162 protein-coding genes, 1 tRNA gene and 2 pseudogenes are annotated in these 179,582 nt (G+C 74.8%); 98 read left to right on the top strand and 67 right to left on the bottom strand.

The window, feature by feature from the left end; translation table 11 throughout:
• The 3 genes from HH311_RS21955 to HH311_RS21945 all read left to right on the top strand — a co-directional run.
• The coding region (locus HH311_RS21955; RefSeq protein ID WP_211190608.1) for an acyclic terpene utilization AtuA family protein at positions 1-1,790 on the top strand (1,790 nt) is incomplete at its 5' end.
• Positions 1,787-3,271: a CoA transferase gene (locus tag HH311_RS21950; RefSeq protein WP_169185818.1), complete on the top strand. Its 1,485-nt coding sequence runs from the start codon at positions 1,787-1,789 to the stop codon at positions 3,269-3,271. The genes HH311_RS21955 and HH311_RS21950, both read left to right, overlap by 4 nt.
• A gap of 54 nt (positions 3,272-3,325) precedes the next feature.
• A complete protein-coding gene (locus HH311_RS21945) occupies positions 3,326-4,315 on the top strand; it encodes a type IV toxin-antitoxin system AbiEi family antitoxin domain-containing protein (RefSeq protein WP_169185817.1) in 990 nt (329 codons plus the stop codon).
• Positions 4,316-4,328: 13 nt separating this feature from the next.
• Here HH311_RS21945 and HH311_RS33495 read toward each other — a convergent pair whose 3' ends face one another.
• The 4 genes from HH311_RS33495 to HH311_RS21925 are packed head-to-tail and all read right to left on the bottom strand — an operon-like array spanning position 4,329 to position 7,520.
• Positions 4,329-4,784 (bottom strand): dual specificity protein phosphatase family protein, encoded by a 456-nt coding sequence (locus HH311_RS33495; RefSeq protein WP_211190607.1) that lies wholly within the window; start codon positions 4,782-4,784, stop codon positions 4,329-4,331.
• Between the two features lie 19 nt (positions 4,785-4,803).
• Complete coding sequence (locus HH311_RS21935) at positions 4,804-5,202, bottom strand: VOC family protein (protein WP_169185816.1); 399 nt, start codon at positions 5,200-5,202, stop codon at positions 4,804-4,806.
• A gap of 5 nt (positions 5,203-5,207) precedes the next feature.
• Positions 5,208-5,984, bottom strand: coding sequence for a phosphosulfolactate synthase (locus HH311_RS21930; RefSeq protein WP_169185815.1), 777 nt, complete (start codon positions 5,982-5,984; stop codon positions 5,208-5,210).
• A 33-nt stretch (positions 5,985-6,017) separates the two neighbouring features.
• The gene (locus HH311_RS21925) at positions 6,018-7,520 is read right to left on the bottom strand and encodes a class I adenylate-forming enzyme family protein (RefSeq protein ID WP_169185814.1); all 1,503 of its coding nucleotides are present in this window, start codon (positions 7,518-7,520) and stop codon (positions 6,018-6,020) included.
• Positions 7,521-7,902: 382 nt separating this feature from the next.
• Here HH311_RS21925 and HH311_RS21920 point away from each other — a divergent pair, with 382 nt between their 5' ends.
• The 5 genes from HH311_RS21920 to HH311_RS21900 all read left to right on the top strand — a co-directional run bounded on the left by HH311_RS21920 (position 7,903) and on the right by HH311_RS21900 (position 12,379).
• Positions 7,903-8,799: an IclR family transcriptional regulator gene (locus tag HH311_RS21920; protein ID WP_169185813.1), complete on the top strand. Its 897-nt coding sequence runs from the start codon at positions 7,903-7,905 to the stop codon at positions 8,797-8,799.
• Positions 8,792-9,811, top strand: a complete 1,020-nt coding sequence (locus HH311_RS21915) for an ABC transporter ATP-binding protein (protein WP_169185812.1) — start codon at positions 8,792-8,794, stop codon at positions 9,809-9,811. Before HH311_RS21920 ends, HH311_RS21915 begins: the two co-directional genes overlap by 8 nt.
• Entirely contained in the window at positions 9,808-10,536 is a 729-nt protein-coding gene (locus HH311_RS21910; protein WP_312030315.1) for an ABC transporter permease, read from the top strand. The genes HH311_RS21915 and HH311_RS21910 overlap by 4 nt, the downstream gene beginning before the upstream one ends.
• A complete protein-coding gene (locus HH311_RS21905; RefSeq protein ID WP_169185811.1) occupies positions 10,533-11,231 on the top strand; it encodes an ABC transporter permease in 699 nt (232 codons plus the stop codon). Before HH311_RS21910 ends, HH311_RS21905 begins: the two co-directional genes overlap by 4 nt.
• 86 nt (positions 11,232-11,317) lie before the next feature.
• Positions 11,318-12,379, top strand: a complete 1,062-nt coding sequence (locus HH311_RS21900) for a glycine betaine ABC transporter substrate-binding protein (RefSeq protein ID WP_169185810.1) — start codon at positions 11,318-11,320, stop codon at positions 12,377-12,379.
• Positions 12,380-12,562: 183 nt separating this feature from the next.
• Here the strand turns inward: HH311_RS21900 and HH311_RS21895 are convergent, their stop codons facing one another.
• Together HH311_RS21895 and HH311_RS21890 are read right to left on the bottom strand one after the other, a co-directional pair.
• Positions 12,563-15,448 (bottom strand): ABC transporter ATP-binding protein, encoded by a 2,886-nt coding sequence (locus HH311_RS21895; protein ID WP_169185809.1) that lies wholly within the window; start codon positions 15,446-15,448, stop codon positions 12,563-12,565.
• Positions 15,449-16,140: 692 nt separating this feature from the next.
• On the bottom strand, positions 16,141-17,370 hold the full coding sequence (locus tag HH311_RS21890) for an MFS transporter (protein ID WP_169185808.1): 1,230 nt from the start codon (positions 17,368-17,370) through the stop codon (positions 16,141-16,143).
• A gap of 202 nt (positions 17,371-17,572) precedes the next feature.
• On the opposite strand from HH311_RS21890, the gene HH311_RS21885 reads away from it, so the two are divergent.
• Positions 17,573-18,085, top strand: a complete 513-nt coding sequence (locus HH311_RS21885; protein ID WP_312030314.1) for a TetR-like C-terminal domain-containing protein — start codon at positions 17,573-17,575, stop codon at positions 18,083-18,085.
• Here HH311_RS21885 and HH311_RS21880 read toward each other — a convergent pair.
• On the bottom strand, positions 18,061-19,248 hold the full coding sequence (locus HH311_RS21880; protein ID WP_169185806.1) for an alkane 1-monooxygenase: 1,188 nt from the start codon (positions 19,246-19,248) through the stop codon (positions 18,061-18,063). The two genes, HH311_RS21885 and HH311_RS21880, sit on opposite strands and share 25 nt — an antisense overlap.
• Positions 19,249-19,350: 102 nt before the next feature.
• Positions 19,351-19,950, bottom strand: coding sequence for a TetR family transcriptional regulator (locus HH311_RS21875; protein ID WP_169185805.1), 600 nt, complete (start codon positions 19,948-19,950; stop codon positions 19,351-19,353).
• A 279-nt stretch (positions 19,951-20,229) separates the two neighbouring features.
• Here HH311_RS21875 and HH311_RS21870 point away from each other — a divergent pair, with 279 nt between their 5' ends.
• Positions 20,230-21,150: a hypothetical protein gene (locus HH311_RS21870; protein WP_169185804.1), complete on the top strand. Its 921-nt coding sequence runs from the start codon at positions 20,230-20,232 to the stop codon at positions 21,148-21,150.
• 878 nt (positions 21,151-22,028) lie between these two features.
• Here the strand turns inward: HH311_RS21870 and HH311_RS21865 are convergent.
• Genes HH311_RS21865 through HH311_RS21855 form a run of 3 tightly spaced genes read right to left on the bottom strand, consistent with a single transcriptional unit; the run spans position 22,029 to position 25,716 of the window.
• Entirely contained in the window at positions 22,029-23,288 is a 1,260-nt protein-coding gene (locus HH311_RS21865) for a cytochrome P450 (protein WP_169185803.1), read from the bottom strand.
• A complete protein-coding gene (locus tag HH311_RS21860; protein ID WP_312030313.1) occupies positions 23,285-23,989 on the bottom strand; it encodes a helix-turn-helix domain-containing protein in 705 nt (234 codons plus the stop codon). Before HH311_RS21860 ends, HH311_RS21865 begins: the two co-directional genes overlap by 4 nt.
• Positions 23,986-25,716 (bottom strand): FAD-dependent oxidoreductase, encoded by a 1,731-nt coding sequence (locus HH311_RS21855; protein ID WP_169185802.1) that lies wholly within the window; start codon positions 25,714-25,716, stop codon positions 23,986-23,988. Before HH311_RS21855 ends, HH311_RS21860 begins: the two co-directional genes overlap by 4 nt.
• Before the next feature lie 155 nt (positions 25,717-25,871).
• Between HH311_RS21855 and HH311_RS21850 the strand changes: the two genes are divergently transcribed.
• On the top strand, positions 25,872-26,327 hold the full coding sequence (locus HH311_RS21850) for an MOSC domain-containing protein (RefSeq protein ID WP_312030312.1): 456 nt from the start codon (positions 25,872-25,874) through the stop codon (positions 26,325-26,327).
• Here HH311_RS21850 and HH311_RS21845 read toward each other — a convergent pair.
• Entirely contained in the window at positions 26,324-26,566 is a 243-nt protein-coding gene (locus HH311_RS21845) for a hypothetical protein (RefSeq protein WP_169185801.1), read from the bottom strand. The genes HH311_RS21850 and HH311_RS21845 overlap by 4 nt on opposite strands.
• On the opposite strand from HH311_RS21845, the gene HH311_RS21840 reads away from it, so the two are divergent.
• From HH311_RS21840 to HH311_RS21830, 3 genes are all read left to right on the top strand, one after another.
• Entirely contained in the window at positions 26,565-27,161 is a 597-nt protein-coding gene (locus HH311_RS21840) for a hypothetical protein (protein ID WP_169185800.1), read from the top strand. The genes HH311_RS21845 and HH311_RS21840 overlap by 2 nt on opposite strands.
• Before the next feature lie 180 nt (positions 27,162-27,341).
• Entirely contained in the window at positions 27,342-28,658 is a 1,317-nt protein-coding gene (locus HH311_RS21835) for a bifunctional o-acetylhomoserine/o-acetylserine sulfhydrylase (protein ID WP_169185799.1), read from the top strand.
• Entirely contained in the window at positions 28,655-29,851 is a 1,197-nt protein-coding gene (locus tag HH311_RS21830) for a homoserine O-acetyltransferase (RefSeq protein WP_312030311.1), read from the top strand. Before HH311_RS21835 ends, HH311_RS21830 begins: the two co-directional genes overlap by 4 nt.
• Here HH311_RS21830 and HH311_RS21825 read toward each other — a convergent pair.
• A complete protein-coding gene (locus HH311_RS21825) occupies positions 29,802-30,227 on the bottom strand; it encodes a metalloregulator ArsR/SmtB family transcription factor (protein WP_312030310.1) in 426 nt (141 codons plus the stop codon). The two genes, HH311_RS21830 and HH311_RS21825, sit on opposite strands and share 50 nt — an antisense overlap.
• A 63-nt stretch (positions 30,228-30,290) precedes the next feature.
• Between HH311_RS21825 and HH311_RS21820 the strand changes: the two genes are divergently transcribed.
• The 12 genes from HH311_RS21820 (at position 30,291) to HH311_RS21765 (ending at position 41,964) form a co-directional block, all read left to right on the top strand.
• The gene (locus HH311_RS21820) at positions 30,291-31,058 is read left to right on the top strand and encodes a triacylglycerol lipase (protein WP_169185798.1); all 768 of its coding nucleotides are present in this window, start codon (positions 30,291-30,293) and stop codon (positions 31,056-31,058) included.
• A 31-nt stretch (positions 31,059-31,089) separates the two neighbouring features.
• The gene (locus HH311_RS21815) at positions 31,090-31,998 is read left to right on the top strand and encodes an oxidoreductase (RefSeq protein ID WP_169185797.1); all 909 of its coding nucleotides are present in this window, start codon (positions 31,090-31,092) and stop codon (positions 31,996-31,998) included.
• A gap of 78 nt (positions 31,999-32,076) precedes the next feature.
• Positions 32,077-32,880, top strand: coding sequence for a PaaI family thioesterase (locus HH311_RS21810; protein WP_169185796.1), 804 nt, complete (start codon positions 32,077-32,079; stop codon positions 32,878-32,880).
• Positions 32,881-33,013: 133 nt separating this feature from the next.
• Positions 33,014-34,204 carry an LLM class flavin-dependent oxidoreductase gene (locus HH311_RS21805; protein ID WP_169185795.1) on the top strand — a complete coding sequence of 397 codons (1,191 nt, stop codon included), beginning with the start codon at positions 33,014-33,016 and terminating at the stop codon, positions 34,202-34,204.
• Positions 34,205-34,450: 246 nt separating this feature from the next.
• Positions 34,451-35,734, top strand: coding sequence for a precorrin-6y C5,15-methyltransferase (decarboxylating) subunit CbiE (gene cbiE, locus HH311_RS21800; RefSeq protein WP_169185794.1), 1,284 nt, complete (start codon positions 34,451-34,453; stop codon positions 35,732-35,734).
• Positions 35,731-36,474: a precorrin-4 C(11)-methyltransferase gene (cobM, locus tag HH311_RS21795; RefSeq protein ID WP_169185793.1), complete on the top strand. Its 744-nt coding sequence runs from the start codon at positions 35,731-35,733 to the stop codon at positions 36,472-36,474. The genes cbiE and cobM overlap by 4 nt, the downstream gene beginning before the upstream one ends.
• Positions 36,471-37,214 carry a cobalt-precorrin-6A reductase gene (locus HH311_RS21790; RefSeq protein ID WP_169185792.1) on the top strand — a complete coding sequence of 248 codons (744 nt, stop codon included), beginning with the start codon at positions 36,471-36,473 and terminating at the stop codon, positions 37,212-37,214. The genes cobM and HH311_RS21790 overlap by 4 nt, the downstream gene beginning before the upstream one ends.
• A 46-nt stretch (positions 37,215-37,260) precedes the next feature.
• Positions 37,261-38,367, top strand: coding sequence for an LLM class flavin-dependent oxidoreductase (locus HH311_RS21785; RefSeq protein WP_169185791.1), 1,107 nt, complete (start codon positions 37,261-37,263; stop codon positions 38,365-38,367).
• Between the two features lie 107 nt (positions 38,368-38,474).
• Positions 38,475-39,398, top strand: coding sequence for an allophanate hydrolase subunit 1 (locus HH311_RS21780; RefSeq protein ID WP_169185790.1), 924 nt, complete (start codon positions 38,475-38,477; stop codon positions 39,396-39,398).
• Entirely contained in the window at positions 39,395-40,366 is a 972-nt protein-coding gene (locus HH311_RS21775; protein WP_169185789.1) for a biotin-dependent carboxyltransferase family protein, read from the top strand. The genes HH311_RS21780 and HH311_RS21775 overlap by 4 nt, the downstream gene beginning before the upstream one ends.
• A gap of 24 nt (positions 40,367-40,390) precedes the next feature.
• Positions 40,391-40,633, top strand: a complete 243-nt coding sequence (locus HH311_RS21770; protein ID WP_169185788.1) for an acetyl-CoA carboxylase — start codon at positions 40,391-40,393, stop codon at positions 40,631-40,633.
• Complete coding sequence (locus HH311_RS21765) at positions 40,630-41,964, top strand: acetyl-CoA carboxylase biotin carboxylase subunit (RefSeq protein ID WP_312030309.1); 1,335 nt, start codon at positions 40,630-40,632, stop codon at positions 41,962-41,964. Before HH311_RS21770 ends, HH311_RS21765 begins: the two co-directional genes overlap by 4 nt.
• 7 nt (positions 41,965-41,971) lie before the next feature.
• On the opposite strand, the gene HH311_RS21760 is transcribed toward HH311_RS21765, so the two are convergent.
• From HH311_RS21760 to HH311_RS21745, 4 genes are all read right to left on the bottom strand, one after another.
• Positions 41,972-42,724, bottom strand: a complete 753-nt coding sequence (locus HH311_RS21760) for a LamB/YcsF family protein (RefSeq protein WP_169185787.1) — start codon at positions 42,722-42,724, stop codon at positions 41,972-41,974.
• Between the two features lie 106 nt (positions 42,725-42,830).
• Entirely contained in the window at positions 42,831-44,390 is a 1,560-nt protein-coding gene (locus HH311_RS21755; protein WP_169185786.1) for a precorrin-2 C(20)-methyltransferase, read from the bottom strand.
• On the bottom strand, positions 44,387-45,082 hold the full coding sequence (locus HH311_RS21750) for a precorrin-8X methylmutase (protein ID WP_169185785.1): 696 nt from the start codon (positions 45,080-45,082) through the stop codon (positions 44,387-44,389). Before HH311_RS21750 ends, HH311_RS21755 begins: the two co-directional genes overlap by 4 nt.
• Positions 45,079-46,368: a precorrin-3B synthase gene (locus tag HH311_RS21745; protein ID WP_169185784.1), complete on the bottom strand. Its 1,290-nt coding sequence runs from the start codon at positions 46,366-46,368 to the stop codon at positions 45,079-45,081. Before HH311_RS21745 ends, HH311_RS21750 begins: the two co-directional genes overlap by 4 nt.
• 46 nt (positions 46,369-46,414) lie before the next feature.
• Here HH311_RS21745 and cobN point away from each other — a divergent pair, with 46 nt between their 5' ends.
• Positions 46,415-50,089, top strand: coding sequence for a cobaltochelatase subunit CobN (cobN, locus tag HH311_RS21740; protein ID WP_169185783.1), 3,675 nt, complete (start codon positions 46,415-46,417; stop codon positions 50,087-50,089).
• Between the two features lie 70 nt (positions 50,090-50,159).
• Here the strand turns inward: cobN and HH311_RS21735 are convergent, their stop codons facing one another.
• Together HH311_RS21735 and HH311_RS21730 are read right to left on the bottom strand one after the other, a co-directional pair.
• A complete protein-coding gene (locus HH311_RS21735; protein WP_169185782.1) occupies positions 50,160-53,348 on the bottom strand; it encodes a serine/threonine-protein kinase in 3,189 nt (1,062 codons plus the stop codon).
• A 128-nt stretch (positions 53,349-53,476) separates the two neighbouring features.
• Complete coding sequence (locus HH311_RS21730; protein ID WP_211190604.1) at positions 53,477-54,025, bottom strand: MerR family transcriptional regulator; 549 nt, start codon at positions 54,023-54,025, stop codon at positions 53,477-53,479.
• A 140-nt stretch (positions 54,026-54,165) separates the two neighbouring features.
• On the opposite strand from HH311_RS21730, the gene HH311_RS21725 reads away from it, so the two are divergent.
• On the top strand, positions 54,166-54,363 hold the full coding sequence (locus HH311_RS21725; protein WP_169185781.1) for a DUF2795 domain-containing protein: 198 nt from the start codon (positions 54,166-54,168) through the stop codon (positions 54,361-54,363).
• A 185-nt stretch (positions 54,364-54,548) separates the two neighbouring features.
• On the top strand, positions 54,549-55,757 hold the full coding sequence (locus tag HH311_RS21720; RefSeq protein WP_169185827.1) for an Ig-like domain-containing protein: 1,209 nt from the start codon (positions 54,549-54,551) through the stop codon (positions 55,755-55,757).
• 16 nt (positions 55,758-55,773) lie between these two features.
• Here HH311_RS21720 and HH311_RS21715 read toward each other — a convergent pair whose 3' ends face one another.
• Complete coding sequence (locus tag HH311_RS21715; protein ID WP_169185780.1) at positions 55,774-56,463, bottom strand: response regulator transcription factor; 690 nt, start codon at positions 56,461-56,463, stop codon at positions 55,774-55,776.
• 181 nt (positions 56,464-56,644) lie between these two features.
• On the opposite strand from HH311_RS21715, the gene HH311_RS21710 reads away from it, so the two are divergent.
• The 14 genes from HH311_RS21710 to HH311_RS21645 all read left to right on the top strand — a co-directional run bounded on the left by HH311_RS21710 (position 56,645) and on the right by HH311_RS21645 (position 73,376).
• Positions 56,645-57,238, top strand: a complete 594-nt coding sequence (locus tag HH311_RS21710; RefSeq protein WP_169185779.1) for a response regulator transcription factor — start codon at positions 56,645-56,647, stop codon at positions 57,236-57,238.
• Positions 57,239-57,380: 142 nt separating this feature from the next.
• Positions 57,381-58,007, top strand: a complete 627-nt coding sequence (locus HH311_RS33490) for a sensor histidine kinase KdpD (protein ID WP_169185778.1) — start codon at positions 57,381-57,383, stop codon at positions 58,005-58,007.
• Positions 58,004-58,651 (top strand): response regulator transcription factor, encoded by a 648-nt coding sequence (locus tag HH311_RS33485; RefSeq protein ID WP_169185777.1) that lies wholly within the window; start codon positions 58,004-58,006, stop codon positions 58,649-58,651. The genes HH311_RS33490 and HH311_RS33485 overlap by 4 nt, the downstream gene beginning before the upstream one ends.
• 75 nt (positions 58,652-58,726) lie before the next feature.
• Positions 58,727-59,419 carry a response regulator transcription factor gene (locus tag HH311_RS21695; protein WP_169185776.1) on the top strand — a complete coding sequence of 231 codons (693 nt, stop codon included), beginning with the start codon at positions 58,727-58,729 and terminating at the stop codon, positions 59,417-59,419.
• On the top strand, positions 59,416-61,212 hold the full coding sequence (locus HH311_RS21690; protein ID WP_169185775.1) for a polysaccharide deacetylase family protein: 1,797 nt from the start codon (positions 59,416-59,418) through the stop codon (positions 61,210-61,212). The genes HH311_RS21695 and HH311_RS21690 overlap by 4 nt, the downstream gene beginning before the upstream one ends.
• Positions 61,209-61,973, top strand: coding sequence for a polysaccharide deacetylase family protein (locus tag HH311_RS21685; protein ID WP_211190603.1), 765 nt, complete (start codon positions 61,209-61,211; stop codon positions 61,971-61,973). Before HH311_RS21690 ends, HH311_RS21685 begins: the two co-directional genes overlap by 4 nt.
• A 3-nt stretch (positions 61,974-61,976) precedes the next feature.
• The gene (locus HH311_RS21680; RefSeq protein WP_169185774.1) at positions 61,977-63,146 is read left to right on the top strand and encodes a glycosyltransferase; all 1,170 of its coding nucleotides are present in this window, start codon (positions 61,977-61,979) and stop codon (positions 63,144-63,146) included.
• 45 nt (positions 63,147-63,191) lie between these two features.
• Complete coding sequence (locus HH311_RS21675; protein ID WP_169185773.1) at positions 63,192-64,547, top strand: nucleotide sugar dehydrogenase; 1,356 nt, start codon at positions 63,192-63,194, stop codon at positions 64,545-64,547.
• Positions 64,544-67,090: an NAD(P)-binding domain-containing protein gene (locus HH311_RS33480; RefSeq protein ID WP_312030307.1), complete on the top strand. Its 2,547-nt coding sequence runs from the start codon at positions 64,544-64,546 to the stop codon at positions 67,088-67,090. Before HH311_RS21675 ends, HH311_RS33480 begins: the two co-directional genes overlap by 4 nt.
• Positions 67,090-68,556 carry a sugar transferase gene (locus HH311_RS21665; protein WP_169185772.1) on the top strand — a complete coding sequence of 489 codons (1,467 nt, stop codon included), beginning with the start codon at positions 67,090-67,092 and terminating at the stop codon, positions 68,554-68,556. Before HH311_RS33480 ends, HH311_RS21665 begins: the two co-directional genes overlap by 1 nt.
• Entirely contained in the window at positions 68,553-69,746 is a 1,194-nt protein-coding gene (locus HH311_RS21660) for a glycosyltransferase (protein ID WP_169185771.1), read from the top strand. Before HH311_RS21665 ends, HH311_RS21660 begins: the two co-directional genes overlap by 4 nt.
• Positions 69,746-70,732 carry an NAD(P)-dependent oxidoreductase gene (locus tag HH311_RS21655; RefSeq protein WP_169185770.1) on the top strand — a complete coding sequence of 329 codons (987 nt, stop codon included), beginning with the start codon at positions 69,746-69,748 and terminating at the stop codon, positions 70,730-70,732. Before HH311_RS21660 ends, HH311_RS21655 begins: the two co-directional genes overlap by 1 nt.
• A 44-nt stretch (positions 70,733-70,776) precedes the next feature.
• Positions 70,777-71,928, top strand: coding sequence for a glycosyl hydrolase family 18 protein (locus tag HH311_RS32040; RefSeq protein WP_169185769.1), 1,152 nt, complete (start codon positions 70,777-70,779; stop codon positions 71,926-71,928).
• Positions 71,925-73,376 carry a glycosyltransferase gene (locus HH311_RS21645; protein ID WP_169185768.1) on the top strand — a complete coding sequence of 484 codons (1,452 nt, stop codon included), beginning with the start codon at positions 71,925-71,927 and terminating at the stop codon, positions 73,374-73,376. Before HH311_RS32040 ends, HH311_RS21645 begins: the two co-directional genes overlap by 4 nt.
• A gap of 4 nt (positions 73,377-73,380) precedes the next feature.
• Here the strand turns inward: HH311_RS21645 and HH311_RS21640 are convergent, their stop codons facing one another.
• From HH311_RS21640 to HH311_RS21605, 8 genes are all read right to left on the bottom strand, one after another.
• The gene (locus tag HH311_RS21640; protein ID WP_169185767.1) at positions 73,381-74,109 is read right to left on the bottom strand and encodes an FHA domain-containing protein; all 729 of its coding nucleotides are present in this window, start codon (positions 74,107-74,109) and stop codon (positions 73,381-73,383) included.
• Entirely contained in the window at positions 74,106-75,404 is a 1,299-nt protein-coding gene (locus HH311_RS21635) for a VWA domain-containing protein (protein WP_169185766.1), read from the bottom strand. The genes HH311_RS21640 and HH311_RS21635 overlap by 4 nt, the downstream gene beginning before the upstream one ends.
• Positions 75,401-76,540 carry a PP2C family serine/threonine-protein phosphatase gene (locus HH311_RS21630; RefSeq protein ID WP_169185765.1) on the bottom strand — a complete coding sequence of 380 codons (1,140 nt, stop codon included), beginning with the start codon at positions 76,538-76,540 and terminating at the stop codon, positions 75,401-75,403. The genes HH311_RS21635 and HH311_RS21630 overlap by 4 nt, the downstream gene beginning before the upstream one ends.
• Positions 76,537-78,780 carry a tetratricopeptide repeat protein gene (locus HH311_RS33475; RefSeq protein ID WP_169185764.1) on the bottom strand — a complete coding sequence of 748 codons (2,244 nt, stop codon included), beginning with the start codon at positions 78,778-78,780 and terminating at the stop codon, positions 76,537-76,539. The genes HH311_RS21630 and HH311_RS33475 overlap by 4 nt, the downstream gene beginning before the upstream one ends.
• Positions 78,777-79,982 (bottom strand): hypothetical protein, encoded by a 1,206-nt coding sequence (locus HH311_RS21620; protein ID WP_169185763.1) that lies wholly within the window; start codon positions 79,980-79,982, stop codon positions 78,777-78,779. Before HH311_RS21620 ends, HH311_RS33475 begins: the two co-directional genes overlap by 4 nt.
• A complete protein-coding gene (locus HH311_RS21615; protein ID WP_169185762.1) occupies positions 79,979-80,956 on the bottom strand; it encodes a glutamate ABC transporter substrate-binding protein in 978 nt (325 codons plus the stop codon). The genes HH311_RS21620 and HH311_RS21615 overlap by 4 nt, the downstream gene beginning before the upstream one ends.
• Positions 80,953-82,305, bottom strand: a complete 1,353-nt coding sequence (locus HH311_RS21610; protein ID WP_169185761.1) for a hypothetical protein — start codon at positions 82,303-82,305, stop codon at positions 80,953-80,955. The genes HH311_RS21615 and HH311_RS21610 overlap by 4 nt, the downstream gene beginning before the upstream one ends.
• Positions 82,306-82,368: 63 nt before the next feature.
• Complete coding sequence (locus HH311_RS21605; protein WP_169185760.1) at positions 82,369-83,028, bottom strand: hypothetical protein; 660 nt, start codon at positions 83,026-83,028, stop codon at positions 82,369-82,371.
• A 285-nt stretch (positions 83,029-83,313) separates the two neighbouring features.
• Here HH311_RS21605 and HH311_RS21600 point away from each other — a divergent pair, with 285 nt between their 5' ends.
• Entirely contained in the window at positions 83,314-84,306 is a 993-nt protein-coding gene (locus HH311_RS21600; protein ID WP_169185759.1) for an undecaprenyl-diphosphate phosphatase, read from the top strand.
• 70 nt (positions 84,307-84,376) lie between these two features.
• Here the strand turns inward: HH311_RS21600 and HH311_RS21595 are convergent, their stop codons facing one another.
• Positions 84,377-84,913, bottom strand: coding sequence for a type II toxin-antitoxin system PemK/MazF family toxin (locus HH311_RS21595; protein WP_312030306.1), 537 nt, complete (start codon positions 84,911-84,913; stop codon positions 84,377-84,379).
• A gap of 119 nt (positions 84,914-85,032) precedes the next feature.
• Here HH311_RS21595 and HH311_RS21590 point away from each other — a divergent pair, with 119 nt between their 5' ends.
• The gene (locus tag HH311_RS21590) at positions 85,033-86,658 is read left to right on the top strand and encodes a cation:proton antiporter (protein WP_169185757.1); all 1,626 of its coding nucleotides are present in this window, start codon (positions 85,033-85,035) and stop codon (positions 86,656-86,658) included.
• 7 nt (positions 86,659-86,665) lie between these two features.
• Here the strand turns inward: HH311_RS21590 and HH311_RS21585 are convergent, their stop codons facing one another.
• Positions 86,666-86,998, bottom strand: coding sequence for a GYD domain-containing protein (locus tag HH311_RS21585; protein WP_169185756.1), 333 nt, complete (start codon positions 86,996-86,998; stop codon positions 86,666-86,668).
• Between the two features lie 137 nt (positions 86,999-87,135).
• Positions 87,136-88,812 (bottom strand): dihydroxyacetone kinase family protein, encoded by a 1,677-nt coding sequence (locus HH311_RS21580; RefSeq protein WP_169185755.1) that lies wholly within the window; start codon positions 88,810-88,812, stop codon positions 87,136-87,138.
• Positions 88,813-88,938: 126 nt separating this feature from the next.
• Here HH311_RS21580 and HH311_RS21575 point away from each other — a divergent pair, with 126 nt between their 5' ends.
• Together HH311_RS21575 and HH311_RS21570 are read left to right on the top strand one after the other, a co-directional pair.
• Complete coding sequence (locus tag HH311_RS21575; protein ID WP_169185754.1) at positions 88,939-89,625, top strand: thermonuclease family protein; 687 nt, start codon at positions 88,939-88,941, stop codon at positions 89,623-89,625.
• A gap of 62 nt (positions 89,626-89,687) precedes the next feature.
• On the top strand, positions 89,688-89,975 hold the full coding sequence (locus HH311_RS21570) for an MSMEG_0570 family nitrogen starvation response protein (RefSeq protein ID WP_169185753.1): 288 nt from the start codon (positions 89,688-89,690) through the stop codon (positions 89,973-89,975).
• Between the two features lie 20 nt (positions 89,976-89,995).
• Here the strand turns inward: HH311_RS21570 and HH311_RS21565 are convergent, their stop codons facing one another.
• Positions 89,996-91,480 carry a serine/threonine-protein kinase gene (locus tag HH311_RS21565; protein WP_169185752.1) on the bottom strand — a complete coding sequence of 495 codons (1,485 nt, stop codon included), beginning with the start codon at positions 91,478-91,480 and terminating at the stop codon, positions 89,996-89,998.
• Between the two features lie 262 nt (positions 91,481-91,742).
• On the opposite strand from HH311_RS21565, the gene HH311_RS21560 reads away from it, so the two are divergent.
• From HH311_RS21560 to HH311_RS21540, 5 genes are all read left to right on the top strand, one after another.
• Positions 91,743-92,192: a MerR family transcriptional regulator gene (locus tag HH311_RS21560; protein WP_169185751.1), complete on the top strand. Its 450-nt coding sequence runs from the start codon at positions 91,743-91,745 to the stop codon at positions 92,190-92,192.
• Between the two features lie 41 nt (positions 92,193-92,233).
• Positions 92,234-92,434 (top strand): hypothetical protein, encoded by a 201-nt coding sequence (locus HH311_RS21555; protein WP_169185750.1) that lies wholly within the window; start codon positions 92,234-92,236, stop codon positions 92,432-92,434.
• 111 nt (positions 92,435-92,545) lie between these two features.
• Positions 92,546-93,868 carry an FAD-dependent oxidoreductase gene (locus HH311_RS31070; protein ID WP_211190601.1) on the top strand — a complete coding sequence of 441 codons (1,323 nt, stop codon included), beginning with the start codon at positions 92,546-92,548 and terminating at the stop codon, positions 93,866-93,868.
• A gap of 187 nt (positions 93,869-94,055) precedes the next feature.
• Positions 94,056-98,819 carry a cation-translocating P-type ATPase gene (locus HH311_RS21545; RefSeq protein ID WP_169185749.1) on the top strand — a complete coding sequence of 1,588 codons (4,764 nt, stop codon included), beginning with the start codon at positions 94,056-94,058 and terminating at the stop codon, positions 98,817-98,819.
• A 134-nt stretch (positions 98,820-98,953) separates the two neighbouring features.
• Complete coding sequence (locus HH311_RS21540; RefSeq protein WP_169185748.1) at positions 98,954-99,907, top strand: DUF2188 domain-containing protein; 954 nt, start codon at positions 98,954-98,956, stop codon at positions 99,905-99,907.
• A gap of 99 nt (positions 99,908-100,006) precedes the next feature.
• On the opposite strand, the gene HH311_RS21535 is transcribed toward HH311_RS21540, so the two are convergent.
• Positions 100,007-100,261 carry a WhiB family transcriptional regulator gene (locus tag HH311_RS21535; RefSeq protein ID WP_169185747.1) on the bottom strand — a complete coding sequence of 85 codons (255 nt, stop codon included), beginning with the start codon at positions 100,259-100,261 and terminating at the stop codon, positions 100,007-100,009.
• A gap of 525 nt (positions 100,262-100,786) precedes the next feature.
• Between HH311_RS21535 and HH311_RS21530 the strand changes: the two genes are divergently transcribed.
• Both HH311_RS21530 and HH311_RS21525 read left to right on the top strand, forming a co-directional pair.
• Positions 100,787-101,002, top strand: coding sequence for a hypothetical protein (locus tag HH311_RS21530; protein WP_169185746.1), 216 nt, complete (start codon positions 100,787-100,789; stop codon positions 101,000-101,002).
• A gap of 50 nt (positions 101,003-101,052) precedes the next feature.
• Positions 101,053-102,546 carry a DUF2867 domain-containing protein gene (locus HH311_RS21525; RefSeq protein ID WP_169185745.1) on the top strand — a complete coding sequence of 498 codons (1,494 nt, stop codon included), beginning with the start codon at positions 101,053-101,055 and terminating at the stop codon, positions 102,544-102,546.
• A gap of 51 nt (positions 102,547-102,597) precedes the next feature.
• On the opposite strand, the gene HH311_RS21520 is transcribed toward HH311_RS21525, so the two are convergent.
• Positions 102,598-103,713, bottom strand: coding sequence for a glutamate--cysteine ligase (locus tag HH311_RS21520; protein WP_169185744.1), 1,116 nt, complete (start codon positions 103,711-103,713; stop codon positions 102,598-102,600).
• Positions 103,714-103,732: 19 nt separating this feature from the next.
• On the opposite strand from HH311_RS21520, the gene HH311_RS21515 reads away from it, so the two are divergent.
• Together HH311_RS21515 and HH311_RS21510 are read left to right on the top strand one after the other, a co-directional pair.
• Complete coding sequence (locus HH311_RS21515; protein WP_169185743.1) at positions 103,733-104,203, top strand: NUDIX domain-containing protein; 471 nt, start codon at positions 103,733-103,735, stop codon at positions 104,201-104,203.
• A 47-nt stretch (positions 104,204-104,250) separates the two neighbouring features.
• Positions 104,251-105,429 (top strand): acyl-CoA dehydrogenase family protein, encoded by a 1,179-nt coding sequence (locus tag HH311_RS21510; protein WP_169185742.1) that lies wholly within the window; start codon positions 104,251-104,253, stop codon positions 105,427-105,429.
• A 24-nt stretch (positions 105,430-105,453) separates the two neighbouring features.
• Here the strand turns inward: HH311_RS21510 and HH311_RS33470 are convergent, their stop codons facing one another.
• The gene (locus HH311_RS33470; RefSeq protein WP_169185741.1) at positions 105,454-106,776 is read right to left on the bottom strand and encodes a GGDEF domain-containing protein; all 1,323 of its coding nucleotides are present in this window, start codon (positions 106,774-106,776) and stop codon (positions 105,454-105,456) included.
• 369 nt (positions 106,777-107,145) lie between these two features.
• Between HH311_RS33470 and HH311_RS32785 the strand changes: the two genes are divergently transcribed.
• Complete coding sequence (locus HH311_RS32785; RefSeq protein WP_282439684.1) at positions 107,146-107,274, top strand: hypothetical protein; 129 nt, start codon at positions 107,146-107,148, stop codon at positions 107,272-107,274.
• A 37-nt stretch (positions 107,275-107,311) separates the two neighbouring features.
• On the opposite strand, the gene HH311_RS21500 is transcribed toward HH311_RS32785, so the two are convergent.
• Positions 107,312-108,664 carry an MFS transporter gene (locus tag HH311_RS21500; protein WP_169185740.1) on the bottom strand — a complete coding sequence of 451 codons (1,353 nt, stop codon included), beginning with the start codon at positions 108,662-108,664 and terminating at the stop codon, positions 107,312-107,314.
• A gap of 198 nt (positions 108,665-108,862) precedes the next feature.
• Between HH311_RS21500 and HH311_RS21495 the strand changes: the two genes are divergently transcribed.
• The 3 genes from HH311_RS21495 to HH311_RS21485 all read left to right on the top strand — a co-directional run bounded on the left by HH311_RS21495 (position 108,863) and on the right by HH311_RS21485 (position 111,083).
• Positions 108,863-109,360: a DUF3145 domain-containing protein gene (locus HH311_RS21495; RefSeq protein WP_169185739.1), complete on the top strand. Its 498-nt coding sequence runs from the start codon at positions 108,863-108,865 to the stop codon at positions 109,358-109,360.
• Between the two features lie 73 nt (positions 109,361-109,433).
• A complete protein-coding gene (locus tag HH311_RS21490) occupies positions 109,434-110,042 on the top strand; it encodes a hypothetical protein (protein WP_169185738.1) in 609 nt (202 codons plus the stop codon).
• A 90-nt stretch (positions 110,043-110,132) separates the two neighbouring features.
• Positions 110,133-111,083: a type IV toxin-antitoxin system AbiEi family antitoxin domain-containing protein gene (locus HH311_RS21485; protein WP_169185737.1), complete on the top strand. Its 951-nt coding sequence runs from the start codon at positions 110,133-110,135 to the stop codon at positions 111,081-111,083.
• Positions 111,084-111,134: 51 nt separating this feature from the next.
• On the opposite strand, the gene HH311_RS21480 is transcribed toward HH311_RS21485, so the two are convergent.
• From HH311_RS21480 to aceE, 8 genes are all read right to left on the bottom strand, one after another.
• A complete protein-coding gene (locus HH311_RS21480; RefSeq protein ID WP_169185736.1) occupies positions 111,135-112,604 on the bottom strand; it encodes an acyl-CoA carboxylase subunit beta in 1,470 nt (489 codons plus the stop codon).
• Between the two features lie 132 nt (positions 112,605-112,736).
• Positions 112,737-113,999, bottom strand: a complete 1,263-nt coding sequence (locus HH311_RS21475) for a beta-ketoacyl synthase (RefSeq protein ID WP_169185735.1) — start codon at positions 113,997-113,999, stop codon at positions 112,737-112,739.
• On the bottom strand, positions 113,996-114,238 hold the full coding sequence (locus HH311_RS21470; RefSeq protein ID WP_018331414.1) for an acyl carrier protein: 243 nt from the start codon (positions 114,236-114,238) through the stop codon (positions 113,996-113,998). The genes HH311_RS21475 and HH311_RS21470 overlap by 4 nt, the downstream gene beginning before the upstream one ends.
• Before the next feature lie 41 nt (positions 114,239-114,279).
• Positions 114,280-115,272 (bottom strand): beta-ketoacyl-ACP synthase III, encoded by a 993-nt coding sequence (locus HH311_RS21465; RefSeq protein WP_169185734.1) that lies wholly within the window; start codon positions 115,270-115,272, stop codon positions 114,280-114,282.
• Positions 115,272-116,216 (bottom strand): ACP S-malonyltransferase, encoded by a 945-nt coding sequence (locus HH311_RS21460; protein ID WP_211190615.1) that lies wholly within the window; start codon positions 116,214-116,216, stop codon positions 115,272-115,274. Before HH311_RS21460 ends, HH311_RS21465 begins: the two co-directional genes overlap by 1 nt.
• A gap of 218 nt (positions 116,217-116,434) precedes the next feature.
• A complete protein-coding gene (locus tag HH311_RS21455; RefSeq protein WP_169185732.1) occupies positions 116,435-117,763 on the bottom strand; it encodes a CdaR family transcriptional regulator in 1,329 nt (442 codons plus the stop codon).
• Positions 117,764-117,915: 152 nt separating this feature from the next.
• Entirely contained in the window at positions 117,916-118,119 is a 204-nt protein-coding gene (locus tag HH311_RS21450) for a cold-shock protein (RefSeq protein ID WP_018331418.1), read from the bottom strand.
• 216 nt (positions 118,120-118,335) lie between these two features.
• The gene (gene aceE, locus HH311_RS21445; protein WP_169185731.1) at positions 118,336-121,152 is read right to left on the bottom strand and encodes a pyruvate dehydrogenase (acetyl-transferring), homodimeric type; all 2,817 of its coding nucleotides are present in this window, start codon (positions 121,150-121,152) and stop codon (positions 118,336-118,338) included.
• Between the two features lie 335 nt (positions 121,153-121,487).
• On the opposite strand from aceE, the gene HH311_RS21440 reads away from it, so the two are divergent.
• The 7 genes from HH311_RS21440 (at position 121,488) to HH311_RS21410 (ending at position 125,891) form a co-directional block, all read left to right on the top strand.
• On the top strand, positions 121,488-121,931 hold the full coding sequence (locus HH311_RS21440; protein ID WP_169185730.1) for a DUF3052 domain-containing protein: 444 nt from the start codon (positions 121,488-121,490) through the stop codon (positions 121,929-121,931).
• Between the two features lie 72 nt (positions 121,932-122,003).
• Positions 122,004-122,474, top strand: a complete 471-nt coding sequence (locus HH311_RS21435) for a peroxiredoxin (RefSeq protein WP_169185729.1) — start codon at positions 122,004-122,006, stop codon at positions 122,472-122,474.
• Between the two features lie 57 nt (positions 122,475-122,531).
• Positions 122,532-122,603 (top strand) — tRNA-Val (locus HH311_RS21430).
• Between the two features lie 286 nt (positions 122,604-122,889).
• Positions 122,890-123,339, top strand: coding sequence for an ATP-binding protein (locus tag HH311_RS21425; protein ID WP_169185728.1), 450 nt, complete (start codon positions 122,890-122,892; stop codon positions 123,337-123,339).
• A 105-nt stretch (positions 123,340-123,444) separates the two neighbouring features.
• Positions 123,445-124,449 (top strand): sensor histidine kinase, encoded by a 1,005-nt coding sequence (locus tag HH311_RS21420; RefSeq protein WP_312030305.1) that lies wholly within the window; start codon positions 123,445-123,447, stop codon positions 124,447-124,449.
• Positions 124,450-124,485: 36 nt separating this feature from the next.
• The gene (locus HH311_RS21415) at positions 124,486-124,893 is read left to right on the top strand and encodes a hypothetical protein (RefSeq protein ID WP_169185727.1); all 408 of its coding nucleotides are present in this window, start codon (positions 124,486-124,488) and stop codon (positions 124,891-124,893) included.
• 290 nt (positions 124,894-125,183) lie between these two features.
• Entirely contained in the window at positions 125,184-125,891 is a 708-nt protein-coding gene (locus HH311_RS21410) for a S1C family serine protease (protein ID WP_169185726.1), read from the top strand.
• A 95-nt stretch (positions 125,892-125,986) separates the two neighbouring features.
• On the opposite strand, the pseudogene HH311_RS21405 reads toward HH311_RS21410, so the two are convergent.
• Positions 125,987-126,328, bottom strand: a pseudogene (locus tag HH311_RS21405) (transglycosylase family protein); the annotation flags it as partial.
• Positions 126,329-126,838: 510 nt separating this feature from the next.
• On the opposite strand from HH311_RS21405, the gene HH311_RS21400 reads away from it, so the two are divergent.
• Positions 126,839-127,171: a hypothetical protein gene (locus tag HH311_RS21400; RefSeq protein WP_169185680.1), complete on the top strand. Its 333-nt coding sequence runs from the start codon at positions 126,839-126,841 to the stop codon at positions 127,169-127,171.
• A gap of 55 nt (positions 127,172-127,226) precedes the next feature.
• Here the strand turns inward: HH311_RS21400 and HH311_RS21395 are convergent, their stop codons facing one another.
• A complete protein-coding gene (locus HH311_RS21395; protein ID WP_169185724.1) occupies positions 127,227-128,690 on the bottom strand; it encodes a M1 family aminopeptidase in 1,464 nt (487 codons plus the stop codon).
• Positions 128,691-128,949: 259 nt separating this feature from the next.
• On the opposite strand from HH311_RS21395, the gene HH311_RS21390 reads away from it, so the two are divergent.
• Positions 128,950-129,384: an ester cyclase gene (locus HH311_RS21390; RefSeq protein ID WP_169185723.1), complete on the top strand. Its 435-nt coding sequence runs from the start codon at positions 128,950-128,952 to the stop codon at positions 129,382-129,384.
• Between the two features lie 7 nt (positions 129,385-129,391).
• Here HH311_RS21390 and HH311_RS21385 read toward each other — a convergent pair whose 3' ends face one another.
• The 3 genes from HH311_RS21385 to HH311_RS21375 all read right to left on the bottom strand — a co-directional run bounded on the left by HH311_RS21385 (position 129,392) and on the right by HH311_RS21375 (position 131,506).
• Positions 129,392-129,703, bottom strand: coding sequence for a hypothetical protein (locus HH311_RS21385; protein WP_169185722.1), 312 nt, complete (start codon positions 129,701-129,703; stop codon positions 129,392-129,394).
• An 88-nt stretch (positions 129,704-129,791) separates the two neighbouring features.
• Positions 129,792-130,097, bottom strand: a complete 306-nt coding sequence (locus HH311_RS21380; protein WP_169185721.1) for a hypothetical protein — start codon at positions 130,095-130,097, stop codon at positions 129,792-129,794.
• 23 nt (positions 130,098-130,120) lie between these two features.
• Positions 130,121-131,506 (bottom strand): wax ester/triacylglycerol synthase family O-acyltransferase, encoded by a 1,386-nt coding sequence (locus HH311_RS21375; RefSeq protein ID WP_169185720.1) that lies wholly within the window; start codon positions 131,504-131,506, stop codon positions 130,121-130,123.
• Positions 131,507-131,605: 99 nt separating this feature from the next.
• Between HH311_RS21375 and HH311_RS32020 the strand changes: the two genes are divergently transcribed.
• Together HH311_RS32020 and HH311_RS21365 are read left to right on the top strand one after the other, a co-directional pair.
• Positions 131,606-131,884, top strand: a complete 279-nt coding sequence (locus HH311_RS32020) for a hypothetical protein (protein ID WP_169185719.1) — start codon at positions 131,606-131,608, stop codon at positions 131,882-131,884.
• A 25-nt stretch (positions 131,885-131,909) separates the two neighbouring features.
• Positions 131,910-132,293 (top strand): YchJ family metal-binding protein, encoded by a 384-nt coding sequence (locus HH311_RS21365; RefSeq protein WP_312030304.1) that lies wholly within the window; start codon positions 131,910-131,912, stop codon positions 132,291-132,293.
• A 4-nt stretch (positions 132,294-132,297) separates the two neighbouring features.
• On the opposite strand, the gene HH311_RS21360 is transcribed toward HH311_RS21365, so the two are convergent.
• Positions 132,298-133,236, bottom strand: a complete 939-nt coding sequence (locus HH311_RS21360) for a hypothetical protein (RefSeq protein ID WP_169185717.1) — start codon at positions 133,234-133,236, stop codon at positions 132,298-132,300.
• A 213-nt stretch (positions 133,237-133,449) separates the two neighbouring features.
• On the opposite strand from HH311_RS21360, the gene HH311_RS21355 reads away from it, so the two are divergent.
• Together HH311_RS21355 and HH311_RS21350 are read left to right on the top strand one after the other, a co-directional pair.
• On the top strand, positions 133,450-135,021 hold the full coding sequence (locus HH311_RS21355; RefSeq protein ID WP_169185716.1) for a long-chain-fatty-acid--CoA ligase: 1,572 nt from the start codon (positions 133,450-133,452) through the stop codon (positions 135,019-135,021).
• 101 nt (positions 135,022-135,122) lie between these two features.
• Entirely contained in the window at positions 135,123-135,527 is a 405-nt protein-coding gene (locus tag HH311_RS21350) for a RidA family protein (protein ID WP_169185715.1), read from the top strand.
• Positions 135,528-135,686: 159 nt separating this feature from the next.
• On the opposite strand, the gene HH311_RS21345 is transcribed toward HH311_RS21350, so the two are convergent.
• Positions 135,687-136,640: a cyclase family protein gene (locus HH311_RS21345; protein ID WP_211190598.1), complete on the bottom strand. Its 954-nt coding sequence runs from the start codon at positions 136,638-136,640 to the stop codon at positions 135,687-135,689.
• A gap of 370 nt (positions 136,641-137,010) precedes the next feature.
• Here HH311_RS21345 and HH311_RS21340 point away from each other — a divergent pair, with 370 nt between their 5' ends.
• The 3 genes from HH311_RS21340 (at position 137,011) to HH311_RS21330 (ending at position 139,834) form a co-directional block, all read left to right on the top strand.
• Complete coding sequence (locus tag HH311_RS21340) at positions 137,011-137,565, top strand: flavin reductase family protein (protein ID WP_169185714.1); 555 nt, start codon at positions 137,011-137,013, stop codon at positions 137,563-137,565.
• Positions 137,566-137,677: 112 nt separating this feature from the next.
• On the top strand, positions 137,678-139,258 hold the full coding sequence (locus tag HH311_RS21335; RefSeq protein WP_169185713.1) for a 4-hydroxyphenylacetate 3-hydroxylase family protein: 1,581 nt from the start codon (positions 137,678-137,680) through the stop codon (positions 139,256-139,258).
• 126 nt (positions 139,259-139,384) lie between these two features.
• Positions 139,385-139,834: a nuclear transport factor 2 family protein gene (locus HH311_RS21330; protein WP_248292879.1), complete on the top strand. Its 450-nt coding sequence runs from the start codon at positions 139,385-139,387 to the stop codon at positions 139,832-139,834.
• Between the two features lie 107 nt (positions 139,835-139,941).
• On the opposite strand, the gene HH311_RS21325 is transcribed toward HH311_RS21330, so the two are convergent.
• Together HH311_RS21325 and HH311_RS21320 are read right to left on the bottom strand one after the other, a co-directional pair.
• A complete protein-coding gene (locus HH311_RS21325; protein WP_312030303.1) occupies positions 139,942-140,433 on the bottom strand; it encodes a PPOX class F420-dependent oxidoreductase in 492 nt (163 codons plus the stop codon).
• Positions 140,430-141,239 (bottom strand): LLM class flavin-dependent oxidoreductase, encoded by an 810-nt coding sequence (locus tag HH311_RS21320; protein ID WP_169185711.1) that lies wholly within the window; start codon positions 141,237-141,239, stop codon positions 140,430-140,432. Before HH311_RS21320 ends, HH311_RS21325 begins: the two co-directional genes overlap by 4 nt.
• A gap of 131 nt (positions 141,240-141,370) precedes the next feature.
• Between HH311_RS21320 and HH311_RS21315 the strand changes: the two genes are divergently transcribed.
• The 5 genes from HH311_RS21315 to HH311_RS21295 all read left to right on the top strand — a co-directional run bounded on the left by HH311_RS21315 (position 141,371) and on the right by HH311_RS21295 (position 149,055).
• Entirely contained in the window at positions 141,371-143,293 is a 1,923-nt protein-coding gene (locus tag HH311_RS21315; RefSeq protein WP_169185710.1) for an ABC transporter ATP-binding protein, read from the top strand.
• Between the two features lie 255 nt (positions 143,294-143,548).
• On the top strand, positions 143,549-144,778 hold the full coding sequence (locus tag HH311_RS21310; protein WP_169185709.1) for a glycine cleavage T C-terminal barrel domain-containing protein: 1,230 nt from the start codon (positions 143,549-143,551) through the stop codon (positions 144,776-144,778).
• 26 nt (positions 144,779-144,804) lie between these two features.
• Positions 144,805-147,315: an FAD-dependent oxidoreductase gene (locus tag HH311_RS21305; protein ID WP_312030302.1), complete on the top strand. Its 2,511-nt coding sequence runs from the start codon at positions 144,805-144,807 to the stop codon at positions 147,313-147,315.
• A 7-nt stretch (positions 147,316-147,322) separates the two neighbouring features.
• Positions 147,323-148,078 carry an electron transfer flavoprotein subunit beta/FixA family protein gene (locus tag HH311_RS21300; RefSeq protein ID WP_169185707.1) on the top strand — a complete coding sequence of 252 codons (756 nt, stop codon included), beginning with the start codon at positions 147,323-147,325 and terminating at the stop codon, positions 148,076-148,078.
• On the top strand, positions 148,078-149,055 hold the full coding sequence (locus tag HH311_RS21295; protein WP_169185706.1) for an electron transfer flavoprotein subunit alpha/FixB family protein: 978 nt from the start codon (positions 148,078-148,080) through the stop codon (positions 149,053-149,055). The genes HH311_RS21300 and HH311_RS21295 overlap by 1 nt, the downstream gene beginning before the upstream one ends.
• Before the next feature lie 18 nt (positions 149,056-149,073).
• On the opposite strand, the gene HH311_RS21290 is transcribed toward HH311_RS21295, so the two are convergent.
• The 4 genes from HH311_RS21290 to map all read right to left on the bottom strand — a co-directional run bounded on the left by HH311_RS21290 (position 149,074) and on the right by map (position 151,825).
• Positions 149,074-150,009: a TIGR01777 family oxidoreductase gene (locus HH311_RS21290; RefSeq protein WP_169185705.1), complete on the bottom strand. Its 936-nt coding sequence runs from the start codon at positions 150,007-150,009 to the stop codon at positions 149,074-149,076.
• Positions 149,997-150,431 carry a VOC family protein gene (locus HH311_RS21285; protein WP_169185704.1) on the bottom strand — a complete coding sequence of 145 codons (435 nt, stop codon included), beginning with the start codon at positions 150,429-150,431 and terminating at the stop codon, positions 149,997-149,999. The genes HH311_RS21290 and HH311_RS21285 overlap by 13 nt, the downstream gene beginning before the upstream one ends.
• Entirely contained in the window at positions 150,428-150,934 is a 507-nt protein-coding gene (locus HH311_RS21280) for a cupin domain-containing protein (RefSeq protein WP_169185703.1), read from the bottom strand. The genes HH311_RS21285 and HH311_RS21280 overlap by 4 nt, the downstream gene beginning before the upstream one ends.
• A gap of 102 nt (positions 150,935-151,036) precedes the next feature.
• Positions 151,037-151,825 (bottom strand): type I methionyl aminopeptidase, encoded by a 789-nt coding sequence (gene map, locus HH311_RS21275; RefSeq protein WP_169185702.1) that lies wholly within the window; start codon positions 151,823-151,825, stop codon positions 151,037-151,039.
• Positions 151,826-151,873: 48 nt separating this feature from the next.
• On the opposite strand from map, the gene HH311_RS21270 reads away from it, so the two are divergent.
• Positions 151,874-152,146, top strand: coding sequence for a helix-turn-helix domain-containing protein (locus tag HH311_RS21270; protein WP_169185701.1), 273 nt, complete (start codon positions 151,874-151,876; stop codon positions 152,144-152,146).
• Positions 152,147-152,186: 40 nt separating this feature from the next.
• On the opposite strand, the gene HH311_RS21265 is transcribed toward HH311_RS21270, so the two are convergent.
• Positions 152,187-152,813, bottom strand: a complete 627-nt coding sequence (locus HH311_RS21265) for an alpha-ketoglutarate-dependent dioxygenase AlkB (protein ID WP_169185700.1) — start codon at positions 152,811-152,813, stop codon at positions 152,187-152,189.
• A gap of 205 nt (positions 152,814-153,018) precedes the next feature.
• Between HH311_RS21265 and HH311_RS21260 the strand changes: the two genes are divergently transcribed.
• The 3 genes from HH311_RS21260 to HH311_RS21250 all read left to right on the top strand — a co-directional run bounded on the left by HH311_RS21260 (position 153,019) and on the right by HH311_RS21250 (position 156,338).
• Complete coding sequence (locus HH311_RS21260; protein WP_169185699.1) at positions 153,019-153,816, top strand: Fpg/Nei family DNA glycosylase; 798 nt, start codon at positions 153,019-153,021, stop codon at positions 153,814-153,816.
• A 53-nt stretch (positions 153,817-153,869) separates the two neighbouring features.
• On the top strand, positions 153,870-154,868 hold the full coding sequence (locus HH311_RS21255) for a GlxA family transcriptional regulator (RefSeq protein WP_169185698.1): 999 nt from the start codon (positions 153,870-153,872) through the stop codon (positions 154,866-154,868).
• A 585-nt stretch (positions 154,869-155,453) separates the two neighbouring features.
• Positions 155,454-156,338: a heparin lyase I family protein gene (locus HH311_RS21250; protein WP_248292878.1), complete on the top strand. Its 885-nt coding sequence runs from the start codon at positions 155,454-155,456 to the stop codon at positions 156,336-156,338.
• Positions 156,339-156,363: 25 nt separating this feature from the next.
• Here HH311_RS21250 and HH311_RS21245 read toward each other — a convergent pair whose 3' ends face one another.
• The 4 genes from HH311_RS21245 to HH311_RS31060 form a co-directional block, all read right to left on the bottom strand.
• Positions 156,364-157,770 carry an amidase gene (locus tag HH311_RS21245; protein ID WP_211190611.1) on the bottom strand — a complete coding sequence of 469 codons (1,407 nt, stop codon included), beginning with the start codon at positions 157,768-157,770 and terminating at the stop codon, positions 156,364-156,366.
• Between the two features lie 36 nt (positions 157,771-157,806).
• The gene (locus tag HH311_RS21240) at positions 157,807-158,592 is read right to left on the bottom strand and encodes a FadR/GntR family transcriptional regulator (protein ID WP_169185697.1); all 786 of its coding nucleotides are present in this window, start codon (positions 158,590-158,592) and stop codon (positions 157,807-157,809) included.
• A gap of 57 nt (positions 158,593-158,649) precedes the next feature.
• Positions 158,650-159,429 (bottom strand): SDR family NAD(P)-dependent oxidoreductase, encoded by a 780-nt coding sequence (locus HH311_RS31065; RefSeq protein ID WP_312030300.1) that lies wholly within the window; start codon positions 159,427-159,429, stop codon positions 158,650-158,652.
• Between the two features lie 74 nt (positions 159,430-159,503).
• On the bottom strand, positions 159,504-160,967 hold the full coding sequence (locus tag HH311_RS31060) for an aldehyde dehydrogenase family protein (protein ID WP_211190597.1): 1,464 nt from the start codon (positions 160,965-160,967) through the stop codon (positions 159,504-159,506).
• Between the two features lie 233 nt (positions 160,968-161,200).
• On the opposite strand from HH311_RS31060, the gene HH311_RS21230 reads away from it, so the two are divergent.
• The 4 genes from HH311_RS21230 to HH311_RS21215 are packed head-to-tail and all read left to right on the top strand — an operon-like array spanning position 161,201 to position 167,427.
• Positions 161,201-161,908, top strand: coding sequence for a GntR family transcriptional regulator (locus HH311_RS21230; protein WP_169185696.1), 708 nt, complete (start codon positions 161,201-161,203; stop codon positions 161,906-161,908).
• A 37-nt stretch (positions 161,909-161,945) separates the two neighbouring features.
• Entirely contained in the window at positions 161,946-164,060 is a 2,115-nt protein-coding gene (locus tag HH311_RS21225; protein ID WP_169185695.1) for a hydantoinase/oxoprolinase family protein, read from the top strand.
• 17 nt (positions 164,061-164,077) lie between these two features.
• The gene (locus HH311_RS21220; protein WP_169185694.1) at positions 164,078-166,258 is read left to right on the top strand and encodes a hydantoinase B/oxoprolinase family protein; all 2,181 of its coding nucleotides are present in this window, start codon (positions 164,078-164,080) and stop codon (positions 166,256-166,258) included.
• 26 nt (positions 166,259-166,284) lie between these two features.
• Positions 166,285-167,427 (top strand): 3-isopropylmalate dehydrogenase, encoded by a 1,143-nt coding sequence (locus tag HH311_RS21215; RefSeq protein WP_169185693.1) that lies wholly within the window; start codon positions 166,285-166,287, stop codon positions 167,425-167,427.
• Here HH311_RS21215 and denD read toward each other — a convergent pair.
• Positions 167,384-168,376 carry a D-erythronate dehydrogenase gene (gene denD / locus HH311_RS21210; RefSeq protein WP_169185692.1) on the bottom strand — a complete coding sequence of 331 codons (993 nt, stop codon included), beginning with the start codon at positions 168,374-168,376 and terminating at the stop codon, positions 167,384-167,386. The two genes, HH311_RS21215 and denD, sit on opposite strands and share 44 nt — an antisense overlap.
• Before the next feature lie 242 nt (positions 168,377-168,618).
• Here denD and HH311_RS21205 point away from each other — a divergent pair, with 242 nt between their 5' ends.
• The 6 genes from HH311_RS21205 (at position 168,619) to HH311_RS21180 (ending at position 173,213) form a co-directional block, all read left to right on the top strand.
• Positions 168,619-168,969, top strand: a complete 351-nt coding sequence (locus HH311_RS21205; protein ID WP_169185691.1) for a hypothetical protein — start codon at positions 168,619-168,621, stop codon at positions 168,967-168,969.
• Positions 168,970-169,121: 152 nt separating this feature from the next.
• A complete protein-coding gene (locus tag HH311_RS21200; protein WP_169185690.1) occupies positions 169,122-169,874 on the top strand; it encodes an ANTAR domain-containing protein in 753 nt (250 codons plus the stop codon).
• A 135-nt stretch (positions 169,875-170,009) separates the two neighbouring features.
• Positions 170,010-170,441: a DUF6069 family protein gene (locus HH311_RS21195; protein WP_312030299.1), complete on the top strand. Its 432-nt coding sequence runs from the start codon at positions 170,010-170,012 to the stop codon at positions 170,439-170,441.
• Between the two features lie 41 nt (positions 170,442-170,482).
• Complete coding sequence (locus tag HH311_RS21190) at positions 170,483-170,821, top strand: YciI family protein (RefSeq protein ID WP_169185689.1); 339 nt, start codon at positions 170,483-170,485, stop codon at positions 170,819-170,821.
• Between the two features lie 8 nt (positions 170,822-170,829).
• Positions 170,830-172,020 (top strand): RNA polymerase sigma factor, encoded by a 1,191-nt coding sequence (locus HH311_RS21185; RefSeq protein ID WP_169185688.1) that lies wholly within the window; start codon positions 170,830-170,832, stop codon positions 172,018-172,020.
• Between the two features lie 41 nt (positions 172,021-172,061).
• Positions 172,062-173,213 carry a glycosyltransferase gene (locus tag HH311_RS21180; protein WP_169185687.1) on the top strand — a complete coding sequence of 384 codons (1,152 nt, stop codon included), beginning with the start codon at positions 172,062-172,064 and terminating at the stop codon, positions 173,211-173,213.
• Here HH311_RS21180 and HH311_RS21175 read toward each other — a convergent pair.
• Positions 173,210-173,413, bottom strand: coding sequence for a hypothetical protein (locus HH311_RS21175; RefSeq protein WP_169185686.1), 204 nt, complete (start codon positions 173,411-173,413; stop codon positions 173,210-173,212). The genes HH311_RS21180 and HH311_RS21175 overlap by 4 nt on opposite strands.
• A gap of 113 nt (positions 173,414-173,526) precedes the next feature.
• Entirely contained in the window at positions 173,527-174,744 is a 1,218-nt protein-coding gene (locus HH311_RS21170; RefSeq protein WP_169185685.1) for a nitrous oxide reductase family maturation protein NosD, read from the bottom strand.
• Between the two features lie 382 nt (positions 174,745-175,126).
• Between HH311_RS21170 and HH311_RS21165 the strand changes: the two genes are divergently transcribed.
• Positions 175,127-175,582, top strand: coding sequence for a BLUF domain-containing protein (locus HH311_RS21165; RefSeq protein ID WP_169185684.1), 456 nt, complete (start codon positions 175,127-175,129; stop codon positions 175,580-175,582).
• 82 nt (positions 175,583-175,664) lie between these two features.
• Here HH311_RS21165 and HH311_RS21160 read toward each other — a convergent pair whose 3' ends face one another.
• Complete coding sequence (locus tag HH311_RS21160) at positions 175,665-176,354, bottom strand: alpha/beta fold hydrolase (RefSeq protein ID WP_169185683.1); 690 nt, start codon at positions 176,352-176,354, stop codon at positions 175,665-175,667.
• Between the two features lie 321 nt (positions 176,355-176,675).
• Here HH311_RS21160 and HH311_RS21155 point away from each other — a divergent pair, with 321 nt between their 5' ends.
• Positions 176,676-177,080 carry a hypothetical protein gene (locus HH311_RS21155; protein ID WP_169185682.1) on the top strand — a complete coding sequence of 135 codons (405 nt, stop codon included), beginning with the start codon at positions 176,676-176,678 and terminating at the stop codon, positions 177,078-177,080.
• A gap of 9 nt (positions 177,081-177,089) precedes the next feature.
• The gene (locus tag HH311_RS21150) at positions 177,090-177,704 is read left to right on the top strand and encodes a TMEM175 family protein (RefSeq protein WP_169185681.1); all 615 of its coding nucleotides are present in this window, start codon (positions 177,090-177,092) and stop codon (positions 177,702-177,704) included.
• A gap of 108 nt (positions 177,705-177,812) precedes the next feature.
• Here the strand turns inward: HH311_RS21150 and HH311_RS21145 are convergent.
• Positions 177,813-179,582: pseudogene (locus HH311_RS21145) on the bottom strand (hypothetical protein); the annotation flags it as partial.

Below are 179,582 nucleotides of genomic sequence, written 5' to 3'. Positions count from 1 at the left end.
GCTCCGAGATCGTGACGGCCGTCCGCATCGCCAACTGTGCCGGCTGGCTCTGGGACCGGTTCTCCGGGCTCCGCGACGCGCTGGCGGGCCCCGTCGACGTCGTCACCGGGGACTACCTCGCCGAGCCGACCCTGCGCCAGCTCGCCCTCGAGAAGCAGCGCGATCCCGAGCGCGGGTACGCCCGCAGCTTCCTCGCCCAGTTCACCGACGCGGTCGACCTGCTCGTCGACCGCGGGGCGCGCCTCGTCGTCGACGCCGGCGGGCTCAACCCCGCGGGCCTCGCCGCGCAGTGTCGCCGGGTGATCGCCGAGGCCGGGCACGACCTCGTCGTCGCGCACGTCGAGGGCGACGACGTGCTGGGCCGGCTGGGCGAGTTCGGGTCGCTCGAGCACCTCGACAGCCCTCCTGACGGACCGGGCCGGCCCCTCGCCGACTGGGGTCACGAGCCCGGCACCGCGAACGCCTACCTCGGCGGCTGGGGGATCACCGCCGCCCTGGCCGCGGGGGCCCACGTCGTGATCACCGGCCGCGTCACCGACGCCTCCCTGACGACGGGGGTGGCGGCCTGGTGGCACGGCTGGTCGGTCGAGGACACCTCGGCGGAGGCGTGGGACCGGCTCGCCGGCGCGGTGGCCGCCGCGCACGTCATCGAGTGCGGCCCGCAGGCCACCGGCGGCAACTTCTCCGGGTTCACGACGGTGCCCCGGGTCGACGACCTGGGCTACCCGATCGCCGAGATCGCCGCCGACGGCACCGCGGTGATCACCAAGCACGACGACGCGGGCGGCACGGTCACCACCGACACCGTCACCGCGCAGCTGCTCTACGAGATCCAGGGCCCCACCTACCTCAACCCGGACGTCACGGTGGACCTGTCCGACGTCGTCGTGACCGCGGTCGGCCCGGACCGTGTCGCCCTGACCGGGGTCCGCGGGTCGCCGCCGTCGCCGACGACGAAGCTCGCGATCACCGCGCCGGGCGGGTTCGAGTCGAGCGTGTCGTTCTACGCGACGGGGCTCGACCTGGAGGCCAAGGCCGACCTGCTGCGCACCCACGTCGAGCGGGTCACCGCACCGCTGGAGCTGTCGCTGCTGCGGGTCGACCGCATCGGCACGCCCGTCGAGGACCCGCCCGACCAGTGGGCGGCCGCCCAGCAGATCCTCGTCACCGCGCAGTCGACCGACCGCGCCCAGGTCGGGGCAGAGCGCTTCGTCGCCCCGCTGACCGGGCTCTTCCTCCCCGGCTACCCGGGGCTCTACGTCAATCCGCTGCGGGTCGCGAACCCCGTCGTCGAGTACTGGCCGACGCTCGTGCCGACCGACGCGCTCGCCCACGAGGTGGTGCTCGCCGACGGCGCCCGGCTGCCGGTGAAGGACACCCCGGTGCGCGCGCCGTTCGGGGGTCAACCGCCGTCGGTGACCGCGCCCGGCGTCGGGACCGCGGAGGAGACGCGGCGGGCGCCGCTGGGGTACGTCGTGCACGGGCGGTGCGGGGACAAGGGCGGGAACTCCAACGTCGGGTTCTGGCCGATCGGCCGCTCCGACGGGGCGTGGGAGTGGCTGCGCGCGGCCGTGTCGGCGGAGTGGGTGGCCGAGGTCTATCCGGAGGTGGAGATCGAGCGCCACGAGTTCCCCGGGCTGCGGGCGGTGCACCTGGTGATCCACGGGATACTGGGCAAGGGGGCCTCGTCGAACGGGCGCCCGGACATCGCCGGGAAGGCGGTCGCGGAGTTCCTCCGGGCTCGGCACGTGGAGGTCCCGACGACGCTGCTGGCGGAGGTCGGCCGGTGAGCCTCACCGGGCGCCTCGAGAAGGCGTGGGCGGACCCCGTGGCCGGCGAGGAGCCGTTCGACCTCGCCGGCGAGCTCGAGGCGGTCCTCGGCGGGGTCGGGCTGTCCGCCGACGACGCCGGGGGAGAGGTCACGACGACGGGTGCCGATCCGGTCGTGCCCTCGACGCTCCGGATCGGCGGGGCGGCGACGATCGGGCTGCTCGCGAAGTCGGTCGCCGCCGCGGCGGTGCACCGGTGGCGCGGCGGTCCGGGGCAGGACGTCCACGTCGACCTGCGTCGTGCCCCGCACCGGCTGTGCCCGTTCTACGACCGCACCTGGGAGCGGCTCGGGCGCTACCCGGTGACGTCGTCGTTGGAGCGCGGGAACGCGATGGCGTTCTCGTTCTTCCGGTGCGCCGACGGCCGCTGGGTGATGCCGCAGAACGCGTACGCCGGGTTGCGCCTCCGGGCCCAGGAACTGCTCGGGGTGCCGCTGACGCGGGAGCGGGTCGCGGAGGCGATCTCCCGGTGGGACGCGGCCGAGCTGGAGTCGGCGGCGGCCGACGCCGGCGTCGTCATGCCGATGCTGCGCACCGTCCCGGAGTTCCTCGCCGAGCCGCACTACCGCGACGCGCTCGCCGACCTCCCGTTGATCGAGCTCACCAAGGTCGGGGACGCGCCGCCGACCCCGCTGCCGGAGCTCGGGGAGCAGCCGTTCTCCGGGCTGCGGGCGCTGGGGATGGGCCACGTGATCGCCGGGGCGGGGTTCGGGCGGTCGTTCGCGCTGCACGGGGCCGAGGTGCTCAACCTGTGGCGCCCGGGCGAGGGGGAGCACGAGTCGACGTACGCGTCGGCCAACGTCGGGATGCGCTCCGCGCTGCTCGACCCGCGCGCCGACCGGGCGCTGCTCTCCGAGCTCCTCGCCGGCGCCGACGTGTTCTTCCACAACCGGCGCCAGCAGTTCCTGTCCGAGATCGGCCTGACGCCGCCGGAGGCGTGCGCGGAGCGGCCCGGGCTGGTGTACGTGTCGGTGTCGCTGCACGGGCTGACCGGGCCGTGGGCGGGGCGGCCGGGCTTCGACCAGTCGGCCGGCTCGGTGACCGGGATGATGCTGCTCGAGGGCTCGGAGGAGAAGCCGCGGCTGCCGCCGATCATGGTGGTCAACGACTACATCGTGCCGTGGCTCGCGCAGGTCGGTGTGGCGGCGGCGCTACGGCGGCGGGCGCAGGAGGGCGGGTCGTGGCACGTGCACGTGTCGCTGACCCGGGTCGCGCTGTGGATCCTGTCGCTGGGGCTGTTCGAGAAGTCGTGGGCGCACGCCGTGGCGGGGACGCCGGGCGAGCACGAGTACCTCGACCCGGAGACGTTCACGGCCGCGACCCCGCTGGGCGAGTACCAGGGCGTGACGGACCAGGTGTCGATGTCCGCCACCCCGGGCCGGTACGACCCGGTGCTGCTACCGAGGGGCGGAGCCCCATGTGAATGGATTCGGTCGTCATAGCGACCAGATTCGTTCACATGGGAGCCGAAGGCTCCCTGGTGGCGTCGAAGGGACATGATCCCGACGACGCCCTTCCCGATCCCCACCGCGCCGCGCGACCACGACGGGTGGGTCGAGCTCCTCCTGCGCCAGCACGGCGTCGTCTCGCGGCGCCAGCTCCTGCGCCACGGCTTCACCCCCGCCGCCATCAGGGCGAACGTCCGGGCGCGACGGTGGGCGCACGTGCACGACGGCGTGTACTCGATCTTCACGGGCGCGCTGGGTGAGGAGGCGCGACGGGCTGCCGCCGTGCTCGCCAAGTGGCCCGCCGCCCTCAGCCACGAGACAGCGGGCGAGGTGTGGAACTTCTGCAGGCCCGACCCGCAGCGGCCGATCCACGTCACCGTCTCCTACGCGGCCTCCGGCGCCTCGAGGCCCGGTCTGGTGGTGCACCGGTCGCGAGCCTTCGCCTACACGGTCGTCGAGGGGCTCGACCAGCCGGTGGTCGCCGCGTCCCACACCGCGGTCGACCTCGCCGTCGCCCGACCCACGGCGCGTCAGGCCATGGCGACGATGCTGCACTGCCTCACGGTGACGAGCCTGCGCCCGGAGTCGGTCCGGGCCTCCATCGATCTCCGTCGGCCCCGGCGGTACCGCGACGCGCTGCTCGCGGCGCTCGGCTACGCCACGGACGGGGTGCGGTCGAAGCTCGAGGCCATCTACGCGCTGGAGGTCGAGGAGGCGCACGGCCTCCCGCGGGGCGAGCGACAGGTCCCGGTCGACGTGGACGGCACCACGCGCTACGAGGACATCGCCTACCGCCTGGAGGACGACGTCGTGATCGTGCGTCTGGACGGTCACCGGCACCACGCGGACCGGGTCACCGCCCTCGTCGACCGCCGCCGGGACCTTGCCGCGGAGATGGCCGGCCGCGGACGCATCGTCCTCGGGTTCGAGGAGACCGCGGCGGACCCCTGCGCGCGGGCACGGGAGGTCGCCGCCGTCCTGCGTCGTCGGGGCTGGGAGGGAGCGCTGCGCGCATGTGAACGCTGTTGGTCGCCATGACGACCAAATTCGTTCACATGGCACGTAGTGCCTCGACGAACTCCGGGTTGTTCAGCGCCCCGGTGCGGGCCCGCCGGACGGTCTCGATGGCGTCGTCGGCGTCGTAGCCCTCCCGGATCAGCGACGCCGCCGCGAGCAGCCCGGAGCGGTTGATGCCGGCCGCGCAGTGCACGAGCACCCGCTTCCCGGCCGCCCGCATCGAGCGGACGAGGTCGGCGAGGGCGACGAGGGTGTCCTGGTCCGGGGCCGGGCCGTCCTCGATCAGCCAGTGGACGTAGAACTCGACGTCGTCCAACGGGGGTTCCTCGCCGGAGAGGTCGAACACGGCGTCCCAGTGCTCGCCGGGCTCCGGGTGCCCGGACTGCCACAGACCCGGCACGATCTCGTCGGCCGGCCAGGGCGGGGGCTCCTCGAGCAGGTCGTCACGGAGGTGGGCAGGGATGTAGCCCTCGAGGGGATCGGTGCTCACCGGTCCCGGGTACCCGACCTCAGTACATCATCCTCGGGTCGTCGTAGACCTTGAATTCCAGCAGGTTGTTCGACGGGTCGCGCAGGACGAACGTGCTGTGCCGCTCGACGAGGTCGTCGAACCGGGTCTTGGGCTCGGCGAACACGTCGAGGTCGCGCTGGCGCACCAGCGAGAGCAGCCGCTCCCAGTCCTCGCGCTCGCGGAACGTCACCCCGAAGTGGCGCGGGTAGAGCTCGGGCTCGCGCTCCCAGGACTCCGAGAGGTGGCACACCACCTGGTCGCCGAAGAAGTCCAGCGTGATGCGGTCGGCGTAGCGGCGGGCGAGCTTGCAGCCGAGGCCCTCGACGTAGAAGCGGTACGCCTCGTCGAGGTCGCGGGCCGGGATCGCCAGGTGGAACGCGTCGTGGGTGCTCCGCACGCCGGTCACACCCCGCCGAAGGTGTCGGCGCGCAGACCCAGGCGCAGCGTCTCCAGCCCGACGACGTCGGTGAGGGCGACGTTCCCGAGGTTCACGCCCGCACCGTAGCGGCGCAGCAGGCGCACCTGCAGGTCGCGGGTCGGGGCCTCGAAGAGCAGCCGGTCGCGGTCGAGCCCCGAGGCGTCGAGCGCGCCGAGGACGTCCTCGCGGGCCTCGCCGTCGGGTGTGCAGAAGCCGCTGCGGCCGCTCTCGCGGGCCTCGAGGGTCACCGTGGTGGCCCCGGCCTGCAGGTCCGACCACACCGCCGCGACCCACTCGGTGGGGCTCAGCGCCATCGACCGGCCGCCGTCCTTGAACCCGACCTCGCTGATGACGGTGAACTCCTGCGCCATCCGCGCGACCCAGTCCGCCTTCTCGGTGTCCGACATCGGGATCGTGCCGTTGGAGATCTCCACGGTGGTACAGCCCGTCGCCCGACAGAGCTCCTGCCAGTCGGTGACCGCGCCCGCGGCGGCGAACCGCTCGAACAGGGTCCCGCCGAAGTACGCCTCGACCCCGGCCGCCCGGCAGACGTCGATCTTGGTCTTGATGTCCCGGGTCACCAGGCACGTGCCCCAGCCGAACTTCACGGAGTCGACGAGGTCGCCGTGGCTCTCGACGACGTCCTCGAACCAGCGGGTCGGGGTGCCGGTGTCGATGACCATCGTGCGGCCGCGCCGGCGGGGCTTGTCGTCACGGGGGACGAGGTCGAGGGCATCGCAGTAGGACGAGTCGGCGAGCATGGGGTCCTCCTCGGGGAGTGGGGATTCACGGGGTCACGGCGCCGTCGCCACGAGCTCCCGCACGTCGGAGCGGCGGACCTTGCCGGTCGAGCCGCGGGGGAGGTCGGGGAGCACGAGCACCTGCACGGGGCACTTCCAGCGGGCGAGCTGGGCGCGGCAGCGGGCGTCGAGGTCGGCGGCGAGGTCACCGTCGGGGTCCTCGGAGGCGACGGCGCGCACGCACGCCGCCGGCACGGCGCCCAGGACGTCGTGGGGGAGCCCGACGACGACCGCCTCGGCCACCCGCGGGTCGCCGAGCAGGACCTCCTCGACCTCCCGCGGGTGCAGCAGCTCGCCGCCGCGGTTGATGACGTCGTCGTCGCGGCCGGCGAGGTGGAGGAACCCGGCGTCGTCGAGGTGCCCGACGTCGCCGGTGTCGAGCCAGCCGCCGGTGAACCGCTCCGGCGCGCGTCCGCCCTCGTAGGTGCCGACGACGCCCGCCCCGCGGATCCACACCCGCCCACGGGTTCCCGACGGCAGGTCGGTGCCGGTCGGGTCCCGCACCGTCACCTCGGCGCCGGCGGGCCGGCCGACCGAGCCGGGCGGGCACGCCACACCCAGCGGGACGGCGGTGATCTGGCTGGCGGCCTCGGTCATCCCGTAGCTCTCGAGCACCGGCACCCCGGTGCGCTCCTCGACGGCCTCGCGCACCGCGACCGGCAGCGGCGCCGACGCCGACCGGATCAGCCGCAGCCGGGGCGGCACCTCGGGCGGGTCCTCCTCGCGGGCGAGCACGGTGAGGATCGCCGGGACCAGGTTGAGCCAGGTGACGTCAAACGCGCGGGCGCGCTCCCAGAAGTCGGTGCGGCGGAACCGGCGGTCGAGCACGAGCGAGGACCCGGCGTGCAGCGTGGCGAGCAGCCCGACGACCTGCGCGTTGACGTGGAAGAGCGGCAGCGGCGTGAGGCCCCGGTCGTGCGGGGTGAGTGCCAGGTGCTCGGCGACCGCCCGCGCCACGTGCAGCAGCCGTCCCTCGTCGAGCAGCACGCCCTTGGGCTCGCCGGTCGAGCCGGAGGTCGACAGCAGCGTCGCGGCGCCCGCCGCCGGAGGAGCGGCCGGACCACCGGGCACGAGCGAGCCGCACGCTGTCGGGACCCCGCCGGGGCGGCCACGCCGGTCGGGCCGGGCCCGCGGGAGGTCGGGCAGACGGGCCGCCGCCTCGTCGTCGGCGACGAGGACCACGGCACCGGTCCGGCGCAGCGCGCGGCGCAGCTCCGGGCCGGGCGCGCCGGGGTCGAGCGGGACGCTGCAGCGCCCGGCCGCCATGACCGCCAGGTGCACGGCGGCGAGCGTGAGCGGATCGTCGACGACGACCGCCACCCGGCCGCCGGGCGGCACGCCCGCGCGGTCCAGCGCGGCGTGCCACCGCCGGGCCGCGTCGCGCAGGTCGGCACGCGTCAGGGAGCGCGGCGACCGCGCGGAGAGGAACACCGCCCCCTCCGGCGCGCCCTGCGCGAGGAGGTCGGCGACGGAGCTCGCACCACGTTCGGGGTTCATCGCTCCCGACGCTGTGCCCGCGGCCTGTGCGTCGGCTGTGTGGGAACTGGCCACGGGCTGAACCGGGACGAGCGGGCTGCGCGATCCGGCGAACGGTCGCCGCCGACCGGGCCGATCTCGGCACGAACACGACGGGAATCCTCGGACCGGAGCCCCCCGGACTCCTCGTCCGCTCCGGTCCGGAGGTCCCGAAAGGGACGAAGAGCCCGGACAACGCATTCCCGACGTTCCCCGGCGAATCGTCACGCTTTGGGTCACGAAACGATCACGACATATGTCGTCAGGTCATCCGGTGTTGTCTCCTTGACAACGATTTCACGGGAACAGATCAGGATTCGCCGGAACCGTCGCTCGCGGCGGTCACCTCGAGCGGGGGAGCGGCATGACCGGAGCCGGCGAGGGCGACGAACGGTCGGCCTCGTGGCTGCGCGCCCTCACCGCGCTCGAAATCCTCGGAGACGCGTCCGGAGCGGGGGGCATGGGGGTCGTGGAGCTCGCCCGCCGTCTGGGTCGCGACAAGTCGCAGGTCTCGCGCATGCTGCGGGCGCTCGCCACCGCGGGCTACGTCGAGCGGGAGCCGCGGTCGGCGCGCTACCGGCTCGGGGCCCGCCTGTTCGCCCTCGCCGCGCCCGCCGTGGACGAGCGGCTGCGCACCGAGGCGGACGCGCTGGTCGAGCGCGAGTCGAGCCGGCTCTCCGAGCGCGTCGAGGTCACGGTGCGCAGCGGCGCCGTCGGGGTCACCCTCGCGACCGCCGCCCTCGACGTCGAGCTGCGCTCGCTGGGCTGGGTGGGCCGCACCGTGCCGCTCGGGTCCTCGGCGGCCGGGCGGGCGCTGCTCTTCGACCACGCCGACGACGCGGTGACCCGGCTGCTCACGCTCGCCGGGCCGGACGCCGGACCCGCGGTGCCGCGCTCCCTCGACGACCTGCTCGGCCGGCTGCGCGAGGACCGGCGGCGCGGCTGGGCACTGGACCGGGAGGAGTCCGGCCAGGACGTCGTTGCGCTCGGCGCGCCGGTCCGCGACGCCTCGTCCCGCATCGTCGCCGCCGTCTCGGTGAGCGGCCCGGGCACGCGCCTCTCACCCGCCCTCACCACCGTCTCGGCCGCCGTGCAGCGCGCGGCGGCCGAGCTCTCCACCGCGCTCGGGCACGGCGTCGTGCCCGTCCCGCGCCGACCGCGCCGGCGCCCGCCCACCACCGGGGCCCACGTCCCGGCGCCCCGCCGCGCGCACCCCGACGACCCCCACCCCGAGCAGCCGGGAGAGGCCAGCCATGAGTGAGACCACCCCCACGAGCAGGACCGGGACCGAGCGGCCCGCCGCCGACATCGTCTTCGACCACGTCACCAAGCGGTACCCGGGCCAGCAGACCCCGGCGCTCGACGACCTCAGCATGACCGTGCCGGCCGGGGAGACCTGCTGCCTGGTCGGCCCGTCCGGCGGCGGGAAGACGACCGCGATGAAGCTGGTCAACCGGCTGATCGACTTCGAGTCCGGCGACATCACGATCGGCGGGCAGAGCATCCGCTCGGTCGACGTGACCACGCTGCGCCGCGACATCGGCTACGTCATCCAGCAGGTCGGCCTGTTCCCGCACATGACGATCGCCGGGAACATCGGCGTCATCCCGGGCCTGCTGGGCTGGTCGCGCGACCGCATCAAGAAGCGGACCGACGAGCTCCTCGACCTGGTGCGGCTGGACCGCAGCTTCGCCTCCCGCTACCCCGCCCAGCTCTCCGGCGGTCAGCAGCAGCGCGTCGGGCTCGCCCGGGCGCTGGCCGTGGACCCGCCGGTCATGCTCATGGACGAGCCGTTCGGGGCGCTCGACCCCATCACCCGCACCGAGATCCAGGACGAGTTCCTCAACCTGGAGAGCGAGATCTCCAAGACGGTCATCTTCGTCACCCACGACATCGACGAGGCGATCAAGATGGGGGACCGCATCGCCGTGCTGCGCCAGGGCGGGGTCCTCGCCCAGTACGGCACCGCCGACGAGCTGCTCGCCCACCCCGCCGACGAGTACGTCGCCGACTTCGTGGGCGCCGACCGCGGGCTCAAGCGCCTGTCGCTGCGCCGGATGCGCGAGGTCGTGGCCGGCGGCGACGGCGCCTCCAACGGTGCCTCGCCGTACGCCGACGCCCCGTCGGTCGACGCCGACGCCACGCTGCGCATCGGGCTCTCGACGCTGTTCGCCTCCGGGGCGCCCGCGGTGCAGGTCACCGACGGCGGGCGGCTGCTCGGGACCGTGACGCTGGACCAGCTGCAGGACGCCGTCGCGGGGAGCTCCTCGTGACGACGGCAGCCGGGGCGCTCGACCTGCCCACGCAGGTCATCCCGATCTTCGAGGGCCCGCAGTGCGCGCCGGACCAGCTGTTCTGCTGGGACTGGTTCACCACGAACTGGCCCACCATCCTCGGCCCGAGCCTCGTCCAGCACGTCTACATCACGCTGATCGCGGTGGTCATCGGGCTGGTCATCTCGCTCGCCGCCGCCCTGTTCGCGTTCTCGCGGAGCTGGTTCGCCAGCGGCTTCCTCGGGTTCTCGACGTTCCTCTACACGATCCCGTCGCTCGCCTTCTTCCTCATGTTCGTGCCCATCACCGGGCTCTCCCTGACCACGATCGAGATCGGGCTGACCAGCTACACGCTGCTGCTGCTCTTCCGCAACTCGCTCACCGGCCTGCGGACCGTGCCGCGCAGCGCGGTCGAGGCGGCCGAGGGGATGGGGCTGACCCCGAACCAGATCCTGTTCCGGATCCGGCTCCCGCTGGCCCTGCCCTCGATCATGGCGGGCATCCGGGTCTCCGTCGTCACCGTGATCTCGCTCGCGACGGTGGCCGCCTCGGTGGCCCCGCTCGGCCTCGGCAAACCGATCTTCGACGCGATCCACACCGTGTTCTCGACGGAGCTGATCTCGGCGGGGGTCCTGACGATCCTCGTGGCGCTCGTCGCCGACGTGCTCGTCGTGGGTCTGCAACGCCTCGTCACCCCGTGGACGCGCGCCAGGAGGACCTCGTGAGCTCGTACTTCGCCTTCTTCGGCGACAACGCCGCCCTGCTCGCCGAGCTGACGCTCGTGCACATCCTGCTCTCGGTGTTCGCGCTGGCCGTCGCGGTCGTCCTCGCGATCCCGCTCGGGGCCTGGATCGGGCACCTGCACCGGTTCTCGTTCGCGGTCGTCAGCGTCGGGAACGTGCTGCGCTCGCTCCCGACGCTCGCGATCATCGCCATCGGGCTCGCGCTCTACGGCTTCGGGATCATCAACATCACCGTCGCGCTGGTGATCCTCGGCTTCCCGTTGGTGCTCACCAACACCTTCACGGCCGTGGAGGGGGTGGACCCGGGCACGGTCGAGGCGGCGCGCGGCATGGGCATGACCGGCTGGCAGATCCTCACCCGTGTCGAGCTGCCCTCGGCGATCCCGCTGATCTCCAGCGGCATCCGCACCTCGTGGGTGTACATCGTCGCCACCGCCTACCTCGCGACGTTCGCGGGCCAGCAGGGGACGCTCGGCGACATCATCTCGAACATCGAGGGCTACGGCCTCTCCGGTGTGCTCGCCGCCGCGACGATCTCGATCCTGCTCGCGTTCGCCGGCGACGCCCTCCTCGGCCTCGCCGAGCGTGCCCTCACCCCGACCGGGCTGCGGCTGCTCGCGGAGCGCACGCCCGCGGCGGACGCCGAACCCGCCCCGGCCGCTCCGGCGGCCGCGTGAGGCCACCCCGATCGCCGGCCCTCGTCACGGCCGGCTCCACCCGACACCGCCCGACCACGGCGGCGCCGCCAGATGAAGGAGAGTCCATGTCCACCACGACCACCGGCGGCCGCCGGGGCCGGAGACTGTCGCTCGTCGGCAGCGTCGGCATCGCCGCGGCGACCGCCCTGCTGCTCGCCGCCTGCGGCGGCGGGGGTTCGTCGAGCGCCCCGCCCTCGTCGAGCGCCGCCCCGGCCGGTTCCGACCAGGTCCCGGCCGACGCGGTCTCGGTGACCGCGCAGACCGGCCAGGTCCAGCTCCCCGCCGGCAAGCCCGGGACGGGCAAGCCCGTCGTCATCATCGGCGACAAGAACTTCCCCGAGGAGTACGTCCTCGGCCAGCTCTACGCCCAGGCGCTGCAGGCCAAGGGCTACACCGTCCAGCTCAAGCCGAACATCGGCGGCTCCGAGCTGATCGACACCGCGTTCGCGTCCAACCAGATCAACATGTACCCCGAGTACCTGGGCGAGATCGTCACCAGCGTCGCCAAGCAGCCCGCGCCTCCCTCGGCGTCGGCGACCTACAACGCCGCCAAGCAGTTCGAGGAGACCCAGCGCCAAGGCACGCTGACGCTGCAGACGCCGTTCCAGGACACCGACACGATCGTCGTCCCCGCGGCGTACGCCCAGCAGCACCAGCTGGCCTCCGTTCCCGACCTCAACAAGGTCGGCCCCGGTGGACAGGGCGTGACGGTCGCCGGGCAGATCGAGTTCAAGACCCGGCAGACCGGCCTCGTCGGCATGCAGCAGCAGTACGGGCTGACGAACCTGGGCTTCCTCTCGACGCCGGCCGGCTCGCAGTACACGGCGCTGGACCAGAACGCGGCCCAGGCCGCCGACGCGTTCAGCACCGACTACCAGCTGCTGACCAACAAGTACACGGCGCTCTCGGACCCGAAGGGCATCTTCGGCTTCCAGTACGTGGCGCCGGTGGTCAAGCAGGCGACGGTGCAGGCCGAGGGGCCCGAGTTCACGCAGACCCTGAACTGGGTGAGCTCGCTGCTCACGACGAAGGCCATCCAGGCCCTCAACCAGCAGGTGCAGGGCAACGGGGCCGACCCGGCTGCGGTGTCCGCGCAGTTCCTCCAGGCCAACGGGGTGAACAAGTAGTCGTCCCGACCTGACCGGCGGCCCGGGTCCCCGCGGGGGCCCGGGCCGCCGTGCGTCCGGGGTGGGCCGTGTGTTCCGTGTGTTCCGGGCTCGACCAGGGCGGTGATCAGCGGGACGGTGTGGCTGCCGCCGGGTCCGTGCCGGAGCCACCACGTCCCGGTGACCTCCGCGGGGCGCGGGACGTCAGCGCTCGGGTGCCCGGTGCGAGCCGGCCGTGCTGCTGGGCTTCGGGGTGGGGTCGGCGCGGTGCGAGGTCGGGGCGGGGGAGCGCCCGGTGCCGGCGACGAGGTCGGCGACGGTCCGACGCGCGAGCCGCCCGGTCGGGAGCCCCGTCTCCTCCCGGCGGGCCGGGGTGGGGCCCGAGGCCGGGTTGCGCGGCCCGGGCACGGTCCAGGAGCCGTCCGGCTCCGCCGGTCCCGACGGCGAGGGCAGGCCGTGCTTCGGGGTGCCCTCGCCGGTCGAGCCGGTCGAGCCGGCGGGTCGCGGGGAGGTGGGTCCGGAGGGGCCCGACGAGGCCCGGGGCGTGACGCGGCAGGTCTCCCGCGCGGCCGGGGCGTCGGGTCCGCCCGCGCTCGTCCGGCGCGACGGAGCGGCGGCCCGCGGTACGTCGGGACGGGGTGGCGACGGCGGCTCCGGGGCGCGAGCGGCCGACGAGCGGGTGGACGCGGGCGGCGTCGGCAGCGGACGCGGGCCGGCCTGCTCCCGGCCCACGGCCGAGCGCTGACCCCCGTCCCCGGGGGCACCCGTCGGGGTCGGCCGCAGCTGGTGGGCGGCGGGGGCCGTGGTGCCGGTGCCAACCCCGACGCCCGGCGCCGGGGGCCGCCCGCGACCGGGGGACGGGGCACCCGGGCCGGGCACCGGCGGAGGGCCGGCGGCGGTCGAGAACCGCGGCGTCGGGGCGGGTCGGGCGCGGACCGGGGTCGGCCCCGTGGTGGTCGACGACCGGGCGAGCAGGCGCAGGGGGGCGGTGACCGGGTCCGGGGCCCGCAGGGCGGCCGGGTCGAGGGCGGCGACCCGGGCCGGCGCCGGCCGCGGCGGCACCGCGCGGCCCGGCGGGCGCCGATCGGGCGCCGCGGCACGCGGACCGGCCGCCGCCGCGGCCTCGGCGGCCCGGCCGGGCGCACCCGCCGTCGTGCCGGGCCCGCGTGCGCCCGCCGTCGTGCCGGGCCCGGGTGCACCGTGCTGCGCGGCCCACAGCTGCCCGTAGACCCCGCCCGCGGCGAGGAGCTCGTGGTGGCGGCCCCGGGCGACGATCCGCCCGTCCTCGAGCACGACCACGAGGTCGGCGTCGCGGGCCGGGGTCAGGTCGTGGCTGACGACGATCGTGGTGCGTCCCCCGGCGAGGCGGCGCAGCGGCTCGAGGACGGCGCGGGCGGTGGGGGCGTCGAGACCCGTCGTGGGCTCGTCGAGCACGAGCACCGGCGAGGTGCGTAGCAGCGCCCGGGCGATCGCGAGCCGCTGGCGCTGACCCCCCGAGAGCGCGCCGCCGTCCTCGCCGACCGGGGTGTCGAAGCCCTGGGGCAGCTCCTCGATGAACTCGAGCGCGCCAGCCTCCCGGGCGGCCTGCTCGATCTCGGCGTGGGTGGCGTCCGGTCGCGCGTAGGCGATGTTCTCCGCGACCGTCATGTCGAAGAGCATCGGTTCCTGCGGGAGCAGGGTGACCGCGTCGCGCACGGCCTTGATCGTGCGGTCGCGGACGTCGACGCCGTCGAGGAGCACCGCGCCGTCCTGGGCGTCGACGAATCGCAGCAGCATCTTCGTCAGCGTGGACTTCCCGGCCCCGCTCGGCCCGGTCACCAGCACGAACTGGCCCGGCCGCACGTCGAGGGACACGCCGTCGAGCCCGGCGTCCTCGGTCCCGGGGTAGACGTAGCGCGCCCCGCACAGCTCGAGGTGGCCGCGCCGGACCGCCGAGCCGTCGGCGTCGGGGGCGTCGCTGACCTCGGGCTCGCAGTCGAGGATCTCGATCAGCCGCTCGCACGACGCCGACGCGGAGGTGACGGTCAGGTGCAGGGAGCCGAGCTGCGAGAGCGGCGGGTAGAGATAGCCGAGGTAGGCGGCGAACCCGAACAGACCGCCGACGGTGAGCTCGCCCGCGGCGATGAAGGCCGCGCCGGCGATGAGGACGGCGAGCAGGGCACCGCTCTGGATGAGCGTCGTGACCGGCGAGTAGATCATCTGGAGCCGGCTCTCGCGGGCCCGCGCCCGCCACCACACCTCGCCGTGGTGGTCGAGCCGTGCGCTCTCGATGGCCTCGGTGCCGTAGGCCTGGACCAGCGGGAGGTTGGACAGCGACTGCTCCACCGACGTGCCCACGGCGCCGGCCGCGCGGCGCTCCACCCGGGCCGCGGTCTTGGTGAAGCGGCCGGTGACCCGGCTCGTGAGCCACATCAGGGGGGCGAGCGCGACGACGATCACGGCGAGCTGCCACTGGACGAGCACGGCGGCCGCGGCGTAGGCGATGGCGGTACCCACGGCGATGACGGTGCTGACGAGCCCCGACGAGGCGAGGGCCTCGACGCCGTCGACGTCGGTGGTCAGCCGGGACATGAGGTCGCCGGTGGCGTGGCCGGCGAGGAAGCGCGGCCCGAGCCGCTGCAGGTGGGCGAACACCTCGTGGCGCAGCCGGAAGACGAAGCGCTCCGCGGCGCCGACCAGCAGGAAGCCACCGAGGACGGAGAGCAGACCGCCGACGGCGGTGAGGACCAGCCACTCGACCGCGGACGGCCAGACGGCGTCCATGGAGTGGGCCACCGTGGCGCCGTCGACGATCCGGGCGAACATCGTGACGACGTAGGTGTCGCAGGCCGTCGAGGCGGCCATGGCCAGGAAGGCGAACACCAGCTTCGACCGGTCGCCGCGCGTGTAGGGCCAGAAGCGCCGGAAGATCGCGCGGAGGGTCATCGCCGGCGCCTCGGGGCCGGCGGCGTCGGCGGGGGACCCGCCCGACCCGTGGTCAGGGGTGGTGGACGCGCCGTCGTCGTGGTCGGCCGGGTCCTCGGCGGGCGCCGCGGCACCCCCGGCACCACCGCTCTGTCCGGGGACCTCGTCCTCGTCCACCGCCGGCATCCCGACCAGTGTGTTGTGCGCGCCCACCGTCTCCCCTCGAACGTCCCCGGCCACTGCACCCGGGGGCATCCGGCCCGACGCCGCCCGCCCCGTGCGGGGCGGGCGGCGACCGCGCCGTTGCTTCCGGAGCCGGCCCGGTCAGTACCGGGCCGCTCGGGTGGTCCCTGGGACTGTCGTATCGCCCCGGGGGCCCGTTACCGCAACGAGATCAGCTGTCGCAGCAGGAGGACTTCGAGCCGCAGTCGTCCTTCGGCGGGCAGCAGTCCTGCGGCGGCTTGCACTCGTGGCAGCCACACCCACGGTGGTGGTGCTGCTTGTGCTTCGGGGGAGCGAACAGTTCGAACCGCAGACCCATCGGATGTTCCTCTCGGGGGAAGGAGCAACCCTCGCCGGTCGGCGAGGCAAGGTCACGGTGGGGTCACGGCATAAGCGTCACCTGTGGAGGAGCTGTCGCCCGATCGAGTGAACGACCGGCTTCTGTGAGTTCGGCAAAGAATCCACCAAGTCGATCACGCCGAGCTCACAGAATCCCTCTGGGATTCCCTTCTCATCTTCGACTCAGGGAGCTGAGTCGACACGTTGCGTCGCGCGCTCACCCGGACGGGGAGGAATCGACGTCGTCATGGGCGCGAAGCGGCTCGCTCACCGTCACAACGACGCCGGGTGTCGTGACGGTGCGCCGGATCTCCGGGTCACTCGCACGGGGTGCCCGCGCCGGCCGCGACCGGCTCCGGCACGGCGGGGCGGCGACGCCCCCGCGCGAGGGTCAGGACGACCGACCCGGCGCCCAGGGCGACCACGACGGCGCCGTAGACCTCCGCCGCCGTCGCGAGCCCGACGAGGCCGCTCCCGACCCCGGCCGCCACCGCCGGCACCGAGAACGCGGTGTAGGAGATGACGTAGGCCAGCGCGAAGAGTGCCCCCCGCTCGGTGGGGCCGGCGATCTCGGCGAAGACCCCGAAGCAGGCGAGGGCCGCCGCGCCGAACCCGACGCCGGCGACGACGGTGCCGGCCGCGGTGAGCAGCAGGGATGCCAGTGCGAACCCGACGAGCGTCACGGCGGTCCCCACCGCGAGCAGGCCGGCGGCGGGCGCCAGCAGGGAGCGCACCGGGCGGTCGCGCAGCAGGAACGACGCGAGCGCCCCGGTGCCGCAGAGCAGCGTCACGACGAGCCCGCCGATCAGCCGGGACGACTCGCCGAGCAGCGTGGCCGCGATCGACGGCCCGAGCGAGAGGTAGAGCCCGCCGAGCGCCCAGCTGGTGACGAGGACGGGGGTCACCGCGAGCACCTCGGAGCGCAACCGCGGGGGGACGCCCACGCGGGGCACCAGCGAGGCCCGGACGCCCGGGCGGCGCGCGGACGTCTCCGGGAGGACCGCGACGATCACGGCGGACACCGCGAGCAGCCCGAGCAGGACGATCCACACCAGGCGCGTCGGGGCGGGCGCGAGCTGGATGAGCGCGCCGGCGCCGACGGCCCCGGCCGCCAGTCCCGCGAGCGTTCCGACCCCGGTGACCATCCCGGCACGGTGCGGCGCCTCGGGCGGGGCGAGGTCGACCATCGTGGCGCCGAGGGTCGTGATGGCGGCCCCGGTGGCGATCCCCTGGAGCACGCGGGCGACCAGCAGGGCGCCGACCCCGCCGGCGCCCAGGAAGACGCCGAAGGACGCCGCCTCCAGCAGCAGCGCCCCGACCAGGACCGGCTTGCGTCCGACGTGGTCGGACAGCGCCCCGACGACGAGCAGCGAGGCGAGCAGCCCCGCGACGTACACGGCGAAGACGACGGTCAGCGTCGCGGCCGAGAACCCGAACAGCTGCTGGTAGAGCGGGTAGAGCGGGCTCGGCACGCTCGACGCCGCCGGGAAGAGGACGACGATGCCGCCCACGGCCGCGAACAGCCGGGCACGGGTTCTCGGGTGCATGGGACTCCCTCGGCGATGATCGCAGCGATCACTGCGTTTGCGTCGTCGCGACGCTAGCACGGTTAAGGCAACGATCGCTGCGTTCATTCCGGCGACGTGGGACACTCGGGGTGTGGCAGAAGCAGCGGAGGGCGCGGGCTCGCGCCCGGGCGGACGGTCGGCGCGGGTCCGCGCGTCCGTCCATCGTGCGGTGCAGGACCTGGTGGCGGAAGGCGTGCGCAGCGAGGACCTGACGATCCCGGTCGTCGCGGCCCGCGCCGGCGTGCACGCCACGACGGTCTACCGGCGCTGGGGCTCGCTGGGCGAGCTGCTCGCCGCCGTCGCGGAGCACCGGTTCACCGGCGACGTCGTCGTGCCCGACACCGGGGGCCTCGCGGGGGACCTGGAGCGCTGGGCGGCCGACGTCGCCCGCGACCTCGCCGACCCGGACACCCTCGCGCTGATGCGCGCGTCGATCGGGGCGGGGGAGACGGCCTCGTGCGCCTGCACCGCGGACCGCCGGGCGCAGATCACCGCGATGCTCGACCACGAGCGCTCGCGCGGCGGGGACGTGCCGGACACCGACGCCGTCGTCGACGGGGTGCTGGCGCCGCTGTACTACCGGGCGCTGTTCGAGCCGGCGCCCCGGGACGACGACGGGCCCGCCCCGGCTGACCGGGTACGGGCCCTCGTCGGGAACCTGATGGGGTCTCAGGCGGTGTCGGTCAGCCCGTAGCGGGCGAGGATCTTCGCCCGCTTGCGGGGCAGGATGTTCGCCTGCGTGAGGTCGCCGTCGTAGTGCGCGACGACCTTCGGGTCCATGATCCGGCGCCACAGCGGCGGGAAGACGGCGACGACGATCATGGTGCCGTAGCCCGAGGGGAGCTGTGGGGACTCCTCGAAGTGGCGCAGCGTCTGGTACCGCCGGACCGGGTTCGCGTGGTGGTCGGAGTGGCGCTGCAGCTGGTAGAGCAGCAGGTTCGAGACCGTGTGGTCGGCGTTCCAGCTGTGCCGCGGGTCGACGCGCTCGTAGCGCCCGTCCTCCCGGCGCTGCCGCTTGAGCCCGTAGTGCTCCAGGTAGTTCACGATCTCGAGCAGCGTGAACCCGACGACGGCCTGGACGACGAGCCACGGCAGCACACCGACGCCGAAGGCGAGGCACAGCGCCGTGAAGAGCACGATCGTCATCGCCCACGAGATGAGGATGTCGTTGCGCAGGCTCCAGGGGGTCTGCTCGTGGCGGGCGAACCGCTTGACCTCGAGGTGCCAGGAGCTGCGGAGGCTGCCCCAGACGGTGCGCGGCAGGAACGAGGTCCAGAAGTTCTCGCCGAGCCGGGAGCTCGCCGGGTCCTCGGGGGTGGCGACGCGGACGTGGTGGCCGCGGTTGTGCTCGACGTAGAAGTGGCCGTAGCCCGAGCTCGCGAGCGCGATCTTGGACAGCCAGCGCTCGTTCTCCTCGCGCTTGTGCCCGAGCTCGTGGGCGGTGTTGATCGCGATCCCCGAGACCACGCCCATGGTGAGGGCGAGCCCGACGGTGCTCACGAGGTCCAGGCCCTGCGTGGCCCACACCCAGCAGCTGAAGACGAGGCTGACGTACTGCACCGGCAGGAACAGGTAGGTGATCCACCGGTAGTAGCGGTCGGCCTCCAGGCGGGCGCGCTCGGACTCCGGCGGGTTGTCGCTGGTCCGGCCGATTAGCAGGTCGAGCGCGGGCAGGACGACGAACAGGATGATCGGCCCCAGCCACCAGAAGAGCTCGAGCCCGGTGGCGTGCACGAGCCCGTACGCCGCGATCGGCAGGGCCGGCATCACCGTGCCCAGCGGCCACAGGTAGCGGCGCTTGTCACGCCACGGCTCCTGCTGCTCCGCCACCTCGTCCCGTGACTGCTCGATGGTCATCGTCGGCCTCCCCGCGTCGCCGCTCGTGCTCCGGGGATGACTGTGACACCGTGTCGCAGCAGAAACAAGACGTAATATTTGTTTCAGTTCAGAGCAGTGTTCTCACACGGGGGTGGCGGCCGCGATGAGGCAGGAGGTGAGGCGGGCGAGGCGGTCGGCGGCCTCGGCGTGCCCCAGACCGGGGGAGACGAGGTGGCTGATCGTCAGGCGCACGATGGCGTCGACGGCGTCGGAGATGGCCCGCGGGTCGAGCTCGGGACGCCGGCGGCGCATCCAGTCGCCCACGAGTGCGTTGCCGCCGGTGATGATCCCGTCCCCCCGGGTGGTCAGGAACGGCAGCAGGCTGGTGTCCCCGCTGCGGCTGCCCGTGAGGATGGCGCGCAGCAGGGGGTTGTCCGACGCCTCGTCGAGGGTGAACCGGACGGCGGCCCGGACACCCTCCGCCGGGTCCTCGTGCTGCTCGAGCTGGCCGGCGATGCCGGTGAAGAAGCGCTCGGCCTCGCGGGCCACGAGGGCCTCGCCGACGCCGTCCTTCGTGCCGAACTCGCGGTAGAGGGTGGGCCGCGAGACCCCGGACGCGGTGGCGACCTCGCCGATGCGGACGCGGTCCCACCCGCGTTCCACGGTGAGCGTCGCGGCGGTGTCGAGCACCCGCTCGCGGACCTGGCGTCGGAACTCGACGCGGAGCGATTCGCCGGCCATGCGTCGAGTGTCACTCATTGCGACGGGAACCACGGCGTGGAGGACGTCGGTCACGCCCATCCGGCCCTTTCCGGTGCGTCCGTTATCGCATCGTGACCGCAGATGTCACACCTCGCGTTCGGCCGGACGCGCACCGCCACTCAGCTCACCCGCGCTGGGCCAAGTCAGTGACGCTCGAGGTTCGGCACGATCTCCCGTAACGACGGGATCACCGCGCCGATGAGGGTGCACATCCGGCCACCGTCGTGGCCGCATCCTCAACGAGCAGAGGGAGTCGCGATGATGCGAGGACGTCCCGGGCGGCTGCTGACGAGCATGGTCGTCGGCGGTGTGGTGGTCGTGGGAACGGCGCTCGGGACGGGGGCCGCGTCGGCGGCGGACACGTGCACGTACGGCGGGTCCCCCTTCGCCGTCGGGACGGACGTGCTCCTGGGCGCGGACGGGGCGTGTGAGCTCGCCCCCACCAGCGCGTTCCCGACGCTGGCCGCCGCGCTCGGTCTCCCGGCGGCAGGCTCGTCGACCGGGTCGCCCGCGGGCACCACCTCGGGTGCGGGGACGACCTCGGGTGCGGGCTCGGCCTCGGGCGCGGGCACGACGCCGGGTGCGGGCACGACGCCGGGTGCGGGCACGACGCCGGGTGCGGGCACGACGCCGGGTGCGGGCACCGTGACCGGGTCGGTGACCGAGGCTCGTCCGGCGCCCACCGTGGTGACCGTCGTGCAGGCGCCGGCGGCCGCGCCCGCGGTCGGGGCTCCCGCACCCGCCGCGCCCGCGCCCGTGGCCGGCCCGCGTCTTCCGGCGCCCGCGCCGCTGGCGGCACCCACCGTCCGCGGTGCCGGCCCGGGCGGCGTGCTCACCGCGTCCGGCCTCTCCGCGTCGTCCCCCGGAGCGGCGACGGGCCTCTTCGCGCCCTTCGGTGCCCCGGGCGCGGCGAGCCCGGCGCCCGCCGGGGCGATCGTCAGCAGCCTGTTCCAGCCGGACCCGTCGGTCTCGACCGTCAGCGAGACGCAGCCCCTGGCGGCCGCGGCACCGCACGGCTACGGCACCGCGATCACCCTCGCCACCCTCGCGCTCACCGGCATCGCGGCGTTCGTCCTGCGCGGGATCGTGCTGGGCCGCATCTCCCGCCGCGAGCTCCCGGTGAGCGTGCCCGACGACGATGCCATGGCGTCGGGCGAGCCCGAGCTGGTCGCCCCCTGACGCTTCCCCGGGTGGTCGACCACCGACCACCACCCCCCGGACGGCCGGCGGCCCCGGCCCCGATCCGGCGGCGGCTTCCCCTGGCCGTCGCCGGATCGCCGGGGTGCACCACCCGGCGCCGTGGGTGCAACGAGGAGTGTGGGGCTCGTCCGGCCCGAGGCTGCCGAGTCAGCACCGTGGGTAGTCGCCGCGGGAGCATTCACGGTCACGCCGTGAGCGTTCACGAGCGCGGGTGCGGCCGGGCGCTCCAGGAGCCCTGCGCTGTCCGGGCGAACCGCGCCTCCCGATCTCCCACCACCGAGCGACGCGCGAGCACCCACCCGTCGCCCGGGCTTCCGCCGCGACCGTCGGGGTCCACTCGGGCGGGGGCGCCGACGCCGAGTGGGCTCCCAGGGCTCCTGTCCCGACCGTGAGGGTCCACTCGGGCGGGGGCCGTGCCGGGCCGGTGCCGAGTGGGCGCCCAGGGCTCCTGTCCCGACCGTGAGGGTCCACTCGGGCGGGGCCGTGCCGGGCCTGGTGCCGAGTGGGCACCCACGGCTCCCGCCGCAGCCGTGGGAGTCCACTCGACCGGGCGCCGTGCCGGGCCCGGTGCCGAGTGGGCGTCCAGGGCTCCTGTCCCGACCATCGGGGTCCACTCGACCACGGGCCCGGTGCCGAGTGGGCACCCATGGCTGTCGCCGCGACCCTCGGGGTCCACTCGACCACGGGCCTGGTGCCGAGTGGGCACCCACGGCTCCCGCCGCAACCGTGGGAGTCCACTCGGCCGTGATCACGAGTTCGGCGGCGAGTCCTGGCGCCCCTTGCGCGTGTCGCCACCGAAGTCGCGATCACACTCGGCGCCGCCCCGGGATGCGCACCGGGGGACCGCCGTGCGGGGGTCAGCCGGCCGAGGGCAGCCGCACCGGGAGGTGCTTGATCCCGTTGACGAAGATCGACGAGAGGCGGTCCGGCTCGCCGACCACCTCGAGGTCGGCCATCTCGGTGAGCAGGCGCCGGAACATCACCCCGGCCTCGCGCCGGGCGAGGTGCGCGCCGAGGCAGAAGTGCGGCCCGTGGGCGCCGAACCCGTGGTGGGGGTTGGGGGAGCGGCGCAGGTCGAGCCGGTCGGGGTCGGTGAAGACGGCCTCGTCGCGGTTCGCGGACCCGTAGACCAGCAGCAGCTTCTCCCCGGCGGCCACCGGCACGTCGCCGACGGTGGTGTCCGCGACCGCCGTGCGGCGCATCCAGTTGATCGGGGAGGCCCAGCGGACGATCTCGTCGATGGCGGTCGGGGTCACGCCGTCGAGGTCGTCGGCCCAGGTCCGCTTCGCGGCGGGGTCGAGGTGCAGCGCCCACACGCCGTGGGTGACGGCGTTGCGGGTGGTCTCGTTCCCGGCGACGCAGAGCAGGATGAAGAACGACGCGATCTCCTGGTGCGTGAGCCGCTCGCCGTCGACCTCGCCGTGGACGAGCGCGGACAGCACGTCGTCGCGTGGGTTCGCCTCGGCGTCCGCGGCGAGCTCGGTCATGAGCGCCGACAGGCCGCCGCCCGCCGCGAGGTAGTCCTGGAGCGGGTTCTCCGAGACGTACTCCGGGTCGTCGCCGGCGAGGATCATGTTCGACCAGGTGAACACGTCCTCGCGCCGCGACTCGGGGATGCCCATCATGTCGCAGATCAGCAGGAGCGGGAGCGGCGCGGCGATCTCGGTGACCAGGTCGAACTCGCCGCCGTGCGCCGCGGCGGTCGCCCGGGCCCGGCCGAGGACCTCGTCGGCGATCCGCTCGACGTCGTCGACGAGCGAGGTCACCCGCTTCGGGGTGAACGCGCCCGCGGCAATGCGCCGGATCTTGGTGTGGCGCGGCGCGTCCATGCTGATCAGCGAGCCGAAGAACTCGTGGGCCTCGGCGGGCAGGTCGAGGATCGACACCGCGCCGCGGCCGGAGCAGAAGCGGTCCGGGTTGCGACTGACCTCCTCGACGTCGGCGTGCCGCGTCACCACCCGGAAGCCCGGTCCGGGCTCGAATCCCGGGAACTCGGGCTCCGCGTAGCCGGGCAGCCCGTCGGTGTGGCGCAGCGCCGCGAAGGCCGCGTAGCGCTCGGTCCAGGGCGCGTTCCAGAACTCGCGGGCGCCGAGGTCGATCGGGGCGGTGCTGGTCATCGGTCCTCCGGAGAAGGGAGCAGTGCCACGAGGGTGGTGACGAGCAGGTCGCGGACGCCGGCGCGGTCGAGCGAGCCGCGGACGAGCCACTCGCGCGACGCGGCGCGGACCAGGCCGAAGTAGGCGCGCACCCGCGCGCGCAGGACGACGTCGGCCGCCGGGTCCGCCGCCGGGTCGTGCCCGGGGACGAGCGCGGTGATCACGCGGTCGGCGGCGGTCTCGTCGGCGTCCTCGACCACCCGGTCGACCTCCGGGTCGCCGCCGGCACCCGCGACTCCCACTCCGCCGACTCCCACCCCACCGACTCCCACCGTGAGCCACAGCCCGCGGCGCGCGGCGACGGTGTCGAGGAACCAGTCGACGGCGGCGCCGACGCGCTCGGTCCGGGTGTGCCCGGGAAGGTCGGCGGCGGCCTCCTCGGGGATCGTCAGCAGGATCCGCAGGGCGGTGAGGTAGAGCTCGCGCTTGGTGCCGAAGTAGTGGTTGAGCAGGCCGCGGGCGACGCCGGCCTCGCGGGCGAGCTCGCTGGTGGAGACGTCCGCGTACGGCCGGTCCGCGTAGATCCGCAGCGCAGCGTCGAGGATCTCGGCGCGGCGGGCGTCGGGCTCCAGGCGGCGTCCGGGAGGGGGAGCATTCAGGGGAGCACGCCGATAGGGGAGCTCGACCCCGGTGGTGGGAGACGGGGCCTCGACGCCCGTCACGCCTGCACCACGTGCAGCGGCAGCCGCAGGGCGCCCGGGGCGTCGTCGGGGACCACGGGCCGGCGCGGCGCCACCGCGGCGACGCGGCGGTAGGGCTCGCCCGGGGCGGGACGGGGGTCGTCGTCGCCGGCGTTCGGCCACGTCGACATCGCCCGCTCGGCCAGCGCGGTGATGGTCAGCGACGGGTTCACGCCCAGGTTCGAGGGCACCGTCGAGCCGTCCAGGACGTGGATCCCGGGGTGCCCGTGGAGGCGGTGGTAGGGGTCGACCACGCCGTCCTCGGCGGTGGTGCCGAGCACCGCGCCGCCGAGGAAGTGCCCGGTGACCGGGATGTTCGCCAGGCTCGACGCCGCCCCGACCGGCACCCCGCGGATCCGTCGGGCCACCCGGCGGGCGACCTCGTGACCGGCCGGGATCCACGGCGGGTTGCCTTCCCCGTCGGCGGCCGCGCTGGTCAGCCCGGGCAGGAACCGTCGCGGGCGCAGGGTCAGCGAGTTGTTCAGCGCCTGCATCACCAGCAGCACGATCGACTGCTCGGACCAGTGCCGTGGCCGGTGGATCAGCGCCAGCTCGCGACGACGGCGGACGACGGCGGACAGGACCCGGCGGAGGCCGGGGCCGCGCCGGCCGATCGTCGGGTCGGCGGCGTCGGCGGTGCCGTCGACGAGCATCGCCGACATCAGCGACAACAGGTTCGAGCCGTGCCCGTAGCGCACCGGCTCGACGTGGGTGTGCTCGTCGACGTGGATCGACGAGGTGATCGAGACGCCGTCGGTGAAGTCGGCGGCCGGGTACGGGGTGCGGGCGGCGAGGATCGCCTCGGAGTTGGTGCGCACCCGGTGCCCGAGCCGCGCGGAGATCCGCGGCAGGTGGGCCCGCTGGCGGTGCAGCAGCCGCTGGGTGCCCAGCGCCGACGCGGCGACGACGACCTGCTGCGCGCTCAGCACCCGCCGTCGGGACCTCCGTCCGGGGCGTGGGGAGTCCCGGACCTCGACGTCGTAGCCCGAGGTGCCGGAGAGGTCGCCGTGGCGGGGGCGGATCGCGGTGACGGTGGTGAGCGGGTGCACGACGGCGCCCGCGGTCTCGGCGAGGTGCAGGTAGTTCTTCGCGACCGTGTTCTTCGCGTTGTGGCGGCAGCCGGTCATGCACTCCCCGCAGTGCCGGCAGGTGCGCCGCGCCGGGCCGGCGCCGCCGAAGTACGGGTCGGGCACCTCGACGCCGGGCTCGTCACCGAAGAGCACCCCGACGTCGGCCCGGCGGTAGGTGTGCCCGACGCCGAGCTCCTCGGCGACGTCGCGCATCACGGCGTCGGCGGCGGAGGTGCGGGGGTAGGTGGTGACCCCGAGCATCCGCGAGGCCTGGTCGTAGTGCGGGGCGAGCTCGTCGTGCCAGTCGGTGACGTCGGGCCAGCTGCCGTCGGCGAACACCGGGGCCGGCGGGCGGTAGAGGGTGTTGGCGTAGACCAGCGAGCCGCCGCCCACCCCGGCGCCGGAGAGCACGAGGACGTGGCGCAGCGGGTCGATGCGGAAGATCCCGTGGCAGCCCAGCCACGGCGCCCACAGGAAGTCGCGCAGGTGCCACGAGGTGCGGGCGAACTCGTGGTCGGCGAACCGGCGACCGGCCTCGAGCACGGCGACCCGGTAGCCCTTCTCGGCGGCGCGCAGGGCGGCCACGCCGCCGCCGAACCCGGACCCGATCACCACGACGTCGTGGTCCGTGCGCTCCATGGGCACGACGGTGCGCCTCCTGTTGGCAGCCTGTCAAGAGTGGGTGGATCACCGTTCCGGCCGGACGAACGACGCGTTCGTGGCCTCTGGATGCACGAACGGGTCGTTCGTCCCGGGACCGGGGCACGGGCGGCCCCGCTCGTACGCTGGAGGACGTGACGATCCGGGTGGCCGCGCTGCACGTGGCGCCCGAGCGGAAGGCGCCGATGGTGGCCGTCGACGCCGTGGCCGCCGAGGCCGGGCGCGGCATCGTCGGGGACCGCTACTTCGGCACCCGTCACCGCCACGTCTCGGTGCAGTCGGCCGAGGAGCTCGCCGAGGCCGCCGCCGTCCTCGGCGCCCCGGTGCCCGCCTCCTCGACCCGGCGCAACGTCACCCTCGACCACGGCCGGGTCCCGACGACGCCGGGCGCGCGGCTCGTGATCGGGGACGTCGGGCTCGAGGTCGTCCGCCGGGCCGCGCCGTGCCGGGTCATGGAGACCTCGGTCGGGCCGGGCGCGGCGCGGGCGATGCACGACCGCGGCGGCGCGATCTGCCGCGTGCTGACCTCGGGGACGATCGCCGTCGGGGACCCGGTGGTGGTCGAGGACGCGGCGGTCGCGGCGTCCTAGCGGACGTCCCCGACCAGGGCGAGCGCGGCGTCGCGCAGCGGGCCGGGCCGGGCGAGGCGGTCGCAGGCGTCGAGCCACTCCGTCGTGGCGTCGTCGGGCAGGGCGGCGCCGGGGGTGCTCCCGTGCGGCGTGTCGGGGTCGTACCCGACGGCCCGACGGTTCGACGCACGCCGCTCCGTCGCCGCCCTCCCGAGCCGAGGACAGGAGCTGACCGCCTCCCGCGCGACCGTGCTCCCCATGGACCTCATCGACACCTTCGTCCGGGCCGACCAGGGGATCGCCGACGCCGTCGCGCGGGTCGGCGACGCGTGGTCGGCGACGCTGCCGCCGGTGTTCGCCACCGACCCGCCTGCGCGTGAGGTGCACGACGCCGTCGCGCACCTCGCCCGCGACGAGGCGTGGATCCCGGCGCTGCTCGCCGGGCGGACCCTGGCCGACGTCGGGACCGACGCCTTCGACGGGCACCTCCTCGGAGACGACCCGGCGGCGGCGTTCGGCCGGCTCGCGGTCCGGGCCCAGGAGGCGGCCCGGGGGATCCCCGACCTCGGCGCACCCGTGCACTGCTCCTTCGGCGACTGCTCGACCGAGGAGTACCTCTGGCAGCTCGTCGTCGCCCGCACCCTCGGTGCCGAGGCCCTCACCGCGGCCGTCGGCACCGCCCGCGTCGTCGACGATGCCCTCGCCGCGGCCGTCCTGACCGGCCTCGCGCCCCGGGCGGAGCTCTGGCGCAGCGTCGGGATCCTGCGCCCCGCGGTCGCCCCGGCGGGACCCGCGCCGCGTGACGAGCTGCTCGCCCTGGCCGGGGGCACGGTCACCGTGGAGTGCCCCACGTGAGTGGCCGCGCCGGACGGATCAACCCTCTAGGGTGGTCGCGTGCTCCACACCGCCGTGCTCGAGTCCGTCCGTGACGAGTTCTGGCCCAGCCGCCGCATCGACGCCTTCGACGAGTTCTGTCGTCGGAGCACCGAAGCCGTCCGCTGATCCCCGAACACCCCCGCGACAGGAGTCCCGAGCATGAGCAGCCCCGAGGCCAACTGGTCGTTCGAGACCAAGCAGATCCACTCCGGCGCGGCGCCCGACCCGACCACGGGTGCGCGGGCCACGCCGATCTACCAGACGACGTCCTACGTCTTCCGCGACACCCAGCACGGCGCCGACCTGTTCTCGCTCGCCGAGCCGGGCAACATCTACACGCGGATCATGAACCCGACGCAGGACGTGCTCGAGCAGCGCGTCGCGGCGCTCGAGGGCGGCGTCGCCGCGCTCGCGTTCGCGTCCGGGTCGGCGGCCACCACCGCGGCGATCCTCAACATCGCGCAGGCCGGTGACCACTTCGTCTCCAGCCCCAGCCTCTACGGCGGCACCTACAACCTGTTCCACTACACGCTGCCGAAGCTGGGCGTCGAGGTGTCCTTCGTCGAGGACCAGGACGACCTCGAGCAGTGGCGCAACGCGACGCGCGAGAACACCAAGCTGTTCTTCGCCGAGACGATCGCGAACCCCGGCTCGAACGTCCTCGACGTCGCCGGGGTCGCCGGGGTCGCCCACGAGATCGGCGTGCCGCTGGTCGTCGACAACACCGTCCCGACGCCCTACCTGCTCCGCCCGATCGAGCACGGCGCCGACATCGTCATCCACTCGGCCACGAAGTACCTCGGTGGGCACGGCACCACGATCGCGGGCCTCGTCGTCGACGCCGGCACATTCGACTTCGGCGCCCACGGCGACCGCTTCCCCGGCTTCACCGAGCCGGACCCGAGCTACCACGGCCTGAAGTACTGGGAGGCGCTCGGCCCGGGCGCCTACGCGGCCAAGCTGCGCGTGCAGCTGCTCCGCGACACCGGGGCCGCGATCGCGCCGTTCAACGCCTTCCTCATCATCCAGGGCATCGAGACGCTCTCGCTGCGCCTGGAGCGCCACGTCGCCAACGCCCAGGCGCTGGCCCAGTGGCTCGAGGCCCGCGACGAGGTCGAGAGGGTCTACTACGCGGGGCTGCAGTCCAGCCCCTGGTACGAGGCCGGCAAGAAGTACCTCCCGAAGGGCGTCGGCGCCATCGTCTCGTTCGACCTGCGCGGCGGCGTCGAGGCCGGCCGGGCGTTCGTCGACGGCACCAGCCTGCACTCGCAGCTGGTCAACATCGGCGACGTCCGCAGCCTCATCGCCCACCCGGCGTCGACCACGCACAGCCAGCTCTCGGAGAACGAGCAGGAGTCCAGCGGCGTGACCCCGGGCCTGGTGCGCCTCGCCGTCGGCATCGAGAACGTCGAGGACCTCAAGGCCGACCTCGAGGCCGGGTTCACCGCTGCCAAGTCGGCCACCTCCCGGGCGTGACCGAGCTCGTGCCCGGGGGGCGCGCCGCGGGTTCCCCCGGCGCGCCCCCCGCGGCCGGTACCGTCCCGGTCCTCCCTCCCGCCACCGGTGCGTGGCGGGAGGGGGACCCGGTCGGCGGCCGCCGCTTCGTCACGCTGCCCGACCCGCTACCGCTCGAGGGCGGGTCGGCGCTGCCCGACGTCACCGTCGCCTACGAGACGTGGGGCGAGTTCCGCGGCGACAACGCGGTGCTGGTCCTGCACGCCCTCACCGGTGACAGCCACGTCACCGGCCCCGCCGGCCTCGGCCACCCCACGCCGGGATGGTGGGGCGCCGTCGTCGGGCCCGGCCTCGCGATCGACACCGACCGGTGGTTCGTCGTGGCCCCCAACGTGCTCGGCGGCTGTCAGGGCACGACGGGGCCGGCGTCACCCGCCCCCGACGGCCGGCCGTGGGGCTCGCGCTTCCCCGTCACCAGCGTGCGCGACCAGGTCGCACTCGAGGTCCGGCTGGCCGACCAGCTCGGGATCGACCGCTGGGCCGCGGTGCTCGGCGGGTCGATGGGCGGGATGCGCGCCGCGGAGTGGGCGGTGACCCACCCCGACCGCGTGGAGCGCCTGCTCCTGCTCGCGTGCTGCGCGGCGGCCTCGGCCGACCAGATCGCCTGGGCCGCGCCGCAGCTCGCGGCCATCCGCGAGGACCCGAACTGGTGCGGCGGCGACTACCACGACCGCGCCCGCGGCGAGGGTCCGCACATTGGGCTCGGCGTCGCGCGGCGGATCGCCCACACCACCTACCGGACCGCCGAGGAGCTCGACACCCGCTTCGGCCGGCGGCCGCAGCCGGGGGAGGACCCGTACGACGCGGCCTCGCCCGGCCGGTTCGCGGTGGAGTCCTACCTCGACCACCACGCCGAGAAGCTCGTCCACCGGTTCGACGCCGGGTCCTACGTCGCGCTGACCGCGGCGATGAACGGCCACGACGTGTCCCGGGGCCGGGGCTCGATGGCCGACGCGCTGGGCCGCGTCACCGCGCGGACCGTCGTCGCCGGGGCGACCAGCGACCGGCTCTACCCCCTGCACCAGCAGGAGGAGCTGGCGGCGCTGATCCCGTCGTCGGGCCCGGTCGAGCGGATCGAGTCGCCCTACGGGCACGACTCCTTCCTCATCGAGGCGAAGCGTCTGGCCGAGATCCTCGAGCAGCTCCTGGCGTGACCGCGCCCGCGGCGAGGGGGTCGCCCACCCCGTCGTGGATGCGGTCGAGCAGGTCGGTGACCACGGGGTCGGCCAGCCGGTAGCGGACGACGCGGCCGTCGCGGTGGGCGCTGACGAGGTTCTGGGCGCGCAGCAGCCGCAGGGCCTGGCTCGTCGTGGAGTCCTTGAGGCCGGCGGCGACGGCGAGGTCGGACACGCAGATCTCGCCGACCTCGTGGATGCACAGCAGCAGCGTCAGCCGCGTCGGGTCGGCCAGCAGGGCGAAGCGCGACACCCAGCCGTGCATCGTCGCCTGGTCCGGCAGCGCCGCGATGGCCGCGCAGACCCGGTGGTCGCCGTCGACGGCGACGGCCTCGGCATCGCCGGAGAGGTGCACGCGCCCACTATCCCACGTCCGGACGGCGGCCTCGTGCGCGAAGCCGCGCTACTGTGCCGCGACGTGGCGACGAGGCCGATGACGTCGGAGGCGGCCGCGCCGGCGGCGCCGCTGGTGCCGCCCTTCCGTGGCAACGTGCTCGGCGAGGCGCGCTGGCAGCTCGAGCTCGCGACGCTGCTGGCGAGCGGGGTGCACCGGGGGGTCGGGGTGCCGCGCGGCGACGGCGCCCCGGTGCTGCTGGTCCCCGGGTTCCTCGCGGGCGACGCGTCGCTGGCGGTGATGCGGGGGTGGCTGCGCCGGCTTGGGTACCGCACCTACCGGTCGGGCATCGCGTGGAACGTCGACTGCTCCGAGGCCGCCGTGCGCCGGCTCGACCGCCGGGTGGCCGACGTCGCCGAGCGCGCGGGCGGCCCGGTTACGCTCGTCGGGCACAGCCGCGGCGGCCTGCTCGCCCACGCGGTGGCGGTGCGGCGCCCGCGGCGGGTGCGGCAGGTGATCACGATGGGCAGCCCGCTGTCCTCGCCGCTCGACGCCTCGATCCTCACCCTGGCCGCCGTCGGGTGGGCCCGCCTCGGGCAGAACCTGCTCCGGCCCGCCCGGCCGCACTGCCTCACGACGGACTGCCCCTGCGCCTTCTCGGCCGACCTGCGCCGGGTCAGCCCGGTGCCGCTGACGTCGATCCGCACCAGCGAGGACGGCATCGTGCGCCCCGAGTCCTGCGTGGTGCCCGACGACGGCGGCGGCCGGGTCCGCAACGTCGTCGTCCGCGGCAGCCACCTCGGGCTGTGCGTCAACGCCACGGTGTACCGGGAGATCGCCGCCGTGCTGTGAACTCCCCGGCGCCGACGGGTAATCGGCCGCCATGGCCCCGTGGACCTCCGCTGACATCCCCGACCAGACCGGCCGCACCGTCGTCGTCACCGGCGCGAACTCCGGGCTCGGCCTCGTGGCCGCCCGTGAGCTCGTCGGGCACGGCGCGCACGTCGTGCTCGCGGTGCGCAACACCGACAAGGGCGAGCAGGCCGCCGCGGACATCACCCGGGCCGGGAGCCCGGGCTCGACCTCCGTCGAGGAGCTCGACCTCGCCGACCTCGCGTCGGTGCACCGGTTCGTCACCCGCCTCCCGGGGCCCGTCGACGTCCTGATCAACAACGCCGGGCTCATGGCGATCCCGCACCAGCGCACCGCCGACGGCTTCGAGATGCAGTTCGGCACCAACGTGCTCGGGCACTTCGCCCTGACTGGGCTGCTGCTCGAGCGCCTCACCGACCGCGTCGTGTTCCTGTCCAGCGTGATGCACCGGATCGGCTCGATCCGGCTCGACGACCTCAACTGGGAGCGCCGCCGCTACCAGCGCTGGCTCGCCTACGGCCAGTCCAAGCTCGCCGATCTCATGCTCGCCTACGAGCTGGAGCACCGGCTCGTCGCCGCCGGGTCGCCGCTGCGCGCGATGGCGGCGCACCCCGGGTACACCGCGACCAACCTGCAGTCGCGCACCGAGTCGGTCCAGGACGCGATCATGGGCCTGGGCAACCGGTTCTTCGCCCAGGGACCCGACATGGGCGCGCTGCCCGAGCTCTACGCGGCGACCGTCCCGGACCTGCCCGGCGGCGTCTACATCGGCCCCGACGGCTGGGGCGAGTCCTCCGGGCACCCGATCCCGGTCGGGTCGACGGCCGCGTCGCACGACCGCGAGGTCCAGGCCGCCCTGTTCACCGCCTGCGAGGAGCTGACGGGGGTGACGCTGCGGGTCCCGACGACGGCCCGGTGAGGCCGCGCGGGTGACGGTCGGGGGCGATCGGGTCGCCCGATCGTCACCTTCGTCCCGGGACCCGGCATGATCGCCCGGGTGAGCGACGACCCGAGCCCCCTGGCGGTGCTGCGCCGCCTCGTCGAGGAAGGGTCCCCGCTCGCGCCGGTCCACGCCGCGACGCACGCGGAGCTGACGGCGATCGACCGGGGCAGCTGCTCGGCGCGGATGCCGACGGTGCACGGCGACGGGCTGCTCGAGTCGGTGCTGATCCTCGCCGACTTCGCGCTCGGGGTGTCCTACTCGAGCACCCTGCGCGCGGGGGACCGGATCGTCACGGTGCGCCTCGGCGTCCAGCTGCTCGGGAACCCGCTCTCGGGGGAGCCGCTCCTCGCGACCGGACAGCTCGACTCCGTGCGCAGCGGCGTCGGGCTGAGCTCGGCCACGGTCACCGACCGCGAGGGCCGCCCGGTGGCGCGCTGCGTCGGGCGCAACGCGGCGCTGACCGACGAGCTCGCGGGCCGCTACGGGCGGATGGCGCCGTCCTGGGCGAGCCGGCCGACCCCGTGGCGCATGCTCATGCCCCACCGCGGGGAGGACCCCACCCGCGACGGCACGACGATGATCGCCCACCCGGACCGGACGGCGCTGAACTCGGCGGGCGTCGTGCAGGGCGGCGCCCTCGCGGGACTCGCGGCGCGCGGCCTGGTGCACGCCCTCGACGTCATCCCCGACGACTTCTCGGTCAGCTTCATCCGGCCCGTGCGCACGGCGGGGCAGCCGGTGATGTGCCGCGTCGTCGTCGAGCACGGTGGGCGGCGCCTGCGCGTGGGCCGGGCGGAACTGGTCGACGAGCGCGGCCGCCTGTACGCGCTGGCGGGCGGGACGGCGTTCCGGCCGTAGGTGCGCTTCGCGCTCGTGAGCACTAACTGTCGCTATAACGACACTTTCTGCTCACGAGCGCGGAGCGCACCTCATGGACACAACGCTGTGACGCCGCTTACGTTCGGGGAGCACCCGACGTCGAGGAGGACGCGTGAGCAGGTTGCGATTCGGCACGTTCCTGGCCCCCTTCCACCGCGCCGGGGAGAACCCCACGCTGGCGCTGCAGCGCGACCTCCAGCTGATCGAGCACCTCGACGCGCTCGGGTACGACGAGGCCTGGATCGGCGAGCACCACTCCGCGGGCAGCGAGATCATCGCGTCGCCGGAGATCGTCATCGCGGCGGCCGCGGAGCGCACCCGGCGGATCCGGCTCGGCACCGGCGTGACCTCGGCGAGCTACCACAACCCGCTCTGGGTGGCCGACCGCATGGTCCTGCTCGACCACCTCACCCGCGGGCGCTCCATGCTCGGCGTCGGGCCGGGGTCGCTGCCCAGCGACTCGTCGATGATCGGCCTGAACCCGACCGACACGCGCGAGCTCCTCGACGTCAACCTCGACATCATCATGCGGCTGCTCGCCGGTGAGGTCGTCACCGAGCAGACGAAGACCCACACTCTCGTCGAGGCCCAGCTGCAGCTGCGGCCCTACACCGAGCCGTGCTTCGACATCGCCGTCGCCGCGGTGGCCTCGCCCACCGGGCCGCGGATGGCCGGGCGCCACGGCGTCGGCCTGCTGTCGATCGGCGCGACGCTGACCCAGGACGGGTTCGACGCGCTGGCCCACCACTGGGACGTCGTGACCGAGCGCGCCGAGCACTACGGCCAGCCCGAGCCGGACCGCTCGACGTGGCGCCTCGTCGGCCTCATGCACATCGCGGAGACCAGGGAGCAGGCCTACCGCGAGGTCGAGTACGGCATCGAGTCGTGGTTCCGGTACTTCCAGAAGACGGCCGCGTTCCCGCAGATGGCGGTCGAGGGCGGCGACGTCAAGGAGATGATCGACTTCATCAACGAGGCCGGCATCGGCGCCATCGGCACGCCCGACGACGCCCGCGCCCAGGTCCAGCGCCTCGCCGACCAGTCCGGCGGCTTCGGCGCGATGCTCCTGCTCGGCCACGAGTGGGCCAACCCGCAGGCGACGAAGCGGTCCTACGAGCTCATCGCCCAGGAGGTCATGCCGCACTTCCAGGGCACGACGTGGGGCGGGCGTTCGCACGCCGAGTCCACGCAGGCCGCCAAGGAGCGTGCCGGCCTGCGCCGGGACGAGTTCGCGGCCACCCAGCTCCAGGCCGTCGACCACATGACGAAGAAGTACGCGGACGAGGTCGCGTCGAAGGGCTGAGTCGAGCGGTCGCCGGGGGTGAGCCCTGCCGAGTGCAAGCGAAGCGTCGTTGCTTGCATCCAGTGGCAGGAAAGCCCCGTCGTCGCGCGGTCGCCGGGCGTGGTGCATCACGCCCGACGACCGGGGACACCGGCCGGTCGAGCACCTAGGGTGGACCGCCGTGCGTGCCCGCGACCGTCACCCCGACCGCATCGACGGTCGAGCTCCCCTATCGGCGTGCTCCCCTCAACGCTCCCCCTCCGACCGGTGAGCGTCACCGTCGTCGGCCTCGGCGCCGACGGCTGGCCCGGCCTCGCGCCGCCCGCCCGCACCGCGCTGGAGAAGGCCGCCGTCGTGCTCGGTGCCCCGCGCCAGCTCGACCTGCTGCCCGACACGGTCACCGCACACCGCGAGTCGTGGCCGTCCCCGCTCATGCCCGCCCTGCCCGGGCTCCTCGAGCGCCACGCCCGCGACGAGCTCGTGGTCCTCGCCAGCGGCGACCCGATGTTCTTCGGCATCGGCTCGGCCGTCCTGCGCCTGCGTCCCGACGCGGCCGTCGTCGCCCACCCGTCGTCCCTCGCGCTCGCTGCCGCGCGGCTCGGGTGGGCCGAGCAGGACGTCGTCGCCGTGTCCGCCGTCGGGCGCCCGCTCGCCGCCGTCCGCGCCGCCCTCGCGCCCGGCCGCCGGGTGCTCGTGCTCGCCGACTCCACGGAGACCCCCGCCCGGCTGGCCGCCCTGCTCGTCGGTGCGGGCTACGGCGCGGCCCGCCTGTCCGTGCTCACCTCGCTCGGGGCGGAGCACGAGGCGCGCGCCGACGGCACCGCCGCCGACTGGCACGCCCCGACGACGGACCCGCTCGCCGTCGTCGCCGTCACCTGCCCCGCCCTCCCCGACGACGACCTCCTCGGCCGCGCCCCCGGCCTGCCCGACAGCGCGTACTCCCACGACGGCCAGCTCACCAAGGCCGAGCTGCGTGCCCTCTCGGTGGCCGCCCTGCGCCCGCTGCCCGGGCAGCTGCTGTGGGACGTCGGCGGGGGAGCGGGGTCGATCGGCATCGAGTGGTGCCGGGCCGAGCCGTCGGCCCGGGCGATCGCGATCGAGACCCGCGCCGACCGGGCCGCGCGGATCGCCGCCAACGCCGAGACCCTCGGCGCGGCCGGGCTGCGGGTGGTCGAGGGCGACGCCCCGGAGGTCCTGGCCGGGATGGAGGCCCCCGACGCGGTGTTCGTCGGGGGCGGCGTGTCGGTGCCCGGCATGCTCGACACCTGCCGGACGGCGCTGCGGGCCGGCGGCCGGCTGGTGGCCAACGCGGTGACCGTCGAGGGCGAGGCCGCCCTCGCCGCGGCCCGGGCCGAGCACGGTGGGTCGATCCGGCGCATCGCGGTCTCGCGCGCGGCCCCCGTCGGGCGCTACCTCGGGTGGAAGGCGATGGCACCGGTGACCCAATGGATCTTCTGGGCGGGCCGGGACGGTGTCAGCGGTGTCGCATCGCAGACGTTGGACGTCCGGAAATCCACACCGTCGACCACCCCGCCCTGGAGGACCCCGTGACCGTCCGCTTCGTCGGCGCCGGCCCGGGCGCGGCCGACCTCATCACCGTGCGCGGGCTGCGGGCGATCGCGACGAGCCCGGTCTGCCTCTACGCCGGCTCCCTCGTCCCCGAGGACCTGCTCGCGCAGTGCCCGCCGCACGCCCGCCAGGTCGACACCGCGCGGATGACCCTCGACGAGATCGTCGCCGAGCTGGTCGCCGCCCACGAGGCCGGCCACGACGTCGCCCGGCTCTGCAGCGGCGACCCCGCCGTCTTCTCCGCCGTCGCCGAGCAGACCCGGCGGCTCGACGCGGCCGGCGTCCCGTGGGAGATCGTGCCCGGCGTCCCCGCCTTCTCCGCGGCCGCCGCCGCGCTGCGCACCGAGCTGACCGTGCCCGGCGTCGGGCAGTCGGTCGTGCTCACCCGCGACGCGGCCAACGCCACCCCGATGCCCCCGGGCGAGTCGCTGGACGTGTGGGCGGCCGCCGGCGGGACGCTCGTGCTACACCTCGCGGTCCAGCGCTGCGCCGAGGTCGTGGCCGTGCTGCGGGAGCACCGGCCGTCGTCGGAGCCGGTCGCGGTGGTCGCGCGGGCCTCGCGCGACGACGAGCTGGTCGTCCGGGGGACCCTCGGCGACATCGCCGCCAAGGTCGAGGCGGCGGGCGTCCGGCGCACCGCGGTGATCGTCGTGGGCCCCGTCGTGGGCGTCGCCGACGACGGCTGCGAGAGCCACCTCTACTCGGCCGCCCGCGAACGGTGACCCCCCGGCGCGTCCTCGTCCTCGGCGGCACCGCCGAGGCCCGCGCGCTCGCGGACGCCCTCGCCGCCGAGCCCGGCGTCGTCGTCACCACCTCGCTCGCCGGGCGGACCCGCGACCCCCGCCTGCCCGCCGGCGAGGTGCGCACCGGCGGGTTCGGCGGTGTCGAGGGCCTGGCCGCGGCGCTGGCGGGCGTCGACCTCCTCGTCGACGCCACCCACCCCTTCGCCGCCCGCATGACCGAGCACGCCGCCGCGGCGGCCGCCCGCACCGGCACGCCGCTGGTCGTGCTCCGCCGGCCCGGGTGGGTCGAGGGGCCGGGCGACGACTGGCGACGGGTCCCGACGACGGGTGCCGCGGCGGCCACCGTCGTCGGGTGCGGGCGGGTGTTCCTCGCGATCGGGCGGCAGGGCGTGGCGGAGTTCCTCGCCGCCGACGCCTGGTTCCTCGTCCGCGCGATCGAGCCGCCGGATGCGCTGCCCCCGCGGTCGACGCTGGTCCTCGCCCGCGGTCCCTTCGCCCTCGACGAGGAGCGCGACCTGCTGCGCCGGCACCGGGTCGACGTCATGGTCGCCAAGGACTCCGGGGGCGCCACCGAGGCCAAGCTGGTCGCGGCCCGCGAGCTCGGGCTCCCGGTGGTGCTGGTCGACCGGCCGCCGCTGCCCGACCGGGTCCGGGTGCGCGACGACGTCGCCGGGGTGCTCGCCGTCGTCCGGGAACAACCGTCGGCCCGTCCTGGTTGAGGCGGTCAGGTAGTTGACAGTTCAACCAGCGAGGGAGGCGGCCGCCATGCAGTTCGGGGTCTTCACGGTCGGGGACGTGACGCCGGACCCGACGACGGGGCGCACGCCGAGCGAGGCCGAGCGCATCCAGGCGATGGTCACCATCGCGAAGAAGGCAGAGGAGGTCGGGCTCGACGTGTTCGCCACCGGCGAGCACCACAACCCGCCGTTCGTGCCCTCGTCGCCGACCACGCTGCTCGGCTACATCGCCGCGCAGACCTCGACGCTGCAGCTCTCGACGTCCACGACGCTGATCACGACCAACGACCCGGTCAAGATCGCCGAGGACTACGCGATGCTGCAGCACCTCGCGGGCGGGCGCGTCGACCTCATGATGGGCCGCGGCAACACCGGGCCGGTCTACCCGTGGTTCGGGCAGGACATCCGCAACGGCATCGGTCTGGCGATCGAGAACTACGCGCTGCTGCGGCGGCTGTGGGACGAGGACGTGGTCGACTGGGAGGGGAAGTTCCGCACGCCCCTGCACGGGTTCACGTCGACGCCGCGTCCGCTCGACGGGGTCGCGCCGTTCGTCTGGCACGGCTCGATCCGCTCGCCCGAGATCGCCGAGCAGGCCGCGTACTACGGCGACGGGTTCTTCCACAACCACATCTTCTGGCCGGCGTCGCACACGAAGCAGATGGTCGAGTTCTACCGGCGGCGCTTCGAGCACTACGGGCACGGGTCGGCGGACCAGGCGATCGTGGGGCTCGGCGGCCAGGTGTTCATGCGGAAGAACTCGCAGGACGCGGTGGACGAGTTCCGGCCGTACTTCGACCACGCCCCGGTGTACGGCGGCGGGCCGTCGCTGGAGGACTTCACGACGCAGACGCCGCTGACGGTGGGCTCGCCGCAGCAGGTGATCGAGCGGACGCTGGGCTTCCGCGAGTACGTGGGTGACTACCAGCGCCAGCTGTTCCTGATGGACCACGCCGGGCTGCCGCTGAAGACGGTGCTCGAGCAGCTCGACCTGCTCGGCGAGGAGGTCGTCCCGGTGCTGCGGCGGGAGTTCGCGGCGCTGAAGCCCGCGCACGTCCCGGACGCACCGACCCACGAGTCGCTGGTCGCGGCCCGGGCCGAGGCCGCGGGTGGGGTGCAGCTCGCCTCGGCGTAGGTGGCCTGCGGCCTCGTGAGCACAAACTGTCGCTATGACGACAGTTTGTGCTCACAGGCGCGGAGCGCACCTGGCGCTCGGAGGGGCATCCCCGCCACAGTGGACCCATGGCCGACGTGACCGGGACCACGACCGACACCGGTACCCGGTACGACTTCGGGGGCGACGAGTTCGTCTACGTCGAGATCTCGCCCGAGATGAGCCTCCCCGCCCACTTCGCCTCCCTGGCCATCACCCGGCGGCTGCGCGAGGAGGCGCTCCCGGGTGTCGAGGAGATCTGCCCGTCGAACGCCTCGTACATGGTGCGGGTCGACCCCGACCGCATCGACCCCCGCGACCTGGTCCGTGAGCTGCAGCGGATCGAGGCCGAGGTGGGGTCGGCGGCCTCGGAGGACCCGGACTTCGTCGTCGACACCCGCATCGTCGACGTCCCCATCATGTTCGCCGACCCGTGGACCCACGAGGTCCTCATGCGGTTCCGCGACCGGCACCAGGACCCGTCCGGGACCGACCTCGACTACGGCGCCCGCATCAACGGCTACGACTCCGCGGAGTCGTTCATCGCCGCGCTCGCCGGCGCGCCCTACCTGGTGACGATGATGGGGTTCGTCCCCGGCCTGCCGTGGTGCTTCCAGCTCGTGCCGCGGGAGCGCCAGGTCGAGGTACCGAAGTACGTGCGGCCGCGGACCGAGACCCCGGAGCGGGCGTTCGGGTTCGGCGGCGCCTTCGCGGTGATCTACCCGGTCAAGGGGGCCGGCGGCTACCAGCTCTTCGGGTCCGCCCCGGCCCCGATCTTCGACGGCGCCCAGGAGCAGCCCGACTTCGCCGACGAGGACTCCGTGGTGTTCTTCCGCCACGGCGACCTCATCCGCTTCCGCCGCATCGACCAGGCCGAGTACGACGACGTCCGGGGCCAGGTCGAGGCCCGTCGCTGGCGGTACCGCACCCGCCCGGTGCGGTTCTCGCCGTCGCGCTGGCTCGCCGATCCCGACGGCACGAACGCCGCGCTGGTGGGGGAGCTGGACCGATGAGCGTCCTCGTCCGCGATCCCGGGCTCGAGACCACGGTGCAGGACACCGGTCGGCTCGGCCACTACGCGATCGGCTTCCCGCCCTCCGGCGCGCTGGACTCCTACGCCTACCACGTCGGCAACGCGCTCGTCGGGAACGCACCCGGCGCCGCCGCCCTCGAGGCGGTCTACCTCGGCCCGACCCTCGAGTTCACGACCGACACGGTCGTCGCGGTCACCGGCGCCGAGATCCCGGTGACGCTGGACGGCGAGCCCGTCCCGACGTGGGAGTCGGTCGCGGTCCGGGCCGGGCAGACGCTCGCCTTCGGGCAGCTGGCGGGAGGCGCGCGGCCCTACGTCGCCGTGGCCGGCGGCATCGACGTGCCGCCCTACTACGGCAGCCGGTCCACCTACACGTTGGTCGGGATCGGCGGCTTCGGCGGCCGGGCGCTGGCCGAGGGCGACGAGCTCCCACTGGGCGATGCCGCCGTCGACCCGCGCGCCGGGCGCCGTGTCGACGAGGCCGACATCCCCGAGCACCCGACGACGGCCGAGCTGCGCCTGCTCGTCGGCCTCCACAGCTACCGGCTCACCCCGGACTCCCTCGAGCGGTTCACCTCGACGCCCTGGAAGGTCACGCCGGACGCGAACCGGGTCGGCTACCGCTACCGCGGCGCCGAGCTGGAGTTCGTGCCCCGCGAGCAGCCGTTCGGGGCGGGGAGCGACCCGGCCAACGTCACCGACTGCGGCTACCCGGTCGGCTCGGTGCAGGTGCCCGGCGGCGTCGAGCCGATCGTGCTGCTGCAGGACGCGGTGACCGGTGGTGGCTACGCGACGCTCGGCACCGTCGTCAGCGTCGACCGTGACCGGCTCGCCCAGACCAAGACCGGCGACCACACCCGGTTCGTCCCCGTCGACCTCGACGAGGCGCTCACCATCCGCCGCGACCGGGCCGGCCGGCTCGACCGCGTCCGTCGTTCCCTCGCCTGAGGGAAGACTCCCGAGGAGGACCGCGTGGCCAGTCACACGATCACCGCCCGTACCCCGGGGGTCTTCTACCGCCGGCCGACCCCGGACGCCGAGCCCTACGTCGCGGACGGCGCGACGGTGGCCGAGGGCGACACGCTCGGTCTCATCGAGGTCATGAAGACCTACCGGGAGGTGAAGGCCGACGCCGGCGGCACCGTCTCGCGGTGGCTGGTCGAGAACGAGGACGAGGTCACCATCGGCCAGGACCTGGTGGAACTGGACACGTGACGATCTCCTCGGTGCTCGTCGCCAACCGCGGCGAGATCGCGCTGCGGGTGATCCGGGCGTGCCGGGAGCTCGGGCTGCGCTCGGTGGCCGTGTACTCGGACGCCGACGCGGGCGCGGCCCACGTCCGGCACGCCGACGACGCGGTGCACGTCGGGAAGTCGTCGGCGGCGAAGAGCTATCTGGACCCCGACGCGCTCCTCGCCGCGGCCCGGAGCGCCGGCGTCGACGCGGTGCACCCGGGCTACGGCTTCCTCTCCGAGCGGGCGTCGTTCGCGCGGGCGGTCGTCGACGCGGGACTGGTGTGGGTCGGCCCGCCCGCCGAGGTCATCGAGCGGATGGGCGACAAGGCCGCCGCCCGGGCCGTGGCGGCGCGGGCCGGGGTGCCCGTGGTGCCGGGCAGCGACGAGCTCGCCGACGACGAGGCCGCCGTGGCCGCCGCCGACGGGATCGGCTACCCCGTGCTGGTCAAGGCGGCCGCGGGCGGTGGCGGGCGCGGCATCCGGCCGGCGGGCTCCGACGAGGAGCTGCGGCGGGTCGTCGCGGAGGCCCGGCGGGAGGCGGCGTCGGCGTTCGGGTCGGACGTGGTCTACCTGGAGCGGGCGCTGGCCCACCCGAAGCACGTCGAGGTGCAGGTCCTCGCCGACGCCCACGGCGGCGTCGTCCACTGCTTCGAGCGGGACTGCTCCCTGCAGCGTCGTCGCCAGAAGGTGCTCGAGGAGGCGCCCGCGCCCCGCCTCGACCCGGCCGTGCGGCGCGCAATGTGCGAGGCGGCGGTCGCGCTGGCCCGCGAGGTCGGCTACGTCGGGGCGGGGACGGTCGAGTTCCTGCTCGACGGCACCGAGTTCTTCTTCATCGAGATGAACACCCGCATCCAGGTCGAGCACCCGGTCACCGAGCTCGTGACCGGCCTGGACCTCGTCGCGCTGCAGCTGCGGGTGGCCGCCGGCGAGCCGCTGCCGGTCACCCAGGACGACGTCACGTGCCGGGGCGCGGCGCTGGAGTTCCGCGTCAACGCCGAGGACCCCGACGACGACTTCCTCCCGACGCCAGGCGAGGTCACCGCACTCGACCTGCCGGGCGGCCCCGGGGTCCGGGTCGACACCGCGATCGCCGCCGGCGACGTGATCCCGCCGTTCTACGACTCGCTGATCGGGAAGCTGTGCGTCTGGGCGCCCGACCGGGACGCGGCGCTGGCCCGCGGTCGCCGAGCGCTCGCCGAGTACCGGGTCGAGGGGATACCGACGACGATCCCGCTGCACCGGCGCCTGCTCGAGGACCCCGCGGTGGTCGCCGGGACCTACGACATCACCTTCCTCGAGGGCTTCGCCTGACCGGCCCTCAGGGGTGCGGAGCGCGGCGCTCCACCCCGAGCGCGTCGAACCGGCGCACGATGGCCTCGCACACCTCGACGGCGTTGGGGCGGTCGCCGTGCAGGCAGATCGTGTCGACCTCGACCTCCAGGCGCCGTCCCGACGTCGAGGTCACGTGCCCCTCCAGCAGGTCGACGGCCTGCTGCGCGACGGCGTCCGGGTCCTTCGCCTGCGGGTCGGGCTCGACGATGATGTGCCCGGCGTCGTCGTACTCGAGGTCGGCGAAGCCCTCGCGCACCACGCGGGCCCCGAGCGAGCGGGCGAGCTCGGCCGTCGGCCCCGCCAGCCAGAAGATCATGAGGTCGGGGTCGAGCCGGACCACCGCCTCGGTGATCGCCGTGGTGATGTCGTCGTCGGTCAGGGCCATCCCGTACAGCGCGCCGTGCGGCTTCACGTGCACCACCTCGACGCCCTCCGCCCGCGCCGTCGCCTGGAGCGCGCCGACCTGGTAGAGCACGATCTGCGCCGCCTCGTCCGGGCGCAGCGCCATCCGCCGGCGCCCGAACCCGACGAGGTCGGGGAGGCCGGGGTGCGCGCCGATCGCCGTGCCGGTCCGGGCCGCCGTCTGCACCGACCCCCGCATCGTCACCGGGTCGCTGGCGTGGAACCCGCACGCGACGTTGACCGAGGTCACGTGCTCCATGAGCGCCGCGTCGTGGCCGAGCTTCCACCGGCCGAGGCTCTCGCCCGCGTCCGCGTTGAGGTCCACGAGGGTCTGCACGGGTCCTCCCGGGGTCGGGTGTCGTCGCCGCCCATGGTGGCCTGCGGCCTCGTGCGCAGAAAGTGCCGCTATAGCGACACTTTCTGCTCACGAGCGCGGAGCGCACCTAGTAGCGGCGCGGGGTGAAGACCTGGCGCCCGGTCCAGCGCGTCTGGGAGGACCCGACGATGAGCAGGGTGCGCATGTCCACCGTCTCCGGGTCGAGGTCGCCCAGCTCGACGACGGTGACCGACTCCTCCGGGCCGTCGACGTCGCGCCCGACGATCACCGGCGTGGCGGGTTCCCGGTGCTTGAGCAGGATCCGCTGGGCCGCCTCGACCTGCCAGGTCCGCGAGCGGCTCGCCGGGTTGTAGAGCGCGACGACCATGTCCGCCTCGGCCACCGCGGCGAGCCGGCGCTCGACGACGTCCCAGGACTTGAGGCGGTCGGAGAGGCTGATCGTCGCGAAGTCGTGGCCGAGCGGGGCGCCGATCCGGGCGGCGACGGCGTGCGCCGCGGTGACGCCGGGGATCACGCGCACCGGGACGTCGGGGTAGTCCTCCGCGGCGACCTCGACGACCGCCGAGGCCATGGCGAACACCCCGGGGTCGCCCGAGGAGACGACGGCGACCCGCCGCCCGGCGCGCGCGAGGTCCAGGGCGAACGCGGCGCGCTCGGACTCGACCTTGTTGTCCGACCCGTGCACCCGCTGTCGGGGGTTCGGGGGGACCCGGGCGACGTAGGTGGTGTAGCCGACGACGTCGTCGGCCTCGGCGAGCGCGGTGGCCGCCTCGGGGGTGAGGCGGTCCCGGGCGCCGGGGCCGAGGCCGACCACGGTGACGCCGCCCGACGAGCTGGTCGACGACGGGGCTTTCCTGCCACTGGATGCAAGCAACGACGCTTCGCTGGCGTCCCGACGAGCCGTTTCCCCGTCCGCCCGCGCCGCCTCCGTCGTCGCCACGTGCACCCGTGACGGCACGATCCCGACCGAGAAGTACGGCACCGACGCCGGGTCGACGTCCTCGAGCGGGGCGCGACGCTCGTCGGACCGGCTCGCCCGCTCGACGTAGTGCGCCTCGTCGGCCCGGCCCGCGCGCCGCAGCGCGGTCCGCACCGTCGTGAACGTCCGGCCGAGCTTCATCACGGCGGCCGCGTCGGTGTCGGCGAGCCGGCGGGAGAGTTCGTCCTCGGCCAGCGTCCCCGGCAGCACCGTCAGGACCTCGTCGCGCTCCACCAGCGGCGTCCCGAGCGCGGCGGTCGCGGCGGACACGCTGGTCACCCCGGGCACGACCTCCGCGGTGTAGCGGTGCGCCAGCCGCTTGTGCAGGTGCATGTAGGAGCCGTAGAAGAACGGGTCGCCCTCGGCGAGCACCACCACGTCGCGGCCGGCGTCGAGGTGCGCGGCCAGCCGGGCGGCGGCGTCGGTGTAGAAGGCGTCGATGCGGCCCTGGTAGTCGTCGGTGTCCTCGGTGGTCACCGGGTAGGTCAGCGGCTCCTCGACCTGCGACCCGAGGTGGTCCGCCACGATCGCCCGCGCGTTCGACCGGCCGTGGCGCGCGCAGTGGTAGGCCACCACGTCCGCGCCGCGGATGAGCTCGACGGCCCGCAGGGTCACCAGGCCGGGGTCGCCGGGCCCGACGCCGACCCCGTAGAGGCGCCCGGTCCGGCCGTCCTCCCGAGCGCTCATGCGCCCGCGCCCAGCGCGAGGGCGTTCACGGCGCCGACGGTCATCGCCGAGCCGCCGCGACGGCCGTGCACCACCACGTGCTCCAGCGCGGCCGGGTGCGCCGCCAGCGCCGCCTTCGACTCCATCGCGCCGACGAACCCGACCGGCAGACCGAGCACCACCGCGGGCCGCGGCGCGCCGGCCTCGATCATCTCGAGCAGGCGGAAGAGGGCGGTCGGGGCGTTGCCGATCGCGACCACGGCGCCCTCGAGCAGGGGCAGCCACAGGTCGAGCGCGGCCGCGGAGCGGGTCGTGCCCAGGGCGGCGGCCTTGGCGGGGACGTCGGGGTCGCCCAGCGTGCAGACGACGTCGTTGCCCGCGGGCAGGAACCGTCGGGTGATCCCCGAGGCCACCATCATCGCGTCGCACAGCACCGGCGCGCCCGCCCGCAGCGCCTCGTGGGCCGCGGCGACGGCGCCGGGGGAGACCTCGGTGTCGTCGGCGAGGTCGGTCATCCCGCAGGAGTGGATCATGCGGACGACGAGGTCGTGGGCGTCGGCGGGCAGGCGGCCCAGGTCGGCCTCGGCGCGGATGATCGCGAAGGACCGCCGGTAGATCTCGGCGCCGTCGGCGACGTAGGCCGGGATCGCCGCCGAGGCCGGCTCGTGGATCCCCTCCTGCTCGGCGACGCTGCCGATGCTGCCCGAGGTCATCCGGTCACCCTTCCCGAGCGGACCACCGTGCGGTAGTGCCCGCGCTGCTGACGCCCCCCTGTGGCATGCACGTTGTATCCCAGAGGTGTGCCGGAATCCAGGGCCTCGACCACCGCCACCCGACCGCCGGGGGTCCCGCACGCCCGGGCGCACCCGACCCAGTGCTGGCGCACGAGGCCGCCCGCGTGCCCGGAGGCGACGGCGTCGGCGAGGTCGCCCCGGACGTCGGCGAGCGACTTCGCGCAGCGGGGCGCCCCGACGCAGGCCGAGAGCCCGCGCCAGCGGGAGGCCGGGTCGGTCTCGACGTGCGCCGCGAGGCGGCGGAGCGCGTCCGCGGGGTCGGTGAGGTCCCGCAGGACGAGCGTCCGCCAGGGCGTGGCGCGCAGGGCGGCCCCCTGCTGCTCGAGGACGTCGAGGAGGGCCGCGGCCGCCGGCACGTCGAGCTCGCCGAGGCGGGGGAGGACCTCGAGGCTGCCGTCGGCGTGCGGGCCCAGGGCGGTGGGGTCGGCCGGGCCGGGCGTCAGGTGCGGGGTCCCGACGACGGCGGTGGAGCGGGCCACCACGTCGTCGACGACGGCGGCCCGGGTGGCGTCGTCGAGCTCCCGGACCCGCCAGGCGGCGTCGCGGCGCGCGGCGAAGGCGTCGACCGCGGCGAGGGCGAGCCCGGCCGCGTCGGGGTGGCGCAGCCCGGTGTCGACGACGCCGTGCGGACCGTCGAGCAGCAGCGCCGCGGTCGCCCCGTCGTCCACGACCACCGTGACGTCCGCGCCCTGGCCGCTCACGTCGCCCGGCGTGGGTGTGGCTTTCCTGACCCTATCGGCGTGCTGAACTGGATTCTGCGTCTGCGATGCGACACCGCTGACGTCCCCGCCCGACCGGTCCTCCAGCGCCACGAGCAGCCGTCCGGGCACGTCGACCCGCCCGCGAAGCGCCGCCGCGACCTGCCCGGCCACGGCGTCGAGCCGGGTCGAGCGCGGCGAGGCGAGCAGGCCGCAGGGGACGTCGCGGCCGCGGGCGTCGAGGAGCGCGTCGGGGCGGTCGGCGCGCAGGGCGTCGGCGAGGTCGTCGGCCGTGGTGGCCGCGAGGCCGCGCACCTGCCACGATCCCCGGGAGGTCAGCTCCAGGGGTGATCCGCCGAGCGCCGCGGCGCCGGCCAGCACCCGGAGCTCGGCCGCACTCGTCGCTCCACCCACGGGGCGGAACCGGGCCAGCGCGCCGTCGGCCGCGTCGTGCCGCCGCCAGGCACCCGGGCACGCGTCGGTGCGCGTGCGTCGGGAGCGGGGCATGGTCACACAGTACGGGCCATGGCCCAGCATCTAGACAGATGGTGAGATGTCCTGCGTGCTGCTCCTCCTCTCGACGTCCGACACCGACCTGCGCTCGGCCCGGGCGGCCGGGGAGACGGGATCGGTGCCCTGGCGGTGGGCCAACCCCGCCCGCGTCGACCCGGCGGAGGACCTGCCGGCCCTGCTCGAGGGCGTGGACCTCGTCGTCGTGCGGCTGCTCGGCGGCCGACAGGCGTGGGAGGCGGGGCTCGACGCGCTGCTCGCCGGGCCGGTCCCGGTGGTGGTCCTCGGCGGGGAGCAGGCACCGGACGCGCAGCTGATGGAGTCGTCGACGGTGCCGGTCGGGGTCGCGACGCAGGCGCACCTCTACCTGGCCCAGGGCGGGCCGGACAACCTGCGCGAGCTCGCGGCGTTCCTGTCCGACACCGTGCTGCTGACCGGGCACGGGTTCGCGCCGCCGGAGGAGATGCCGGGCTGGGGCTGGCTGCCGGCCTGGGGCGTCGACGATGTGGCGGAACTGTCACTGGATGCAAGCGACGACGCTTCGCTGGCATCTCGGGCCAGGCCCCGGGTCGCCGTCGTCTACTACCGCGCCCACCACATGGCCGGGAACACCGCCTTCGTCGACGCGCTGTGCCGGGCGGTCGTCGACGCGGGCGGCGTCCCCGAGCCGCTGTTCTGCGCCAGCCTGCGCAGCCCCGACGACGGGCTCCTCGCGCGGCTCCGCGCGGCCGACGTCCTGGTCACGACGGTGCTCGCCGCGGGCGGCTCGAAGCCCGCGACGGCCTCCGCGGGCGAGGACGACGAGTCCTGGGACACCGGCGCGCTGGCCGGCCTCGACGTCCCGATCCTGCAGGCGCTCTGCCTCACCCGGTCCCGCGAGGAGTGGCTGGCCGACGACGACGGCGTGAGCCCCCTCGACGCCGCCAACCAGGTCGCCGTCCCCGAGTTCGACGGCCGCGTCATCACCGTGCCCTTCAGCTTCAAGGAGATCGACGACGACGGCCTGCCGGTCTACGTCGCCGACCCCGAGCGGGCAGCCCGGGTGGCCGGGCTCGCGGTCGCCCACGGCCGGCTGCGCCACGTGCCCAACGCCGAGAAGCGCGTCGCGCTCGTGCTCAGCGCCTACCCGACGAAGCACGCCCGGATCGGGAACGCGGTCGGGCTGGACACCCCGGCCTCCGTCGTCACCCTGCTCGGGGCGATGCGCGACGCCGGCTACCGGGTCGGCGACGTGCCCGGTCTCGACGAGGGCGACGGTGACCTGCTCATCCGCGCCCTCATCGACGCCGGCGGCCACGACCAGGACTGGCTCACCGAGGAGCAGCTGGCCGCCAACCCGGTCCGGATCGACGCCGCCGAGTACGCCGCGTGGTTCGCCACCCTGCCGGCCGACTTCCGCGAGGGCGTCGAGGAGCACTGGGGGCCGGCGCCGGGGTCGATGTTCCTCGACGACTCCACCGGCGCCCCGGCGATCGTGCTCGCCGCGCTGGTCCGCGACCACGTCGTCGTGATGATGCAGCCGCCGCGCGGGTTCGGGGAGAACCCGATCGCGATCTACCACGACCCCGACCTGCCGCCGAGCCACCACTACCTGGCGGCCTACCGCTGGGTGCAGGCCCGAGAAGATCAGCACGGTTTCGGCGCCCACGCGGTGATCCACGTCGGCAAGCACGGCAACCTCGAGTGGCTCCCCGGCAAGACGGCGGCCCTGTCCGCGTCCTGCGCCCCCGACCCGATCCTCGGCGACCTCCCGCTGGTCTACCCCTTCCTGGTCAACGATCCCGGCGAGGGCACCCAGGCCAAGCGCCGCGCCCACGCCACCCTCGTCGACCACCTGGTGCCGCCGATGGCGCGCGCCGAGTCCTACGGCGACCTCGCGCGGCTCGAGCAGCTGCTCGACGAGTACGCGTCGATCCAGGCCATGGACCCCGGCAAGATCGAGGCGATCCGCGGCCAGATCTGGCAGCTCATCCAGGCCGCCAAGCTCGACCACGACCTGGGCGTCACCGGCCAGCCCGACGACGAGCGCTTCGACGAGTTCGTCATGCACCTCGACGGCTGGCTCTGCGAGATCAAGGACGCCCAGATCCGCGACGGCCTGCACGTCCTCGGGCGCGCCCCGGCCGGGCAGGAGCGGGTCGACATGGTGCTCGCGATCCTGCGGGCGCGGCAGATGTGGTCGGGCACCCAGGCGCTGCCCGGGCTGCGGGAGGCGTTGGGTCTCGACGAGTCCGCCGGGTCCGCGAGCCGGATCGACGTCGACCGGGCCGAGGAACTGGCGAGCAGCCTCGTCGTCGGGATGGAGAAGCGGGACTGGGTCGCGGAGGAGGCGGCCGACGTCGCGACCGAGGTGCTCGGCGCCGACCACGACAAGACGATCGCCGACATCCTGCGGTTCGCCGCCACCGAGGTGGTGCCCCGTCTCGACGCCACGACCGCCGAGATCGACGGGGTGCTGCACGCCCTGTCCGGCGGGCACGTGGCGGCCGGGCCGTCGGGCTCGCCGCTGCGCGGGCTGGTCAACGTCCTGCCGACCGGCCGGAACTTCTACTCGATCGACCCGCGCGCGGTGCCGTCGCGGCTGGCCTGGGAGACCGGCCAGATGCTCGCGGACTCGCTGCTCGAGCGGTACCGCGCCGACCACGACGGCGAGTGGCCCACCAGCGTGGGCCTCTCGCTGTGGGGGACCGCGGCGATGCGGACGAGCGGCGACGACGTCGCGGAGGCGCTGGCGCTGCTGGGCGTCCGGCCGGTGTGGGACGAGGCCTCCCGGCGGGTGACGGGGCTCGAGGTCGTGCCCGCCGACGAGCTCGGCCGGCCCCGCGTCGACGTCGTGCTGCGCATCTCGGGGTTCTTCCGCGACGCGTTCCCGCACGTGGTGGCGACGATGGACGACGCGGTGCAGCTGGTCGCCGGGCTGGAGGAGCCCGACGAGGACAACTTCGTCGCCGCGCACGCCCGGTCCGACGCCGCGTCGGGCAGCGACTGGCGCGACGCCACCACGCGGATCTTCGGCTCGCCCCCCGGGGCGTACGGCGCCGGCCTGCTGCAGGCGATGGACTCCCGCGACTGGCGCGGCGACGCCGACCTCGCGGAGATCTACACGACCTGGGGCGGGCACGCCTACGGGCGCGACCGCCACGGCGAGTCGGCCACCGACCAGATGCGGGCGGCGTACCGGCGGATCGCGGTCGCGGCGAAGAACATCGACACCCGCGAGCACGACATCGCCGACTCCGACGACTACTACCAGTACCACGGCGGCATGATCGCGACGGTGCGCGCGCTGACCGGGGCCGCGCCCGCGGCCTACGTCGGCGACTCCACGCGCCCCGAGTCGGTGCGCACCCGCTCGCTGGTGGAGGAGACCGCGCGGGTGTTCCGCAGCCGCGTCGTGAACCCCCGCTGGATGGCCGCGATGCGCCGCCACGGCTACAAGGGCGCCTTCGAGATGGCCGCGACCGTCGACTACCTCTTCGGCTGGGACGCGACCGCCGGCACCGTCAGCGACTGGATGTACGGCTCGCTCACCGAGAACTACGTCCTCGACGAGCAGAACCGGCAGTTCCTGCGCGAGGCCAACCCGTGGGCGCTGCACGGGATGGCGGAGCGGCTGCTCGAGGCGGTCGACCGCGGGCTGTGGGAGCAGCCGGACCCGGCGATGGTCGAGGCGCTGCGGGAGGCGTTCCTGGAGGCGGAGGGCGAGGCCGAAGGATAGGTGGCCTGCGGCCTCGTGAGCACTAACTGTCGGTATACCGACACTTAGTGCTCACGAGCGCGCAGCGCACCTATTGGCGTTCCGGCACCCGCGCCAACGCCCCCGCCAGCTCCGCGGCGTCCGCGTGGCGGGCGTCCGGCTCGGGGTCGAGCAGGCGGGCGAGCACGTCGCGGAGCTCCCGCGAGCACGGCAGCACGCCGACGTCGACGCGGAACGTCGCCGCCTGCGCGATGATCGTCGCCGCCGACCCGCGCCGGGCGGGCGCGGCGGTGAGCATCTCGACGAGGACCAGCCCGAGCGAGTACAGGTCCGAGCGCGCGTCGACCGGCCGGCCCCGCAGCTGCTCGGGCGACAGGTACAGCGGGGTCCCGACGACGAGGCCGGGTGCGGTCAGGCGGTCGTCGGTCGCGTCGGCGCGGCGCGCGAGGCCCAGCTCGACGACGACGGGCCGGCCGTCCGGCGTCACCACGATGTGCGACGGGGTCAGGTCGAGCCGCACGACCCCGGCGCCGGCCAGGTGGTGGAGCAGGTCGAGCAGCCCGAGGGTGAGGTCGACGGCCACCGGCGGCGCGAGCGGGCCGCGCGCCAGCAGCTCGTCGAGCGGCAGCCCGGGCACGAACTCGCAGACCAGCCCGGGGCGGCCGTGGTCGTCGAGCGACCCCAGCGTCGTCGCGACCAGCGGGTGCTCGAGCCGGCGCGCCAGCTCGATCTCGCGCCGGAACCGGGCGCGGGCCACGTCGTCGTGCTGCTGCTCGCGGACGTCGAGGAGCTTGATCGCGACGTCGCGGTTGGCGAACGTGTCGTGCGCCCGGTAGGTCCGCCCGAGGGCGGACCTCCCGAGCTCGGAGAGGAGCACGTAGCGCCCGTCGCCGACCCGGCCCAGCTCCAGCGGCGGCGCGGTGCGCGCCGCCGCCTCGGACACCGAGCGGGCGAGCCGGTACACGGTCTCGGCCGGCCCGGGAGCACCGATGAACGTGGCGGCGGGGGAGTCGGGCTCGCGGGCCTCGAGGAGCCCGATCGTCACGAGCTCGCGCAGCAGCTCGAGGCACTCGTCGTCGCCTGCGACGTCCCACCCGGCGCGGTCGGCGACGAAGTCCGACGCGGTGAACGTCGTCCCGCGCCGGTCGAGGACCCAGTCGACGACGAGGTGGGCGGCGTGGCGGCGACGGTCGACGTCGACGGCGTGCGTCAGCGGTCCCCGCGGTCGCGCCTGTGCCCAGAGCGGGCCGAGCCGGCGTTGGAGCGCGGCGTCGAGGGCGACGGTGAGCCCGGTCGCGTGGTCGATCACCACGTGCGGGCCGTCCGGGTGCCACTCGACGAGCTCGTCGAGCTCGTGGAGCAGCCGGCGGGGCAGCCCCCGGGCGCGGTACTCGAGGTGGTCGGCGAGCTCGGCGGCGCCGTGCTCGGCGCCCCCGGAGAGCAGGACGCCCCGCAGCAGCTCGGCCGCGGCGCCGGGGCCGAGCCCGTGCAGGTAGAGCGGCCGGCCGAAGATCGCCGACCAGGTGCTGCTCCCGCGGGTGTTCGGGCGCCGGGCGAGCTCGAGGACGTCGACGCCCGCGACCCAGACGAAGTGCACCCCGGTGCCGGTGAGGAGGTCCTGCACCGCGCGCAGCAGCGGCTCGAGCGTGGCCAGCCCGGCCGGGTCGGCGGTGAGCTCGTCGACGTCGTCGACGACCACGACGATCCGGCCCGTCCACGGGTCGCCGGCCGCGCGCCGGAACCACCGCCGGGACGTCCCCGTGCCGGAGGCGGCCTCCTCGGCCAGCGCGGACACGAGGCGCACGAAGTCCTGCTCGGCCTCGGCGAGCCCGAGCGGGTAGTGGGCACGCTGGTTGGTGACGTCGAGCAGCTCCGCGACCTCGGACGACAGGCGCGGCACGACGCCGGCCCGCTCCAGCGCCTCGGCCAGCCCCCGCGTCCAGCGCAGCACCAGTTCCTCGGGCGTCCCGGGGCGCCCGAGGGCCTGCCACACGACGACGACGGGGACCGGCTCGGCCGCGGTGGACACCAGCTCGGTGTGCAGCTCGTCCAGCGCCCGGGCGACCACGGTGGTCCGCCCGGACCCGCTCGCCCCGGTGAGCAGCAGCGAGCCGCCGGGGGAGTACTGCAGGCGCTGCCGGATCGCGTCGACGAAGGGCTGGTGGCCGAGGAACGGCATCACGGACGGGTAGCGCAGCGGGCCCGGGGAGGCCCGGTAGTCCGGCCGCAGCGCCATCCGCCCCATCGGCGGGGGCGGCAGCTCGAAGGGCACCGCCGGGGAGCGGGTGATCGCGGTGTGCCCCGCGTCGCCGGTGAGGGGCGGCGGGACGGACGGCGCCGGCGGGACGGAGGGCGCGGGGCCCGCCGCGGTGGGGACGGCCGCCGTCGGGACCGCCTGGGTGGCCTCGGCGGCGGGCGTCGTCGGCGACGCCGCCGACCGCGGGGACGACGCGGTCACGGCGGCCGTGACGGCCGCCCCGAGCTCGGCGGCGGTCTGGTAGCGCCGCGCCGGGTCCTTGGCCATGGCGCGCGCCACGACCTCGTCGAGCGCGGCCGGCACCCCGGGCACCTGCTCGGAGGGGCGCGGCGGCGGTTCGTCGAAGTGGGCGCGCATCGCGTCCAGGGGCGTCGAGGTGCGGAACGGCGGCCGGCCGATCAGCGCCTCGGCGAGCACGCAGCCCAGCGCGTAGATGTCCGACGCCGGCCCCGGGGGCGTGCCCTCGAAGGTCTCCGGCGCGAGATAGGCGAGCGTGCCGATGATGGTGCCGGCGCTGGTGAGGTTGTCCGACCGGTCCTGCTCGGCGGCCACGCCGAAGTCGGTGAGGTAGGCGAACACCGGGTCGCGCGCGGCCAGGAGCACGTTGGCGGGCTTGACGTCGCGGTGGACCAGGCCACCGGCGTGGGCCGCGTCGAGGGCGCTGGCGATCTGCGCGACGACGTTCGCGGTGCGCTCGGGCGGGACGGGCCCGCGGGAGACCACCCGCGCGAGGTCGGGCCCGTCGACCAGCCGCATGTCGATGAACAGCCGGCCCTCGAGCTCGCCGAAGTCGTGGATCGGGAGGATGTGGGGATCGGAGAGCCGCGCGGCGAGCCGGGCCTCGCGCCGGAACCGGGCGACGAACTCCTCGTCCCGCGCGAGCGGCTGGAGCAGCAGCTTGAGGGCGACGGCGCGCTCGCGGCCGGTGTCGAAGGCGCGCCACACCTCGCCCATGCCGCCGCGGCCGAGGAGCTGCTCGAGGCGGTAGCGGCCGACCGTGGCGCCGGTCCCCACCTCCGTCACCGACACACCGTCCCCCAGCCACGTCCTGCCTGCTCTGCCCGTCGGGGGAGGTTACTCGCTGCGACCGTCGCGCGGCGATGACGTCCGTGCGGGTGAGTCACGGGCCACGCCCGTCGGGCGGGGACGCGTCAGGCGCCGCAGGTCCCGCCGTAGGTCGTGATCTTGTAGTCGACGACGGCGAGCGCGCCCTGCAGGTCCCGCAGCTGCGCGACGATGGCCGCGCGCTGCTCGAGCAGGAGCGCGAGCCGCTCGTCCTGGGTGTCCGGGCCCGCCTTGACGAGCTCGAGGTAGCGGCTGACGCCGGCGATCGGCATCCCCGAGAGCCGCAGCCAGGTGACGAAGGCGATCCGGCCGAGCGCGTCGCGGTCGTAGACGCGGCGGCCGGCGGCGTCGCGGTCGGTCTCCACGAGCCCGATGCGCTCGTAGTAGCGCAGCGTGTGGGCCGTGATCCCGGTGATCTCGGCGACCTCGGAGATCCCCAGGGTCTCGGGCAGGTCGTCGGGCAGCCGCATGGCGCGGACCAGTTCGTCGTTCAGCGGCGGCAGCGAACCGTCCTCCGCCGCCACCGAGTCGAGGATGGAGCGCAGCCGGCTCGCCGGGTGGACGTGCGGTTCCGCCGAGGAGATCCCGGCCGACGGGATCCCCACGGTCTCCGGGAGGGTGCTCACTGCCGTCATGGCACCGACGCTAGGCCTTCGAGCGCACTCGAAGCCAACCCCCCGGTTCGGCCGGGTGGGCGTGCCTCACGTGCCACGACGGTCACGTTGACGAGTACCTGTGACCGCCGGTAGCCGTGGAGGGCGTGAGGGCTTCCGCGGTGGCCGCAGTCCTGGACGGGATCGACTTCCCGGTGCGGCCGTGGCAGATCGCGGCCGCGGCCGACGAGTTCGGGGTCGACGCCCTCACCCGCACCAAGATCGCCCAGATCCCCGACCGCGAGTACAGCGACGTGTTCGACATCGTCGTGGCGCTCACGTCCACGCCCGCCCACCTCCGCAGTCGACGTCCGCTGTAGGCGGCGCAGGCGCGCACGAACCGGTCGGCAGGCGCCCAAGGGGGGACGAATCAGGCGCTGGAGCTGCGGAAACACGCCCACCCGATCACCCGGGTGACGGAGCGGGTGTGGGACCGTCGCTCCCGGCGCGCTCGGCGCCGGGGAGCGAGGGGCGTGGTGTGACGAGGTGGCGTGCGGTGCGCGCGGTGACGGACCGGCACGGATCGGCGCCACGACGGCGCACCCTCGCGGTGCTCGGTGCGTCCGCCGCGCTGGTGCTCGGCGCGGCCGCGTGCTCCGGCAGCGGGGCGGCGCCCGGGACCTCCGCCTCGCCCGCGGCGTCCGCCGGTGCCTCGTCCGCGGCCCTGCCCCCGCCCGGCCCGCGGGTGACGGTCGACCCCGCCGCCGACGTGAACCCCACCGCGCCCGTCCACGTGCACGCCGACGGCGGCCGCATCACCGCGGTGCACATGACCAACCCCTCCGGGGACGCCGTCACCGGGACCACCTCGCCGGACGGCGCCACCTGGACCACCACGGAGCCGCTCGCCTACGGCCGCACCTACACCGTGGTCGCCGACGCCGTCACGCCGCAGGGCGCCCCGACGCACCTGCAGTCGACGGTGTCGACGCTGGCCCCGAAGCAGACCGACAGCGCGGCGGTCGACCCGGGGAGCACGAACGTCGGGGTCGGGCAGCCGATCGCGGTGACCTTCTCCCACGCGGTGACCGACAAGGACGCGGCGACCAGGGCGCTCGCGGTGACGTCGAACCCGCCCCAGCCCGGCGCCTGGCACTGGATCTCCTCGACCCAGGTGGACTACCGGCCCCAGACCTACTGGAAGCCGGGCACCTCGGTGACCCTCGACGGCAAGCTCTACGGCGCGGACCTCGGCGGCGGGGCATTCGGCGCCAAGGACGTCCACGAGACCTTCCACGTGCACGACGCCTGGGTGGCCAAGGCCGACGGCGGCAGCGAGCAGATGCAGATCTTCGACAACGGCGCACTCGTGAAGACCATGAAGATCAGCCTGGGGTCGCCGCAGTTCCCCACACATATCGGAACACATGTCATCTCCGACAAGCAGCCCAGCGTGGTCATGGACTCCGCCACCTACGGCGTCATGCCCGGCCAGCCCGGCTACTACAAGGAGACTGTGCTGCTCGACGAGCGCATCTCCAACGACGGCGAGTTCGTGCACGCCGCGCCGTGGTCGGTGGCCCAGCAGGGCAGCGACAACGTCTCCCACGGCTGCGTCAACCTCAGCCCCGCCGACGCGCAGTGGTTCTTCGACCACTTCGGGGTGGGCGACGTCGTCGAGGTCACCAACTCCGGGGGCCCGGCGCTCCCGGTGTGGGACCGCTGGGGCGACTGGGCGCTGTCCTGGGCGCAGTGGCAGGCCGGCACCACCTGATCGGCCGGCGCCGCCGTCAGCTCGCCCGCGGCACCGACCCGACGAGCCCGTGCCGCAGCGCGACCGACGCCGCACCCAGCCGGGAGTGCACGCCGAGGGCCGCGAGCACGGCGCGGACGTGGCTGCGCACCGTCGCGACGGTGACGCCCATGGTCGCGGCCATCTCCTCGGTCGACGCGCCGCCCGCGATCAGCGCGAGGCACTCCCGCTCCCTGGCCCGGAGCGTGGCCAGCCGTCGGCGGGCCTCGGCCGCATCGTCGACGGGGTCGTCGACCGGGTCGTCGGCCCCCGCGGCCGAGCCGACCCCCGGGCGCCCGGCGACCCCGATCGCCGCCTCGCCGCGCGCGGCCCGCTCGATCGCGTCCACCAGGTCCTCCCCGGACGCGCTCTTGCGCACGTACCCCGCGGCGCCGGCCGCGATGGCCGCCTGCGCCCCCGGGACGTCGGCCTCGGTGAGCACCACGACGCGCGTCCCCGGCGAGCAGGCCGCCAACTGCGCGAGGAACGCGGTGACCGGACCGGCGCCCCGGTCGGCCAACGCGGCGGCGTGGACGAGGCACACGTCCGGCCGGTCCGCGCGCACGCGCGCCAGCGCCTCGGCGCCGGTGGCCGCGACGCCGGCGATCTCGATCCCGTGCTCGGCGAGATAGGCGCCGACGAGTTCGGTGAAGAGTCGGTGGTCGTCGGCGATCAGCACGCTGGTCATCGAGCTCCCGTGTTCGACCGGTGGTCATTTCACTCGGGAGTGTGACGCTCGACCGGAGGTCGACGTTGACTGCATGTGTATTGCGAAACGGTCACGTTCACCGGCCGCACGGTTTCGGAATGACCGCGTGTCCGTCCAGATGGATGAGGACCTGTGGCCTTCAGGCACTTAAAGTCGGCGTGTGGGCTCACTTCGTGTCCGTTACCTGACGACATCCGCGATCCTCGCCGACGCGTTGGGTCGCCGCCTGGCCGCCGAGCCGGACATGGCGCTGGCCCAGGACGGCCCCGAGGCCGACGTGGTGCTCGTCGACGGCGGGGGCGCGCCGGACGACTGGTCCGAGCTCGGCGCCTCTCCGACCGGCAGCCGGGTCGTCGTCATCGCCACCAGCGATGCACCCGGGGGTGCCGTCGCGGCCGCCCGCGCCGGCGCGTGGGCGTGGCTCGACCGCCGGTGCGGCGCCGACGACCTGGTCCGCGTGCTGCGCGGCGTGGTGCGCGGTGGGGCCTTCTTCCCCTGCGACGTGCAGGGCGAGATCCTGGAGTCGCTGCGCGCCGACGCGGCCGGTGGCCGCGACGCCGGTCCGCTCGCGCGCCTGACCGCGCGGGAGAGCGAGGTGCTGGACGCGCTGGGGGAAGGGCTCGGCAACCGCGAGATCGCCGAATATCTGGACATGTCGTACAACACGGTCAGAACGCACATCAATGAAGTTTTTCGCAAACTCGGCGTGCACACGCGGGTCGACGCGGTCCGGACACTGCGAGGCGCGGGATGACGGTGTGACCTTCGAGCAGCGGGAGGGCTGCCGGCGGTCCACCGAGCCCGCGACGCCCGGTGGTCGGGGCAGAGCGGGAATGCCGATCAAGGGGGAGTACCTCGGGCGAGCGCACGAGGGAGATCGAGAAAGGGCCCGGGGCGTGGACACGATTGATGCCGCACTGCTGCACGACATCGGTCACGAGGTGGCGACGCTCTCCGCGCTCGTCGCCGCCGTGCGCGGGGAAGGAGGGTTCGACACCGCGGCCGCCGAGCGCCTGGAGCTCGTCGAGCGGGAGATCGATCTGCTGCTCGACCTGGTCAGGGGCGGGTCCGTGCCGGCGGGGGCGCCGGACGGGGACCTCGTCGACCTGGGGGACCTGCTGTACGACGTGGTCACCGGGCGGGACGTCGCGTGCCCGGGCACGGTGGTGCTCTGCCCCGGTCCCCGGATGCTCGCCGAGACCGATCGCCAGGGCCTGCGGCGACTGGTGTCCAACCTCGTCGACAACGCGGCGCGTGCCGCGGGTCCGTCCGGCCGGGTCCAGGTGGAGCTGTGCGGAAGGACGCACCCGGTCATCCGGGTCCTCGACGACGGGCCGGGCCCCACGAGGGGTCCGGTGGGCTCACGCGGCATGGGCCTCGCGATCGTGCGCTCCCTCGCCGACCGGCTCGGGGCGGACGTGACGCTGCGGCCACGGCGCGGGGGAGGCGCCGTGGCCGAGGTCGTGCTGCGCGGCCGGGACACGAGGACGCCGCGTCCGACGGGACGAGAGGCGCTGGCGTGAGCACCGTGGTCGTCGGGGACGACCACGGGGTGTTCGTCGACGCGCTGAGCACCGTGCTCGGGCAGCGTCGGCTCGATGTCCGGGCGGTCGCCCACCGGGCCTGCGACGTCCTGGCGGCCGTCACGGAGCACCGTCCGGCCGTCTGCCTGCTCGACCGCACCTTCGCCGACGGCGACGGGCTGGACCTGATCCCCGACCTCCTCGCCGCGAGCGCGGACACGCGGATCGTCATGGTCACCGCGGATCCCGACGTCGGCGGTGTCCAGCGGGCCCTCGACCTCGGGGCGCGCGGCTTCGTCCACAAGACCAGGGGGATCAGCGCCCTCGTCGACGCGATCCACCGCGTCCTCGACGGTGAGGTCGCGCTGGAGCTCCCTCCCCGCCGCCGCGCCACGGCGGCGTGCCGCGACGACGACGACGTCCGACGGCTCGCCGCGCATCTCACCGCTCGCGAGTGGGAGTGTCTGCGGCTGATGGTCGAGGGCCGCGGCACGTCGGAGATCGCGGCCGGGCTCGGGATCTCGAGGACCACCGTGCGGACACATGTGCAGGCCGTCCTGACCAAGCTGGGCGTGCACACGCGCCTCGAGGCGGCCGCGCTCGCCGCCCGTCACGGGCTGGTCACCTCGCCGTCTGCTCCCTGAGCCCGCCGTTCGCCCCACCTCGTCCTGGTCAAGTTGCACGAGGCCCGGAGAGGCGCAGGTTCCCATCCTGGGAGCGTGACGTTGCGGATCCTGCTTCTCGACGACCACCAGATGCTGGTGGAGGCGCTGGCGGCACGCCTCGGCACCGAGCCGGACCTCGTGGTCGACACCCGAGGTCCGTCCGGGCTCGAGACCGTCGTCGCCCACGCCGTCCGAGCCCGGCCGGACGTGGTCGTCCTCGAGGTCTCGCCGCTGAACGACGAACGCCGGGAACTCATCCTGGCGCTGCGTCGGCGCCTCCCGGAGAGCCACGTCATCGCCCTCTCCGCGGACGAGGATCCGCGCACCGCCGGTGACGTGGCCGTGCTCGGCGCCGAGGGTTGGGTCTCGAAGGAGGCCGACGTCGGGGAGCTGGTGGCGATGGTGCGGGCCGCCGCGCGGGGGCACGGCTGGTTCCCGCCGGAGCAGCTCGGCGCGGCGCTCGAGCGGCTGCGCGGCGAGGCCCGACGCGCCCGCCGTCGCACCGGTCCCCTGGACCGGCTCACCGACCGCGAGCGGGAGATCCTCACGGCGATGGTGCGCGGCGAGGCCATCGCGACCCTCGCCCGGAAGCTCCGGCTCTCCGAGAACACCGTCCGCAGCCACGTGGGCAACATGTACGCGAAGCTCGGGGTCCACAGCAGGCTCGAGGCCATCGCGTTCGCCCGCTCCGCGGGGCTCCCCGGCGAGCCCGCGGCGCGCTCCGACCTCGCGGGGGCGGGCCGATGAGCCCCCGGGAGCCTGGTCCCGCGACGGGCGCGCCGGAACCGCGGAGCCCGGGGCAGAACGACCCGGCCCCGGCCGGGCGACGATCCGGGCGGCCGGCCCGGCCGCTGCTCGCGGTGGCCGTGGTCCTCGCCGTCGTCGCCGTCAGCGTCGCCGCGGTGGCACTCGTCGCCGGCACGGCGCCCGCCGTCGGCACGGCGAGGGTGGCTCCGGGCGCGAGTGCTCCGGGCGCGAGTGCTCCGGACGCGAGTGCTCCGGGCGTCGCGTCGGCGTCCCCCGCCGCCTTCCCGAGGGCGGCCGGCGGCTCGACCCCCCTCGTCGTCTCGTTGACCTTCGACGACGGGCTCGCGGGCCAGATGCAGTACCTGCCGACCCTGCGGCAGAACGGGCTCGCCGGGACCTTCTACATCAACACCGGCGCCGTCGGCCAGCCGAACTACATGACCCGGGCCGACCTCACCCAGGTCGCCGCCGCCGGCAACGAGATCGGCGGTCACTCCGTCTCGCACCCGAACCTTCCCCTGGACGCCCCCGACGAGACGGCCCGTCAGATCTGCGACGACCGTGCCACGCTCACCTCCTGGGGCTTCGACCCGGTGTCGTTCGCCTACCCCTTCGGCATGGCCTCGCCCGCGGTGGAGGCCGCGGTGCGGGACTGCGGGTACACGAGCGGTCGGCTCGATCACGGCGTCGGACCGACGAGCGCGGCCTGCCCGGCGTGCACCAGCGCCGAGGGCCTCCCGCCGGCCGACCCCTACGCCCTCAGGACCCCGCCCGACATCGTGCAGACCACGACGCTGGCGGACCTCGAGGCGTTCGTGACGGCCGCCCAGAGCTCCGGTGGGGGCTGGGTCCCGTTCATCTTCCACCACGAGTCGTGCGACAACTGCGGGACGCTCTCCACGAGCCCGGTGCTGCTCGACCAGTTCGCCGCCTGGCTGGCCGCCCAGCAGCGTGCCGGGACCCTCGTGGTCCGTACCGTGGGCCAGACCGTGGGCCAGACCGTGGGCGGCCGGGCAGGGCCGCCCCACACCGCCCCCGCGGCGACGGCGACGTCGATCCCCGACGGTCAGCTCACGACGGGTTCCGGGGTCGTCCCCGACTGCTGGGAGCCCACGGGGTACGGCCAGAACGTCGCCGACTTCCGCTACACGCCCGCGGGGCCCGCGGGTCCGCCGTACGAGACGGTCACGGTGTCCTCGTACACGAACGGCGATGCGACGATGCTGCCCCGGCTGGATCTGGGCCAGTGCACGGTGACGACGTCGCCGGGGACGCAGACCCACCTCGCCGCGCAGTACCGCTCGTCGGTGCCCACCCAGTTCGTGGTGTACCGGCGCACGGGCACCGGGTCCTGGGAGTACTGGACAGCCAGTCCGTTCGTCGGCCCCGCCGCGGACTGGGCGCCGATCGCCTGGGACACCCCGCCCGCGCCGCCGGACACCACCGGGGTCGCGGCCGGTCTCGCGGTCGGCGCCGTCGGCTGGGTGCAGAGCACGGCCTACACCGAGGCAGCCGTGCCGGCTCCCTCGCTGATCTCCCCGGGGCTGCGGGGCGTGCTCGAGCTCGGCGCCGTCGTGGCGGCCGCACTGGGACTGCTCGGCGCCGTCATCGGGCTCGCGCACCACTACCTGCGGCGCCGGCGGCCCGGCGGTCGAGGAGAAGCGCCGGCCGTGCCCGAGCCCCGACCTGCGTGGGGCCCGTGGGAGACCGGTGAGGACACCTCCGACGCCCGAGGTGACGACGAGTCGACCGTGAGGTCGCCGGACGCGGAGCGGGAGGACGTGGCCCGATGACGCCGTGGATCCTCATGTACCACTCGGTCACACCGTACGAGCGGGATCCCCACCAGGTGACGGTGCACCCGGAACGCCTCGACGCGCAGTTCACCTGGTTGCGCCGCGGGGGCCTGGTCGGGGTCGGCGTGGGGACGTTGCTCGCCGCTCGGCGCCGGGGCGCCGCGCGGGGACTCGTGGGCCTCACCTTCGACGACGGATACCGCGACTTCGCCGACACCGTGGTCCCGATCCTGCACCGTCACGGCTTCGGCGCCACCGTCTACGTCCTGCCCGGCCTCTTCGGTGGCCACAACCACTGGGACCCCGACGGCGAGCGCAAGGACCTGATGACCGCGGACGAGGTCGCCGCCGTGGCCGGTGAGGGAGTGGAGATCGGGGCGCACGGCATGACCCACGTGCCGCTCGACGCGCCGATCGCGGAGGCCGACCTGGTGCGCGAGGTGGGGGAGAGCCGCCAGGCGCTCGAGGACGTCGTCCGGCAGCCCGTGACGGGGTTCTGCTATCCCTACGGCGCCCACGACGAGCGAGCCGTCGCCGCGGTGCGCGCCGCGGGCTACGGCCACGCCTGCGCGACGGGCCGCCCGCCCGCCCCGGGGGACCTCGCCCTGCCCCGGACCTACGTGGGCGACCGCGACGGCGCGGTACGTCTGGCCGCGAAGTGGGCACGGCACACCGCGGCCGAGCGCCGCGAGGGCGGCGGGACGCGCCTCCCGCGGCGGGAGCCGCCCCTGTCGGGGGCCGGAAGGGCGCGGGACTAGCCCGTGGTCCCGCGGGTCCTGCACGTCGCCCAGCCCGTGGAGGGCGGGGTCGCGGTGGCGGTCGAGCAGGTGGCCGCCGACCAGCGCGCCCGCGGCTGGCAGGTCGCCGTCGCGTGCCCCGGGACCGGATCCCTGCCGGTCGCGCTCCTCCGCCGCGGCGTCCCGCACCTGGTGTGGCCCGCCCGTCGCGCACCCGGCCTCCGGACGGTGGCCGAGATCCGGAGCCTGCGGCGGATCGTCGACCTCGCGCGCCCGGACGTGCTCCACCTGCACTCGTCGAAGGCCTCGCTGGCCGGCCGGCTCGCCGTGCGCGGTGCGGTCCCGACGCTCGTGTCGCCGCACGGCTGGTCGTGGCTCGCGGGCGGGCCCGTGCTCGCGACCGCGGCCCGCGCCTGGGAACGCCACGGTGCCCGCTGGACGGACCTGTGCGTGTGTGTGGGGCCGGGGGAAGCGGGACTCGCGGTCGAGGCCGCGATCCCGGGCGCCCTCGCGGTGGTGCGCAACGGCGTCGACCTCACCCGGTACCGCCCGGCCGGTCCGGCGGCCCGCCGCGCCGCCCGCGCCGCCCTCGCGCTCGGACCCGACGACCCCGTGGCGGTCTGCGTGGGCCGGGTGTGCCGGCAGAAGGGCCAGGACGTCGCGGTGCGGGCGTGGCCCGCGGTCCGCGCGGCGGTGCCCGGCGCCCGGCTGGTCCTGGTCGGGGAGCGGCACGACACGGTGGGCCCCGCGGAGGCCGGCATCGCCGCGGTCGGGGAGGTGGGCGACGTGCGGACGTGGCTGGCGGCGGCCGACGTCGTCGTCCTGCCCTCCCGGTGGGAGGGGCTCTCGTTGGCCCTGCTCGAAGCGCTCGCGACGGGCCGGCCCGTGGTCGCCAGCCGGGTCCCGGGGCTCGCGGACGCGGTCGGCGAGGGGACCGGGGCCCTCGTGCCGCCGGAGGACGAGGCGGCGCTCGCCTCCGCCGTGGTGGCCCGGCTCCACGACCCCCGCCGCCGTGTCGCGGAGGGCGCGGCGGCCGCCGCCCACGCCCGCGACTTCGACCTCCGGCACGCCCTCGACCACCTCGCGGCGGTCACCGCGGCGGCGGCTTCCTCCGGCGCGCGATCGACCGACCTGCGTAGGACGACTGGTGTGGATGACCGAGGTCCGTCCGCCGTGCGCGCCGCAGGCTGGTGATCGGCGGGCAGGGCGCCCGTCGCGTAGCCCCAGGAGGGACGGCCGATGGTCGCCACCACCCCGCTCTCCCTCGCGATCAACGGTCGCGAGCGGTTGCTGGCGCAGGACCTCGTCGCGTTCACCCGCCCCGCGGAGTCGGAGCGGCTCGGGACGGTCGCCGTGGTCGGACTCGGCTACGTCGGGCTGCCGACCGCCCTGGCCGTGGAGCACGCGGCGCACCGGGTCGTCGGTCTCGACGTCGACCCGGCGCGGCTCGCCGGGATCGCCGAGCGGGACGTGGACCTCGACGACGAGGCGCGCCGGACCCTCGAGCTCGTCCTCGACGCCGGGCGGCTCGACCTCACCACCGACCCCGGGACGCTCGACGCCGCCGACGTCGTCGTCGTCTGCGTCCCCACGCCGGTCCTCGCGGACCGCAGCCCCGATCTCCGGGCCCTGCGGTCCGCCTGCGGCACCGTCGTGGCGCACGCCCACCCCGGCCAGACGATCATCCTGACCTCGACCACGTACGTCGGCACCACCCGCGAGCTGCTCGCCGAACCGCTGCACGCCCGCGGGCTCGTCCCCGGCACCGACGTGTTCGTGGCGTTCAGCCCCGAACGGATCGACCCCGGCAACCACGACCACCGGCAGCGCGAGACCCCGCGGGTGGTCGGTGGGATCACCGCCGACTGCGCCTCGGCGGCCGCGGGTGTGGTCTCGGCGCTCACCGACTCGGTCTTCCTGGTCAGCTCGCCCGAGGTCGCTGAGCTCACCAAGCTCTACGAGAACATCTTCCGGGCCGTCTCCCTGGCACTGGCCAACGAGTTCGCCGACGCGTGCGGCACGTTCGGCATCGACCCGATCGAGGTGACCCTCGCGGCGGGCACCAAGCCCTACGGCTTCCTCGGCGCCTTCCCCGGGCCCGGCGTGGGCGGTCACTGCATCCCCTGCGACCCGCACTACCTGCTCGCCCAGCTCCAGGTCTCCGGGACACCCGCCCCGCTCGTGGACGCGACGATGCACGCGATCGAGGACCGCCCGCTGCGCGTCGCCGACCGCGCCGCCGAGGTCCTGGCCGCCGACGGCATCGAGCTGGCCGGTGCGCGCCTCACGGTCGTCGGGGTCAGCTACAAGGCCGGCGTCCGCGACGTGCGGGAGTCGCCCGCCCTCCCGCTCATCGCGGCCCTGCTCGACCGGGGCGCGGACGTCGCCTACCACGACCCGCTCATGCCGGTGATCCGTCTCGAGGACGGGCGGGAGCTGCGGTCGGTGCCCGACCCGGGCGGCCGGGACACGGACCTCGCGATCGTGCAGGTGGTGCACCCCGGCGTCGACCACGACTGGGTCCGCCGCTGCCCGCGGGTGCTCGACGCGACCTACCGCTTCGACGCGCCCGGCACCCGCCGCCAGGTGGTGTGACCACGGTGGCGCTGCTCCACCGCGGGGGGCCCGGGGACGGCCTGCTCGACACCGGCGTGCCGGCCGTGGTCCTCAAGACCGACCCGAACGTGATGCACCACGGTGCCCTCGGCGTCATCCGCTCGCTCGGCAGCCGCGGGGTCGCCGTGCACGGCGTGCACGAGCACGGCTGGGCGCCCGCCGCGCGGTCGCGCCACCTCACCCGCCGCTGGCCGTGGTGGTCCGACCCCGCCGACCCCACCGTGGTGCTCGCCGGCCTCGACCGCATCGCCCGGGACCTCGCGGCCCCGGCGGTCCTCCTCACCACGGACGATGCCGGGGCGATGCTGCTCGCCGAGCACGGCGAGGCACTCCGCGACCGGTTCCTCTTCCCCCGCGTGCCTGCCGCGCTGCCCCGTCGCCTGGCTGACAAGGCGCAGCTGCCCGGGCTCTGCGCCGAGCACGGGATGGCCTCGCCCCGCACCGAACGGGTCACCGACCCCGCGCGGGTCCGCGCCCTCGCCGGCGAGCTCGGGCTGCCGCTGGTCGTCAAGCGGCTGGGGGACCGCGGCGGCCGGGCGAGCACGTCGATCGTGCGCGCCCGGGTCGAGCTGGACGAGCTCGTCGCCGAGGTCGCGGCGCGGCCGGGGTCGCTGCTGGTGCAGGAGTACCTGGCCCCGACCGGTCCCGACGGCGGGCCGCAGGACTGGTTCGTCCACGCCTACCTCGACGGCGACGGCGGCGCGGCGTTCGTCGGGACCGGTGTCAAGGAACGCTCCTACCCCGCACATGCCGGGCTGACCAGCCTCGGACGGGTCGAGCCGTGGCCCGCGCTGGCCGCGGCGGCGACCGGCTTCCTGCGTCGCGCCGGCTACCGGGGGGTGGTCGACCTCGACCTGCGGGTCGATCCCCGCGACGGCGAGCCGAAGCTGCTCGACGCGAACCCGCGCTTCGGGGCGCAGTTCCGGGTGTTCCGCGGACGCGGCGGGACCGACGTCGCGGTCGCGGCGCACCTCGACCTCACCGGCCGACCGGTGCCCGCGGATCCGCCCGAGCCGCGCCGCTTCGTCGTCGAGCCCTACGACCCCGTCGCCGCGCTCACCCACCTGCGGCGTGGCGAGCTGGACGTCCGCGGCTGGGCGGGCTCGCTGCGCGGGATCGACGAGCCCGCCTGGTTCGCCGCCGACGACCCACTGCCCTTCGCGCTCATGGCCGCCCGCACGGCCGTCGAGGCCGGCCGACGCGGCGTCGCCGGGAGGTCCCGCACCGCCGGGCCCCCGCGCCGGGGGACCAGGCGCCGGACGACCGCACGGTCCACCGGCACAACCACCACTGGGGAGGACACCACCATGCAGGACCGCACCGATGTCGTGATCATCGGCGCCGGCCCCTACGGTCTGTCGCTCGGGGCCCACCTGGCCCCGACCGGGCTGCGGGTCCGACAGTTCGGCAGCGCCATGCAGGCGTGGAAGACGATGCCGAAGGGGATGTTCCTCAAGTCGCAGGGGTTCGCCTCGAGCCTCTCCGACCCCCGGGGCACCCACACCCTCGAGGCGTACTGCCGCCGGACCGAGACCCCCTACGCCCATTACGGGGTGCCGGTCGCGCTCGACACGTTCGTCGCCTACGGGGAGTGGTTCGCCCGGGAGCTCCTGCCCGACCTCGAGGACACCCCGGTGGTCGGACTGGCCCAGGACGAGCGCGGTTTCCGGGTGGAGCTCGCCGACGGCGAGGTCGTGCACGCCCCCCAGGTGGTCGTCGCCGTCGGCCTCACCGGCGCCGCGGCGCTGCCGCCGGAGCTGGCCGGCCTGCCCGCACGGCTGGTCTCGCACACCAGCGACCAGAGCGACATGGCCGAGTTCTCCGGGCGCCGGGTCGTGGTGCTCGGCGCGGGGCAGGCCGCCCTGGAGAGCGCGGCCCTGCTCCACGAGGCCGGCGCGGACACCCGCCTGGTGGCACGGGCGGAGCAGATCGCCTGGAACGGTGAGCCGCTCGCCGCGCAGCGGTCGCTCTGGCGGCGGCTGCGGGAGCCCGAAGCGCCGCTCGGTTCCGGCTGGGGCACCTGGTTCTACTCCAACCGGCCCGACCTCTACCACCGCCTGCCCGACAACGTGCGGTTGTCGCGCGCCCGGTCGGCGCTCGGGCCCGCCGGGGCCTACTGGCTGCGCCCACGGGTCGAGGGCGTCGTGCCGATCCTCACCGGACACCGCCTCACGGGCGCGGAGGTCGACGGCGACGAGGTGCGCCTGGACCTGCGCGACGCCTCGGGTCGGCAGCGGGTGCTGCACGCCGAGCACGTCCTGGCGGGCACCGGGTACCGGATCGACCTGTCCCGGATGGGCTTCCTCGAGCCGGGCCTGCGCTCCCGCATCACCATGCTGGGCAGTACCCCGTCCGTGACCGCGGACTACCGCTCCTCGGTCCCCGGCCTGTACTTCTGCGGCCCGGCGGTCACCCCGAGCCTCGGCCCCGTCATGCGCTTCGCCTACGGCTCCGCGCACGCCGCGAAGGCGGCGGCGCGCAGCATCGTCGCCTCGACGCCCACGCCGGCCCCGGTGGCGTGATGACGGCCGCCCCGGAGGAGAAGGCGGCGCGGCGGGAGCCGCGCACGCCGCCGCGCGCCCCCGCGCGGGCCGACGGGGTCGCCGTGCTGGTCGGGGTCCTCGACGGCGCGGCGGCCGCGGTGGCCGCCGCCCTGGTCGGGGTGCCCGGTGTCCTCGCGATCGGTTACGGCCTGGTGGTGGTCGGCGTGCTCGCCGCGGACGGCTCGTACCGCCCGCGGATCACCACGCTGGTCGGCCCCCGCGTGCCGCGGCTGGTCGCCGCCACGGCCCTGCCGTTGCCGCTGCTGGTCCTGCTCGCCGACCGGTCGGCCGCACCGTGGGTGCCCGTCGCCGCCGTCGCGGCGGCCGGGGTGCTGGTCGCGGCGGTGCGTGCCGGCCTCGGGGTGGCGCAGCGGCGGCGCCGCCGCCGCACCGGCGGGGAGCCCGCGCTGGTGGTCGGGGCGGGACCGACGGGGCTGCGTCTCGCGGGCCTGATGCGTGCCCGACCCGAGCTGGGCCTCCACCCGCTCGGGATCCTCGACGACGCCGGCGCGGCCGTCGTCGGGGACGCGGGACCGGCCTGGCTCGGACGGGTGGCCGACCTGCCCGACCTCGTCCGGCGCCTCGGCGTCCGGCGGGTGGTGGTGGCCTTCCCGGCCGCCCAGGAGCCCGCCGCTCCGGAGGAGGCGGTGCCGGGTCCGGTGCCGCCGCCCGCGCTCCCACCCGTCGCGCTCGAGGACGCCGTGCGGGCCGCCCGCGAGGCGGGCGCTCGCGTGTGGGTGGTGCCCCGGCTGCCGCGCAGCGGCCTGGACGTCCCCCTCGGCCGTCTCGACGACCTGTGGGGCACCGCGCTCGTCCCGCTGCGCCCGATCCCCGACGACGCCTCGCCGACGCGACGGCTGGGCCGTACCGGCGAGGTGCTGATCGCGTCGGTGCTGCTCGTGCTGACCGGGCCGCTCGTCCTGCTCGCCGCCCTGCTCGGCGGCCCGGGCCGGCTCGCGGGCCCGGGACCCGCGTTCTTCCGGCAGTGGCGGGTCGGCCGGGCGGGCGTGCCCGTCCGCGTCGTCAAGCTGCGGTCGGTCGTGGGCGACGGCGAGCAGGGATGGGCCGTCCCCGACCGAGGAGTCACGCCCTGGGGCCGGCTGCTGCGCCGCACCCACGTCGACGAGCTTCCCCAACTGCTCGGGGTGCTGCGCGGCGACCTCGCCCTCGTCGGGCCGCGACCCGAGCGCCCCGTGTTCGCCGCCCTGTTCGCCCGCACGGTCCCCGGCTACCTCGACCGGCTCCGCGTCCGGGCGGGCCTCACCGGCTGGGCGCAGGTCCACGGCCTGTGCGGCGACACCTCGCTCGACGACCGGGCCCGCTTCGACTCCCAGTACGTCGAGTACCGCTCGCTCTGGCTCGACGCCGTCATCCTGCTCCGCACCCTCGCCGCCCTGCCGGCGGCGCCCGCCCGCGCACCCCACACCACCGGAGGTCATCCGTGAAGGTCCTGCACGTCATCACCGGCCTCGGCGTCGGCGGCGCCGAGCTCCAGTTGCGGTCGTTGCTGCGGCACACCCGGCACGACGCGGACGTGGTCACGCTCTACAACCCCGGCCCGGTGGCGGACATGATCATCCGCGACGGTGGTCGGGTGCGGGACCTGGGAATGACCAGGAACACCGAGCTCCCCGCACTGCTCCACCTCGCCGGGCTGATGCGACGTGGCCGCTACGACGTGGTGCACGTCCACCTCTACCGCTCGTGCATCTACGGCCGGCTCGCCGCCCGCCTGGCCGGCGTCCCGATCGTCGTCACCACGGAGCACTCGATCGGCGAGACCCACCTCGAGCGCCGCCGGATGACCCGCGGCGTGCGCGCGCTCTACCTGGCCAGCGACATCTGCTCCGACGTCACCATCGCGGTCTCCACGGCGGTCCGGGACCGGCTGGTGCGCTGGGGCGTGTCGGCCCGCAAGATCGAGATCATCCCCAACGGCCTCGACCTCGACCGGGTCGCCGCCGACCCGGTCGCCGGGGCGGAGGTCCGCGACCAGCTGGAGCTGCCCTCGTCCGCCACCGTGATCGGCGTCCTCGGGCGCCTCGACCCGAACAAGCGGTTCGACATGGTCATCGAGGCCGCCGCGCCGCTGCTCGGCCCGACGGTCCGGCTCCTCGTGGTCGGCGACGGCGCCGAGCGGGCCCACCTCGAGCAGGTCGCCCGGGAGAGCGGGGCCGCGCCGTACGTGACGTTCGCCGGCGAGCGGCACGACGTCGCGGGGGTGCTCTCGGCGCTGGACCTCTTCATCGCGAGCTCCGAGCAGGAGACCTTCGGCCTGTCGGTCCTCGAGGCCCTCACCAACGGCGTCCGGGCGCTCTACACCACCTGCCCCGCCCTCGCGGGCATCGCGACGGACCGCGCCCGCCAGGTGCCCGGGGAGGTCGGCGGCATGCGGGAGGCGATCGCGGACGAGCTCGCGTCCCCGTCGCCGCGACGCAGCGAGCCGGCGGTCATGGCGCACTACGGGATGACCGCGGTGACCGAGCGCATCGACGAGCTCTACGAGCGGCTCGACTCCCGGCGCCGTCCGCTGGTCGGTGTCACCGAGGTCCTCGGGGACGTCGTCCCACCGCCCCGGGCCGCCGACGGCCGGAGGCCGGCCTCCACCCCGCGGACCCTGGTGGGGGGTGCCTGATGCGCGCGTTCGTCACCGGCGCCGCCGGGTTCATCGGCTCCCACCTCGTGGAGCACCTCCTCGAGGTCGGGCACGAGGTCGTCGCGCTCGACGACCTCAGCACCGGTTCGATCGACAACCTGCGCGAGGTGTCCGACCACCCGGCCCTGCAGTTCCACCGCGGGTCGGTGCTCGACGCCGACCTCGTCGACGACCTCACCGCGGGCGCCGACACGGTCTTCCACCTCGCGGCCGCGGTCGGCGCGTTCGTGGTCCGCGACCGCACCGTCGAGGGCATCCGGGTCAACGTCCACGGGACCGACGTCGTGCTCGAGGCCGCCCGCCGGCACGGGGCGCGGTTGCTCGTGGCCTCGAGCAGCGAGGTGTACGGCAAGAACACCAAGATCGGTCTCCGCGAGGACGACGACCGGATCGTCGGCTCGCCGCTGATGCACCGCTGGTCGTACTCCGAGGCCAAGGCGCTCGACGAGAGTCTCGTGTCCGCCTCCGTGGAGGCGTTCGGCATGCACGGGGTCATCGCGCGGCTGTTCAACACGGTCGGACCGCGACAGACCGGCCTGTACGGGATGGTGGTGCCGCGCTTCGTCGCCCAGGCGCTGGCGGGGGAGCCCCTCACGGTCTTCGGCTCCGGCGAGCAGATCCGCTGCTTCTGCCACGTCCTCGACGTGGTGCCCGCCCTCGTCGCGCTCGCCGCCTGCGACGAGGCGACGGGTCGGGCGGTCAACATCGGACGGAGCGAACCGGTCAGCATCGACGAGCTCGCGAGGCGGGTCATCGCCCGCACCGGATCGTCCAGCACGATCGAGCGGCACACCTACGAGGAGATCTACGGCCGCGGCTACGAGGACCTCCAGCGGCGCGTGCCGGACTGCGGGCTCGCCGAGTGGCTCCTCGGTTTCCGTCCCGCCCGCGACCTCGACGACGTCATCGACTCCGTCGTCGCTGACCAGCTCGGACGACGCCCGGCGATGACCCGGCCGGCATGACCGCCGCCTGGGGAATCCACCTCACCGACTCCGGAAGGAGGGGTGTGCATGCCGCACCACAGCGCCGCCAGGACCGCCTCCTGGTCGTCGCGCTCGCGCTCGCCGCGATCGTGGCCCTCGGGGCGGGGGTGGCGGTGATGACCGACAGCGGCTCCCGCAGCGCCGCGACCCCCGTCGCGGCCGCCGCGCCCGGGCGCGACACCGTGATCGCCTCGATCCCGTACTGGAACCTGGGTCCCGGTGCTGCCGCGGTGGAGGCCAATCCCCAGGTGATCGACGAGATCTCGCCGTGGGTCTACAACCTCGCCCAGAACGGTTCCGTGCAGTCGGCGGTGCCGCGGCAGGACACCGCGTCGGCGGCCGCGGTGATGGCGAAGCTCCGCGCGATGAAGGTCCCGCTGATGCCCAGCGTGTCCAACATGGTGGGCGGGGACTTCTCCTACGACGCCGTGGCGCCGGTCCTGCACGACCCGCCGACGATGGCGCGCAACATCGCCTCGATCACCCAGCTGGCGATCTCCCAGGACTACGCGGGGATCGACCTCGACTACGAGGAGCTGCAGGGCAGCGACCGGACGTCCTTCACGACCTTCGTCCAGCAGCTCGCCGGTTCCTTGCACGCGGCACACAAGACGTTGTCGGTCGCGTTGTTCGCCAAGGTCGACGACGCCGGCGACGACCAGCGCAACGTGGCCCAGGACTACGCCGCGATCGGCGCCGCCGCGGACGAGGTCCGGCTGATGACCTACGACTACCACTGGGAGACCTCGCCACCCGGTCCGGTCGCGCCGGCCAGCTGGGTGCACGACGTGCTCGCCTACGCGATCACGGTGATCCCCCCGGAGAAGATCGTGGTGGGACTCGACCAGGCCGGCTACGACTGGGTCGGGAACAAGGGCACCACCATCTCGTACGCGCAGGCGATGGCGCTGTCCTCGTCGCACGGCGTCGCCGTCCAGTGGGATCCGCTGAGCCAGTCGCCGTGGTTCCGCTACACGGGCGCGGACGGCGCCCAGCACGAGGTGTGGTTCGAGAACGCGGCCAGCGGCGAGGCCAAGCGCGCCGTCGCGGACTCCTTCGGCGTGCACGCGGTCTTCCTCTGGATGTACGCCCCACCGGACCCGGCGCTCTGGGCCGGACTCGCCCAGCACACCCAGTCCCCACCCACGTCACGCGCACCCGGAGGTTCCGGATGATCCCCGTCTGGCTGCTCGCACTGGGCATCGTCGGGCTCAACATCACCATCTGGGGCCTCATCGGCCTCTGCCGGCTCGTCGACGAGCACCCGCTCGCCGCGTGGCGCCGCCGTCGCGCCCGCAAGCGCGGCGGCGGGGTGGTCGCCGCGCCGCCTCCGGTCCCCGAGCTCGCGCAGGTCGCGGTGCTCATGCCGGCCCACAACGAGGAGGTGGTGATCACCGAGAGCCTCGCCGCGATCACCGCGCTGGTCCCGGCGGACCAGGTGCACGTCGTCTCCGACGGGTCCACCGACCGGACCGTGGAGCTGGCGGAGCAGATGGGGGTCCACGTCATCTCGACCGCGACCAACCTCGGCAAGGCCGGTGCGCTCGAGGAGGCCATCGAGCGCTTCGGGCTGGTCGAGCGGTTCGACTTCGTGCTCCTCCTCGACGCCGACACCCGGGTCCAGCCCGGCTACTTCGACGCCGCACTGCCGCTGTTCACCGACGAGGGGATCGCCGCGGTCGCGGGAGCCGTACGGAGCGCCTGGGACGGGCGACGGTTGTCGCTCGTCGGGAAGATCATCGCCTGTCACCGCCAGCGGATCTACACGTTGACCCAGCGGTTGATCAAGTTCGGTCAGACCTGGGCGCGGATCAACGCCACGCACATCGTGCCGGGGTTCGCGAGCATGTACCGGACCAGGGTCCTCCCGCTCATCGACATGAACCCGCCCGGGCTCGTGATCGAGGACTTCAACATGACCTTCGAGCTGTACCGGCGCAACCTCGGACGGGTCGGCTTCACGCTCGACGCGGTGGCGGAGACCCAGGACCCCGACCGTCTCATCGACTACGTCCGCCAGACCCGCCGCTGGTCGCTCGGCCTCTGGCAGACGGTGCGGCGGCTCCCACCTCGCCCCAGCCTCTTCGGGCTCATGCTCTGCCTGCTGCTGCTCGAGCTGATCACCGCCGCCGTGAGCTTCCTCCTGCTGCCGCTGCTCGCCCTCGTCCTGGTCCTGCCGGACATCACGCCGGCCGCGCTGACCTGGCCGGTCGAGGGACCGCTGTACGCCGTCCTCGCCGCGCACCTCAGCCTGCCGGCGCTCCTGTTCGGCATCCTCGCCCCGGACTTCCTGCTCACCTGCGTCGTCGTGCTGATCGAGCGCCACACGCGCTACCTCGCGGCGTTCCTGGCGTTTCCCTTCATGCGCCTGATCGACGCCTACCTGGCGATCCGGACCCTGGTGCCGGGCATGGCGCGTCGCTCGGACGGCCGGTGGACCAGCCCCGAGCGTCGCGAGGTGGCCGAACCGGTGACGGAGCCGCCCGAGACGGTCACGGTGGTCCCCGCGCAGCGTCTCGACCGGCCGGCCGCCATCCCCGCGGTGGTGCTCCCCTCGGCCCGCCGCGCCACGGAGTCCGACGAGGCCGACGAGGCACGCGAGGCCGACGCCATGCCCACGTGACGCCTCAGCGGCGGCCGAGCACCAGGGTGGTGAAGGCGCCGACGTGCACCCGGTCGCCCTCGCGCAGCGGCACCACGGTGTCGAGGGCGATGGGGTCGTCCGAGTAGTTGACCGTGGTGCCGTTGGTGGAGCCGGGGTCGAGGACCGACCAGCCGTCGCCGTCGGGCAGCGGGAGCAGCACCGCGTGCAGGTGCGACACCCCGGGGTCGAGGGGCGGGCCGGCGAGGTCGACCTGCGGCGGTGGGGTCGATCCGTGCACCCGGCGGCGCCCGATCCGGATCTCGGCGCCGACGAGCGGGATCTCCGCGCGCGGGTAGTAGTTCGGGAAGGTGACCTCGGCGATGTCGGGTCCCTCGCGGGCCACGACGCTCTCGTAGTAGCGCCGGTCCGCCTCGACGGCGACCACCCAGCCGTCGCCGTCCGACGGCGTGGCCGCCGGTGTCGCGGGTGCAGGCGGCGCGGCGGGAGCGGGCGCAGCCGGCGCGGCCGGCGCGGACCCGGAGACGACGAAGTCGTGCCCGTCCTCCTCGCAGAACCGCCCGGTGCGCGGGCTGCCGCACAGCGGGCACGCCTCACCCGGGTACGACGAGGCCTCACCCGCCGGGGCGGCCGGCACGGGGCCGGCGCCCGCCGGAGGCGCGGGGCTCTCCGCCGACCCCTCGATCGGGACGCCGCACTCGTCGCAGAAGTCCGGGGTCTCGGAGTCGTGCCCGTGGCGGCACCGCACGGTCACCCCTCCCGCACCCGCGCGGTCCGGGTGGAGCGGACGTCGAGGGTCATCTCGTCGGCCGCGGTGACCTCGCGACGCAGCCGCACACGGCCGGTGGCCGGGTCCTCCACCTCCACCACCCGGGCCAGCAGCGCCGAGGTCTCCTCGTGCCCGGACGCGGCGGCCAGCGCGACCGCGCGCCCGAGCCGGGCGGTCGCGGTGCGGACGTCGCCGGTGCGGCGGGCGTCGAGCCCCTCCTGGATGGCCTCGGCGAGCTCGGCCTGCCCGGTGTAGTGGGCGACGCGCCCGTTGAGGCGGGTGGACAGCGCCGAGTCGGGCGTCCAGGTCACCCGCACCCGCGTCTCGCCCAGCGGCGCGTCGGCGACCGACGGCGCGGCGACCCCGACCCGGGCCGCCAGGATCTCCTCGCCCGTCGCGAGCGGGTCGAGCGCGATCCGCAGGTGGTACTCGCGGGTCTCGTCGCCCCAGGCCCCGGTCGGGTACAGCCCGACCAGCGGCTTGGCCGGGTCCGGGGTGCGGCGGTCGGTGAGGTCCTCGACGGCGGGCGAGACCTGCTTGACCGAGGTGACGGTCGCGCCGCGCGGCGTCCACACCCGCAGCGCGACGTCGCCGGCGCCCTTGCCCATCGCCCGCCCGACGATGCCCTCGAAGTCGGCCGCGAGGTGCCCGGGCTCGGCGACGATGTCGGCGGTGCCGAGCAGCCGCGACGCGATGCCGCGCACCTCGTCGACCACCCAGTCGGTGCCGATCCCGCGGGCGTCGCAGGTGAACACCCCGTCGCAGGCGTCGAGGGCGGCGGCGAGGTCCTCGGGGGTCTCGTGCTCGTCGCGCCCGTCGGTCAGGACGATCGCGTGCCGCAGCCGGCGCGGGTGGGGCGCGAGCAGCCGCTGCGCGAGCCGCAGCCAGGTGCCGATCGCGGTGCCGCCGCTGGGGGACAGGTGGTCGACCGCCGCGTGGGCCTGGCGGCGGGTGATGCGGTCGAGGACCACCATGCGCTCGGAGCTCGGGAAGACCATCCGCGCGTCGTGGCGCCCGGCCACGACCGCGAACACCACGCCGTCGGGGAGGGCGTCGAGCGCGGCGCGGGTCGCCCGACGGGCGGCCCCGATCTTCGCGGCCGGGTCGCCCATCGAGCCCGAGCAGTCGATGACGATCACCTCGGCCGCGTCGGTGCTCGTCGTCGCGCCGCCCAGGCCCGCGGCGGTGACCGAGACGATGGCGTCGACCTCGCGGCCGCCGTCGGGCAGGTACTCGTTGTGGAACGCCTCCACCGTGAACGACGGCGCGGGCGTGCTCATGCCGGGCTCCCCTCCGGCGCGACGTCGACGACGACGAGGGTGGTGTTGTCCGTGCCGCCGTCGGAGAGCGCCGCCTCCAGCATGGCGCGCGCCGTGGTGGGCGGCCCGTCGGCGCGGACGAGCCGGGCGAGGTCGGCGGGGTGCGGCACGTGGTTCCAGAGGCCGTCGCTGCAGATCAGCAGGACCCCGGGCCGGTCGGCGGCGTGGGCGACGACGTGGGCCGGACCGGGCGGCCCGTCCGCGGCCACCCAGCGGGTGATCGCGTGGGCGCGGGGGTCGGCGTAGGCGGCCTCGGGCTCGAGCAGGCCGACCGCGACCGCCTCGGCCGCCCACGAGTCGTCGGTGGTCAGCACGCAGGAGGCGTCCGGCTCGTCGGGAACCAGCCAGTACGCGCGGCTGTCCCCGATCCACGACACCACCAGCACGTCGCCGACGACCATCCCCGCGACGTAGGTGCAGGCGGGGGAATCGCGCCCGGGCCCGCCGAGCGCGGAGACCGCGTCGACGGCCGCGTCGGCGCAGGCGTAGGCGAGCTCGGTGACGTCGACGCCGCCGGTGTCGGCCAGGCCCGGGTCGGCCGGGTCGGGGTGGGCGACGGCGTCGCGGGCGGTCGCGAGGACCGTCGCGCACGCCACCGCCGAGGCGGCCTCGCTGCCGGGCACCGAGCCGACCCCGTCGCAGACCACCCCGACCACCAGGTCGTGCGCGGTCCCCGCGAGCGGCAGGCGGACCAGCCCGAACGCGTCCTCGTTCGCCGGGCGGACCAGCCCGACGTCGGTCACCGCCGCCGCGCCCGGCACGAACCGCTCGGCGTGGTCGCGGTCGGCCGGGTCGTAGCCCAGCCCGTCGGGGTCGTCACCGGGGTCGTCGTCGCCGGGGTCGTCGTCGCCGGTGTCCCCGGGACCGGGCTCGAGGTCGGTGCTGTCGAGGTGCCCGTCGGGGAGCGGCTCGGTTCCCGGCGCCGCGGTGCGGGCGGTGACGGGCCGCGCCCGGGTGCCCTCCCGGACCGCGGGCGGCGGCCCCTCGGTGGCGGGCAGCTCCGCGCCGCAGCCCTCGCAGTACCGGTCGCCGGGCTCGCCGCGCTCGCCGCAGCTCTCGCAGGTGGCGCCGCCGGTCGTCGTCGTGCCCGGGCTCATCGGGCGGTCCACGGGCGGGCGTCGTTCGCGGCGTCGACCAGCGCGAACCGCTCGGCCGCCGTGCCCGCGAAGCGGGCCCGCAGCCGGTAGCGCTCCTCGATGCCCAGCCCCAGGCCGTGGTCGTCGAGGGAGCAGCCGAACAGGGTGTCGTCGGTCGGGGGGTCGTCGAGGCGGCGGGCGGCCTCGAGCACCGCGGTCTGCAGCTCCGCGGCGCGCAGCGCGTCGAGGTCGACCGTGCCGGCCCGTGCTCCCGCCTCCATGACCGTGGAGCGTGTCAGACCCGCGCCGTCCCGCGACTCGAGGAGGACGCGGACCGCGGCCACCCGGGCGTCCGCGGCGTGCACCGAGCTCGCCGGGACCTCGTCGAGGACGGCGACGGCGGCGTCAGGGTCGCCCGCGGCGGCGCGCAGCCGGGCGAGGGCGAACGCGGCGCCGGTCCAGGTGCGGTCGGTGCGCCAGATGTCGGCGAACCGCTCCGCCACCACCGGCCCGGCGACCCCGCCGTCGCGGCCCGCCCGGTACTCGCCGAGCGCCGCCAAACTGAACTCCGGGGCCGGCTCGCCGGGCAGCGCGTCGGCGACCTCGTCCACGAGCGCGGCCGCCGCGTCGGCGTCCCCGGTCGCGGCGGCGTGCCGGGCCCGCAGCCACGTCCACGTCCACTCGCCGGGCACGGCGTGCTCGGCGAGGGCCCGGCCGGCGGCCTCGACGTCGCCCGAGTCGAGGTGTGCGACGACGGCGGACAGCCGGGCCTGGTCGGTGTCGGGCGCGTCCTGGGCCGAGACGGCGGCGAGGACGGCCCGCGGGCCCTGTGCGGCGGCCGCCACGAGCTCGGGGGTCGCCGGGTCGTCCGGGTCGGGCAGCGGCGCGGGCATGGCGGCCGCGATCTCCTCCGGGGTGGCGGGGGCGTCGACGCCGGCCGACACCGGGGGTGAGGCGAACATCGTCGACAGCCGTGGTGGGGGTGTGGCGTCGTACGCGGTGAGGCGGCGCAGGACGCCGACCATCTGGTCGGCCATCTCGTCGATCGAGGCGAACCGCTGCGCCGGGTCGGGGTGCGTGGCCCGGGCGAGCAGGCGCCGCAGCGGTTCGTGGGCGAGGGCGGGGGCGTCGTGCGGGTCGGGCAGCCGCTCGCGCATCGTGCGGTGGAAGTCGAAGGTCGCGACGAGCACGGCGAGGGTCCGGCCCACGGTGTAGACGTCGGACGCGACCGAGGGGCCCGCGCCGTCGGGGGTGATCTCGGGGGCCTGGTAGCCGACGGTGCCCCACACGTCGCCGCCCGGGTCGTCGATCCGGCGGACCGCGCCGAGGTCGATGAGGGTGAGGTCGGTCCCGGTCTGCACGACGTTGTCGGGCTTGAAGTCGCAGTAGAGCAGCCCGCGCTCGTGCATGTGGGACAGCGCCGGCAGCACCTCGAGCACGTAGGCGAGGGCCTGCTCGGGGGGCATCGGCTCGTGCGGGTCGCGCATCGCCCGCAGCGACCGGCCGCCGAGGTACTCCATGACGATGTAGGTCGCGCCGTCGTCGCCGGTGACGACGTTGTAGATCCGCACGATGCGCGGGTGCACGAGCTGGGCGAGGAACCCCTGCTCCGCGTCGGCGGCCGCGAGCGCCGCCGCGTCGCCCGTGTCGAGCAACCCCTTGAGGACCACCCAGCGGTCGCGGACCTTCCGGTCGCGCGCGAGGTACACCCAGCCGAGCCCGCCGTGGGCGAGCGCCCCCAGGATCTCGTACTGCCCCGCCACGAGGTCGCCCCGCCGCAGCGTCGGGGTGAACGAGAACCGCGTGCCGCACTGCGGGCAGAAGCCCTCCGTGCGGCCCGGCCGCCCGTCCCGGCCGCGCCCGACCGGGGCGTCGCACACGCTGCAGTACCGGCTCGACTCCGGCACCACCGCCTCGGCCATCACGGCCTCGGCCGGGTCGGCCGCCGGCTCCGGGGTGATCTCGACGAGGCCGGCGCCGATCCGGCGGCGGCTCGACCCGGGGCGGGTCCGTCCCGACGGGGTCCGCCCCGACCCCGTCCGCCCGGACGGCGTGGCCCCCGAGCCCGGGTCGCTCGCCGTGGTGGCCGGCCCGGACGCGGCGGTGGCGGGACCCGCCGGGCCCGACGCCGCGGTGGCGGGACCCGACGAGGCCGGGACGGGCCCGGCGGACGCCGCCTCGGGCGCGCGCCCGCAGGTGTCGCAGTACCCGTCCTCCTCGATCTCCCCGTCGCAGCCGGGACGGGTGCACGCGCGCGTCACGTCCCCGCCTCCAGCGCCCGCTGGTAGGCCCGGACCGCGACGGTGGCCGCGGCGAGGTCGCACGGCGCGGTCCACAGCAGCTCCCGCGCCCGCGTGTGCAGCGCGTCGAGCGCGAGGTCCTCCCCGCGCCCCCGGGCCCCGGCCTTCGCCCGCAGCGCGCCGAGGCGTCCGCGGAGCTCCGCCCGCCGGTCGAGCAGCCCCTCGAGCACCGCGTGGTCGGCCGCCGCCCGCTCCCGCGCCGCGGCCGCGTCGGCGGCCGCCGTGGTGAACGCGGCCGTGGCCTCGTCCCAGCGACCGGCCCCGGCGAGGGCGTGCGCCTCGCGGACCGCCGACCGCAGCGCGGGTGCGCGACGAGCCGGCACCGGGAGCCCCGGCACCGCGACGACGAGCCGGGCGACCCGCGCGGCGACGTCCACGAGGGCGGACTCGGCGGCGGCGAGCCCGTCGATCGTCGTGGTCAGCTCGGCGACCCGGTCGTCCAGCCCGGTCCGCAGCGCCCGGGCCTCCGCCAGGTCCTCGCGGGCCCGCGCGAGGTCGGCCTCGACGTCGGCGAGCGCGGCGGCCGGGACCGGGGCCGCGGTCCCGGTGTGGGCCAGCGGGTCGGTGAGCACGGCGGCCCGCAGCGCCTCGAGCCGCGCCGCGAGCCCCGCGGCGTCGGCGACGCCCGGGAGGTCCGCCGCCCGCACCTCGTCGAGCGCGCGGTCCGCCGGCCCGAGCTGGGCGGCGACGGTGTCCCACACGGCCGCGACGTCGGCCACCACGCGGCTCACGGCGTCGAACGCCGCCGTCATCCGCGCGAGGAGGGCGTCCGCGCTGGTCCGGGTCACCTCCGAGGTCGGGCCGAGCAGCCCGCGACGCTGCAGCGGCACGGCCTCCTCGGCGACCGTGACCGCGTCGCCGTGCAGGGCCTCGTACGCGGCCGCGAGCTCGTCCCCCGACGGCTTGGCCCGGCTGCCCCGGGCCTCCCGGGCGGCGGCCACGGCGTGCCGGTAGAGCGCGAGGTCGCGGTGCAGCTCGGCCACGGTCGTGAGCGTCTCGTCCCGCCGGCGGGCGGACACGCCGGTGAACCCGCCGGGCCGCAGCAGGCCGTAGCCCGGGTGGGCCTCGAGGTCGACCAGCGCGGCGGAGGCGCGGGCGATCGCGTCCTGGGCGGCGTCGAGCTCGGCGTCCAGTCCGGCGCGGTCGGGCGTCACGGCACTCATCCCGCGTACTGCCCGGGCGGGGGCGGGGCCGGGGTCCCGCCGAAGGTGGCCGCGACGATCGCCGCCCAGGTCCCGTCGACCTTGATCCGGTCGAGGACGGCGTTGGTGAACCGCAGCAGGTCGGTGTTCTGCGGGGCCACCCCGATCCCGTAGGGCTCGGAGGCCAGCGCCTCGCCGCGCACCGCCACCCGGCGGTCCTCCAGCGCGTAGCCGGCGAGGATGGTGTCGTCGGTGGTGGCCGCGTCGACCTGGCCCTGCTGGAGCAGCACCAGGCAGTCGCTGTTCTGGGGGACGCCGACCACCACCGGCGGCTGCCCGTTCGTGCCCCGCACCGCCTGCAGCGTCGTGATCGACGTGGTGCCCGAGATCGAGCACACGGGCCGCCCGCCGAGCTGGGTGATGCTCGTGACCGGGGACACCGCGGGGACCGCGATCCGCTGCGCGGCGTCGTAGTAGACCGACGACATCCCGATCCGGCGCTTCCGCTCGCAGGTCACCGTCATCGCCTGCACCACCATGTCGACCGACCCCGACAGCAGGTTCGGGATGCGCTGGGCGGAGCTCTCGATGCGGAAGCGGATGCGGTTCGGGTCGCCGAAGATCGCCCGCGCCATCTCCTGGGCGATCCGGACGTCGAGCCCGGTCAGCACGCCGGAGCGCGGGTCGCGGTAGCTCAGCGGCACCGTGCTCTGGTCGATCCCGACGATGAGCGCCCCGCGCGCGACGATGCGCGCCATCGCCGTGCCGGCGGGCATCGCGCCGGGTGGCGGCTCCGGCGTGGGGGTGAGGCTCACCGCCGGGTCCCCGCAGCTCGTGTCCGTCGCCGCGGGCGGCGCCCCGGCGAGCACCGTCGTGCCCGAGGGCACCGGCCGCACGGGGACGACCGGGGGCGGCGCCGCGGCGCTCGAGCACCCCGCGAGCAGCACGACGAGCACGACCAGGGCCGCCGTCACCCCGGCGCGGCGCGTCCTCACCGGTACTCCTGCAGCCGTGGCCACACCCCGACGACGAGGCCCGCGGCGGCGACCAGGGTGAGTACCACGACGCCCACGGCGAGCAGCGTGGTCGCGGCGTCGGCGGTCGCGGCGTCGGAGGAGGCGGTGTCGGCCGTCGTCGTGATCGCCCGGTCGAGGGCGTCCTCGACCTGCTGGACCGAGCCCTGGCCGCCGGTCGGCGCCGTGGAGAGGGCGAGCGCGACCGCGCCGTCGTAGTCGCCCGCGACGTCGAGGGTGCGCGCCAGCTCGTGGGTGGTGATGCCCTGGCGGCCGATCGTGGTCGCGGTGGCGGCGTCGTCCGCGACCGGGCCGGGCCCAGCCTCGTCGCGGGCGCGGTCGAGCAGGCCCTGCCAGCCGTAGAGGGCGATGCTGCGGCGCACGTAGTCCTGCTCGTAGTCCCCGCCGGTGGAGCGGGCGACGAGCGTGAGCACCTCGTCGCTGCGCGACTGCAGCACCGCGAAGCGGGCCGCGACCAGCTCCCGGTTCGGCTCCGACCCGGCGTCGCGGGCCGAGGCGGTGAGCGCGGCGCAGACCCCGAGCGCGACCACGCCCCACACCAGCAGCACGGCGACCGCGGTACCGGCCAGCGCGACGCCCGGCGTCAGGCGGCGCTTCGTGCTGCGCGCGATCCGCCGGTGCAGGAGCCACACCGCGACGAGCGCGGCGACGACCGCCACCAGCGCGAGCACCGTCCACACCCCGCCGTCGGCGACCGCCTGGGCGTCGGCGAGCTCGGCGGCCTGGGCGTCGTAGAGCTGCTGGGCGGCCGGGAGCAGCGTGGTCTGCAGGAAGGCCGACGCCTCGCGCAGATAGGCCGAGCCGTAGGTGAGGCCCTGCCGGTCCGCCGTGCGCGCCGTCTCGACCAGCCCCGCGTAGACGGGCAGGCCGGAGGTGAGGGTGGCGACGGGGCCGGTGGCCGCGTCGCCCCCGGAGGCGGAGCCGACGACGGCGAGGGCGCGCCCGGCGGCGGCGAGGTCGGTCTGGTAGCGCAGCCGCAGCGACTCCGGCTCCCCGGCGCCGAGCAGGAACCCCTGGCCGGCGCTCGCGTCGGCGTCGGACAGGGCCCGGTAGAGCTCCTGGGCCGCCGCGGTGAGCGGGCCGCTCCGGGTGGTGACGTCCTCGGTCGCGGCCTGGGTCCGCAGCGTCGCCACCAGCGCGAGGACCCCGGCGACGAGGATCAGCAGGAGGGTGAGCGCGGCCGCCGTCGCGAGCCGGCCGACCCGTGTCCGGCGGGCCAGGTCGCGCGCCTCGGCCGCGCGCCGCCGCCAGGGACGGACCTCGTCAGCGCCCGCCGGGGGAGGCGTGCGCGCGGGAGCCGTGACGGTCATCGTCGCCCCCCTCCCTCGTGGCGGCGATGACGATAACCGAGGGGCCCGACGACGTGGAGAAGATCAGTACGGGGCGTAGGCCCAGCCCAGCGGGTGCTGGAAGTAGCCGATCGGGACGATCCCCACCTGGTGGTGGGCGCTAGAGGAGACGACCCGGCCGTCGCCGAGCGAGAGCGCGACGTGGCCGTCGGAGGAGGTGTCGTAGAAGACCATGGCGCCGCGCGGGGCGTTCTGCCAGTCCTTGTGCTGCTGCTGGGACTCCCAGTCCTCGATCGCGCTCGCGTAGTGGTGCTGCGTGCCGAACGCGTTCTCCACCGCCCGCTCGCAGTAGTTCTCGTACTGCGTCGAGCCGATCTTCGACTCGAAGCGGTCGATCGCGGCGTCGATCTTCTGCTGCTGGTGGGCCATCCCGGCCGCCTTGGTCAGCTCCGGGACGGTGGCCGCGGCGGAGGTCGGCGAGGCGCTGACCGGGGCCACCACGGACTTCGCCGAGTCGACGGCCGGGCTCGCGCCCGCGGTGAGGTGCAGGTCGGCGGTGACGGCGGCGGCCGAGGGGAGGTCGGGCAGGTCGCCCTGGGCGGCCTGGGACCCGACGAGGGCCGCGCCGACCGCGCCCGCGGCCAGGCCCAGCACGGTCGTCACCGGGTTCGCGGCCAGGAACGCGGCGCCTCGGGGGAGCGCCGAGCCGCCCGGGCCGGGGGAGCCGTACGCAGCAGCGGTCATGGTGCGGGGTCACCTTCTCTCGGGGCGGCCCGGTCGGGGGAGCTGGGGAGCGTGACCGGGTCGTGATCCGACCGGCGCACATTAGCAACCTTTCCGGCTCCCGTCCCCGACGACCCACCCCACTTTCCGGGGCGGATCCGTCGCGTTGACCTCGGCTTTGCCCCGCGCGGAGGCGGATCTGACCCCGCGCCGCCCGGGCCGTCCCGGTGGCCGGTGACCCCGGCCGTCGTCGTTAGCCTTTCCCCCGATGCCCGATCGAGCGATCCACCGACGAGAGGACCTCCGGTGTCGGCACACCTGAGCTGGCTCGAGGCGGCCGTCATCGGCGCGCTGCAGGGTGTGGCCGAACTGTTCCCGGTGTCCAGCCTCGGGCACTCGATCCTGCTGCCCGCCGTGATCGGCGGCTCGTGGGCCCGGGACCTCGACGTGGCCGCCCCCGACTCGCCGTACCTGGCGTTCATCGTCGGCCTGCACGTCGCGACGGCCCTGGCGATGATCGTCTACTTCTGGCGGGACTGGGTGCGCATCCTGCGGGGGCTGGCCACCAGCATCCGCGACCGGCGCGTCGAGACCACCGACCAGCGCCTGGCGTGGCTGCTCGTGATCGCGACGATCCCGGTCGGGCTCGCCGGGCTGGTGCTCGACCACGTGTTCCGGACGCTGCTCGCGAAGCCGGCGCCGACCGCGGTGTTCCTCATGATCAACGGGGCCCTGCTCCTCGCCGTGGAGGGGCTGGTGCGCCGCCGGGCCGCCGGCGGGGCGCACGCCGACCCCGACCCCGCGGCCCTCGAGGCGCCCACCGTGCGGCTCGACGCGCCGACCGAGGTGATGCGCCCGGGACGGGGCGGCGTCGGGGTGGCGACGGTCCCCACCGCCGAGGAGCGGTCCGACGCCCGGGTCGCGAAGCTCCCGCTGCTGACCGCCGTGCTGATCGGTGCCGCGCAGATCCTGGCGCTGCTGCCCGGGATCAGCCGCTCGGGCGCGACGATCGGGGCCGGGCTGCTCTCGAAGCTCTCCCACGAGGACGCGGCCCGCTTCGCCTTCCTGCTCGCGACGCCGGTGATCCTCGCGGCCGGGGTGCTCAAGCTCGGCGACCTCGTGGGCCCGGAGGGCGACGGCATCCGCGGCCAGGTGCTGCTGGGCAGCGTGCTCTCCGGGGTCGGCGCCTACCTGTCGGTGCGGTTCCTGACGAGGTACTTCGAGCACCGCTCGATGCGCCCGTTCGGCATCTACTGCATCGTCGCGGGCGCGGCCTGTCTCGTCTGGTTCACGCTCTAGGTGCGTTCCGCGCCCGTGAGCACAAAATGTCGGTATAGCGACATTTTCTGCTCACAGGGCCGAAGGCCACCTATTGCCAGCCGTACGACGACCGCAGCTCCCCGGCCACCCGGTCGAACCGGTCCTGCGGCATGACGGCGCCCTCGCGGCGGATGCCGTGCTCGGGCACCTCCAGCACACGGTCCAGCCGGACGTAGGAGTCCCGGCCCTCGCGGTCCCACGGCCCGGAGCCGATCGGCAGCCAGTTCGCGTCGTCCGCGCGGTGCCCCTGCGAGGAGAGCATCAGCCCGAGCAGCTCACCGGCCTCCGAAGCCCGCGCGACGACGAGCACCGGCCGGTCCTTGCCCTGCGACGCGTCCTCCTCGAAGGGCACCCACGTCCAGACGATCTCGCCCGGGTCGGCGGCGCCGTCGAGGTCGGGCGCGTAGGAGAGCCGTCGCGCGCGCTCGGAGGACGGCACGGTCCGCACGCCGCGCCCGTCCCCGTCGGGCAGCGGGGGAGGCGGGCCCGCCGGGGCCCGCCGGCCGCCGTCGTTCTCCGACGACGAGGTCAGCAGGTCGAGCCCGACCTGCACCGCACGGTTCACGAAGTCCCCGAAGCTCGGCACGGCGCCCAGCATGCCGTGCCGATCCGCGAGGGGAACATCCGGCCGCTCCACCCGCGCGAGGGGTCCCCTCGCGCGGTCACGGACGACGGGGGCCCGGGCCGGTCTGGCAGGGTCGCCCGGTGGCCGTGCTCCTCGTCGTCGTGGGCGCCATGCTGGCGGCGGTGCTGCTCGCGGGCGCCGGGGACCGCCTGCGCCTGCCCTGGCCGGTGCTGCTGCTCCTGCTGGGGGCCGCCGCGGCGTTCGTGCCCGGCATCGACCCGCCGGACATCGAGCCGGACCTGATCCTCCCGCTCTTCCTCCCGCCGCTGCTCTACGCGACCGCCCAGCGCACCTCGTGGGCCCTCTTCCGGGTGCGCTGGCGCACCATCGCGTTCCTCGCGATCGGCCTCGTGGTCGCCACGGTGGCCGCCGTGGCGGGCACGGTCGTCGCGCTGACCGGCGCCGGGGTGGCCGCGGCGCTGGCGCTGGGCGCGGCGGTCGCCCCGCCCGACCCGGTCGCCGTCGAGGCGGTGGCCGGCCCGCTGCGGGTGCCCCGCCGGCTGGTGGCGACGCTGCAGAGCGAGGGCCTGTTCAACGACGCCGTCGCGCTGGTCGTGTTCCAGACCGCGGTCGCGGCCGTCGTCGCCGGGAACGGGCTCGGGCCCCTCGGGCTGGGCCTGGGCTTCCTCTACGGCGCCGCCGTGGCCGTCGCGCTCGGCCTCGCCGCGGCCTGGCTCGCCCGACGGATCCTCGACCGGCTCACCGACGTCGTCGCCAGCAACGGCCTGACCCTCGTCCTGCCCTTCGCGGTCTACCTCGCCGCCGACGCGCTCCGGGCCTCCGGGGTCATCGCCGTCGTCGTCGCCGCCCTGCAGCTGCGCCAGCACTCCGACGCCGACGCGTCCGAGGCCCGGTTGACCGGCTCGGCGTTCTGGGCCGTCGTCGAGATGCTCGTGACCGGCGTGGCGTTCGCGCTGATCGGGCTCGAGCTGCGGACCGTCGTCGAGCAGGCCGACCGGTCGCTCGGCACGATCCTCGCCCACGCCGGGATCGTCTGCGCGGTCGTCGTCGGGGTGCGGGTGGTGTGGATGGGGTGCGCGCTGCTGGCCGTCCGCACGGGACGACCGACCCCCGCCGAGCGGGCGGTGCCGGCGACGGCGGGGGAGGCGCTCGTCCTGGCGTGGGCCGGGATGCGGGGGCTCGCCACGCTCGCCCTCGCACTGGCCCTCCCGACGACGCTGGACTCCGGCGCCCCGTTCCCCGACCGCGCCGAGTTCGTCATCATCGCCTGCTCGGTGCTGGTGGTGACCCTGGTGGGCCCGGGCCTGACGCTGCCCGTGCTGGTCCGGGTCCTCGGGCTCCGCGAGGACGCCGACGCGGCGGGCGCCGCCGAGCGGACGCTCGCCGGACGGGCCCGGCGGGCCGCGCTCGACGAGCTCGCCGCGATCGACCGCCGAACGGTGGGTGTCGACGACGAGCAGGGCGAGCAGGTCCTCGACGAGCTGCGGAGCCGGTTCGCCCGGGTGGGCGCGGCGCTCGCCGGCGACGACGCCCCGCGCCCGGACGACGGCGACGGCGACCGCGACGACGACTACCGGGAGCGGCTCGCGAAGCTCCGGCGCCGCCGCGAGCAGTGGTCCCGGCTGCAGGCCGTGGCGCTCGCGGCGGCGCGGCGGGAGGTACTGGCCGCCCGCGCCGAGCCGGGCACCGATCCCGAGGTCGCCGACCGGGTCCTGCGCCGCCTCGACGTCCGGAGCCTCCTGTGAGCAGCCCTCAGGTGCCCGGCACCCGGTAGCTGCCCTGCGCCGTCCCGGCCTTCTCGAGCACGGCGGGGAGGTCGCTCGGGGCGATCAGCTCGTGCGTCTCGAGGTTCTCCACCGCGTCGGTGCTCGCGACCGCGATCGAGATCGCGGCCATGGCCGCCGCGTCCGGGACGTCCGCGACCAGGAACCCGTCACGCTTCCCGAACATGTAGTACATCGACTCGATGTCGCCGCCGACCGACCGCGCCGTGGTCCGGACGGCCGCGAGGCGGTCGCTCGGGTTCTTGATCAGGTTCGCCCAGGTGTCGTTGGTGTAGTTGAAGAACAGGACGTACTTGGTCATGGGTCCACCTCCGCGCGGTCGTCCGGTGCGGTCCGTGACGTCCGACGGGGCGTCACTCGTCGTCACTGTCCCACCGGCGACGGGCGGCCGGATGCGCCGGACGAGTGGCCGGCGGAACCGGTGTCGTCACGCGGGAGTCACGAGGGGGTGGCCTCGGCGAGCGCGGCCAGCCAGACCGTGACGCCCTCCGCGCCGGCGTCGCGGTGCCCCCGCACCCGCTCGCCGAGGTAGCTCGACCGGCCGCGCCGCGGGTCCATCGTCGCCGTCGCCTCGGCGCCGGACCGCGCCGCCGCCAGGGCGTCGGCCACCGACCCGCCGTCGGCCAGGGCGTCGGCCGCGGGCACCAGGGCGTCCAGCATCGTCCGGTCGCCCGGCCGCGCGCCGCCCAGGTCGGCGACGCCCTCGGCGGCCGCGCGCAGCGTCGTCGCCCAGTCGCCGCCCTGCGCGAGGTGCTCCGCGGCGTGCAGCAGCCCCGTGGCGTAGAGCGGTCCCGAGGTCCCGCCGATCGCGCGGCGCACGGTGGCCGCGACCCCCTGCAGCGTCGCCACCGGGTCGTCGAGCGCGTAGGACCCGAGGGCCTCCTGCACCGCCGACGCCCCCCGGTCCAGCGAGGTGCCGAGGTCGCCGTCCCCGGTGGCGGTGTCCAGCTCGGTGAGGTGCGGCTCGGCCTCGCGCACCGCGGCGCAGACCGCCTCCAGCAGGGTGCGCACCCGCTCCGCGCCGGGCCCGGCGACCCCCGACGCTCCCGACGGTGCCGCCGTCCCGTCGGAGGCCGGCGCGGGCACCGTCGGGAGCCCGCCGGTCACCACCCCGGCCCCGGACGGCCACGCCGCCGACCGGGCGGGCGCGTCGAGCAGCGCCAGCCGCTCGTCGTCGAGCGCCATCACCGCGATCGACGCGCCGGCCATGTCGATCGAGGACAGGAAGGTCCCCGCCCACGCCCGCTCGACGGTGATCCCGCGCTCCTCCAGGTGCTCGAGCGCCCGGCGCAGCAGGATCTGCAGCTCCATCGGCGGGGTCGCCCCGGTGCCGTTGACCAGCACCGCCACCCGCGAGCCGACGGACAGGCCGCGGTCGGTGCAGATCGTGTCGACGAGCTCGTCGACCAGGTCGTCCGCGGGCCGCAGCTCCTCCCGGCGGACCCCCGGCTCCCCGTGGATACCCAGCCCGACCTCGACCTCGGAGGCGTCGAGGGTGAACCCCGGCTCGCCCGCGGCCGGCACGGTCGCCGCCGAGAGCGCCACCCCCATGGTCCCGACGGCGGCCGCGGCGGCCCGGGCGGCCCCGGCCACCTCGGGCAGCGCGTCGCCCCGCTCGGCGGCGGCCCCGGCCACCTTCGTCACCAGCACGGTCCCGGCGAGCCCCCGCCGGCCCGCGGTGACCTCGTCGTCGGCGTCGAGGGCGACGTCGTCGGCGACGGTCACCATCTCGGTCGCGATGTCCTCGGCCCGCGCGAGCTGGGCGGCGAGCCCGAAGTTCAGCCGGTCGCCGGTGTAGTTCATGACGACGAGCAGCGCGCCCGGGCCGCCCGGCGCGGCGAGGGCTCGGAGGCCGGTGAGCACCGCGTCGGTGCTCGGCGAGGCGAACACCTCGCCGCACACCGCACCCGCGAGGTGCCCGGGGCCGACGTAGCCCGCGTGGGCGGGCTCGTGGCCCGACCCGCCGCCCGCGAGCACCGCGACGTGGTCGCGGGGGAGGTCGGTGCGGACGAGCACCGCCGTGTCCTCGACGAGCGCCGCGCCCGTGGTCGCGCGGGCGACGCCCTCGAGCGCCTCCCGGACGACGTCCGCCGGCTTGTTGATCAGCTTCTTCACCGGCGCGGGGTGCCCTCCTCACCCGTTCACCACCCGTGCTCACCCGGCCGGCCCCGAACCGGGGGGTTCGGTCGCGCGGAACCTGGGGACAAGACCGACCCCGGACGAGTGAGGCGGAGGCGCGTGATGGGCACGCACGCAGGAGGTCGGACCGGCCCGGCCACCGGCGCGCACCACGCCGTGGCCCCCCGCCCGTGGCGCCGCCGTCTCCCGCTGCTGCTCGCCGTACTGGCCGGGGTCGTGCTGCTGGCCGTCGGGCTCCTCGTCGGACGCCTCACGGCCCCGGGCACGCCGGCGCCCGCCGTCGTCGAGACCACGCCGACGGCCCCGGCGGCGTCCTCCTCGACGCCGGCCGCCTCGCACCCGACGCTGCTCGGGCAGGTCGTGCGCGTCGACTCCGGCGACGAGGTCATGGTGCGCGTCGACGGCGCGGACCAGCCGATCGCGATCCTCGGGATCACCGCGCCCCGCCCCGCCGGCCCCCAGCGCACCACCGGCGAGTGCGGCGCGGCCGCCGCGCTGCGCTTCGCCGACCAGCGGCTGTCCGGGCAGACCGTCACGCTCGTCCCGGACCCGACGGTGCCCGAGCTCGACGACCACGGCCGCCGGCTGGCCTACGTGGTGCTGTCGAGCCAGCTGAACTTCACCGACGCGGCCCTGCTCGCCGGGGTCGTGACCGCCGAGACCGACCGCCCGCTCTGGTACGCCCCGGTCTTCGCCCGCGAGCAGGCGCAGGCGGTCGCCGACGGCGTCGGGCTCTGGGGCGCCCCGTGCCGTGCCACCCCGGGCCGGCCGCTCCCCGCGGGCAGTTGACGCGCGTGACGCGCGGCACCGGGACACGTGGTCGTCACACCCGCCCGGCAGCATCGGCGGCCATGCCGGAGATGCACGTGCGCCTGCGCTGGCCCGACGGGACCCGGGAACGGGTGTACTCGCCCTCGCTCGTGCTCGCCGAGCACCTCGCCGAGGGCACGGCCTACCCGCTGGACGACTTCGCACGGCGCAGCCGCGAGGCGCTCACCGAGGCGAGCGAGCGCGTCCGCGCGAAGTACGGCGTGCCCTGCGGCCTCGCGGCGGCGTCACTCGCCGGGATCGAGGCGCGGGTGGCGCGGTACGCGCAGGGGGACGGCGGCGAGGTCGTCGTCGAGGCCGTGGAGACCTGACGGCCCCCTGCTCGACCCGCTCAGCGGCGTCCGCCGCCGAGGGCGCCGCCCACCAGCCCGTCGACCCCGTGCAGCACCCCGTCGACGAGGTCGGTGGGCCGCGGCGTCGTGGTGTCCTCGGGGTCCTGGTCGTCGTCCGCCGGCTCCGTCGTTGTCGTCGGCGCGGAGTGCGTGGTGCGGGTGGTGTGCGTGGTCGTCGTCGGCGCGGGCCGCTGCGTGGGCCTGCTCGCGGGGGCGGCCTGGCGGACCGGGGCCGCCGCCGTGGTGCGACGCGACGGGTGCGACGTGCTCTGCTCGACGGGGGCGTCCGAGGTCGGCGCCGCGCTCGGCGCGTCCCCCGACGGCGGGCTCGCCGGCGCCACCATCGGCGGCACCGCCGCGACGTCCGGGTCCGGCACGCCCACCGTGGCGCCACCCGGCACGATCACGGCGGGCCGCGCGGAGTCGGCGATCTCGGCGACCGGTCCCGAGGTGGCGAGGGCGACCGTCCCGGCGAGCAGCGCGCTCGCCGCCAGCGCGCCGAGCACCAGGATCCCGCGGGTGCCGGTGGCGCGCGGGCCACGACGACGGCGGGTGGGGGCGCGGCGCCCCCGGGTCGGGAGCCACGGCCCGACGGGGCCGCCGGACCGCGACGGGGCCGAGGTCGTCACTCCCGGTCCCGCAAGCACCGAGGGCACGGCGAGGGGCTCGGTCGCCACGAGGGCGTGGCGCAGCGCCGCGGCGACCGCGCCCGCTCCGGGCCGCTCGTCGGGATCGGGGCGGGTCATGGCGGACAGGAGGTCGGTGACGTCGCGGGGCAGCCCGCGCGGGACCGTCGGGTCGCGGTCGAGACGCGCCTGGGCGGAGGACAGCGGGTCGCCCGGGAACGCCCGGCGCCCGGTGAGCGCCTCGATGAGCACCAGGCCGAGGGCGTAGACGTCCGCGCCGGTCCCGGCGTGCTCGCCGCGCACCTGCTCGGGGGCGAGGTAGGGCGCGGCGCCGACGGTGAGCCCGGTGTCGGTGATGCGGGGGGCGTCGGCCACGAAGGCGACGCCGAAGTCGGAGAGGTGCGCGCGGCCGTCGACGTCGTAGAGGACGTTGGCCGGGGTGACCGCCCGGTGCAGCACTCCGCCGCGGTGGACGTGGTCGAGGGCACCGGCCACGGTGCCGGCCGTCCGGAGAGCCTCGGGCAGGGCCAGGCCGCCCGACTCCTCGCCGTGCTCGTGCAGCCGCTCCGCCAGGGACCCGCCGTCGAGCAGCGCCATGACGACGAACGCCCGGCCGTCGTGCTCGTCGACGTCGTACACCGGCACGAGCCCGGGGTGGTCCATCCGCGCCAGGAGGCTCAGCTCGCGACGGGCCCGCGGGTCCGCCTCGACCCGGAACGTCTTCACCGCCGCGTCGCGGCCCAGGAGCGTGTCGTGGGCGCGGAAGACCGACGAGCCGACCCCGCGGCCGATCACCGGCCCCACCTCGTACCGCGCGGCGAGGCGGTCCGGCAGAGCGGGGATGCCCACCGTCGTCATCCGGGTCGACCTCCAGCCGTCGCGCCCGATCACCGTCCCATGTCATTCCCCCGTGCGGCCCACGTCCACACGTCCTTTCGCTCGATCATGTGAGAAAGGTCGCGGGCGACCGATCCGGGGAGGCGCGCTTCTGAATCGTTGACAGAACTTGCAGTGGCGAGTAGAACTTTTCGCGGGCCGCCCGACGACGGGTCGCGCGCGGTCTGCACAGAACGAGCAGTACCGGGTCTCCCGGGAACGACCGCAAGGACGCGACGGAGCCGTGGGCGCCGAGAACCTCGAGGACGAGGACGTACCCGCCCTGACCACTGGTCAGGCCGCGGGTGTCATCGGGGTTCAACCGGCCTTCCTCCGCAGTCTGGACGCGGGTCAGATGCTGCGCCCGGTGAGATCGGCGGGCGGGCACCGGCGCTGGACGCGCCGTCAGCTGGCCCTCGCCGCCAGGGTGCGGGCGCTCTTCGACGAGGGGTTCACCCTCACCGCGGCCTGGAAGGTCGTCTCCCTCGAGGACCGGGTGGACGAGGTCACGCACGAGCGCGACCTCGCCCGGGCCGAGCTGGAGCGCACCAGGCGGGAACTCGCCAGGGTGCGCCGGGACTCGGCCGAGGAAGTGGCCCGTGCCGAGCCCACCGCTCGGACCGGGTCGTCCGGGGGCGTCCACCGCGCACCCGGGCTCCGCGATGCGACCGGGCCCGCCCCGGCCACCGCATGATCGTCGACCACCCCTGCGACCACCACGGACATCACCTCACCATGAAGCTCATCGACCCCACCCGCACCCACGGCCCGGCCCTGCTCCGCCGCCCGATGCCGCCCTCGCTCGCCCGGATCCCGCTCGTGGACCTGTGCACCTGCAAGCACCCGCGCGAGGCGCACGAGCACTACCACTCCGCGACGGACTGCGCGCAGTGCGACTGTCGCGCGTTCGCGCGCTGGGAGCCGGCCACGATCTGAGGCTCCGTACCCCGACGGCCCCCGTACGCCCCGGCGTCCGGGGGCCTCGTCGTGTCGGGGGTGACGCGCGCTCCACGGCGTCCTCGCCTCCGGACGCCTACTCTCGATCTCGTGACCACTCTGGACGAACCGGCACGAACCGGGCAGGAGCGGATCCCACCGGCTCCCCCCACCGGTCCCCGGGCGCTCGTCGTCGGCGCCGGGATCGCCGGTCTCGCCGCTGCGACGTCCCTGCACCGCGCCGGCTGGCGGGTCACGGTGTGCGAGCGCGCCCCGGCGCGGCGCACCGGCGGGTACTTCGTGCGCCTCGCCCGGGAGGGCGTCGAGGCCGCCGCGCGGCTCGGGGTCGAGGAGTCGCTGCGCAGCCGGCTGCCGTCCGACGGCGTCATCACCGGCGTCGACGGGCGCGGCCGGACGACCTCCCGGGTCGGGGCGGACGTCGTCGAGGACGGGGTGGGCCTTGCCCTCGTGCGCGGCGACCTCGAGGCCGCGCTGTGGGAGGGCCTGCCCGACGAGGTCGAGGTCCGGTTCGCGACGGCGCCCCGCGCGGTCTCGCCCGCGCACGGGACCGTCGTGCTGGACACCGCCGACGGCGGCGGGACCACCGAGCGCTGGGACCTCGTGGTGGGCGCCGACGGCGTCCGCTCCACGGTCCGCGATCTCGTGTTCGGGCCGGAGGAGGACTTCCGCCACGACTTCGACCACGTCGTGGTGTCGGCCGTCCTCCCGCGGCTGCCCGGGGGGCTCGTCGAGGGCGACTACGTCGTCCTGGTCGAGCCCGGCCGCAGCGCCCACCTCATGGCGATGGCGGGCCACGACCCGGTCGTGTTCTTCACCTATCGCGCCGACCACCCGCGGGCCCGGGGCACCTCGCCGACGACGCGGCCCGAGGCGGCCCTCCGCGCGGTCTACGGCGACTTCCGGGGCCTCATGCCCGAGATCCTCGCGCTGGTCGCCCGGGCGGGCACCACGCACGCGGACACCGTGGGACAGATCCACCTCGAGCGCTGGAGCCGCGGGCGCGTCGTGCTCCTGGGCGACTCGGCGTGGTGCCCGACCCTGTACTCCGGGCACGGGTCGGCGCTGGCCCTCTCCGGCGGGGAGAGCCTGGGGCGCCACCTCGCGGTCACCGACGGCGCGGTGCCCGACGTGCCCGCCGCGCTGCGGGCCTGGGAGGCCGAGTGCCGGCCGGGCACGGACGTCGCCCGCACCGCGGCCCGGCGCGCCCGCCACTTCTTCCTGCCCGACAACCGGGTGGTCACCGCCGTGCGCCAGGCCGCGCTCCGGACGATCTCGGAGCCGTGGGTCGCCCGCCTCCTGCGGGCGGTCTCGCGCCGGGCAGGGCGTACCGGGGCGCCGGAACGGGTTCTCCACGACGACGTTCACCCGACGGTCACCGGCTCGTCCGACCGCCGGAGGGGCGTGGCTCCGTAAGCTGTCGTTCGATCGGGCGTGGAGGGGCGCCGACTACGCTGGGCTGTCCGGTGGCGGGCGGCGGGGACGACACGTCGCCCGACCGACGCGCCCCCGCGGGCGCCCCTGGGGACGGCTCGTCGTCGCGGCGCCCCCGACGCCCCACCGACCCGGTGCCCGCACTGCGAAAGGACGAGTCCCACCCCTCATGAGGCCCGACGACGAGACCCTCCGCCCGCGCCGTTCCCTGCTCGGCCGGATCGTCGATCCCTTCGGCCTCGGGCGGGCGGCGCTCGACGCGCTCGACCCGGCCCGCCACCGCGGGCGGCGCGTGTGGCGGGGCGACGGGCGCGTCCACATCGGGGTACCGGCGACGGCCCGGGAGTCCGGCGCCGAGCTCCTGCGCGCGATCGAGAAGGCGCTGGCGGCGCACCCGGCGGTGGACTGGGCGACGGTGAACGCGGCCCTCGGCGTCGTGGTGGTCGCGCTCGCCGACGGCGAGGGCGGAGACCCGGCCACCGGGCCCGACGAGGTGACCGACGACCTCGTCGACCTCGTCGAGCTGCTCGAGGAGCAGGAGGAGCAGACCGAGGCCGGTCTGCTCAACCCCACCGGGGCGCACGCCTCGACCCCGGTCGCCCGGGCCGTCACCGCCTTCGCCGCCGACCTCGCGGGCCTCGGGTTCGCCGGGGTCGGCTCCGTGCTGCGGCGCACCCCCCTCCCCGTGGAGTACGCGTCGGCGGCGTCGTTCTTCGACCACCAGCCGCGCCTGCGCGCGGTCGTCGAGCGCGCCCTGGGCCGACAGCGCGCCGACGTGTTCCTCGCGCTCGCCAACGCCGCGGGTCAGGGCCTGGGGCAGGGCTCCACCGGTCTGCTCGTGGACGCGGCCTACCGCGCGATGCAGATCGCCGAGACCCGGGCAGCGGAGGACGCCTTCGCCCGCGCCGAGCCGCGGATGATGAGCACGCCCGAGCAGGTGGTCTCCGAGGTCGAGGACGGTCTCCCGGCCGCGCGGCCGGTGCCCTTCCCCGACGGGCCCGTCGAGCGCCACGGCGACTACGTCGGCGCGGCCGCGCTGGGCGGCTTCGGCCTGACGGCCGCCCTCGGCGGCCCGCGCCGGGCGATCGGGGTCGCACTCTCGACGCTGCCCAAGGCCGGCCGGATGGGCCGCGAGGGCTTCGCCACGACTTTCGGGCGGGTGCTGTCCAAGCGTGGCGCGGTGATCGTGGAGCCGACCGTCCTGCGCCGGATGGACCGTATCGACACCGTCGTGCTCGACGCGTCCGCGCTGACCACCGGCGCGCTGATGCTCGGGGACCTGGTCCTGGTCGAGGGTGGCCAGGAAGCCGACGAGCGCGGCCTGACCGCCCCCGACGGCTCGGAGGTGGGCGTCGAGTCGCTGACCCCGCTGGTCCACGAGCTGTTCGACCCGTCCGCCGCCACCCGCCCCGCCGAGCACGAGACCGGGTGGCTGCTGGCGCCGCTCGCGGCGGGCCGCGAGGACGAGCCGGGCGTCGCCGACGCCGTCGACACCGTGCGCACCGACGGCGCCACCGTGGTCCTCGGGCTGTCCTCCGGCGACGAGCTCGTCGCCGTCGTCGGCGCCCTGCCGGAGCCCGCCGCCGCGGCCGAGGCGCTGGGCGCCGCCGCCCGCCGGGCCGGGCTCGCCCTCGTCGTCGGGACCGACGCCGCGACCTCGGTGCCCGCGCCGCGGCGCCCCGAGCCGGTGGTGGAGGGCGCCCCCGACGAGGACGCCGAGGAGGGGGACGCCGGGGACGCGGTCGCGCTGCCCGGGGCCGACTCCTCCGTGCCCGCCACCCGCCGCACCGTCGACCGCGAGGTCCCCGGGGGCGAGGGGCTGGCCGCGGCGGTGCGGATGCTGCAGGCCGAGGGCGCGGGCGTGCTCGTGGTCTCGCGCGAGCGCGGCGCGCTGGCCGCCGCCGACCTCGGCATCGGGGTCGCCCGCGGCGACGGCACCCCCGCCTGGGGAGCCCACGTGCTGGTCGGCGACGACCTCGCGACGGCGGCGCTGCTCATCGACGGCGTCAAGGTCGCCAGGGCGACGTCGGGCCGCTCGGTGGCGCTCGCCCGCGCCGGCACCGCGCTCGGCGCCGCGATGGCCACCGCCGGGACCGCGCCGCGGGGGCCGTCGCTGGCCGGGCTCGCCGTCAACGGCGCCGCGGGCGTCGCGCTCGGCGCCGGGGCCTGGTCGGCCTCGGAGCTCGGGCGCAAGACCCTGGTGCCCGGCGTGGCGCGCACCCCGTGGCACGTCATGCCCGCCGAGACCGTGCTGACGCGCCTGGACACCACCGAGCGGGGCCTGTCGGGCGCCGAGGCCGTGCGGCGTACCCGCGAGGACCCCGCGGCGGACGCCGAGGAGGCCCCGTCGCTCGGCCGCGCCTTCCTCGACGAGCTGAACAACCCGCTCACCCCGGTGCTCGCCGGCGGCGCCGTGCTCTCCGCGGCGATCGGGGCGGTGGCCGACGCGGCCATCGTCGTCGGGGTCACCGCCGCGTCCGCGCTGATCGGTGGCGTGCAGCGGGTCTGGACCGACCGGGCCGTCGCCGGCCTGCTCGAGCGCTCCTCGACGCGGGCCCGCGTGCTGCGCGACGGCGTGCCGACGACGGTGACCGCGGACGACGTCGTCGTCGGCGACGTCGTCGAGCTCGGCCCGGACGACGTCGTGCCCGCCGACTGCCGGGTGCTGCGCGCCGACGGCCTCGAGCTCGACGAGTCCTCGCTGACCGGGGAGTCGCTGCCCGTGCCGAAGGCCCCGGCGCCGGTGATCGCCCGCTCGGTGGCCGAGCGACGCTCGATGCTCTACGAGGGCACCACCGTCGCGGCCGGGCGCGGTCGGGCCGTCGTCGTCGCCACCGGCTCCTCCACCGAGGTGGGCCGCTCGACCGCCGCGGCCCGGGCCAACGCGCCGGTCGCGGGCGTCGACACCCGCCTGTCGGGCATCACCAAGGTGACCACGCCGCTCGCGCTCGCGTCGGCGGGCGCCGTCGTCGGCGCGGGCGCGATCCGCGGGCTGCCGATGCAGCAGAACCTGCACTCCGGCGTCGGGCTCGCCGTCGCCTCGGTGCCCGAGGGGCTGCCGTTCATCGTCTCGGCGGCCCAGCTGGCGTCCGCGCGGCGGCTCTCGGCCGAGGGCGCCCTGGTGCGCAACCCGAAGACGATCGAGGCCGTCGGCCGGGTCGACGTGCTGTGCTTCGACAAGACCGGCACCCTCACCGAGGGCAAGCTCGCGCTGTCGGCGATCTCCGACGGCGTCAAGCTCCGCCCGACCGACCGGCTGCGGAAGCGCCAGCGCCGCGTCCTCGCGGCGGCTCTGCGCGCCACGCCGCGCCCGAAGGCGGGGGAGCGGCTCGCGCACCTCACCGACCGCGCCGTCGTCTTCGGCGCCCAGAGCTTCGACGTCGACCCGGAGCACAAGCGCCCCGGCTGGTGGCCGCTCGCCTCCCTCGACTTCGACCCCAGCCGCGGCTACCACGCCACCCTCGGGGAGGCCCGGGAGGAGGGTGAGACGCAGCGGGTGCTCTCGATCAAGGGCGCGCCCGAGGTCGTCATCGCCCGCTGCACGGACTGGGCGGGCACCCCGCTCGACGACGAGGCCCGCCAGCGGCTCGTCGAGCACACCGAGCTGCTCGCGGGCCAGGGCATGCGCGTCCTCGCGGTCGCCGAGCGGTCCGAGCCGTGGACCGGCCCGGAGGACCGGTACGCCGACGCCGACCCGGCCCTCGAGGTGACCGACGACGACGTCGCCGAGCTGTCCTTCGTGGGCTTCGTCGGCTTCACCGACCCGGTGCGCGCCGGGTCGCAGGCCACGGTCCGCGACCTGCGCGACGCGGGCGTGCAGGTCGTCATGATCACCGGCGACCACCCGAGCACCGCCGAGGCGGTCGCCGACGAGCTCGACGTCCTCGGTGAGGGCGGCACCGTCATCACCGGCCAGGAGATGGACGAGCTCGACGACGACGCCCTCGACGCGGTGCTGCCCAAGGTGCGGGTCGTGGCCCGCGGCACCCCGGCGCACAAGGTGCGCGCGGTGCAGGCCTTCCAGCGGCTCGGGCGCACCGTCGCGATGACCGGGGACGGCGCCAACGACGCGCCCGCCATCCGGCTCGCGGACGTCGGCATCGCGCTGGGCCGCCGCGGGACGCCGGCGGCCCGGGCCGCGGCCGACCTCGTCGTCACCGACGACCGCCTGGAGACGATCCTCGCGGCGCTCGTGGAGGGCCGCGCGATGTGGGCCTCGGTGCGCGAGGCGCTCGGCGTGCTCGTCGGCGGGAACCTCGGCGAGATCGGGTTCACGGTGCTGGGTGCGTCGACGACCGGGACCTCGCCGCTGACCGCCCGCCAGCTCCTGCTGGTCAACCTGTTGACCGACCTGGCGCCGTCGCTGGCCCTCGCGGTGCGCGCGCCGGCGCCCTCGGACGCCCGGTCGCTGCTCGCCGAGGGCCCTGAGGCCTCGCTGGGCGAGGCGCTCAACCGGGAGATCACGCTGCGTGCGGTCGCCACCGCGGGCGGCGCGAGCCTCGCCTGGGCCCAGGCCCGGGCGACGCCCTACGGCGGCCCGGCGCGCGCCCGGACGGTGGCGCTCGCGGCCCTCGTCGGGACCCAGCTCGGCCAGACCGTGGTCGCCGGGGGCTACCGCAGCCCGTTGGTGGTCGGGGCGAGCGCGATCAGCGCGGGGGCGCTGTTCGGGGTGATCCAGACGCCGGGGGTGAGCCAGTTCTTCGGCTGCACGCCGCTGGGCCCGATCGCCTGGGGCCAGGCGGCGGGCTCGGCGGCGGCGGCCACGGTGGGGTCGGTGATCGGCCCCGAGCTGGTGCGTCGCTACGGCGGCGTGGTGGCCCCCGAGGGCTCCGCCGTCGCGGATCTGTTGGACCGGCTCGGCGAGGTGCGCGACGATGCAGCGCGGCGCTACCTCGAGCTGCAGGAGAAGGTCACCGCTGCGCTCACCGGGTGAGTGGCGCTGGTCACCCTGGCGTGTTTGTGCAGGTCGCGGGCGGGGAACACTCACAGTGACTCCGTCGGCGGCGAACGAGCGCCGATGCGACAGAACGACGAACACGACGAGACCAGGGAGTTGTGGTCACCGCCATGGCCGACCGTGACGTGAAGCCGACCGACGACGGCTGGCAGGTCCTGAAGAAGGGCGCCCAGCGCGCCAGCGCGAAGGCGCCGACGCAGGCCGAGGCCGTAGCGCGAGCCACCGAGATCGTCGCCAAGGACGGCGGCGGGAAGGTGGTCGTGTACGGCACCGACGGCAAGGTCCGGGAGTCCCAGACCGTGAAGGCGGGCGCGGACTCCACCACCGAGGCGCCCAAGAACGCCGCGAAGGCCACCGCCGCGGGCGCGCGGGCCACCGGCAAGGCGGCCGCGGACAAGGCCGAGGAGACCGCCTCGAAGGTCGCGGCGGACGCCGAGGCCACCGGCGAGAAGATCGCCGACCGCGCCGAGACCTCGGGCAAGAAGGCCGCCGCGCAGGCCCAGGCCGGCGCCGAGGGCGTCGCGAAGGAGGCGAAGGCCGCCACCAACGGCAAGGCCCCCAAGGCCGCCGTCCGGGACGCCGCGACGATCGCCAAGACCTCCGGCGGGCAGGTCGCCGAGACGACCGAGCGGGCCGGCGAGCGCATCGCCAAGGACACCGCGCGGGCGGGCAAGCGCGCCGGCCAGACGGTCGGCGCCGCGGCCGACGAGGCGGGCGAGAAGGCCGTCGAGGGGGCCGACCGGGCCGACACGGTGAGCTCGGGTCTCGACGCCGAGCTCAACACCGTCGGGGACGACGTGGCCGGCAAGATCGCGAGCGTCACCGAGGCGCAGGCCCGTCGGGTCGACTCCTCGGTGCGTGAGGCCGCCCGGCAGGTCGACTCCTCGGTGTCGGAGGCCACCCGCCAGGTCGAGCAGACCGCCCCGTCGTACAACCCGGTGCGCATCGCCGGGCAGGTCGCGGGCTTCGCGGTGCGGACCACGTTCAGCCTCACCGGCGCCGTGATCTCGACCGGGGGGCACGTGCTCGCCGAGGCGGCGCGGAAGGTCACCGGACGCCGCTGAGCGTTCCCCGGACAGCACGAAGGGCCCGGTTCCTGGTGGAACCGGGCCCTTCGTGTGTCGTGCGCCGGCGGAGCGGGACGCGCCGTGGGGCGCGGTCGCTCAGGCGCTCAGGGGAAGCGGCTGCCCGGTACGGGCGGCACGCCGCATCTCCCGACGGTCCTCTTCCGAGGTACCGCCCCAGACGCCGGCCTCCTGGCCGGTGTCCATCGCCCACCGCAGGCAGGCGGAGCGGATCGGGCAGGTGCCGCAGATGAACTTGGCGGCGGTCAGCTGCTCGGCCGCGGGCCCCTCGGTGCCGACGGGGAAGAACAGTTCGGGGTCGTGGTCGCGGCAGGCCGCGAGCTCCCAGTCCATGGGTCCTGCAGTCCTTTCCTCACTCGTGTCCGTGTCGGTCGGGGCGTCCGCTGCCGGCGCGCCCGTGGCGTGCGTGGTCGTGCGTCCCGTCCCGGCGCGCGCACACGCTCGCGCGCCCCGGCGTCCGTGACACCGGTGACGGGTCGGTCTTCGCTGGGTCTGTCCTCGGGGATGCCGACGTCGGGCGGCCCGAGGGAGTCCCTCGGAGCAGAGACGTCGTGCGGTCCTCACCGGTTCCATCGGGCGGTTTCCCGTGGGGTGGTTGCCCGCCCGTGTGGAGCATCCGGTTGCCGGACAGCACTCCGAGGCGCAATCCGGCTCACCAGAATAGCCGGAGTGCGGTCGGAGCAAACGATCGCGATCGCCGTAGGCGTTCGAGTGAACTGTGACGTTGCTCACAGATCGACGTCGCCGACGGTGACCGTCTTGCGGTCATCACGGTACGTGCATCGCGGGGGGCGGCGGGGCACACTGGCCGGTGATGCCGATGACACCACCGGGGAAGCCGGGCGAGCGGGGGCCGCGATGAGGGCGATCGTGCTGGGACTGCGCGACATCGTCGTCGGGGCGATCTGTGCCGGAGCGCTCGTGGCGTTCGTCCTCGGCTACTGGATCATCGGCCTGGTCCTCGGGGTGATCGGGGTCTGGCAGGTCGCGCGGATCATGCGGGGGCGCCCCAGCATCATCGGGATCGACCAGCGGTGGGCCGACCAGGAGGGCCGCCCGAACCTGCGCGGGTGACGCGCGGCGGGTGACGCGCGCGCGGTCGGCCTCCCCGCGAGGATGGGCCCGTGCGCTGCGCCGTCATCGGGTCCACCGGCTACCTCGGGACGCGGCTCGTGCCGCGTCTGCTCGCCCGGGGCGACGACGTCGCGGTGCTCGTGCGCTCCCCGGACAAGCTCGCGCGGTGCGCCTGGGCGGACCGCGTGGACGTCGTCCCGGGCGAGCTGGGGGGCGACCCGGACGCGCTCGCGCGGCTCGTCGCGGGCGCCGACGCCGTCGTGCACCTCGCCCACGCTCTCGAGCGGGCGGACTTCCCGGCGCGCGACCGGGCCGCGGCCCACGCCGTCGCGGACGCCGCCGACACGGCGGGCGTCGGTCGGCTCGTCTACCTCGGGGGGCTGCGCCCGGCCGGGGACGACGCGTCCCGCCACCTGGCCTCCCGGGCCGAGGTGGCCGACATCTTCCTCGGCTCGCCGGTGCCGACGGCGGCGCTGGAGGCGTCGATCGTCGTGGGCTCCGGGTCGGCGAGCTTCGAGATGATCCGCTACCTCGCGGAGCGCGTGCCGGTGCTGCCCGCCATCCCGTGGCTGGCGCACCGGACCCAGCCGATCGCCGTCGACGACGTCCTGCACTACCTGACCGCGGCGACCACCCTGCCGCCCGAGGTGGACCGGGCCCTCGACGTGGGCGGCCCCGACGTCCTGACCTACCTCGACCTGGTGCAGCGCTACGCGCGCCTCGCCGGGCTGCCGCAGCGGCTCGCGGTGCCGGTGCCCGTGCCGGTCCCGCCCGGCGGCCCGACCGTCGCCGCGGCCGCCCTGGAGCTGCTCTCGCCGCTGCCGCGCGCGCTGGTGGAGCCGCTGGTCGAGTCGCTGCGCCACGAGCTCGTGTGCGGCGACTCGCTCACGGACGCGATCGCCCTGCTCGGGGCGCCGCCCGGCGGCCCGACGACCTACGACGCGGCCGTCCGCGCGGCGCTGGGCCGCCGCCGCGACGGGACCGACCCCGAGGAGCGCGACCCCACGCCGTCGTCGTCGCCCCGGGACGGAGTCGCGGCCGAGCGGCCCGCGGCGCTCGCGCTCGCGACCGACCCCGTCGGGTCGGGCGGCGCGACGTGGCGCTGGCGGTCGTCGGCCGACTCGCCGGCCGCCCCGGCGGCGGTGTGGGCCGTGCTGCAGCGCCTCGGCGGCGACACCGGCTGGTACACCCCGCCCGGGGTCTTCGGCGTGCTGGGCTGGGTGGACCAGCTGCTGGGCGGGGTCGGCGCGTACCGGGGCCGCCCGCACGGCCGGGACCTCGTGGTGGGCGACGTCGTCGACGCCTGGCGGGTGGAGGCCCTCGCGCCGCGGCGGCTGCTGCGGCTCCGGGCCGACCTGCGGGTCCCCGGCCGGCTCTGGCTGGAGTTCACGGTGGAGCCGCGGGGGTCGGGCTCGCGGCTGGAGGTCGAGGTCCGGTTCGCGCCCTCGGGGCTCGCCGGGGTGGCCTACGGGACGGCGCTGCGGGTCGGGGCGCCGCTGGTGTTCCCGTCGATGGTGCGGGGGATCGCCGGGGCCTCCCGGTAGGTGGCCTCCGGCCTCGTGAGCACTTTCTGGTGCCATAACACCAGAAAGTGCTCACGGGCGCGGAGCGCACCGGGCGGCGGCGTCCAGCGCCACCGCCCGCGTCCCGTTCCCGGTGTGCCCGCCGGCCTCGGTGAACACCCGCCGCTGCCGGGCGGCCCCGGTCGCGCCGGCCAGCACCTGCGCGCACCCCGCCCGTACGCGGGCGGCATCCGGCCCCAGCGCGTCCGCGACGTGCTCGAGCAGCGCGTGCACCACCGCCCCCGCCTCGGCGGGCCGGCCGGTGCGGGGGTCGACGAGCAGGCCGGCCTCGGTGTCGTGGCCGGGCACGCACCCCGACCGCGCCGCCCGCCAGTGGGCCAGGCGCAGCGCCTCCACCGGCGCGCTCGTCGGGGGCTCGCCGGCCGCCCACCCCCGGGCGGCCGTCTCGACCAGCGCGCGGGCCAGCAGCGCGACGACGACGGCCTCCTCGACCTCCCCGGCGACGTCGGCGACCCGGACCTCGACGGTCGGGTACGACGCCGCCAGCCGGGCGTCGAAGTAGACCATCCCCTCGTCGAGCACGGTGCCGGTCGCGATCATCGCCGCCACCGAGGCCTCGTAGGCCTCCGGGCCGCCGAACACCGGCGTCGGTCCCGCGCTGGGCCATCGCGCCCAGACCAGGGAGCGGTAGCTGGCGTGCCCGGTGTCGTCGCCGCGCCAGAACGGGGAGTTCGCCGAGATCGCGCGCAGCACCGGAAGCCACGGCCCGATGCGGTCGAGCACGCCGACGCCCTCCTCCCGCGAGGCGATCTCGACGTGTACGTGCTGGCCGTTGGTGAGCTGCTCGGAGGCGATCGGGCCGAACCGCTCGAGGATGCGGCCGTAGCGCCCGGGCGGCGGGCGCAGCGGGTCGGGGCCGACGGGGGAGGTGGCGAGCCCCGCGACCGCCGCGCCCTGCGACGCGGCCGCCTCCGCGGCGTCCCGACGGCGGGTGAGGAGGTCGTGCGCGAGCGCGTCGGCGTCGTCGTGCGGGGTGCTGCCGGTCTCCACCTGCTCGGCGCGCATCTCCCCGTCGAGGTCCTCGCCCGCCTCCCGCACCGGCGCGGCCAGGCCGAGGGGCCGCCCGTCGTCGGGGTCGACGAGCAGCAGCTCCTCCTCCACGCCGAGGCGACGCGCATCGTGGTCCACGACAGGGGATCATCGTCGTGTGGCGGCACGCGAGCAGGACCGGGGGGCCAACGGCGACGGCTGGGTCCACTGTGCGCAGGGCCACCGGCACTGGGGGCGCTTCGGCGCGGCCGGGCTGCTCGTGCTCGCCGACGGCCGGCTGCTGCTCGCCCACCGGGCGGTCTGGAGCCACCACGGCGGCACGTGGGGCATCCCCGGCGGGGCGCGCGACGGCGCCGAGTCCGCCCGGGACGCGGCGCTGCGCGAGGCCTGCGAGGAGACCGGGCTGGACCCGGCGGTCGTCGTCGTGACCGCCGAGACCGTCGACGACCACGGCGGCTGGTCCTACACGACGGTGCACGCCGCGCTGACCGTCGACCCGCCGGCGCTGCACCCCACCGACGGCGAGGCGACGGAGCTGGCGTGGGTGCCGCTCGGCGAGGTGGACGCGCTGCTGCTCCACCCCGGGTTCGCGGGCTTCTGGCACGGGCCGGACGCCCCGTCGCACTGAGGCGCGACCGGGCCGCGGCCGGCGGTCGCAGGCCCTACCGTGGGTCCATGGCCCCGGACCCGAGTGACTTCCTCGCCGTCGACGCCGAGCTGTCCGCCGAGGAGCGCGACATCCGCGACGCGGTGCGCGACTACGCCCGCGCCGAGCTCGCCCCGCGCATCGCCGAGTGGTACGAGTCGAACACGCTGCCGCGCGACATCGCCAAGGGCCTCGGGTCGCTCGGCCTGCTCGGCATGCACCTCGAGGGCTACGGCTGCGCCGGCACCAACGCCACCTCCTACGGGCTGGCCTGCCGCGAGCTCGAGGCGATCGACTCGGGGCTGCGCTCGTTCGTCTCGGTGCAGGGCTCGCTCGCGATGTTCGCGATCCACCGGTGGGGCAGCGAGGAGCACAAGCAGCAGTGGCTGCCGCGGATGGCGACCGGCGACGCACTGGGCTGCTTCGGCCTGACCGAGCCCGACGCCGGGTCCGACCCGGGGTCGATGCGCACCCGCGCCCGCCGCGACGGCGAGGACTGGGTGCTTGACGGCACCAAGATGTGGATCACCAACGGGACCCTGGCCGACGTCGCCGTCGTGTGGGCCCAGACCGACCCCGACGCGGGCTCGAAGGGGATCCGCGGCTTCGTCGTGCCCACCGACACCCCGGGCTTCACCGCCAACGAGGTCAAGCACAAGCTCTCGCTGCGCGCCTCGCTCACCGCCGAGCTGGTCCTCGAGGGCGTGCGCGTGCCGGGCGACGCGGTGTTCCCGGACGTCAGCGGGCTCAAGGGTCCGCTGTCGTGCCTCAACGAGGCCCGCTACGGGATCCTGTGGGGCGCCGTCGGGGCGGCCCGCTCCTGCTTCGAGGCGGCGCTCGCCTACGCAGGAGACCGCGAGCAGTTCGGGCAGCCGATCGCCGGGTTCCAGCTCACCCAGCGCAAGCTCACCGACATGGTGGTCGCGGTGAACCAGGCGTCGCTGACGGCGGCCCGGATCGGCCGGCTCAAGGACGCCCACGAGCTGCACCCCTCGCAGGTCAGCTTCGGCAAGATGGCCAACGTGCGGGCCGCCCTCGACGTCGCCCGCACCGCGCGCACCGTGCTCGGCGGCAACGGGATCACGCTCGAGTACCCGGTGTTCCGGCACATGACGAACCTCGAGACGGTGCTGACCTACGAGGGCACCGAGGAGATGCACGCCCTCTCGATCGGCCAGGCGCTGACGGGGCTGGCCGCCTTCCGGTGAGCGCGTCCCGCTGAGCCCGGACCGTCAGGCGGGCGGGGCGCAGACCACGCGGTCGCGCCCGGCCCGCTTGGCCTCGTAGAGGGCGCTGTCGGCGGCGCCGACGAGCTCGTCCACGCTGCCGGACGCGGTCGGGCTGGCGACGCACCCGACGGAGGCCGTGAGCCCGCGGATGCGTTTCGAGCCGCCCGGCCCGTCGACGGCGACGTCGAGGGCGTGGATGCGGGCGCGGAGTCGTTCCGCGGCGCGGGTGGCCGACGCGGTGTCGACCGCGGAGAGCAGGACGACGAACTCCTCGCCACCGAAGCGCCCCACCGCGTCGTAGGCCCGGACCTCCGCCGAGAGCGTCGCCGCCACCGCGCGCAGGACCTCGTCGCCGGCGAGGTGACCGTGGGCGTCGTTGACCGCCTTGAAGTTGTCCAGGTCGACCATGAGCACCGCGAGGCCGTGCCGCATCCGCCGGGCCCGCGCGAGCTCCTTGCCCGCCAGCTCGGCCCAGGCCGCCCCGTTGACCAGCCCGGTCTTCGGGTCGGTCCGTGAGGCCTGCCGGAACTGGTCCACCAGCACGCCGCGGTGGAGCATGATCACCGGCACCAGCAGGATCGGCACCAGCCACGGCGACGCCGAGGCGAGCACCGCCAGCGCCGCGCCCAGCGCGAGCGCCCCGAGCCCGAGCAGCGTGTCGGCGGGGCTCGCGAGGTGGCGCCGGACCGACGGCGTCGGCGAGGAGATCAGCAGGATGATCCCGACGACGAGGCCGTGGTTCACCGTCCAGCGCACCAGCGCGGCCAGCGCGATGAGGACGAGGCCCTTCGGTCCGGCCGCGGCGGTGAGCAGCGTGGACTTGTCGAAGTCGACCAGCACCAGCGCGGCCGCGCCGGTGCCCAGCACCACGGTCGCCCAGGAGAACGTCCAGCGGTGCGGCGGCGGGTGCTGCTCGTTGCGGATCCACCAGTAGGCGAACGTGACGGTGACCAGCACGAGCGCGGGTCCGAGGTGCACCAGCAGCAGTCCCGCGAAGGTCCACATCGACTTGAGGTCGATGAACGGCCGGTCGTCGCGGGTGATGCGGATGCGCTCGATGTGGCGGGCGGCCTCCGCGTGGACGGCCGCGCCCAGGAAGAGCAGCCCGGCGACCATCCAGTCCCGCGCGTCGGCCGGGCGCCACACGAAGGCGGCGACGAGCACGGCCACGGCGAGCAGGTCGACGGTGAGTACGTAGGTCAGCGCCCGGGGGCGGAGCGACCACAGGTCCCACCGGGTGGGCGCCATCGCGAGCAGGCCCGACCGGTCGCGGCGCGTGAGCTCCCCGGCGTCCTGGCCGGGCGGCCGCGCGCGAGGAACGGTCACGTTCTGCTGCCTCCGAAGCTGGGATCGGCCGGTGGCGGTGCCTCCTGGTCGCCGTGGGCGGTGCCCCCGCACCCGCCGGTCGCGCCCTCGTGCTCGTGACCCAACGGTACCCCGAACCACTCTGCCGAGGACGAGTGGATCACCCTTTCGTGGCGTCTCACCTGGTTGGTTGACGCCCGGTCGTCGTCTGGTGACCGAGGGCCACAGTTGGCAGGCTGGAGTCGTCCGACCGCAGAGCGTGATCGGGGCACCGCCCCGAGACGGCCGTCGAGCGCTCACGCGGAGTGACTCTCAACCCCGGATGGGGACCTCGTGCCACGCGTGGTGACGCCGCGCGCGGACACGGGGCGCGACCACGAAGGAGCAACGATGTCCACCTCCGACTCGAACTGGGTCCGCGACGACTCGAACTGGGTGCGGTCCGCCGCCCGCCACCTCGCCGGCGACGACTCGAACTGGGTGCGGGACGCCCACTGGCGGGACGCGCACTGGCGCTGATCCTGACGCGACCTCCCCGGGCGTCCCCGGGCGCCGCTCACGCGGCGTCGGGGGTGCCGGCCGTCGGTCCGGGCGATCCGGGTGATCCGGGCGGTTCCCGGGTCCCGCCCGACCCGCCGGTGTCGGCGCCCGAACCGACCCGGGCGCGCCGCCACGCGAGGCCGGCGGCGAGCGCCGCGACCACGCCCACGGCGCCGCTGAGCGCCACCGCGCCCGGCGGCGAGGTCGCCTGCGCGAGGACCCCGGAGACGAGCACGCCCACGCCCTGGGTGGCGCGCAGCGCGGTGACCGCGAGGCCGAACGCCTGCCCGCGGTGGGCGTCGGCGACCGCGGCGACGAACGCCGCGTTGGCCGGGACCTGGTAGGCGCAGCACAGCCCGGAGACCACCCACAGCCCGATCACCACGGGCAGCGGCGGGTCCAGCGCGGACCCGATCAACGGGACGCAGGACCCCACGGCGAGCGGTCCGAGCAGGCGGGGCCGCACCTCGGGGGCGACGAGCCGGGTGAGGGCCACGATCCCGACGGCGGCCCCGAGCGGGTTGGCCGCGAGCAGCAGCCCGACGGCGGCCGTGCCGGCGCCCAGGTGCGCGGCGTAGGGGGCGGCGAGCCCCTCGACGGTCACCACGAACGCCGAGACGCACGCGAGCGCGATCAGCGCGCGGAGCCGGGCGTCCCGGCCGACCACGCGCGCGCCCTGCGCGATCCGCGCGAGGGCCTCGCGCGCGCCCGCACCCGTCGTCGTCGGGACCCCGTCGGGACCCGCGGCGCGGTGCTCGGGCAGGCCCAGCCCGACGACGACCGCCGAGACCACGAACGTCGCCGCGTCGACGCCGAGGGCGGGGGAGACCCCGAGCAGGGTCACGAGCGGCCCGCCGAGGGCGAACCCGAGCACCTGGGCGGACTGGTAGGTCGTGCCGATCAGCGCGGCGCCGGCGACGTAGCGGTCGCCCTCGAGCAGGTGCGGCAGGATCGCCGAGCGCGCCGCGAGGAACGGCGCCGCGAGCATCTGCACGGCGACCAGCAGCACGCACAGCGCCGGCAGCGGCATGCCCGGCACGGCCATCACCGCGACGAGGACCGCCCGCGCCACGTCGGTGACGACCATCGTGGCGCGTCGGGGGAACCGGTCGGCGAGCCCGGAGAGCAGCGGGCCGGCGACGAGGTCGGGCAGGAAGGTCAGCGCGTAGGTCAGGGCGGTCAGCGCGGCCGAGGCGGTGCGGTCGAACACGAGCACCGTCAGGGCGACCCGGGCGACCTGGTCGCCGAGGATCGAGAGCAGCTGCCCGGTCCACAGCCGGCGGAAGGGCGCGACGGCAAGGGTGTCGGCGAAGGTGGCGGGGCGGTCGTCGTCGGGACCTCCCTGCGAACCCCGGTTGCGCCGCGTCATCGTCGGGTGACGCTAGGCGTTCGAGCAGCGTCGGTCGACGGCCTCTCGGGCGACGCGACACGCCGAACACGCGGACCACTGGCACAACAGGGGTCCCAACGGGCACACTGCTGCGCGACACCACCACGGTGATCACCGCGCTGCGGACGGCACGAGGACGTTGGGGAAGACGCTTCTCGTCTCGACCGGAGGTCAGCAGTGAGCACCCGTGGCGTGGTCTACGTCCACTCGTCGCCGCCTGCGGTCAATCCGCACGTCGAGTGGGCCATCTCGGGCGTCCTCGACGCCCGTGTCGTGCTGGACTGGACCGCACAGGACGCGGCTCCGGGCCAGATGAGGGCCGAGTGCTCGTGGACCGGCCCGGTCGGCACCGCGGCGCGCCTGGCGAGCGCCCTGCGGGCCTGGGGCATGCTCCGCTTCGAGGTCACCGAGGAGCCCAGCCCCGGCACCGACGGCGAGCGCTTCAGCCACGTCCCCGGGCTCGGGCTCTGGCACGGCCGCACGAGCGCGAACGGCGACGTCGTCCTCGGCGAGGACCAGCTCCGTTCGGCGATGGCCTCCGCCCGGCGCGACGGCCGCGACGCGCTGCACCACGCGCTCGACGAGCTCCTGGGCCGCCGCTGGGACGACGCCCTCGAGCCGTACCGCTACGCCGGCGACGGCGCGGCGGTCGGGTGGCTGCACCAGGTGGGGTGAGGCCCGTGCTCCGCACGGGCCCTCGGGGCTGGCAGAGTGCTCCCATGCGCTCCACGCCGACCCGCCGCACGGCGTGACCGGAGCCCGTGGGGGTCGGCTCGCGGCGCTGACCCGCCCCGCCGTCACGGTGCCGATCGCCCTCGTCGTGCTGCTGGCCGTGCTCGGCGCGGCGGCCGCCGTGCTGGCCGACCGGGCCTCCGGCACCGCCCGCGACGCCCTCGGGGACACCGGTCCGGCCCTCGCGGGGGTCGCGCTGCCCGACGACGGGTCGGCCGGGTCCCCGACCGTCGTCGAGAGCCCGTCGGCGGCCACGTCACCGCGCGCGGCCGAGATCCGCGACCTCGTGCAGCGGCAGGTCGACGCGCGCAACAACGGCGACTACGGGGCCTGGGTCGCGACCTCGTCGGCGACCTCCTCGGCCTCGGTGTCCTCGGCCCAGTTCGCCGACCGGAACCGCACGGTGAAGGTCGGCTCGGTGATCCTGCGGCGGATCGACCCGGTCGGCGACGGCGAGTACGTGGTGCCGATGGGGATGATCACGACCCAGGACCCGGCCGCGGCCCCGCCGGACGTCCGGGTGCCGCGGCTGTGCTGGCAGGTGTCGATGAGCGTGGTGACCGAGCGGGGGACGCTGCGTCTGGTGGACCCGTCGGCGGGGAGCAGCTTGCGGACGCCCTGTTAGGTGGGCTTCGCCCCCGTGAGCACTTTCTGGTGCTATGACACCAGAAAGTGCTCACGGGAACCGAAGGTTCACCATCGGTCTCCAACCCCCATGGGAGACCCAGAAGTCTGGCTGTGCCTGCTTCGCGAGCAGGACGGTGTCGTCACCCGGGCGCAGGCGCTCGCGCAGGGACTCACCGACGACGTCATCAGGGCGCACATCGAGGCCGGCCGGTGGCAACGCCTCTTCACCGGGGTCTATGCGGTGACGACGGGGCGGCCGACGGCCGCCATGTGGCGGCGGGCCGCCCTGTTGTTCGTGTCCGGTCCCGCCGTGCTCAGCCATGGCACCGCGGCCGCCGTGCTGGGCCTGCCCGGTGGCAGCGAGACGGGGCCGATCCACCTCACCGTTCCCTACGGGTGCTCGGCGCGGGGCTGCGTGGGGATCGAGGTGCACCGCAGCCGGGCGTTCCCTCACATCGTGCTGGCCAACTGCGACCCGCCGGTCACCAGCAAGCCGGTGACGCTGGTCGACCTGGCCGTCGACGCCCCGAGCGCGCGTGAGGGCATGCGGGTCCTGACGGCGGGCGCCACGCAGGCGAAGGTGCCGGGGGAGCGGATCGTGGAGGCCCTCGAGGTCCGGCGGCCGCGCCGTTACCGCACGGCGCTGCTCGCGGCGGCCCGGCTGCTGGTCGAGGGCGTGGAGTCGGTGCTCGAGGCCTGGTACGCCGACGACGTCGAGCTGGCACACGGGTTGCCGCCCGGCGTGCGGCAGGTCGGGCGGGTCGTCGAGGGGCGTCGTCGGGCCGAGGACCTGGAGTACGCAATGCCGTGCGGGGTGCTCACGGTGCGCCTGGACGGTTGGCGCACCCACGCGAACCGCCGCACCGCCCGCGTCGACCGCGCCCGCGACAACGCCGCCGAGCTCGAGGGCCGGGCCCGGCTGACGTTCGGCTACGAGGAGGTCAAGGACGCTCCGTGCGCGGTGGCGGTGCTGGTCGTGGCTCGCCTCCAGCAGCTCGGCTGGACCGGGCAGCCCACCCGGTGCACCCGGTGCCCGTGAGCACTTTCTGGTGTCATGGCACCAGAAAGTGCTCACGGGCCCGTAGGGCACCTACAGGGGGATGTTCCCGTGGTGCCCCCGCCCGGCGGGTGCGCTCGCGAGGGCGTCGACCAGACGGGCCCGCGACTGGGCCGGGTCGATGACCTCGTCGACCACCCCGAGCGACAGGGCCCGGTTCACCCCGCCGGCCGTCCGCTCGTGCTCCTCGGCCAGCTGGGTGTGCAGGGCCTCGCGCTCCTCCTCGGGCGCGGCCGCGAGCTGCTTGCGGTTGAGGATCCCGACGGCGGCCTTGGCCCCCATGACGGCGACCTCGGCGTCCGGCCACGCGAACACGGCCGTCGCCCCGAGCGAGCGCGAGTTCATCGCAATGTAGGCCCCGCCGAACGATTTGCGGGTCACCAGGGTCACCCGCGGCACGGTGGCCTCGGCGAACGCGTGCAGCAGCTTCGCCCCGCGGCGCACCACGCCGTCCCACTCCTGCCCGACGCCGGGCAGGTAGCCGGGCACGTCGACCACCACGACCATCGGGATGCCGAACGCGTCGCAGAGCCGCACGAACCGCGCCGCCTTCTCCGCCGACGGCGAGTCCAGGCAGCCGCCGAGGCGCAGCGGGTTGTTGGCGATCACTCCGACCGCCCGGCCCCCCAGCCGGCCGAACCCGACGACGATGTTCGGCGCGTACCGCGGCTGCAGCTCCTCGAACGGCGACTCACCCTCCGGCGCCGGGTCGAGCAGCTCGCGCAGCAGCGGGTGCACGTCGTAGGCGCGCTTCTTGGCCTCGGGCAGCAGCGCCTTGAGGTCGGACGACCGCGTGGACCGCACGTCGAACGACCCGGGCGTCGCGAAGAACCCGGTCAGCCGCCGGGCCCGGGCCAGGGCGTCGGCCTCGGAGTCGGCCACCACGTGGACCACCCCGGAGCGCCGCCCGTGGGCGTCCTGCCCGCCGAGCCCCTCGGCGTCGACGGTCTCGCCGGTCACCGAGCGCACGACGTCGGGTCCGGTCACGAACACCCGGCCCTGCGGCGCCATGATCACCAGGTCGGTCAGCGCCGGCCCGTAGGCCGCGCCACCGGCGGCCGGCCCGAGGACGACCGAGATCTGCGGCACCCGCCCGGAGGCGCGCACCATCGCCGCGAAGACCTGCCCGACCGCGTCGAGCGCCTCCACCCCCTCGGCCAGCCGCGCCCCGCCGGAGTGCCAGAGCCCGATCACCGGGCAGCGCAGCCGCAGCGCGGTGTCGATGGCCTCGACGATGTGCCGGCAGCCCTCCGAGCCCATCGCCCCGCCCATCACCGACCCGTCGGTGACGTAGACGACGACGCGCGAGCCGTTGATGCGCCCGTGCGCGGCCATCGCACCCGAGGAGTCCGGCGGGCGCAGCGGCGAGAACGTGCCTTCGTCGACCAGCGCCGCTCCCCGGACGTACGGGGAGCGCGGGTCGAGCTCCTCGGTCGGGAGCGACGCCGCGCGGGCGGCCGGCTCGGGGGACGAGGTCGAGGGACGGGAGTCGAGGGCGGTCATGCGATCTCCTCTCCGAGCCGCCACCCGCCGGTCGGGCGGGGAGCGGTGGGCAGGGTGGACGGTGCGGTACGGGTCGGCGGACCGCACCGTCCGGCGGCGTCGTGGGGCCTCGGGGTGCCGCGGCGCACCGGGTCAGGCAGGGGTGACGGCGAGCGAGACGTTGTGTCCTCCGAAGCCGAAGGAGTCGTTGACGGCGGCCTCGAGGGCCACCTTCCGGGCCTCGCCGGCGACGACGTCGAGCTCCACGTCGGCGTCGAGCTCGGTGAGGTTGGCCGTCGGGGGCACGAGGCCCTCCTTCACCGCGAGGATCGTCGCGATCGCCTCGACCGCGCCCGCGGCGCCGAGCAGGTGACCCAGCGAGCCCTTGGGCGCGGAGAGCACCGGGTGGTCGCCGATGGCCTTGCGGACGGCGACCGTCTCGGCCACGTCGCCGACCGGGGTGGAGGTCGCGTGGCAGTTGACGTGCCCGACGTCGGAGGGCTCCAGGCCCGCCGTCCGCAGGGCCGCCGCTATCGCCCGCGACTGGCCCGTGCCCTCGGGGTCGGGCGCGGTGATGTGGTAGGCGTCCGCGCTGGTCCCGATGCCGGCGATCCGGCCGTGGACGGTCGCGCCCCGGGCCTTCGCGAACTCCTCGCGCTCCAGGACGACCATGCCGGAGCCCTCGCCGAGCACGAAGCCGTTGCGCTTCGTGTCGAACGGCCGGGAGGCGAGCGTCGGGTCGTCCCAGTCGTGCGCCATGGTCCGGGCCTGGCAGAACCCGGCGAGGGTGATCGGCGCGATGCAGGCCTCGGCGCCGCCGGCGACGACGACGTCGACCTCGTTCGCCTGCAGCATCCGCCAGCCCCAGGCGATGGCCTCGGCCCCGGACGCGCAGGCCGAGACCGGCGCGTGGATGCCCGCGGCCGCGCCGAACTCCAGGCCGACGTGGGCGGCGGGCCCGTTCGGCATGAGCATCGGGATCGTCAGGACCGCGACCTTGCGCAGGCCCTGCTGCTCGAGAATGTCGTCCTGCCCGAGCAGGGTGAGGGCACCGCCGATGCCGGTCCCGACGACGACGGCGAGGCGCAGCGCGTCGACCTTCGGCGACCCGTCCTCGGTGGCCGGGTAGTCGCCGAGGTCGGCGTGGGCCCATGCCTGGCGGGCCGCGATGATCGCGACCTGCTCGGAGCGGTCGAGCCGGCGCAGCTCGACGCGCTTGAGGCTCTCCGAGGGCTCGACGGCGAGCTGGGAGGCGAAGTCGACGGGGAGCTCGAAGCGGGCCGGCCAGTCGTCCTCGATCGGCCGGGCCCCGGAGGCGCCGGCCAGGAGGCCGTCCCAGGTGGTCTGCACGTCTCCGCCGAGCGGGGTCGTCGCGCCCATCCCGGTGACGACGACCCCCTGACCGGGCGCGCTCACGAGTGCGAGGAGATGTAGTCGACGGCGTCGGACACGGTGGTGAGCTTCGCGAGCTCGTCGTCGGGGATCTTGACCCCGAACTTGTCCTCGGCCTGCACCGCGATCTCCACCATCGACAGCGAGTCGATGTCGAGGTCGTCGACGAACGACTTCTCCGGAGTCACCTCCGAGGCGTCGACGCCGGCCACCTCCTCGACGATGCTCGCGAGGTCGGGGAGGATCTCTTCCTTGGAAGCCACGTGGCTCCTTTCCTTGCGGGGTTGGTGGTGAACCGGGGACGTTAGGGCAGGACGACCACTTGGCCGCCGTACGACAGGCCGGCCCCGAACCCGACGATGAGCGCCACGTCACCGGAGCGCACCCGGCCCGCGCCGCGCATGTGGTCGATCGCCATCGGGATGGACGCCGAGGACGTGTTGCCCGAGTGGACGATGTCGTCGGCGACGACGAGGTCCTCCCGCGCGCCGTGCTGGCGCAGCTTCTTCGCGATGGCCTCGACGATGCGCAGGTTGGCCTGGTGCGGGACGAGGACGTCGACGTCGGCCGGCGTCAGGCCCGCCTTGTCCAGCGCCTCCATCGCGATCGGCGCGATCTTGGTGGTGGCCCAGCGGAAGACCGCCTGCCCCTCCTGGCGCAGGTAGTTCTTCTCGTCGATGCCGATCGTCGACACGAGGTCGCCGGCGGCGCCCCACGCCACGGGACCGACCCCGACGTCCTCGGGGGTCTCCGCCGGACCGAGCACCGCGGCGCCGGCGCCGTCGGCGAAGATGATGCAGACCGACCGGTCGTCCATGTCGAGCCAGTCGGAGAGCTTCTCCGAGCCGACCACGAGGACGTGGCGCGCGGTGCCCGAGCGGATCATGTCCGCGGCGATGCCGGTGCCGTAGCAGAACCCGGCGCAGGCGGCGTTGACGTCCATGGCGCCGATCCCGTTGACGCCGATCCGGTCGGCCATCTGGGCGGCCGCGTTGGGGATCGGGGTCGGCATCGTGCAGGTCGCGACGACGACCGCGTCCAGGTCGGTGGGGGAGAGGCCGGCGTCGGCGAGGGCCTTCGAGCCGGCGTCGGCGCCCATCGAGACGACGGAGTCCTCCGCCGAGGCGAACCGGCGCTCGGCGATCCCGACGCGGCTGCGGATCCACTCGTCGTTGGTCTCGACGCGCTGTGCGAGCTCGTCGTTGGTGACGATGCGGTCGGGCTGCGAGCTGCCGAGGCCGAGGATCTTCGCGCCCGCGACGGGGTCGGGCTGGCGGATGGTGCTGCGCAGGGCCATCACTGCCCCCGCAGGAGCTCGACGGCCGCCGCGAGGTCGTCGGGCGTGGACACGTTCACGGTGGCGGTCCCCTTGATCTGGCGCTTCACCATCCCGGTGAGCGTCCCGGCGGGCGTGAGCTCGACGGCGCCGGTGAGGCCGCGCTCGCGCAGGGTGTCCATGCAGGCGTCCCACCGGACCGAGCGCGTCACCTGGGCGACGAGCCGGTCCAGCATCTCGGTCCCGGAGGTGACGACGGCGCCGTCGGCGTCGGAGAGCAGCGCCAGCACCGGGTCGGCCGGGGCCAGTTCGTCGCGGTGCTCCCCGACCCACGAGGCCAGCGCCTTCTCGGCGGGCTCCATGAAGCGGGTGTGGAAGGCGCCGGCGACGGCGAGCGGGCGCACCCGGGCGCCCTCCGGCGGCTCGGCGGCGAGGGCCTCGACGTCGGAGGTCCGGCCGGCGGCGACCACCTGGCCGCTGCCGTTGCGGTTGGCCGGCTCGAGGTCGCGCTCGGCGAGCGCGGCCAGCACGGTGTCGGCGTCACCGCCGAGGACGGCGGCCATCGACGTCGGCTCGACCGCGCAGGCGGCGGCCATCTCGCGGCCGCGCACCGCGGCGAGGGCCACGGCCTGCTCCGGGCTGAGCACCCCGGCGATCGCGGCGGCGGCGAGCTCACCCACGGAGTGGCCCGCGACCGTGGTGTCCTCGGGCAGGGCGTCGGCCGATCCCAGCGAGCCGCTCCCACGGGTCGAGCTCCGCTCCGCTGCGTCTCCCGCCAGCTCACCGAGCAGCGCCTCCCCGGAGAGCAGCGCCGAGGCGACGAGCAGCGGCTGGGTGACCGCGGTGTCGGCGATCGTGTCGGCGTCGGCCTCCGTGCCCAGCTGCACGAGGTCGAGGCCGGAGGCCTCGGAGAACGCCGCCAGCCGTTCGCGGGCGCCGGGGCGTTCCAGCCACGGAGCGAGCATCCCCGGCTTCTGGGCGCCCTGACCGGGCGCGAGGATCGCGATCACACTCCGTACCCCACCACGTGCGGGTTGCGTGCAGCAGGCGCCGCGGTGACGAATCCTCATCGGGGATCGTTGTGGGGTTCCTACAACGGCAGAGGCAAACACGCCGCGTCGTCGGAATCGATCGAGATGGCGCCGTCGACGCACTCAGCAGAACGATCTTGCATCGTCGCAGGTCAACGACGTGGGCCGAGGTCTGCCTCGTCATCGGAAGTGCGCAACCGATCCAGGGCGATGGCCATGTGCAACAACCGCGCGCCGCGCGCGTCGGAGGCCTGGGCGCCGGTGAGGTCGGCCACTCGACGCAGCCGGTACCGGACGGTGTTGGGGTGGACGAACAGCGAACGCGCGCAGGCCTCGAGGACCCCGGCGTGCTCCAGGTAGGACTCCACGGTCTCGACCAGCGAGCCGCCGGCCTCCCGCAGCGGGCGGGCCACCTCGCGCACGAGCTGCTCGACCGCGGCCGCGTCCCCGGCGAGCACCCGCTCCGGGAGCAGCTCGTCGGCCGAGACCGGACGGGGCGCGCCGGGCCAGGCGACGACGGCCCGGTGCCCGGCGAGCGCCCGCCCGGCCGAGCGGTGCGCGTCGAGCAGCCCGGCGACGACGGGTCCGGCGACGACGGGCCCCGGGCCGAAGGCGTCGGCGAGGGCGAGGGCGGCCTTCGACTCGCCGCGGGTGAGGTCGGCCAGCCGGTGGTCGCGGGCGTCCTCGGCACCTCCGTCGGCACCCCCGTCACCACCGCCGTCGCCGTCGTCCGCCTCCGGGCGCTCCCCGCCGCCCCGGGCCTCGTCGAGCGACATGATCATGACGAGGTGGGAGCCGTGGGCGCCGAGGAGCACCGAGACGCCCGCGCGGTAGGCGGCGCGCCGCACCCCGTGCAGCGGGTCCGGACCCTCGCCGTCGCCCTCGCGCGGCGGGTCGCCGACGAGCACGACGGCCCGCGCCGCCGGGTCCCACCCCAGGGCCGAGGCGCGGGAGAGCAGGGCGCCCTCGGAGTCGCGGTCGGCGCGCACCACGGCGTCGACGACGAGGGCCTCGAGCCGCGCGTCCCAGGCGCCCCGCGACTCGGCGGCCGACGCGTACACGGTCGCCGCGGCGAAGGCCACCTCGCGGCCGAAGCGCAGGACCGAGGCCACCAGGGTCGCGCGCTCGCTGCGGCTGCCGGCGAGGGCGGGGATGCGCTCCTCGAACACCTCGGTGGCGATGCGAACGAGCTCGACGGTCTGGCGCAGCGTCATCCGGCGGGCGAGGTCGGGCGGGGCGCTGCGGAACGCCTCGGCGGTGAGCCGCGGGGTGGCGTCGGGGTCGCGGAGCCAGGTGACGAAGTTGGCCGCGCCGAGCTGGGTGACCATCAGGACACCGGCGCGCTGGTCGGCGGTCAGCCGGGAGAACCACGGCAGCCGCGCCGACATCTCGGCCACGCCCGCCCCGGCCACCCCGCCGGTCGCGAGCTCCAGACGGCGCACCGTGGCCTCGGAGACCGACCGCTCCCGGGTCCCCGCCATCGCGGACCTCCCTCGAGGTGTCAGCGGTGTCGCATCGCAGACGTTGAGTGTCCGCATCTCCACACTCATCCGCGATCGATCGGCCCCACACGAGAAACGGGGCCCCGGCCGGCGAACCGGCCGGGGCCCCGCCCCGTGTGACGTGTGCGCTGCTACAGCGGCGTGACCTGAACGGCCTGCAGGCCCTTCTGGCCCTGCTCGACGTCGAACGAGACGCGCTGACCCTCGTCCAGCGTCCGGAAACCGCGAGACTGGATCGCCGAGTAGTGGACGAAGACGTCAGCGCCACCACCGTCGGGAGCGAGGAAGCCGAAGCCCTTCTCGCTGTTGAACCACTTGACGGTGCCTTCTGCCATTCCTGCTCCTCATACCGATGTCCCGGGGGTTGCTTCCTGCCCCCAGCCTTCAAGCCGCCGCCGGAGCGATGTACTCCAACCGCCGGACCCGCCGGGCGCCCCGTTGGCTACGAGGAGGACCGTGCGGTCGGCGACAGCCTAGCGGCATCCCCTGCCCCTGGGGCCAGCCCCGAGTGCGGAAAAGTCTCGGGCAGGTCACGGCTGTCGCGTGATCGCTCAGGCGACCCCGCTGTCGGACTCCTGCGGCCCCGCGGCCTGCGGGTCGTCGACCTGGTAGCGCCGCGCCGCGTCGCGGACGGTCGAGTGGTCGACCTCGCCGCGGCGCGCCAGCGCCGCCAGGACCGCCACCACGACGTTCTCCGCGTCGACCCCGAAGTGCCGCCGGGTGGCCGGCCGGGTGTCGGAGAGACCGAAGCCGTCGGTGCCCAGCGTCGTGTAGTCGCCGGGCACCCAGGGGCGGATGAGGTCGGGCACGGCGCGCATCCAGTCCGACACCGCGACCACGGGGCCGGCCGCCTCCGCGAGCGCCGTCGTCACGTAGGGCGTGCGGGGGTCGTCGTCGGGGTGGGCCTGGTTGTGCTGCTCGCACGCGACGCCGTCGCGGCGCAGCTCGCCGTAGGACGTCGCCGACCACAGGTCGGCCTGCACGCCCCACTCGCGCGCCAGCATGTCCTGCGCCTTCTGGGCCCACGGCATCGCGACGCCGGAGGCGAGGATCTGGGCGCGGGGCCCCGGGCCACCGGGGGCCTGGGCGTAGCGGTAGAGCCCGCGGAGCAGGCCGTCGACGTCGAGGCCGTCCGGCTCGGCGGGCTGGCGGTAGGGCTCGTTGTAGACGGTCAGGTAGTACATGACGTTGGGGTCGCGGCCGGGCTCGACCGGCGGCTCGCCCGCCGCCCCGTTGCTCGACTCGCCGTACATCCGCTCGAGCCCGTCGCGCACGATGTGGCCGATCTCGAACGCGAACGCCGGGTCGTAGGCGACGACGCCGGGGTTGGTCGCCGCGAGCAGCAGCGAGTGGCCGTCGTTGTGCTGCAGGCCCTCGCCGACCAGGGTCGTGCGACCCGCCGTCGCCCCCAGCAGGAACCCGCGCGCCATCTGGTCGGCGGCCGCCCAGATCCCGTCCCCGGTGCGCTGGAAGCCGAACATCGAGTAGAAGATGTAGATCGGGATCATCGTCTCGCCGTGGGTGGCGTACGACGTGCCGACGGCGGTGAACGAGGCGACCGACCCGGCCTCGTTGATGCCCTCGTGCAGCAGCTGGCCGGTCTCCGACTCCCGGTAGGCCAGGAGCTGGTCGGCGTCGACCGACGTGTAGAGCTGGCCCTGCGGGTTGTAGATCTTGAGGTTCGAGAAGAACGAGTCCATCCCGAAGGTGCGGGCCTCGTCGGGGATGATCGGGATGACCCGCTTGCCGATCTCGTCGTCGCGGGTGAGCTCCTTGACCAGCCGGACGAAGGCCATCGTCGTGGCGATCTCCTGCTTGCCCGAGCCGCGCCGCACGACGTCGTAGACCTTGTCGCCGGGGAGCACGAGCGGCTTGCTGCGCAGCCGGCGCTCGGGCAGCGGGCCGCCGAGCTGGCGGCGTCGGTCAAGCATGTACTCGATCTCCGGCGCGTCCTTGCCGGGGTGGTAGTAGGGCGGCAGGTAGGGGTCGCGCTCGAGCTCGGCGTCGCTGATCGGCACGCGGACCTCGTCGCGGAAGGTCTTGAGGTCCTCCAGGGTCAGCTTCTTCATCTGGTGGGTCGCGTTGCGTCCCTCGAAGTGCGGCCCGAGCGTGTAGCCCTTGATCGACTTGGCGAGGATGACCGTCGGGCGGCCCTCGTGCTCGAGCGCGGCCTGGTAGGCCGCGTAGACCTTGCGGTAGTCGTGCGCGCCGCGCTTGAGGTTCCAGACGTCGTCGTCGGACATGTCCTTGACGAGGTCCTTGGTGCGCGGGTCGCGCCCGAAGAAGTGCTCGCGGACGTAGGCGCCGTCGTTGGCCTTGTAGGTCTGGAAGTCGCCGTCGGGCGTGGTGTTCATGAGGTTGATCAGGGCGCCGTCGCGGTCGGCGTGCAGCAGCCGGTCCCACTCCCGGCCCCAGATCACCTTGACGACGTTCCAGCCGGCGCCGCGGAAGAACGACTCCAGCTCCTGGATGACCTTGCCGTTGCCGTGCACCGGCCCGTCGAGACGCTGCAGGTTGCAGTTGATGACGAAGGTCAGGTTGTCCAGGCCCTCGGCCGCGGCGACGTGGATGGCGCCGCGGGACTCCGGCTCGTCCATCTCGCCGTCGCCGAGGAACGCCCAGGTGTGCTGCTGGGAGGTGTCCTTGATCCCGCGGTTGGACAGGTAGCGGTCGAACCGTGCCTGGAAGATCGCGTTGATCGGGCCGAGGCCCATCGAGACCGTGGGGTGCTCCCAGAACCACGGCATCAGCCGCGGGTGCGGGTACGACGGCAGCCCGCCGCCCGGGCCGGCGTGGGACAGCTCCTGGCGGAACCCGTCGAGGTGCTCGGCGCCTAGGCGGCCCTCGAGGAAGGCGCGGGCGTAGATGCCGGGGGAGGCGTGGCCCTGGATGTAGACGTGGTCGCCGCCGCCGGGGTGGTCCTTGCCGCGGAAGAACCAGTTGAAGCCCACTTCGTACAACGACGCCGCCGACGCGTAGGTGGAGATGTGCCCGCCGACCCCGACGCCGGGCCGCTGCGCCCGGTGGACCATCGTCGCGGCGTTCCAGCGGATCCACGCGCGGTAACGGCGCTCGGTCTCCTCGTCGCCCGGGAACCACGGCTCCTGGTCGGTGGGGATGGTGTTGACGTAGTCGGTGGAGAACAGGCTCGGCACCGCCACGCGGCGCTCCCGGGCGCGCTGGAGCAGCTGCAGCATGAGGAAGCGGGCGCGCTGCTGGCCCGCGGAGTCGAGGACCTGGTCGAACGACTCGATCCACTCCGCGGTCTCGTCCGGGTCGATGTCCGGCAGGTGCGACGAGAGGCCGTCACGGATGACGTGGACCCGCGGGGTGTTCTCGGTGTTCGGGGAGTCGTTCGTGGTCGACAACTGCTGCTGCTCCTCGTCGCGTGGGTCCGACGGTGTGCTCCGGCCGACCCGCTCGCCGGTGGCGTGCGGGCGTTCGGAACCGATTCTGCCCAAGGGGTCTCCCCAGGTGGGGGTCATCGTCGTCCCCCGGGGCGTCGCCGTCATCTCTACCCGCGAGTAGCAGCGGCAGCGGCCGGTCGGCGGGACACCGCTGGGCGGTCGGGGGCGCGCGTCGTACCGTCCGCTCCGCGTGCCGCGTGGCTGGTTGCGCGCGACTGCGCGGGCGTGTTCGCTGTGCGTGATTGGCGGGCATCACACCGAGGGTCCGCAGCTGGCACCGAGGAGGGACGAGAGACGTGGTCGCGGCCGCGGGGGACACCGACGGCAGCCGGAACGACGTGGCCGGCAAGCTCGGGATCGAGCCGGGGATGATCGTCCAGGAAGTGGGATGGGACTCGGACGTCGACAACGAGGTCCGCGAGGCGATCGAGGACCGGTCCGGTGAGGACCTCCTCGACGAGGACGCCCAGGAGGTCGTCGACCTCGTCGTCCTGTGGTGGCGCGAGGGGGACGGCGACCTCGTCGACACCCTCATGGACGTGCGCTCACCCCTCGACGAGAACGGCGTGGTCTGGGTCCTGACGCCCAAGACCGGCTACGACGGGCACGTCGAGCCCTCCGAGATCGCCGAGGCGGCGCCGACGGCGGGCCTCTCCCAGACCTCCAACGTCAACGTCTCCGACGGCTGGGTCGGCACCCGGCTCGTCGCGCCGAAGGCGGGAGGGCGGCAGCGCCGGTGAGGGCGTGCCGGGTGGGCGGATCGCTAGGGTGAGCCCCGACCCGCTCGGTCCCCACCGAAGGAGACGTACCCCATGACGGTCGAGGTCGGCCAGAAGGCCCCCGGCTTCACGCTCAAGAACCAGGACGGCGCGGAGGTCTCGCTCTCCGACTTCGCCGGCAAGCAGGCCGTCCTCCTGGTGTTCTACCCCTTCGCGTTCTCCGGCATCTGCACCGGGGAGCTGTGCTCGGCGCGCGACGACATCGGCGCGTTCCAGAACGACGACGTCCAGCTCCTCGGTATCTCCGTGGACACCACCTGGTCGCTCAAGGCCTGGGCGAACCAGGAGGGCTACAGCTTCCCGCTGCTCTCGGACTTCTGGCCGCACGGCGCGGTCGCCGAGAGCTACGGGGTGTTCTCCTCCGACCTCGGCTTCGCCTTCCGTGGCACGTTCCTGATCGACAAGGACGGCGTCGTCCGCTTCGCCGAGCACAACGGCCCCGGCGACGCCCGCAACCAGCAGAGCTGGAAGGACGCCATCGAGGAGCTCAAGGCCTCGGCGTGACGGCTCCGTAATGCGCATGCGTGTCCGCGGGTGGACGCGGACACTCGTGCGCATTCCGGGCGCGTAGCTCAGCGGAAGAGCACCGGCCTTACAAGCCGTCGGTCGCAGGTTCGAATCCTGCCGCGCCCACACCGGTCAGCGCCCGGTCGACGCTCCGGCTCCGCTCCCGCGCCGGACGCCGTGGAGTTGCGAGGACCGCGAGTGCTCCCTCGCGACCGAGTCGCCGGGACCCGGTCGCGCCGCAGCACTTCCTCGTGGTCGCAGCGGCACCACGCGGTTCCGCTGGACCGCACGTGCCCGAGGTGAGAGAGGTCGACCCGCGAGGTGGGCCCCCGGCGCCACCGGGTACTCGTGGTAAGTGAACCCAGACCGGCGTCCCGACGCCTCCGCCGACCCTGCGGAGACGTCCTCCCCGATGCCGGAAGGGCCGTCGTGCCGGTGCTGGCCGGAGCCACGCGACGGCGACCCGGCCTGGGTCCGCGAGAAGCTGGCCGCCGAGCCGGCCGCGTTGCGCACCCTGCGGGGACGGATGCGCTCCTGGGTCGTCACCGCGGAGCTCGGCGACGATCTGGCGGAGTCGATCGTCCTCGTGGTCGACGAGGCCGTGACCAACGCGGTGGAGCACGCCTGCCCCGATCGGGAGTGCCACGTCGAGCTCGTCGCCGGACCCCGCGCCTGCGGTGGGGGCGTCGCCGTGCTCGTGGCCGACGACGGGGCCTGGCTGCCTCCGGGCGATCCCGGCTACCGGGGGCGCGGGGTGACGCTGATGGCCCAGCTCGCCGACCGGGCCAGCCTCGAGGCGACCGACCAGGGCACCACCGTGCGGTTGTGCTGGGGCGCCCCCGCACCCGCCCCCACCGACTGAGCGGGGCGGGCCCGGCCGGCCGCGGTGTCGGGCGGACGTTTCCCCGGTCAGGCCGACCGGGGCATGATGGCGGGTCATCCATCGTCGAACCCGGGATGACCAGCAGTGACGAGGTATGGGCGCGGTCGGCACCGTCGCGGTGAGAGCGACGGCCTGGACCATCCTGCGCTCTTCTACGCCGACGACGAGGCCTACCTCGCGGGGACCGTCCCCTTCCTGCGGGGGGCCGTGGAGTCCGGGCTCCCGGCGATGATGGCGGCACCCCCACACCGGCTCGACCTCGTCCGCTCGGCTCTGGGGCCGGTGGCCTCGGACGTCGTGTTCCACGACATGACGGTCGCGGGGCGCAACCCTGGCCGCATTATCGGCGGAGTCCTGCGGGCCTTCGCGGACGTGCACGCCGACCGCGCCGGGGTGCGCATCGTGGGCGAGCCGATCTGGGCGGGGCGCAGCCGCGAGGAATACGCCGCCGCCGTCCAGCACGAGGCGCTGATCAACGTCGCGCTCGCCGACCGCGCCGTCGAGGTCCTCTGTCCGTACGACACCGCCGCGCTCGCCCCGGCGGTGATCGACGACGCGGTCCGCACCCACCCGGTCGTGGTCGAGCGCGGGGTGACGACGGACAGCCCGTCGTACGCCGACCCGGTCGAGCTCGCCCGGAGGTACAGCGGGCCGCTCGAGGAACCGACCGCGATCGGCGAGGCGCTGGTGTTCGCCGCACCGTCCGGTCCCCGGGCGGTGCGGACGGCGGTCGCCGAGCACGCGGCGCGTGCGGGCCTCGCGCCGGACCGCGTGGCCGACCTGGCCCTGGCCGCCTTCGAGGTCGCGGTCAACACCGTGCTGCACACCGGCGGGCGGGGACTGCTCGCGGTGTGGACCCGGGAACCGGGCACGGCGTCCGGCTGGGAGGCCGACGAGCCGCCGGCCGTCGTGTGCGAGGTCCAGGACGGCGGCTGGATCCCCGACCCCCTCGTCGGGCGCCACCGCGGTGATCCCGTCGGGCGGGGCTACGGCCTCCGACTGGTCCACGAGCTGTGCGACCTCGTCCGGGTCCACACCGACCCCGCGCTCGGCACGACGGTGCGCATGACCATGTACCTCGAGCCCTGACGTCAGGACGTCGGGGAACCCGCGACGATGCCCCGCGTGGGGCTGCTGCTCCGTGACGAGGGGTGCCGGCTCGACCGAGCCCTCGTCGACGACCCCGCCGACCGGCCGGCCGAGCGGGCCGTCGAGGTGGGTCCGCCGCGCGGCACGATGGGTGGGGCGGCGGAGGCGGGCGACGGTGGGAAGGGGGCCAGTCCCGCCGCCGGAGGGCCCGGCGCCAGTGGGGCCGGCGCCGGTGCCGCCGGGCCCGGTGCGGCCGAGGCCGCCGGGGCCGACGCCGACTCCGTCAGCCCGAGCCCCAGGACGAGGGCCGCCGCCGCGGCGAGCAGGGCGACGCTGGACGTGAGCGCGGCGACGGCCCAGCGTCGCCTCGGCCGTCGGGGGCCGTGCGTCGCGCTCGGCGCGGTGACCACGGCGAGCTGGACGGTGCCCGGGAACCGCCCGTGATCGGGGACCTCGCGCAGTCGCCGTGCGCCGTCCATGGCAGCACCCCCGGTCAGGTTCGGTGGCGCCCACCGTCCGTCGTCGACGTCCTCGCCGCAAGCAGCGCCGCGAACGCCGTGGCCACCGCGCTCCCGGGCCGCAGGCGCGGAGCCCCCGGCACCGTCGTCGGATGGCCCGTGACCTCCGTTCCCGATCTCGGGACCAACGGCCGTGCCGCGGTCGCCGGGAGGCTTCCAGGATCACCGTCGCTCGAGGGGAGGGGACGGTCGGTGCGCTGTCCACGGTCGAGGTCGGTGTTCGCTGCCGCGGTGGTGGTGGGCGTGCTCGCGCTCGCTCCCTCGGCCCTGGCGAGCTCGACCGGTCCGCCGCCGGTCGGACAACCCCCGTCCCCGACCGTCGCCCCGGCGGCCACAGCGGCCCCGTCCGTCGTGGGCCTCAGTGCGGTCTTCGACAACGGGATGCGGGCCGTGGGCAGTGGCATCGTGCTCACGGCGACGGGGGAGGTCCTCACCTGCGACCATGTGATCGACCACGCCAGGACGGTCACCGCGACGTCGAGCGCCACCGGCCGGAGCTACCCCGCGACGCTGGTCGGCCTGGACCGCACCACCGACGCTGCAGTGATCCAGCTGCACGACGCGCCCGACCTCCCCACGGCCTCCGGACTCCAGCCGGCCCCACGGGGGACCGCGTCGCCCGTGGCGGGCGAGGACGTCACGGCGGTCACCAGCGGCGGTCCGGGCGTCGGCGCGCCGACGGTGACCCCGGGGAAGGTGACCGCCCTTGACCAGAGCATCACCCTCACCGACAGCGCGGGCGGCACCCATCGGCTCGACGGCCTCATCGAGTTCCACGCCGCTCTTCGCCGTGGTGACTCGGGCAGCGCCCTGGTGAACGACCGGGGCGAGGTCGTCGGGATGATCGTGGCGGCGTCCCACGACCCGGCCGAGGCGCTGGGTGCGGCCGTCCCGATCGACCGGGCCGTGGCGGCCGGCGGCTGAGGATCGACCGCCGGTCCACGACGGCGACGCCGGGCCTCCCCGCGACCCCGGGAGGAGTGCGGGGAGACCCTCGACGTCGCCCCTTCCAGGGGCTACCCGTTCGAGCCGCAGACCGGCCAGGCCCCCATGCCCTGGCTGGCCGCGACCCGCTCGGCGACCTGGATCTGCTGGTCGCGGCTGGCGGCGGCCGGGCTGCCGGTGCCGCCGAAGGCCTGCCACGTGGAGTCGGTGAACTGCAGACCGCCCTGGAAGCCGTTGCCGGTGTCGGCCGCCCAGTTGCCGCTGCTCTCGCACTGGGCGATCGCGTCCCAGTCGGTGGCCGAGGCGGTCCCGGCCGAGAGCGCCAGCGGGGTCGCCGCGAGCGCCCCCACCAGGCTCAGCTGGGCCGCCCGCCGGAAGACGACGCGCGCCAGTGACTCATCGGGATGACGATGCATGACCTCTCGCTCGCCCCGCGCCCCACGGACCTCGGGGTGGGTGAATCCCCGCGGCGGGCGCTCGACCGGTTCCACGCGGTCGACCCGCCGGGCACCCAACGGGCGCCGGGTCCTGCTCACGCCTGCCCGGTCGCGTACCTCTCCGAATGGGACTCCCGGGATCGCTGGGCAGGCGTCGGGCGCGGCGACCCCGGGGCGGTGTTCGGCCACCTCTCGGACGGCCGCCGCAATGAGAACCGTACGGAGCCTCCGCGCGGTTTCAACTCGGTCTCGTGACGGTTGCGACAGATCTTCGAACGGTCCGGAGATCCCGGTTGCGAGCTGTCCGTGCAGCGCAGCGCGCCTCCGCGTCGTCACCGATCCGTGACGCGTCGTGGGCCGGGGAAATCTGCGATGTGGTACCACTCACGGATTTCTCGACGTCGGCGGCGCACCGCCCAGACGTGTTCGGTCGAGTTCGTTGCGGCAGGCGGTGGGCACGTCCGTCGAAGCTCTTCGGAGCAGGTCCGGATGCCCGTCCTCACGGTGCGGGCGCAGCTGTCGGTGGATCTCGACCTGCTCCGACCGGCCCAGAAGAAAGGCTCGTCGGCTCAGGAGTCGAGAACGGACATCGACGATCGGGAATTGTCGGCGAAACGCCGTCTCCGCGTCATCGGACATTCCGTGGACGCGTTGTACGTTCCGACGGTGAATCGTGTGATCGGGGTCATCATCGTGATCCTGGTGCTCTTCTGGATCATTTCCGCGCCGAGGAGCGCCGCGGCGACGGTCGATGCGATCTTCGCCGGGCTCGCGTCGATCGCGCACTCCATCATCGTCTTCGTGGAGAACCTGTTCTCCTGAGCCGGGGCGCCAGGAACGTGCGGTGTCTGGCGTGTTCACGCCCCGACCGGCGACGTCAGCGGCGGGTGGCGAAGGCTCCGGCGCCGGCGAGCAGGTCGGACGCCACCGGCAGCCCGGCGAAGGCGTGGGCGACGTCGGCCGGGGTGGCGACGCGGTGGGCGTTGGTGGTGACGTACGCGCGCACGGCGGCGTCGAACGGCCCGGCGCCGACGCGGCGGCGGGCGGCGAGCAGGGCCGCGGCGCCCTGGACGTAGACCCCGCTGTAGTACGCGCCCGGGCCGCGGCCGGACCAGGCGCCCATCGGGTCGCCGAGCCCGCCGCGCAGGGCCCGGGGCACGCTGCCGAGCCGGTACTCGCCGGGCGAGTCGTCGACGACGGCCTGCGCGTAGGTCGCGAAGCCCTCGTCGAGCCACGGGTCGCGCGCCTGGTCGTTGCCGACCAGCCCGTAGAACCACTGGTGGGCCAGCTCGTGCGCGGCCAGCTCGGGCACGTCCTTCGTCCCGAGGTCGCCGAACTGCAGCGCGCCCGGGTACTCGATGCCCGACGTCAGCGGCGGCACGATGACCACCCAGAGGTCGGCGTAGGGGGACGGGCCGAGCAGCTGCTCGAGCCGTCCGAGCGTCCCGTCGATCTCCTGGGCCCACCGCTGGGGGTCGGCGCGCGTCCCGGACGCCGGGGTGAACAGGTGCAGCCGGGCGCCGGCCACGTCGCGCTCCTGGACCCGGTAGGCCCCGACGGCGACCGACACGTCCCGGACCGCGTCGGCGTGGAAGACGTGCGCCGTCGTCCCGGCCTGCGGCCCGGGAACCGGGACGTCAGCGCGCCCGGTCCCCGAGACTTCCGCCCTGGTGGGGGCGATGACGCGCAGGGCGTCGAGGCGGAAGTCCTCGCTCGTGGCGGTCTCGCTGGGGATCGTGACGGCGTCGTCGCGGATCCAGCCCTGTCCCCGGACCCAGGCCAGCAGCGGGAAGCCGGAGCCGAACCACGCGGTCCCGGTCGCGGGGGAGGTGCCCATGCGTTCGTCGGAGTCCGCCCCGAGACGGAGGGCGAAACCGAGCTCCGCCCGGACGCTCTGCCCCGCGGGGACGCAGCCCGGCAACGGCAGCTCGACGAGCGTGCCCGGTGCACCGGGTGGCGCGCCGGCCGGGCTCATGACCGGCGCGCTGGTGCGCCCCTGCACCGTCGCCCCGGTGACGACGAGCGCATTCCCCTGTCCCGCGGTGCTCGGCATGTTCGGCCAGGCCCGGAACACCAGCTCGCACACCGGGAGATCGGGCGTGAACACCACCGTCTCGTGCCCGGTGGCGCTGCTCAGGTCGGGGGCCATGTCGAAGGTCAGGTCGACGACCGGACGTTGTGGCCACGGCGCGGCGGGGTTCGGCCCCGGGGCAGCCGGCGGGGCGGCGTGCGGTGGGGCGGCGTGCGGTGGGGCGGCGGTGCACGCGGCGAGCACCGTCAGCACCGCGATGAACGTCGTGAGCAGCGCGGCGCAGCAGGGTCCTCGGGGCCTGGACGTCACGGTGTGGTGCTCACGGCGTGCTCCTCCCCGGTCAGGGAACACAACCACCGACGTACGACGGTGGCCGGAGGTTCCCTGTCGAGACGGCCTTGTGACCTCCTGGGGCACACCAGGGTCGCTGAACGCACGACCGAGGACACGAGACGCTCGCCCGCGCGCCACGACCTGGGGGAGGCACGCCGGGGGCGTTGCCCGGGGGTCCGCTCGGGTCGACCCTGATCAGGGCTCCCACGGACGTTCATCGAGGAGGCAACCGGCCATGGACCACGACGTGGAGAGCCTGGCTCGGAAGGACCTCGACGACATGAACCGCGGCGACATGGACGCCGTGCGCGATGCGAGGGATCCACATGAGTACGTCTACGAGCAGAGCGGGGACGTCCGTGTCGAGGGGCGCGACGCCGCGCTGGAGTGGTTCCGGCAGTGGCGAGCCGCGTTTCCCGACCTGAACGGGGAACTGCTGCGGTCGGTGGCCGCGGGCGACACCGTGGTCTCCGAGATCCGGTGGACCGGATTCCACCGTGGCGCGCTGCCCGAGGCGGCCGGTGGAGCCGCCGCGACCGGGCGCGGGATCTCCGCCCTGGGCACGATGTGGCAGACCTACCGGGACGGGAAGCTGATCGCCGAACGGAACCACTTCGACGGGATGCTGATCCTGACGCAGCTCGGTCTGATGGCACCTCCGCCGGCGTGACCCGGGTTCAGTCCGCGTTGTCGTCCTGCCGACCCGGCGGGGCGATGAGGTAGTTGTGGATCTCGGAGACCCGCACCTCGGGAGGTGCGATCCCGAGGTGCTCCAGGACGGGCGCCAGGCGTTCCCGGACGAAGCGGTCGAAGGCCTCGGGGGACTCCCAGACGTCGAGGCCGCGGAACCCGTCCTCGGTCACCGTCACGCAGTGGAACAGGCACCCGGGCTCGGACGCGCCGCCCGGGACGAAGTCGAGCCGGGTGAGCAGGTCGTCGTACGTCTCCGTCGTGACCCCGCGGAACGTCGTCTCGATCGCGGTCGCCATCTCGCGGCCTCCGTCCACCCGTCCTGTCGGCACGGACCAGCGTGGTCGCCGCAGCGCCGGTGGACCAGAGGCCTTCGGCCCGGGACCGTCAGGAGGTCAGCCGGCGGCGGTTCGACACCACCCGCCGGTGCACCGGTGCGACGATCCGTCCCACCAGCTTCGCGGTGTCCTTCGGCGGCGTGGTCACCGCCGCCGTGGCCACCTGGCCGAAGACGTCGACCTTCTCCCGGACCATCCGCGTGAGCTCCCGACGATCCCGGGCGCTCGGGGGCCAGCCGCCGACCGCCAGTCGTACGGTCCGGTGGGCGATCACCACCGGCGCCGAGACGGAGATCTCGACGAGCTGGAGCCACGGTCGTACCCAGCCGGCAGCGGAATGTCGTGTCTTGGCCACCGAACCGACCGTACGGGACCGGACTACGCCCCGGCCGCCGCGGCGAGCTCCGCGAGCCCGCGGACGATGCCCTCGGCGAGGACGTCGGCGTCCGGGACGCCGTCGTGGTCGGCGTTGATGCCGAAGGTCATGGAGCCGGCGTAGGAGAAGATGCCGATCGCGAGCCGGCAGCCCATGGCGATCGGCACGTGGGCGTGCAGCGAGACCATCCGCCGGCCGAGCGCGTAGAGCGGCCGCGGTGGTCCGGGCACGTTGGTGGCCACGGCCTGCGCGACGGGTTGCGCCGACCCGGCCGTGCGGGCGCCGAGCGCGAGCATCGCCGGCGCGACGAGGTCGCCCGCCGAGAGCATCGTCCGGGTGTCGACGGCGAGGATGAGCCGCTTGTGGTCCTCCATCTGACGCCGGACGGCGGCGAGGCGGGCGAGCGGGTCCGCCTGGCCGACCGGCAGGTCGACGAGCACCGTCGTGATCCGGTTGCCGACCTGGCCGCGCTCCGAGCTCCGGCGCACCGAGACCGGTACGAGGGTGCGGACGACGAGGCGGTCGGTGAGCTCGTCGCGCCCGGCGAGCAGGTCGCGCAGGCCGCCGGTGACCGCGGCGAGGACGACGTCGTTGTCGGTGCCCCCGAGCGCCCGCCGCGTGCGACGGACCGTCGAGAGCTCGACCGCGCTCCACGCCCACCGGCGGCGGCGTCCGAGCGGGCCGTTGAGGGTGTGGGCGGTGGCCGCGGTCGTCTGTCGGGTGAGGTCGAGGACCGCGGCCGTGACCGCCTCGGTCCGGCGGACCCACTCGCCGGGCGACGCGAGCCGGCGGAGCGCCCCCAGCTGGGCGAGCGTCTGGTGCCCCGTGTCGGCGACCGCACCGCGCAGGCTCCCGGCGACCAGGCCGACGGTCGAGGGCTCGGACGTCGGCTGCCAGGCGTCCGGCTCGCCGGGCTCGGTGTCCGGTCCCGGGTCGAAGACCAGCGCCAGCAGGTCGGTGCCGGCGATCCCGTCGACCATGCAGTGGTGGACCTTGGCGACGACCGCCCACCGGTCCCCGGCGAGCCCGTCGACGAGCCACACCTCCCACGGCGGCCTGGTCAGGTCGAGGGGCTGCTCGAGGATCCGGGCGACGGCGGCGCGGACCTCCTCGTCGCCACCGGGTCCCGGCACCGTCACGTGGCGAACGTGGTGGCCCAGCTCGAAGTCCCGGTCGTCCACCCACACCGGGCGCCCGAGCCCGAGCGGTACCGGGCGCACCCGCTGGCGGTACCGGGGCACGTGGCGGAGCTTGGCGGCCACCAGCCCCTCGAGCTCGCCGAGCGACGGCGGCGGGCCCTCCAGGACCGACACCGACCCGACGTGCATCGGGGTCGTCGGGCTCTCGAGGTGATAGAAGGTCGCATCGACCGGGCCCAGTCGGTCCACCGCTCGGCCCTCCTCCCGCTTCCCGGGTCGACGGCGTCCCAACAGCTCATCCTCCGCGGGTGGCGACCCGGTCCCGCCCGCCCGGCTACAACATCTGCCGTGTGCCTGCTCATCATCCTGCTGGTCCTGGGCCCCCGGGCCGTCATCGTCGTCTGGTGGTTGATCGCGCCGCTGCAGTGGAGCGCCACCTTCGGGACGTTGCTCTGGCCGATCCTGGGTTTCCTGCTCCTGCCCTGGACGACCCTGGTCTACATGCTCGTGGCGCCGGGCGGGGTCGTCGGGTTCGACTGGTTGTGGCTCGCGCTGGCCCTGGCCGTCGACGTGAGCAGCCATGCCGGCGGCCGGGTCTACCAGCGGCGGCGCAGCGCGGTGGCGTGACACCGCCCGATCTATCCTCGCGGCCGTGGACGCCCGCCGCTGCCCGTGCGGATCGCTCGAATCCCTCGACGCCTGCTGTGGCCGCTACCTGGGCGACGACGGTGCCGCACCGCCGACGGCCGAGGCGCTGATGCGGTCGCGCTACACGGCGTTCGTCCGCGGCGACGTCGACCACCTGCTGCGCACGTGGCACCCGGACACGCGCCCCGCCGCGCTGGAGCCGGACCCGGGCGTGCGCTGGACCGGGCTCGAGGTGCTCGACCGCGTCGACGGCGGGCTGTTCGACGCCGAGGGCGTGGTCGAGTTCCGGGCGCACCACCGCGACGGGGTCCAGCACGAGCGGAGCCGGTTCGTGCGGGAGGCGGGCCGGTGGCTCTACGTGGACGGGGTCGTCGGGACGCAGGGGTGACCGGCTAGAGGTCGATCTCGAACCCGCTGCCGGACGCGGTCGGCACGGCGGGACGGGTCCCGGGAGCGCCGACGGGCCGCCAGCGGGTGGGGGCGGCGAGGCGTCGGGTCGGGTCGTCGGAGGCGGTCAGCGCCGGCCCGCCGACGGCGCCGTAGCACTGCTCGAGCCCCACGGTGTCCAGGTGGCCGGCGAACCAGGTGACGAAGACGGCGTCCACGTCGCCGGCGTGCCCGGGCAGCTCCGCGGTCCACGACAGCGCGTCGACGTCCGCCCGGATCCGCCACGCGCGCCCGGCCCCGTCGAGGACCGTCCGCCGGCTCGGGACCGCCGCGAGCTGCTGCCGCAGCCGCAGCTCGCCGAGCGGGAGGTCCAGCGTCCAGTCGACCCGGCCACCGCGGCGCTCGCCGTACGCGGAGGCGACGACGAGGTCGTCGTCGCCGACCATCCGGACGGCGAGGAGGTGCACGTCGCCGTCGGCGGTCCGGGACAGGACCCGCTCCTCGAGGGAGAACACGCCCGCGTCGAGCTCCACCCGGCGCCGCCCCCGCTCGTCGACCGACGAGGTCGCCACGACCCGGTCGCCGAAGCGCACCACCCCGTCCCCGCCGGCCAGCGACATCGCGGCCCGGACGCCGTGCTCGTAGCGGCAGAGCTCGTCGTCGTACCGGTCGTGGCGCCGCGACCAGCCGGTGCGGTGGGCCGGGACCATGCACAGGATCGCCGCGATCCAGCACCCGAACCAGGCGAGGAGCACGTCGGTCGGGTCCTCGACGAGGAACACGACGACGAGGAGGACGGCGCCGAGCGCGCCGAGGGCGGCGCTCGTCCACCACCATCGCCGCCATCCCCGGCTCCGGGCCCGGCGTGCGGCGGTCTCGCCCGGCCACCGCGGGCCGCCGCCGGGGACCACGGGCGCGTCGAGGGTCGTCTCCGAGAGTGACATGGCGGGCTCCTCCACGAGGTCGGGCGCGACCCGCGGTCGGGGGTCGGCGGCGACCAGCGTGCGCCGCCGCGGCCCGCCCGTCCCTGCCCGCCGTCACCGTGGCTGTGTCAGCGCCGCGACACTTCCGACGACGGCGGTGCCGGGGCTTCTCCCCGCCCCCCGCGGCCGCGAGGATGACCACGGATCGCGCACGACGCAGTGGCGAGGAGACCGATGACCGGATCACCGGTCCCGACCGGGTCGATCACCGGACGCGGGATGACGATGAGCGACATGCTCGCCCGCAGCGCCCGGCGGGCACCGGAGCACACCGCATTCGTCGACGCGTCCTCGCGGCGGACCTACCGCGAGGTCGACGAGCGGGTCAGCCGGCTGGGCGGTGCGCTGCTCGCCCGCGGGGTGGCGGTGGGGGACCGGGTGGCGGTGCTGGGGCGCAACAGCACCGAGGTCGTGGAGGCCTGGCTCGCGGCGCTGCGCATCGGCGCCATCGCGGTGCCGGTGAACTTCCGGATGGTCGCCGACGAGATCGCCTACGTCCTGGCCGACAGCGGCGCCACCGTCGTGCTCTGCGACGAGGCGTTCACCGAGGTCGTCGCCGACGCCCGTCGGGCCGCCCCCGGGGTGGGCACCGTCATCACCCTGGGCGAGGACCTCGCCGGCGTGCTCACCGAGGCCTCCGGGGAGCTCCCCGAAGCGCCGATCAGCGACGAGGCGGCGGCGTACATCATGTACACGTCGGGGACCACGGGCTTCCCGAAGGGCGCGGTGCTGACCCACCGCAACCTCTATCTGCACGCGTTCTGCTCCATGGCGACGCTGGGGCTCGAGGGCGACGACCGCGTGTGGATGTCGGCGGCGCCGCTGTTCCACATCGCCGGGCTGTCGGGGATGCTGCCGGCGCTGATCACCGGGGGCACCGTCGTGATCCCGCCGTCGGGGAGCTTCGACCCGGCCGCCACCGTGCGGACCCTCGTCGACGAGGGCGTCACCTCGTGCTTCATGGTGCCGGCCCAGTGGCAGTCGATCTGCGCGCTGCCCGACCTCGCCGCGCACGACCTGTCCCGGCTGCGCCGCATCTCGTGGGGCGCCGCCCCGGCCTCCACCACGCTGCTCCGGACGATGATCGCGGCGTTCCCGCAGGCCGAGGTCTGCACGGCGTTCGGGCAGACCGAGTGCAGCCCGGTGACCACCTACCTGCGCGGCGAGGACTCGATCCGCAAGATCGGCTCGATCGGCACCCCGATGATCGGGGTCGAGGTCCGGGTCGTCGACGAGGAGATGAAGGACGTCCCGCAGGGAACCGTCGGCGAGATCGTCTACCGCAGCCCCATGGTGATGACCGAGTACTGGAACAAGCCCGACGAGACCGCCGAGGCGTTCCGCGGGGGCTGGTTCCACTCCGGCGACCTCGTGCGCGAGGACGAGGACGGCTACCTCTACGTCGTCGACCGCGTCAAGGACATGATCATCTCGGGTGGCGAGAACATCTACTGCGCCGAGGTCGAGAACGCGCTGGCCGCGCACCCGAAGATCGCCGAGGTGGCGCTGATCGGCGTCCCGGACCCGCGGTGGGGCGAGACGCCGCTCGCCGTCGTCGTCGCCCGTGACCCGGACGACCCCCCGACCGACGCGGAGATCGAGACGTTCGCGCGTGACCACCTCGCCGCCTACAAGCGCCCCCGCCACGTCCGCCACGTCGACGCCCTGCCGCGCAACCCAGGCGGGAAGGTCGTCAAGAAGACACTGCGGGAGCGGTTCGCCCCGGTCGTCGACCCGCCGGCGTGACCACGACGACGACCGTTGTCGCCCTGAGACCGGGCTGCGACCCGTCCCGACGGCCCGGCGATCGACCCTCGGTGTGCACCGGCGTGGACGAGGAGGACACCGTGAGCACCCCACTCGAGTCGATCAATCCGTGGACCTGGCAGGACCAGTTCGGTTTCTCGCAGGCCGTCGCCGTCGCTCCCGACGCACGGCGGGTGTTCTGTGCCGGCCAGGGCGCCGCGAGCTCCGAGGGCGCGACGCTGCACGAGGGTGACATCGGCGGGCAGGTGACCCAGGCGTTCGACAATCTCGAGGTGGTGCTCGAGCGGGCCGGCTCCGGGTTGTCGCACGTCGTTCGGCTGAACTACTACACGACCGACGTGGACGGACTGCTCGGCGTGTGGAACCTCGTCGTCGAACGGCTCGACAAGGCGAACTGCCGGCCCGCCAGCACCCTGCTCGGCGTCGCGCGTCTGGCGTTCCCCGAGATGCTCGTCGAGATCGAGGCGACGGCGGTGGTGCCGTAGGCCGCGACCCGGGCGACGCGAGCCGCGATCTCGCTCGGCGCGCACGAGGGCCAGGCCGGAGTGCGACGTCGCGCCCACGGGCACACCAGGCAGCTCCACCGGGCCCGGGATCTGCCTCAGGTGCTCGTGATCACGCGTCGGGCCCCGCGGCTCCTCCGATCAGAACGTGGCGATCGGGTTGACCGGGCTGCCGGAGGTGCCCGCGAAGCGGACCGGCGCGACGGCGAGGTGGAAGTCCCACTGACCGAGCTCGGCCGCCGTCGTCGCGCACGCCTCGAGGTCGCAGTTGTCGAGCAGCCAGAGACCCATCGCGACGAGGCCCACGGCGTGGACCGGCATCAGCACCTCGTCGTACCCCGAGGGCTGCACGTCCTGCGGAGAGTCGGCCCCGATCAGCGCGACCTGCCGCTCGTGCAGCCACGGCAGGCAGGAGGCGTGCCAGCCGGCCTGCTCGACGCCGTCGGCCGCAGCGTCCTCGTGCCGGGCGCGGCCGTGACCGGTGCGCAGGAGCACCGCATCGCCGGGGCGCACCCGCACGCCCTGGCGACGCTCCGCCGCGTCTAGGTCGTCGGGGAACACGCCCTCTCCCGGTTCCAGCCACGGGACGTCGCGGGCTCGGGCGACGTCGAGCAGGACGCCCCGCGTGAGGATCCCGTGCGCCGCCGCCGTCACCGCCGCCCACGCCGAACCCGTACCGGGGTCGACCAGGGAGTGCGGCCGCCCGTTGTACATCGCGCCGTCCCAGAAGAGGTGGCAGGGCGAGTCGAGATGGGTGAGCGTGTTGCCGTGGAACGACAGGCCGAGCCGCTCGGCGGAGAAGCCCCAGCGCCGGTCGGCGTGGAAGCGGGCCGGCATGCCCTCGGCGCCGGGCATGTCGGCGGCACACGGGCACGTCGTCGTCGCCCGTTCCATGTCCCGCGGAGCGGCGACCTCCCACGCGCACGACACGCTCCGGCCGTGGCGCACCGCCCGCGCCGCCGCGAGCCGGACGTCGTCGGTGACGTGGTTCAGCGTGCCCAGCTCGTCGTCGTCCCCCCACCGTCCCCAGTTCGACAGCGTCTCGAAGTACCCGAGCACGTCGTCAGGTGTGGGCACCGGTCGCTCTGCGCTCATCCCAGCACCGACTCCTCCGGTCGCAGCTGAACGGCATGACCCTAGATCGTGAGCCCGAGTTCGGGATCTCCGACTGGATCGACGTCCCGCTGGGCGTGATCCGGTCGCGGCATACGACGGCCGGATCGCTCGTGTGACCCGAGGCCGACGCCACCGACGAGTTGCGCCGTCCACCACCTCGCCGAGCACCCGGGCACGCCGCCGGGGCTCGCCCCCGGGGAGCACGGAGACGGTCCGCCCGCTGGTCGTGGATTCCTCCGAGTAACCGTCGACGATGTCGTCCATCGGGTGCGACGCGGTACCTTCGTCGATCCGGGCAGCCGTCGCTGGGCGCACCGACGAAGGAAGCCCGTCAAGGGGGTGTCGGGTGATGCCGATCGATCCACGGGAACTCCGTCGCTGCCTCGGACACTTCACGACCGGGGTCACGGTGATCACCTGTGCCGGCACGGGCGCCGGCGCCGCGCCGCACGGTGCCACGGTGAACGCGTTCACCGCGGTCTCCCTCGAGCCGCCGCTCGTGCTGGTCTCCCTGGATCGGCGGTCGAGGCTCTGCTCGCTGGTCGCCGACAGGCCGTTCACCGTCAACGTGCTCGAGGCTGCCCAGAAGGACCTGGCGCTGCACTTCGCCGGTCGGCCGAACCAGGACGTGCGGTGGGCCGCCGAGAGCTCCTGCGGATCGCCCCAACTGGCCGGGGCGCTCGCTCACGTCGCCTGCACTCCGTGGCAGCACTACGACGGCGGGGACCACGTCCTCTACCTCGGAGAGGTCCAGGAGTTCCGGATCCACGACGGGGACCCGCTGCTGTTCCACACCGGAAAGTTCCATCGCCTCGGCGGCGATCAGAACCCGCTTCTCTGGGACGACTCCGCCGACGGGCCCGGGGGGATGGCCTGGTTCACCCAGGCCCTCACAGCTCCCTAGGTCCCGGGACCCGGCGCCCACGTCTCGGCCCGTCCCGCCCGGAGTTGCACGACGGTCCCCGGTACTGCCGGGTCCGCGGCGGATCCACCCACCGCCCACGAAAGGAACCACCATGAGCCTGCAGCAGGATTCGGTCGTCACCCCCACCGATGACGAGGGCCGCAGTACCCGACCGATGACCGGGCACGAGTACATCGAGAGCCTGCGCGACGACCGGGAGGTCTATCTCTACGGGGAGAAGGTCGACGACGTCACCACCCACCCGGCGTTCCGCAATGCGGTGCGGATGACCGCTCGGCTCTACGACGCCATGCACGACCCGGCCAAGCAGGACGTGCTCACGGCGCCGACCGACACCGGCTCGACGGGGTTCACGCATCCGTTCTTCCGCACCCCACACACCGAGGCCGACCTCAAGAAGGACCGTGACGCGATCGCCGAGTGGGCGCGGATGACCTACGGGTTCATGGGCCGCAGCCCGGACTACAAGGCCGCGTTCCTCGGCACCCTCGGGGCGAACTCCGAGTTCTACGATCCTTACGCGGCCAACGCCCGCCGCTGGTACGCCGAATCACAGGAAAAGCTCCTCTACTGGAACCACGCGATCATCAATCCGCCGGTGGACCGCCACCGCGACCCCGACGAGGTCTCCGACGTGTTCATGCACGTCGAGGAGGAGAACGACCAGGGGGTCGTGGTCTCCGGCGCGAAGGTCGTCGCCACCGGCTCCGCCATCACCCACTTCAACTTCCTGGCCCACTACGGCCTGCCGATCAAGAAGCGCGAGTACTCCCTGGTCTGCACCGTCCCGATGGGCGCGCCGGGGATGAAGCTGATCTGTCGGCCCTCGTACGCCCAGCAGGCCTCCGTCATGGGCAGTCCGTTCGACTACCCGCTGTCGTCCCGGCTGGACGAGAACGACACGATCTTCGTGCTCGACAAGGTCTTGATCCCCTGGGAGAACGTCTTCATCTACGGCGACCCGGAGAAGGCCTCCACGTTCTTCCCGGGCTCGGGCTTCCTGCACCGCTTCACCTTCCACGGCGTGACCCGCCTGGCGGTCAAGCTCGACTTCATCGCCGGGCTGCTGATGAAGGGGCTGGAGGTCACGGGCACCAAGGACTTCCGCGGCGTGCAGACCCGCGTGGGGGAGGTCATCGCCTGGCGCAACATGTTCTGGGCGATCTCGGACGCGATGTGCGCCCGTCCGAACGAGTGGGTCAACGGGGCCCTGCTGCCCAACCTGGACTACGGCCTGGCCTACCGCTGGTTCATGACCATCGGCTACCCCCGGGTCCGCGAGATCATCCTGCAGGACCTCGGTGCGTCGCTGATCTACCTGCCCAGCCACTCCGCGGACTTCCTCTCCCCGCAGGTGCGGCCCTACCTCGACAAGTACGTGCGGGGCTCGGGCGGCTACGAGGCCGTCGACCGGGTCAAGCTGATGAAGCTGATCTGGGACTCCATCGGCTCGGAGTTCGGTGGCCGCCACGAGCTCTACGAGCGCAACTACTCCGGGAACCACGAGGGCGTGCGCGCCGAGCTGCTCTTCGCGGCCGAGACCTCAGGCGCCGCGGCCGCGATGAAGGGCTTCGCCGAGCAGTGCATGAGCGAGTACGACCTCCACGGCTGGACCGTGCCCGACCTGGTCGACAACGCCGACGTCCGAATCTTCCACACCAACGGCCACTGAGCCGCCGTGATCACTCCCGGCCCGGGGCCGGCCGGCGGAACCCCGGCACCAGGTCGTCCTTCGGTTGACGTACTCGAGATCCACCGGAACAAGACGGAGCAGACGATGACCGTGACTACTCAGACGATGACCGACGAGCAGCGGAAGTCGGTCGCCCTGGAGTACCTCAAGGCGTTCGACAACGGCGGAACGACCTCGTCCGGCGGCAGCATCCTCGACTTGTTCGCGCCGGACGCCCAGGTCATGTTCCCCAAGTGGGGCATCGCCGAGGGCCACGAGGCCATCGGGCGCATGTTCGCAGACGTCGGCGGCACCCTGAAGTCGATCAAACACCACTACGCCGAATTCACCTGGATCTTCTCCGGCGGGGATCTCGTGGTCGCTGAAGGCACCAGTCACGGTGAGCACGTCGACGGTCCCTGGCGCGCCGGCGTCCCGGACTGGGCGGCAGGCCGCTGGTGCGACGTGTTCGAGATCCGCGATTGGCTCATCCAACGCTGTTTCATCTACCTCGACCCGGACTACGCCGGTAAGGACACCGCCCGTTACCCGTGGTTGCAGACTGACGGAGCCTAAGAACCGCGGGCGCTGTGCTGTCGTGCCAACGTCGGTGGCCCCATGAACCGCCGTGGATCGGGTAGGAGTTCCGGACACAGGGGGACGGAGCGAGGCGGGGCGATCTGTCACCCTGAACGGTCCGGTCCTGCTCGATCGAGCTCGATCCGCAGGATGACCCGGCGTTCCTCGTTCATCGCGCGCCGGTAGTCGTCCCAGTCCGGGTGCTCGCCGGACACCCGCCGGTAGTAGTCGACGAGCAGGTCCATCGCTTCTGGGAGCGTCACGATCTCGGCGCGTCCTTCCACCTGGATCCACCGTCCGAAGAAGGCGTCGGGAAGCACACAGAGCGAGACGCGGGGATCGCGTCGCACGTTGTGGGTCTTCATCGCCGGTTCGCGGGTGCTGACGAGCAACCGTCCAGCCTCGTCGACCGCTACCGCGACCGGCGACATCTGCGGGCGACCGTCCCGGCGGCTGGTGGCCAGCACCGCGTGCGCCTGCTCCCGTGCCACCGCACGGGCGTCATCAAGGTCCACCAGAGCCTCCGTGTCCATCTCGTCGACCGACAACCCGCGGCGAACCGTAGCGCCGACACCCGGGCCGGCGTCGTCGATCACCGACCCGAGAGCCGCTCCACCAGCGGGGCGAACTCCTCGATGAACGCGCTGTTGACGCTGATGTAGGAGACACCCAGCTCGGCGCGCCGGCGTTCCAGCTCGGCGGCCATGTCGTCGACGCTGCCCCGGAGCATGGCCAGCGAGTCGTGCTCGACGAGGGTCTCGGCGTCCACGCCGATGAAGCCGCGGATCCACGGGGGGACGTGCTCGCCGACCACGAAGATGTTCATCCCCAGCTCGATGCCCCGGCCGTCCGCCGCCGAGCGGACGTCGTCGGCGTGCGCGGCGAAGTCCTCGCGGCTGGTCAGCACGCCCCCGGCGAGGGTGACGATGTCGGCCTTCGCCGCGGCGAGCCGCCGGGCCCGCGGGCCGCCGGCGGCGACCATCACCGGGGTGTGCGCGTCGCCGTCGAGGCGCCGGACGTGGTCGATCGTCTCCGAGATCGCGTCGAGCCGTTCCCGACCGGTGCCGTAGGGCAGCCCCAGCTCCGCGGCCTGCTCGCGCATCGACGGCAGGCCGGTGCCGAGGCCGAGCTCGAACCGGCCGTCGGTGAGGGTGGTCAGGCTGTGCGCCTCCCAGGCCGCCGCCCGTGCGGTGCGCAGCGGGCTGGCCAGCACGAACGAGCCCACCCGCAGCCGGGTGGTCACCGCGGCGGCCATCGCGAGACCGGCCGTCGGGGTCGGGAGGTGGAGGTTGTCGGGGGAGAGCAGCGTCGCGTAGCCGAGCTCCTCGGCACGGCGTGCGGTGTCCCGCCACGGCCCGCCGCCTCCCTGGGCCGCGGCCACGACGCCGAACCGGAACTCCATCGCATGACCCCCGTCGTCGTCGTCGGCCCGATCCAACCACCGCGGTGCCCCGGCGCACCCGCCTCGCCCCGGACCGGCTCGCGGAGGACGCTGACCAGCGCGTCCGGCGTCGTCGAGAACGGGGATGATCGATGGTGACCACTGCGGGGGCGGTGGAGGAGGCGGACCGGCCGGCGCTGGGCCGGCGGGTGGCCGCACTCTTCGCGCCCTACCGGGGCCGGCTGGTGCTGATCGCGGTGGCGATCCTCGTGACCGCCGGCCTCGGCATCGTCAACCCGTTCCTCACCCAGGCCGTGTTCGACGACGCCCTCTTCGCCCCCGGCGGGCCCCGACTCGGGCTCCTCGGTGCCCTCGTCGGCGCGATGGTCGTGATCGCGCTGGTCTCGTCGCTGATCGGGGTCGGGCAGACCTACCTGACGACGGTGCTCGGCAACCGCGTCATGCAGGGCCTGCGCGACCGGCTGTTCGCCCACCTGCAGCGTATGCACCTGGGCTTCTTCACCTCGACGAAGACCGGCGTGATCCAGTCGCGGCTCGACAACGACGTCGCCGGGGTCCAGTCCGTCGTCACCGAGACCGCCTCGTCGATCCTCGGCAACGTCGTTACCGTCATCGCCTCGGTGGCGGCGATGCTGGCGCTGTCCTGGCAGCTCTCCCTGGTCGCGTTCGTGCTGATGCCGGTCTTCATCGTGCTGCAGATCCGCGTGGGCCGGGTGCGACGGCGGGTCGCGGCGAGCACCCAGGCGTCGCTGTCGGACATGTCGGCGATCACCCAGGAGTCGCTGTCGGTCTCGGGGGTGCTGCTGGCCAAGGTGTTCGGGCGCCAGGAGCACGAGATCGAGCGCTACCGGGCCGAGAACGCCCGGCAGACCGACCTGCAGGTCCGCCAGACCATGACCGGGCAGTCGTTCTTCGCCGTCGTCCAGGCGTTCTTCGCCATCACGCCCGCGGCGGTGTACCTGGTCGCCGGCTTCGTCGGGACCGGCTCGGGCGCCGCGCTGCTCTCCGCCGGCACGCTGGTGGCGTTCACGACGCTGCAGAGCCGGCTGCTCTTCCCCGCGGTGCAGCTGCTGCGGGTCTCGCTCGACGTGCAGACCTCGCTGGCGCTGTTCAACCGCATCTTCGCCTACCTCGACCTCGTCCCGGCCCTGACCGACCCGCCGGACGCGAAGGTCCTCGCCAAGGACCGGGCGAAGGGCTCCGTCGAGTTCCGGGAGGTCTGGTTCCACTACGCGGCGGCCGAGGACGACGAGCCCGGGCCGCGCGAGGTCGAGGACGACGCCGCCCCGACCTGGGCGCTCCAGGACCTGTCCCTGCGGATCGAGCCGGGCCAGCTGGCCGCCGTCGTCGGGCCCAGCGGGGCCGGGAAGACCAGCCTGTCCTATCTGGTGCCGCGGCTGTACGACGTCGACCGGGGTGCGGTCTGCCTCGACGGCATCGACGTGCGGGAGCTCGCGCTCTCCTCGCTGGCCGAGGTCGTCGGGATGGTCACCCAGGACACCTACCTCTTCCACGCCACCGTCGCCGAGAACCTCCGCTATGCGGCTCCCGACGCGACCGACGCCGAGCTCGAGGCCGCCGCCCGGGCCGCGAACATCCACGACCGCATCGTCGGCTTCGAGCAGGGCTACGACACCGTGGTGGGGGAGCGGGGCTACCGGCTCTCCGGCGGCGAGAAGCAGCGTCTGGCGATCGCCCGGGTGATCCTCGCCGACCCACGCATCCTGATCCTCGACGAGGCCACCTCCGCGCTCGACACCGTCAGCGAGCGCCTCGTCCAGCACGCGCTGGAGTCGGTGATGGAGGGCCGCACGACGATCGCGATCGCGCACCGGCTCTCGACGGTGCTGGCGGCCGACGTCATCTTCGCCCTCGACGGCGGCCGGCTGGTCGAGCACGGCACGCACGCCGAACTGCTGGCCCGCGGCGGGCTCTACACGAAGCTCTACGCCGAGCAGTTCGGGTCGGGCCAGGTGGAGGCACGCTGCGCCGACGGCATCCGCTTCCGCGACGGCGAGGTCCTGCGGCAGGAACCGCAGGTCGACGTCGCGTAGCGGGACGCCCGGCGTCCGGCCCGGGCGACCACGGGAGCGCGAGTGGGCGTCGTCGGCGTGCCTCGTTCCGGGGCGGAAGACGCCCCCTCGACGGCACCGGGAGCGCCCGGAACCCCCACCACGGTCGGTCGTCCGACGACCCCGCAGGGTGGCTCTTGACGTGATCTCGCCCACAGCCGCAGACTCGTTGCGTCCAGCACAACCGGTTGCGATAGACGCAACCACGCACGGAACGCACGACGGAGTGGAGTGTCGATGACGGACGTCCTGCCCTCGCGGGCCGCGCTCGACACCGCGTCGGAGCCGGCGCCGTCAGCAGTGGTCGCCGACCCGGCGGTCCTGCTCTATCCCCGCCTGCGGCGCTCGCCGTACTTCTGGAAGTCGCGGGCCCACGGCGTGGCCATGTACAGCGTCTACAACCACACCTATCACCCCCGCCACTACGGCGATCCGATCGCCGAGTACTGGGCGCTGCTCGAGGACGTGACCCTCTGGGACGTCGGCGTCGAGCGGCAGATCGAGATCACCGGGCCGGACGCCTTCGCGTTCACCAACATGCTCGTGCCCCGCGACCTCACCAAGTGTGCCGTCGGGCAGTGCAAGTACGTCTTCGTCACCGCGCCGGACGGCGGGATCATCAACGACCCCGTCCTGCTGCGGGTCGGGGAGGACCGCTTCTGGCTCTCGCTCGCCGACTCGGACGTCGGGCTGTGGGCGTCGGGCCTCGCCCACGCCGGCGGCTGGGACGTCTCGGTCCGCGAGATCGACGTCGCGCCGGTGCAGGTCCAGGGCCCGAAGGCCAAGGCCGTGATCACCGACCTGTTCGGCTCCGACGTCGCCGGGATGCCCTACTACCACCTGCGCCACGCCACCCTCGACGGCCTCGACGTGGTGATCAGCCGCACCGGCTACAGCGCGGAGATCGGCTACGAGATCTACCTGTACCGGGCGACCCGCGACGCCGGTCGCCTGTGGGACCGGGTGTGGGAGGCGGGCCGTCCGCACGGGATGCGCCCGATCGGTCCGTGCCACATCCGGCGCATCGAGGGCGGCATGCTCGCCTACGGGTGCGACATCACCCTCGACACCAACCCGCTCGAGGTCGGCTACGACTACACGTGGATGGTCGACCTCGACCAGGAGGCCGACTTCGTCGGCAAGGACGCCCTGATCCGCGCCAAGCAACGCGGGCTGACGCGTTCGATGGTCGGGCTCGAGATCGGCGGCTCGCGGCTGGGCTCCTTCAACGACGGCTCGATGATCGAGCCGTTCACGGTGTGGGACGACGCCGGGCAGGCCGTCGGCTCGGTGACCAGCGCCTGCTGGTCGCCGCGCCTCGAGCGCAACATCGGGCTCGCCATGGTGTCCCTCCCGTCCACCCCGCTCGGTACGACGTTGCGGGTGAGCACGCTCGACGACACCCGCGAGGCCGTCGTCGTGGAGAAGCCGTTCGTCGACCCGCGCAAGCAGACGCCCAAGGGCTGAACGGGGGCCGCACCATGGAGGACGCCGTGACATCGTTCCCGGACCGGGCCCAGGTCGTCGTGATCGGGGCCGGCATCGTCGGCAACTCCGTGGTCCACCACCTCGCGCGGCTGGGGTGGCGCGACGTCCTGCTGCTCGACAAGGGGCCGCTGCCCGATCCGGGCGGCTCGACCGGCCACGCGTCGAACTTCGTGTTCCCGGTGGACCACTCGCGCGAGATCACGCTGCTCACCGGCGACTCGATGCGCCAGTACACCGAGCTCGGCACGCTGACCACGTGCGGCGGCATCGAGGTGGCCCGCACCCCGGAGCGTGTCCAGGAACTGCACCGGCGGGTGTCCTCGGCCCGGGCCTGGGGCGTCGACGCCGAGCTCGTCACCCCGGCCGAGGTGGCGGCGGACGTCCCGTTCCTCGATCCCTCGGTGGTCCTCGCCGGGTTCCGGACGCCCTCGGTGGCCGTGGTGGATCCGCTGCGGGCCGGCGAGCTGATGCGGCAGCGGGCCGTCGAGGCGGGGGCACTGACCGTCGCGGCGCTCACCGAGGTGCTCGCGATCGAGACCGGGGACGGCCGCGTCCGCCGGGTGCGGACCGACCGCGGTGACGTCGAGACCGAGTACGTCGTTGTCGCCTGCGGGGTGTGGAGCCCGCGGATCGCGGCGCTGGCCGGCGCGACGATCCCGCTGACCCCCGCCGTGCACCAGATGATCGACGTCGGACCCATCGCCGAGCTCGCGGCGACCGGACGCGAGATCGCGTTCCCGATCATCCGCGACATGGACCCGCTGATGTACGAGCGGCAGAGCGGCGCGGACCTGGAGATCGGCTCCTACGCGCACCGGCCGATCCTGGTCGACCCCGACGACATCCCCTCGCTCGCCGCCGCGGCGCTCTCGCCCACCCAGCTGCCGTTCACCGCGGACGACTTCGACCCGCAGATGGAGGCGGCGCTCGACCTGTTCGCCGACATCCTCGACCGCCCCGACGCCGGCATCCGGCACGCCATCAACGGGCTGCTCTCGCTCACCCCCGACGGCCACCCGCTGCTGGGGGAGACCCCCGAGGTGCACGGCCTGTGGTCGGCGGCCGCGGTGTGGATCAAGGAGGGGCCGGGAGTCGGGCGGCTGATCGCCGAGTGGATGACCGACGGCGCCCCCGAGATCGACCCGCACGCGGCCGACATCGCCCGTTTCGCGCCCCACGAGCGCACCCGCGCCCACGTCCGTGCCCGCGCGTCGGAGGGCTTCAACAAGACCTACGGGATCGTCCACCCGCGCGAACAGTGGGCCTCGGATCGCGGCGCCCGGCGCTCGCCCTTCCACGAGCGCGAGCAGGCGCTGGGCGCGGAGTTCTTCGAGGTGGCCGGTTGGGAGCGCCCGCAGTGGTACGCGGCCAACGAGCCGCTCGTCGCCGAGCTCGGCGTCGAGGACCGCCCGCACGAGTGGGACGCCCGCTGGTGGTCGCCGATCAGCACGGCCGAGCACCTGGCGATGCGCCGGGGCGTCGCCATGATCGACCTCAGTGCGTTCGCCCAGTTCGACGTCCGGGGCCCGGGCGCCCTCGCGTACCTGCAGCACCTCACGGTCGCGCAGATGGACCGGCCCGTGGGCCGGGTCATCTACACCCCGGTCCTGGGTCCCGACGGCGGGCTCCGCAGCGACCTGACGGTCGTGCGCCTCGGGGAGTCGCACTTCCGCGTGGTCACCGGCGGCGCCGACGGGGCACGGGACCTGCAGTGGTTCCGGCGCCACCTGCCCGACGACGGGTCGGTGGCGCTCGCCGACGTCACGTCCGCGGTCTGCACCCTCGGGCTCTGGGGCCCGCGGGCGCGCGACGTCCTGGCCACGGTCACCGAGGACGACGTCTCCGACGCCGCCTTCGGGTTCGCGACCGCGCGGGAGCTGACGATCGGCTCGACACCGGTGCTCGCGATGCGGCTGTCCTACGTCGGCGAGCTCGGCTGGGAGCTCCACGCGCCGACCGAGTCGGGCCTGCGGCTGTGGGACACGCTCGCCGAGGCCGGCGCGCCCCACGGCCTCGTCCCCGCCGGCATCGGGGTCTACGGCACCACCGCGCGCCTCGAGAAGGGCTACCGGCTGATGGGGCACGAGCTCGACGCCGAGCACGGGCCGGTCGAGGCCGGGCTCGCCCTGCCCGGGCTGAAGCCCCAGGACTTCGTCGGGAAGGCCGCCTACAGCAAGGCGCGCGAGGGCGAGCCCGAGGCGACACTGTGCACGCTGCGGCTGGACGGGGCCCGAGACGCGGCCGGCCTGCGGCGCTACCCGCAGGGCGGGGAACCGCTGCTCACGGCCGACGGGCGGCGCATCGTCGACACCCGCGGCCGGCCGTCGTACGTCACCAGCGCGGGCGCCGCGCCCTCGCTCGGCACCTACCTGCTCATGGCCTACCTGCCGCCCCGGCTCGCCGTCGCGGGCACCGGGCTCCTCGTCGAGTACCTGGGCGAGCGGTACCCGGTCACCGTCGCCCGTGCCGGGCGCACCCCGCTGTTCGACCCCGACGACGCCCGGATGCGCGGGTGATGACGACGTGGACGTCCTGGTGTGCGTCAAGCGCGTGCCCGCGGTGGGCGCGGAGATCCTGCTGACGGCGGACGGCCTCGCCGTCGACACCCGCCACCTCGGTTTCACCATCGGGCCACACGAGGAGTGCGCGGTCGAGGAGGCGGTGCGCATCGCCGAGCGCACCGGCGGCTCGGCCGGCGTGCTGACCGTCGGCGCGCCGGAGACCGAGGAGCAGCTGCGGTACGCGATGTCGATGGGTGCCGACCACGCCGTGCGGGTCGACGCGGCGGCGGCGGACGGCGACCCGGAGGCGACCGCCGCGGCGATCACCGGCGCGCTGCGCGACCTCCCGCCGTACGACCTCGTCCTGTTCGGGGCCGCCTCCGCCGACGCCGGGCACGCCCAGGTCGGGCTCCGGGTGGCGTGCGCGCTGCGCCGGCCCGTGGTCGGCGGGGTCAAGGGCATCGACCCCGGACCGGGCCACGTGTCGCTGCGCCGCGAGGTCGGCGGCGGCGTGGAGGTGCACGAGGCGCCGCTGCCCGCCGTCGTCACGGTGCTGGAGGGGCTGAACCTCCCGCGCTACCCGACCATCAAGGGGCGGCTGCGGGCGAAGAAGGCCCCGATCCGGGTGCTCCCGGCCGCGCCGCCCGCGGGCGGCCTGCGCACACGGCGCCTGCGGCACCGGCCGGAGGCCCGCGCGGAGACGATCGTGCTGGGCCGCGGGGCCGAGGCCGCGCCCGCGGTGGTGGACGTGCTCGCCGACCTGGGGGTGGTGCGCTGATGGTGCTCGCGGTGGTCGAACGCGACGGACGGGGCTCGCTCTCCGCGGCGTCCGGCGAGGTGCTCGGCACCGCTCGGGAGCTCGCCGAGCGGCTCGGCGTGGCCGTCGCGGCGGTGGCGGTCGGGGAGGCCGGCGACCTGCCGGACGACCTCGCCAAGCAGGGCGTGGGCCGGCTGCACCTGCTGGCGCACGAGCTGCTCGACGGCGGCGGGCCCGCCCGCCTCGGCGAGGCCCTCGCCGGACTGGTGGCCACGCTGGCGCCCGCGGCGGTGCTCGGGGCGGACGAGCCCGGCGTCACGGACGCGATGGCGTGGGCCGCCACGATGGTCGGTGCGCCGCTGGCGACAGCGTGCACCGAGGTCCGGCCGGGCGACGACGCGTGGGAGGTCACCCGGGAACGGTCGGGCGGGATCCTCCTCGAGGACGCGGTGCTCGCCGGGCCCGTCCGCTTCTGCACGCTGCGCCCCGGCGGCCCGGCTCCGAGCGAGACCGCCGCCGCGGCCGAGGTGACCGTCGACGTCGTCGTCCCGGAGCTCGATACGACGCTGCCGCACGCGACCCTCGTCGAGCGCCGGGAGCGCTCGGCCGGGATGTCGCTGGCGACCGCGCCGGTGGTGGTCGCCGGCGGGCGGGGTGTCGGCAGCGCCGGGGGCTACGCGGTCCTCGAGGAGCTGGCCGGGCTGGTGGGCGGCGTCGTCGGCTGCTCGCGGGTCGCCACCAACAACGGGTGGCGCCCGCACTCCGACCAGGTCGGGCTCACCGGGACGCGGATCAGCCCGGACCTCTACGTGGCCTGCGGCATCAGCGGCGCCACGCAGCACTGGGTGGGGTGCATGAACGCCCGCTCGATCCTCGCCGTGAACACCGACCCCGAGGCGCCGATGGTCACGCGCGCGACGTGGGCGGTGATCGGGGACGTCCACACGGTGCTGCCCGCCGTCGTGGCCGAGATCCGGGAGCGCTCCCGACGCCGGTGATCGGTGACGCCCGAGGGGTCACGCCCGGTCGCGGACGACGAGGTCGGCGACCGCCCCGTCGAGACGGGGGTGGCGGAAGCGGTAGCCGTGCTCGAGGGCACGACGCGGGACCATCCGCTGGCTGGTCACCAGCATCTCGGCCGCGGGACCGAGCCGCGCCCGGACCGACGCGACGGGCTCGACGTCCCCGACCGCGGCGCCGGCGGAGGCGGCCAGCTCCGCGGCCAGCTCGCGGTGGCGGACCGGGTCGGGGGCGACGACGTGGACGACGCCGCGGTACCGCTCGTCCTCGAGGCCTGCGAGGAGCAGCCCGACCACGTCGTCGACGTGGATCCACGGCACCCACTGGTCGCCGGGTCCCAGCACGCTGCCCCGTCCGGTGAGGAAGGGCCGGCGGAAGAAGTCGAAGGCGCCGTGGTCCGGGCCGAGGACGACACCGAGGCGGGCGACCACCACCCGGACCGACGCCGGGGCCTCGAGGGCGGCCTCCTCCCAGTCCGCGTAGACGTCGCCGAGGACGAGGTCGCGCGACGCCGGGGTGTCGTCCGGCAGCTCCGTCTCGCCGGCGTCGCCGCACACGGTGAAGCCGCTGGCGCTGACGAGCACCGCGGTTCCCGCGTGTCGTCCGAGCGCCGCCGCGACACGTCGCGTGAGGTCGACCCGGCTGCGTCGCATCGTCTCGACGTACTCGGGCGTCCACCGCTGCTCGAACACGTTGCGGCCCGCGAGGTTGACGACCGCGCCCGCCTCGGCCACGGCGTCGTCGAGCTCGGGACCCGTCCCGACCCAGGTCCACCCCGGCCGGTGGGAGCCCGCCTTCGACGGAGTGCGCGAGACGCCCACCACCGCCCAGCCGCGCTCCTGCAGCGCGGCGCCGACCCGGTCGCCGATCCAGCCGTGGGCGCCGGTGACGACGACCCGACCCGGGTCGGGCACCGACGTCACTCCGGCCACCGCCGCGTGCTGAGCACGAGCCGGTAGCCGTCCGGATCCTCGACGGTGACGCCCCACTCCTCCCAGTACGGGTCGTGGGCCGTGACGCGCCGGCCGCCCGCCGCGACGAGGCGGTCGAGGAGTTCCGCGGGCACGGCGTCGCCGAGGTAGAGCACGAGGAGGTCGTCGACCGTCGGCTGCGGCGGCGTGCCGTAGCCGACCAGCTCGAGGTGCCACGCCGCCCCAGGCCAGCCCAGCATCGCCAGTCCCGGGGGCGGGACCTCGGGAGGACTGACGCGCAGGAGCACCGAGAGCCCGAGCCCCGCTGTGTAGAAGCGCTCGACGGCCGGGAGATCGACGCACGGGCGGGCCAGGCGGACGTGGGTGACGGGACCGGGAGAGCCCGCCCGCTCCTGCGAGCCGACATCAGCGCGGACGCTCACCGTGGACGCCCCTCGGACAGCACGGTGCCGCCGGGATCGGAGACCGACAACGGCGGCCCCACGAACTCGACCCCGTGGGCTTCGCCGAGCGCGTGCAGCATCGCAGGGTCGACCGGGCCGGAGTGCTCGGCGTACTGCTGGAAGAACCGCTCGAGCCCGGACGGGGTCGTGACGACGAGCAGGCGGCCCTCTCCCTCGCCGACGTTCTGGAACGTGTGCGGCACGCCTCTCGCGCCGAACGCCATCCCGCCGCGCGACTCGCTCACCACGTCGTCGCCCAACCGGAACCGGAACTCACCGTCGAGGACCCACCAGAGCTCGTCCTCGCGCACGTGCGTGTGCAGCCCCGGCCCGTCCCCCGGCAGGATGGCCAGCTCGAGCACCGTCATGCTGCCGTTGGTCTGCCCTGTCGCGGCCTTGATCGTGACCGTCGACGCCGTGGGCGTCCGCAGCGCCGTGCCCTCGCCGGCCGCGACCGCGAAGGGAGCAGCGGGAGCAGCCACGGCGACCTCCACGGCTGTGCGCAGTCAGAGGGGCAGCGTGGTCCCGGGCGGTCACGGCCGCAGCCGGACCCGGGGGACGATGTGGACACGGTCGGCCGGGGCTCAGCTCGACGAGGGCTGGAAGCTCGGCTGCAGCGTCAGGACCTCGGGACCGTCGTCGGTGATGGCGACGGTGTGCTCGGAGTGCGTGGTCCGCGAGCCGTCGGCCGAGCGGATGGTCCAGCCGTCCGGGTCGTAGACGATCCTGCCGGTGGTGCGCGCGAACCACGGCTCGAGCGCCAGGGTCAGGCCCGGGCGCAGGCGCATCCCGCGGCCGGCGCGGCCGTCGTTCGCGACGTGCGGCTCCTCGTGCATGGTGCGGCCGAGCCCGTGCCCGCCGAACTCGAGGTTGACCGGGTAGCCGTGGCGGGCGGCGACCGCACCGATCGCGGCCGAGATGTCCCCGAGCCGGCCTCCCGGCTGCGCCGCCGCGATGGCGGCCGCGAGCGCCTCCTCGCCGGCCCGCACGAGCCGTACGTCCTCCTCGGCCGCCTCGCCGACGATGACGGTCCGCGCGGAGTCGGCGACCCAGCCGTCGATCCCGAGCGCGAGGTCCATGCTCAGCACGTCCCCGTCGCGCAGCACGTAGTCGTGGGGGAGGCCGTGCAGGACGGCGTCGTTGACCGACAGGCAGACGACGTTGCGGAAGGGGCCGCGGCCGAAGGACGGGGAGTAGTCCCAGTAGCAGGATTCCGCGCCCCGGTCGCGGATCATGCGGCGGGCGTGCTGCTCCAGCTCGAGCAGGTTGACGCCGACCCGCGCGCGGTCCCCGAGCTCGGCGAGCACCTGGGCCACGAAACGGCCGGCCACGTGCATCCGCTCGATCTCCGCGGGGGTCTTGAGTTCGATCATCGCGCCACTCCTGGTCGGGATAGTTATACCGGTATTACTATCACGCCCATGGTGCGAGTGCCGCTGACTCCCGAGGAGCGCGAACGCGGCCGGCGCCTCGGCGAGGTCCTGCGCGAGGCGCGGGGGCCGCGGAGCATGGCCTCCGTCGCCGGTGCGGTCGGGATGTCGGTGGAGACGCTGCGCAAGATCGAGTCGGGGCGGGTGCCGACGCCGGCGTTCTTCACCGTCGCCGCGCTCGCCGACGAGCTGGCCCTCCCGCTGACCGACCTCGTCGCGGCGTGCGGCGGGCCGGCCGAGCACGCCGAGCCGCGGACCGCCTGACGCGGGCCGGCCGGCTACCGGACGGCCCCGTCAGGAAGGGTCACCCTGCCTCGCCGGGCGCGAAGTTGATGCTGATCCGGGGCCCGGCCGGGGTGGCCTGCTTGGGGACCGCGTGCCGCCAGTCCCGCTGGGCGCGGCCGCCCATGACGATCAGGTCGCCCGACTCGACGGCGAGCGACGTGCTCCGGCCGCCCGCCGCGGGCTTGATCAGGAACCGTCGGGTGGCGCCGAGGCTGAGCACGGGCACGGTGCTGGTCTCCTGCACCTTGCCGACGGTGTCGCCGTGCCAGCTCGTGGAGTCGTGGTGGTCGCGGTACAGGTTGATCCACAGCGAGCGGTACGGCACCCCGTAGTGGGCGGTGAGCGCCGCGGCCACCGTCCGCAGCACCGGCAGGGGCGCGTCGTCGACGTCGGGGTACTCCGCGGTCAGCCGCGGCTCGACCACCTTCCGGGAGTACATCCATCGCGAGCGCTGCTCGAACGGCGCGAGCGCCAGGACGTCGTCGAGGACGCGCCGGCTGCCGCGCAGCCAGCCGTGGACGTGCTCGAGCCACGAGGTCTCGTCGAGCTCGACCCGCTCGGCGTCGGCGAACGCTTCGTCGACCGCCGGCTCGCCGTCGTCGAGCAGGTCGAGCAGGCTGTCCTGGCGCGGGATCGGCACGCTCACACCGATGAGGGTCGGGCGTGCGCGGAAGGTCGCGGCGCGGGCGGTCTGGCGGCTGTCGACCACGGTGGTCCTCTCGTACCGGTCTCGCTGGTGCCTCCGAGACTGGCACCGGGGTCCGACAGCGAGGAGGTGGCGGACCGCCGAACCTGCGCGCTTTCCCGCCGACCCGGCCGGACCCGCGGGGACGCGCGGCAGGATGACCGTGATGCCCGAGCTGCCCGAGGTCGAGTCCGCCCGCAGCGTCCTCGAGCGCTCGGCGCTGGGCCGGCGCATCGTCGCCGCGGACGACACCGACGGCTGGGTCTGCCGGCCGCATCCGCCGGGGGAGATCGCCCTCGCGCTCGTCGGCACCGAGCTGACGGCCGCGCACCGCCGGGGCAAGACGCTGTGGTGCGACACCCCGGGCGGGCCGGTGCTCGGCATCCACCTCGGCATGTCGGGCAAGATCGTCATCGCCGATGCGGACGGCCGGGAGGTCGACGGCGGGGACCACTGGGAGTTCGGCCGGCAGCCCGGCGACTTCCGGTTCTCGCGGTTCTCGCTCGACTTCGCCGACGGCGGCGTGCTGCACCTCGTCGACCCCCGCCGGCTCGGGCGCATCCGGCTCGACCCGCCGCTCGACGCGCTCGGCCCGGACGCCGCCCTGGTCACCGCGGCGGAGTTCGGGGAGCGCCTGGGGTGGAGCCGGGCCCCGGTCAAGGCCCGGCTGCTCGACCAGCACGTGGTGGCCGGGATCGGCAACCTGCTCGCCGACGAGATCCTCTGGCGCGCCGGGCTCGTCCCGGGCCGTCCCGTCGACGGTCTGACCCCGGCCGAGCGCCGGCGACTCCACCGCACCGTGCGCTCGACCGTCGACGACGCCCTGCACGACGGCGGCGTGCACACCCTGCCCCTGGTCCCGCACCGCCGGCCGGGCGGCCGCTGTCCCCGCGACGACGCCGAGCTGTGCCGCGCCACCGTCGGCGGCCGGACCACGTTCTGGTGCCCCGCCCACCAACGGTGACCCGACACCGGGCCGCTTGCCGAGGACGGGCCTCCGGACGGAGGCTCGGACCCGTGCCGCACCGCGTCGTCGCACTCGTCCTGCCCGGTGTCTTCAGCTTCGACCTGAGCTGCGTGGTGCAGCTCTTCGGCCACCCCCCGACCCTCGACGACACCGACGAGGGGCTGTACGCGTTCTCCGTCTGCGGCGCCGGCGGGGATCGCGTGGCGACCGGCGACGGCTTCGACATCGTGGTGCACGCCGGGCTCGAGGCCCTCGAGGAAGCCGACACCGTCGCCGTGCCCGGCTACGCGCACGCCTGGGACACCCGACCCGACGAGGAGGTCCTCGCGGCCCTGCGCAAGGCGTCCGAGCGCGGCGCCCGCGTGCTCTCGATCTGCGTCGGCGCGTTCGCCCTGGCCCACGCCGGGCTGCTGGACGGACGGCGGGCGACGACCCACTGGGCGGTCGTCGACCGGCTCGCCGCGCAGTTCCCCGCCGTCTCGGTGGTCTCCGACGAGCTCTACGTCGACGACGGCGACGTGCTCACCTCGGCCGGGCTGGCCAGCGGGATCGACCTGGGGCTGCACGTGGTCCGCGCCGACCGGGGCGCCCAGGCGGCGGCCGATCTCGCCCGCTGGAACGTCGTCGCCCCGCACCGCGACGGTGCCCAGGCCCAGTTCATCGACACCGCCCTGCCCGACACCTCGGCGACCAGCATCGCGTCCACCTGCGCCTGGGCGCTCGGCCACCTCGACCGTCCGCTCGACCTCGCCGACCTCGCGGCCCACGCCTCGATCTCCGAGCGCAGCCTGCTCCGCCGCTTCCACGACGAGGTCGGCGCGAGCCCGAAGCAGTGGCTGCTGCGGGCCCGGCTGGACCGGGCCCGGCGCCTGCTCGAGACCACCGACCTGACGGTGCAGGAGGTCGCCCGCGCCTCGGGGTTCCCGTCCGCGGCCGCGCTGCGCCAGCGGTTCACCGGCGGGCTGGGCACCACCCCGACCGCCTACCGGCGGTCCTTCCACGGCACGGGCGGAGACCGCGGGGCCCGGACGCCCGCCCTGGGCCGCTGACGGGATCACGGCCGCAGGACGGACGCCCGGGGAGCTCGGATGCGCGGGGTACCAAGCGTGCACCGACTCGCCGTCGTCGCGGTCTCGGCGGCGGCCACCGCTCGTCGCTGGCCGGCGCAGACCGACGGCGCCTCCGTGGACACGGTGTGTCCGCGTGGGTTCCCGGGACCCGAGCACGAAGTCACGGACCGGGGGACGGGGCCTTCTCCTCCGGCACCGCCGTGGCCGGGCCGGGACTTCGCTGCGTCCGTTGTACAGCGCGCTCGTACGGCGGACAACGGGCGCAGGGGTCACGGTTGCGTCGTCAGTACGTCTCGACGGTAGGCGGGGGCGGCGGGGGCGCCCGGGTCACGGGGGGTCGGCCCGATCTGAGTCGAATCCGGACAGCGTGTCCACGCGATCGGAGGAATGGATCGCACTCGGCCCGGAGAATCCCCCGAGATCTGTAACGACCGCGGCGCGCGGGGCGACGGCCCCCTCGACACGGCGTCACTCCGAGGGAGACGCCACACCATTTCGGCACACGATCCCGGGTCCGTCGGGGGCGGGGGATCGCGTGCCGCCGTGCGCAAAGGGGGAATGGCGATGCGTTCCGGACGGGCGGCGTTCGTCGCTCTGGCGGCGTTGGTCGCGCTGGTCTCGTGGACGGGGGCGGCGCAGGCGGCCGCGCTGGTCTGGCAGTCCGACTTCACCGGCAGTGGGTTCAACAACTTCAAGTCGACGCCCTGGAACAACGTCGGCGCCTCGGCCCCGGTCCTCGTGACCAGTAGCGTCAACGCGCCGGCGAAAGCCGCACGATTCACTGTCCCGGGTGGGGGAACGCGTTCGGAGATCGAGCCCAACGTGGTGAACTTCACCGAGGGCTCCGACTACTTCTTCGCCAACTCCTTCACCCTGCCCACGACGTTCCCGGTGAACGAGACCAGCTGGCAGGTCATCACCCAGTGGAAGAACGCCGACGACGGTTCGCCGCCGGTCGAGCTGAAGATCGGCCACGGCAACGTCATCCTCGACGGCGGCTACGGCAACCCGTCGGGGCCGGCGGGCAGCAAGTACTGGACCACGACCCTCGCGCCCGCCGCGACGGGGACGCAGACCACCGTCGTCCTGCACATCCACTTCTCCTCGAACACGTCGCTCGGCACCATCGACGCCTGGGTGAACGGGGCGCCGGTCCTCACCGGCTACCACCCGATCGGCGGGACGCTCTACCCGACGGCGAAGAAGACGAAGGCCACGCCGGCGCAGGCGAAGGCGCAGAAGGACGCGCTGGCGAAGACCCCCCAGCCGAAGGACACCCCGAAGGAGCCGGCGGCGTCGCCCGACACCGCGGTGACCACGTCGAAGACCTCGTCGCAGTTCGACTACTGGAAGATGGGGATGTACCGCGACAACACCCTCACCTCCACCGCGACCTACGACCTCGAGAGCGCCCGGCTCGGGACCACGTACGCGGCGGTCGCGGGGTAGCCCCCGGCCGCTCCGTGCGACGGGATCACCGACCCGTCGGCCAGGGCCGCTGCTCCGGCCGGTGCGCCTCGTAGAACGCCGCCAGCGAGAGGACGTCGAGGTCGGCGAAGCGCCGGCCGGAGATCTGCAGCCCGATCGGCAGCCCGTCCCGGTCGTAGCCGCAGTTCACCGAGATCGCCGGCTGCCCGGACATGTTGAACGGGAGCGTGAACGCGATGTGCTCGAGCGGCCGGTCGGGGTCGCCGGTCGGTGACGGGGCCTCGGCGTCGGGCGGGCCCACGGGGCAGGTGGGGGAGAGGACGGCGTCGTAGGGCTCGGTGGCGCGCTGCGTGGCGAGGCTGATCGCGTCGATCTGGCTGAAGCCGTGGTACACCGCCGCGGCGTCGAGCCGGGCGGCGCGGTCGGCCCACGCGACGATGTACGGCAGGGCCGCGGCCCTGCGGTCGGGCTCGAGGCGGTCGAGGTCGGCGCGGGCGCGGGTGCGCCAGAAGTCGTCGAGCCCGTCGAGCATGGCGCGGGTCAGGTACCCCGCGATCGGTTCCACCGTCGCGCCGTGGGCGGCGAACAGTTCGGCCGCGCGGGACACCGCCTCGGCGACGTCGGGCTCGACGGGCAGCCCGACGCCGGCGTCGAGGAGCAGCCCGACGCGCAACCCGGCGAGGTCGGGGCGTGGGGCGACGGACCAGTCGAGCTCCTGCGGCGGGAGCGCGAGGTGGTCGCGCCGGTCGGGGCGGGTGAGGACGGACATGGCCAGGGCGGCGTCGTCGACGGTGCGGGTCAGGGGGCCGGCGGCGCGCCCGAGGAAGGCGGGGTCGATCGGGACGCGGCCGAAGCTGGGCTTGAACCCGACGAGCCCGCACCAGCCGGCGGGCAACCGGATCGAGCCGCCGATGTCGGTGCCGAGGTGCACGGGCCCGTACCCCGCGGCCGCCGCGGCGGCGGCCCCGGCGCTCGACCCGCCGGGAGTCCGGCGCGGATCCCAGGGGTTGCGGGTCAGCGGGTGGTAGCTCGACAGGCCGCTGGTGAGCATGCCGAGGTCGGGCATGGTGGTCTTGGCCAGCAGCACGGCGCCGGACTCGCGGAGCCGGGCCGCCGGGGGAGCGTCCTCGACGGCGGGCCGGAGCGGGGTCGCGGCGCTCCCCACCGGGGTCGGGACGCCGGCGACGGCGACGTTGTCCTTGACCGTCACGGGGACGCCGTCGAGGGGACCGGCGGGCCGGTGCTCGGCCCAGCGGCGTCCGGCCTCCTCGGCCTCCCGACGGGCCCGGTCCGGGTCCGGCGCGTAGAGCGCGTGCAGGTGCGGCTCGAGACGGTCGATCCGCTCGAGCACGGCGTCGAGGACCTCGGGCGGGGAGAGCCGGCCGTCCCGGTAGGACGCGCAGAGCTCGACGGCGGTGGCCAGGGCGAGGGGGTCGTCGCTCACCGGGGTCAGGGTGGCCGCCGGGACCCGGGTGACGCCAGCGCCGGATCAGCGCTCGACGCGCCCGCCGCACTCGCGCACCAGGTCGGCCATGATCTCGCGGTCCTCGTCGCCGACGTGGTCGGCGTAGTACTGGTAGAGGCTCTCCCGGGCCAGCCGTGACGCAGCCAGGGCGTCACCGGCCTGGACGGCGTCGAAGACCGCCGCGTGGTGGCGGATCGAGCGCAGCATCTGGGCCGCCTGGTCCTCGGCGTCGAGGATGGTCTGCTGGATGAGGTCCAGCACCGCCTCCCGCACGGCCTCGCCGTAGAGGCGCACCAGCTCGTGCCCGGCGGCGTCGGCGAGGATCTCGTGGAACTCCAGGTCGGCGTGGCCGAACTCGGCGTAGGAGTGGTGGCGGAGCGCCCGCATGCGCGCCATGTTCCGCTCCAGCGCGACCAGGTGCTCGGGGGTGCGGCGAACCGCGGCCATGAGGTTGGTCGAGGCGTCCAGCACCATGCGCAGCTGCACGAGCTGGGGCAGGGAGATCGTCTTCGACGAGGTCAGCAGGCCCAGCGAGCGCCGGATGGGCGCGGCCGACATCGGCAGCACGAGCGGACCACGGGGGTCGCGCGGCGCGGAGCGCACCAGCTCCAGGCTCTCGAGCACCCGCAGCGCCTCGCGTACCGAGGACCGCGCGATCGCGTACCGGTCGACGAGGTCGCGCTCGCTCGGCAGCCGGTCCCCGGGGCGCAGCTCGCCCGAGGCGATGCGCGCCTCGACGTCGTCGACCATGCGCCGATAGGCGCGGTGGTCGCTGGTGGTGGCCGCGGACCTGCCGGCGGTGTCGGTCATCGCCCCTCCTGGTCGGCCCACGGTAGTCACCGGGGGCGGGCGGGCGCTGGCCGGCGCTCAGGTCGGCGGGGTGAAGCGGCCGTCGACCGCCGTCCAGCCGCCGTCGACGGTGAGGGTGGAGCCCGTGACGAAGGTCGAGGCGTCGGACGCCAGGAACACCACGGCGCCTGCCAGCTCCGAGGGCTGGGACCAGCGCCCGAGCGCGCCCTTCGTGGCGTAGGCCTCGTACCACTCCGGGTGCGCCTTGATCTGGCTGGTCAGCGGGGTCTCGACGACGCCGGGCGCGATCGCGTTGACCCGGACCCCCGCGTCCCCGAACTCGACGGCCGCCGTGCGCACCAGCGACTCCAGGCCGGCCTTGGTCGCCGCGTACACCCCCTGTCCGGGCTCCACGGTGCGGGCCCGGATCGAGGAGAACGCGATGATGCTGCCGCGTCCCCGCGCGGTCATCCGCGCGCCGAGGGCACGCAGGACGGTGAAGCTGCCCCGCAGGTTGAGGTCCACGACCCGGTCGAACTCCGCGACGCTGTAGTCCAGCAGCCGCTTGCGGACGTTCATCGCGGCCGTCAGGACGGCGACGTCGAGGTCGCCCAGCTCGTCGAGCCGGCTCTCGAGGCCGGGGGCGTCGGTGACGTCGACCTCGGTCGCCGAGGCCCGCCCGCCCGCCTCGGTGATCGCGTCGGCGGTCGCCTTCGCGGTGGCGGCGTCGCGGTCGGCGCAGACCACCTCGGCGCCGTGCGCGGCCAGCGCGAGCCCGGCCTCGCGGCCGATGCCGCCGGCGCCGAGCAGCAGCGCCCGGCGTCCGTCGAGCGAGAACAGGTTCGGGTAGTCGGTCACGACGGGGCTCCTGGTCGCAGGCGGATCGGTCGCTGGCGGATCGGTCGCTGGCGGATCGGTCGCCGGCGGATCGATCACTGGGGGCGGATGACGGCCATGCGGGTCACGGTGAGCTCCTCGATCGCGAACCGCGGACCTTCCCGCCCGACACCGGAGTCCTTGACCCCGCCGTACGGCATGACGTCGGACCGGAAGCCGGGCACCTCGTTGACGATCACGCCGCCGACGTCGAGCTCCTCGATCGCGCGGAAGGCGCCGGCGAGCGAGCGGGTGAACACGCTGGCGTGCAGCCCGTACCGGGAGCGGTTGGCGGTCTCGAGGGCGGTCGCGAGGTCGGGGACCGAGTTCACCGCCACGACCGGCGCGAAGATCTCCTCGCACCAGGCCCGGGCGTGCTCGGGGACGTCGAGCAGGATCGTCGGCTCGACCGACCGGTCGACGACGCGCCCACCGTGCACGATCTTCGCGCCGGCCTGCTCGGCCTGCTCGATCCACTCCAGGACCCGCGCGGTGGAGGCGTCGTTGATCAGGGGGGCGATGCGCGTGGCCGGGTCCCGGGGGTCCCCGACGGTGAGCTCGCCGATGCGGGCGGTGAGCCGGCCGAGGAACTCCTCGCGGATCGGCTCGCACACGATCACGCGCTGCACGGCGATACAGGCCTGCCCGTTGAAGTAGAAGCCGCCGCGCAGGACCGCGTCGACGGCGGCGTCCAGGTCGGCGTCCGCGTCGACGATCAGCGCCGCGTTCGAGCCGAGCTCGAGCAGGGTCTTGCGCGGTGCGGCGTCCCGGGCGATCTGGTGACCGACCGCGGCGGAGCCCGTGAACGACACCACCGCGACCTCGGGCGCGGTGACCAGGGTCCGGCCCACCTCGGCGTCGCCGGTCACGACCTGCACCATCTCCGGCGGGGCACCGTGCGCCACGGCCGCGCGCCGGACGATGTCGGCCAGCCACAGCGTGGCCAGGGGAGTGGCCGGCGCGGGCTTGCAGATCACCGGGCAGCCGGCCGCGATCGCGGGCGCGATCTTGTGCGAGGCGAGCAGGACGGGTCCGTTGAAGCCCGCGATGCCGACCACGAGCCCAACCGGCCGGCGGGTCCAGAACCCGATCAGGCCCTCCCCGGAGGCCTGCAGGTCCAGCGGGACGGTCTCGCCGTGGATGTGGGCGACCTCCTCGGCGGCCGCGGTCCAGGTGAACACGGTGCGGGAGAACTCCACCGCGCAGTCCGCGCGGGTCTTGCCGGTCTCCGCGACGAGCAGCGCGACGAACTCGTCGGTGTGCTCGGCGAGCTCCCGCTCGACCCGGAGCAGGATCGCGCGCCGGGTCGCCGAGCTCAGCGCCGCGACCCGGCGTCGGACACCGGCCCCCACCGCGACCGCCTCGCGGGCCAGCTCGACGGTGCCCACCGGGGCCCGCGCGACGATCGTCCCGTCGTAGGGGAAGACCACGGGCGCGTCGGGCACGTCGTCGCGCCATCCCGGACCGATCGGCAGACCGGCGGGGTGGTCGGGCAGCACGATCCCGGGATGGGCGCTCATCGACAGCTCCCTACACAGACGACGTCGTCGAGCTGGTCAGACCAGCTCTCGTGTCAGGCAGGATGCAGGTCACACCCGCCGTCGTCAACCACGCACCGTCGGCGACCAGCGACCCGACGTCGCGCGGGTCCAGCCCCCTGAGCAGCGGATATGTGCCCGGCGCTTGACTGTCGTCCACGTCACGGTCCAGCCTCTGCTCGCTGTATCCAATCGCGAGCCGGAGGGAGGCGTCGATGGAGCACCCCCGACGAGGGGCGCGCGGCGGCCCCCGCATCGCGCTCGTCGACGAGCTCGCCGAAGTGCTGCGCGAGCGCATCTACAGCGGCCGCTACCCGAGCGGGGCGCGCCTGCCCCAGGAGGGCCTGGCGGCCGAGCTCGGGGTCAGCCGGACCCCGCTGCGCGAGGCGCTGCGGGCCCTCGAGCAGGAGGGCCTCGTCACCGTCGACCCCGGTCAGGGGGCGCGCGTCGTCTCGGGTGACGTCGGGACGCTGCTGCAGGCCTACGAGCTCCGGGCCGTGGTCGACGGGCTCGCCGCCCGGCTCGCCGCGCAGGCGGTCCCGGGCCCGAGCCGCTGCCGGGAGCTCCGGCACGTCATCGCGACGCAGCGCGCCGCGCTCGACCCCTGGTCACCGCGCACCTACACCACCGCCAACGTCGACTTCCACGAGCAGATCCTCCACCTGTCCGGCAACGGGTTCGTGATCGCGCAGGCCCCCGTGCTGCGGATGACCGCCCAGGTCTTCGCGCCGGTCGCCCTGATCGAGCCCGCCCACGCCGTGCGGGCGATCGGCGAGCACGAGGCGATCGCCGGCGCGATCGAGGCCGGCGACGCACCGGGCGCCGAGCGCCTGGCCCGGGCGCACATCCAGACCACCATCGACCAGCTGCGCGCCACCCACGGCGGCGTCGCGAGCGCCGGGGCCGACCGCCCCGTGTCCTGACCCCTCGGTCGCGTCGGTCCACGAAGGAGTGACCCCCATGCCCACCTACTACGTCGCCTCCGACATCGGCGGGACGTTCACCGACACCGTCGTGATCGACCAGGACGGCGACGTCGGGCGCTACAAGTCCTCCACGGTCCCCGACAACCCCGCCGAGGGGGTGCTCGACACCCTCGTCGACGCCGCCCGGGAGCGCGCGGTGGAGCTCGGCGAGCTGCTCGGGCAGGTGGAGGTGTTCGCCCACGGCACCACGATCGCGACCAACGCGATGCTCGAGGGCCGCGCCCGCCGGGTCGGCCTGCTCCAGACCCGCGGCTTCGGCGACACCCTGACGATCATGCGGGGCTTCAAGGGCATCGGGCTCGACGAGGAGGACATCAAGCGCTTCCGCACCCTCGTCAAGCAGCCGACCGCCGTGCCGCGGGCGATGACCGAGGAGATCACCGAGCGCATCGACTACGCGGGCCGCGTCGTCTGCCCGCTCGACGAGGACGACGTCCGCCGCGCGGTGCGGGCCCTGCGCGACCGCGGCGCCGAGGTCATCGCGGTCGCGCTGCTGTGGTCGTTCGCGAACGACACCCACGAGCGCCGCGTCTCCGAGATCCTCGCCGAGGAGGCCCCGGAGCTGGGCGTGACGCTCTCCAGCGAGTTCCTGCCCCGCATCGGCGAGTACGAGCGCACGCTGACCACCGCGGTCAACGCCAGCCTCCGCCCGGTGCTCAAGACCTCCCTCGACAGCTTCGAGCACACCCTGACCCGGGCCGGGCTCCGCACCGGGCCGCTGCTCATGCAGTCCAACGGCGGCCTGGCGACCTTCGCCGAGGTCGAGAAGCGGGCCGCGGCCACCGTGATGTCCGGCCCCGTCGGCGGCGTCATCGCCTCCCAGTTCCTCGGCACCCGCTCGGGGCACCGCAACGTCGTCACCACCGACATGGGCGGGACCAGCTTCGACGTCGGCCTGGTCCTCGACGGCCTGCCGGTCATGTCCAACACGACCCTGATCGGCCGCGACGAGCTGGCCCTGCCGTCGGTGGCGGTCCGCGCCATCGGCGCCGGTGCCGGGTCGATCGCCTCGGTGCACAACGGCGTCCTGCAGGTCGGCCCGCAGAGCGCCGGGGCCCGGCCGGGGCCCGCGTGCTACGGCCGCGGCGGCGAGCTCCCGACGGTGGCCGACGCCGACCTGGTGCTGGGCTACCTCAACCCCGACAACTTCCTGGGCGGTCGGCTCACGCTCGACGTCGAACGGGCCCGGGCCGCGATCGCGACCCACGTCGCGGAGCCCGCCGGCCTCTCCGTCGAACAGGCCGCCGAGGGCATCAAGACGATCGTCGACTCCCGGATGGCCGACCTGGTCCGCCAGGTCACCGTCGAGCAGGGCTACGACCCCACCGACTTCGCCCTGTTCGCCTACGGCGGCGCCGGCCCGCTGCACGCCTTCTCCTACGGCGCCGAGCTCGGCTGCCCGCAGATCATCGTGCCGATCACCGCCTCGGTGCACTCCGCCTTCGGCATCGGCTGCTCCGACCTGACGATGGTCGAGGAGATCTCGCAGCCGATGCAGACGCCGCCGGGCACCACCGACCACGCCGCGGCCCTGCCCCCGGAGACCCTCAACGCCACCTTCGACGAGCTCGCCGCCCGGGCGACCCGCGACCTCGTCGCCGCCGGCGCGGACAAGGACGCCGTCACCTACGTCCGCTCCGTGGAGATCCGCTTCCGCGCCCAGATCCACGTCCTGACGGTCACGTTCGACGCCGGGTCCCACCCCCTGTCCGCGGCCGAGATCCACAGCATGGTGGAACGGTTCGTCGACCAGTACGAGGGCCGGTTCGGCAAGGGCTCGGCGTTCGTCGAGGGCGGCGTCGAGATCACCACGTTCCGCGTGGTCGCGACGAGCCCGGTGCCCCGCGCGGAGTTCACCACGGTCGCGGGCGGGGGAGCGGGCACCGGCCGGGCGGCCGGGACCCGTCCGGTCTTCAGCGGCGGCGGGTGGCACGACGCCGCCGTGCACCGGGCCGAGGAGCTCCACGACGGCCTGACCATCTCCGGCCTCGCGATCGTCGAGCTCACCGACACCACGGTCGTCATCGGGCCGGACCAGGACGCCGTCGTCGACGGCGCCGGCGACCTCGTCATCACCCAGCGCGCCTGAGCACCCGGAGGACCACCATGAGCACCCCCACCGGCGGCGTCGACCCCGTCACCTACGAAGTCATCCGGCACAAGCTGTGGTCGATCAACTCCGAGGGCGCCACCACCGTCGAGCACGTCTCGGGCTCCCCGGTCGTGCACGCCACCGACTACAACTTCGGCATCTACACCGCCGCCGGCGAGATGGCGATCATCGGGGTCTACCTGCTGACCCCGCTCTACACCGGGGCGATGGCCGTGCAGGAGTTCCTGGCGCGCTACGACGACATCGCCGACGGCGACGTCTTCATCATCAACGACCCGTACCTCGCGGCCATGCACCAGAACGACGTGCAGTTCTGCAGCCCGGTCTTCCGCGACGGCGAGATCGTGGCCTGGCTCGGGTGCATGGCCCACCAGGTCGACCTCGGCGGGATGGACCCGGGGAGCTGGTGCACCACCGCCACCGACGTGTTCCAGGAGGGCATCCGCATCCCGCCGGGGCGCATCGTCCGCAAGGGCGTGGTCAACCAGGAGCTCTGGGACACCATCGTCCTGAACTCCCGCATGCACGACACCGTGGCCAACGACTTCCGCGCGTTCCTGGCCGGGCTGCGGGTCGCCGGGCAGCGCTTCGGCGAGCTCTGCGACCGCTACGGCACCGACGCGGTGCGCGCGACGATGGAGAAGACCCTCGACAACTCCGAGGCCGACCTGCGGGCGATGCTGCGCGAGCTGCCCGACGGCACCTACGAGCACACCTCCTACCTCGACCGGCCCGACGGTTCCGGGCGCGCGGGCGACGCCGGGATCGAGCTGCTCGAGGTGCCGTGCGTGATGCGGAAGGTCGACGACACGCTGACCTTCGACTTCTCCGGGTCCAGCCCCCAGAGCCCCGCCTACGGCATGACCACCCGGGGTGGGCTGCTCGGGGCCGTGGCGACGCTGATGCTGTGCACGTTCGGCGGCGAGATCCCCTGGAACCACGGCATCATGCGGCCGGTCGAGGTGATCGCCCCGGACGGGCTGTGCGTCACCGCCGTCGAGCCGATGCCGGTCTCGGGCGGCGCCGCGGGCGCGAACTGGACCGCGACCTGCTCCGCGGGCGGGGCCATCGCGAAGATGCTGAGCTTCTCGGACCGGTACGAGGGCTTCGCGTTCGGGCCGAGCGACGGGTCCTGGCAGCTCTCGCAGTTCGGCGGGATCGACCAGCACGGCGAGCCGTTCGCGTCGATGTACATGGACTCGCTGCTGTGGGGCGGGCCGGCGTTCTCCTTTCGCGACGGGGTCGACTCCGGCGGCGCGATGGTGATCCTCGGTGGCGGCGCCACCGACGTCGAACAGCAGGAGATGCGCCACCCGCTGCTCTACCTGTGGCGCCGCCAGGTCCCCGACTCCGGCGGGGCGGGCACCCACCGCGGCGGCAACGGCGTCCAGTTCGCCCTGACCCCCATCGACACCGAGGAGGTCACCGGGGTCCTGGGCACCCACGGCGTCGCCCTGCCCAACCGCACCGGCCTGTTCGGCGGGCTGCCCGGCTCCTGCGCGCGGTTCGAGCGCGTCACCGGCTCCGGCGTCCTCGACCGGCTCGGGACGGGGCGCCCGGTCGGCGACCTCACCGAGCTCGACGGCGACCACGGTGTGCTGCCCGGGGTCGCGCCCGCCGCCCGCATCGCCCACGGCGACGTCTTCGAGTGCACCGTGCAGAACGGCGGCGGCTACGGCGACCCGATCCTGCGCGACCCGGCGGCGGTCGCGACCGACGTGGCCGCCGGCGCGGTCAGTCCCCACGCCGCCCGCCGGCTCTACGGCGTGGTCGTCACCGGGGACGGCCGCGTGGACGACGCCGCGACCGGCTCCCGGCGCGAGGAGATCCGGGCCGAGCGCCGCGCCCGGATGACCCCGCCCGCCGTCGGGGAGGTCCCGGCGGTGTCCGGGGAGCCCGACGGCCGCTGGGGCACCGCCCTGCTGATCTGGACGGGCGGGGGGCGCTCGGTCGCCGGGTGCGCGCACTGCCGGACACCGCTGGGCGACCTCGCCGGCGGCTGGGAGTCGCTGGCCGCGACCATCTCCCTCGGCGCGGACGACCTCGGGGGCCGGGTCGACGTCCACGACGCCCTGCACGCCGTCGCCCACGTCTGCCCCCACTGCGTGACGGCGCTGTGGGTGGACACCGAGCCGGCCTCCGGCAAGGCCTGGCGCGACTTCGCCCTGGCCTGACCGTCCGGCCCCGCGAGAGGACCCGCATGCCCACGCACGACCTCGCCGTCGTCGCCGGCGACGGCATCGGGCCGGACGTCACCGTCGAGGCGCTGCGCAGCGTCCGCGCGGCCGCCGACCGGTTCGGCTTCGGGATCACCACGACCGACTACGACCTCGGGGCCGAGCGGTGGCTGCGCGACGGCGTCGCGCTCGACGACGCGAGCCTGGAGGGCCTCCGGCGCCACGACGCGATCCTGCTCGGCGCCGTCGGGGACCCCCGGGTGCCGCCGGGAGTGCTCGAGCGCGGCCTCGTCGTCGCGCTGCGGGTCGCGCTGCGCCACGCGGTGAACGTCCGCCCGGTGCGGCTCTACCCGGGCGTGACCAGTCCCGTCCGGGACCTCACGCCCGAGCGGTGCGACCTGGTGATCATCCGGGAGAACACCGAGGGCCTGTACGCGGGCGGCGGCTCCACCGTCCACCGCGGGACCGACGAGGCGACCGCGATCCAGACCTCGGTCACCACCACCGCGGCGACCCGGGCCTGCGTCGGCTACGCCTTCCGGCTGGCGCGGGCCCGGCGCCGGCGACTGACGCTGTGCCACAAGACCAACATCTTGGTCGAGGCCGGTGCCCTGTGGTCCGGGATCGTCGAGGAGATCGGGCACGACCACCCCGAGGTGGCGCACGACTACGTCCACGCCGACGCGATGTGCCAGCACCTGCCGCTGGCACCCGAGCGGTTCGACGTCGTGGTCACCGACAACCTCTTCGGCGACATCATCAGCGACCTCGGGGCCACCCTCCAGGGCGGGCTCGGCGTCGCGGCGAGCGGGAACATCAACCCCGCCGGGGACACCCCCTCGATGTTCGAGCCCGTCCACGGCTCGGCGCCCGACATCGCCGGCACGGGCCGTGCCAACCCGGTGGCCGCGGTGCTCTCGGCGGCGATGTGCCTGGCGGGTCTCGGCGAGCGCGAGGCCGCGCTGGCCCTCGAGGCCGCCGCCGCGTCGGTCCTCGCGGAGCTGCCCGTGGGGCCCGCCCTGGGCGACACCACCGCCGGCGTCGGGCGCCGGATCGCCGAGCGCGTGCGCGACGTCGACCCGGGCGCCGTCGTCGATCCGGACGCCTCGCTGATGACGGCGCTCAGCGCGGCGGCTCCCCGGACGCGGCGAGGTGGTGGCGGATGAGGTCGTCGACGGCGTCGTCGGGCCGCAGCCCGAGCGCGGCGGCGCGGTCGGTGGTGAACCGTGCGGGCCAGGTCCCGACGATCGCGGCGATCGCCGGGTCGGGGATCCAGTCCACGAGCCGGCCGGTGTCCCGGCCGGTGACGCGGTCGAGGGCCTCGACCATCTCGCGGGGCGTGGTGGTGATCGACGGCAGGTTCATCGCCGTCCGGCTGCCCCAGGCGGCCTCGGCGACGGCGGCGGCGCGCAGGATGCCCTCGAGCGTGCGCGGCGGGGAGGACAGCGCCACCGGGGTGTCCGGCGGGACCGGGCACGTGGCCCGCTGACCGGCGAGCGGTTCCCGCAGGATGCTCGACAGGAAGCTCGACGCTGCCGCGTTCGGACGGCCGGGCCGCACCGACACCGTCATCAGCCGGACCGAGCGGCCCCGCAGGAAGCCCTTGCGGGTGTAGTCGGCCACCAGCTGCTCGCCGATGAACTTCTGCACGCCGTAGCTGGACTGCGGGCGGGGCAGGGTGTCGTCGTCGACGGTGCCCAGCGCGGGGCCGGCCGGGTCGGCGCCGAACACGGCCAGCGAGCTGGTGAAGACGAGCAGCGGGGGACGGGCCTGGGCCCGGGCGCGTTCGAGCACGGCCCGGGTGGCGTCGAGGTTGGTGGCCATGCCGAGGTCGAAGTCGGCCTCGGCGGCCCCGCTGACCACGCCGGCCAGGTGGAAGACGGCGTCGACGTCGGGCACGCGGTCGAGGACCTCGGCGAGGGAGCCGGTCAGCACCGTCGTGCGGGGGTCGGCCGCCAGGTCGGGCGCCGGCGGGGCGAGGTCGAGCAGCACCAGCTCGTCGACCGGGGCGGGCGGTCCGCCGTCGAGCGGGACGGGCCCGGCGAGGAGGCGGCGGGCGAGGAGGGTCCCGAGGAACCCCGCCGCGCCGGTGACGACCGCGCGGTGGTGCCTCATGCCCAACTCCCTCGCGTCATGGTGACGCTAACGGGTGACCGGGGTCACCACCAGGCACCGCGGCGCATCCCGACGACGCGCGACGGGAGCGATGGTTGCGTGGGCGACCATTCGGCCTTCTTGTCGGAGGAGCAGCAGGCCGAATCGGAGCGCCCTCCACCGTGGGTGGTCGCGGGAGAACAATGGATCCCACGGGCCGTGGCCGGCCCGGAGAACCGCAGATCGTCCGCAAAGGAACCACGATGTCCTCCCCGTCGCTCGCCCGTCGAGCCGACTCCGTCCCCACCACTCCCGACGCCCTCGTGATCAGCGTCCGCACCGACGAGCGGGGCGCGCAGGACGCGGCGCGCTGGGCCGAGAAGATCACCGGCGGCAGCGCCCTCGTCGGCAGCGCCGCCCACCTCGAGGAGCAGATCGACGCCGCGTCGCGGGTCCTGGTGCTCGACCCCACGATGACCGCGGCGTGGCGCGGCTTCGGCGCCCGGGCCTCGTCACGCGAGCGCCTGCAGCTGGTGGCGCGGCTCGCCGGGCACTCGGCGAACGTCACCTGGGCCTCCACCGGGGCCCAGGCCGACCGGTGGCTCCGGGGCTGAGGCCACCCACCGGCCGCGCCCCCGTCCGCGTCGGCCGGTCGGCCCCCCGGTGGTGGGGGCCGTGTTGTGGAGCCGTACGGCGTCGGTGAAGATCGACGCTCGCAGGCCACAGCAGCGCGGCCGACCGTCCCACCGACGGAGAGGGTTGTCGCGTGCGCTCTGGTGACCGGCTCGTGGTCGCGCTGCGGGAGGCGGGCAAGGAGCTGGTGCGCGCTCCCCGCCCGGACCTCGACGCGACGCTCGACCAGATCGTGACGTCGGCCGTGGCCCTGATCGACGCCGCGGACGAGGGCGGGCTCTCCCGCACCCACCAGGTCACCGGGCGCGCCAGCCACGCGACCAGCGAGATCGTCAACGAGCTCGACCGCCTCCAGGACGAGCTCGACGAGGGGCCGTGCATCACCGCGGCCGAGGACCCGCCGCCGGACGGCCTGATCCTGGCCCGTGACCTCGCGGGGTCCGACGGCGCGCGGTGGCCGAGGTTCGCGGCGAAGGCGGTCCAGGCCGGCTTCCGGTGCCTGCTCTCGGCCCAGCTGTCCTCCGGCCGCGAGAGCCGCCGCTCCTCGCTGAACCTCTACTCGCGCACGCCGGACGCGTTCTCGGCCGAGGACGAGGTCACCGCCGGGCTGTTCGCGCTGCAGGCGGGGACGTTGATGTACGGGGCCGACACCGCCGCGGGCCTCAACCGCGCGCTGGCCAACCGCGACATGATCGGCCGCGCGAAGGGCCTGCTCATGGAGCGCTTCGCCGTGGGCGACGAAGCGGCGTTCCAGATGCTGGTCACGGCCTCGCAGGACACCAACATGAAGCTCGCCGAGGTCGCCCGCTGGCTGACCGAGGAGGCCGAGGAGCGCGCCCGCGGGGGCTCCGAGAGCGGCGACACGCCGACGCCGACGCCGCGCTGAGGACCCACCCCGGGCTCCGCGGAACCGCGGCCGGGAAAAAACTTCCGGAGGCATGTCGAACGGCGTCGGTCCCGTTCGTCGCCAGGGTGAGAGAGCGGCGACCGAGCCGCCCTCCACACCCCACCGGAGGTTCCCGTGTCCATCACCGCCCCCACCACCCGCACCGTCACCACCACCGGCACGACGACGGCCCCGGGCCTCGGCTCGCTGCTGCTGACCGGCGCGGCGGCCACCGTCGCCGCGGCCGCCGCCACCGTGGTCGTCGCGGCCGCCGGCCAGGCGGTCGGGATCAGCACGGCCGTCTCCGGCGCCCCGATCCCGACGATGGGCTTCGGCGTCCTGACCGTGATCTTCTCCGTCGTCGGGCTGGCCATCGCGGCGGGACTGCGCCGCTTCGCCGGCCGCCCGCGCACCGCGTGGCTGCGCGCCACCGTCGTGCTCACCGTGCTGTCCTTCGTGCCGGACCTGTTGGCCGACGCCGCGGTGACCACCAAGCTGCTGCTGATGGCGACCCACGTCGTCGCGGCCGCCGTCGTGATCCCCGCCGTCGCTCGCCGGCTGGCCTGACCACCACCGACGTCACGAAGGGAGACACCACCGTGCAGTACATGCTGGGAGTCCGGATCGACGAGAGCGCGCCCGCCTACACCGACGAGGAACGGGACGCCATGTTCGCCCGGGTGGGCGCGGTCAACGACGAGATGAAGGCCGAGGGGATCTTCCTCTTCGCCGGGGGACTGCTGCCCTCCGACAGCGCCACCGTGGTCCGCGTCCAGAACGGCACCACCACCATGACCGACGGGCCCTTCGCCGAGACGAAGGAGCAGCTGGGCGGGTTCTGGGTCCTCGAGCTCGACGATCTCGACGCGGCCCTGGCCTGGGCGCGGAAGTGCACCGTGGCCTGCGGCGTGCCGATCGAGGTCCGTCCGTTCGACGGCCTCGCCTGATCGGCCCCATGGACCTCACGAGCGTCTTCCGGGCCGAGTACGGCCGCTGCGTCGCCACCCTGACACGCCTCCTCGGCGACATCGGGCTCGCCGAGGAGGCCGTGCAGGACGCGTTCGCGGTGGCGCTGGAGAAGTGGTCCGAGACCGGGCCGCCGCGCAACCCGGGGGCCTGGATCGTCACGACGGCCCGCAACCGGGCCACCGACCGCCTCCGCCGGGAGTCGACCCGCGAGGCCCGCCACGCCCAGGCGCTGCTGCTGCAGGCCCCCGACGAGCCCGAGGAGGTGGGACCCGTGCGCGACGACCAGCTGCGACTGATCTTCACCTGCTGCCACCCCGCCCTGTCCCCCCTCGCGCAGACCGCGCTGACCCTGCGCCTGCTGGGCGGGCTCGAGGTCCCCGAGATCGCCCGGGCCTACGTCGTGCCGGAGGCGACGATCTCCCAGCGCATCGTGCGGGCGAAGAAGAAGATCCGCGATGCCGGCATCCCGTACCGGGTGCCCGGCGAGGCGGAGCTCCCCGACCGTCTCCCGCCGGTGCTGACCGTCCTCTACCTGATCTTCAACGAGGGCTACACGGCGACGACGGGGCCGCTGCTGCGGACCGACCTGTCGGCGGAGGCGGTGCGCCTGGCCCGCGCGCTCGCCGAGCTGATGCCCGACGAGCCCGAGGTGCTCGGGCTGCTCGCGCTCCTGCTGCTGATCGAGGCGCGGCGACCGGCCCGGGTGGGACCCGACGGCGAGCTGGTGACGCTCGCCGAGCAGGACCGCACCTTGTGGAACCGGGAGCTGATCGCGGAGGGACACGACCTCGTCCGGCGCTGCCTCCGTCGCGACCGACCCGGGCCGTACCAGATCCAGGCCGCCATCAACGCCGTCCACACCTACGGCACCGAGACCGACTGGGCGCAGGTGCTGACGCTCTACGACCAGCTCCTCGTCCTCACCCCCACCCCGATCGTCGCGCTCAACCGGGCGGTCGCCGTCGCCGAGGTGCACGGGCCCGCGGCCGCCCTCGCCGCGATCGAGGAGCTCGACATCCCCGGCTACCACCTGCTGCCGGCGACGCGCGCCGACCTCCTCGCCCGGCTCGACCGTCCCGACGAGGCTCGCGAGGCCTACGACGAGGCCGTCGCCCTCGCCGGCAACGACACCGAGCGCGCGTTCCTGCGCGACCGGCTCGCCCATCTCGCCCGCTGACACCCCTCCCCGGCGCGGATGACCTGCCCTAACGTCGTCCGATGCGCATCCTCTTCGCGAGCACCGGCGGGGCGGGGCACGTCACCCCGATGCTCCCGCTCGCGCGGGCGTGCCGGCAGGCGGGCCACGAGGTCGTCCTCGTCGGCCCGCCCATGCTGTCGTCGACGGCCGAGCGGGAGGGCCTGCGGTTCGTCCCGGGGGCGCTGCCCGACGAGGCCGAGACCGGGCCCCTCTGGGCCCGGGTCCCGCAGCTGCCGGTCGAGGAGGCGGAGCGGCTCGTCGTCGGGCAGATCTTCGCCACCCTCAACGTGCGCGCGATGCTCCCGACGATGCGCGACGTCGTGCGCCGGTGGGCGCCCGACGTCGTCGTCCGCGAGCCCGCGGAGTTCGCGTCGGCGGTGGTGGCGGATTCCGAAGGGGTGCCGTCGGTGCAGGTCGGAGTGGGGCTGATCGCCGCGCAGCAGCAGATCACGGAGCTGGCCGAGCCCGCCGTCGAGGGCTGGCGCCGTGGGCTCTCGGCGCGCATCGCGGACACCCCGTACCTGACGTTCTTCCCGCCGACCCTCGACTCCGGGCACGGGGCCGACCCGTCGCCCACCCACCGGTTCCGCCTCCCGTCGGCGGCGCCGGGCCCTCTGCCCGTTCACTGGCCCGGCGACGACCGTCCGCTGGTGTACGTCACCTTCGGCAGCGTGGCGGCGACGGTGCCGTTCGCCGCCCCGATCTACCGGGTGGCCCTGGAGGCGGTGGCCGACCTGCCGGCCCGCGTCCTGCTGACCACGGGCGAGGGCGTCGAGGACGGCGCGGTGGTCCCGTCGGGCCCGCACGTCCACGTCGCCCGCTGGGTCCCGCAGGCCGACGTGCTCGCCCAGGCCGACGTCGTGGTCTGCCACGGCGGGTCGGGGACGACGCTCGGGGCCCTGGCGGCCGGGGTGCCGCTCGTGATCACGCCGCTGTTCGCCGACCAGCCGATGAACGCCCGCCGGGTCGGCGAGCTCGGCGCCGGGGTGGTGGTCCGGCCCCGCGACGCGGGAGCCCCGTCGAGCGCGGTGGAGCCGTCGGATCTCCGGCGCGCCATCGCCCACGTCCTCGACGATCCCGCCGCGGCCGTGGTCGCGCGCGGGGTCGCCGAGGAGATCGCGGCGCTCCCGCCAGCCGACGACGCCGTCGCGGTGATCACCGCCGCCGGCTAGTGGCTCACGAGCTCCGGGGCCCTCGTGGTCTCGAGCGTGGGCGCCTCCCAGAGCACCCACGCGGCGACGTCCTCGACCTGGATGCACGTGTTCTCGGACCACTCGTGCAGCATCGACTCCGCCTCGGTGAGGTCGCAGTCGTAGCGGCGGGCGAGAACGGGCAGCGCCATCGAGGTGAGGTCGGCGGTCGGCGTAGCCATGTGGTCCTCCTGCTCGAACGGGCCCCCTGTTGCGGCCCAGGGTGACCACGTGGCGCAGGCCGAAACGGCGGCCGCGACTATTTCTCGATCCAGGAGCACCTCGGACGCCCCGGTCAGGACGGCGTCGAGGCCGTCGCGGGCGCGACCCCCGGGATGCAGAGGCCCGCCGGGGTGGACGTGCGGCCCGCGTTGCGCGTCCAGGTGTCCGCGGTGCCTGCCGTGCCGGACCCCGTGGACTCGTCGACGCAGTCGACGCCGCCGCTGCCCACCACCGCGTTGCTCGTGACGGTGACCCCCTGCGACCCGGCGGCGAGCCGGATGCCGTTGCCGGTCGAGCCCTGGACGACGTTGCTGCGGACGGTCACGCTGCGGTGGTCGTCGTTGACGGCGATCCCGGTCGTCCGGTTCCGGACGACGTTGGAGTCGATGAGCAGGTTCGTGCTGGGGGCGGAGCCGAAGGCGCCGTTGGCCGAGATCCCGGTGCCCGCGTCGCCGGAGAGGATGTTGCGGCTGATCCGCAGTCGGTCGGTGTTGCCGACGATGTAGATGATCGTGCCGTCGGCGGCCGACGGGGCCTTCGTCGCCTGGTTGCCGTCGACGACCGCGCCGTCGGCGTTGTTGACCACCGCGAAGCTCGCGTCGTCCACGCTGCGGTTGCCGCTGACGACGAGCCCCGTGGAGCGGTCCGAGGGATCCCCGATGCTGTTGACCGCGGCGCTGGCGTGACGCTCGAACAGGTTGTCCGACACCGTGACGCCGTCCGCCGCGCCGGAGGTGAACAGCACGCCGGTCCCGGCCGGCCCGACGGGACCGCTGTTGTTCGCCGTGAAGCGGTTCCGGGAGATCGTCGAGCGCGCCGGCCCGGTCGCGTTGACGTTCATGCCGTTCTGGTTGCCGCTGAAGACGTTGTCGACGATCGAGAAGGAGCCGGGCTTCGCGAAGGCGTCGATCCCGTCCCCGCCGCTCCCGGAGAAGGTGAACCCGTCGACGGTGAGCCGGTCGACCGGACCGACCGAGAACCCGGCGGTGGGGGAGGTGATCACGGTTTCCTGCGCCGCCGTCGTCGGCCGCGTCCGGGCGTCGCGCCCGTACTGCGCGCCCAGCAGCCGCAGCGCCTTCGTGATCGTGACGGGGCCGGTGTAGCGGCCCGCGCAGACGTAGACCGTGCCGCCCGGTGGGGCCGCGTCGACCGCGGCCTGGATCGTCGGGAACGTGGGCCGCGGACAGCTCGCGGACGCCGTCCCGACGACGGCCGCCCCCGCCGGCGGCGGTGCGGCCGGCGCGGCCGCGCCCACCCCCGGGACCACCAGTCCGATCGCGAAGGCCCCCACCGCACCCAGGATCCCCAGGCGCGCCGACCGTCCCCGCACCGTCGTCGCTCGCCCCACCACAGCCCCCTCGTCTGGTGTCGTCACCGAACCGTGACCGAACGCGACCCGACGACCGGAGACCGGTCCGTGGGAGCCCCGACCACGTGACCTCGGATGGGACGGAGCCTGCCGCGACGTGACGCGAAGTCGTAGCGAGTGCACCCGATCGTGGGGCTCAAGATTCGGTCGTGTGGCCTACAAAGGCGCGCGAACGCCTTTGCCGACAGCCGGTCATGGGGCGTCCCGCCGTTCCGCGAACGCTGGACGTGCTCGACGCGGCCCCCCTACTGTGACGCCTGACACGTCCACGGAGGGGCGCCGTCGACGCGAGGAGAGGCATGCGATGACCGAGCCGGGTGGGGACACGTCATCGGTGTTCCAGCTCCTGTACAGCAGCCACAGCCGCATCCCTCGGCCGGACCGTCCGACGGTCCTCGCCGAGATCTTCAGCACGGCGCGGTCGCACAACAAGGGCGCCGAGATCACCGGGGCGCTGCTGATCACCGACCACTACTTCGTGCAGGTCCTCGAGGGGGTGCAGGACGCGGTGGAGGGGCTCTACGCGCGCATCGGCGAGGACCCCCGGCACGAGCAGCTGACCATCCTCGAGACCCGCACGGTCGACGCGCGGGTCTTCCCGCACTGGTCGATGGCCCAGGTCTCGTCGGTCGGCCACGCCGACATCCCGCTGCACGTCACGCAGGGCGTCATCGCCCCGAAGTCCCCGCAGCACCTCACCACCGAGCAGCGGAACCTACTCACGACGATGCGCAACGCGATCGGCGCCGACACGGTCTAGCCGGCGGTGGTCCGGTCGAGCAGCGCGACGTCGCACACCGAGGCCCGCAGCGGTGAGCTGCCGCTGACGCGGTGTGGGCGGGCTAGCCGACGTGGGCCAGCGCGGTGGCGATGAGGTCCACGACCTCGTCGGGGTGGGAGATCATCGGGACGTGGCTCGACGCGAGCTCGACGGTCGTGGCGCCCATGCGCGCGGCGAACGAGCGCTCGGCGTCGGGCGGGATCGCCTCGTCCTCGGTGGCCACCAGGTACCAGGACGGCAGCGCACTCCAGGCGGGTACGCCCATGACGTCCTCGAGGGCGCCCGCCGCGAGCGGCTGCTGGACGGCGTGCAGGACCCGTGCGTGGGCCGGGTCGACGTCGGCCGCGAAGTGCTCGACGAAGTCGTCCTCGGGCAGCCAGGCGAACCCGAGGTCGTCGATGTCGAGGTGGGCCAGGGCCGGCGTCGGGGGCCCCTGGGCGAGGAGCTTGCCGATGGATTCGCCCTCGTCGAGCCCGAAGGCGGCGACGTAGACGAGACCGACCGCATTCGGGGCGTCCTGCCCCAGGGCCGTGACGATCTGTCCGCCGTAGGAGTGCCCGACGACGAGGGTGGGACCGTCCTGGCGCCGGAGGACCTGTCGCAGGCGCGCGACGTCGGCGTCGAGCGAGGTCTCGGGGAATTGCGGACTCGTGACGGTGTGGCCCCGTTCCTGGAGTGCTCGGACCACGGAGCTCCAGCACGAGCCGTCGGCCCATGCTCCGTGGACCAGGACGACGTTGACGCCGCTCATGCGGACTCCCCTCCACCGGCTGTCGGTCGTGACCGTCCACCGCGCCGGGCACGGATCGGTGTCGCTGCGACCTCGATCCGGTCGCGGGCCGGGCGTGAGCGTGCGGACCTCGACGACCGGTGAGCACGCGGGCGCACAGCGTGGGGAGGTGCGCGCGGGAGATCGGAACCGACGGACGAACGAGCGCACATGTGCTCGTTTCTCGGGAACGCCGTATTCCGGTCATCTACTCGTGCTCGTCGTCACGCAGTGCGATGATTTCCGGGCGCTGATGTGGATTTTCTCGCTCGTTCAGCGCAATCGCCATCCGGGGGGATCACCATGCGTTCACCTGCTCTCGTCACGGGGCTCGTGCTGTTCACGCTCCTGTCCGTGCTCGACGTCCTGTCGCCGCTCGTCTTCTCCGACGTCGGCGCGCCGCCCGCCGCGAACGTGCTGTCGGTCGTGCTCGGCGTGGTGACGTTGATCGGGCTCGCGCTCCACCTCACGCCCGGCACCCGCGACCGCGCCGGGCGGACGGGCATGTGGATCGCGGTCGTCGCCCGGGTGCTCTCGGCCCTCTCCACGGTGCCGGCGTTCCTCGGACCGGACCACGCGCCGACGTGGGTGCTGGTGACGGGCGCCGTGTTCATCGTGCTGACGATCGTCGGCGTGGTCCTGGTGCGCCCCGCCCTGGCGCGGCACCGCAGCCCGGCCGCGGATCCGGCTCCCGGCGCCCTGACCTGAGTCCCGCCGGTGCGTACGGGCCGGGTGGAGGCGTTCAGCGACGGCGTGTTCGCGATCGCCATCACCCTGCTCGTGCTCGACCTCAGCGTCCCGTCGCTCGAGGAGGCGAGGCGGAACGGGCTGTGGGCGGCGCTGGTCCACGAGTGGCCGGCCTACCTCGCCTACCTGGTCAGCTTCCTCGTCATCGGCATCATCTGGCTCAACCACCACACGATGCTGACGCTGGTCGGCCGGGTGGACCGGGTGGTGCTCTTCGCCAACCTCGTCCTGCTGCTCACCGTCTCGGTGATCCCGTTCCCGACCCGCCTGCTCGCGGACTACCTCCTCGAACCCGAGGGGAGCGTGGCCGCGGCCGTCTACAGCGCGACGATGCTCGCGATGGGGATCGCGTTCAGCGTGCTGTGGTTGACGATCACGCGCCGCCCCGGGCTGCTGGAGCGGCCCCTCGACGCGGCCACGCGCCGCGCGACGCTGCGACGGTTCGGTGCGGGCCAGGTCCTCTACGCCGCGGCGATCGCGTTGAGCTTCGTGAGCGCCGTCGCGACCCTCGCCCTGCACGGCGTGCTGGCCCTCTACTACTGCTTCGACCAGCTCACGCCCTCGGGCGGCACCGACGAGGGGTGAGGGCGGCGCCCGGCGGGGCGCAATCCTGCAGGCGCTCGACGACGAGCCCCCTCGGCCTCCAGCGGCTGACCGTGACGGGCCGGGATGCGCGGGAGCCGCGGCGAGGCGTCAGAAGTCGGGGTCGTGGTCGTAGGGGTTGGGTGGGGTCTGGGGTGCGGTGTGGGTGGTGGCGTGGGTCAGGCGGGCGGCGGTGGTGCGGGCGGGGTCGGTGAGGTGGCCGTGCTGGTTGCGGCGGGCCGCCCATGGCGGGGGTGTGCGTGGCGGTGGGGCGTGGACGAGGTCGGGGATGCTCATCGGGGCGTCGGTCGGGGCCAGGGGGGCGGGCGCGGGGTGGTACCGCGCGGCGGTGACGGTGTGGGTGGTGCCGGTGGGCGCGGTCCAGACGAAGGTGCCGGGCTCGGGCTGGGTCAGCGTCCAGTCGGGGTGCTGGTGTTTGAGCCGGTGGTGGGGTTCGCAGAGCGCGCCGAGGTTGGCGGCGTGGGTGGGGCCGCTGTGGAGCCAGTCGCGGGTGTGGTCGAGGTCGGCGCGCAGCGCGGGCCGGTCGCAGCCGGGGAAGCGGCAGGTTTGGTCGCGGGCGGTGATCCAGGCGGCGAGCTCGGCGCCGGGGTGGCGCCGGCGGCTCTCGGCGTGGGCGTGGGCGGGGTGCTCGGTGGTGGGGCGGGCGCGGGCCCGGGCGAGCGCGGCCTGGGCCTGGCCGAGGAGGGTGGCGTCGTGGCCGAGGTGCTCGGTGGGGTCGAGGTCGTCGAGGGTGTGGGTGTGGGCGGTGAGTTCGACGACTTGTTTGCGGTGCCGGCCGCGGCGCCGGGCGCCGCGGGCTCCGAGTGGGGGCAGGGTCAGGACGTGTTCGAGGTGGCCGTCGGGGTCGTAGAGCAGGAGCCGGGTGGCGGCCCCGTCGCGGGTGCGGGCCAGGAGCCGGGCGGTGGAGGCGACGACGGTGCCGTAGCCGGGGACCTCGCCGGGGCGCTGGTCGCGGCGCAGCAGCGTGGTCAGCTCCAGGCGCACCGCCACCCCGGACCGGAACGCCACCGCCGCCCCGCCCGCCCTGCCTTCCGCGCCCGGGTGCTCCCCGGGATCGTCAGGGGGAGGCTCCCCGTCCTCCAGCGACCCCGGGTCAGGCCCGACCTCGTTCGGCTCGTCCCCGTTCGGCTCGTCCCCGTTCGGCTCGTCCCCGTTCGGCTCGTCCCCGTTCGGCTCGTCCCCGTTCGGCTGGTCTCCGGTGGGCTGGTATTCGCTGGGCTCGTGCTCGGCGTTGTTGGGGCTGGTCTGCTGGTCGGGGTGCTCCGGGGTGTGGTGGTCCTGCGAGTCGCTGTGCGGCGGGTCCTCACGACCAGCGCCGTCCGCGTCGTGCGCTACAGGTCCGTGGTCGTCCGCGCCGCCGCTCGTGCTGGGCCCGCGCCCGTCGGAGCCCGAGCCGCCGGAACCGTGGCGGTAGCCATGGGGGTGGCGCTCGTCGAGGTCGCAGTCGTCGATGCCGCGTTGGTCGGCGTCGGCCTCGCCCGGAGGGCCGTCTTGCGGAGGGTTCCTGTCCGCGTCGCTCCGGCTACCAGCCGCGAGGCCGTCGTCGTCCCGGGCCTCGTCGGCACCGCCGTCGCCAGGGCCGTCGCCGGGGCCGCGGTCGGGTCCGCCGTCGCCGGGTCCGCGGTCGGGTCCGCCGTCGTCGGGGCCGCTGTCGTCGGGGCCGCTGTCGTCGGGTCCGCGGTTGTCAGGGCCGTGGTGGGGGCCGTGGTCGTCAGGACCGTCGTCGTCAGGGTCGTTGTCGGGCCCGTGGCCGGAGCTCTTGGGGGTGAGGAGTTCTTCGGTGAGGGTGGTGATGATGGTGGTGTCGTCGGCGCCGACCAGGTCGGGGTGCAGCAGCCGCAGGTAGACGTGGGCCTCGGT

This window comes from Actinomycetospora sp. TBRC 11914 (genome assembly GCF_012933465.1).
Taxonomy (GTDB): Bacteria; Actinomycetota; Actinomycetes; order Mycobacteriales; family Pseudonocardiaceae; genus Actinomycetospora.
This window is presented reverse-complemented; position numbering and strand designations above follow the sequence as displayed.

What these genes read in the sequence shown, in the direction of transcription:
- HH311_RS21945 (WP_169185817.1), top strand. Translation starts at nt 3,326, where the DNA reads ATGATCCCGACGACGCCCTTCCCGATCCCCACCGCGCCGCGCGACCAC.
- HH311_RS21930 (WP_169185815.1), bottom strand. Translation starts at nt 5,984, where the DNA reads ATGCTCGCCGACTCGTCCTACTGCGATGCCCTCGACCTCGTCCCCCGT.
- HH311_RS21925 (WP_169185814.1), bottom strand. Translation starts at nt 7,520, where the DNA reads ATGAACCCCGAACGTGGTGCGAGCTCCGTCGCCGACCTCCTCGCGCAG.
- HH311_RS21920 (WP_169185813.1), top strand. Translation starts at nt 7,903, where the DNA reads ATGACCGGAGCCGGCGAGGGCGACGAACGGTCGGCCTCGTGGCTGCGC.
- HH311_RS21915 (WP_169185812.1), top strand. Translation starts at nt 8,792, where the DNA reads ATGAGTGAGACCACCCCCACGAGCAGGACCGGGACCGAGCGGCCCGCC.
- HH311_RS21900 (WP_169185810.1), top strand. Translation starts at nt 11,318, where the DNA reads ATGTCCACCACGACCACCGGCGGCCGCCGGGGCCGGAGACTGTCGCTC.
- HH311_RS21895 (WP_169185809.1), bottom strand. Translation starts at nt 15,448, where the DNA reads ATGCCGGCGGTGGACGAGGACGAGGTCCCCGGACAGAGCGGTGGTGCC.
- HH311_RS21890 (WP_169185808.1), bottom strand. Translation starts at nt 17,370, where the DNA reads ATGCACCCGAGAACCCGTGCCCGGCTGTTCGCGGCCGTGGGCGGCATC.
- HH311_RS21880 (WP_169185806.1), bottom strand. Translation starts at nt 19,248, where the DNA reads ATGACCATCGAGCAGTCACGGGACGAGGTGGCGGAGCAGCAGGAGCCG.
- HH311_RS21875 (WP_169185805.1), bottom strand. Translation starts at nt 19,950, where the DNA reads ATGGCCGGCGAATCGCTCCGCGTCGAGTTCCGACGCCAGGTCCGCGAG.
- HH311_RS21870 (WP_169185804.1), top strand. Translation starts at nt 20,230, where the DNA reads ATGATGCGAGGACGTCCCGGGCGGCTGCTGACGAGCATGGTCGTCGGC.
- HH311_RS21865 (WP_169185803.1), bottom strand. Translation starts at nt 23,288, where the DNA reads ATGACCAGCACCGCCCCGATCGACCTCGGCGCCCGCGAGTTCTGGAAC.
- HH311_RS21855 (WP_169185802.1), bottom strand. Translation starts at nt 25,716, where the DNA reads ATGGAGCGCACGGACCACGACGTCGTGGTGATCGGGTCCGGGTTCGGC.
- HH311_RS21840 (WP_169185800.1), top strand. Translation starts at nt 26,565, where the DNA reads ATGGACCTCATCGACACCTTCGTCCGGGCCGACCAGGGGATCGCCGAC.
- HH311_RS21845 (WP_169185801.1), bottom strand. Translation starts at nt 26,566, where the DNA reads ATGGGGAGCACGGTCGCGCGGGAGGCGGTCAGCTCCTGTCCTCGGCTC.
- HH311_RS21835 (WP_169185799.1), top strand. Translation starts at nt 27,342, where the DNA reads ATGAGCAGCCCCGAGGCCAACTGGTCGTTCGAGACCAAGCAGATCCAC.
- HH311_RS21815 (WP_169185797.1), top strand. Translation starts at nt 31,090, where the DNA reads ATGGCCCCGTGGACCTCCGCTGACATCCCCGACCAGACCGGCCGCACC.
- HH311_RS21785 (WP_169185791.1), top strand. Translation starts at nt 37,261, where the DNA reads ATGCAGTTCGGGGTCTTCACGGTCGGGGACGTGACGCCGGACCCGACG.
- HH311_RS21780 (WP_169185790.1), top strand. Translation starts at nt 38,475, where the DNA reads ATGGCCGACGTGACCGGGACCACGACCGACACCGGTACCCGGTACGAC.
- HH311_RS21775 (WP_169185789.1), top strand. Translation starts at nt 39,395, where the DNA reads ATGAGCGTCCTCGTCCGCGATCCCGGGCTCGAGACCACGGTGCAGGAC.
- HH311_RS21755 (WP_169185786.1), bottom strand. Translation starts at nt 44,390, where the DNA reads ATGAGCGCTCGGGAGGACGGCCGGACCGGGCGCCTCTACGGGGTCGGC.
- HH311_RS21750 (WP_169185785.1), bottom strand. Translation starts at nt 45,082, where the DNA reads ATGACCTCGGGCAGCATCGGCAGCGTCGCCGAGCAGGAGGGGATCCAC.
- HH311_RS21745 (WP_169185784.1), bottom strand. Translation starts at nt 46,368, where the DNA reads ATGCCCCGCTCCCGACGCACGCGCACCGACGCGTGCCCGGGTGCCTGG.
- cobN (WP_169185783.1), top strand. Translation starts at nt 46,415, where the DNA reads ATGTCCTGCGTGCTGCTCCTCCTCTCGACGTCCGACACCGACCTGCGC.
- HH311_RS21730 (WP_211190604.1), bottom strand. Translation starts at nt 54,025, where the DNA reads ATGACGGCAGTGAGCACCCTCCCGGAGACCGTGGGGATCCCGTCGGCC.
- HH311_RS21715 (WP_169185780.1), bottom strand. Translation starts at nt 56,463, where the DNA reads ATGACCAGCGTGCTGATCGCCGACGACCACCGACTCTTCACCGAACTC.
- HH311_RS21690 (WP_169185775.1), top strand. Translation starts at nt 59,416, where the DNA reads ATGAGCCCCCGGGAGCCTGGTCCCGCGACGGGCGCGCCGGAACCGCGG.
- HH311_RS21685 (WP_211190603.1), top strand. Translation starts at nt 61,209, where the DNA reads ATGACGCCGTGGATCCTCATGTACCACTCGGTCACACCGTACGAGCGG.
- HH311_RS21675 (WP_169185773.1), top strand. Translation starts at nt 63,192, where the DNA reads ATGGTCGCCACCACCCCGCTCTCCCTCGCGATCAACGGTCGCGAGCGG.
- HH311_RS21665 (WP_169185772.1), top strand. Translation starts at nt 67,090, where the DNA reads ATGACGGCCGCCCCGGAGGAGAAGGCGGCGCGGCGGGAGCCGCGCACG.
- HH311_RS21655 (WP_169185770.1), top strand. Translation starts at nt 69,746, where the DNA reads ATGCGCGCGTTCGTCACCGGCGCCGCCGGGTTCATCGGCTCCCACCTC.
- HH311_RS21645 (WP_169185768.1), top strand. Translation starts at nt 71,925, where the DNA reads ATGATCCCCGTCTGGCTGCTCGCACTGGGCATCGTCGGGCTCAACATC.
- HH311_RS21635 (WP_169185766.1), bottom strand. Translation starts at nt 75,404, where the DNA reads ATGAGCACGCCCGCGCCGTCGTTCACGGTGGAGGCGTTCCACAACGAG.
- HH311_RS21630 (WP_169185765.1), bottom strand. Translation starts at nt 76,540, where the DNA reads ATGAGCCCGGGCACGACGACGACCGGCGGCGCCACCTGCGAGAGCTGC.
- HH311_RS21620 (WP_169185763.1), bottom strand. Translation starts at nt 79,982, where the DNA reads ATGAGTGCCGTGACGCCCGACCGCGCCGGACTGGACGCCGAGCTCGAC.
- HH311_RS21610 (WP_169185761.1), bottom strand. Translation starts at nt 82,305, where the DNA reads ATGACCGTCACGGCTCCCGCGCGCACGCCTCCCCCGGCGGGCGCTGAC.
- HH311_RS21605 (WP_169185760.1), bottom strand. Translation starts at nt 83,028, where the DNA reads ATGACCGCTGCTGCGTACGGCTCCCCCGGCCCGGGCGGCTCGGCGCTC.
- HH311_RS21585 (WP_169185756.1), bottom strand. Translation starts at nt 86,998, where the DNA reads ATGACCAAGTACGTCCTGTTCTTCAACTACACCAACGACACCTGGGCG.
- HH311_RS21575 (WP_169185754.1), top strand. Translation starts at nt 88,939, where the DNA reads ATGGGCACGCACGCAGGAGGTCGGACCGGCCCGGCCACCGGCGCGCAC.
- HH311_RS21570 (WP_169185753.1), top strand. Translation starts at nt 89,688, where the DNA reads ATGCCGGAGATGCACGTGCGCCTGCGCTGGCCCGACGGGACCCGGGAA.
- HH311_RS21565 (WP_169185752.1), bottom strand. Translation starts at nt 91,480, where the DNA reads ATGACGACGGTGGGCATCCCCGCTCTGCCGGACCGCCTCGCCGCGCGG.
- HH311_RS21555 (WP_169185750.1), top strand. Translation starts at nt 92,234, where the DNA reads ATGAAGCTCATCGACCCCACCCGCACCCACGGCCCGGCCCTGCTCCGC.
- HH311_RS21545 (WP_169185749.1), top strand. Translation starts at nt 94,056, where the DNA reads ATGAGGCCCGACGACGAGACCCTCCGCCCGCGCCGTTCCCTGCTCGGC.
- HH311_RS21540 (WP_169185748.1), top strand. Translation starts at nt 98,954, where the DNA reads ATGGCCGACCGTGACGTGAAGCCGACCGACGACGGCTGGCAGGTCCTG.
- HH311_RS21535 (WP_169185747.1), bottom strand. Translation starts at nt 100,261, where the DNA reads ATGGACTGGGAGCTCGCGGCCTGCCGCGACCACGACCCCGAACTGTTC.
- HH311_RS21530 (WP_169185746.1), top strand. Translation starts at nt 100,787, where the DNA reads ATGAGGGCGATCGTGCTGGGACTGCGCGACATCGTCGTCGGGGCGATC.
- HH311_RS21510 (WP_169185742.1), top strand. Translation starts at nt 104,251, where the DNA reads ATGGCCCCGGACCCGAGTGACTTCCTCGCCGTCGACGCCGAGCTGTCC.
- HH311_RS32785 (WP_282439684.1), top strand. Translation starts at nt 107,146, where the DNA reads ATGTCCACCTCCGACTCGAACTGGGTCCGCGACGACTCGAACTGGGTG.
- HH311_RS21500 (WP_169185740.1), bottom strand. Translation starts at nt 108,664, where the DNA reads ATGACGCGGCGCAACCGGGGTTCGCAGGGAGGTCCCGACGACGACCGC.
- HH311_RS21485 (WP_169185737.1), top strand. Translation starts at nt 110,133, where the DNA reads ATGGGAGACCCAGAAGTCTGGCTGTGCCTGCTTCGCGAGCAGGACGGT.
- HH311_RS21480 (WP_169185736.1), bottom strand. Translation starts at nt 112,604, where the DNA reads ATGACCGCCCTCGACTCCCGTCCCTCGACCTCGTCCCCCGAGCCGGCC.
- HH311_RS21465 (WP_169185734.1), bottom strand. Translation starts at nt 115,272, where the DNA reads ATGGCCCTGCGCAGCACCATCCGCCAGCCCGACCCCGTCGCGGGCGCG.
- HH311_RS21460 (WP_211190615.1), bottom strand. Translation starts at nt 116,216, where the DNA reads ATGCTCGCTCCGTGGCTGGAACGCCCCGGCGCCCGCGAACGGCTGGCG.
- HH311_RS21455 (WP_169185732.1), bottom strand. Translation starts at nt 117,763, where the DNA reads ATGGCGGGGACCCGGGAGCGGTCGGTCTCCGAGGCCACGGTGCGCCGT.
- HH311_RS21450 (WP_018331418.1), bottom strand. Translation starts at nt 118,119, where the DNA reads ATGGCAGAAGGCACCGTCAAGTGGTTCAACAGCGAGAAGGGCTTCGGC.
- HH311_RS21435 (WP_169185729.1), top strand. Translation starts at nt 122,004, where the DNA reads ATGACGGTCGAGGTCGGCCAGAAGGCCCCCGGCTTCACGCTCAAGAAC.
- HH311_RS21425 (WP_169185728.1), top strand. Translation starts at nt 122,890, where the DNA reads ATGCCGGAAGGGCCGTCGTGCCGGTGCTGGCCGGAGCCACGCGACGGC.
- HH311_RS21400 (WP_169185680.1), top strand. Translation starts at nt 126,839, where the DNA reads ATGCCCGTCCTCACGGTGCGGGCGCAGCTGTCGGTGGATCTCGACCTG.
- HH311_RS21390 (WP_169185723.1), top strand. Translation starts at nt 128,950, where the DNA reads ATGGACCACGACGTGGAGAGCCTGGCTCGGAAGGACCTCGACGACATG.
- HH311_RS21385 (WP_169185722.1), bottom strand. Translation starts at nt 129,703, where the DNA reads ATGGCGACCGCGATCGAGACGACGTTCCGCGGGGTCACGACGGAGACG.
- HH311_RS21360 (WP_169185717.1), bottom strand. Translation starts at nt 133,236, where the DNA reads ATGTCACTCTCGGAGACGACCCTCGACGCGCCCGTGGTCCCCGGCGGC.
- HH311_RS21355 (WP_169185716.1), top strand. Translation starts at nt 133,450, where the DNA reads ATGACCGGATCACCGGTCCCGACCGGGTCGATCACCGGACGCGGGATG.
- HH311_RS21345 (WP_211190598.1), bottom strand. Translation starts at nt 136,640, where the DNA reads ATGAGCGCAGAGCGACCGGTGCCCACACCTGACGACGTGCTCGGGTAC.
- HH311_RS21340 (WP_169185714.1), top strand. Translation starts at nt 137,011, where the DNA reads ATGCCGATCGATCCACGGGAACTCCGTCGCTGCCTCGGACACTTCACG.
- HH311_RS21335 (WP_169185713.1), top strand. Translation starts at nt 137,678, where the DNA reads ATGAGCCTGCAGCAGGATTCGGTCGTCACCCCCACCGATGACGAGGGC.
- HH311_RS21330 (WP_248292879.1), top strand. Translation starts at nt 139,385, where the DNA reads ATGACCGACGAGCAGCGGAAGTCGGTCGCCCTGGAGTACCTCAAGGCG.
- HH311_RS21320 (WP_169185711.1), bottom strand. Translation starts at nt 141,239, where the DNA reads ATGGAGTTCCGGTTCGGCGTCGTGGCCGCGGCCCAGGGAGGCGGCGGG.
- HH311_RS21315 (WP_169185710.1), top strand. Translation starts at nt 141,371, where the DNA reads ATGGTGACCACTGCGGGGGCGGTGGAGGAGGCGGACCGGCCGGCGCTG.
- HH311_RS21310 (WP_169185709.1), top strand. Translation starts at nt 143,549, where the DNA reads ATGACGGACGTCCTGCCCTCGCGGGCCGCGCTCGACACCGCGTCGGAG.
- HH311_RS21295 (WP_169185706.1), top strand. Translation starts at nt 148,078, where the DNA reads ATGGTGCTCGCGGTGGTCGAACGCGACGGACGGGGCTCGCTCTCCGCG.
- map (WP_169185702.1), bottom strand. Translation starts at nt 151,825, where the DNA reads ATGATCGAACTCAAGACCCCCGCGGAGATCGAGCGGATGCACGTGGCC.
- HH311_RS21270 (WP_169185701.1), top strand. Translation starts at nt 151,874, where the DNA reads ATGGTGCGAGTGCCGCTGACTCCCGAGGAGCGCGAACGCGGCCGGCGC.
- HH311_RS21260 (WP_169185699.1), top strand. Translation starts at nt 153,019, where the DNA reads ATGCCCGAGCTGCCCGAGGTCGAGTCCGCCCGCAGCGTCCTCGAGCGC.
- HH311_RS21250 (WP_248292878.1), top strand. Translation starts at nt 155,454, where the DNA reads ATGCGTTCCGGACGGGCGGCGTTCGTCGCTCTGGCGGCGTTGGTCGCG.
- HH311_RS21240 (WP_169185697.1), bottom strand. Translation starts at nt 158,592, where the DNA reads ATGACCGACACCGCCGGCAGGTCCGCGGCCACCACCAGCGACCACCGC.
- HH311_RS31060 (WP_211190597.1), bottom strand. Translation starts at nt 160,967, where the DNA reads ATGAGCGCCCATCCCGGGATCGTGCTGCCCGACCACCCCGCCGGTCTG.
- HH311_RS21230 (WP_169185696.1), top strand. Translation starts at nt 161,201, where the DNA reads ATGGAGCACCCCCGACGAGGGGCGCGCGGCGGCCCCCGCATCGCGCTC.
- HH311_RS21225 (WP_169185695.1), top strand. Translation starts at nt 161,946, where the DNA reads ATGCCCACCTACTACGTCGCCTCCGACATCGGCGGGACGTTCACCGAC.
- HH311_RS21220 (WP_169185694.1), top strand. Translation starts at nt 164,078, where the DNA reads ATGAGCACCCCCACCGGCGGCGTCGACCCCGTCACCTACGAAGTCATC.
- HH311_RS21215 (WP_169185693.1), top strand. Translation starts at nt 166,285, where the DNA reads ATGCCCACGCACGACCTCGCCGTCGTCGCCGGCGACGGCATCGGGCCG.
- denD (WP_169185692.1), bottom strand. Translation starts at nt 168,376, where the DNA reads ATGAGGCACCACCGCGCGGTCGTCACCGGCGCGGCGGGGTTCCTCGGG.
- HH311_RS21205 (WP_169185691.1), top strand. Translation starts at nt 168,619, where the DNA reads ATGTCCTCCCCGTCGCTCGCCCGTCGAGCCGACTCCGTCCCCACCACT.
- HH311_RS21190 (WP_169185689.1), top strand. Translation starts at nt 170,483, where the DNA reads ATGCTGGGAGTCCGGATCGACGAGAGCGCGCCCGCCTACACCGACGAG.
- HH311_RS21185 (WP_169185688.1), top strand. Translation starts at nt 170,830, where the DNA reads ATGGACCTCACGAGCGTCTTCCGGGCCGAGTACGGCCGCTGCGTCGCC.
- HH311_RS21180 (WP_169185687.1), top strand. Translation starts at nt 172,062, where the DNA reads ATGCGCATCCTCTTCGCGAGCACCGGCGGGGCGGGGCACGTCACCCCG.
- HH311_RS21175 (WP_169185686.1), bottom strand. Translation starts at nt 173,413, where the DNA reads ATGGCTACGCCGACCGCCGACCTCACCTCGATGGCGCTGCCCGTTCTC.
- HH311_RS21165 (WP_169185684.1), top strand. Translation starts at nt 175,127, where the DNA reads ATGACCGAGCCGGGTGGGGACACGTCATCGGTGTTCCAGCTCCTGTAC.
- HH311_RS21160 (WP_169185683.1), bottom strand. Translation starts at nt 176,354, where the DNA reads ATGAGCGGCGTCAACGTCGTCCTGGTCCACGGAGCATGGGCCGACGGC.
- HH311_RS21155 (WP_169185682.1), top strand. Translation starts at nt 176,676, where the DNA reads ATGCGTTCACCTGCTCTCGTCACGGGGCTCGTGCTGTTCACGCTCCTG.